209 protein-coding genes, 3 tRNA genes and 6 pseudogenes (2 of these 218 only partly in view) are annotated in these 230,686 nt (G+C 54.6%); 104 read left to right on the forward strand and 114 right to left on the reverse strand.

What is annotated here, in order from left to right:
- The 6 genes from QMG90_RS01955 to QMG90_RS01980 form a co-directional block, all read left to right on the forward strand.
- Window positions 1–768 carry the 3' portion of a helicase RepA family protein gene (locus QMG90_RS01955; RefSeq protein WP_283282498.1) on the forward strand. It extends 603 nt beyond the left edge of the window, so the window shows 768 of its 1,371 coding nt (coding positions 604–1,371); its start codon lies off the left edge, out of view; it ends in the stop codon at window positions 766–768.
- A gap of 219 nt (window positions 769–987) precedes the next feature.
- Entirely contained in the window at window positions 988–1,878 is an 891-nt protein-coding gene (locus tag QMG90_RS01960) for a hypothetical protein (protein WP_283282499.1), read from the forward strand.
- Between the two features lie 255 nt (window positions 1,879–2,133).
- A complete protein-coding gene (locus tag QMG90_RS01965) occupies window positions 2,134–3,174 on the forward strand; it encodes a major capsid protein (protein ID WP_283282500.1) in 1,041 nt (346 codons plus the stop codon).
- A gap of 9 nt (window positions 3,175–3,183) precedes the next feature.
- Complete coding sequence (locus QMG90_RS01970) at window positions 3,184–3,525, forward strand: head decoration protein (RefSeq protein ID WP_283282501.1); 342 nt, start codon at window positions 3,184–3,186, stop codon at window positions 3,523–3,525.
- A gap of 10 nt (window positions 3,526–3,535) precedes the next feature.
- Window positions 3,536–3,919, forward strand: coding sequence for a helix-turn-helix transcriptional regulator (locus tag QMG90_RS01975; RefSeq protein WP_283282502.1), 384 nt, complete (start codon window positions 3,536–3,538; stop codon window positions 3,917–3,919).
- A 127-nt stretch (window positions 3,920–4,046) separates the two neighbouring features.
- Window positions 4,047–4,478: a hypothetical protein gene (locus QMG90_RS01980; RefSeq protein WP_283282503.1), complete on the forward strand. Its 432-nt coding sequence runs from the start codon at window positions 4,047–4,049 to the stop codon at window positions 4,476–4,478.
- A 332-nt stretch (window positions 4,479–4,810) separates the two neighbouring features.
- Here QMG90_RS01980 and QMG90_RS01985 read toward each other — a convergent pair whose 3' ends face one another.
- The 8 genes from QMG90_RS01985 to QMG90_RS02020 form a co-directional block, all read right to left on the reverse strand.
- Window positions 4,811–5,404 carry a hypothetical protein gene (locus tag QMG90_RS01985; protein ID WP_283282504.1) on the reverse strand — a complete coding sequence of 198 codons (594 nt, stop codon included), beginning with the start codon at window positions 5,402–5,404 and terminating at the stop codon, window positions 4,811–4,813.
- Between the two features lie 804 nt (window positions 5,405–6,208).
- A complete protein-coding gene (fis, locus tag QMG90_RS01990) occupies window positions 6,209–6,505 on the reverse strand; it encodes a DNA-binding transcriptional regulator Fis (RefSeq protein ID WP_000462905.1) in 297 nt (98 codons plus the stop codon).
- A 25-nt stretch (window positions 6,506–6,530) separates the two neighbouring features.
- Window positions 6,531–7,496: a tRNA dihydrouridine synthase DusB gene (gene dusB, locus QMG90_RS01995; protein ID WP_283282505.1), complete on the reverse strand. Its 966-nt coding sequence runs from the start codon at window positions 7,494–7,496 to the stop codon at window positions 6,531–6,533.
- Window positions 7,497–7,855: 359 nt separating this feature from the next.
- Window positions 7,856–8,737, reverse strand: coding sequence for a 50S ribosomal protein L11 methyltransferase (prmA, locus tag QMG90_RS02000; RefSeq protein WP_283282506.1), 882 nt, complete (start codon window positions 8,735–8,737; stop codon window positions 7,856–7,858).
- A gap of 11 nt (window positions 8,738–8,748) precedes the next feature.
- The gene (gene panF / locus QMG90_RS02005) at window positions 8,749–10,200 is read right to left on the reverse strand and encodes a sodium/pantothenate symporter (protein WP_283282507.1); all 1,452 of its coding nucleotides are present in this window, start codon (window positions 10,198–10,200) and stop codon (window positions 8,749–8,751) included.
- On the reverse strand, window positions 10,190–10,432 hold the full coding sequence (locus QMG90_RS02010; RefSeq protein ID WP_054179070.1) for a YhdT family protein: 243 nt from the start codon (window positions 10,430–10,432) through the stop codon (window positions 10,190–10,192). Before QMG90_RS02010 ends, panF begins: the two co-directional genes overlap by 11 nt.
- 93 nt (window positions 10,433–10,525) lie before the next feature.
- The gene (locus QMG90_RS02015; RefSeq protein WP_419098544.1) at window positions 10,526–11,539 is read right to left on the reverse strand and encodes a sugar kinase; all 1,014 of its coding nucleotides are present in this window, start codon (window positions 11,537–11,539) and stop codon (window positions 10,526–10,528) included.
- Complete coding sequence (locus QMG90_RS02020; RefSeq protein WP_346733142.1) at window positions 11,496–12,329, reverse strand: DeoR/GlpR family DNA-binding transcription regulator; 834 nt, start codon at window positions 12,327–12,329, stop codon at window positions 11,496–11,498. Before QMG90_RS02020 ends, QMG90_RS02015 begins: the two co-directional genes overlap by 44 nt.
- 221 nt (window positions 12,330–12,550) lie before the next feature.
- Between QMG90_RS02020 and QMG90_RS02025 the strand changes: the two genes are divergently transcribed.
- From QMG90_RS02025 to QMG90_RS02045, 5 genes are all read left to right on the forward strand, one after another.
- Complete coding sequence (locus QMG90_RS02025; protein WP_283282510.1) at window positions 12,551–13,405, forward strand: tagatose bisphosphate family class II aldolase; 855 nt, start codon at window positions 12,551–12,553, stop codon at window positions 13,403–13,405.
- Window positions 13,406–13,442: 37 nt separating this feature from the next.
- A complete protein-coding gene (locus QMG90_RS02030; RefSeq protein ID WP_283282511.1) occupies window positions 13,443–14,336 on the forward strand; it encodes a substrate-binding domain-containing protein in 894 nt (297 codons plus the stop codon).
- 140 nt (window positions 14,337–14,476) lie between these two features.
- A complete protein-coding gene (locus QMG90_RS02035) occupies window positions 14,477–15,976 on the forward strand; it encodes a sugar ABC transporter ATP-binding protein (protein ID WP_283282512.1) in 1,500 nt (499 codons plus the stop codon).
- A complete protein-coding gene (locus QMG90_RS02040) occupies window positions 15,977–16,966 on the forward strand; it encodes an ABC transporter permease (RefSeq protein WP_283282513.1) in 990 nt (329 codons plus the stop codon). It abuts the gene before it with no gap.
- Between the two features lie 21 nt (window positions 16,967–16,987).
- Window positions 16,988–17,947 carry a sugar kinase gene (locus QMG90_RS02045; RefSeq protein WP_283282514.1) on the forward strand — a complete coding sequence of 320 codons (960 nt, stop codon included), beginning with the start codon at window positions 16,988–16,990 and terminating at the stop codon, window positions 17,945–17,947.
- A gap of 39 nt (window positions 17,948–17,986) precedes the next feature.
- Here the strand turns inward: QMG90_RS02045 and accC are convergent, their stop codons facing one another.
- The 6 genes from accC to acuI form a co-directional block, all read right to left on the reverse strand.
- Window positions 17,987–19,336 carry an acetyl-CoA carboxylase biotin carboxylase subunit gene (accC, locus tag QMG90_RS02050; RefSeq protein ID WP_038160720.1) on the reverse strand — a complete coding sequence of 450 codons (1,350 nt, stop codon included), beginning with the start codon at window positions 19,334–19,336 and terminating at the stop codon, window positions 17,987–17,989.
- 10 nt (window positions 19,337–19,346) lie between these two features.
- Window positions 19,347–19,811 (reverse strand): acetyl-CoA carboxylase biotin carboxyl carrier protein, encoded by a 465-nt coding sequence (gene accB / locus QMG90_RS02055; protein WP_054179062.1) that lies wholly within the window; start codon window positions 19,809–19,811, stop codon window positions 19,347–19,349.
- Between the two features lie 22 nt (window positions 19,812–19,833).
- Window positions 19,834–20,286, reverse strand: a complete 453-nt coding sequence (gene aroQ, locus QMG90_RS02060) for a type II 3-dehydroquinate dehydratase (RefSeq protein ID WP_283282515.1) — start codon at window positions 20,284–20,286, stop codon at window positions 19,834–19,836.
- Window positions 20,287–20,520: 234 nt separating this feature from the next.
- Window positions 20,521–21,120: a protein-methionine-sulfoxide reductase heme-binding subunit MsrQ gene (msrQ, locus tag QMG90_RS02065; RefSeq protein WP_283282516.1), complete on the reverse strand. Its 600-nt coding sequence runs from the start codon at window positions 21,118–21,120 to the stop codon at window positions 20,521–20,523.
- On the reverse strand, window positions 21,120–22,121 hold the full coding sequence (gene msrP, locus QMG90_RS02070) for a protein-methionine-sulfoxide reductase catalytic subunit MsrP (RefSeq protein WP_283282517.1): 1,002 nt from the start codon (window positions 22,119–22,121) through the stop codon (window positions 21,120–21,122). Before msrP ends, msrQ begins: the two co-directional genes overlap by 1 nt.
- Before the next feature lie 82 nt (window positions 22,122–22,203).
- Complete coding sequence (acuI, locus tag QMG90_RS02075) at window positions 22,204–23,178, reverse strand: acrylyl-CoA reductase (NADPH) (RefSeq protein ID WP_283282518.1); 975 nt, start codon at window positions 23,176–23,178, stop codon at window positions 22,204–22,206.
- 229 nt (window positions 23,179–23,407) lie between these two features.
- Here acuI and csrD point away from each other — a divergent pair, with 229 nt between their 5' ends.
- The 8 genes from csrD to tldD all read left to right on the forward strand — a co-directional run bounded on the left by csrD (window position 23,408) and on the right by tldD (window position 35,736).
- The gene (csrD, locus tag QMG90_RS02080) at window positions 23,408–25,348 is read left to right on the forward strand and encodes an RNase E specificity factor CsrD (RefSeq protein WP_283282519.1); all 1,941 of its coding nucleotides are present in this window, start codon (window positions 23,408–23,410) and stop codon (window positions 25,346–25,348) included.
- Between the two features lie 308 nt (window positions 25,349–25,656).
- On the forward strand, window positions 25,657–26,700 hold the full coding sequence (gene mreB / locus QMG90_RS02085; protein ID WP_006818047.1) for a rod shape-determining protein MreB: 1,044 nt from the start codon (window positions 25,657–25,659) through the stop codon (window positions 26,698–26,700).
- Between the two features lie 67 nt (window positions 26,701–26,767).
- Window positions 26,768–27,787, forward strand: a complete 1,020-nt coding sequence (mreC, locus tag QMG90_RS02090) for a rod shape-determining protein MreC (protein WP_038160742.1) — start codon at window positions 26,768–26,770, stop codon at window positions 27,785–27,787.
- A complete protein-coding gene (mreD, locus tag QMG90_RS02095) occupies window positions 27,787–28,275 on the forward strand; it encodes a rod shape-determining protein MreD (protein WP_283282520.1) in 489 nt (162 codons plus the stop codon). Before mreC ends, mreD begins: the two co-directional genes overlap by 1 nt.
- A gap of 7 nt (window positions 28,276–28,282) precedes the next feature.
- Window positions 28,283–28,876: a Maf family protein gene (locus QMG90_RS02100; protein WP_283282521.1), complete on the forward strand. Its 594-nt coding sequence runs from the start codon at window positions 28,283–28,285 to the stop codon at window positions 28,874–28,876.
- Entirely contained in the window at window positions 28,866–30,335 is a 1,470-nt protein-coding gene (gene rng / locus QMG90_RS02105; protein ID WP_283282522.1) for a ribonuclease G, read from the forward strand. Before QMG90_RS02100 ends, rng begins: the two co-directional genes overlap by 11 nt.
- Window positions 30,336–30,413: 78 nt before the next feature.
- On the forward strand, window positions 30,414–34,202 hold the full coding sequence (gene yhdP / locus QMG90_RS02110; RefSeq protein ID WP_283282523.1) for an AsmA2 domain-containing protein YhdP: 3,789 nt from the start codon (window positions 30,414–30,416) through the stop codon (window positions 34,200–34,202).
- 88 nt (window positions 34,203–34,290) lie between these two features.
- On the forward strand, window positions 34,291–35,736 hold the full coding sequence (tldD, locus tag QMG90_RS02115; protein WP_283282524.1) for a metalloprotease TldD: 1,446 nt from the start codon (window positions 34,291–34,293) through the stop codon (window positions 35,734–35,736).
- 29 nt (window positions 35,737–35,765) lie between these two features.
- On the opposite strand, the gene aaeR is transcribed toward tldD, so the two are convergent.
- Complete coding sequence (gene aaeR / locus QMG90_RS02120; RefSeq protein ID WP_283282525.1) at window positions 35,766–36,716, reverse strand: HTH-type transcriptional activator AaeR; 951 nt, start codon at window positions 36,714–36,716, stop codon at window positions 35,766–35,768.
- 127 nt (window positions 36,717–36,843) lie between these two features.
- Between aaeR and aaeX the strand changes: the two genes are divergently transcribed.
- The 5 genes from aaeX (at window position 36,844) to QMG90_RS02145 (ending at window position 41,825) form a co-directional block, all read left to right on the forward strand.
- Complete coding sequence (gene aaeX / locus QMG90_RS02125) at window positions 36,844–37,047, forward strand: p-hydroxybenzoic acid efflux pump operon protein AaeX (protein ID WP_038160762.1); 204 nt, start codon at window positions 36,844–36,846, stop codon at window positions 37,045–37,047.
- A gap of 7 nt (window positions 37,048–37,054) precedes the next feature.
- On the forward strand, window positions 37,055–37,987 hold the full coding sequence (gene aaeA / locus QMG90_RS02130) for a p-hydroxybenzoic acid efflux pump subunit AaeA (RefSeq protein WP_283282526.1): 933 nt from the start codon (window positions 37,055–37,057) through the stop codon (window positions 37,985–37,987).
- A 5-nt stretch (window positions 37,988–37,992) separates the two neighbouring features.
- Window positions 37,993–39,960 carry a p-hydroxybenzoic acid efflux pump subunit AaeB gene (gene aaeB / locus QMG90_RS02135; protein WP_283283865.1) on the forward strand — a complete coding sequence of 656 codons (1,968 nt, stop codon included), beginning with the start codon at window positions 37,993–37,995 and terminating at the stop codon, window positions 39,958–39,960.
- Between the two features lie 85 nt (window positions 39,961–40,045).
- Entirely contained in the window at window positions 40,046–41,500 is a 1,455-nt protein-coding gene (locus QMG90_RS02140) for an NAD-dependent succinate-semialdehyde dehydrogenase (protein WP_283282527.1), read from the forward strand.
- Window positions 41,501–41,552: 52 nt separating this feature from the next.
- The gene (locus tag QMG90_RS02145) at window positions 41,553–41,825 is read left to right on the forward strand and encodes a barstar family protein (RefSeq protein WP_283283866.1); all 273 of its coding nucleotides are present in this window, start codon (window positions 41,553–41,555) and stop codon (window positions 41,823–41,825) included.
- 49 nt (window positions 41,826–41,874) lie between these two features.
- Here QMG90_RS02145 and yhcN-B read toward each other — a convergent pair whose 3' ends face one another.
- The 4 genes and pseudogenes from yhcN-B to QMG90_RS22400 all read right to left on the reverse strand — a co-directional run bounded on the left by yhcN-B (window position 41,875) and on the right by QMG90_RS22400 (window position 43,505).
- The gene (gene yhcN-B / locus QMG90_RS02150; protein WP_283282528.1) at window positions 41,875–42,141 is read right to left on the reverse strand and encodes a DUF1471 family stress response protein YhcN-B; all 267 of its coding nucleotides are present in this window, start codon (window positions 42,139–42,141) and stop codon (window positions 41,875–41,877) included.
- 109 nt (window positions 42,142–42,250) lie between these two features.
- On the reverse strand, window positions 42,251–42,514 hold the full coding sequence (gene yhcN, locus QMG90_RS02155; RefSeq protein ID WP_283282529.1) for a peroxide/acid stress response protein YhcN: 264 nt from the start codon (window positions 42,512–42,514) through the stop codon (window positions 42,251–42,253).
- 370 nt (window positions 42,515–42,884) lie between these two features.
- The gene (argR, locus tag QMG90_RS02160) at window positions 42,885–43,355 is read right to left on the reverse strand and encodes a transcriptional regulator ArgR (RefSeq protein ID WP_283282530.1); all 471 of its coding nucleotides are present in this window, start codon (window positions 43,353–43,355) and stop codon (window positions 42,885–42,887) included.
- A pseudogene (locus QMG90_RS22400) lies at window positions 43,312–43,505 on the reverse strand (hypothetical protein). Before QMG90_RS22400 ends, argR begins: the two are co-directional and overlap by 44 nt.
- A gap of 250 nt (window positions 43,506–43,755) precedes the next feature.
- Here QMG90_RS22400 and mdh point away from each other — a divergent pair.
- Complete coding sequence (gene mdh, locus QMG90_RS02165; RefSeq protein WP_283282531.1) at window positions 43,756–44,694, forward strand: malate dehydrogenase; 939 nt, start codon at window positions 43,756–43,758, stop codon at window positions 44,692–44,694.
- Between the two features lie 52 nt (window positions 44,695–44,746).
- On the opposite strand, the gene degS is transcribed toward mdh, so the two are convergent.
- The 3 genes from degS to zapG form a co-directional block, all read right to left on the reverse strand.
- Window positions 44,747–45,817, reverse strand: a complete 1,071-nt coding sequence (gene degS, locus QMG90_RS02170; RefSeq protein ID WP_283282532.1) for an outer membrane-stress sensor serine endopeptidase DegS — start codon at window positions 45,815–45,817, stop codon at window positions 44,747–44,749.
- 88 nt (window positions 45,818–45,905) lie between these two features.
- Complete coding sequence (degQ, locus tag QMG90_RS02175; RefSeq protein ID WP_283282533.1) at window positions 45,906–47,273, reverse strand: serine endoprotease DegQ; 1,368 nt, start codon at window positions 47,271–47,273, stop codon at window positions 45,906–45,908.
- 171 nt (window positions 47,274–47,444) lie between these two features.
- Window positions 47,445–47,843 carry a Z-ring associated protein ZapG gene (zapG, locus tag QMG90_RS02180; RefSeq protein WP_054179041.1) on the reverse strand — a complete coding sequence of 133 codons (399 nt, stop codon included), beginning with the start codon at window positions 47,841–47,843 and terminating at the stop codon, window positions 47,445–47,447.
- A gap of 196 nt (window positions 47,844–48,039) precedes the next feature.
- Between zapG and zapE the strand changes: the two genes are divergently transcribed.
- The 10 genes from zapE (at window position 48,040) to nanQ (ending at window position 56,476) form a co-directional block, all read left to right on the forward strand.
- Window positions 48,040–49,167: a cell division protein ZapE gene (zapE, locus tag QMG90_RS02185; protein WP_283282534.1), complete on the forward strand. Its 1,128-nt coding sequence runs from the start codon at window positions 48,040–48,042 to the stop codon at window positions 49,165–49,167.
- A 220-nt stretch (window positions 49,168–49,387) separates the two neighbouring features.
- Entirely contained in the window at window positions 49,388–49,816 is a 429-nt protein-coding gene (gene rplM / locus QMG90_RS02190) for a 50S ribosomal protein L13 (RefSeq protein WP_002918559.1), read from the forward strand.
- Window positions 49,817–49,831: 15 nt separating this feature from the next.
- Window positions 49,832–50,224 (forward strand): 30S ribosomal protein S9, encoded by a 393-nt coding sequence (gene rpsI, locus QMG90_RS02195; protein WP_000829818.1) that lies wholly within the window; start codon window positions 49,832–49,834, stop codon window positions 50,222–50,224.
- 315 nt (window positions 50,225–50,539) lie between these two features.
- Window positions 50,540–51,178 (forward strand): stringent starvation protein SspA, encoded by a 639-nt coding sequence (gene sspA, locus QMG90_RS02200; protein ID WP_038160803.1) that lies wholly within the window; start codon window positions 50,540–50,542, stop codon window positions 51,176–51,178.
- 3 nt (window positions 51,179–51,181) lie between these two features.
- A complete protein-coding gene (sspB, locus tag QMG90_RS02205) occupies window positions 51,182–51,679 on the forward strand; it encodes a ClpXP protease specificity-enhancing factor (RefSeq protein ID WP_283282535.1) in 498 nt (165 codons plus the stop codon).
- Window positions 51,680–51,781: 102 nt separating this feature from the next.
- Complete coding sequence (gene nanR, locus QMG90_RS02210; RefSeq protein WP_283282536.1) at window positions 51,782–52,585, forward strand: transcriptional regulator NanR; 804 nt, start codon at window positions 51,782–51,784, stop codon at window positions 52,583–52,585.
- A 125-nt stretch (window positions 52,586–52,710) separates the two neighbouring features.
- Window positions 52,711–53,619 carry an N-acetylneuraminate lyase gene (gene nanA, locus QMG90_RS02215; protein WP_283282537.1) on the forward strand — a complete coding sequence of 303 codons (909 nt, stop codon included), beginning with the start codon at window positions 52,711–52,713 and terminating at the stop codon, window positions 53,617–53,619.
- Window positions 53,620–53,652: 33 nt separating this feature from the next.
- Entirely contained in the window at window positions 53,653–55,140 is a 1,488-nt protein-coding gene (locus QMG90_RS02220; protein ID WP_283282538.1) for an MFS transporter, read from the forward strand.
- Entirely contained in the window at window positions 55,137–56,012 is an 876-nt protein-coding gene (gene nanK, locus QMG90_RS02225; protein WP_283282539.1) for an N-acetylmannosamine kinase, read from the forward strand. The genes QMG90_RS02220 and nanK overlap by 4 nt, the downstream gene beginning before the upstream one ends.
- Complete coding sequence (gene nanQ, locus QMG90_RS02230; RefSeq protein ID WP_283282540.1) at window positions 56,009–56,476, forward strand: N-acetylneuraminate anomerase; 468 nt, start codon at window positions 56,009–56,011, stop codon at window positions 56,474–56,476. The genes nanK and nanQ overlap by 4 nt, the downstream gene beginning before the upstream one ends.
- Before the next feature lie 33 nt (window positions 56,477–56,509).
- Here nanQ and QMG90_RS02235 read toward each other — a convergent pair whose 3' ends face one another.
- Both QMG90_RS02235 and gltB read right to left on the reverse strand, forming a co-directional pair.
- Complete coding sequence (locus QMG90_RS02235) at window positions 56,510–57,928, reverse strand: glutamate synthase small subunit (RefSeq protein ID WP_283282541.1); 1,419 nt, start codon at window positions 57,926–57,928, stop codon at window positions 56,510–56,512.
- A 9-nt stretch (window positions 57,929–57,937) separates the two neighbouring features.
- Window positions 57,938–62,398 carry a glutamate synthase large subunit gene (gltB, locus tag QMG90_RS02240; protein WP_283282542.1) on the reverse strand — a complete coding sequence of 1,487 codons (4,461 nt, stop codon included), beginning with the start codon at window positions 62,396–62,398 and terminating at the stop codon, window positions 57,938–57,940.
- Between the two features lie 681 nt (window positions 62,399–63,079).
- Here gltB and mnmL point away from each other — a divergent pair.
- From mnmL to mtgA, 4 genes are all read left to right on the forward strand, one after another.
- The gene (gene mnmL, locus QMG90_RS02245) at window positions 63,080–64,003 is read left to right on the forward strand and encodes a tRNA modification radical SAM protein MnmL/YtqA (protein ID WP_283282543.1); all 924 of its coding nucleotides are present in this window, start codon (window positions 63,080–63,082) and stop codon (window positions 64,001–64,003) included.
- Window positions 64,004–64,096: 93 nt separating this feature from the next.
- Window positions 64,097–66,436: an aerobic respiration two-component sensor histidine kinase ArcB gene (gene arcB / locus QMG90_RS02250; protein WP_283282544.1), complete on the forward strand. Its 2,340-nt coding sequence runs from the start codon at window positions 64,097–64,099 to the stop codon at window positions 66,434–66,436.
- Window positions 66,437–66,670: 234 nt separating this feature from the next.
- Window positions 66,671–67,324 carry an isoprenoid biosynthesis glyoxalase ElbB gene (gene elbB / locus QMG90_RS02255; protein ID WP_283282545.1) on the forward strand — a complete coding sequence of 218 codons (654 nt, stop codon included), beginning with the start codon at window positions 66,671–66,673 and terminating at the stop codon, window positions 67,322–67,324.
- Window positions 67,321–68,046 carry a monofunctional biosynthetic peptidoglycan transglycosylase gene (gene mtgA, locus QMG90_RS02260; protein ID WP_283282546.1) on the forward strand — a complete coding sequence of 242 codons (726 nt, stop codon included), beginning with the start codon at window positions 67,321–67,323 and terminating at the stop codon, window positions 68,044–68,046. Before elbB ends, mtgA begins: the two co-directional genes overlap by 4 nt.
- Before the next feature lies 1 nt (window position 68,047).
- Here mtgA and npr read toward each other — a convergent pair whose 3' ends face one another.
- Genes npr through QMG90_RS02315 form a run of 11 tightly spaced genes read right to left on the reverse strand, consistent with a single transcriptional unit; the run spans window position 68,048 to window position 75,938 of the window.
- Window positions 68,048–68,320 carry a PTS phosphocarrier protein NPr gene (gene npr, locus QMG90_RS02265; protein ID WP_038160839.1) on the reverse strand — a complete coding sequence of 91 codons (273 nt, stop codon included), beginning with the start codon at window positions 68,318–68,320 and terminating at the stop codon, window positions 68,048–68,050.
- Window positions 68,317–69,171 (reverse strand): RNase adapter RapZ, encoded by an 855-nt coding sequence (rapZ, locus tag QMG90_RS02270; RefSeq protein ID WP_038160842.1) that lies wholly within the window; start codon window positions 69,169–69,171, stop codon window positions 68,317–68,319. The genes npr and rapZ overlap by 4 nt, the downstream gene beginning before the upstream one ends.
- 45 nt (window positions 69,172–69,216) lie before the next feature.
- Window positions 69,217–69,705: a PTS IIA-like nitrogen regulatory protein PtsN gene (ptsN, locus tag QMG90_RS02275; protein ID WP_283282547.1), complete on the reverse strand. Its 489-nt coding sequence runs from the start codon at window positions 69,703–69,705 to the stop codon at window positions 69,217–69,219.
- A 57-nt stretch (window positions 69,706–69,762) separates the two neighbouring features.
- Window positions 69,763–70,050, reverse strand: a complete 288-nt coding sequence (gene hpf, locus QMG90_RS02280) for a ribosome hibernation promoting factor (RefSeq protein WP_283282548.1) — start codon at window positions 70,048–70,050, stop codon at window positions 69,763–69,765.
- A 22-nt stretch (window positions 70,051–70,072) separates the two neighbouring features.
- Window positions 70,073–71,506, reverse strand: coding sequence for an RNA polymerase factor sigma-54 (gene rpoN, locus QMG90_RS02285; RefSeq protein WP_283282549.1), 1,434 nt, complete (start codon window positions 71,504–71,506; stop codon window positions 70,073–70,075).
- Window positions 71,507–71,551: 45 nt separating this feature from the next.
- Window positions 71,552–72,277, reverse strand: a complete 726-nt coding sequence (gene lptB, locus QMG90_RS02290; protein WP_038160853.1) for an LPS export ABC transporter ATP-binding protein — start codon at window positions 72,275–72,277, stop codon at window positions 71,552–71,554.
- Window positions 72,278–72,283: 6 nt separating this feature from the next.
- Complete coding sequence (gene lptA / locus QMG90_RS02295; protein WP_283282550.1) at window positions 72,284–72,838, reverse strand: lipopolysaccharide ABC transporter substrate-binding protein LptA; 555 nt, start codon at window positions 72,836–72,838, stop codon at window positions 72,284–72,286.
- On the reverse strand, window positions 72,807–73,382 hold the full coding sequence (lptC, locus tag QMG90_RS02300; protein WP_038160859.1) for an LPS export ABC transporter periplasmic protein LptC: 576 nt from the start codon (window positions 73,380–73,382) through the stop codon (window positions 72,807–72,809). The genes lptA and lptC overlap by 32 nt, the downstream gene beginning before the upstream one ends.
- Window positions 73,379–73,945: a 3-deoxy-manno-octulosonate-8-phosphatase KdsC gene (kdsC, locus tag QMG90_RS02305; RefSeq protein WP_283282551.1), complete on the reverse strand. Its 567-nt coding sequence runs from the start codon at window positions 73,943–73,945 to the stop codon at window positions 73,379–73,381. Before kdsC ends, lptC begins: the two co-directional genes overlap by 4 nt.
- Before the next feature lie 14 nt (window positions 73,946–73,959).
- On the reverse strand, window positions 73,960–74,946 hold the full coding sequence (gene kdsD / locus QMG90_RS02310; protein WP_038160949.1) for an arabinose-5-phosphate isomerase KdsD: 987 nt from the start codon (window positions 74,944–74,946) through the stop codon (window positions 73,960–73,962).
- A 14-nt stretch (window positions 74,947–74,960) separates the two neighbouring features.
- A complete protein-coding gene (locus tag QMG90_RS02315) occupies window positions 74,961–75,938 on the reverse strand; it encodes a calcium/sodium antiporter (protein ID WP_283282552.1) in 978 nt (325 codons plus the stop codon).
- 336 nt (window positions 75,939–76,274) lie between these two features.
- Between QMG90_RS02315 and mlaF the strand changes: the two genes are divergently transcribed.
- From mlaF to murA, 7 genes are all read left to right on the forward strand, one after another.
- Window positions 76,275–77,090, forward strand: coding sequence for a phospholipid ABC transporter ATP-binding protein MlaF (gene mlaF / locus QMG90_RS02320; RefSeq protein ID WP_038160864.1), 816 nt, complete (start codon window positions 76,275–76,277; stop codon window positions 77,088–77,090).
- Window positions 77,091–77,097: 7 nt separating this feature from the next.
- Window positions 77,098–77,880, forward strand: coding sequence for a lipid asymmetry maintenance ABC transporter permease subunit MlaE (mlaE, locus tag QMG90_RS02325; protein ID WP_054179017.1), 783 nt, complete (start codon window positions 77,098–77,100; stop codon window positions 77,878–77,880).
- 4 nt (window positions 77,881–77,884) lie between these two features.
- Window positions 77,885–78,439 (forward strand): outer membrane lipid asymmetry maintenance protein MlaD, encoded by a 555-nt coding sequence (gene mlaD / locus QMG90_RS02330; RefSeq protein WP_283282553.1) that lies wholly within the window; start codon window positions 77,885–77,887, stop codon window positions 78,437–78,439.
- Between the two features lie 18 nt (window positions 78,440–78,457).
- Window positions 78,458–79,093 (forward strand): phospholipid-binding protein MlaC, encoded by a 636-nt coding sequence (gene mlaC / locus QMG90_RS02335; protein WP_283282554.1) that lies wholly within the window; start codon window positions 78,458–78,460, stop codon window positions 79,091–79,093.
- Window positions 79,093–79,383 carry a lipid asymmetry maintenance protein MlaB gene (mlaB, locus tag QMG90_RS02340; protein WP_283282555.1) on the forward strand — a complete coding sequence of 97 codons (291 nt, stop codon included), beginning with the start codon at window positions 79,093–79,095 and terminating at the stop codon, window positions 79,381–79,383. Before mlaC ends, mlaB begins: the two co-directional genes overlap by 1 nt.
- Before the next feature lie 126 nt (window positions 79,384–79,509).
- Window positions 79,510–79,764, forward strand: coding sequence for a BolA family iron metabolism protein IbaG (gene ibaG, locus QMG90_RS02345; RefSeq protein WP_038160952.1), 255 nt, complete (start codon window positions 79,510–79,512; stop codon window positions 79,762–79,764).
- 53 nt (window positions 79,765–79,817) lie between these two features.
- On the forward strand, window positions 79,818–81,077 hold the full coding sequence (gene murA / locus QMG90_RS02350; protein ID WP_283282556.1) for a UDP-N-acetylglucosamine 1-carboxyvinyltransferase: 1,260 nt from the start codon (window positions 79,818–79,820) through the stop codon (window positions 81,075–81,077).
- A 59-nt stretch (window positions 81,078–81,136) separates the two neighbouring features.
- Here the strand turns inward: murA and sfsB are convergent, their stop codons facing one another.
- Both sfsB and ispB read right to left on the reverse strand, forming a co-directional pair.
- Window positions 81,137–81,403, reverse strand: a complete 267-nt coding sequence (gene sfsB / locus QMG90_RS02355) for a DNA-binding transcriptional regulator SfsB (RefSeq protein WP_038160878.1) — start codon at window positions 81,401–81,403, stop codon at window positions 81,137–81,139.
- A 200-nt stretch (window positions 81,404–81,603) separates the two neighbouring features.
- On the reverse strand, window positions 81,604–82,575 hold the full coding sequence (gene ispB / locus QMG90_RS02360; protein ID WP_283282557.1) for an octaprenyl diphosphate synthase: 972 nt from the start codon (window positions 82,573–82,575) through the stop codon (window positions 81,604–81,606).
- A 257-nt stretch (window positions 82,576–82,832) separates the two neighbouring features.
- Here ispB and rplU point away from each other — a divergent pair, with 257 nt between their 5' ends.
- From rplU to cgtA, 4 genes are all read left to right on the forward strand, one after another.
- Complete coding sequence (gene rplU, locus QMG90_RS02365) at window positions 82,833–83,144, forward strand: 50S ribosomal protein L21 (RefSeq protein ID WP_003025032.1); 312 nt, start codon at window positions 82,833–82,835, stop codon at window positions 83,142–83,144.
- Between the two features lie 19 nt (window positions 83,145–83,163).
- Entirely contained in the window at window positions 83,164–83,421 is a 258-nt protein-coding gene (rpmA, locus tag QMG90_RS02370) for a 50S ribosomal protein L27 (RefSeq protein WP_003861831.1), read from the forward strand.
- A gap of 95 nt (window positions 83,422–83,516) precedes the next feature.
- Window positions 83,517–84,482: a DMT family transporter gene (locus QMG90_RS02375; RefSeq protein ID WP_283282558.1), complete on the forward strand. Its 966-nt coding sequence runs from the start codon at window positions 83,517–83,519 to the stop codon at window positions 84,480–84,482.
- 15 nt (window positions 84,483–84,497) lie between these two features.
- Window positions 84,498–85,658, forward strand: coding sequence for an Obg family GTPase CgtA (gene cgtA, locus QMG90_RS02380; RefSeq protein ID WP_283282559.1), 1,161 nt, complete (start codon window positions 84,498–84,500; stop codon window positions 85,656–85,658).
- Window positions 85,659–85,690: 32 nt separating this feature from the next.
- On the opposite strand, the gene dacB is transcribed toward cgtA, so the two are convergent.
- Window positions 85,691–87,124: a serine-type D-Ala-D-Ala carboxypeptidase gene (gene dacB, locus QMG90_RS02385; RefSeq protein WP_283282560.1), complete on the reverse strand. Its 1,434-nt coding sequence runs from the start codon at window positions 87,122–87,124 to the stop codon at window positions 85,691–85,693.
- A gap of 103 nt (window positions 87,125–87,227) precedes the next feature.
- Between dacB and QMG90_RS02390 the strand changes: the two genes are divergently transcribed.
- Together QMG90_RS02390 and greA are read left to right on the forward strand one after the other, a co-directional pair.
- Entirely contained in the window at window positions 87,228–87,359 is a 132-nt protein-coding gene (locus tag QMG90_RS02390; RefSeq protein WP_283282561.1) for a hypothetical protein, read from the forward strand.
- 3 nt (window positions 87,360–87,362) lie between these two features.
- A complete protein-coding gene (greA, locus tag QMG90_RS02395) occupies window positions 87,363–87,839 on the forward strand; it encodes a transcription elongation factor GreA (RefSeq protein ID WP_049848895.1) in 477 nt (158 codons plus the stop codon).
- A 151-nt stretch (window positions 87,840–87,990) separates the two neighbouring features.
- Here greA and yhbY read toward each other — a convergent pair whose 3' ends face one another.
- Window positions 87,991–88,284 (reverse strand): ribosome assembly RNA-binding protein YhbY, encoded by a 294-nt coding sequence (gene yhbY / locus QMG90_RS02400; RefSeq protein ID WP_038160901.1) that lies wholly within the window; start codon window positions 88,282–88,284, stop codon window positions 87,991–87,993.
- 122 nt (window positions 88,285–88,406) lie between these two features.
- On the opposite strand from yhbY, the gene rlmE reads away from it, so the two are divergent.
- The 6 genes from rlmE to QMG90_RS02430 all read left to right on the forward strand — a co-directional run bounded on the left by rlmE (window position 88,407) and on the right by QMG90_RS02430 (window position 94,006).
- Window positions 88,407–89,036, forward strand: coding sequence for a 23S rRNA (uridine(2552)-2'-O)-methyltransferase RlmE (gene rlmE / locus QMG90_RS02405; protein ID WP_038160905.1), 630 nt, complete (start codon window positions 88,407–88,409; stop codon window positions 89,034–89,036).
- A gap of 99 nt (window positions 89,037–89,135) precedes the next feature.
- A complete protein-coding gene (ftsH, locus tag QMG90_RS02410) occupies window positions 89,136–91,070 on the forward strand; it encodes an ATP-dependent zinc metalloprotease FtsH (RefSeq protein WP_283282562.1) in 1,935 nt (644 codons plus the stop codon).
- Between the two features lie 98 nt (window positions 91,071–91,168).
- On the forward strand, window positions 91,169–92,017 hold the full coding sequence (gene folP / locus QMG90_RS02415; RefSeq protein WP_283282563.1) for a dihydropteroate synthase: 849 nt from the start codon (window positions 91,169–91,171) through the stop codon (window positions 92,015–92,017).
- Window positions 92,010–93,347, forward strand: a complete 1,338-nt coding sequence (glmM, locus tag QMG90_RS02420) for a phosphoglucosamine mutase (protein WP_283282564.1) — start codon at window positions 92,010–92,012, stop codon at window positions 93,345–93,347. Before folP ends, glmM begins: the two co-directional genes overlap by 8 nt.
- 230 nt (window positions 93,348–93,577) lie before the next feature.
- A complete protein-coding gene (gene secG / locus QMG90_RS02425) occupies window positions 93,578–93,910 on the forward strand; it encodes a preprotein translocase subunit SecG (RefSeq protein ID WP_038160915.1) in 333 nt (110 codons plus the stop codon).
- Window positions 93,911–93,919: 9 nt separating this feature from the next.
- Window positions 93,920–94,006, forward strand: a tRNA-Leu gene (locus tag QMG90_RS02430).
- A gap of 86 nt (window positions 94,007–94,092) precedes the next feature.
- Here the strand turns inward: QMG90_RS02430 and QMG90_RS02435 are convergent.
- Entirely contained in the window at window positions 94,093–95,097 is a 1,005-nt protein-coding gene (locus QMG90_RS02435) for a LacI family DNA-binding transcriptional regulator (RefSeq protein WP_283282565.1), read from the reverse strand.
- Between the two features lie 319 nt (window positions 95,098–95,416).
- On the opposite strand from QMG90_RS02435, the gene QMG90_RS02440 reads away from it, so the two are divergent.
- Complete coding sequence (locus tag QMG90_RS02440) at window positions 95,417–96,613, forward strand: L-talarate/galactarate dehydratase (protein ID WP_283282566.1); 1,197 nt, start codon at window positions 95,417–95,419, stop codon at window positions 96,611–96,613.
- 73 nt (window positions 96,614–96,686) lie between these two features.
- Complete coding sequence (locus tag QMG90_RS02445; protein WP_283282567.1) at window positions 96,687–97,997, forward strand: MFS transporter; 1,311 nt, start codon at window positions 96,687–96,689, stop codon at window positions 97,995–97,997.
- 212 nt (window positions 97,998–98,209) lie between these two features.
- On the opposite strand, the gene QMG90_RS02450 is transcribed toward QMG90_RS02445, so the two are convergent.
- From QMG90_RS02450 to QMG90_RS02465, 4 genes are read right to left on the reverse strand one after another with little or no spacing between them, the layout of a single operon-like run.
- Complete coding sequence (locus QMG90_RS02450) at window positions 98,210–98,905, reverse strand: amino acid ABC transporter permease (protein WP_283282568.1); 696 nt, start codon at window positions 98,903–98,905, stop codon at window positions 98,210–98,212.
- Complete coding sequence (locus tag QMG90_RS02455; protein ID WP_283282569.1) at window positions 98,889–99,665, reverse strand: amino acid ABC transporter permease; 777 nt, start codon at window positions 99,663–99,665, stop codon at window positions 98,889–98,891. Before QMG90_RS02455 ends, QMG90_RS02450 begins: the two co-directional genes overlap by 17 nt.
- Window positions 99,665–100,480 (reverse strand): amino acid ABC transporter ATP-binding protein, encoded by an 816-nt coding sequence (locus QMG90_RS02460; RefSeq protein WP_283282570.1) that lies wholly within the window; start codon window positions 100,478–100,480, stop codon window positions 99,665–99,667. The genes QMG90_RS02455 and QMG90_RS02460 overlap by 1 nt, the downstream gene beginning before the upstream one ends.
- 1 nt (window position 100,481) lies before the next feature.
- The gene (locus QMG90_RS02465; RefSeq protein WP_283282571.1) at window positions 100,482–101,312 is read right to left on the reverse strand and encodes an ABC transporter substrate-binding protein; all 831 of its coding nucleotides are present in this window, start codon (window positions 101,310–101,312) and stop codon (window positions 100,482–100,484) included.
- A 242-nt stretch (window positions 101,313–101,554) separates the two neighbouring features.
- On the opposite strand from QMG90_RS02465, the gene QMG90_RS02470 reads away from it, so the two are divergent.
- Complete coding sequence (locus QMG90_RS02470) at window positions 101,555–101,722, forward strand: hypothetical protein (RefSeq protein ID WP_283282572.1); 168 nt, start codon at window positions 101,555–101,557, stop codon at window positions 101,720–101,722.
- A gap of 163 nt (window positions 101,723–101,885) precedes the next feature.
- Here the strand turns inward: QMG90_RS02470 and QMG90_RS02475 are convergent, their stop codons facing one another.
- Both QMG90_RS02475 and argG read right to left on the reverse strand, forming a co-directional pair.
- Window positions 101,886–103,358: a DASS family sodium-coupled anion symporter gene (locus tag QMG90_RS02475; protein WP_283282573.1), complete on the reverse strand. Its 1,473-nt coding sequence runs from the start codon at window positions 103,356–103,358 to the stop codon at window positions 101,886–101,888.
- Window positions 103,359–103,918: 560 nt separating this feature from the next.
- Window positions 103,919–105,265, reverse strand: coding sequence for an argininosuccinate synthase (argG, locus tag QMG90_RS02480; RefSeq protein WP_283282574.1), 1,347 nt, complete (start codon window positions 105,263–105,265; stop codon window positions 103,919–103,921).
- 332 nt (window positions 105,266–105,597) lie between these two features.
- On the opposite strand from argG, the gene QMG90_RS02485 reads away from it, so the two are divergent.
- The 12 genes from QMG90_RS02485 to mtr all read left to right on the forward strand — a co-directional run bounded on the left by QMG90_RS02485 (window position 105,598) and on the right by mtr (window position 119,298).
- Window positions 105,598–105,674: transfer RNA gene (locus tag QMG90_RS02485), tRNA-Met, on the forward strand.
- A gap of 207 nt (window positions 105,675–105,881) precedes the next feature.
- On the forward strand, window positions 105,882–106,334 hold the full coding sequence (gene rimP, locus QMG90_RS02490; RefSeq protein ID WP_038162392.1) for a ribosome maturation factor RimP: 453 nt from the start codon (window positions 105,882–105,884) through the stop codon (window positions 106,332–106,334).
- A 27-nt stretch (window positions 106,335–106,361) separates the two neighbouring features.
- The gene (nusA, locus tag QMG90_RS02495; RefSeq protein ID WP_049848851.1) at window positions 106,362–107,849 is read left to right on the forward strand and encodes a transcription termination factor NusA; all 1,488 of its coding nucleotides are present in this window, start codon (window positions 106,362–106,364) and stop codon (window positions 107,847–107,849) included.
- A gap of 24 nt (window positions 107,850–107,873) precedes the next feature.
- Window positions 107,874–110,558: a translation initiation factor IF-2 gene (gene infB / locus QMG90_RS02500; protein WP_283282575.1), complete on the forward strand. Its 2,685-nt coding sequence runs from the start codon at window positions 107,874–107,876 to the stop codon at window positions 110,556–110,558.
- 137 nt (window positions 110,559–110,695) lie between these two features.
- Window positions 110,696–111,097 (forward strand): 30S ribosome-binding factor RbfA, encoded by a 402-nt coding sequence (gene rbfA / locus QMG90_RS02505; RefSeq protein WP_038162401.1) that lies wholly within the window; start codon window positions 110,696–110,698, stop codon window positions 111,095–111,097.
- Window positions 111,097–112,041, forward strand: a complete 945-nt coding sequence (gene truB, locus QMG90_RS02510) for a tRNA pseudouridine(55) synthase TruB (RefSeq protein ID WP_283282576.1) — start codon at window positions 111,097–111,099, stop codon at window positions 112,039–112,041. Before rbfA ends, truB begins: the two co-directional genes overlap by 1 nt.
- 149 nt (window positions 112,042–112,190) lie before the next feature.
- Window positions 112,191–112,460, forward strand: a complete 270-nt coding sequence (gene rpsO, locus QMG90_RS02515) for a 30S ribosomal protein S15 (protein ID WP_017457357.1) — start codon at window positions 112,191–112,193, stop codon at window positions 112,458–112,460.
- Window positions 112,461–112,706: 246 nt separating this feature from the next.
- Window positions 112,707–114,842, forward strand: coding sequence for a polyribonucleotide nucleotidyltransferase (gene pnp / locus QMG90_RS02520; RefSeq protein WP_283282577.1), 2,136 nt, complete (start codon window positions 112,707–112,709; stop codon window positions 114,840–114,842).
- A 110-nt stretch (window positions 114,843–114,952) separates the two neighbouring features.
- Entirely contained in the window at window positions 114,953–115,837 is an 885-nt protein-coding gene (gene nlpI / locus QMG90_RS02525; protein ID WP_038162411.1) for a lipoprotein NlpI, read from the forward strand.
- Window positions 115,838–115,942: 105 nt separating this feature from the next.
- Window positions 115,943–116,023, forward strand: coding sequence for a protein YrbN (yrbN, locus tag QMG90_RS02530; RefSeq protein WP_124965724.1), 81 nt, complete (start codon window positions 115,943–115,945; stop codon window positions 116,021–116,023).
- The gene (locus QMG90_RS02535) at window positions 116,016–117,905 is read left to right on the forward strand and encodes a DEAD/DEAH family ATP-dependent RNA helicase (RefSeq protein WP_283282578.1); all 1,890 of its coding nucleotides are present in this window, start codon (window positions 116,016–116,018) and stop codon (window positions 117,903–117,905) included. Before yrbN ends, QMG90_RS02535 begins: the two co-directional genes overlap by 8 nt.
- Before the next feature lie 148 nt (window positions 117,906–118,053).
- A complete protein-coding gene (gene mtr, locus QMG90_RS02540) occupies window positions 118,054–119,298 on the forward strand; it encodes a tryptophan permease (RefSeq protein WP_283282579.1) in 1,245 nt (414 codons plus the stop codon).
- Between the two features lie 39 nt (window positions 119,299–119,337).
- On the opposite strand, the gene QMG90_RS02545 is transcribed toward mtr, so the two are convergent.
- Window positions 119,338–120,840: a helicase HerA-like C-terminal domain-containing protein gene (locus tag QMG90_RS02545; protein WP_283282580.1), complete on the reverse strand. Its 1,503-nt coding sequence runs from the start codon at window positions 120,838–120,840 to the stop codon at window positions 119,338–119,340.
- Between the two features lie 135 nt (window positions 120,841–120,975).
- On the opposite strand from QMG90_RS02545, the gene QMG90_RS02550 reads away from it, so the two are divergent.
- Window positions 120,976–122,613, forward strand: coding sequence for a dihydroxyacetone kinase subunit DhaK (locus tag QMG90_RS02550; RefSeq protein ID WP_283282581.1), 1,638 nt, complete (start codon window positions 120,976–120,978; stop codon window positions 122,611–122,613).
- Window positions 122,614–122,653: 40 nt separating this feature from the next.
- Here the strand turns inward: QMG90_RS02550 and QMG90_RS02555 are convergent, their stop codons facing one another.
- The 6 genes from QMG90_RS02555 to ahr all read right to left on the reverse strand — a co-directional run bounded on the left by QMG90_RS02555 (window position 122,654) and on the right by ahr (window position 128,790).
- Window positions 122,654–123,973, reverse strand: coding sequence for an ABC transporter substrate-binding protein (locus QMG90_RS02555; protein WP_283282582.1), 1,320 nt, complete (start codon window positions 123,971–123,973; stop codon window positions 122,654–122,656).
- On the reverse strand, window positions 123,966–125,042 hold the full coding sequence (locus tag QMG90_RS02560) for an ABC transporter ATP-binding protein (RefSeq protein ID WP_283282583.1): 1,077 nt from the start codon (window positions 125,040–125,042) through the stop codon (window positions 123,966–123,968). The genes QMG90_RS02555 and QMG90_RS02560 overlap by 8 nt, the downstream gene beginning before the upstream one ends.
- 5 nt (window positions 125,043–125,047) lie before the next feature.
- Window positions 125,048–125,872 carry a phosphodiesterase gene (locus QMG90_RS02565; RefSeq protein WP_283282584.1) on the reverse strand — a complete coding sequence of 275 codons (825 nt, stop codon included), beginning with the start codon at window positions 125,870–125,872 and terminating at the stop codon, window positions 125,048–125,050.
- Between the two features lie 11 nt (window positions 125,873–125,883).
- A complete protein-coding gene (locus tag QMG90_RS02570) occupies window positions 125,884–126,771 on the reverse strand; it encodes a carbohydrate ABC transporter permease (protein ID WP_283282585.1) in 888 nt (295 codons plus the stop codon).
- Window positions 126,761–127,642 (reverse strand): carbohydrate ABC transporter permease, encoded by an 882-nt coding sequence (locus tag QMG90_RS02575; protein WP_283282586.1) that lies wholly within the window; start codon window positions 127,640–127,642, stop codon window positions 126,761–126,763. Before QMG90_RS02575 ends, QMG90_RS02570 begins: the two co-directional genes overlap by 11 nt.
- A gap of 128 nt (window positions 127,643–127,770) precedes the next feature.
- Window positions 127,771–128,790 (reverse strand): NADPH-dependent aldehyde reductase Ahr, encoded by a 1,020-nt coding sequence (gene ahr / locus QMG90_RS02580; RefSeq protein WP_283283867.1) that lies wholly within the window; start codon window positions 128,788–128,790, stop codon window positions 127,771–127,773.
- Between the two features lie 221 nt (window positions 128,791–129,011).
- Between ahr and QMG90_RS02585 the strand changes: the two genes are divergently transcribed.
- The 4 genes and pseudogenes from QMG90_RS02585 to QMG90_RS02600 all read left to right on the forward strand — a co-directional run bounded on the left by QMG90_RS02585 (window position 129,012) and on the right by QMG90_RS02600 (window position 133,709).
- Window positions 129,012–129,096: transfer RNA gene (locus tag QMG90_RS02585), tRNA-Leu, on the forward strand.
- A gap of 198 nt (window positions 129,097–129,294) precedes the next feature.
- Window positions 129,295–130,554, forward strand: a complete 1,260-nt coding sequence (locus QMG90_RS02590; RefSeq protein WP_283282587.1) for a tyrosine-type recombinase/integrase — start codon at window positions 129,295–129,297, stop codon at window positions 130,552–130,554.
- A gap of 135 nt (window positions 130,555–130,689) precedes the next feature.
- The gene (locus QMG90_RS02595; protein WP_283282588.1) at window positions 130,690–132,522 is read left to right on the forward strand and encodes a type I restriction-modification system subunit M; all 1,833 of its coding nucleotides are present in this window, start codon (window positions 130,690–130,692) and stop codon (window positions 132,520–132,522) included.
- A 68-nt stretch (window positions 132,523–132,590) separates the two neighbouring features.
- Window positions 132,591–133,709 (forward strand): annotated as a pseudogene (locus QMG90_RS02600) (IS3-like element ISSen4 family transposase).
- A gap of 1,249 nt (window positions 133,710–134,958) precedes the next feature.
- On the opposite strand, the gene QMG90_RS02605 reads toward QMG90_RS02600, so the two are convergent.
- Window positions 134,959–136,073, reverse strand: a protein-coding gene (locus QMG90_RS02605; protein ID WP_430381670.1) for an IS3 family transposase whose coding sequence is annotated in 2 segments (ribosomal slippage) — window positions 134,959–135,812 and window positions 135,812–136,073 — 1,116 coding nt in all. Because the reading frame shifts where the segments join, the coding sequence is not laid out codon by codon here.
- Between the two features lie 372 nt (window positions 136,074–136,445).
- Between QMG90_RS02605 and QMG90_RS02610 the strand changes: the two genes are divergently transcribed.
- From QMG90_RS02610 to QMG90_RS02620, 3 genes are read left to right on the forward strand one after another with little or no spacing between them, the layout of a single operon-like run.
- The gene (locus tag QMG90_RS02610; protein ID WP_283282590.1) at window positions 136,446–137,129 is read left to right on the forward strand and encodes a WYL domain-containing protein; all 684 of its coding nucleotides are present in this window, start codon (window positions 136,446–136,448) and stop codon (window positions 137,127–137,129) included.
- Between the two features lie 38 nt (window positions 137,130–137,167).
- Window positions 137,168–138,172 carry a GTPase family protein gene (locus QMG90_RS02615; protein ID WP_283282591.1) on the forward strand — a complete coding sequence of 335 codons (1,005 nt, stop codon included), beginning with the start codon at window positions 137,168–137,170 and terminating at the stop codon, window positions 138,170–138,172.
- Window positions 138,173–138,183: 11 nt separating this feature from the next.
- Window positions 138,184–138,969 (forward strand): hypothetical protein, encoded by a 786-nt coding sequence (locus QMG90_RS02620; RefSeq protein WP_283282592.1) that lies wholly within the window; start codon window positions 138,184–138,186, stop codon window positions 138,967–138,969.
- Between the two features lie 217 nt (window positions 138,970–139,186).
- Here QMG90_RS02620 and QMG90_RS02625 read toward each other — a convergent pair whose 3' ends face one another.
- Both QMG90_RS02625 and QMG90_RS02630 read right to left on the reverse strand, forming a co-directional pair.
- A complete protein-coding gene (locus QMG90_RS02625) occupies window positions 139,187–139,405 on the reverse strand; it encodes a helix-turn-helix transcriptional regulator (RefSeq protein WP_283283868.1) in 219 nt (72 codons plus the stop codon).
- 91 nt (window positions 139,406–139,496) lie between these two features.
- Window positions 139,497–140,102 carry an inovirus Gp2 family protein gene (locus tag QMG90_RS02630; RefSeq protein WP_283282593.1) on the reverse strand — a complete coding sequence of 202 codons (606 nt, stop codon included), beginning with the start codon at window positions 140,100–140,102 and terminating at the stop codon, window positions 139,497–139,499.
- A 571-nt stretch (window positions 140,103–140,673) separates the two neighbouring features.
- On the opposite strand from QMG90_RS02630, the gene QMG90_RS02635 reads away from it, so the two are divergent.
- The 8 genes and pseudogenes from QMG90_RS02635 (at window position 140,674) to QMG90_RS02670 (ending at window position 145,936) form a co-directional block, all read left to right on the forward strand.
- Window positions 140,674–141,630, forward strand: a complete 957-nt coding sequence (locus QMG90_RS02635) for a hypothetical protein (protein WP_283282594.1) — start codon at window positions 140,674–140,676, stop codon at window positions 141,628–141,630.
- 149 nt (window positions 141,631–141,779) lie between these two features.
- Window positions 141,780–142,601, forward strand: coding sequence for a DUF932 domain-containing protein (locus tag QMG90_RS02640; RefSeq protein ID WP_283282595.1), 822 nt, complete (start codon window positions 141,780–141,782; stop codon window positions 142,599–142,601).
- 70 nt (window positions 142,602–142,671) lie between these two features.
- Window positions 142,672–143,142 (forward strand): RadC family protein, encoded by a 471-nt coding sequence (gene radC, locus QMG90_RS02645; protein WP_283282596.1) that lies wholly within the window; start codon window positions 142,672–142,674, stop codon window positions 143,140–143,142.
- Window positions 143,143–143,154: 12 nt separating this feature from the next.
- Window positions 143,155–143,478, forward strand: a complete 324-nt coding sequence (locus tag QMG90_RS02650) for a type IV toxin-antitoxin system YeeU family antitoxin (protein ID WP_283282597.1) — start codon at window positions 143,155–143,157, stop codon at window positions 143,476–143,478.
- 36 nt (window positions 143,479–143,514) lie between these two features.
- The gene (locus tag QMG90_RS02655; RefSeq protein WP_283282598.1) at window positions 143,515–143,835 is read left to right on the forward strand and encodes a TA system toxin CbtA family protein; all 321 of its coding nucleotides are present in this window, start codon (window positions 143,515–143,517) and stop codon (window positions 143,833–143,835) included.
- A gap of 113 nt (window positions 143,836–143,948) precedes the next feature.
- Window positions 143,949–144,254, forward strand: a pseudogene (locus QMG90_RS02660) (DUF4942 domain-containing protein); the annotation flags it as partial.
- Window positions 144,255–144,316: 62 nt separating this feature from the next.
- Window positions 144,317–145,463 (forward strand): annotated as a pseudogene (locus QMG90_RS02665) (IS3 family transposase).
- Window positions 145,464–145,537: 74 nt separating this feature from the next.
- Window positions 145,538–145,936, forward strand: coding sequence for a DUF1062 domain-containing protein (locus QMG90_RS02670; protein ID WP_283283869.1), 399 nt, complete (start codon window positions 145,538–145,540; stop codon window positions 145,934–145,936).
- A 292-nt stretch (window positions 145,937–146,228) separates the two neighbouring features.
- Here QMG90_RS02670 and QMG90_RS02675 read toward each other — a convergent pair whose 3' ends face one another.
- Entirely contained in the window at window positions 146,229–146,594 is a 366-nt protein-coding gene (locus QMG90_RS02675) for a FaeA/PapI family transcriptional regulator (RefSeq protein ID WP_283282599.1), read from the reverse strand.
- Window positions 146,595–146,764: 170 nt separating this feature from the next.
- Between QMG90_RS02675 and QMG90_RS02680 the strand changes: the two genes are divergently transcribed.
- The 3 genes from QMG90_RS02680 (at window position 146,765) to QMG90_RS02690 (ending at window position 149,189) form a co-directional block, all read left to right on the forward strand.
- Entirely contained in the window at window positions 146,765–147,502 is a 738-nt protein-coding gene (locus QMG90_RS02680; protein ID WP_283282600.1) for a winged helix-turn-helix domain-containing protein, read from the forward strand.
- Window positions 147,495–147,962 carry a FidL-like protein gene (locus tag QMG90_RS02685; RefSeq protein ID WP_283282601.1) on the forward strand — a complete coding sequence of 156 codons (468 nt, stop codon included), beginning with the start codon at window positions 147,495–147,497 and terminating at the stop codon, window positions 147,960–147,962. The genes QMG90_RS02680 and QMG90_RS02685 overlap by 8 nt, the downstream gene beginning before the upstream one ends.
- 105 nt (window positions 147,963–148,067) lie before the next feature.
- Complete coding sequence (locus QMG90_RS02690; protein WP_283282602.1) at window positions 148,068–149,189, forward strand: HD-GYP domain-containing protein; 1,122 nt, start codon at window positions 148,068–148,070, stop codon at window positions 149,187–149,189.
- Here QMG90_RS02690 and QMG90_RS02695 read toward each other — a convergent pair.
- The 19 genes from QMG90_RS02695 to QMG90_RS02785 all read right to left on the reverse strand — a co-directional run bounded on the left by QMG90_RS02695 (window position 149,186) and on the right by QMG90_RS02785 (window position 168,221).
- The gene (locus QMG90_RS02695; protein ID WP_283282603.1) at window positions 149,186–149,923 is read right to left on the reverse strand and encodes an SDR family NAD(P)-dependent oxidoreductase; all 738 of its coding nucleotides are present in this window, start codon (window positions 149,921–149,923) and stop codon (window positions 149,186–149,188) included. The two genes, QMG90_RS02690 and QMG90_RS02695, sit on opposite strands and share 4 nt — an antisense overlap.
- A 1-nt stretch (window position 149,924) precedes the next feature.
- Window positions 149,925–150,176, reverse strand: coding sequence for an acyl carrier protein (locus QMG90_RS02700; RefSeq protein ID WP_283282604.1), 252 nt, complete (start codon window positions 150,174–150,176; stop codon window positions 149,925–149,927).
- Between the two features lie 15 nt (window positions 150,177–150,191).
- Window positions 150,192–150,977: a MaoC family dehydratase gene (locus QMG90_RS02705; protein WP_283282605.1), complete on the reverse strand. Its 786-nt coding sequence runs from the start codon at window positions 150,975–150,977 to the stop codon at window positions 150,192–150,194.
- Window positions 150,974–152,221, reverse strand: a complete 1,248-nt coding sequence (locus QMG90_RS02710; protein ID WP_430381683.1) for a beta-ketoacyl-[acyl-carrier-protein] synthase family protein — start codon at window positions 152,219–152,221, stop codon at window positions 150,974–150,976. The genes QMG90_RS02705 and QMG90_RS02710 overlap by 4 nt, the downstream gene beginning before the upstream one ends.
- Complete coding sequence (locus QMG90_RS02715; RefSeq protein ID WP_283282607.1) at window positions 152,214–153,611, reverse strand: efflux transporter outer membrane subunit; 1,398 nt, start codon at window positions 153,609–153,611, stop codon at window positions 152,214–152,216. The genes QMG90_RS02710 and QMG90_RS02715 overlap by 8 nt, the downstream gene beginning before the upstream one ends.
- Window positions 153,608–155,542: an ABC transporter permease gene (locus QMG90_RS02720; protein WP_283282608.1), complete on the reverse strand. Its 1,935-nt coding sequence runs from the start codon at window positions 155,540–155,542 to the stop codon at window positions 153,608–153,610. Before QMG90_RS02720 ends, QMG90_RS02715 begins: the two co-directional genes overlap by 4 nt.
- Window positions 155,543–155,545: 3 nt before the next feature.
- The gene (locus tag QMG90_RS02725) at window positions 155,546–156,709 is read right to left on the reverse strand and encodes an efflux RND transporter periplasmic adaptor subunit (RefSeq protein WP_283282609.1); all 1,164 of its coding nucleotides are present in this window, start codon (window positions 156,707–156,709) and stop codon (window positions 155,546–155,548) included.
- A complete protein-coding gene (locus QMG90_RS02730) occupies window positions 156,706–158,841 on the reverse strand; it encodes a peptidase domain-containing ABC transporter (RefSeq protein ID WP_283282610.1) in 2,136 nt (711 codons plus the stop codon). Before QMG90_RS02730 ends, QMG90_RS02725 begins: the two co-directional genes overlap by 4 nt.
- An 8-nt stretch (window positions 158,842–158,849) precedes the next feature.
- Window positions 158,850–159,800: a lysophospholipid acyltransferase family protein gene (locus tag QMG90_RS02735; protein ID WP_283282611.1), complete on the reverse strand. Its 951-nt coding sequence runs from the start codon at window positions 159,798–159,800 to the stop codon at window positions 158,850–158,852.
- Between the two features lie 5 nt (window positions 159,801–159,805).
- Entirely contained in the window at window positions 159,806–160,477 is a 672-nt protein-coding gene (locus tag QMG90_RS02740) for a thiol:disulfide interchange protein DsbA/DsbL (RefSeq protein WP_283282612.1), read from the reverse strand.
- Between the two features lie 62 nt (window positions 160,478–160,539).
- Window positions 160,540–160,743 carry a DUF4762 family protein gene (locus QMG90_RS02745; protein ID WP_283282613.1) on the reverse strand — a complete coding sequence of 68 codons (204 nt, stop codon included), beginning with the start codon at window positions 160,741–160,743 and terminating at the stop codon, window positions 160,540–160,542.
- A gap of 82 nt (window positions 160,744–160,825) precedes the next feature.
- On the reverse strand, window positions 160,826–161,356 hold the full coding sequence (locus QMG90_RS02750; RefSeq protein WP_283282614.1) for a helix-turn-helix domain-containing protein: 531 nt from the start codon (window positions 161,354–161,356) through the stop codon (window positions 160,826–160,828).
- A gap of 141 nt (window positions 161,357–161,497) precedes the next feature.
- Complete coding sequence (locus tag QMG90_RS02755; RefSeq protein ID WP_283282615.1) at window positions 161,498–162,046, reverse strand: fimbrial protein; 549 nt, start codon at window positions 162,044–162,046, stop codon at window positions 161,498–161,500.
- A 9-nt stretch (window positions 162,047–162,055) separates the two neighbouring features.
- Window positions 162,056–163,087, reverse strand: a complete 1,032-nt coding sequence (locus QMG90_RS02760) for a fimbrial protein (protein WP_283282616.1) — start codon at window positions 163,085–163,087, stop codon at window positions 162,056–162,058.
- Entirely contained in the window at window positions 163,087–163,710 is a 624-nt protein-coding gene (locus QMG90_RS02765; RefSeq protein WP_283282617.1) for a fimbrial protein, read from the reverse strand. The genes QMG90_RS02760 and QMG90_RS02765 overlap by 1 nt, the downstream gene beginning before the upstream one ends.
- A gap of 18 nt (window positions 163,711–163,728) precedes the next feature.
- Window positions 163,729–164,472 (reverse strand): fimbrial biogenesis chaperone, encoded by a 744-nt coding sequence (locus QMG90_RS02770; protein WP_283282618.1) that lies wholly within the window; start codon window positions 164,470–164,472, stop codon window positions 163,729–163,731.
- A gap of 43 nt (window positions 164,473–164,515) precedes the next feature.
- Complete coding sequence (locus tag QMG90_RS02775) at window positions 164,516–166,993, reverse strand: fimbria/pilus outer membrane usher protein (RefSeq protein ID WP_283282619.1); 2,478 nt, start codon at window positions 166,991–166,993, stop codon at window positions 164,516–164,518.
- A gap of 69 nt (window positions 166,994–167,062) precedes the next feature.
- Window positions 167,063–167,614 (reverse strand): fimbrial protein, encoded by a 552-nt coding sequence (locus QMG90_RS02780; RefSeq protein ID WP_283282620.1) that lies wholly within the window; start codon window positions 167,612–167,614, stop codon window positions 167,063–167,065.
- 73 nt (window positions 167,615–167,687) lie between these two features.
- Window positions 167,688–168,221 carry a fimbrial protein gene (locus QMG90_RS02785; protein WP_283282621.1) on the reverse strand — a complete coding sequence of 178 codons (534 nt, stop codon included), beginning with the start codon at window positions 168,219–168,221 and terminating at the stop codon, window positions 167,688–167,690.
- 425 nt (window positions 168,222–168,646) lie between these two features.
- Between QMG90_RS02785 and QMG90_RS02790 the strand changes: the two genes are divergently transcribed.
- Complete coding sequence (locus QMG90_RS02790) at window positions 168,647–169,768, forward strand: ribosomal protein uL16 3-hydroxylase (RefSeq protein WP_283282622.1); 1,122 nt, start codon at window positions 168,647–168,649, stop codon at window positions 169,766–169,768.
- Window positions 169,769–169,810: 42 nt separating this feature from the next.
- Here the strand turns inward: QMG90_RS02790 and QMG90_RS02795 are convergent, their stop codons facing one another.
- From QMG90_RS02795 to QMG90_RS02815, 5 genes and pseudogenes are all read right to left on the reverse strand, one after another.
- The gene (locus QMG90_RS02795) at window positions 169,811–170,197 is read right to left on the reverse strand and encodes a VOC family protein (RefSeq protein ID WP_283282623.1); all 387 of its coding nucleotides are present in this window, start codon (window positions 170,195–170,197) and stop codon (window positions 169,811–169,813) included.
- A 20-nt stretch (window positions 170,198–170,217) separates the two neighbouring features.
- Window positions 170,218–171,045: pseudogene (locus QMG90_RS02800) on the reverse strand (class I SAM-dependent methyltransferase); the annotation flags it as partial.
- Window positions 171,046–171,086: 41 nt separating this feature from the next.
- A complete protein-coding gene (locus QMG90_RS02805; protein WP_283282624.1) occupies window positions 171,087–171,797 on the reverse strand; it encodes an SAM-dependent methyltransferase in 711 nt (236 codons plus the stop codon).
- Between the two features lie 10 nt (window positions 171,798–171,807).
- Complete coding sequence (locus QMG90_RS02810) at window positions 171,808–172,065, reverse strand: YjhX family toxin (RefSeq protein WP_283282625.1); 258 nt, start codon at window positions 172,063–172,065, stop codon at window positions 171,808–171,810.
- Window positions 172,066–172,328: 263 nt separating this feature from the next.
- Window positions 172,329–173,780: a nucleobase:cation symporter-2 family protein gene (locus QMG90_RS02815; protein WP_283282626.1), complete on the reverse strand. Its 1,452-nt coding sequence runs from the start codon at window positions 173,778–173,780 to the stop codon at window positions 172,329–172,331.
- A 418-nt stretch (window positions 173,781–174,198) separates the two neighbouring features.
- On the opposite strand from QMG90_RS02815, the gene ygfT reads away from it, so the two are divergent.
- Together ygfT and QMG90_RS02825 are read left to right on the forward strand one after the other, a co-directional pair.
- The gene (gene ygfT, locus QMG90_RS02820; RefSeq protein WP_283282627.1) at window positions 174,199–176,136 is read left to right on the forward strand and encodes a formate-dependent uric acid utilization protein YgfT; all 1,938 of its coding nucleotides are present in this window, start codon (window positions 174,199–174,201) and stop codon (window positions 176,134–176,136) included.
- Window positions 176,133–176,612, forward strand: a complete 480-nt coding sequence (locus QMG90_RS02825) for a 4Fe-4S dicluster domain-containing protein (protein WP_283282628.1) — start codon at window positions 176,133–176,135, stop codon at window positions 176,610–176,612. The genes ygfT and QMG90_RS02825 overlap by 4 nt, the downstream gene beginning before the upstream one ends.
- A gap of 35 nt (window positions 176,613–176,647) precedes the next feature.
- Here QMG90_RS02825 and QMG90_RS02830 read toward each other — a convergent pair whose 3' ends face one another.
- The 8 genes from QMG90_RS02830 to mocA all read right to left on the reverse strand — a co-directional run bounded on the left by QMG90_RS02830 (window position 176,648) and on the right by mocA (window position 189,971).
- Window positions 176,648–178,015: an NCS2 family permease gene (locus QMG90_RS02830; RefSeq protein WP_283282629.1), complete on the reverse strand. Its 1,368-nt coding sequence runs from the start codon at window positions 178,013–178,015 to the stop codon at window positions 176,648–176,650.
- 32 nt (window positions 178,016–178,047) lie between these two features.
- Complete coding sequence (gene guaD / locus QMG90_RS02835; RefSeq protein WP_283282630.1) at window positions 178,048–179,364, reverse strand: guanine deaminase; 1,317 nt, start codon at window positions 179,362–179,364, stop codon at window positions 178,048–178,050.
- A 14-nt stretch (window positions 179,365–179,378) separates the two neighbouring features.
- On the reverse strand, window positions 179,379–180,773 hold the full coding sequence (locus QMG90_RS02840; RefSeq protein ID WP_283282631.1) for a nucleobase:cation symporter-2 family protein: 1,395 nt from the start codon (window positions 180,771–180,773) through the stop codon (window positions 179,379–179,381).
- A 168-nt stretch (window positions 180,774–180,941) separates the two neighbouring features.
- A complete protein-coding gene (locus QMG90_RS02845) occupies window positions 180,942–183,812 on the reverse strand; it encodes a molybdopterin-dependent oxidoreductase Mo/Fe-S-binding subunit (protein ID WP_283282632.1) in 2,871 nt (956 codons plus the stop codon).
- Window positions 183,809–184,588: a molybdopterin-dependent oxidoreductase FAD-binding subunit gene (ygfM, locus tag QMG90_RS02850; protein ID WP_283282633.1), complete on the reverse strand. Its 780-nt coding sequence runs from the start codon at window positions 184,586–184,588 to the stop codon at window positions 183,809–183,811. The genes QMG90_RS02845 and ygfM overlap by 4 nt, the downstream gene beginning before the upstream one ends.
- Window positions 184,589–184,636: 48 nt before the next feature.
- Window positions 184,637–185,971 carry a putative aminohydrolase SsnA gene (gene ssnA / locus QMG90_RS02855; protein ID WP_283283870.1) on the reverse strand — a complete coding sequence of 445 codons (1,335 nt, stop codon included), beginning with the start codon at window positions 185,969–185,971 and terminating at the stop codon, window positions 184,637–184,639.
- Complete coding sequence (ygfK, locus tag QMG90_RS02860; protein ID WP_283282634.1) at window positions 185,968–189,072, reverse strand: putative selenate reductase subunit YgfK; 3,105 nt, start codon at window positions 189,070–189,072, stop codon at window positions 185,968–185,970. The genes ssnA and ygfK overlap by 4 nt, the downstream gene beginning before the upstream one ends.
- A gap of 323 nt (window positions 189,073–189,395) precedes the next feature.
- On the reverse strand, window positions 189,396–189,971 hold the full coding sequence (gene mocA, locus QMG90_RS02865; protein ID WP_283282635.1) for a molybdenum cofactor cytidylyltransferase: 576 nt from the start codon (window positions 189,969–189,971) through the stop codon (window positions 189,396–189,398).
- Between the two features lie 34 nt (window positions 189,972–190,005).
- Between mocA and yqeC the strand changes: the two genes are divergently transcribed.
- Together yqeC and yqeB are read left to right on the forward strand one after the other, a co-directional pair.
- Window positions 190,006–190,773 carry a selenium cofactor biosynthesis protein YqeC gene (yqeC, locus tag QMG90_RS02870; protein WP_283282636.1) on the forward strand — a complete coding sequence of 256 codons (768 nt, stop codon included), beginning with the start codon at window positions 190,006–190,008 and terminating at the stop codon, window positions 190,771–190,773.
- Between the two features lie 48 nt (window positions 190,774–190,821).
- Window positions 190,822–192,447: a selenium-dependent molybdenum cofactor biosynthesis protein YqeB gene (gene yqeB, locus QMG90_RS02875; protein WP_283282637.1), complete on the forward strand. Its 1,626-nt coding sequence runs from the start codon at window positions 190,822–190,824 to the stop codon at window positions 192,445–192,447.
- Window positions 192,448–192,484: 37 nt separating this feature from the next.
- Here yqeB and arcC read toward each other — a convergent pair whose 3' ends face one another.
- The 5 genes from arcC to ygeW all read right to left on the reverse strand — a co-directional run bounded on the left by arcC (window position 192,485) and on the right by ygeW (window position 198,634).
- The gene (arcC, locus tag QMG90_RS02880; protein ID WP_283282638.1) at window positions 192,485–193,417 is read right to left on the reverse strand and encodes a carbamate kinase; all 933 of its coding nucleotides are present in this window, start codon (window positions 193,415–193,417) and stop codon (window positions 192,485–192,487) included.
- An 18-nt stretch (window positions 193,418–193,435) separates the two neighbouring features.
- Window positions 193,436–194,854 carry a dihydropyrimidinase gene (hydA, locus tag QMG90_RS02885; RefSeq protein ID WP_283282639.1) on the reverse strand — a complete coding sequence of 473 codons (1,419 nt, stop codon included), beginning with the start codon at window positions 194,852–194,854 and terminating at the stop codon, window positions 193,436–193,438.
- Between the two features lie 56 nt (window positions 194,855–194,910).
- On the reverse strand, window positions 194,911–196,122 hold the full coding sequence (locus QMG90_RS02890; protein WP_283282640.1) for a YgeY family selenium metabolism-linked hydrolase: 1,212 nt from the start codon (window positions 196,120–196,122) through the stop codon (window positions 194,911–194,913).
- A gap of 63 nt (window positions 196,123–196,185) precedes the next feature.
- Window positions 196,186–197,385, reverse strand: coding sequence for a diaminopropionate ammonia-lyase (gene dpaL, locus QMG90_RS02895; RefSeq protein WP_283282641.1), 1,200 nt, complete (start codon window positions 197,383–197,385; stop codon window positions 196,186–196,188).
- A gap of 61 nt (window positions 197,386–197,446) precedes the next feature.
- Window positions 197,447–198,634, reverse strand: coding sequence for a knotted carbamoyltransferase YgeW (gene ygeW, locus QMG90_RS02900; RefSeq protein ID WP_283282642.1), 1,188 nt, complete (start codon window positions 198,632–198,634; stop codon window positions 197,447–197,449).
- A 490-nt stretch (window positions 198,635–199,124) separates the two neighbouring features.
- Between ygeW and QMG90_RS02905 the strand changes: the two genes are divergently transcribed.
- Complete coding sequence (locus QMG90_RS02905) at window positions 199,125–200,903, forward strand: sigma-54 interaction domain-containing protein (RefSeq protein WP_283282643.1); 1,779 nt, start codon at window positions 199,125–199,127, stop codon at window positions 200,901–200,903.
- A gap of 40 nt (window positions 200,904–200,943) precedes the next feature.
- On the opposite strand, the gene xdhC is transcribed toward QMG90_RS02905, so the two are convergent.
- The 11 genes from xdhC to QMG90_RS02960 form a co-directional block, all read right to left on the reverse strand.
- Window positions 200,944–201,423: a xanthine dehydrogenase iron sulfur-binding subunit XdhC gene (xdhC, locus tag QMG90_RS02910; protein WP_283282644.1), complete on the reverse strand. Its 480-nt coding sequence runs from the start codon at window positions 201,421–201,423 to the stop codon at window positions 200,944–200,946.
- Window positions 201,420–202,295 (reverse strand): xanthine dehydrogenase FAD-binding subunit XdhB, encoded by an 876-nt coding sequence (xdhB, locus tag QMG90_RS02915; protein ID WP_283282645.1) that lies wholly within the window; start codon window positions 202,293–202,295, stop codon window positions 201,420–201,422. Before xdhB ends, xdhC begins: the two co-directional genes overlap by 4 nt.
- 5 nt (window positions 202,296–202,300) lie before the next feature.
- A complete protein-coding gene (gene xdhA / locus QMG90_RS02920; RefSeq protein WP_283282646.1) occupies window positions 202,301–204,604 on the reverse strand; it encodes a xanthine dehydrogenase molybdenum-binding subunit XdhA in 2,304 nt (767 codons plus the stop codon).
- Window positions 204,605–204,826: 222 nt separating this feature from the next.
- Entirely contained in the window at window positions 204,827–205,570 is a 744-nt protein-coding gene (dagF, locus tag QMG90_RS02925; RefSeq protein ID WP_283282647.1) for a 2-dehydro-3-deoxy-phosphogluconate aldolase, read from the reverse strand.
- Window positions 205,557–206,666, reverse strand: coding sequence for a D-glucosaminate-6-phosphate ammonia lyase (gene dgaE / locus QMG90_RS02930; protein ID WP_283282648.1), 1,110 nt, complete (start codon window positions 206,664–206,666; stop codon window positions 205,557–205,559). The genes dagF and dgaE overlap by 14 nt, the downstream gene beginning before the upstream one ends.
- A 3-nt stretch (window positions 206,667–206,669) precedes the next feature.
- On the reverse strand, window positions 206,670–207,530 hold the full coding sequence (locus QMG90_RS02935) for a PTS system mannose/fructose/sorbose family transporter subunit IID (RefSeq protein WP_161804017.1): 861 nt from the start codon (window positions 207,528–207,530) through the stop codon (window positions 206,670–206,672).
- Window positions 207,527–208,276 (reverse strand): PTS mannose/fructose/sorbose/N-acetylgalactosamine transporter subunit IIC, encoded by a 750-nt coding sequence (locus tag QMG90_RS02940; protein WP_038162668.1) that lies wholly within the window; start codon window positions 208,274–208,276, stop codon window positions 207,527–207,529. Before QMG90_RS02940 ends, QMG90_RS02935 begins: the two co-directional genes overlap by 4 nt.
- A 22-nt stretch (window positions 208,277–208,298) precedes the next feature.
- Window positions 208,299–208,784, reverse strand: a complete 486-nt coding sequence (locus tag QMG90_RS02945; RefSeq protein ID WP_038162670.1) for a PTS sugar transporter subunit IIB — start codon at window positions 208,782–208,784, stop codon at window positions 208,299–208,301.
- 22 nt (window positions 208,785–208,806) lie between these two features.
- Window positions 208,807–209,211 carry a PTS sugar transporter subunit IIA gene (locus QMG90_RS02950; protein WP_283283871.1) on the reverse strand — a complete coding sequence of 135 codons (405 nt, stop codon included), beginning with the start codon at window positions 209,209–209,211 and terminating at the stop codon, window positions 208,807–208,809.
- Window positions 209,212–209,370: 159 nt separating this feature from the next.
- Window positions 209,371–212,166, reverse strand: a complete 2,796-nt coding sequence (gene dagR, locus QMG90_RS02955) for a transcriptional regulator DagR (protein WP_283282649.1) — start codon at window positions 212,164–212,166, stop codon at window positions 209,371–209,373.
- Window positions 212,167–212,259: 93 nt separating this feature from the next.
- Window positions 212,260–213,687 carry an aminotransferase-like domain-containing protein gene (locus QMG90_RS02960; RefSeq protein WP_283282650.1) on the reverse strand — a complete coding sequence of 476 codons (1,428 nt, stop codon included), beginning with the start codon at window positions 213,685–213,687 and terminating at the stop codon, window positions 212,260–212,262.
- Between the two features lie 178 nt (window positions 213,688–213,865).
- Between QMG90_RS02960 and QMG90_RS02965 the strand changes: the two genes are divergently transcribed.
- Window positions 213,866–214,030 (forward strand): DUF1127 domain-containing protein, encoded by a 165-nt coding sequence (locus QMG90_RS02965; protein WP_283282651.1) that lies wholly within the window; start codon window positions 213,866–213,868, stop codon window positions 214,028–214,030.
- Here the strand turns inward: QMG90_RS02965 and QMG90_RS02970 are convergent.
- The gene (locus QMG90_RS02970) at window positions 214,010–214,936 is read right to left on the reverse strand and encodes a LysR family transcriptional regulator (RefSeq protein WP_283282652.1); all 927 of its coding nucleotides are present in this window, start codon (window positions 214,934–214,936) and stop codon (window positions 214,010–214,012) included. The genes QMG90_RS02965 and QMG90_RS02970 overlap by 21 nt on opposite strands.
- Window positions 214,937–215,037: 101 nt before the next feature.
- Here QMG90_RS02970 and QMG90_RS02975 point away from each other — a divergent pair, with 101 nt between their 5' ends.
- A complete protein-coding gene (locus QMG90_RS02975; RefSeq protein WP_283282653.1) occupies window positions 215,038–216,456 on the forward strand; it encodes an aldehyde dehydrogenase family protein in 1,419 nt (472 codons plus the stop codon).
- A 1-nt stretch (window position 216,457) separates the two neighbouring features.
- Here QMG90_RS02975 and pdxR read toward each other — a convergent pair whose 3' ends face one another.
- Entirely contained in the window at window positions 216,458–217,861 is a 1,404-nt protein-coding gene (gene pdxR / locus QMG90_RS02980) for a MocR-like pyridoxine biosynthesis transcription factor PdxR (protein ID WP_283282654.1), read from the reverse strand.
- A 101-nt stretch (window positions 217,862–217,962) separates the two neighbouring features.
- Between pdxR and QMG90_RS02985 the strand changes: the two genes are divergently transcribed.
- Window positions 217,963–218,442 carry a carboxymuconolactone decarboxylase family protein gene (locus QMG90_RS02985; protein ID WP_283282655.1) on the forward strand — a complete coding sequence of 160 codons (480 nt, stop codon included), beginning with the start codon at window positions 217,963–217,965 and terminating at the stop codon, window positions 218,440–218,442.
- A 42-nt stretch (window positions 218,443–218,484) separates the two neighbouring features.
- Here the strand turns inward: QMG90_RS02985 and QMG90_RS02990 are convergent, their stop codons facing one another.
- From QMG90_RS02990 to ygjG, 3 genes are all read right to left on the reverse strand, one after another.
- On the reverse strand, window positions 218,485–219,000 hold the full coding sequence (locus QMG90_RS02990) for a 4-hydroxyphenylacetate 3-monooxygenase reductase subunit (RefSeq protein WP_283282656.1): 516 nt from the start codon (window positions 218,998–219,000) through the stop codon (window positions 218,485–218,487).
- 12 nt (window positions 219,001–219,012) lie between these two features.
- Complete coding sequence (hpaB, locus tag QMG90_RS02995; RefSeq protein ID WP_038162693.1) at window positions 219,013–220,575, reverse strand: 4-hydroxyphenylacetate 3-monooxygenase, oxygenase component; 1,563 nt, start codon at window positions 220,573–220,575, stop codon at window positions 219,013–219,015.
- Between the two features lie 208 nt (window positions 220,576–220,783).
- On the reverse strand, window positions 220,784–222,163 hold the full coding sequence (ygjG, locus tag QMG90_RS03000; protein WP_283282657.1) for a putrescine aminotransferase: 1,380 nt from the start codon (window positions 222,161–222,163) through the stop codon (window positions 220,784–220,786).
- A gap of 431 nt (window positions 222,164–222,594) precedes the next feature.
- Here ygjG and QMG90_RS03005 point away from each other — a divergent pair, with 431 nt between their 5' ends.
- Both QMG90_RS03005 and QMG90_RS03010 read left to right on the forward strand, forming a co-directional pair.
- The gene (locus QMG90_RS03005; protein WP_283282658.1) at window positions 222,595–224,115 is read left to right on the forward strand and encodes a methyl-accepting chemotaxis protein; all 1,521 of its coding nucleotides are present in this window, start codon (window positions 222,595–222,597) and stop codon (window positions 224,113–224,115) included.
- A gap of 334 nt (window positions 224,116–224,449) precedes the next feature.
- Window positions 224,450–226,018: pseudogene (locus QMG90_RS03010) on the forward strand (methyl-accepting chemotaxis protein).
- Here the strand turns inward: QMG90_RS03010 and QMG90_RS03015 are convergent.
- Window positions 226,010–226,552, reverse strand: a complete 543-nt coding sequence (locus QMG90_RS03015; protein WP_430381671.1) for a PadR family transcriptional regulator — start codon at window positions 226,550–226,552, stop codon at window positions 226,010–226,012. The pseudogene QMG90_RS03010 and the gene QMG90_RS03015 overlap by 9 nt on opposite strands.
- A 238-nt stretch (window positions 226,553–226,790) precedes the next feature.
- Here QMG90_RS03015 and QMG90_RS03020 point away from each other — a divergent pair, with 238 nt between their 5' ends.
- Window positions 226,791–227,558, forward strand: a complete 768-nt coding sequence (locus QMG90_RS03020) for a siderophore-interacting protein (protein ID WP_283282659.1) — start codon at window positions 226,791–226,793, stop codon at window positions 227,556–227,558.
- 29 nt (window positions 227,559–227,587) lie between these two features.
- Here the strand turns inward: QMG90_RS03020 and QMG90_RS03025 are convergent, their stop codons facing one another.
- From QMG90_RS03025 to QMG90_RS03035, 3 genes are all read right to left on the reverse strand, one after another.
- Window positions 227,588–228,565 carry a DNA repair protein gene (locus QMG90_RS03025; protein WP_283282660.1) on the reverse strand — a complete coding sequence of 326 codons (978 nt, stop codon included), beginning with the start codon at window positions 228,563–228,565 and terminating at the stop codon, window positions 227,588–227,590.
- Window positions 228,566–228,780: 215 nt separating this feature from the next.
- Complete coding sequence (locus QMG90_RS03030; RefSeq protein ID WP_283282661.1) at window positions 228,781–229,929, reverse strand: trans-sulfuration enzyme family protein; 1,149 nt, start codon at window positions 229,927–229,929, stop codon at window positions 228,781–228,783.
- Window positions 229,930–229,938: 9 nt separating this feature from the next.
- Window positions 229,939–230,686, reverse strand: partial view of a cystathionine beta-synthase gene (locus QMG90_RS03035; RefSeq protein WP_283282662.1) — the 3' portion only. The gene runs 623 nt beyond the window's last position; 748 of the gene's 1,371 nt are visible here — the last part of the coding sequence; its start codon lies beyond the right edge, outside the window; the stop codon is at window positions 229,939–229,941.

Consider the following 230,686-nt stretch of genomic DNA (forward strand, 5'->3'; position numbering starts at 1 on the left):
GCATGGGAGACCGTCAACGGTACGCTGCCAAAAAGCATATGTCTGGTTAATCGCCCTGTGTTTCCTGTCCGTCAGTCAGAGGTTCAGGAAGTGCTGAGTGCGGCGAAACAGGTTGAACGTGAGACGGGTATGCCTGTCCGGCTGGTGGTGATCGACACGTTGGCCAGATGCTTTGGCGGCAATGATGAAAACGACGCCCGGGATATGGGGGCATTCATCGAGGGCTGTGACACCATCAAACAGAAAACTGGCGCCACAGTGCTGGTGGTCCATCATTCAGGCAAGGATGAGGCGAAGGGCGCGCGTGGTTCCAGTTCGTTCCGTGCTGCCCTTGATGCGGAGTTTCACGTCAAGCGTGAGGGAGAAGCAAGGGCCCTGATTCTGTCCTGTACCAAGATGAAAGACTCCGAGGAGCCGGAACGTAAGGCATATGATTTGCGACAGGTAGAACTGTATACCGATTCGGACGGGGAGAATGTGGCATCACTGGTAGTCCATGATACCCCGCGTAAAGCCAAAGACATTGATCCGGATTTAGTCGGTGTGTCTAGATTAAGCGATAACCATATGGCTGTATGGCAGGCTATACGTAGCAGAACGTCTAAAGGCGAGTCATGTACTTATGCAGTCATTCGTGACGACCTCAAAGCAACTGGTATTGATATTAAACATTATCCCCGTTGGATAGATAAGTTGGTTAAAGATGGATCGATAATACAGAATGGTGAAATTCTTAAACCAGTTTCATTGCGGGAGGTGGGTGAGTAAGTGGGGAGTATGTGGGTATGGTGGGCAATACTATTCGATATTGCCCACATTTGCCCCATATACACAGGATAAGTGGGCAATCCTCTCGAAACCCTTGTCATTACTGGTTTGCAGTGGTTTTTATAAAAAAGTGGTGGGCAGTAAGTGGGGTGGTTGCAATGTGGGGAGAAAGTGGGTATTTGATAGACTTCGTTCTGTGTAAGGAAAGCGAGATAAGAAATGATCAGAACTGATACTTTGCGCGAGCTTATCAAGGAAATTGATGATGAATTTTCTAGTGCTGGCGTTCCTATCCCCCATAGGACAATAAATTGTATCGCATTGATTAGTCAAAAGTTGAATGTGAACTTACCAATATCTGCCCGGCAAGAACAATGTTATATGTCGGAAGGCCATAAAATTACTTTTATTATTTCCGAATGGTATAAAGAAATGTATGGCAAGAGATTAAATGTTAATGTTGATATTGGGTTTGTTTTGCTGCTGATTCGAGGGGATTTACTAATATGCAGAGTCCCAAATTTTGTAGGCACATGCAACTTTCTAATCGAGGAAGATTTGAGCGTTCAGATGTCTAACCACGAAACTAATATACTTTTGATGATAAATGGTATGACGCAAACTTTTGCAAATAGCCTGTCTGACCATGAAAAAGAGCAGATTTTTAATAATTTCATCAAAGGTCTACATGCTTCAGTTGTTTTATCTGGTTGGACTGGTCGTGGTCTGGATATGATAAATGCTGCCCTCAATGATTTAAAGGCAATTGAGAGTAATATGAGATCGCATAACCGTCATTTGGGTAATGCAAAATGGTCTTATAACCAATTCATTGAAAAAGTGATTAAATCGTGGTTGTTAAAAACAGGTATGCAAAGAAATGAAATTTCGGCGCTTAGCCATAATCTTGAAAAGGCAGCGTCAAAATATAATGAAATTTTTAGTGAGAAGATTGATATCAATGCTGTCAGGCAAATCAAAGGAGGCGCTGGATTGCGCTATGATGAAGTTGAACTAACTCAGGAAGATCTGATCTCAGTACAAGACAAAGTTTTTGATATTATAAATTCAATTGGCCATGAACCAATTGTGAGCGATAAAATTTTTTGAGTTTCTATCCGAAAAAAAAGCGGGTCATATTTTACCCGCTTTTTGAGCTACCACGAAGAGTTTAAAACAAGTTGTTACTTTCGGAGGAAACAACACGGAAACAATAACAGATGTTTTGCTGGTGGTATCACCCAAAGAGAAGTTTATACAATATTGCACATCATTTTACATGGTTGCATCCGTTCAGACCTCGTTATGCAGTGATAGCATTATCTCTGTACCCATTCTGTATAAATTTTTTTTTGAGGTGGAGCTATGCCAGATTTATATTCACCCGCACAGCTTGTACGGGTTGTAAACGCAGAAGATATCCAGAAACAGCTAAAGACGCTTTTTACGGATCTGTTTTTTACTCGAGCTGTAACCTTTGAAACACGCGATATCATTCTGGACACGATTGATGATCCCAACATCCCTATCGCGGCTTTTTGTTCACCGATGGTAGGCAGTAAGGTGGCTCGTGATGAAGGTTACGAATCCAAATCTATCCGTCCAGGTTATATGAAGCCCAAAAGCAGTATCGACCCTAACAAGCTGGCCGTTCGCCCGGCTGGTGTAACTCCTGAACAATATAACTCTCTCGATTCCCGCAATATCAAAGTCAAGCAGGCCATGCTTAAACAGTCGATTGCCATCCGCGCCCGCATTGAATGGCTGGCGGTACAGGCTGTAACCACGGGTAAAAACATCATCGAAGGTGAAGGTATTCAGCGCTATGAGCTGGACTGGAACATCAAGTCACAGAACATAATTACCCAGGCTGGTGGGGCGGCATGGTCGGGGAAAGATAAAGCCACCTTTGACCCAAACGATGACATCGAAACCTACGCAGAACTGAGCGAGGGGGTGACGAACATCATCATCTTTGGCGGGAATGTCTGGAAGAAGTATCGCTCATTTAAGGCGATTAAAGACGTTCTCGATACCCGCCGGGGCTCAAACGCACAGCTTGAAACAGCGCTTAAAGACCTGGGGGATTCAGTCAGTTTTAAAGGCTACATGGGCGACGTGGCGATCGTGGTTTACAGCGGGCGCTATACGGATGAAGACGGAACAGAAAAACATTTCCTCGACCCTGATTTGATGGTGCTGGGTAACACGTCCCTGCAGGGCGTTGTGGCTTATGGTGGCATTCAGGACCCGGAGCTGATTCGCCAGGGCATTACTAAAGCTGAGCTGGCACCGAAAAATTATATCGTTCCCGGTGATCCGGCGATTGAATATGTCCAGACTCATTCTGCGCCGCAGCCTATCCCGGCCCGTATTAACCGCTTTGTCACCGTTCGTGTGGCTTAAGGAGTAAACATGTCGACACAATACACTGAGCTGGTGGCCGGTACTGAGCCACTGGTGACAACGCTGGGGATATTCGCTGGTGGTAAGGGCGTTATTCCAGCACTGACCCCACTGATGCAGGACGCCGCCAGTGGGGCTCTGGTTGTATGGAATGGTGAGCAGGCCAATAAAGCGGTTTATGTTTCTGCTTTCCATCTCGATACGACAGGGCAGACACAGGCGCAGGTCTACAAGGCTGGCGTACTGAATGTGGATGCACTCAACTGGCCGGAATCCGTCACGACATTATCCGCAAAGGTGGCCGCATTTGTTGGCTCGGGTATTTCTGTTCAGCCGCTGGCGCTGGTGTAAGGGGAAAGTAATGCAGCATAACGATAACAGCCTGATGGCGACCGCTAACCTTCTCTGGCCGGATGCTGAGGTTAAAGAGCTGCTGGAGCTGGCTGACAGAATGAATGTCAGTGAGCGTCTGGTTGATATGAACCAGGTGATGGAAATCACCACACTGAGCCGTCGCACGCTGCTGAACCTTGAAGCCCGTGGTGAGTTCCCTGTCCGCGTGCAGGTTACTGAGGGCCGCAAGGCCTGGTATCTGAGCGAGGTTGTGGCGTGGATCAACAACATCCCGCGCAGTTCGGAAGCATGTCAGGTACCCGTACCAAAAAAGCCTGATGCGGCGTTGTGCCTGAAGATGGAGCGCGTGCGCCGCCAGGCGAAGAGTGGCAAGAAACCGTTTATCGGTTGACCAGACAGCCCGACTGGCCCACGGGTCCTTTCGGGCGTTCTGCGTTGCTACGGGGCGGCGGCCTCGCAGAATTCCGCTACATATGAGAATTTCCAGCAAACACACCCCACCACCACCAGGTTAAAAAATGAACAAAAAAAGCCAACAACTTGATTATATAAATCAGGCCGAGCTGGCAGATGCGCTCGGTGTAGACAGGACAACTATCGGTACATGGACAAAAAAAGGACTGCCTTTTATCAGGGGAGATCAGGGGAAGCCTCATTCATTCCATTTTGGTTGCAGTATGTGGTGGATGCTTGGGAAAGAGTTTGCAGAAAGACGTTGTATTCCTGGCCTGAATGCAGTGCAGCAAATTATTCTTGCCAGGATTATCTCTGAAGGTCTTTCCCCTGACGAGTGCATGGCAGACGAAGAGTGTGTGATCTCCTTACTGGCAAAGATTGGCATCCCGGAATCGACTGTAATCATAGAATCGGCCTATGTCAGAGGGCTACTGGCGGGAGATCGAATAGCTGTGGAACGTCGAAATAAAAAAAAGTCTACGCTCAGTAACTAACCTTGATGTGGCCGCTGCTCAAGGTCTGGATAGTTAGTTTTTTTGCTTCAACTGACTGGTTTTTCCGTGATCTTACGGACTATAAAACGGACTAGAGACAAAGTGTTGGTTCGTTTTTTCCCTTTCTAATCATGTTATTAACTTTGTTGACTCTTTTCATATCTGACATTGCTACTGCACAGGGCTATATCTAATCTGACAGGTATCTCTGTGCCGGAAGCGGACGTTGCGTTCATCACGGTATGTTAGTTTACGAGCAGAATGTTGGCTATATTTGGGGAACCAAAATTCGTGACATGTATTTCATCATTTGCTTCGCCTTGTTAAGAGTTTTATTTCTTGTGCTTATCCCAAAAATGGGCAAAGTTTTTTTCATTAATTGACTTCATCTTTGCTTTTCTATTTTTAATTTTTTTGATTTTTTCCTCCACTTCTTCAGGGGAAAGTTTTCTATTACCTTTAATCTCCATAATTTCTGTAAATCCATACATATAGTTATCAACTCGTTCTTCTTCTTTAATTCCCCGCAGTACTTCAGGATGAATTTTCTCAGGAGAGTTGATGTATTCATTAATTTGAATTATTAATATTTCAATTTTTTTATCTGAATCATATTTGTCTGCGATTTCATTGGCACCTTCGCTTTTTGCTGTCTCGATAATCTTCTTGATTACACTTTTTACCAAGTCATATGTAGCGTTTCCAATAACACCGCTCAAAGCGGCAACGCCAATAAATATTAGCCATTGTTCTGGAGGTAATAATGAAGCATAACAGTTAATCTTGCCATGTGATTTAACTTGCTTTTCGAAAAATTGCCTATACCAAACTCCCATTTCATACGCTTGCGCTGAGCGTTCAAGTATAGCTTCATAATCATCAGGATACGCTTCCCCGCAACAATGACACTCATCGCCTTCGTACAACTCTGCACACTTGAAACATAATCTTATCGGGCTGTTCAATCTAAAACTCCTAACAGTGTCGTCTCAACGGATTGTGTACGCATTTGCCAAACCTAAAAAAAAGCCATAGTTAATGTAACTTTATGATTTATCATTCAAATCGAAAAATACCAATAACACATGGGGCGTATCAGCCTAATATGATAATCATGACATGTGAAGTAAAATAGTCAACATATCGCATCCATAACATGAGGATATTACGACAAGGGAAACACTAGACTGTTAAGCCGCAGTTAAGCTTTCGCTCCTCGCTTAAAACAGACCGTCAAATTTAATAGTTTACTGCCCGGGAAAACTGTAAGATTAAGTGCTAGCTGATACATTTTACTGGACTATTTGCTGTCAAGCTTCATTATCAGATGAAACTGAGCCAATCATTATGTGGCTTTCTTCCCACCAAAGAAAAGGTCATCTTCAACGTTAGTTGCCCATTGAAAAATTATGGTTTGTATGGCGCTTTGAAAAAGCGAAGGGACTAGCACGCGTAAGAGTCCTCTATTTACGAGATTTCTTGAGAAAAGCCGGATTCGTTCCTGAGCACCTGAAGAAGTGACGCATTTTTTTGCATCGCTCAGCGTACTGACAAAGTAACCCTCGTGCCAGTGGCGTAATTGTCATGGGGGGAGCGGAAACTTCGTACGCACATGTATTGTTCGTGTTTGTTCGCGTCGATGTGTAGTCAGCAGTGTAGTCAGTTTAATAAAAAAGGCGCTTCCCCATGCCGAAGAGCGCCTTTTTAATCAACAGGTTAACTGGTTTTAATCAGTTCATGCCGTATTTTTTCAGTTTTTTACGCAGCGTGCCGCGGTTGATACCCATCATCAGGGCAGCGCGGGTCTGGTTACCACGGGTGTATTGCATCACCATGTCCAACAGGGGCTGTTCTACTTCAGCCAGTACCAGCTCATAGAGGTCATTAACATCCTGACCGTTCAGTTGAGCAAAATAGTTCTTCAGTGCCTGCTTAACCGAATCACGCAGGGGTTTTTGGGTTACCTGATCCTGAGAGTTAACGGTAGAAACGGTCAGTACGTCAGAATTTACGCGTTGTTCGAACATAGTTCTGTCAGCTCTTTATTTCTGTTTACGCAAAATTTTCGAAGTATGCCTCCAACGCCTCCAGCTGTTCGCTGGCATCCTCAATGGCGTTGAATGTGCGCCGAAACTGGTCATCTGGAGCGTGCTCCTGGAGATACCAGGAGACGTGTTTGCGTGCGATTCGGTACCCTTTTGCGTGGCCGTAAAAGTCATGCAGTTCCCGAACGTGCGCGCAAAGCAAGCGCTTAACCTCTGCCAGAGGCAGCGGGGGCAGCAGCTCCCCAGTGTCCAGATAGTGCTGGATTTCCCGAAAGATCCAGGGTCTTCCCTGAGCTGCACGTCCTATCATCAGGGCATCCGCCCCCGTATAGTCGAGCACAGCTCTGGCTTTAAGCGGGTCAGTAATGTCACCATTCGCGATTACCGGAATGGAAACCTTCTGCTTAACTGCCCGAATGCTGTCGTACTCAGCGTCTCCGTTAAACAAGCAGGCGCGGGTGCGTCCGTGAATAGTCAGAGCCTGAATGCCACAGTCTTCAGCCAGTTGGGCAATCTCTTCACAGTTACGGTGTTCTGGTGCCCAGCCGGTGCGAATCTTGAGTGTGACAGGAACATCCACTGCAGTGACAACCGCGGTCAGGATCGATTTTACCTGCTCCGGGTACTGCAAGAGGGCTGAACCTGCGAGCTTACGATTCACTTTCTTAGCCGGACAGCCCATATTGATATCAATAATTTGGGCACCGCTCTCGACGTTAATACGCGCGGCCTCTGCCATCTCTTCAGGTACGCTACCGGCGATTTGCACGGTACGAATGCCTGGTTCATCAATGTGCACCATCCGCAAACGGGACTTGTCGCTCTCCCAGACCTGCGGGTTGGAGGACATCATCTCGGAAACGGTTAATCCTGCTCCCATCTCGTAGCACAGCGTCCGGAATGGTCTGTCAGTAATGCCAGCCATTGGTGCTGCGATCAGGCGATTTCTGAGCTGGTGGTGTCCGATGCGCATGAGTTAAGAAATGACCATACTGTGACTGCAAGGCGGCGTATATTACGCATTTTTCGCGCGAGATGAAAGGCCAAACTTTGAGCAATCCACTGTCATAGATCAATGAATCGCCGTCAAGCAAATACAACAAAAATAAATAATTATAATTATCATCGATTTAATGCGAGGTGGCGAAATTCTGTTCTTTTAGAAAATCGTAAAACTTCTCACTTTTTCTTGGCTGAATCGCTGCGATCGCAAGATTTAACGCTGTTTATGTGAACAAAAAAGCGCATCGTAATGAGATCAGGCTCTCATTTCTGTCATTCATTCGGCACGGGTTGTAAACAAAACGCGGCCCGGAGACCGCGTTGTGCTGTTTACTTTTTGAGCCCGGTGATCCGACACCACTCTTCTTTCTCAACCACCGGATCGAGGGTAAAGAGATCGGCGTAGGCGTCGCATACGCTGTCCGCCTGGCTGGCGAGGATACCTGAAAGCCCCAGTAAACCGCCCTCAACGGGCAGCACGCTGATTAACGGCGCCAGTTCACGTAACGGGCCTGCCAGGATGTTTGCGACCACCACATCGGCTTTCATGGCCTCTGGCTGGTCTTTCGGCAAATAGAGCTCCAGACGCTCAGAAACGCCGTTACGCTCCGCGTTGTCGCGGCTGGCCTGAATCGCCTGTGGATCGATATCAATGCCGATCGCTTTGGCGGCACCCAGTTTCAGCGCGGCGATGGCGAGGATCCCGGAGCCGCAACCGAAGTCGATCACCGTTTTGCCGTTTAGATCGAGGCCGTCAAGCCATTGCAGACACAGCGAGGTCGTTGGATGCGTACCGGTGCCGAAGGCCAGACCCGGGTCGAGCATCACGTTGACCGCATTTGCATCGGGAATTTCGCGCCAGCTCGGGCAAATCCACAGTCGTTCGCCGAAGCGCATCGGGTGGAAGTTATCCATCCATTCGCGCTCCCAGTCTTTATCTTCCAGTTGTTCGATTTTGTGCGCAAAACCCGCGCCCAACAACGGATGATGTTCGAGGATCGCCACCACTGCTTTCATATCGCTTTCGGCATCAAAAAGGCCGATGACGTCGGTGTCGCCCCACAGGCGCGTTTCACCCGGCAACGGCTCGAACACTGGCGTGTCGTGGGTATCCTGAAAAGTAATCGACACCGCACCCGCTTCCATCAGCGCATCGCTCAGCTCCTCAGCATTCGCGCCTGTGGTGTTCAGTTTCATTTGGATCCATGGCATGGCAAAACTCTTTATTTATCAGTAGTCAAAACAGGGGCTTCCGCCAGCGGCTGACCGAAACGGTTACCGATGATGAAAGCCAGCAAACTCAGTAGTAATGAGGGCACAATCGGGTGGAAACCCAGGTACTGGATGTTGAAAGTCGCCAGCACAGCGTACAGCACGCCGCCGACGATCATCGCGCTGAGCGCACCCGCGGCGTTTGCGCGTTCCCAGTACAGACCCAGCACCAGCGGCCACAGAAACACCGCTTCCAGCCCGCCGAACGCCAGCAGGTTGAGCCAGATGATCATTTCTGGCGGACGCCATGCGGCGAGCAACAGTAAAACGCCCAGAATTAGCGTTATCCCGGAAGACATCCGCTTCAGTCGCGTTTCGTTATGGATCTGCTCCGGACGCAGATTCAGGTAGAGATCTTTAATGATCGTAGCGGAACTTTGCAGCAACTGGGCGTTGATCGTCGACATGATCGCCGCCATCGGTGCCGCCAGGAAAATCCCTGCGGCAAACGGCGGCAGGACTTTCACCATCAGGGTCGGGATCACCTGATCGGGAATCGTCAGATCCGGAAGTACCGCCCGGCCCAGCGCGCCCGCCAGATGCATTCCCAGCATCAGTACGGCGACAACAATGGTGCCCAGGATAATGCCCCGATGCACGGCTTTACTGTCTTTATAGGAGATGCACCGCACGGCGGTGTGCGGCAGACCAATCACGCCGAAACAGACCAGCACCCAGAATGAGGTCATAAAGGTCGGCGAAAGAATATTGTCGGCTCCCTGCGGCGTCACCAGCTTAGGATCGATATGCTCCAGCGTTTCTACCGCGCCAGACAACCCTCCAGCGGCATGAACAACCCCGATCAGCAGCACGATGGTGCCGATCAGCATCACCAGCCCCTGCATCGCATCATTGAGCACACTGGCGCGAAAACCACCGTACGCCGTGTACAACGCAATGCTGATGCCGAAAATCAACAGGCCGGTTTCATAAGGGATGCCCGCCGCCGTTTCCAGCAGGCGTGCGCCGCCAATGAACTGCACGGTCATCGCGCCGATAAAAGCGACCAGCAGGCTCAGACTGGCCAGCCAGACCAGCAGGTGGCTATGGTAGCGCGCGAAAAGCATATCGTTCAGCGTCACGGCATTGTAGCGGCGCGCCAGAATGGCGAATTTTTTCCCCAGCACGCCCAGCGACAGCCACACAGCGGGAAGTTGGATCATCGCCAGCAGCACCCAGCCAAGACCGTATTTATAGGCCGCACCTGGACCACCAATAAACGAACTGGCGCTGATGTAGGTCGCGGTCAGCGTCATCGCCAGCACAAATCCCCCCATTGAACGACTGCCGAGGAAGTACTCATTGAGGAAGGTGCCGGTGGCGCGCTTGCGCATCGCATAGAGTGACAGGCCAAAGACCACCAGCAGGTAGGCGATGAGTGGCACTATGATTTCAGCCTGCATGGTCATCCTCCAGCGGTATATCACGATAGATAAACCGTACCATTGCCCAGCAGAGCAGAATAAACACCAGCGGTATCAATAAACAGGCCATTTCAAACCAGTGCGGCAGACCGGTAAATCCCTGCGCAGAATCAGGTAAGTAAGCGGTCACCAACCAGGCGAAAAGATAGAGCAGGGTGAGCCACAGCGCCCAGCGTGCTTCCTTGTGAGCCTGAACAAATCGTTTGTCCACGGAAGAGGTCCTCTTCATGGTGTTACAACCAGAAACGGGCAATTCTACGGCAACTCACCGTTGAGGGAAAATCCTCTGACAGGAAAAAACGCGTCAGCGCTGGCGACGCAGGAAATCGTCGATCTCAGAAAGCGAAGCAATCCCTTCCATCGGCCCCTGTTGCGTGACCGCGATAGCGCCGCTGGCATTGGCGTAATGCAGGGCTTCTGTTGCCGGAAGGCCTGAGAGGAACAGCGTCACGAACGTGGCGCCGAAACAGTCGCCCGCACCGGTCGGATCAACCGTTTCTACCGTATAGCCCGGAAGATGCAACGTCTGCAGTTCGCCATCCTGCAGATGATAATAACTGGCACCGCGCTGAGCGCGTTTGACCACCACATGTTTCACGCCAGCCTGTAGCAGATCACTGATGATCTGCTCTTCACTGAGGTTTTTATGCCGGGCAAAGAAGGGGAGCTCGCTTTCACTCGGCAGAAAGATGTCGGTGTACTCAATCAGATAATCAAATGCCTGTTCCATTTCGGGAATGTTCAGCATTTCTTTACGGATATTGGGATCAAAAGAGACCGTGCCGCCCGCGGCTTTGATCGCCATCATCGCTTTGCGCGTGGCGTCGATCATGCGAAATGAAAACAGCGATGACCCCATGATGTGGATATGCTGGCATTGTTGCAGCAGTTGCTGGTCGATATCTTTTTCCGTAAACAGGCCACAGGCGCTGTCAGGGATATTAAAGATAAAATCGCGCTCCTGCGGGCTCTGGTAGCTGACGAACGCGGTGCCAGTGACGGCATTATTCATCACGCGGATACCATCAACGATCACGCCTTCATGGCGCAGTCGCTCAATATTGAGACGGCCAAAGTCATCATTGCCGACGCAGCCGAAAATCATTGCGCGATGGCCTAATCTGGCGACCTGAGCGGCGAAAATCGCGGGGGCTCCGCTGGGGAATGGGCCAACAAATTCGCCGGGATGGGTGAATTTCTGATGTGGATTGCGGGATAAAAATTCAACCAGTAATTCGCCTATTGTACAAAGGGTAAGTCCCACTGATGCCCTCTCATTCCTGGAGTCTTTCGCGATTCGACCAGGTGAAACATTCATTGTTGGTATACAGGGTGACAAAATCAGCATCATATAATTGTTGCTGATATTGCTCGTTAATACTGTGGCAGACGATCACATTTTCGGTCTGATTGAGATGGCCGATGGTGGCGGTTGCCGCGCCGGATGTCGCTGCCATCAGGATCGTTTTACTGCGTGCGTTATCAAAACAGAGCTGCCAGGCCATCGCCAGTTCGGGGAAATCGATCCCCAGCGTACCGTCAGCGTCGATGCTGTTCACTTCCATAATACTGTGCGTAATGGTGTGATGCTGAAGCGCCTGTTCGAGTGATTTTCCTGCCAGGATCCCGTCAGGTCGCAGCATTTCGCTGCCGGCCAGAATGATATCGCCTTCAATATACTGATTCGCCAGCAGCGCGCTTTCCGGATCGTTGGTGATCAGGCGGATTTTTTTCAATCCATTAAGTAAAGGAATGAGTCGGCGGCACAGAGCGCCATGACCGAGGAACAAGGTATCCCGGTCGCGAATCAGCCGCATACCGTGACGGGCGATTTCCATCTGTTGCGCCAGCGGAGGCATGGCCACCAGCGGCACGGGTTCATAGTCGGTTTGCAGAACAGGCGTGGCGATAGCGCCGCCAAATGAGCGCTTCAGGTAACCCTGTTGCTCCAGATAGCTCAGATCGCCGCGGATTGTTACACCAGAGACACCCAGCTGCGCTGAGAGCTCGTCGACTTTGATTTCTCCCTGAACGCTGACGATTTCAGCGATTTTTAGTCTGCGTTTCAGCAGATTAGATGATTTCCTGGGCACGACGACACTCATTATTTGCCTGCGATGTCAGACACTATAGCGTTATGGCTTTTTCTTTGAAACTTTCATTTAGTAAAAATACCTGTCAGTTAAGTTAAATTTCGTAAGTTATTTTTTGACGGCTTGAACCTGGTCACGCTTTTCTGCTTATTTTGTGTGCTACGTTTCTTTCAAAATGAAAGTTAAACGTTGATTTCTTCGTTTTGTAAGAGACGAGCGCATAACCAGGAGCTGAGATGTACATCATTTCGAGCAAAAACATGCTGAAGAAAGCCCAACACCAGGGGTTTGCGGTTCCGGCATTTAATATTCATAACCTTGAAACCTTACAAGTGGTGGTCGAAACGGCGGCGAGCCTTCGTTCGCCAGTGATGCTCGCGGGTACGCCGGGCACGTATCGTTATGGCGGGGTTGGCAGCCTGATCGCGCTGGTAAAAGCGCTGGCGCATGAGCACAACATCCCGCTGGTGCTGCATCTCGACCATCATGAGGAAGCCCCGGACATTTTCAATAAAGTCCGCGCCGGGATCCGCTCGGTAATGATTGATGGCTCACATCTGCCTTTTGAAGAAAACATTGCCCGGGTGAAAGAGGTGACCACGTTCTGCCACACGTATGACGTCAGCATCGAGGCGGAACTCGGACGACTCGGCGGTCAGGAAGACGATCTGATCGTTGATGACAAAGACTCCGCATATACCTCACCTGATGCGGCGGCCGAATTTGTCCGGCGCACGGAGATTGATTCGCTGGCGGTGGCGATAGGCACGGCGCATGGGCTCTATACGCACGAACCACGTCTGGATTTCACTCGTCTGGAACAAATCCGCAACCGGGTGGAGGTCCCCCTGGTATTGCATGGCGCGTCTGGCTTAACGGAAGCGGATATCCGCAAATGCATTCAACTGGGGATTTGCAAAGTGAACGTCGCAACGGAATTAAAAATCGCGTTTGCTGATGCGCTGAAGGGATATTTCCATGAAAACCCGACCGCTAACGATCCGCGGCACTATATGCAACCGGCAAAAGCGGCAATGAAGCAAGTGGTCACACGCATTATTGGCGTGTGTGGTAGTGAAGACAAACTCTGATAGCTATTAACCCTACAAAAAAGAACGAGGATTGTTTATGAGCAGATTTAAGTTACCCGGTTTGGCCATGCTGGTGGGTCTGGCACTGTTCTCACAAAGCTCCTTTGCGAAAGAGTATAATATTGGCGCCTCTTTGTTGACGCAGCAGCATCCGTTTTATATCGATCTCGCTAATGCGATGAAAGACGAAGCAAAAAAAGATGACGTTAATCTGAGCATTTCAATTGCTAACCAGGATTTAAATAAGCAGCTTTCCGACGTTGAAGATTTTATTACTAAAAAAGTCGATGCCATTATTCTTTCCCCGGTCGATTCCAAAGGGGTTCAGGCGGCCATTATTAAAGCCAACAAAGCCGGTATCCCGGTTATTACCGTTGACGTGGCAGCGGAAGGCGTGCCAGTGGTATCGCATGTTGCGACCGACAACTACGCGGGTGGTGTGCAGGCTGGTAAATTAATGGGCAAACTGCTGAACGGTAAAGGCACCGTCGCCATTATTAGCTATCCCGCGGTGCAGTCCGTAGTGGCTCGTATTGATGGCTTTAAGAAAGGACTGGCGGATACGCCGGACGTGAAAATCGTCGCTGAACAACCGGGGATCACCCGTGCTGAAGCGCTGACCACCGCGCAAAATATGATGCAGGCGAACCCGAACCTTAACGGCCTGTTTGGCTTCGGTGACGATGCCGCGCTGGCGGCAGTCATTGCGGCGAAATCCGCCCATAACGACAACATCAAAATCATCGGTTTCGATGGCATGAAAGAAGCGCGCGACGCCGTGGATACCGATAAAACCTTCGCGGCGGTTATTCGTCAGTATCCGGATCAAATGGGCGCGAAAGCCATCGATGCTGCCGTCGACCATCTGAACGGTAAACCGGTAGATAAAATCATTCCGATCCAGCCGGGGGTTTATACCGCGAAACAGTAATGTCAGGTCTTCAGGTTGCGAAGCGTTGTATTTGCTTCGCAACCTGAAATGAGAACAAAAAATACCAGACCACATCCTTTGCTTTAACGCAATAGTGAGAGGTAGAGCCGATGATGCTTTGCTAAGAAATTGAGGTGGTGATGACCGATATTATTCTTGAAATTTCTCATGTTGCTAAAAGCTTTGGCCCCGTCCAGGCGCTGAAAGATATTTCGCTGACGGTTCGAAAAGGCAGAGTGCATACGTTATTAGGCGAAAACGGCGCGGGAAAATCCACGCTGATGAAAATTCTCGCCGGTGTTTATCCGCCAACCCAGGGAACCATAACACTGCAGGGTAATGTGGTTACGATTAATAACCCGCAGCATTCACGCAAACTTGGCATCGCCATTATTTTTCAGGAGCTCAGCCTGAGTAATAACGTGACGGTGGCCGAAAATATTTATGCCAATAATGAGCCAGTTCGTTTTGGCATTATAGACGATAAAAAAATGGTCGCCGACTGCGAGACGTTATTAGCTGAACTGGGCATTCCACTGGATGCGCATGAGTTAGTCGGCAATATGTCGCTCGCCCAGCGCCAACTGGTGGAGATTGCTAAAGCGCTAAGCTATCCCGCTGATATTGTGATTATGGATGAGCCAACCTCGTCGCTCAGCGATAACGAAGCGGAAATTCTGTTTACGATTATTGCGAAACTGACGCAGCGCGGCAGTGCGGTGATTTATATCTCCCACCGTATGGATGAAATCATGCGGATCTCTGACGATATTTCGGTGATCCGTGATGGTGAATATATTGCCACGCACGACCGCCAGGAGACGCACATCCAGCAGTTGATCGCGCAAATGGTCGGCAGGGAGATGAAAAACATCTGGCCGCCGCGCATCGGAGAAAAACCGGATGCCAGCGTCACGCCACGGCTGGAGGTCAGAAACCTTTCGCATCCGCCCTTATTTCATCAGATCGACTTTGCTGTGCGTCCCGGTGAGGTGCTGGGCTTTTTCGGTCTGGTGGGCGCAGGGCGCACCGATGTGATGAGAGCCATATTTGGCATCATCCCGTGCGAGGGAGAGGTATTGATCGACGGTAATGTGGTAGCGATCCGTTCCGCAAAACAGGCCATCGAGCTCGGCTTTGCCTTTGTGACGGAAAACCGCAAAGAAGAAGGCCTGGTGCTGATGCACGATGTGAATATGAATACTCACCACGTGGCGTTTCAGTATAACGCGTCACGTTTTGGGCTGATTAATCCCCGGCTGGAGGAGCAACGCACGCGCAAATCCGTCGAACAGATGAATACCAAAATCAGTTCGATTCACCAGCCGGTGAGTGCATTAAGCGGGGGTAATCAGCAGAAAATCGTGCTGTCGAAATGGCTGGAAAAGACGCCGCGCATTTTATTGCTGGATGAACCCACCCGCGGTGTGGACGTGGGGGCGAAGTTTGAAATTTATAACGTGATTCGTCAGCTGGCGGCGGCAGGCACTGCCATTATTCTGGTCTCATCTGAATTACCGGAGGTCATGGCACTGAGTGATCGCTTAGTGGTTATGCGTAATAAAACCATCGCTGATATTTATTCGTGTGAAAACCTGACACAGACGCAGGTGATGACCGCTGCAACAGGAGTACAGTAAATGACTGAGAAAATTGTCTCTGCGCCCAAAGAACGGAGTTCATCATCGGGCAACGGATTGAAAAAAATCGTCAGGCAATACGGCGGGATCCTGAGCGGAATGATCGTCCTGATTATTCTCTTCAGCTTTATGAATGACAGTTTTTTCACCACCAATAACATCACCAACATTATTTTGCAGGTTTCGATTATCGCGATTACGGCGTACGGCATGACTTACGTGCTGTTGCTCGGTGATATTGATTTGTCGGTCGGTTCAACCATCGCCCTTATCGGCACTTTTGCCGCGCTTGGCGCTTCCTGGGGGATCCCCTTTATTTTGCTGGTGCCGCTGTCCATTATTGCGGCGCTGATCCTCGGGATGATTAATGGCGGCCTGACTGCGGTCGCGGGCATTCCGTCGTTTATTGTCACCGTGGCCACGATGGGGATATTCCGTGGCATCGCTTATATCATGACGGACGGGATGCCGGTCATGATCCGCAATGACGCTTTTCTGGCACTAGGCAATGGAGAATTTTTATATATTCCGCTGCCGATCTGGATCTTATTAGCGCTGCTGCTGATCAACCATTTCGTCCTCACGAAAACGACCTTTGGGCGCAAGATTTACATTACCGGTGGCAATAAAGAAGCAGCAGTCTATTCCGGTATTAACGTTATTCGCCTGAAAATTAAAGTTTTTATGATCACCGCCGTACTGGCGGGCGTGAGCGGCATGATCCTGGCCTCACGCCTCTATTCCGGGCAGCCAAATGCGGCGCTGAGTTATGAACTGGATGCGATTGCCGCGGCGGTGCTTGGCGGCACCAGCCTGAATGGCGGTTATGGCACGGTTGTCGGCACCATGATTGGCGCATTAACTATCGGCGTGATTAACAACGGGATGAACCTGATGAACGTTCCCTACTTTTATCAGATGGTGGTCAAAGGGATGGTTATTCTGGTGGCGGTATATGTCGATGTCAGAAATAAAAGAAAACGCGGCTAAATATCTCAAGGAATTAATTGTATGAGCAAAGTATTCACTATTGGAGAAATTCTGGTCGAAATTATGGCAAGCCAGACGGGTCAGTCGTTTGACCGGCCTGGCGTCTGGCATGGCCCTTATCCCAGCGGCGCCCCGGCGATTTTTATCGATCAGGTGACACGCTTCGGTGTGCCCTGCGGGATTATCAGTTGCGTCGGTAAGGATGGCTTTGGCGATATCAATGTCAATCGCCTGGCGGCGGATGGCGTCGATATTCGCGGTATTTCCGTACTGCCGCTGGAAACCACCGGTAGCGCCTTTGTGACTTACCATGAATCTGGCGACCGCGACTTTATCTTTAATATTAAAAACGCGGCCTGTGGGAAATTATCAGCCCGTCATGTGGACGAAAGGCTGCTGAAAGACTGTACCCATTTTCATATTATGGGATCATCGCTGTTCTCGTTCCATATGGTCGATGCGGTGAAAAAAGCGGTGACGCTGGTGAAACAGAACGGCGGTGTGATCTCGTTCGATCCGAATATTCGTAAAGAGATGCTCGATATCCCGGAAATGCGCGATGCCCTGCATTTTGTCCTTGAACTGACAGATATCTATATGCCCAGCGAAGGCGAAGTATTATTGCTTTCCTCGCATGCGACGTCTGAGCGCGCTATCGCCGGGTTCCTTGAGGATGGTGTGAAAGAGGTGATTGTAAAGTGTGGCAGCAAAGGGGCGAGTTTCTGGTCCGCCACCGAGCAGTTCCACATTGGTGGCTACCCGGTGCAGGAGATAGACCCGACCGGTGCGGGGGATTGTTTTGGCGGTGCTTATGTGGCCTGTCGCCAGTTGGGGTACAGCACCCGTCAGGCGTTACAGTACGCCAATGCCAGTGGTGCGATTGCGGTGACGCGGCGTGGGCCGATGGAGGGCACATCCATGCTGGCGGACATCCGGGCCTTTATCGAACATCACAAGGCCACTATTCGGGAAAGAGCCTGATAAAAAAAGGGAAGCGCATGCGCTTCCCTTTTCGCTTTATTACTTCTCTTGCATACCGAGTTTTTTCTCCAGATAGTGGATGTTGGTGCCACCATGCTGGAAGTTCTCGTCGCTCATAATGCGCGTCTGCAGATCAATGTTGGTTTTGATGCCGTCAATGATAAGTTCCTGCAGGGCGTTTCTCATACGGGCAATCGCCACGTCACGGCTTTCGCCGTAGCAGATAAGCTTACCGATCATTGAGTCATAGTACGGCGGAACAGTGTAGCCCGCGTAGATATGAGACTCCCAACGGACACCAAAGCCGCCCGGCGCGTGGAAACGCGTGATTTTTCCCGGGCTCGGCAGGAAGGTGTTCGGATCTTCGGCGTTGATACGGCATTCCACCGCATGACCGCGCACCTGAACTTCATCCTGTTTGATTGACAGCGGCTGACCCGCGGCAATACGCAGCTGCTCTTTGATCAGGTCAACACCGGTGATCATTTCAGTGACCGGGTGCTCAACCTGAATACGGGTGTTCATTTCGATGAAATAGAACTCGCCGTTTTCGAACAGGAATTCGAACGTACCTGCACCGCGATAGCCGATATCAACACACGCCTTAGAGCAGCGTTCGCCGATGTAACGACGCAGTTCCGGGGTAATGCCCGGTGCCGGTGCTTCTTCAACCACTTTCTGGTGACGACGCTGCATGGAGCAGTCACGTTCCGCCAGATAGATAGCGTTACCCTGACCGTCAGCCAGCACCTGAATTTCGATGTGGCGTGGGTTTTCCAGGTATTTCTCCATATAGACCATGTCGTTGCTGAAAGCCGCTTTCGCTTCCGCTTTGGTCATGGAGATAGATTGCGCCAGTTCAGCATCGCTGCGCACGACGCGCATACCGCGACCACCGCCGCCACCGGACGCTTTGATGATAACCGGATAGCCGATGCGTTTCGCATGCGCGCGGTTAACGTCCATATCGTCGCCCAGCGGGCCGTCAGAGCCAGGTACAGTTGGCACGCCTGCTTTCTTCATGGCAGTAATCGCCGACACTTTGTCGCCCATCAGGCGGATGGTGTCAGCTTTCGGGCCGATGAAGATAAAGCCAGAACGTTCAACCTGTTCTGCGAAGTTGGCGTTTTCAGACAGGAAGCCGTAACCCGGGTGAATCGCCACTGCGCCGGTGATTTCAGCTGCGCTGATGATCGCCGGAATGTTCAGATAGCTTTTGACTGATGGCGCCGGACCGATACACACGGTTTCGTCAGCCAGCAGCACATGTTTTAAATCGCGATCCGCTGTCGAGTGTACTGCGACGGTCTTGATGCCCAGTTCTTTACAGGCACGAAGAATACGCAGTGCAATCTCGCCACGGTTGGCGATGACAATTTTATCCAGCATGTTCGCCTCGTTACTCGATGACGACCAGCGGCTCGTCAAATTCTACCGGTTGCCCACTTTCCACCAGGATCGCTTTCACGGTCCCTGATTTGTCGGCTTCGATCTGGTTCATCATTTTCATCGCTTCTACGATGCACAGGGTATCGCCCACGTTAACTTTCTGGCCAATTTCCACAAACGCTTTCGCGTCCGGGCTCGGCGTACGGTAGAAAGTACCAACCATCGGGGAACGTACGATGTGACCACTGATTTCAGCTTTCGCCGGTGCTTCTGCAGCGGCGGCTGGCGCGGCAACGGCAGCCGGGGCTGGCTGTTGCATAACAGGCGCGGCATAAGCCTGTTGCATCATCGGGAAGGCTGACGCAGCCGGTGCGCGGCTAATGCGAACAGATTCTTCGCCTTCAGAAATTTCCAGTTCAGCGATGCCTGATTCTTCAACCAGCTCGATCAGTTTTTTAATCTTACGAATATCCATGAGTGGGTTCCGTACTCTTTGTTTAGTGTGATGGTGACAGGCGTTTTACCGCCGTCTGTAAAGCGTATGAATAACCGTCCGCACCGAGTCCACAGATAACGCCAGCGGCGATATCCGACAGATACGAATGATGGCGGAATGGTTCACGTGCGTGCACATTGCTCAGGTGAATCTCGATAAACGGGATACTGACAGCCAGAAGCGCATCACGAAGGGCCACGCTGGTATGTGTAAACGCGGCCGGATTAATCAGGATATAGTCAACGTTGTCTTTAGCCTGATGAATTCGGTCGATGAGTACATGCTCCGCGTTGGACTGCAGATGATCAAACGCCACATTCAGAGAGGCCGCTTCCGCCGCCAGACGGTTAATAATTTCCGTCAGACTCAGGGTTCCGTACTTCTCCGGCTCCCGGGTGCCGAGCATGTTAAGGTTCGGCCCGTTCAAAAGCAAAATGTGAAACTTTTCAGTCATCGTGCGGCTATCTCCTGCCATTTTCCGGTAAAAAACAAAATATACCTTCGATGTGCTCTTGTCACCCTTTCAGGGGCGTAAAATCCCTGTCAGGAAAACCAAGGTCGCACATTATAACGATTTCGTAGCATTTGGCAGCTAAATACTGGTCTTATCAGGGAAGATTATCAACCGCTATCGTGAAAAGATGGGCGGTTGATAAGAAATTTGCGGGTAACAGCACAGCCTGAAAAATTAGCGGAACCACAGACGGAACTTCTTGTAACGCCACACTAAAAGCGCGACAGCCAGCGCTGCGTAGATGATCGGCTGGGGCGACAGGATCTTCACCGACCACAGATAGTGAATGGGAGCGAGGATCGCGACAAGATAGACGAAGTTGTGCAGTTTTTGCCATCGTGGCCCCAGTTTCCGCTGCATCGCCTGCGGAGATGTTACCGCCAGCGCCAGCAAAATCAACCAGCTTGCCAGTCCGAGCGTTAAATAAGGTCGACTGACGACTTCCTGCCCCAACAGCGCCAGATTATTGATGCCAAGCTCCAGCAGCGCATAGCAACTGAGGTGCAACGTGGCCCACGCGAAACACCATAATCCCAGCAACCGGCGCGTGCGGATCAGTAATGGCTGTTTAGCGTAGCGCGCCAGCGGCGAAATCAGCAAGGTTGCCAGCAATAATTTCAGAGCCATCCGACCGGTAAAATGCTGGATATCTTTCGCCGGATCGGCGCTGAAATAACCTTGTGATCCGGCCCATAGCAGCCACAAAAAGGGTAAAAATGCCGCCAGATGAAGGAAAACTTTCAGCCACAGCACCTGTTTCGCCGTTAATCGCACTAAAAATTCTCCTTGAGATTAAGACCGCGGTAGAGCGACGCGACCTGATCGGCATAACCGTTAAACAGCAGCGTTGGCTGACGTTTGACATCCAGCACGCCGCCAGAGCCGATAAAACGCTCTGTAGCCTGCGACCAGCGGGGATGATCGACATGCGGATTAACGTTGGCATAGAAGCCATATTCATCTGACGCCGCCAGATTCCAGGTGGTGGGCGGTTGTTCACGGGTCAGAGTAATACTGACGATCGACTTGATCCCCTTAAACCCATACTTCCACGGCACGGTAAGACGCACCGGCGCACCGTTTTGTGGCGGTAGCGCTTTGCCATAAACACCGACGGTCAGCAGCGTCAGCGGGTGCATTGCTTCGTCCAGACGCAGCCCTTCAACGTAAGGGTATTTCAGTCCGCCGCCGATAAAGCGATCCTTCTGGCCCGGCATATCGTCGGGCGCATAGATAGTTTTGAACGCCACGTATTTCGCATTGCTGGTGGGTTCGACCAGCGCCAGTAGTTTGTGGAGCGGGAAACCAATCCACGGCACGACCATCGACCAGGCCTCAACGCAGCGCATCCGATAGATGCGTTCTTCCAGCGGGAAGCGCCGGGAGAGATCGTCATGATCGAGTTTCAGGGGTTTTGCCACTTCGCCGTCGATGGTCAATGTCCAGGGATCGCTTTTCAGCGAACCGGCATTGGCCGCTGGATCAGCTTTATCGAGACCGAATTCATAGAAATTATTGTAACCGGTGACTTTATCTTCCGGCGTCAGCGGCAGGGTGTTCTGCCATTCAGCTGGTTTATCAAACGTCAGCGGTTTCCCGGAAGGGGCGGGCGGGCGATCATTACCTTTAAACCAACTGAGCAAATCGGCGTGTGCTGCGGGAGATAATGTCAGCGCCGTCGCGCTGATCCCGAGCATTTTCAGGACCTGGCGGCGCTGCATCATAAAGACAGATTCCGCGGTGACATCGGCTTCCGTCAATGTTTTGGTTTTCATAGCTTCCTCCGTCATTCATTTTCTTAATCATGACGGAGGAAAAGCGTTAAAGCGAATACGAATATGTCACCAAATTTGATGATTACGCTAACTTCACCAGCGTACGGCCCTGCGTCTGGTTATTGATGATTTTGTCAGCATATTCCGGCGCCTGCGCCAGGGTGATTTCCGTGGCGCTTTGCACGAAAAAGGACTCAGGCAGATCCTGCGTCAGACGCTTCCACGCTTCGGCACGACGAGCCGCGGGTGTCATGACGGAATCGACACCCTGCAGGCGTACGTTACGCAGAATAAATGGCATAACCGTGGTCGGCAGCGCAAAGCCACCCGCCAGACCGCAGGCCGCGACGCAGCCGCCATAGTTCATCTGCGCCAGCACTTTCGCCAGCACTTTATCGCCCACGGTATCTACTGCACCGGCCCACAGTTGTTTTTCCAGCGGACGGGATTCGGAAAATTCATCACGCCCCAAAATGCGGTTAGCACCCAACGAGCGCAGATAGTCATGGGTGCTTTCGCGACCAGATACCGCGGTCACCTGATAACCGAGCTTGTGCAGCAGCGCCACAGCCGTACTGCCCACGCCGCCGCTGGCGCCGGTCACGACAATCTCGCCATCCTGCGGACGAATACCGGCATCTTCCAGCGCCATCACGCACAACATTGCCGTAAAGCCCGCGGTGCCGATAATCATCGCTTTGCGTCCGTCCAGACCCTGCGGCATAGCAACCAGCCAGTCACCTTTTACCCGTGCACGCTGCGACAGGCCACCCCAGTGGTTTTCCCCCACGCCCCAGCCGGTAAGCAGCACCTGCTGGCCGACATGAAAACGCGGATCTTCGCTGCTGTGTACCACACCCGAGAAATCAATCCCCGGCACCATCGGGAAGTTGCGAATGATTTTGCCTTTGCCAGTGATCGCCAGCGCGTCTTTATAATTGAGGCTGGACCACTGGATATCGACACTCACATCGCCTTGCGGCAGCTGACTTTCGTCAAGGGGCTGAACGGACGCGACGGTTTTTCCGTCCTGCTGTTCTAAGATTAACGCCTGCATAACCTTTCCTCAGTTGCACGGTGATTGGAAAAAAATTTCTGAAGACTATACTCGCTAATTGCACATTGATGCCGATATAGCGCAATAAAGCGCAATAAATTGCCAGATCTACCAGGTCTGGTAGTATGCGTCTTCTTTTTTGCAAGTTAGTGCTTACTTAGTAGTATGGGCTAACCCGGGGGTCCGCCAATCAGACGGGCGATTTTTCATCTGCGGAGTTAATACAGGGATGCGATTAACGACGAAATTTTCGGCTTTTGTCACGCTGCTGGTCGGTCTGGCAATTTTCGTAACCCTGGTGGGTTGCTCGCTGAGCTTTTATAACGGGATCCAGATTAAGCTCCAGCACCGCGTGCAGGCGGTCGCGATCACGCTGGATAACCGCCTCATGACGACCCCGTTCGACAAACTGCGTCCGCAGCTGGATGAGCTGCTGGAGCCCGTCGACATCGTTCGTCTCGACTTTCTCGTCGGTGGAAAACCGATATTTAACCATGTCCGGCAAGTCAGCTATCGTCCCGCCGGCAGCAGCTATCAGTATCGCGAGCTGGAAGTCAGTTCGCTGAAAAACCCGGGCATGACGATTCATGTGGTCTACCTGGATCCAATGGTGAATTATTTCAATTCATTATCGACGACAGTGCCGCTGACGCTGGCGATTGCCTTTATGGTGCTGGTGATTTTTTTCTCTGTGCGCTGGCTGCGACGACAACTGGCCGGGCAGGAGTTGCTGGATTCTCGTTCGGCAAGGATCTTAAACGGCGCGCGCGGTCAGCAGGCAAAAGGCTCGGTACACGAATGGCCCGCCCGCACCAGCAGCGCGCTGGATATGCTGCTCTCCGAGATTCAGTTTGCCAGCGATCAGCGCAGCCGCATGGATACGCTGATTCGCTCTTATGCCGCCCAGGATACGCGCACCGGGCTGAGCAATCGCCTGTTCTTCGACAATCAACTGGCGACACTGCTGGAAGATCAGGAAAAGGTCGGAGCGCACGGGATAGTGATGATGATCCGTCTGCCGGATTTCGACCTTTTGCGTGATAATTGGGGGCGAACAGCCGCAGAAGAGTATCTATTCACCGTAATTAACCTACTTTCTACCTTTATATTGCGCTATTCGGGTGCGCTTCTTGCGCGTTATCATCGTAGTGATTTTGCGGTGCTTTTGCCGCACCGGACGTTAAAAGAGGCAGACAGCATCGCCAGTCAGCTGTTGAAAGCCATGGAAGCGCTGCCGACGACGAAAATCCGTGAGCGTGATGACATGATGCATATCGGCATCTGCGCCTGGCGGAGCGGTCAGTCGACGAACCAGGTGATGGAACATGCCGAAGCGGCTACCCGTAACGCCGTGCTTCAGGGAAGTAACGGTTGGGCCGTGTATGACGATTCGCTACCGGAAAAAGGGCGCGGCAACGTGCGCTGGCGAACGATGATCGAACAGATGTTGACCCGTGGCGGTCCGCGCTTCTACCAGAAACCGGCAGTGACGCTTGAGGGTCGGGTTCATCATCGTGAACTGATGTGTCGTATTTATGATGGGCAAGAAGAAGTCATCTCGGCGGAATATATGCCGATGGTATTACAGTTCGGGTTGTCGGAAGAGTATGACCGGTTGCAGATCACGCGCCTGATTCCTTTTCTCTCGTTCTGGCCAGAAGAAAATCTGGCGTTGCAGGTAACGGTGGAGTCGTTGATCCGCCCGCGTTTCCAGCGCTGGCTGCGGGATACATTAATGCAATGCGAAAAATCGCAACGAAAACGCATTATTTTTGAACTTGCTGAGGCGGATGTTTGTCAACATATCAGCCGTTTACAGCCTGTTATGCGTTTAATTAGCGCTTTAGGTGTACGCGTCGCTGTGATACAAGCAGGTTTAACGCTGGTCAGTACGGACTGGATCCAGCTTCTGGACGTTGAAATTATTAAGCTTCATCCAGGACTGGTGCGTAATATTGAGAAGCGAAGTGAAAACCAGCTTCTGGTACAAAGTCTGGTGGAAGCCTGTAAAGGCACCTCGACCCGGGTTTTTGCCACCGGGCTACGCCGCCGGGGCGAGTGGCAGGTACTGACAGAGTGTGGCGTCACGGGGGGGCAGGGCGATTTTTTTGCGGGCTCACAGCCACTTGACACCAGTGTGAAAAAATATTCTCAAAGATACTCTGTTTGACCTGCCGTTTAGCGTGTTTTCACGTAGAATAACGCGCGCTGTTTCTGTGGGGGTGTGCTTGGCTACCTGACAGAGGATCACAGATTAAAATTGCACGTAAACGACCTTAGACAGGTTGCAAATGCAGGCGAGGAACGCAGCTGGTTGTTTCAGCGCTGAAGGAGTCAGGCAAAGAATTTGTCACTAAGGAACGAACTGCACAAATTTTCACCGTAGCAGATGATTTTTGCGCCTTGTCGCTGCTGCGTGTGGTTGGTAAAGTAAGCGGATTTTGTTTTCCGCCCCAGCTTTCAGGATTATCCCTTAGTATGTTGAAAAAATTTCGTGGCATGTTTTCCAATGACCTGTCCATTGACCTGGGTACCGCGAATACCCTCATTTACGTAAAAGGACAAGGCATCGTACTGAATGAGCCTTCCGTTGTGGCCATTCGCCAGGATCGTGCCGGTTCACCGAAAAGCGTGGCTGCCGTCGGTCATGAAGCTAAGCAGATGCTGGGCCGTACGCCTGGCAACATCGCAGCAATTCGTCCGATGAAAGACGGCGTGATCGCCGACTTCTTCGTGACGGAAAAAATGCTGCAGCACTTCATTAAACAAGTGCACAGCAACAGCTTCATGCGCCCGAGTCCGCGCGTTCTGGTCTGTGTACCGGTTGGCGCAACGCAGGTTGAACGCCGTGCGATCCGCGAATCCGCTCAGGGCGCTGGCGCTCGTGAGGTCTTTCTGATTGAAGAACCGATGGCGGCGGCGATCGGCGCAGGCCTGCCGGTTTCCGAAGCGACAGGCTCTATGGTCGTGGATATCGGTGGTGGTACCACTGAAGTTGCCGTTATCTCTCTGAACGGCGTGGTCTATTCCTCTTCTGTCCGTATCGGCGGTGATCGTTTCGATGAAGCTATCATTAATTATGTCCGTCGTAATTACGGCTCCCTGATTGGCGAAGCGACCGCTGAACGCATCAAGCATGAAATCGGTTCGGCTTATCCGGGTGATGAAGTCCGCGAAATCGAAGTCCGTGGCCGTAACCTGGCAGAAGGCGTGCCGCGCGGTTTCACGCTGAACTCCAACGAAATCCTGGAAGCGTTGCAGGAGCCGTTGACCGGTATCGTGAGTGCGGTCATGGTGGCGCTGGAACAGTGCCCGCCGGAACTGGCTTCTGATATCTCCGAACGTGGGATGGTGTTGACCGGTGGTGGTGCGCTGTTGCGTAACCTCGACCGCCTGTTAATGGAAGAGACAGGTATTCCTGTCGTAGTTGCAGAAGATCCACTGACTTGTGTCGCGCGTGGCGGCGGCAAAGCGCTGGAAATGATCGACATGCACGGCGGCGACTTGTTCAGCGAAGAGTAGTCGGTTTGAGGCCAGGGGGAGCAAGCCGCTGCCCCTGACTTCACTGACACGAGAAGACGCATAGCCTATGAAGCCAATTTTTAGCCGTGGCCCGTCGCTACAGTTTCGCCTTATTCTGGCGGTGCTGGTGGCGCTTGGTGTCATTATCGCCGACAGTCGCCTCGGTACGTTCAGCCAGATCCGAACGTACATGGATACCGCCGTCAGCCCTTTCTATTTTATCTCAAACGGTCCTCGTGAAATGCTCGACAGCGTTTCGCAGACATTGGCCTCACGCGATCAACTCGAACTGGAAAACCGGGCGTTACGCCAGGAACTGTTGCTGAAAAACAGCGACTTACTGATGCTGGGTCAGTACAAGCAGGAAAACGCGCGCCTGCGCGAACTGCTCGGTTCCCCGCTGCGTCAGGATGAGCAAAAGATGGTCACCCAGGTCATCTCCACCGTTAACGATCCTTACAGCGATCAGGTGGTGATCGACAAAGGCAGCGTCAATGGCGTGTATGAAGGGCAGCCAGTAATCAGCGACAAAGGCGTCGTGGGTCAGGTGGTCGCCGTGGCGAAACTGACCAGCCGCGTATTGCTGATTTGTGATGCAACCCATGCGTTGCCGATTCAGGTATTACGTAACGATATTCGCGTGATTGCGGCGGGTAACGGCTGCACCGATGATTTGCAGCTTGAACATCTGCCTGCCAACACCGATATCCGCGTTGGCGACGTGCTGGTGACCTCCGGTCTTGGCGGTCGTTTCCCGGAAGGGTATCCGGTTGCGGTGGTTTCCTCCGTGAAACTGGATACGCAGCGTGCGTACACTGTCATTCAGGCGCGTCCAACCGCCGGGCTGCAGCGTTTGCGTTATCTGCTGTTGTTGTGGGGCGCTGACCGTGAAGGCACAAACCCGATGACCCCGGAAGACGTCCATCGCGTGGCTAACGAACGCCTGATGCAGATGATGCCGCAGGTATTGCCGCCGCCGGACGCCATGGGCCCGCCTGCGCCGATCCCGGCACCAGCGACCGGTCTGGCGCAACCGCCGACCGCGCAGCCGCAGCCAGCGCAACCGCTCCCGACGGGAGGGCAGTAGTGGCAAATTACCGTAGCCAGGGACGCTGGGTTATCTGGCTCTCGTTTTTTATCGCACTGTTGCTGCAAATTATGCCCTGGCCGGATGAGATCAGTGTCTTCCGGCCAAACTGGGTACTTTTAATTCTGCTCTATTGGATCCTGGCGTTACCGCATCGCGTCAATGTTGGCACCGGTTTTATTGTCGGTGCCATACTGGATCTCATTAGCGGCTCTACACTGGGCGTTCGCGCACTCTCTTTAAGTATTGTTGCTTATCTCGTTGCGCTGAAATATCAGCTCTTCCGTAACCTTGCGCTCTGGCAGCAGGCGTTGGTGGTGATACTCCTGTCGCTGGCTGTGGATATCATTGTTTTCTGGGCTGAGTTTTTAGTGATCGACGTCTCTTTCCGACCGGAAGTGTTCTGGAGTAGTGTAGTGAACGGAGTGCTCTGGCCGTGGATTTTCCTGCTGATGCGGAAAATCCGCCAGCAATACGCAGTGCAATAAGGTTCTTATGACAGCTCTTTATCTTGCATCCGGCTCCCCGCGTCGTCAGGAGTTACTCACCCAACTCGGCATCACTTTTGAGAAAGTCGTTCCCGGGATTGAAGAACAGCGTCGTCCGCAGGAGAGCGCACCGCAGTATGTGTCGCGGCTGGCGCGTGAAAAAGCGCAGGCGGGCGTGGCGCTGACGGCGGAGAATTTGCCGGTACTGGGGGCGGATACTATTGTTATTCTCAATGGTGAAGTGCTTGAAAAACCTCGCGATGGCGAACACGCCGCCGCGATGCTGCGTCTGCTTTCTGGTAAGACGCATCAGGTAATGACGGCGGTGGCGCTGGCGGACAGCGAGCACATGCTGGATTGTCTGGTGGTGACGGACGTGACGTTCAGGGTTCTTTCTGAGCAGGACATCGCTGACTACGTGGCCAGCGGTGAACCTTTAGATAAAGCAGGTGCATACGGTATTCAGGGGCTGGGTGGCTGTTTCGTCAGGAGGATAAATGGCAGCTATCATGCCGTGGTCGGCTTACCGCTGGTGGAAACGTATGAGTTGCTGAGTAATTTTAACTCACTACGTGAGAAAAAGGATCATCATGACGGCTGAATTATTAGTGAACGTAACCCCATCGGAAACGCGCGTGGCGTACATCGATGGCGGTATCCTGCAGGAAATTCATATTGAGCGCGAAGCACGGCGCGGGATCGTAGGCAATATCTACAAAGGTCGGGTCAGTCGCGTACTACCCGGTATGCAGGCGGCTTTTGTAGATATTGGTCTGGACAAGGCGGCGTTTCTGCACGCCTCGGATATCATGCCCCATACCGAATGTGTGGCGGGCGAAGAGCAAAAGCAATTCACCGTCCGCGACATCTCCGAACTGGTGCGCCAGGGGCAGGATCTCATGGTGCAAGTGGTGAAAGACCCGCTCGGCACCAAAGGCGCACGCCTGACAACCGACATTACCTTACCGTCCCGCTATCTGGTGTTTATGCCCGGCGCCGCGCATGTCGGCGTATCGCAACGCATTGAAAGCGAAGCCGAACGTGAACGCCTGAAAAAAATCGTCACCGCCTATTGCGATGAAGAAGGCGGGTTTATCATCCGCACCGCTGCCGAAGGCATCCCGGAAGAGGATCTTTCCTCTGATGCGGCGTACCTGAAGCGTGTGTGGACGAAAGTCATGGAGCGCAGAAAACGCCAGCAGACTCGCTATCAGTTGTACGGTGAGCTGGCGCTGGCGCAGCGCGTGTTGCGCGATTTCGCCGATGCGCAGCTTGACCGCATTCGTGTGGACTCCCGCCTGACGTTTGAAGCGCTGCTGGAATTTACCGCCGAATATATCCCGGAAATGACCAGCAAGCTGGAGCACTACAGCGGTCGGCAGCCGATTTTCGATCTCTTTGATGTCGAAAATGAAATCCAGCGCGCGCTGGAGCGCAAAGTGGAGCTGAAATCCGGCGGCTATCTGATCATTGATCAGACGGAAGCGATGACCACCATCGACATCAACACCGGCGCGTTCGTCGGGCATCGTAATCTCGACGACACTATTTTCAACACCAATATTGAAGCGACTCAGGCCATAGCGCGCCAGCTGCGTCTGCGCAATCTCGGCGGCATTATTATCATCGATTTTATCGACATGAGTAATGACGATCATCGCCGCCGCGTGCTGCACTCTCTGGAACAGGCATTAAGCAAAGATCGGGTGAAAACCAGCATTAATGGTTTCTCTCAGCTTGGCCTGGTGGAGATGACCCGAAAACGGACGCGAGAAAGTGTGGAACATGTGCTGTGTAATGAGTGTCCTACCTGTCATGGCCGTGGCACGGTAAAGACGGTCGAGACGGTGTGCTACGAAATTATGCGCGAGATTGTGCGTGTTCATCACGCCTACGAATCCGATCGTTTCCTGGTCTACGCGTCGCCTGCGGTGGCGGAAGCCCTGAAAGGGGAAGAGTCGCACGCGCTGGCGGAAGTGGAAATCTTCGTCGGTAAGCAGGTCAAAGTTCAGATTGAACCGCTCTATAATCAGGAGCAGTTTGATGTGGTCATGATGTAATACGAACACTGCTTTACACGAATCATTTGAAGAGGCGGGTGAATGGATGAAGTGTAAGGCGCTGACAAGGAGAGAGGCGTGAGGCGTTTGCCGGGGATTTTACTGCTCACCGTGGCAGCACTGATTGTCATCGTCGCGCTGCTGGTGAGTGGCCTGCGTCTCGTCTTGCCACAGCTGAACACATGGCGTCCTCAGCTACTGGAAAAAATCACTGCCTCGACTGGTATCCCTGTTGATGCTTCTTCCGTCACCGCCAGTTGGGAGAATTTTGGCCCGACGCTCGATGTTCGCGATATTAACGCGGGCCTGAACGACGGCGGCGAGCTTTCCGTAAAACGCGTCACGCTGGCGCTGGATGTATGGCAAAGTTTGCTGCACATGCGCTGGCAGTTTCGTGATCTCACCTTCTGGCAACTGCGCGTTCATACCAACACGCCACTGCAAAGTAACGACAGCGACAGCATTAAAAGCGATCGTATCAACGATCTTTTCCTTCGTCAGTTTGACCATTTTACCCTACGCGACAGCCAGCTCAGCTTCCTGACGTTATCCGGTCAGCGGGCGGAACTGTCAGTACCGCAACTGACCTGGCTTAACAGCGACAATCGCCACCGCGCGGAAGGCGAGCTGAGCCTCTCCAGCCTGACGGGGCAGCACGGCGTTATGCAGGTTCGTATGGATCTGCGTGATGAAAACGGCATTCTGAATAAAGGCCGCGTGTGGCTTCAGGCTGATGACATCGACGTGAAGCCCTGGCTGGGTCGCTGGATGCAGGACAACATTGCGCTGGAGTCCGCACGGTTCAGTCTCGAAGGCTGGATGACGCTGAATAAAGGCGAAGTGGAGAGCGGCGATCTGTGGCTGAAACAGGGCGGTGCGAGCTGGCTGGGCGCGCAGCAAACACACCGTCTTGATGTCGACAATCTCACCGCGCACCTGACCCGAGAGCGTGAAGGCTGGACGATGCGCATTCCGGATACCCGTATTGCCATCGACGGTACCCGCTGGCCGACCGGGGCGCTGGCGATGGCCTGGGTGCCCGCACAGGAAGTGGGCGGCCCCACCGGTATGCGCAGTGATGAATTGCGTCTGCGCGCCACCAACCTTGATCTCGGCAGCCTGAAAGGTCTGTTGCCGATTGCCGAAAAACTCTCGCCATCGCTGGGTGAGATCTGGCAGACCACCCAGCCCACCGGCACGGTGGATGCGCTGGCAGTTGATATCCCGCTGCAACAAACCGAAAAAACGCGTTTTCAGGCGACATGGAATAACCTCGCCTGGAAACAGTGGCAACTGCTGCCGGGGGCAGAACATTTTTCCGGTAAAATCGAAGGCGGCGTTGAAAACGGCGCGCTGACGGTCACGATGAATCAGGCAGTCATGCCCTACGAAACGGTTTTCCGCGCACCGCTGGAAATCGAAAAAGGGGTGGCTAACCTCCGCTGGGTAAAGAATGAAAAGGGCTTTATGCTCGATGGCCGGGACATCGACGTACAGGCGAAAGCGGTTCATGCCCGCGGTGGGTTCCGTTATCTTCAGCCGAAAGACGATGCCCCGTGGCTGGGTATTCTCGCCGGGATCAGCACCGACGATGGTGGTCAGGCGTGGCGATATTTCCCGGAAAACCTGATGGGCAAAGCGCTGGTGGACTACCTCAGCGGAGCCATCAAAGGCGGTCATGCTGATGATGCGACGCTGGTCTACAGCGGCAACCCGCATCTGTTTCCCTATAAGCATAATGAAGGCCAGTTCCAGGTCTGGGTACCGCTGCGTGATGCGACTTTCGCATTCCAGCCTGACTGGCCCGCGCTGACGAATCTGGATATCGACCTCAACTTCCTCAATGACGGGTTGTGGATGAAGGCCGATGGCGTGAAGCTTGGCGGCGTGACGGCAAACAACCTCAATGCGGCGATCCCGGACTACTCGAAAGAAAAACTGCTGATTGATGCCGATATTCATGGGCCGGGGAAAGCGGTCGGGCCATATTTTAAAGAGACGCCGCTGGACGATTCACTCGGCGCGACGCTGGACGAGTTGCAACTGGATGGCGATGTTAACGCCCGCCTGAACCTCGACATCCCGCTGGACGGGGAAATGACTACCGCCAAAGGCGAGGTACAGCTGCAAAACAACAGCCTGTATATCAAGCCGCTGAACAGCACGCTGAAAAACCTCAGCGGCCGGTTCAGCTTTGTGAACGGTAATCTGCAAAGCGACCCGCTGACCGCTAACTGGTTCAATCAGCCACTGAATCTGAATTTCTCTACCGCCGAAGGGCCAACGTCTTACAACGTCAACGTTAACCTCGATGCCAACTGGCAGCCGACGCGCACCGGTTTGTTGCCGAAAGCCGTCGAAGACGCGCTGAGCGGCAGTGTGCCCTGGGAAGGGAAAGTCGGCATTGAGATCCCCTACAAGGGCGGCTCGAAGTACACCGTTGACCTCACCGGCGATCTGAAAAACGTAAGCAGTCACTTACCTCCGCCAGTGGACAAGCAGGCGGGTAAGCCAATGCCAGTGAAAATCAATGTCACAGGCGGGATGGACAGCTTTAACCTGACCGGGAAGCTGGGCGGCGGCGAATTTTTCAACAGCCGCTGGCTGCTCGACAACAAGCTGACGCTGGATCGCGCCATCTGGGCATCAGACAGTCGTAGCGTGCCGCCGTTGCCGGATCAGCCCGGTGTTGAGCTGAACCTGCCGGCGATGGACGGCGCGCAATGGCTGGCGCTTTTCCGTCAGGGTGCGGCAGATAATGTCAGCAATGCGGCCCGCTTCCCCGAACGCGTCACGCTACGCACGCCGGCGCTGGCGCTGGCGGGGCAGCAGTGGAACAACCTCAGTATTGTCTCGCAACCGACATCCGATGGTGCCACGATCGACGCGCAGGGGCGCGAAATCAATGCCAGTCTGACGATGCACAAGAACGCGCCCTGGCTGGCGGCGATTCGCTACCTCTACTACAACCCGGCGGCTGCGCAAGGGGCATCTCCTGAGACCACGCTGTTGGGCGATCAGCGAATTAACTTCCAGAACTGGCCCGCGTTGCAACTGCGCTGCAAAGAATGCTGGCTGTGGGGGCAAAAATATGGCCGCATTGATGGCGACTTCAGCGTCAACGGCGACACCCTGAGCCTCACTGATGGCGTGCTGGATACCGGTTTTGGGCGTATCACGGCCAGCGGCGTATGGGTCAACGGCCAGACGGGTCAGCGCACCTCGCTGAAAGGCAAAGTGCGTGGCGACAAGGTCGACGCGGCGACGAACTTCTTTGGCATCGAGACGCCGATTCGCGGTTCCTCATTCACCACCGATTACGATCTCCACTGGCGCGCAGAGCCCTGGAAGCCGGACGTCGCCTCGCTTAATGGCATTATCAAAGCGCGTCTGGGGAAAGGCGAGTTCACCGATATCAGCAGCGGGCACGCCGGGCAACTGCTGCGCCTGCTTAGTGTCGATGCTCTGCTGCGTAAGCTGCGCTTCGACTTTAGCGATACGTTCAGCGAAGGTTTCTGGTTCGATTCGATTCGCAGTACCGCATGGATTAAAGACGGCATTCTGCATACCGACGACACGCTGGTGGATGGCCTTGAGGCGGATATTGCGATGAAAGGGTCGGTCAACCTGGTGCGCCGGGAACTGGACATGGAAGCCGTCGTCGCGCCTGAAATCTCCGCCACGGTAGGTGTCGCCGCCGCGTTTGCCGTTAACCCGATCATCGGCGCGGCGGTGTTTGCCGCCAGCAAAGTACTCGGCCCGCTGTGGAGCAAAGTCTCCATTCTGCGCTATCGCATCACTGGTCCGGTGGATAAACCGCAGATCAACGAAGTGCTGCGCCAGCCGCGCAGCGAGACAACGCAATGATTTGACGTGAGCTTTGAATTGCCTCACTCTCAATAGATAAAATCTTTCATACCGTCGCGCTGAGCGGCAACCGAAGAGTAGCATAACGATGAGTCTGAACCTGGTAAGTGAACAACTACTATCGGCAAATGGCCTGAATCATCAGGACCTGTTTGCCATTCTTGGTCAACTGACGGAGCGTCGTCTCGATTACGGCGATCTCTATTTCCAGTCGAGCTATCACGAGTCCTGGGTTTTAGAAGACAGCATCATTAAAGACGGTTCGTATAACATTGATCAGGGCGTTGGCGTCCGCGCGGTGAGCGGCGAAAAAACCGGTTTCGCCTATGCTGACCAAATCAGCAAACTGGCGCTGAAGAACAGTGCCGAAGCCGCGCGTACCATCGTGCGTGAAAGTGGCGACGGGAAAGTGAAAACCCTCGGCGCCGTGGAGCATACGTCACTCTATACCAGCCTTGATCCGCTGCAGAGCATGAGCCGTGAAGAGAAGCTGGATATTCTGCGTCGCGTGGATAAAACCGCGCGCGCGGCAGACAAGCGGGTGCAGGAAGTGTCTGCCAGCCTGACCGGCGTGTATGAGTTGATCCTGGTGGCGGCAACGGACGGCACGCTGGCCGCCGATGTGCGCCCGCTGGTACGTCTTTCCGTTAGCGTGCTGGTGGAAGAGGACGGCAAACGCGAGCGCGGCGCCAGCGGTGGTGGCGGTCGTTTTGGCTATGACTATTTCCTCGCTGATCTTAACGGCGACGTACGTGCCGACGCCTGGGCGAAAGAGGCTGTGCGGATGGCGCTGGTGAATCTGTCGGCGGTGGCGGCACCTGCCGGAACCATGCCGGTGGTACTGGGTGCGGGCTGGCCTGGTGTATTGCTGCACGAAGCGGTGGGGCATGGTCTGGAAGGTGATTTCAACCGCCGTGGCACCTCCGTATTTAGCGGTCAGATGGGGCAACTGGTGGCGTCTGAACTTTGCACCGTGGTGGATGACGGCACGATGGTTGATCGTCGTGGTTCTGTGGCCATTGATGACGAAGGCACGCCGGGGCAATACAACGTACTGATCGAAAACGGCGTGCTGAAAGGCTACATGCAGGACAAGCTCAACGCACGTCTGATGGGCGTCTCTCCTACCGGTAACGGCCGCCGCGAATCTTACGCGCATCTGCCGATGCCGCGAATGACCAACACTTACATGCTCGCCGGGAAATCAACGCCGCAGGAGATCATCGAATCCGTTGAGTACGGTATTTTCGCGCCGAACTTTGGCGGCGGTCAGGTGGATATCACCTCCGGCAAATTTGTTTTCTCTACCTCAGAAGCGTATCTGATTGAGAACGGGAAAGTGACTACGCCGGTGAAAGGCGCGACGCTGATTGGCTCCGGCATTGAAGCTATGCAGCAGATCTCAATGGTCGGTAACGATCTGAAGCTTGATAACGGTGTCGGCGTCTGTGGCAAAGAAGGGCAGAGTCTGCCGGTAGGCGTGGGTCAGCCGACGCTGAAGGTTGATAACCTGACCGTCGGCGGCACCGCATAACCCACGCCTCACTCCGCATGGCGCGGCGCTCAGTTTCCTGACGTCCGCGCCTGCTGCAGATTGCCTCGTCCGTGCATTCCCTGATACAACTGCGATACCCCAACGAAATAGTCGGTCAGCGCGTTAATGCAGACCTGCACTTTCAGCGGCAGCTTATCTTTTTCGGTATAAAGCGCATAGACCGGTCGCGGGTCGGACTGATAGCGCGGCAGCAGCGTCTCCAGCACGCCCTGATTGATCTCATTGATCACCCACATCAGCGGGACGTAGGCGATGCCTGCGCCCGCCGCCAGCCAACGGTTCAGGGTCATCGGATCGTTGGTGACAAAACGCCCCTGTGGAATTAAGCGAGTGGAAATCCCTTCCGGGGCGATCAGTTCGAACTCATTATCCGGACGCACGCTATACTCAAGCCATGAATGGCTGGCGAGGTCGGCGGGTTTTTCGGGCGTTCCGGCCTGTTGCAGATAGCTTTTCGCCGCACATAACACCATCGGCATCGAACCCAGACGGCGTGAAAACAGGCTGGAATCCTGCAGCGCACCGACGCGGATCACCACGTCGAGACCATCAGCGATCAGATCCGGCGCAGGAATGCCGGTCACCAGATTCACGGTCAGTCCTGGGTGCTCTTTCAGCATTTCAGCGGTGATATTGGCGAGCACATTTTGTGCCATCGTTGAAGAACAACCAATGCGCAATGTGCCGATGGGGGTGTTGTTAAAGGCGTAGAGCTGCTCGTGAACATCCTGCACTTCATGCAGCATCCGGCGGCAGCCCTGGTAGTAAATTTTACCCGCTTCCGTCAGACCAATGCTGCGTGTACTGCGGTTGAGCAACTTGACCTGCAACTCATCTTCCAGTTTCGATACTGTCTGGCTGATTGAGGAGACGCTCATTTGTAGCTGTCGTGCCGCCGCCGTGAAGGAGCCAAATTCGACCACTTTGGCAAATACCGTCATGCGTTTTAGTCTTTCCATTATTCACTCTGGCTTAAAAGTGATTTAGATCACATATCGTAGATAAGAGGATAACAGTTACGTTAATATACTGTTAGCTGAATAATAAAAAGCATCGCTTCTCACCTGCTCCCAAATCAAGGTCAACATGAGTCTGTTCCCCGTCATCGTGATTTTCGGTCTGTCATTTCCGCCGATCTTCTTTGAATTGCTTCTGTCGCTCGCCATCTTCTGGCTGGTTCGCCGGGTGCTTATCCCCTCCGGGATCTACGATTTTGTCTGGCACCCCGCGTTGTTTAATACGGCGCTGTACTGCTGTCTTTTCTATCTGATATCGCGTTTGTTCGTTTGAGGTCGCTGTGAAAACACTTACAAGAAAAATCTCCCGTACGGCCATCACACTGATACTGGTTATTCTGGCGTTTATGGCTGTTTTCCGTGCCTGGGTTTATTACACGGAATCGCCGTGGACGCGTGACGCGCGCTTCAGTGCTGACGTCGTTGCCATCGCTCCGGATGTCGCTGGTCTCATCACTGAGGTGAATGTAAAAGATAACCAACTGGTGAAGAAAGATCAGGTGCTGTTTGTCATCGACCAGCCGCGCTATAAAAAGGCGCTGGAAGAGGCCGAAGCCGATGTGGCTTATTACCAGGCGCTGGCCAGCGAAAAACGCCGGGAAGCGGGTCGCCGTAATCAGTTAGGCATTCAGGCGATGTCGCGTGAAGAGATTGACCAGGCGAATAACGTGCTGCAAACGGTCCAGCATCAGCTGGCGAAAGCGCAGGCCTCACGCGATCTGGCGCGTCTGGATCTGGAGCGCACCATCATCCGCGCACCCGCGGACGGCTGGGTCACCAACCTTAACGTCTATGCTGGTGAGTTTATTACCCGCGGCTCTACGGCGGTGGCGTTGGTGAAAGAAGGGTCGTTTTATGTCATGGCCTACATGGAAGAGACCAAGCTGGAAGGCGTGCGCCCGGGCTATCGCGCAGAAATTACGCCGTTAGGCGGCTCGGTTGTGCTGAAAGGCACAGTGAACAGCGTGGCGGCCGGGGTGACCAATGCCAGCAGCAGCAGCGATAGCAAAGGCATGGCTACCATCGACTCTAACCTTGAATGGGTGCGTCTGGCCCAGCGTGTGCCGGTGCGCATTCATCTCGATCAACAACACGGCAATCTGTGGCCGGCCGGTACCACCGCCACCGTCGTCATTACCGGCGCGAAAGATCGCGACGAGCGCCAGATGACATTTTTCCAGAAACTGGCGCTGCGCCTGCGTGAGTTCGGTTAATCGTGATGGGCATTTTTTCTATCGCCAGCCAGCATATTCGCTTTGCGCTTAAGCTTGCCTGCGCGATTGTGCTGGCGCTGTTTGTCGGCTTTCACTTTGAGCTGGAAACGCCGCGCTGGGCGGTGCTAACCGCCGCGATTGTCGCGGCAGGCCCGGCCTTTGCCGCCGGTGGCGAGCCTTATTCCGGCGCTATCCGCTATCGCGGCATGCTGCGAATCATTGGTACCTTCATCGGTTGTATCGCCGCGCTCACCATTATCATTCTGATGATCCGTGCGCCACTGCTGATGATCCTGGTGTGCTGTGTGTGGGCGGGTTTCTGTACCTGGATCTCTTCCCTGGTTCGCGTGGAAAACTCCTACGCCTGGGGGCTGGCGGGGTACACCGCGCTTATCATTGTGATCACCATTCAGACCGAGCCGCTACTGACGCCACAATTTGCGGTGGAGCGCTGTAGCGAGATCGTGATCGGCATTGTCTGTGCGATCGCCGCTGATCTGCTGTTTTCCCCGCGATCGATCAAGCAGGAGATCGACCGTGAGCTTGACGCACTGTTGGTGGCGCAATATCAACTGATGCAACTGTGCATTCGCCACGGTGACAGCGAAGAAGTGGACAAAGCCTGGAGTGCGCTGGTGCGCCGCGCCCAGGCGATGGAAGGGATGCGCAGCAACCTGCGTATGGAATCCTCGCGCTGGGCCAAAGCCAACCGTCGCCTGAAAGCGCTGAACACGCTTTCCCTGACGCTCATAACTCAGGCCTGTGAAACTTACCTGATTCAAAATACCCGCCCGGAACTTATTACAGACACCTGGCGGGAATTGTTCGACGCGCCGGTCGAGACGCCACAGGATGTGCATAAACAGCTCAAACGCATGCGTCGCGTACTGGTGTGGACCGGTGAACACGATACGCCAGTGACGATTTACAGCTGGATTGGCGCTGCCACGCGCTATCAACTACTCAAACGCGGCGTGATCAGCAATGCCAAAATCAGTGTTCGCGAAGAAGAGATCTTGCAGGGCGAAGTGGTCGTGCGCGCGGAATCCGCTGAACGCCATCACGCAATGATCAACTTCTGGCGCACCACAATTTCCTGCGTGCTTGGTACGCTGTTCTGGCTGTGGACGGGCTGGACGTCGGGCAGCGGCGCGATGGTCATGATCGCGGTAGTAACGTCACTGGCGATGCGTCTGCCAAACCCGCGCATGGTGGCGATCGACTTTATTTACGGTACGCTGGCCGCGCTGCCGTTGGGGGCGCTCTTTTTCCTGGTGATTATTCCCTCAACGCAACAAAGTATGCTGCTGTTGTGCATCAGCCTTGCTGTGCTGGCGTTCTTCATCGGTATTGAGGTGCAGAAACGGCGGCTGGGTTCGCTGGGGGCGCTGGCGAGCACCATCAACATCATCGTGCTTGATAACCCGATGACCTTCCATTTCAGCCAGTTCCTCGACAGCGCGCTGGGCCAGCTGGTGGGGTGTTTCCTGGCGTTTATGGTGATCCTGTTGATCCGCGATAACTCTCAGGCACGTACCGGTCGCGTGTTGCTGAACCAGTTTGTCTCGGCGGCGGTATCCGCGATGACCACCAACACGGCACGACGCAAAGAGAACCGTCTTCCGGCCTTGTATCAACAGCTGTTTTTGCTGCTGAATAAATTCCCCGGCGACCTGGCGAAATTCCGCCTCGCCCTGACGCTTATCATCGCCCATCAGCGCCTGCGCGACGCACCGGTGCCCATTAATGACGATCTCTCCGCCTTTCACCGTCAGTTGCGTCGCACCGCCGATCAGGTGATCGCCGCTAACAATGACGTCAAACGTCGTCGTTACTTTACGCAACTGCTGGCAGAGCTCGATGTGTATCAGGAAAAACTGCGAACCTGGGAAGCGCCGCCGCAGGTGACCGAACCGGTCAGGCGGCTGGTGGGTATGCTCAACAAATACCAGAATGCGCTGACCGATAACTAACCCTCCGAAAACCGACGCCAGAAGCGTCGGTTTTTTTGTGGCTATACTTATTTGTCAGGCAGAACACAATACACCAGGAGGACAAATGACAATGCAGGCGCTTCAGGATCACGAGCTGTTTCGGACCGGTTATTTCGTTGACGGAGTCTGGAAAAACCTCGACACCACCTTTGACGTGGTGAACCCGGCGACCGGAGAAACCCTGGCGAAGGTCGCGAAAGCCGGTAAGAAAGAGACCGAAGAGGCCATTGCGGCCGCCAGTAAAGCCTTTCCCGGCTGGCGGGCGAAAACCGCAAAAGAGCGTTCGGAAATACTCAACAAATGGTATCAGTTGATCATCGAGAACAAATCCTGGCTTGGCAGGCTGATGACCGCCGAGCAGGGAAAACCCATTAAAGAAGCCGAAGGGGAAGTGGATTACGCCGCCAGCTTTATCCAGTGGTTTGCCGAACAGGCGAAACGCGCTAATGGCGAAATTATCCCGGCGGTGAAACCCGGTTCGCGCATTCTGGCGACCCGCGAACCCGTTGGCGTGGTCGCGGCGATTACGCCGTGGAACTTCCCGATGGCGATGCTGACACGTAAGCTCGGCCCGGCGCTGGCCGCAGGCTGTACGGGGGTGATTAAACCCGCGAATAATACGCCGCTGAGCGCCTTTGCGCTGCTGCAACTGGCGAAAAAGGCCGGTGTCCCGGATGGGGTACTGAATGCCGTGGCGGGCAATACGCCAGAAATCAGCGATGCCATTATGGCGAGCCATGAGGTGCGCAAAATCTCCTTCACCGGGTCGACGGCAGTTGGTAAAACGCTGGTACGCAACGCCGCGGAAACCATGAAGAAAGTGTCGATGGAGCTGGGCGGCAATGCGCCTTACATCGTCTTTGAGGACGCTGACATCGATGCCGCCGTCAAAGGGGCGATCGCCAATAAATTCCGCAATGCCGGTCAGGTGTGCGTGAGCGTCAACCGCTTCTATATCCATGAAAACGTTTATGACGCGTTTACCCGTCAGCTTGCCGATGCGGTGAATGCGCTGAAGGTCGGTAACGGTGTGGAAGAGGGCGTGGTGGTTGGCCCGTTGATTGAACCATCGGCCGTTGAAAAAGTGAAAGAGCATGTTGCCGACGCGGTAGAAAAAGGCGCTCGCGTGCTGGCCGGGGGCAAACCGCACGCGCTGGGCGGTAATTTCTGGCAACCGACGGTACTCGGCGAGTGCAGCGACAACATGAAGCTGGCGCAAGAAGAGACCTTTGGGCCCGTCGCCGCCTGCTTCCGTTTCACCACCGAAGATGAAGTCATTCAGCGGGCGAATAACACGCCGTTTGGTCTGGCGGCCTACTTCTATACGCAGAATCTGCAACGCGTTTTCCGCGTCTCTCAGGCGCTGGAAAGCGGCATGATCGGCATCAATGAGTGTTCTGTTTCGACAGAGCTTGGTCCGTTCGGCGGCGTGAAGGAATCCGGCCTGGGTCGTGAAGGCTCTGTCCTGGGGCTGGAGGAGTTTCTGGAAGTGAAAACCCTGCACCTTGGGGGATTGTAAGCGAGTAAGGAAACGGGTGGCGCTCGCCACCCGTATGGGATGGGGCGCAGGCATGAAAATCTACACGTTTGATTTTGACGAAATCGAAACCATGGATGATTTTTACCAGCAATTTCGCCGCGTTTTCGCACTGGCGCGTGAACAGGTCAACGATCTGGATTCGCTGTGGGATGTGGTGACGGGAAACGTATTGCCGCTGCCGCTGGAGATCGAGTTTTCCCATCTCAGCGACGTTCAGCGCCGACGGTTTGGCGCATTGATCCTGCTGTTTGATGAAGCCGAAGAAGAGTCGGAAGGGCAGCTGCGCTTTAACGTTCAGCTATAAAAAAGCCCCCGGCGAGCGGGGGCAAGTCGTCGGACAAGACGACGAGGGTTTATTTGTACAGTTCTGCCGTGGCGTGCCAGCTGGCATCAGCACGGGCTTCAATAATGCGGTAGGCGGAAGCGCCTTCTTTTTCTGCCTTCGCATCCAGTGCCTGGCGCATATCCATCGGTGCGCTACCAATCTGAGAAACAGAAATGGTGCCCATCGGCTGCAGGTTACGGGCCTGGTCAGCACTGACCTGATGTACCGCGGCGCTGGCGCCGAAAGAAAGAACAGAAGCTAAACCAAGGGATGCGATGATCATTGCGCGTTTCATAATCTTTTTTACTCCATAAAATTGGGTCGTATCAGCGGCGAGAAGGGTTCAACTGCTTTTTTTATGCCTGGTAGCCGCTGACGAATAACAGATCGGAGATACTCAGCGTTTATTTGTACAGTTCTGCAGTAGCGTGCCACTGGTCGCCGTTATGGGCTTCAATCACACGGTAGGACGTTGCGCCTTGCTCATCGGCTTTTTTGCTCAGCATGGCGTTCATGTCCATCGGAGACGACGCGATGGCGCCAACGGAAACGGTACCGATAGGCTGACGGTTTTGTGCCTGCTCACTGGTGATGGAATCAGCAGCGAAAGCGCCAAAAGAGAGCGCGGACAGGAGACTCAGGACTGCTACAGTGTTAGTCGTTTTCATAATCTTTACCTCGTCGAATTTTTTCGTGGGGCCCTCATTTCGTGACCCTCATCACAAAATAAAGTATACACTCGTCACGGAAAAAATTAATACCCTGCTAATGGTTTACTGCCTTATTACTCGCTAAGAAAATGATTTTTTATAACATGGAGGAATTAAAAAAGCAGAGTGACGCTTATTTATCTTAACGAACGATAAGAAAATCATATAGATAACCGCATTTAACGATTTGTGCGTTAGTATTCGCTGGGTGAATGGTTTTGACTGGTGAATCGCACTATTTGTTAAAGTAAAAGCGAGATATGTTGCGTTTACGTTGCAACAGGAGAGCGTAACCCTCTGGCCGGATGCCAGAGGGCGTTATAGCGGTTCAGAGTTCCTGTTCGAACAGCTCCAGAATGGCTTCAAACAGCTCCTTCACGGAGAAACCGCGGGCCGGTGTGGTGAAGATAGTATCGTCGCCAGCGATGCTGCCGAGGATGCCTTCTGCTTTACCCAGCGAGTCCAGTAGGCGTGCGATCAACTGTGCCGCACCCGGGCTCGTGTGGATAACCACCACAGAATCGTTGTAATCAATATCCAGAACCAGATTTTTCAGCGGGCTGGAGGTCGTCGGGACACCCAGTTCGGCAGGCAGGCAGTAGACCATTTCCATTTTGGCGTTGCGTGTGCGCACTGCGCCAAACTTCGTCAGCATACGGGAGACTTTGGACTGATTGATATTATCGAATCCATCCTCCTGTAACGCCTGGACAATCTCACCCTGAGAACTGAATTTTTCTTCTTTTAGTAGCGATTTAAATGCTTTTACTAACTCTTCTTGTTTTGCCGAGCTTCGCATATGTCACCCGTATCATGGCGGAGAAAACAACATTATTATGCATTTGAATGAATTTTTATGCAAATGGTCTGCCACGGAAAAGGCTGAAATAATGTTATGAAAGGGAGGGATTTTATCAAAAAACGTTATCAAGAAACATGCCTGTGTCACGAGACGAAAATAAGGGTAAAAGTAAAATAAATGTTATAAAAATGATGTTGTTTTGCTAGTCTGGCAGGGTGTATTGTAACCAACAGTCAACCGTTTTCCGGCGGCGACGGTGAGTGATTCTTAAAAGATTGTTGAATCGGTATGTACCCCGCATTCTAAAAGTGATCTTATTGTAATTATTGAACTTGTGAATTAAGGTCGCCGCAGCGAGATAACGGTAGATTAAATTAACCATAATAAGGAGTTTAGGATGAAAGTCGCAGTCCTTGGCGCAGCTGGCGGTATTGGCCAGGCGCTTGCCCTACTACTTAAGACCCAACTGCCTTCAGGCTCAGAACTCTCCCTGTATGATATCGCGCCGGTAACCCCTGGCGTGGCCGTGGATCTTAGCCATATTCCTACCGATGTAAAAATCAAAGGTTTCTCCGGTGAAGATGCAACGCCGGCGCTGGGTGGTGCTGACGTGGTGCTTATCTCCGCGGGTGTGGCGCGTAAGCCGGGAATGGATCGTTCCGATCTGTTCAACGTCAACGCGGGCATCGTGAAAAACCTGGTGCAGCAGATTGCAAAAACCTGCCCGAAAGCCTGCATTGGTATCATTACTAACCCGGTTAACACCACGGTTGCTATCGCGGCCGAAGTGCTGAAAAAAGCCGGCGTTTATGACAAGAACAAGCTGTTTGGCGTCACCACGCTGGACATCATTCGTTCCAACACCTTTGTTGCCGAACTGAAAGGCAAAAAGCCGACTGACGTTGAAGTGCCGGTGATCGGCGGTCACTCAGGCGTGACCATTCTGCCGCTGCTGTCGCAGATCCCGGGCGTGAGCTTCTCCGATCAGGAAGTCGCTGATCTGACCAAACGTATCCAGAACGCGGGTACCGAAGTGGTTGAAGCAAAAGCCGGTGGCGGCTCCGCAACCCTGTCCATGGGTCAGGCGGCCGCGCGTTTCGGCCTCTCGCTGGTGCGTGCGTTGCAGGGCGAAAAAGGTGTTGTGGAATGTGCTTACGTTGAAGGCGACGGTCAGCATGCCCGTTTCTTCTCTCAACCGCTGCTGCTGGGTAAAAACGGCATTGAAGAGCGTAAGCCAATCGGCAAACTGAGTGCTTTCGAACAACAGGCGCTGGAAGGTATGCTGGACACGCTGAAGAAAGATATCGCGCTTGGCGAAGAGTTCGTGAACAAGTAAGTTTTCGCGGATGCAAAAACCGGAGCCTCAGGCTCCGGTTTTTTTATGGCTGTCAGTTGGTGGCGGGGTATTCCTGCACCGTCACAGACAGGGTGATTTTCTTATCATCACGCATCACGACCACCTCGATTTCAGAACCCGGGCGAATTTCTGCCACCTGATCCATCGTCTCCAGGGCGGAGATAGCCGGTTTACCGTTCACCGACGTGATGACGTCGTTAACCTGAATGCCTGCCAGCGCCGCCGGGCCGCCAGGCGCCACTTCGTTGACCACAATCCCCTGGAGCTGATCGATCCCGCCGCCACTTTGCGCATGCAGCGGGGTAATTTCGCGCCCGCCAATGCCAATATAGCCACGAATCACGCGACCATCGCGGATCAGCTTATCCATGATTTTGGTGGCGAGCTGGAAGGGAATGGCGAAACCGATCCCTTCCGGCGTTTCTCCGTCGTTACTCTTATCGAAAGAGAGGGTGTTGATACCCATCAGTTCACCCAGTGAGTTTACCAGTGCGCCGCCGGAGTTGCCGTGGTTGATGGAGGCGTCGGTTTGCAGGAAGTTTTGTCGCCCGGTGGGGTTCAGGCCGATACGACCGGTGGCGCTGATAATCCCCTGCGTAATGGTCTGTCCGAGGTTGTACGGGTTGCCGATCGCCAGTACCACGTCGCCAATATGCGGAATGCGTTTCGGGTTGATGGGGATAATCGGCAAACCGCCGGTGGCGTTGATTTTGAGCACCGCCAGGTCAGTCAGCGTGTCGGAACCAACCAGCAACGCTTCAAAGACCCGGCCATCCTGCAGGGCGACGATGATCTGGTCGGCATCGTTGATCACATGCTTGTTGGTAATGATATAGCCGCGGTCATCCATGATGACACCGGAGCCGAGCGTACGGATCTCCAGTTGATTATTGGTGGTGCTGTTGAGTCCACGGTTATAGACGTTAACGACCGCAGGCGCAGCGCGTCGCACCGCCTGATTGTAACTGGTGGGTGATTCATCCGCACTGTCGAAACTGGCGGTGGTTTGGGTACCAATCTGGCGCAAGGACGGCATGGCGGCTAATAAAATACCACCAACAATCAAACCGATCGCGGTCGAACGTATGAGCTTTACAAGCATGATGCTGATATCACTGGTGAGTAAACAGCCGAAGCATAACACGAGTTATCCGGACATCACACGCCATGTGATGTCCGGACGGGTTCGCTTAACGCAGCAGCAGATAGATGCTTTCGTTTCCTCGCACCACATTCAGCGCAATCACGGACGGCTTCGCTTCCAGTACTTTGCGCATTTCGGCAATCGAGCGCACGCGTTCGCGGTTAATGCTGATGATGACGTCATCTTTATGCAGACCGACCTGCGCGGCGGCGCTGCCTTTCTCGATGCTGTCGATAACAATCCCTTTGCTGCCGTCTTTTAGTTGCCCGTCGCTAAGCGATGCGCCCTGCAATGCTGGCGAAATCTGCTCCGCGCTGGCGGTTGAAGAGGTGCTCTTATCAAGCGTCACTTCGACGTCCAGCGCTTTGCCATCACGCAACAGGCCCAGCTTCACTTTGGTGCCCGGTTCGGTGGTGGCGATGCGCGAACGCAGTTCCGCGAAACTACTGAGCGGCTTGCCGTTGAGGCTGACAATCACATCGCCAGACTTAATGCCCGCTTTGGCCGAACCGGAATTGGGCAACACTTCACTGACGAAGGCCCCACGCTGCACGTCGAGCTTAAAGGCTTTCGCAATGTCGGCGCTCATTTCGGTGCCCTTGATCCCAAGCAGACCACGTTTGATTTCGCCAAACTGAATCAGTTGCTGAGAGAGCGTACGCGCCATATTACTGGGGATAGCGAAGCCGATGCCGACACTACCGCCAGCGGGGGCAAGGATTGCGGTGTTAATGCCGATCAGCTCGCCGTTCAGGTTGAGCAGCGCGCCGCCAGAGTTGCCGCGGTTAATGGAGGCATCGGTCTGGATAAAGTTTTCCAGCCCTTCGAGATTAAGCCCGCTGCGGCCCAGCGCAGAGACAATTCCCGACGTGGCGGTTTGCCCGAGCCCGAACGGGTTACCGACGGCGACGACAAAATCGCCGACGCGCAGCTTGTCGGAATCGGCAATGGCGATCTGGGTCAGGTTGCTGGGGTTTTGCAACTGCAACAGCGCAATGTCGCTCTGGTCGTCGCTGCCGATAAGCTTAGCCTCGAACTCGCGACCATCGTTAAGCTGGACGCTGATTTTCTGCGCCTGGCTGACGACGTGGTTGTTGGTCAGCACGTAACCTTTCGCCGCATTGATGATGACGCCGGAACCGAGGCCTTCAAACGGCTGGGCTTGTTCATCCGGCCCCTGCTCGCCAAAGAATTTTTTTAGCTCTTCAGGCACTTGCTGGCTCTGAACCGCTGTGCCTTCCACCTGGACACTGACCACGGCGGGCAGGACTTTTTCCAGCATCGGCGCGAGGCTGGGCAGCGTGCCCTGGCCTGGTACCGCAGTAGGTAGTGACGCCGCTGCGGGCTGGATCGCAGAAAGAGATAACCCGACGCTTAACGCTAACGCACTCAACAGCAAAGTAGATTTCTTCATTGATGCTGGCTCTCGTAACCTGATGGGTAAGAAAAAGATCCCGAAACAGACCGATGTTATTGAATTTTCAATCGGCTAACAATGCGGATAATGATTAAATAATAGCTGGGGCAGGGAAGAAGGGACGGGCGCAACGGCAGCGCCCGTAAAAAATAATAGCGATTGTGCGATTCAGTCGCGTTTTGCGCCACTGCGCAGCAGACCGGACGCGCCTTCGGAATAGTCACGAGGCATCTGAACCGGTGCTTGATCGTTGCTGGCTTCAGACTCCGCCAGACGGCTGCGGAACGGGTTGGCTTCTGCCGCCATCTCCGGCAGCAGGCTGCTGGAGCTTTTCGCCATGTGCTGATACAGCTGACGGTAGTCGTGCGCCATGTTATCAAGCAGCTCTGCGCTACGGGCAAAGTGGCTGACTAACTCTTCACGATACTCATCGAGCTCTGCTTTATTCTTTTCCAGTTCGTACTGCAGGGCCTGCTGCTGGCGTAACTTGCGGTTACCAAAACGCATGGCGACAGCACCGATAATAATGCCGACAACTAAGCCAATTAGCGCATATTCCCAGGTCATGAACTTCTCCCGTTGTTTTGTGGTTCCGTAGGGTGTTGGCCGTGAGGCGACTCCTTGCACGCGCCCGATAGTGCCACTATAACCGCTATTCGCCAGGAAGTGGAATCCTGGCGTATCATCGCGTAGTGTAGAACCGCCTCTTTATACGTCAATCGTGAACTGCGGCATCGCGCTTTTCAAGGAATAACAATAACTCATGCAAAGCATTACCCCAACATCGCGTTACCTTCAGGCTCTCAGTAAGGGCAGTCATCAACCGGATGAAGTGCAGCGAGAGGCTGTGAATCGTCTGGAAAATATCTGGCAGGAACTGATGCAGCGACCTGCCGCGTCGCCATCTGGCGGTGGACTGATGGCCAGATTCGGCAAACTGTTGGGTAAACGCGAGACGGCGGAAATCACGCCGGTGCGTGGGCTGTATATGTGGGGCGGTGTCGGACGTGGGAAAACCTGGCTGATGGATCTCTTCTACCAGAGTCTGCCCGGCACGCGAAAGCAACGTCTGCACTTTCATCGTTTCATGTTGCGTGTGCATGAAGAGCTGACGCAACTGCAGGGTCACAGCGATCCGCTGGAAATCATTGCCGACCGCTTTAAAGCTGAAACCGACGTGCTCTGTTTTGATGAGTTTTTTGTTTCTGATATCACCGACGCCATGTTGTTGGGTGGGTTGATGAAAGCGCTGTTCGAACGCGGCATTACGCTGGTCGCCACCTCGAATATCCCGCCGGACGACCTGTACCGCAACGGCCTGCAACGCGCGCGTTTTCTGCCTGCTATTGACGCTATTAAAACACATTGCGATGTCATGAACGTCGATGCTGGCGTGGATTATCGCCTGCGCACGTTGACGCAGGCGCACCTGTGGCTCTCCCCGCTCAACGACGAGACCACACAAGAGATGGATAAACTCTGGCTGGCGCTGGCGGGTTCCCGGCGTGAACATGCGCCGGAGCTGGAGATTAACCACCGTCCGTTGCAAACCCTCGGTGTCGAGAACCAGACGCTGGCGGTCTCCTTTACCACGCTGTGCGTTGACGCGCGCAGCCAGCATGACTACATCGCGCTGTCGCGCCTCTTCCATACCGTGCTGTTGCTGGATGTCCCGGTGATGACGCCGTTGATGGAGAGCGAAGCGCGTCGCTTTATCGCGCTGGTTGATGAGTTCTACGAACGGCACGTGAAGCTGGTGGTCAGCGCCGCAGTGCCTTTATATGAGATTTACCAGGGCGAGCGGCTGAAATTTGAGTTCCAGCGTTGCCTGTCGCGTTTGCAGGAAATGCAGAGCGAAGAATATCTGAAGCGCGAGCATCTGGCAGGCTAAAAACCCCGCGCGAATCACAAAAAGGGGTCGATCTTTGACCCCGACTTCTCTATAATCCTGCGACCCCACGTTACAACAAGTGTTTTTTTCCCGAAACCTTGTGTGCCGGCTAAACATATCCGAGGGGGTAGGTTTACTGGACAATGTCGTGTGAACCTCACATATTTTTAGACGTTTGTGTGTTCACCAACGTGAAACTAATTATTTGGGTAAGCTTTTAATGAAAACTTTTACAGCTAAACCAGAAACCGTAAAACGCGACTGGTATGTTGTTGACGCGACCGGTAAAACTCTGGGCCGTCTGGCTACCGAACTGGCTCGTCGCCTGCGCGGTAAGCACAAAGCGGAATACACTCCGCACGTTGATACTGGTGATTACATCATCGTTCTGAACGCAGAAAAAGTTGCTGTTACCGGCAACAAGCGCGAAGACAAAATGTACTACCATCACACCGGCCACATCGGTGGTATCAAAGAAGCGACCTTTGAAGAGATGATTGCCCGCCGTCCTGAGCGTGTGATTGAAATCGCGGTTAAAGGCATGCTGCCAAAAGGCCCGCTGGGTCGTGCTATGTACCGTAAACTGAAAGTTTACGCAGGCAACGAGCACAACCACGCGGCACAGCAACCGCAAGTTCTTGACATCTAATCGGGATTATAGGCAATGGCTGAAAATCAATACTACGGCACTGGTCGCCGCAAAAGTTCCGCAGCTCGTGTGTTCATCAAACCGGGCAACGGCAAAATCGTTATCAACCAGCGTTCACTGGAACAGTACTTCGGTCGCGAAACTGCCCGCATGGTAGTTCGTCAGCCGCTGGAACTGGTCGACATGGTTGAGAAACTGGATCTGTACATCACTGTTAAAGGTGGTGGTATCTCTGGTCAGGCTGGTGCGATCCGTCATGGTATCACCCGCGCTCTGATGGAGTACGACGAGTCCCTGCGTTCTGAGCTGCGTAAAGCTGGCTTCGTTACTCGTGACGCTCGTCAGGTTGAACGTAAGAAAGTCGGTCTGCGTAAAGCACGCCGTCGTCCGCAGTTCTCCAAACGTTAATTTTGTCCTGCATCTGCAGGAGAAGAATTGGCGAAAAAACCCGCTCCGGCGGGTTTTTTTTATGGATAAAATCCGTGATATCCACAACCAGACTCTGAATCTACTCTCTTTTTCAGCATTTCCAGAATCGCCTCACCCCAAAGCCAACAAAATCTGGTAAACTATCATCCAATTTTCTGCCCAAATGCCGGGGATTGTTCATTTTTTGTTTTCACGTTGAACAAAGGGTGTCCTGTGTGCAGATGGGGCCTTATATCTGGCTGGCCACAGAGTGGCTGGCAGCAGTAAAAATTCTGAATATACCTGGAGGTTTTCATGGCTGTCGCTGCCAACAAACGTTCGGTAATGACGCTGTTTTCTGGTCCTACTGACATCTATAGCCATCAGGTCCGCATTGTGCTGGCCGAAAAAGGTGTCAGTTTTGAGATAGAACACGTGGAGAAGGATAACCCGCCTCAGGATCTGATTGACCTCAACCCGAATCAGAGCGTCCCGACGCTGGTGGATCGTGAGCTCACTCTGTGGGAATCCCGCATCATTATGGAATATCTGGATGAGCGTTTCCCGCATCCGCCCCTGATGCCGGTCTATCCGGTGGCGCGTGGTGAAAGCCGCCTGTATATGCATCGTATCGAAAAAGACTGGTATTCGTTGATGAACATCATCACCACCGGTTCTGCCTCTCAGGCTGATGCTGCCCGTAAACAACTGCGCGAAGAATTACAGGCGATTGCGCCGGTATTTACCCAGAAACCGTATTTCCTGAGCGATGAGTTCAGTCTGGTCGATTGCTACCTGGCACCGCTGCTGTGGCGTTTACCGGTACTCGGCATTGAACTGGTCGGCGCCGGTTCGAAAGAGCTAAAAGGGTACATGACGCGCGTCTTTGAGCGTGATTCCTTCCTCGCTTCTTTAACTGAAGCCGAGCGTGAAATGCGCCTCGGTCGAGGCTAACGCATGGATGTATCTCAACTGTCTCCGCGCCGCCCCTATCTGTTAAGGGCCTTCTACGAGTGGTTGCTGGATAATCAGTTAACGCCGCACCTGGTGGTGGATGTCACGCTGCCAGGCGTTCGCGTGCCGATGGAATATGCCCGCGACGGGCAAATCGTGCTGAACATCGCCCCGCGTGCCGTGGGGAACCTGGAGCTTGCCAACGACGAAGTGAGCTTTAATGCGCGCTTCGGCGGCGTGCCGCGTCAGGTTTCCGTTCCGCTTGCTGCGGTACTGGCGATTTACGCGCGTGAAAACGGCGCAGGTACCATGTTTGAGCCGGAAGCGGCTTATGATGAAGAAGGTGTCAGCCTGATTGATGACGAAGCCTCTGTTACGGGTGAAACCGAAACGATGATGTCAGTGATCGACGGCGACAAACCCGATCATGAGGATGATGACGATCCTGATGATACCCCGCCTCCTCGTGGCGGCCGACCGGCGCTGCGCGTGGTGAAGTAATTTTTTAACAGGCCCTCATGGGCCTGTTTTGTTATCCGCAGTCCGTTTCGCCAGCCGGAAATTCCTGTGATAAGATGAAGAAAGCTGTCACATTTCAACGCTATGGCCTTTATGAACGCATTTGATCCGCAAGAAGAAAACGCTTCAGACACCATTGGTCGCAGTTTGCGTCGCCGTCCGCTGGCACGTAAAAAGCTCTCCGAAATGGTGGAAGAAGAGCTGGAGCAGATGATTCGCCGCCGTGAGTTCGCGGAGGGGGAACAACTGCCCTCCGAGCGTGAGTTGATGGCGTTTTTCAATGTCGGTCGCCCGTCGGTCAGGGAGGCGCTGGCAGCGCTGAAACGCAAAGGACTGGTGCAAATCAGCAATGGCGAACGCGCCCGCGTGTCGCGCCCTTCGGCGGATACCATCATCAGCGAACTGTCCGGTATGGCGAAGGATTTCCTCTCCCATCCAGGCGGCATCGCCCATTTTGAACAGCTACGTCTCTTTTTCGAATCCAGTCTCGTGCGATATGCGGCGGAACACGCCACACCCGCGCAAATCGATCAACTGGTGAAAGCGCTGGAGCTCAACAACCAGTCGCTGGATGATAACGTGTTGTTTATCCGTTCTGATGTCGATTTCCACCGTGTGCTGGCGGAGATCCCCGGCAACCCGATCTTCATGGCTATCCACGTCGCGCTGCTCGACTGGCTGATCGCCGCACGGCCAAAAGTGCCGGATCAGGAACTCCACGAACATAACTACGTCAGTTATCAACAACATGTGGCGATCGTCGACGCGATCCGCCGCCGCGATCCTGACGAAGCGGACCGCGCGCTGCAAACCCATCTCAACAGCGTTTCCGCCACCTGGCACGCGTTTGGCCAGGAAAAGAAAACCCGCAAATCCTCCCGATCTTAACGATCGTCGTTTAGTGAAGCTGATCGCAGATTAAACATCTGTCATTAACTGCTGCTTATTTGATCTGGTATAACAGGTATAAAGGTATATCGAAATTTAAGCTAAAACATCACTGAGAGGTATTTATGAGCGTGAATTTACGTGGGGTTATGCCCGCTTTACTGACCCCTTTCAATAAAGAACAGGGGCTGGATAAAGAGAGCCTGCGGCGGCTGGTTCGCTTCAACATGAGCCAGGGAATCGATGGGTTATACGTCGGTGGCTCAACCGGCGAAGCGTTTGTTCAGAGCGTAGCTGAGCGTCAGGAAGTGCTTGAAATCGTAGCAGAAGAAGCAAAAGGCAAGGTGAGGCTGATTGCGCACGTTGGTTGTGTCAGCACTGCGGAAACGCAGCAGCTCGCAGTGGCAGCGAGTCGCTACGGCTTTGATGCGGTCTCTGCGGTAACGCCGTTCTATTATCCGTTTAGTTTCGAAGAGCATTGCGATCACTACCGGGCAGTCATTGATGCCGCGGATGGGCTGCCGATGGTGGTGTACAACATTCCGGCGCTGAGCGGCGTGAAGCTCAGTCTGGATCAGATCAACACCCTGGTGACGCTACCCGGCGTCGGCGCACTGAAGCAGACGTCGGGGGATCTCTTCCAGATGGAGCAGATCCGCCGCGCGCACCCGGATCTGGTGCTCTACAACGGCTATGATGAAATCTTTGCCTCCGGCCTGCTTGCCGGTGCTGATGGTGGGATCGGCAGCACCTACAACATCATGGGCTGGCGCTACCTTTCTATCGTGAAGGCGTTACAAGCGGGAGATATCAAAACAGCGCAACAACTGCAAAGCGAATGCAATAAGGTCATCGATCTGCTGATCAAAACCGGCGTTTTCCGCGGTCTGAAAACCGTGCTCCATTACATGGATGTGGTTTCTGTTCCGTTGTGTCGTAAGCCGTTTGCCCCGGTGGAAGAAAAGTACCTGCCGGAACTGAAGGCGTTGGCGAGCCAGCTTCAGGCTGAGAAGCGCCAGTATATCGCCGGATAAAAACAACGAAACGACGAGCGTCGGGAGAGTGATATGAGTATGTCAACCCAAAGCATCCCGTGGTACCGCCATCTCAACAAAGAACAATGGCGTGCATTTTCTGCCGCCTGGTTGGGGTATTTATTAGATGGTTTCGATTTTGTTCTGATTGCCCTGGTGCTCACTGAAATTCAGGGTGAGTTCGGTCTGACGACGGTGCAGGCGGCAAGTCTCATCTCCGCAGCCTTTATTTCCCGCTGGTTTGGCGGTCTGATGTTAGGCGCCATGGGCGATCGCTACGGTCGCCGTCTGGCGATGGTCAGCAGTATCGTGCTGTTTTCCTTCGGGACGCTGGCCTGCGGTCTGGCGCCCGGTTTTACCACTATGTTCATCGCCCGTCTGGTGATCGGCATGGGGATGGCGGGCGAGTACGGCTCCAGCGCCACCTACGTCATTGAAAGCTGGCCAAAGCAGTTGCGTAATAAAGCCAGCGGCTTTTTGATTTCTGGCTTCTCGGTCGGCGCTGTGGTGGCGGCACAGGTCTACAGCCTGGTGGTGCCGGTCTGGGGCTGGCGGGCGCTGTTTTTCATCGGCATTCTGCCGATTGCCTTTGCGCTGTGGCTGCGGAAAAACATTCCTGAAGCGGAAGACTGGAAAGAGAAACACGAAGGTAAAGCGCCGGTGCGCACGATGGTCGATATCCTCTACCGTGGCAACCACCGGCTTATCAATATCATCATGACCGTGGTGGCTGCTGCATCGCTCTGGTATTGCTTCGCGGGTGATATGCGTACCGCGGCGATGGTCGCGATCCTCGGGCTGGTTTGCGCCGCGATCTTCATCAGTTTCATGGTACAGAGCAGCGGTAAGCGCTGGCCGACAGGAGTAATGCTGATGGTCGTGGTGCTGTTTGCATTCCTCTACTCGTGGCCGATTCAGGCGCTGCTGCCGACCTACCTGAAAACCGAACTGGCGTACGATCCCTCTACCGTCGCCCGCGTGCTGTTCTTTAGCGGCTTTGGCGCGGCGGTTGGTTGCTGCGTCGGTGGTTTCCTCGGCGACTGGCTCGGCACCCGCAAAGCCTACGTCTACAGCCTGCTGGCCTCGCAGGTGCTGATTATCCCGGTGTTTGCCATTGGCGGAACCAGTGTCTGGGTGCTGGGCTTTTTACTTTTCTTCCAGCAGATGCTGGGGCAGGGGATCTCCGGGATCCTGCCGAAGCTGATCGGCGGCTATTTCGATACCGATCAACGCGCTGCCGGCCTCGGCTTTACCTATAACGTTGGCGCGCTGGGTGGCGCACTGGCACCGGTGATCGGAGCGCTGATCGCACAGAAACTGGATCTGGGCACCGCACTGGGATCGCTCTCCTTCGGCCTGACCTTCGTGGTGATCCTGCTGATTGGTCTGGATATGCCATCGCGGGTTCAGCGCTGGATCCGCCCGGAAGCGCTGCGTACGCATGATGCCATTGATGGCAAACCCTTCAGCGGCGCCGTGCCTTTGGGGGGCCATAAAAGCGACGTAAGGATGCGCTCATGACCACACTGGCCATTGATATCGGCGGCACGAAACTGGCAGCCGGGCGCGTTAACGGTGACCTGCAGATCACGGCCCGCCGCGAAATGCCCACGCCCGCCAGCAAGACGCCAGAAGCATTAGCGGCAGCCTTACACCAACTGGTGCAGCCGCTGTTACCGGGGGCAACGCGGGTGGCGGTGGCCTCAACCGGGATAATTCATGACGGCATACTGACGTCGATTAACCCGGCAAACCTCGGCGGTCTGGCCTGCTTTCCGCTGGCAGAGACGCTGTCCCGCATTACCGGTCTGCCGTGTGTGGCGCTGAACGACGCCCAGGCAGCAGCGCTGGCGGAATACCATGCGCTGCGCGCCCCGGTGCCGGTGATGGTGTTTATCACCGTCTCAACTGGCGTCGGCGGCGGGATTGTCAGCGGCGGCAAACTGCTGGCCGGCGAGGGCGGTCTGGCGGGGCATATCGGCCATACGCTGGCGGATCCTCACGGACCACGCTGTGGCTGCGGGCGTATCGGTTGTGTGGAAGCGATCGCCTCCGGGCGCGGCATTGCGGCTGCGGCACGCGGTGATTTACAGGGGCTGGATGCGAAAACAATCTTCGCACATGCGCAGCAGGGGCACGCGCAGGCGGTGGAACTCATCACCCACTCGGCACACACGCTGGCCCGCCTGATTGCCGACGTAAAAGCCGTGACCGACTGCGAATGTGTGGTGGTTGGCGGTAGCGTCGGCCTGGCGGAAGGGTATCTGGCGCAGGTGAACGCATTCCTCGCCGAGGAGCCGCAGGCGTATCAAACCGAATTACGCGAAGCCTGTTTCCGCCACGACGCGGGGTTGCTGGGTGCCGCATTATGGGCAGAAGGAGTAATGGCATGATCACTGGCGATATTCATCAGCCTACGGCGGCAGGGTTACCGCAGGCGATTGCCGACGCATTAACGCAGGCGCTGGCCGCCAGACCGGAACATAAAGAGATCGGGCAGTATCCGTTGCAGGGCGACACATTGTTCATGAATGTGATGCAGTTTGCCACGCAACTGCCGCAGGAGAAACGCGCCGAGCTGCATCGTGACTATCTTGATATTCAGGTGTTGCTGGAAGGCGAAGAGCAGATCCGCTACGGCCTGCAAGGCAGTGCGCGCGAGTGCGATGCCTGGAACGAAGAGGGGGATTATCAGCTATGCGATGCCATTGATGGCGAACAGACGTTAACGCTCAGGCCGGGGATGTTTGTGGTGTTTATGCCAGGTGAACCGCATAAGCCCGGCTGCCATGTCAGCGAGGAACAGACGATCCGAAAAGTAGTGATCAAGCTGCACCGTAACGCAGCGGAAGTCTGAAAAAGCCCGGCGGTGAACCTGCCGGGTTTTTGATTACACTTCAAGGAAATTCAGGATCCCGTCAGCAGCCTTGCGGCCTTCAGCAATCGCGGTCACCACCAGGTCAGAACCGCGTACGATGTCGCCACCGGCGAAGATTTTCGGGTTGCTGGTCTGGAAAGCGTTTTCGTTGCCTTCCGGGGCGATAATGCGACCCTGGCTGTCCAGTTCCACACTGTGTTTTTCCAGCCACGACATGCTGTGCGGACGGAAACCAAACGCCATGACTACCGCATCGGCCGGAACCACATGTTCGGAGCCCGGTACGATTTCGGCGCGACGGCGGCCTTTGGCATCCGGCGCGCCCATTTCGGTACGCGCCATTTTCACACCGCAGACTTTACCGTTGGCATTCACCTCAACGCCCAGCGGCTGAACGTTAAACTGAAATTCCACGCCCTCTTCACGCGCGTTTTTCACTTCGCGTTTTGAGCCTGGCATGTTTTCTTCGTCACGGCGATAGGCGCAGGTAACGTGCGTGGCGCCCTGACGGACGGAGGTGCGTACGCAGTCCATCGCGGTGTCGCCACCGCCGAGGACCACCACGCGGCGACCTTCCATACTGACGTACGGCTCATCCGCCGTTTCACCGTAACCCATGATCTGCTTGGTGTTAGCGATGAGGAACGGCAGCGCGTCAAACACACCTTCAGCGTCTTCGTTTTCCAGTCCACCACGCATCGACTGATAGGTACCGACGCCGAGGAAAACGGCGTCATAGGTTTTCAGCAGATCGTCAAGCTGTACGTCGCGGCCCACTTCGGTGTTCAACTGGAACTCTATACCCATGCCGGTGAAGATTTCACGGCGGCGGGTCATCACTTCTTTTTCCAGCTTAAAGGCCGGAATGCCGAAGGTCAGCAGGCCGCCGATTTCCGGGTGACGGTCAAACACCACCGCTTTCACGCCGTTGCGGGTCAGCACGTCGGCACATGCCAGACCAGCCGGACCTGCGCCGATGATCGCGACGCGTTTGTCGGTTTGTTTCACGCCGGTGAGATCCGGGCGCCAGCCCATCTCAAACGCTTTATCGTTGATATAGCGCTCAATGTTGCCGATGGTCACCGCGCCGAACTCGTCGTTCAGCGTACAGGAACCTTCGCACAGTCTGTCCTGTGGGCAGACGCGGCCGCAGACTTCCGGCAGCGTGTTGGTCTGGTGCGACAGTTCCGCCGCCTCGAAAATACGCCCCTCGTTCGCCAGCTTCAGCCAGTTAGGGATGTAGTTATGGACCGGGCATTTCCACTCGCAGTACGGGTTGCCGCAGGACAGACAGCGGTCTGCCTGCGCTTTGGCCTGGCCTTCAGAAAACGGCTCATAGATTTCCACAAATTCAATTTTGCGGATCTTCAGTGCTTTTTTCGGCGGGTCAACGCGCTGCAGGTCGATAAATTGATATACGTTCTGGCTCATCTGGACTCCTTACTGCGCCTGCACGCGCAGCTCAGCTGCGCTACGACTACGGTGACCCAACAGGGCTTTAACATCACTGGATTTCGGTTTCACCAGCGCGAATTTAGCAGAGAACGCAGGCCAGTTGGCGAGGATCTCTTCGCCGCGTGAAGAACCGGTGTGGTGCACATGCTCGGTAATCAGCCCGCGCAGATGCTCTTCGTGAATGGCAAGCGAATCGACCGCCAGCACTTCCACCAGCTCCGGGTTGACGCGTTTACGGAAATCGCCATCTTCATCCAGCACGTAGGCGAACCCCCCGGTCATCCCCGCGCCAAAGTTGACACCGGTTTTGCCCAGCACGCAGACAATACCGCCAGTCATGTATTCACAGCCGTTATCGCCAATGCCTTCAACCACGGTGATCGCTCCGGAGTTACGCACCGCAAAACGCTCACCCGCGCGACCTGCTGCATACAGACGACCGCCGGTCGCGCCATACAGACACGTGTTGCCGATGATGCTCGCCTCGTGGCTGCGGAAAGCGGAACCCACCGGCGGACGTACCGCCAGCAGACCGCCCGCCATGCCTTTGCCGACATAGTCGTTGGCATCGCCGGTCAGGTACAGCTCCACGCCGCCGGCGTTCCACACGCCAAAACTCTGGCCCGCAGTACCGCTGAAGTGCGCTTTAATCGGATCAGCAGACAGCCCCTGGTCGCCATGTGTTTGCGCGATATAACCTGACAGCGATGCGCCAACAGAACGGTCGGTGTTGCGAATATCAAACCAGAACGTTTTGCTCTGCTTGTCATTCACATACGGTTTCGCCTGCTGCAATAGTTGTGCGTTGAGCACACCATTGTCGAATGGCGGGTTGTGCTCGGTGCAGTAAAGCGCTTTACCCGGGTGCGGTTCGGCGGTCTCCAGCAGTTTTGTCAAATCCAGCTTCTGCTGTTTGGCGGTGTAACCGTCCAGCGCTTTCAGCAGGTCGGTGCGGCCAATCAGATCCACCAGACGCGTCACGCCCAGTTGCGCCATCAGCTCACGGACTTCCTGTGCAATAAAGCCAAAGTAGTTGGTCACTTTGAACGGCAGGCCGTGGTAGTGATTCTTACGCAGTTTGTCATCCTGAGTCGCGACGCCGGTGGCGCAGTTATTCAGGTGGCAAATACGCAGGTATTTACAGCCCAGCGCCACCATCGGCCCGGTACCAAAGCCGAAGCTTTCCGCGCCGAGGATCGCCGCTTTGATGATATCGAGACCGGTTTTCAGGCCGCCATCCACCTGCAGACGAATTTTGTGGCGCAGACCGTTGGCGACCAGCGCCTGCTGGGTTTCCACCAGCCCCAGTTCCCATGGGCAACCGGCATATTTCACTGACGACAGCGGGCTGGCGCCAGTGCCGCCATCGTAACCGGCAATGGTGATGAGATCGGCATAGGCTTTCGCCACACCGGTAGCAATGGTGCCAACGCCCGGCTCGGAGACCAGCTTCACGGAGATCATCGCTTTCGGGTTGACCTGTTTCAGGTCGAAAATCAGCTGCGCCAGATCCTCAATCGAATAGATATCGTGATGCGGCGGTGGCGAAATCAGCGTCACGCCAGGCACCGAATAGCGCAGACGGGCGATATACGGAGTGACTTTATCCCCCGGTAGCTGACCGCCTTCACCTGGTTTCGCGCCCTGAGCGACTTTAATCTGAATGACATCGGCATTGACCAGATACGCCGGGGTAACGCCGAAACGACCAGAGGCGACCTGCTTAATGCGCGACACTTTGTTGGTGCCATAGCGCGCTGGATCTTCGCCGCCTTCGCCGGAGTTGGAGAAGCCACCGAGGCTGTTCATGGCTTCTGCCAGTGATTCGTGAGCTTCCGGGCTCAGGGCACCGATGGACATCGCCGCGGTATCGAAACGCTTAAACAGTTCGGTAGCCGGTTCGACGTCATTAATGCTGACCGCGTCCTCACCCGGATTCAACGCCAGCAGGTCACGCAACGTGGCTGCCGGACGCTCGTTTACCAGTTTTGCGTATTCCTGATAATCACGGTATTCGCCGCTTTGTACCGCCTGTTGCAACGTACGCACCACGTCCGGGTTGTAGGCGTGATACTCGCCACCGTGGACGTATTTCAGCAGACCGCCCTGCGACAGCGGCTTACGCGCCAGCCACGCGACTTTCGACAGGTTCTGCAGATCCCGCTGGAAGTCGTCAAAATTAGCACCGCCGATGCGGCTAATCGCGCCCTGGAAGCAGAGACCAGCAACGTTGGCATGCAGACCAACAGCTTCGAACAGTTTCGAGCAGCGATAAGAGGCGATCGTCGAAATGCCCATTTTGGACATGATCTTGTACAGCCCTTTGTTGATGCCGTTACGGTAGTTCAGCATCACAGTACGGTAATCTTTTTCAATCGCCTTACTGTCGACCAGTTTCGCCAGCGTTTCATATGCCAGGTAGGGGTAGATAGCCGTCGCGCCGAAGCCCAGCAGTACCGCAAAGTGGTGCGGGTCGCGGACGCTTCCGGTTTCGATGATGATGTTAGCGTCGCAGCGCAGGCTCTTATCCACCAGTCGCGTCTGGATCGCGCCTACCGCCATTGGCGCCGGAACCGGCAGACGGTTTTTGGCGATATTACGATCGGAGAGCACCAGCAGCACGGTACCGTTACGCACCATCTGCTCCGCGGTATCGCACAGCGCTTTCACCGTCTCTTCGAGCGTGCTTTCGTTGACGTCGAAGGTGATATCCAGCGTATCGGCGCGGTAGTGCTCTTCCTTAATGGTAGTGAGCTGTTTGAAGTCGGAGTAAAGCAGAATCGGCGATTTAAAGCTCAGACGGTGCGCCTGGCCTTCCGCTTCGCAAAAGACGTTCATTTCACGGCCGATGCTGGTCGCCAGTGACATCACGTGCGCTTCACGCAGCGGATCGATCGGCGGGTTGGTCACCTGCGCAAACTGCTGACGGAAGTAATCATAAATGATGCGCGGCTGGCTGGAGAGCACTGCGAACGGGGTGTCATCGCCCATCGAGCCGACCGCTTCCTGACCATTTTCACCGAGCACGCGGATGACCGAATCCAGCTCTTCGGCGCTGTAGTTAAACTGTTTCTGGAAGCTGGCGAGGGTATCGTCGTCCAGTTCGCGGCTGCCCACTTCTTCGTCCGGCAGATCTTCAAACGGCACCAGGCGGCGGACGTTTTTCTCCATCCATTCTTTGTACGGATGGCGGCTTTTCAGATCGTCGTCAGTCTCCGCAGAGTGCAGAATGTGGCCGGAGCGGGTGTCGATCACCATCAGTTCACCAGGACCGACGCGGCCTTTCTCAACCACTTCATCTGGCTGGTAGTCCCAGATGCCCACTTCGGAGGCGCAGGTGATGAGTTTGTCTTTTGTGATGACGTAGCGCGCCGGGCGCAGACCGTTACGGTCGAGGTTACAGGCGGCGAAACGACCGTCAGACATCACGATGCCCGCCGGGCCGTCCCACGGCTCCATATGCATGGAGTTAAAGTCAAAGAAGGCGCGCAGCTCCGGATCCATATCCGGGTTGTTCTGCCACGCTGGCGGCACCAGCAGACGCATGGCGCGCACGATGTCCATCCCGCCCGCCAGCAGCAGTTCAAGCATGTTATCAAGCGAGCTCGAGTCAGAGCCCGTCTCGTTGACGAACGGCGCGGCGTCCTGCAGGTCAGGGATCAGTGGGGTCTGGAATTTATAGGTACGCGCACGTGCCCACTGACGGTTGCCAGTGATGGTGTTGATTTCGCCGTTGTGTGCCAGATAGCGGAACGGCTGCGCCAGCGGCCAGCGCGGCACGGTGTTGGTGGAAAAGCGCTGGTGGAACAGACAAATGGACGATTCCAGACGCAGATCCGCGAGATCCAGGTAAAAGCGCGGCAGATCCGCCGGCATACACAGACCTTTATAGATGTTTACGAGATTCGACAGGCTACAGATGTAGAAGTCTTTATCGTCGGGCAGACGCTTCTCAATGCGGCGGCGGGCGATAAACAGGCGGCGCTCCATATCGCGCGGGCGCCAGCCTGCCGGGGCGTTAACAAAAATTTGTTCAATCCGCGGCAGTGAGGAGAGGGCGATTTCACCGAGCACACCGTCGTTGGTGGGGACATCACGCCAGCCGACGATGGAGAGGGTTTCGCGCTGCAGTTCTTCTTCGACGACGCGACGCGCGTGGCTTGCCAGTTCAGGATCCTGATTGAGGAAAATCATCCCGACGGCGTAATTTTTGGCTAAACGCCAGCCGCGCTCTTCCGCCACGATACGAAAGAAACGATCCGGCTTTTGCAACAGCAGGCCGCAACCATCGCCGGTTTTACCGTCGGCGAGGATCGCGCCGCGGTGCTGCATGCGGGCCAGCGCATGAATAGCGGTGCGCACCACTTTGTGGCTAGGTTCGCCTTCTATGTGGGCGATCAGGCCGAAACCACAGTTATCCCTCTCAAGGGATTTATCGTACAACATATCAGTGAACCTCCCCAGGCTCTACGTGACACCCTCCTGACCGTTGCGCACAGGCGCAGCAAGAGCCTGGCGACGGGGCTGTGCGTTTCATACGCCTGCCTCGCATTCGCCCTCTTTATCCTTTTCGCAACGGTAAACAAGTTTGAGGACTTGCTTTTTAGAGGGAATCTTATAACTGCATAAATATGATGAGCAGAGCGCTCATCCAGAAAGCTTCCAGCGGATTTCCACGTTATCGGGAATCGGCACACAGGTCAAATGGCAATCTTATTTATACAAAAGTGCGCTATATGCAGAATAATTTATTGATAATTAAGATTATTAATCAGTTTTAAGGTTGTCTGAACATGACAAAAACCGCAGGGTGAGTGTGATCTGACTCACTATATGATTGCGCTGTAATGACTTTAGTGTGCTGAGTACGACATTTTAGCTAGATTTTTATTCTGTAAACTGACGTAAGTCCGCTTAATGGCTCTGTTTTATGACCAGGAAAGGAAGAATGAAGAAAAACGCGGATCCATAAGCAAAAATAATCGCGACGGGAATGAATTAATTTGCAAATAAAGTGCTTGGATATTCAATAGATAAAAGCCTGTCCGGGCGATTGATCCAGGTCATCGCCGAATTAGGCTAAAAGTGGCAGGCTTGGCCCTTTTCTCCAGGCCGGTCTATCAGATTATGCAGTTACAGAAATTAGTCAATATGTTTGGTGGGGATCTTGCGCGCCGTTATGGCGAAAAGGTTCATAAGCTGACGCTGCACGGCGGGTTTAGCTGCCCGAATCGCGACGGCACCATCGGGCGCGGCGGCTGCACGTTCTGTAATGTGGCCTCCTTTGCTGATGAAGCGCAACAGCATCATTCTATTGCCGAGCAACTTGCACATCAGGCGCAGCTCGTCAATCGCGCCAGACGTTATCTGGCGTACTTTCAGGCTTATACCAGCACCTTTGCTGAAGTGCAGGTGCTGCGCGCGATGTACCAGCAGGCCGTGGCGCAGGCGAGCATCGTCGGGCTGTGCGTGGGTACCCGCCCGGACTGTGTGCCTGATGCAGTACTCGATTTACTGTCGGAATATCATGCGCAGGGCTATGAAGTGTGGCTGGAGCTGGGTTTACAGTCAGCGCACGATAAAACCCTGCATCGTATTAATCGCGGTCATGACTTTGCCTGCTATCAGCAGACGACACGGCTGGCGCGCGAGCGCGGCCTGAAGGTCTGCACGCATCTGATTGTCGGCCTGCCAGGCGAAGGGCAGGTTGAATGCCTGCAGACGCTGGCGCGGGTGGTTGAAACCGGTGTTGACGGTATCAAACTGCATCCGTTGCATATAGTAAAAGGCAGCACGATGGCGAAAGCCTGGGCTGCCGGGCGGCTTAGTGGCATTGCGCTTGATGACTATACCGTCACCGCGGGCGAGATGATCCGCCACACGCCGCCAGAAGTGGTGTATCACCGCATTTCTGCCAGCGCCCGTCGTCCGACGCTGCTGGCGCCGCTGTGGTGTGAAAACCGCTGGACGGGCATGGTGGAGCTTGATAAGTACCTGAATGCCCACGGTGTACAGGGGTCCGCACTCGGTCGAAACTGGGTTGCGCATTGAAGTGCAACGTCCAGGTCACATCGCTGCAACTTCCTGCAACGCCTCGCTCAGAATTGAGTATTATTGAGCGGTGATGTCGCGAAGGAATTCTCTATGAAGCAAATCCGTTTACTGGCGCAGTATTACGTCGACCTGATGATGAAACTGGGTCTGGTGCGCTTTTCGATGCTGCTGGCCCTTGCGCTGGTGGTGCTGGCCATTGTGGTGCAGATGGCGGTGACCATGGTGCTGCACGGCCAGGTGGAAAGCATTGATGTGATCCGCTCTATCTTCTTTGGTCTGCTGATTACCCCCTGGGCGGTCTATTTTCTGTCGGTGGTGGTTGAGCAACTTGAAGAGTCGCGCCAGCGCCTGTCGCGGCTGGTCGAAAAGCTGGAAGAGATGCGCGAGCGCGATTTAAAGCTCAACGTTCAGCTCAAGGACAACATTGCACAACTGAATCAGGAAATCAGCGATCGCGAAAAGGCCGAAGCCGAACGTCAGGCGACGCTGGAGCGGCTAAAAATCGAGATGAAAGAGCGCGAAGAGACACAGCTACAGCTCGAACAACAATCCTCATTTTTACGTTCTTTCCTCGATGCCTCTCCCGACCTGGTTTTCTATCGCAATGAAGATAAAGAATTTTCCGGCTGTAACCGGGCGATGGAGCTGCTTACCGGCAAAAGCGAGAAACAACTGATCCACCTGAAACCCTACGATGTTTACAGCGAGGAAGCGGCAGCGAAAGTGATTGAGACGGATGAAAAAGTGTTCCGTCACAACGTATCGCTGACCTATGAACAGTGGCTGGATTACCCGGACGGCCGCAAAGCCTGTTTTGAAATCCGCAAAGTACCTTATTACGACCGCGTGGGGAAACGTCATGGTCTGATGGGTTTTGGCCGCGACATCACCGAGCGTAAGCGCTATCAGGATGCGCTGGAACGCGCGAGCCGCGATAAAACCACCTTCATCTCCACTATCAGCCATGAACTGCGTACGCCGCTCAATGGCATCGTCGGGCTGAGTCGTATTCTGCTGGATACCGAGCTCACCACGGAGCAGGAAAAATACCTGAAAACGATCCACGTCTCCGCTGTGACACTGGGGAATATTTTCAACGACATCATCGACATGGATAAGATGGAGCGCCGTAAGGTTCAGCTCGACAACCAACCGGTCGATTTCACCAGCTTCCTGGCCGATCTGGAAAACCTCTCCGGGTTGCAGGTGCAGCAAAAAGGGCTGCGCTTCGTGATGGAGCCGACGCTGCCGTTGCCGCATAAAGTGGTGACCGATGGCACCCGGCTGCGGCAGATCCTGTGGAATCTGATCAGTAACGCTGTCAAGTTTACTCAGCAGGGGCAGGTGACCGTCCGCGTAAGCTATGAAAAAGGCAATATGCTGCACTTTGAGGTGGAAGACTCCGGTATCGGCATTCCGCAGGATGAGCAGGATAAAATTTTCGCCATGTACTATCAGGTGAAAGACAGCCACGGCGGCAAACCGGCGACCGGGACCGGCATCGGGCTTGCCGTTTCGCGTCGTCTGGCGAAAAGCATGGGCGGTGACATTACGGTTTCCAGTCAACCGGGTCATGGCTCGGTCTTTACCCTGACGGTGCAGGCGCCTGCGCTGGCGGAAGAGGTCGATGACACGCTGGCTGATGACGATCTGCCGTTACCGGCACTTCACGTCCTGCTGGTGGAAGATATCGAGCTGAACGTGATTGTGGCGCGCTCGGTGCTGGAAAAACTGGGCAACAGCGTTGATGTCGCGATGACCGGCAAGGCGGCGCTGGAGATGTTCACACCTGGCGAATATGACCTGGTGCTGCTGGATATTCAGTTACCGGACATGACCGGGCTGGATATCTCCCGCGAGCTGAAACAGAAATATCACGCTGACGATTTGCCGCCGCTGGTGGCGCTGACTGCCAACGTGCTGAAGGACAAAAAAGAGTACCTGGATGCGGGAATGGATGATGTGCTGAGCAAGCCACTCTCCGTTCCGGCGCTGACCGCCATGATTAAGAAGTTCTGGGATACCTGCACCGACGAGGATGACGACGATATGGCCACACCCGATCAAAGCAAGTCACAGACATTACTGGATATCGCGATGCTTGAGCAGTATATCGAGCTGGTCGGGCCGAAACTTATCACCGACGGCCTTGCGGTGTTCGAGAAGATGATGCCCGGGTATCTGGCAGTGCTCGAATCCAACCTGACTGCCCGCGATCAGAAAGGCATTGTTGAAGAGGGGCATAAAATCAAAGGCGCGGCTGGCTCTGTTGGATTACGCCATATACAGCAGTTAGGTCAGCAGATTCAGTCGCCAGACCTTCCGGCATGGTGGGACAACGTCGGTGAATGGGTCGAAGAGATGAAGAGCGAGTGGCGGCACGATGTCGAAGCATTGAAGGCCTGGGTAGCGAACGCAGAAAAAAAATGACCCCGGATAAACCGGGGTGCGCGAATACTGCGCCAACACCAGGGAAAACGTGGCTGCGCCGAAATCGTTGTAAGAGGTTTTAGCACGGACGCAACCTGAGAATTCGGATTGCACGCTCATTAAGATAGCAAATCTTAAATATTTTGTTACGTGAATCAGTAAAATGTGTGAAGCATAGCGAGTAAATCAGCATTTTTACTTAGCTTCGCCCAAATGCAACAAAGGAACAGTGATATGAAAAGAATCGGTGTGGTGCTCAGTGGCTGCGGTGTTTATGACGGTTCTGAGGTCCATGAAACCGTGCTGACCCTGCTGGCTATCGCCCGCAACGGCGCGCAGGCGGTCTGTTTTGCCCCCGACAAAAGCCAGTCTGACGTGATTAATCATTTATCCGGTGAATCTTTGCCAGAAACGCGTAATGTGCTGATCGAAGCGGCTCGCCTCGCGCGAGGCGATATCACACCGCTGGCGGCAGCTCGTTCTGCTGATCTGGATGCGTTAATCGTCCCAGGTGGTTTTGGCGCAGCAAAAAATCTGAGCAATTTTGCCTCGCAGGGCAGTGAATGTGGGGTGGATGCCGATTTAAAAGCGCTGACGCTGGCGATGCATCGCGAAGGAAAACCGGTTGGTTTCATGTGTATCGCCCCGGCAATGCTGCCGAAAATTTTCGATTTCCCGCTGCGTATCACCATCGGCACCGACATCGATACCGCGGAAGTGCTGGAAGAGATGGGCGCTGAACATGTGCCGTGCCCGGTGGATGACATTGTGGTGGACGAAGACAACAAAGTGGTGACCACGCCTGCGTATATGCTGGCGCAAAACATTGCAGAAGCTGCCGCCGGGATCGACAAGCTGGTTGAACGCGTGCTGGTTCTGACAGAATGAGTCAACGCCGTTTCTCGTTGGGTGTTGTGAAGCGCCTGCTGCTGCGCGCGGTATTGCTGCTCGCCGTGCTGTGGGGCGGCGGTATTCTGCTTTTCAGTATCCTGCCGGTACCGTTTTCAGCGGTGATGGTTGAGCGGCAGACTGGCGCCTGGTTTCGCGGTGATTTTGGCTACGTTGCCCACTCAGACTGGGTCAGCATGGATGAGATTTCACCGTGGATGGGGCTGGCGGTGATTGCCGCTGAAGATCAGAAATTCCCCGAACACTGGGGGTTTGATATGGCAGCGATCGAAAAAGCGCTCAGCCACAATGAGCGCCATGAAACGCGGATCCGCGGTGCGTCGACGCTGTCGCAGCAGACCGCGAAAAATATGTTCCTGTGGGACGGTCGTAGCTGGCTGCGTAAAGGGCTGGAAGCCGGGCTCACGGTGGGCATTGAAACCGTCTGGACCAAGCGACGGATCCTGACCGTCTATCTGAACGTCGCGGAATTCGGGGAAGGGGTTTTCGGTGTCGAGGCGGCAGCGCAGCGCTATTTTCATAAGCCCGCCAGCCGGTTGACGATGTCGGAAGCCGCGCTGCTGGCCGCTGTGCTGCCAAACCCGCTACGGTTTAAAGCCAGTGCGCCATCGGGGTATGTTCGCAGTCGTCAGGCGTGGATATTGCGCCAGATGCGGCAGTTAGGCGGGGAAAGCTTTATGCGGAAGAATGAACTCGACTGAGTCAGTCTTCGTCGAACCCGGCGTTAAATAGCGCGATGACCGCAGCCATCGCTTCCGCTTCCTGCGGACCGCTGACTTCAATCTCGATCTGCCGGCCCTTCGCGGAATCCAGCATCAACAGCGCAATCACGCTGCTGGCTTCCGCTTCAATGCCTTCGTCGTTTCTTAACAGAACTTCTGCGTCAAATCCCTGAACCAGTTCGAAGAGTTTCATTGCCGGGCGGGCATGCATACCCAGCTTATTGGTGATCTCAACAATCTGTTTTACGGTCATGTTTTACGTTTTTCCAGCGTCCTGTGACGAGACTGCACATTCTTACCGCGCGAGCGGAAGTAGTCGGCCAGTTGTTCGGCAATATACACCGAACGATGTTTACCGCCGGTACAACCGATCGCCACCGTCAGGTAGCTGCGGTTGTTGGTCTCCAGCATCGGTAACCATAGCTCAAGATAGCTGCGGGTCTGGTAAATAAAATTGTGAACTTCAGTATGCCGGTCGAGGAATGCGGCAACCGGTTTGTCCAGACCGGTCATCGGGCGCAGTTTTGGATCCCAGTGCGGGTTAGGCAGGAATCGCACGTCAAACACGTAATCGGCATCGATAGGAATGCCGTGTTTGAAGCCGAAGGATTCAAAGACCATCGTCAGTTCACGTTCGCGTTTGCCCAGCAGACGGGTACGCAGCATTTCTGCCAGCTCGTGAACGGACATTTCAGACGTATCGACGATTAAATCCGCCCGCGAGCGCAACGGCTCAAGCAGATCACTCTCTTCGTCGATAGCGCTTTCCAGCGACAGGTTTTTACTGGAGAGCGGATGCAACCGGCGGGTATCGCTGTAGCGACGAATCAGCGTATTACGGTCGGCATCCAGGAACAGCAGTTGAGGAGAGAACGCGTCCGGCAGATTTTTCATCGCCTGTTCGAAAATCTCAGGCGACTCAGGCATATTGCGCACGTCAATGCTAACGGCGGCGGAGATCTGCCGCTCCGCCAGCGTCTTTGCCAGTTCAGGCAGCAACACGACCGGCAGGTTATCTACACAGTAAAAACCCATATCTTCCAGCGCTCGCAGAGCCACGGATTTTCCCGAGCCTGAGCGGCCGCTGACGATCATCAGTACCATGTACCGTTTCTCCTCAGTACGACAAAGGGAATACACATCTGCCTGTTATGCATCATCACTGCCTTCTGTTTCAGTGATGATTTGATACAGTTCTTCATCGCTTTGCGCGGCGCGCAAGCGGCGACAGATGGTTTTGTCCGCCAGACGCTTAGCGACCAGCGAGAGCGTGTGCAGATGCGTTTTGGTCTGATCGGCAGGCACCAGCAGGGCGAACAGGAGATCCACCGGCTGGTTGTCGATCGCGTCAAACGCGATCGGGGTTTCGAGCTGCACAAAAACGCCAACAGCGCGCAGCGTATCCTCTTCCAGTTTGCCGTGCGGGATGGCGATGCCATTGCCAATCCCCGTACTGCCCATTTTTTCGCGGGTGAGAATCGCTTCAAACACCACCTGAGGAGGCAGACTCAGCTGTTTAGCGGCCAGTTCGCTGATAATTTCCAGCGCACGCTTTTTACTCTGGCAGTGGACGCCGCTACGGGTACATTCCTGGTTAAGGACATTGCTCAATTGTAGAGCCGAATCGTTGTTCATCATAAATTCACCTAAGCATCGCCTGATGCAGAACCCCACATCAGGCGAACACCCGGACAATTAGTGTTGTTTCAGTTTATCTTTATGTTTAGTCAGCTGTCGCGCCAGTTTGTCGATTAATCCGTCAATGGCCGCATACATATCCTGACCTTCCGCACTGGCATGAATTTCGCCTCCATTAACATGCAGAGTGGCATCAGAGACATGCGTCACTTTCTCCACTTTTAACACAATATAGACCTGATTGATCCTTTCGAAATATTGTTCCAGCTTGGCAAATTTCGCCGTGACGAATTCGCGCAGAGCATCGGTAATTTCGACGTTGTGTCCTGTGATGTTGAGCTGCATAGTGTCTTCCTTATCAGTTATGTCACACCAGTTGTTTACGCTGGTTTGACGGCGGAATGGACAGAGACTCTCGGTACTTCGCGACAGTACGGCGCGCAACCATAATGCCCTGTTCAGACAGTATGGACGTAAGCTTACTGTCGCTCAGTGGTTTCGCCGGATTTTCCCCGGCGATTAACTTTTTCACCAGTGCGCGAATTGCCGTTGAGGAGGCTTCGCCGCCCCCTTCAGTGTTCACGTGGCTGGAGAAAAAATATTTAAGCTCAAAAATGCCGCGCGGACTGTGCAGATATTTTTGCGTGGTCACGCGTGAAATGGTGGACTCGTGCATTTCGACGGCCTGGGCGATATCCGCCAGTACCATCGGTTTCATATATTCTTCGCCCTGCTCAAAAAACGCCTGCTGCTGCTCGACAATGCAGCGGCTCACGCGCAGGAGCGTATCGTTACGGCTTTCCAGGCTCTTGATCAGCCACTTCGCTTCCTGCAGATTGCTGCGGATGAACTGGCCATCGGTTTCGCTGCGCACATTGTTGCACATCGCCGCGTAGTGCTGGTTAATTTGCAGGCGCGGAATGCTGTCAGAGTTAAGCTCGACAACCCAGCGGTTGTTGATTTTGCGCACCAGCACGTCGGGGATCACATATTCCGGTTCACCGGTCTGGATCGACTGACCCGGGCGCGGATCCAGCGACTGGATCAAATTGACCGCTTCTTTCAGCACCTCTTCTTTCAGGCGCGTGACGCGCATCAGCGTGCGGAAATCATGGTTCGCAAGGAGATCGAGATGCTCGCTGATGATAAGACGCGCCTCTTCCAGCCTCGGCGTCTCTTTGGCGAATTGTGACAGCTGGATCAGCAGGCAATCGCGAAGATCTTTCGCCGCGACACCGACCGGGTCAAACCGCTGAATGCGCTTGAGCACTGCTTCGACTTCATCGAGACCAATCTCGTCGTTGCCCATGCTGTCGAGGATGTCGTCAACGGTCACCGTCAGATAGCCGGTTTCATCCACGGCATCGACAATCGAGGTGGCAATCGCCCGATCGGTATCGGAAAATGGGGTCAGTTCGACCTGCCACATCAGATAATCCTGCAGGGTCTGGGTGGTTTCACCCTGATAAATCGGCAATTCGTCGTCAATGTAGTCAGCGCTGGTGCCGGAAGGCGTTCCGGCGGTGTAGATTTCGTCCCAGCTGGCGTCAAGCGGTAGCTCGTCCGGCATCTCTTTTTGTTCGAGCGCGTCGACGGAATCCAGCGATTCGTTGTCCTGCTCGTCGGCGGTATCCACTTCCTCATGAAGGTCGGTTTGCTCAAGCAGCGGATTACTCTCCAGCGCCTGCTGAAGTTCCTGCTGAAGCTCAAGCGTCGACAGCTGCAACAAGCGGATGGCCTGTTGCAGCTGCGGCGTCATGGCAAGCTGTTGGCTGAGTCTTAACTGCAAACCTTGCTTCATATTCAGGTCATTACTCTCCGAATGCTGTCAGTTACCCTTACCCTATCAGAGTCTGAAGTCTTCCCCAAGATAGACGCGCTTAACATGCTCATCTTCGAGGATCTGCTGCGGCGTGCCGTGGGCGATCAAATGGCCCTGGCTCACGATGTAAGCGCGTTCACACACCGCCAGCGTTTCGCGAACGTTATGGTCGGTAATGAGGACACCGAGGCCGCTGTCGCGCAGATGTTCAATAATGCGTTTGATGTCGATAACAGAAATGGGATCGACGCCCGCAAACGGCTCATCGAGGAGAATAAATTTCGGATTAGCGGCCAGCGCGCGGGCAATCTCTACGCGGCGGCGTTCACCACCGGAAAGCGACTGGCCGAGGTTGTCGCGCAGGTGCTCGATGTGAAACTCTTCCATCAGCTCGTTCGCGCGATCTTCGCGTTGCTCGTTGCTCAGATCGTCACGAATTTGCAGCACCGCCATCAGGTTATCAAACACGCTCAGACGGCGGAAAATGGAGGCTTCCTGCGGCAAATAGCCGATACCGCGGCGCGCGCGCGCATGCAACGGCAGCAAACTGATGTCTTCGTCATCAATGATAATGTTGCCCGCATCGCGAGGTACAATGCCCACCACCATGTAGAAAGTGGTGGTTTTACCGGCGCCGTTCGGGCCAAGCAGACCGACAATCTCGCCTGAGTTGACGGTCAGACTGACATCTTCCACCACGCGACGGCCCTTATAGGCTTTGGCGAGGTTTTTTGCAGTTAATGTTGCCATAACGAATTAGTTACTCTTCTTTTGCGCCGGGGCCTGGTTGTTGCTCTTGTCCTGCAACTGAGACGGAACCAGCACGGTCGTTACGCGCTTCCCTTTCTCACTGAAGGCCTGCATTTTTTGCTCTTTGACCAGATAAGTGATCTTGTCGCCTTTGATGTTGCTGTCGAGCTGCTCAAGGTAGGCGTTACCGGTCAGCACCACAAAATCGTTCTGCAGTTCATAATGCATTTTAGACGCGTGGCCTTTGACCGGCTTGCCGCTGTCCTGCATCTGGTAGAAAGTGGCCGGATTGCCGAAACCGTCGATCACCTCTTTACCTTTCTCACCGCCCGGACGCGTCACGACGACTTTATCGGCATTGATTTTGATACTGCCCTGCGTCACCACGACGCTGCCGGTAAAGGTCACGACGTTGCCTTGCATATCCAGCGACTGCTGATCGGACTCAATATGAATCGGTTGATCGGTATCACCCGTTAAGGCCAGCGCGGGCACGCTGGCGGCCAGCAGAGCACTGGCAATGACAAGCTTAAGGCTGAGTTTGTTTGTTCTGAATTTCATATGAGGTTCTAACCTTTTCAATCAGCTCGGCGTTTTTGCTGCGTAGATTTCCGCGCATTTTCAGGCCGCTGGAATTAAATGTCGTCCCGTACAGCGTCACCAGGTCATCAGAGGTTACGTCCTGAGTCACCAGGTTAACCTGGGCGTTATCCGTTGTAATTTTCCGCAATTGCGAATCTGCCGTCAGCGCATTAACTTCAACGTGGCCGTACAGATACAGCATACGATCGTTAGTGAGTTTGGCTTTATCTGCCTTAATTGACCAGGTGGGCACTTTATCGGTATCAAACGTCGTCAACACCGGGTTGGTAAACCACGATATCGCCTGGTCAGAAAAATACTCGACGTGCTCGGCGATCAGCCGGTAGTTGAGCGCGCCTTCCGGGCTGTAAACCACCGTATCGGTGTGCTCGCTCTTGTACGTTGGATCACTGGTGTTGGTCACGGTCTGCTCAGAGTCATCATTGCTCGCCAGATTCACGCCGATCAGGATCAGCACGACAAGCGACAGCAGAATGATAACCCAACGTCTGGTTTTACTCATATCGATTGACCTTTGGCTTCCTCAAGCTTGCCCTGCGCCAATAGTATCAAATCGCAAACTTCCCGTACCGCTCCGCGTCCGCCGTTGATACGCGTGACGTAATCGGCGCGCGGAAGAAGCAGGGGGTGGGCGTCCGCCACCGCAACGCTCAGGCCTGTTTCAGCCATCACCGGCCAGTCGATCAGATCATCGCCGACGTAGGCGACCTGCTCCGGGGACAGCGCGAGCGTTGCCAACAGTTCACGGTACGCAATACGCTTATCGGACTGCCCCTGGTAAAGATGGGTAATGCCGAGCGTCGCGCAGCGATCTTCCAGCAGTTTAGCTTTTCGACCGGTAATAATCGCTACCTCGACGTCGGAAGTCAGCACACAACGGATCCCATAGCCGTCGCGCACATTGAACGCTTTCAGCTCTTCGCCGTTGTTGCCCATATAAATGAGGCCATCAGAAAGGACGCCGTCTACATCCAGAATCAGCAGGCGGATTTTTTCCGCTCGTGCGATGACCTCTGCGCTCACGGGGCCGTAGCAGGTCGACACCATTGCACCAGCATTACTCATTCTACTTTCCTTAATTACACTACGCCTGCGCGCAGGAGATCATGCATATGTACCACACCCAGCAAATGGTCGCCATCGGCAACCAGCACGCAGGTCACGTGGCGGGACTGCATCAGGTTGAGCGCATCCACCGCCAGCGTGCCGGGGCGAATACGGATACCGCCCGGCGTCATCACGTCGGCAATGCTGAGCTGGCGCATGTCCGCACCGGTATCAAATACCCGACGCAAGTCACCATCGGTAAAGATACCAAGAATTTGCATTTGGTCATCGCAAATTGCCGTCATCCCGAGATTTTTACGGGTGATTTCCAGCAGTGCATCACGCAGCGACGCCTCTTTCGTGACATGCGGGATTTCATCGCCGGTGTGCATGATGTCGTTCACGCGCAGCAGCAGTTTACGGCCCAGCGCGCCACCGGGGTGGGATAACGCGAAATCTTCCGCGGTAAACCCGCGGGCTTCCAGCAACGCTACGGCCAGCGCATCGCCCATCACCAGCGCTGCGGTAGTGCTGGAGGTTGGCGCGAGCCCTAACGGACAAGCCTCTTTCGGCACTTTTACGCACAGGTGAATATCCGCCGCGCGCGCCATGCTGCTTTCCGGGCGGCTGGTGATGCAAATCAGCGGCACCTGCAGGCGTTTCAATACCGGGATCAGCGCCAGGATCTCATTCGATTCGCCGGAGTTCGACAGGGCGATGACGATATCCTGCGGCGTCACCATGCCTAAATCGCCGTGCGCCGCTTCACCGGGGTGCACAAAGAATGACGAGGTGCCAGTGCTGGCAAACGTCGCCGCCATTTTGCGGCCGATATGCCCGGACTTGCCCATCCCCATCACCACGACCTTACCGCTGCAGTAGAAGATTTTCTCGCAGGCGAGGGCGAAATCCTGATTGATGTACTGATCGAGCTGTGCCAGACCTTCACGTTCAATCGCCAGGACTTCACGCCCTGCTTGCTGAAAGTCAAAACCCGGCTGCAAATCTATTTGCGACATGTTGATTTTCCGATTCATTCCACGAAAAGCGGTGCTACCCAATACAGCATCGCCAGCCATACGATAAAACCGCCGGTCAGCAACAGGCCTGCGCCCTTGCCGATTTGCCGTTGACGGCGCCAGCACAGAAGTGCGAACACGATGCTCACCAGCACCATGACGCCATAATCCCGGGTGAACGCTTGTGGGTTAAACGCGCCCGGCGCAATCAGCGCGGGCAGCCCCAGAACGATGGCGATATTGAAAATATTGGCGCCAATGATATTCCCGATAGCGATATCATCCTCACCTTTCCGTGCGCCCGCGATAGTGGTCGCCAGTTCTGGCAGGCTGGTGCCGATCGCAATGACCGTCAGCCCGATGGTGAGTTCGCTCATGGCAAAATAGTTTGCCAGTACGGTGGCGTTGTCGATCACCATACGGGTCGCCATCGGCATGATGATAAGCGCGAGGCCCAGCCACAGAAACGCCACCGGCAACGAGCCGTCACGCGGCAGTTCTTCTAATTGTTCCCGGGTCAGACTGTCGTTGCCCTGACGCTCGGCCAGGCGCGCGATCTTAATAATGTACAGCAGCCAGAGCGCGGCAAGGGCGAGCAAAAACAGGCCGTCGATGCGGGAAAGTTCGCCATTATACAGTACACAGCCCGCCAGCAGGCTCACGATTAACATTAGCGGCATTTCGCGGCGCAGGATATCAGAATGCACGGTAAAAGGATGGAGCAACGCGGCAAGACCGAGGATCAATAAGATGTTGACGATATTGGAGCCGATCGCCGTGCCGATCGCCAGATCAATCTGGCCATGCATGGAGGCGGCGACGGACACAATGATCTCCGGCAAAGATGTCCCTATGCCAACAACGGTCATGCCGATGATAATCGGCGGGATGCCCAGCGTCCGGCATAATATCGACGCGGCATAAACCAGACGATCGGCACTGTAGACCACAAGTAAGAGACCAATAATTAACAGAGCCGTCGCTAATAGCATCTAAAATCCTTTCTTCAGGTATATACACTTGATCCTTCACGCTGTCTCTTCGTTGGCTGCGCCTGCCCACCTCAGTCACTTACCTATGTAAGCTCCTGAGGATTCCCAGGCTTGCCGCCTCGATGCAGCATGAATGATTGTGTGTATAATCGGGGTCCGCGGCGCAGGGCAGTTCCTGAGAACGTAACGAACTCTTAATTTTGACTTTAAGCGCCGTAAAAGTAAAACAAATGCCAGCTTTCGCTAACCCTCACAGGTAAGATTCTGTAAAAATGTTGGGTTTCGGGCGAGATAACGCGTCATGCTTGTCTTATGAAGTCTATAAAGGATGATCCTATGAGCCAGACTGAGGCGAATTTAGTCGACATACGAGGCGTCAGCTTTTCCCGCGGCAACCGCGTGATTTTCGATGATATTTCGCTGTCGGTACCGCGCGGAAAGATCACCGCGATCATGGGGCCGTCAGGGATCGGTAAGACCACGCTGCTGCGGTTGATCGGCGGGCAAATTCCGCCGGATTCGGGCGAGATCCTCTTTGATGGCGAGAATGTACCGCAAATGTCGCGTTCTCGTCTTTATACCGTGCGTAAGCGCATGAGTATGCTGTTTCAGTCCGGCGCACTGTTTACCGATATGAACGTTTTCGACAACGTCGCGTACCCGTTGCGTGAGCACACGCATCTGCCGGATGCGTTGCTGCACAGTACGGTAATGATGAAACTCGAAGCCGTCGGCCTGCGCGGCGCGGCGAAACTGATGCCGTCGGAACTCTCCGGCGGGATGGCGCGCCGGGCGGCGCTGGCGCGGGCGATTGCCCTTGAGCCTGATCTCATTATGTTCGACGAACCGTTTGTCGGTCAGGATCCCATCACCATGGGCGTGCTGGTGAAGCTGATTTCCGAGCTCAACAGCATTCTGGGTGTGACCTGCATTGTGGTGTCTCACGATGTTCCTGAAGTGCTCAGCATCGCCGATTTCGCCTATATCGTGGCGGATAAAAAAATTGTCGCTCAGGGGAGCGCGCAGTCGCTGCGGGAAAATAGCGATCCCCGGGTACGTCAGTTCCTGGATGGGATTGCCGACGGCCCGGTGCCGTTCCGCTATCCTGCTGGCGACTATCATCAAGATCTCTTACCAGGCACAGGGAGTTAACTGACTCATGCTGTTAAATGCACTGGCTGCGCTCGGGCGACGGGGGATTAAAACCACCGCCACCTTTGGTCGCGCCGGGTTAATGTTATTCAACGCCGTCGTCGGCAAACCTGAGTTTCGCAAACACGCGCCGCTGCTGGTTCGTCAGTTGTATAACGTGGGCGTGTTGTCGATGCTTATCATCATTGTCTCGGGCGTGTTTATCGGGATGGTGCTCGGGCTGCAGGGGTATCTGGTGCTGACCACGTACAGCGCGGAAACCAGCCTCGGCATGCTGGTGGCGCTGTCGCTGCTGCGTGAGCTCGGGCCGGTGGTCGCCGCGCTGCTCTTCGCTGGTCGCGCCGGGTCGGCACTGACTGCGGAAATTGGCCTGATGCGTGCTACCGAGCAACTCTCGAGCATGGAAATGATGGCGGTTGACCCGCTGCGCCGGGTGATTTCACCGCGCCTGTGGGCCGGGATCATCTCCCTGCCGCTGCTGACGATCATTTTCGTGGCGGTAGGCGTCTGGGGTGGTTCGCTGGTCGGTGTGAGCTGGAAGGGCATCGACGCAGGATTTTTCTGGACGGCGATGCAAAACGCCGTCGACTGGCGCCTTGATCTGGTGAACTGCCTGATCAAGAGCGTGGTATTCGCCATTACGGTGACATGGATTGCGTTATTCAACGGTTACGATGCGATCCCCACGTCGGCCGGGATCAGCCGGGCAACGACGCGCACGGTGGTGCACTCGTCGCTGGCGGTCCTCGGACTGGATTTTGTGCTGACAGCATTGATGTTTGGGAATTGAGTTCATGCAAACGAAAAAAAGTGAAATTTGGGTGGGTGTGTTTCTGCTGGTCGCGCTGTTGGCAGCGCTGTTCATCTGCCTGAAAGCGGCAAACGTCACGTCGATGCACACCGAGCCGACTTACCGTCTCTATGCGACGTTCGACAACATCGGCGGGCTGAAGGCGCGTTCCCCGGTGCGTATTGGCGGCGTGGTAATTGGCCGTGTGGCAGACATTTCCCTCGATTCCAAAACGTATCTGCCGCGCGTGGCGATGGATATCGAACAGCGCTACAACCATATCCCGGATACCAGTTCACTGGCGATTCGCACCTCAGGCCTGCTCGGCGAGCAGTTTCTGGCGCTCAACGTCGGGTTTGAAGACCCGGAACTGGGAACGTCTATCCTTAAAGAAGGTGACACCATCCAGGACACGAAGTCCGCTATGGTGCTCGAAGATTTAATCGGTCAGTTCCTCTACAACAGTAAAGGCGATGACAATAAGAATTCTGGCGATGCGCAGGGGGCCGGTGAGGGACATACTGACGCAGCACCGTCCGCAGCGGGTACGACGAAATAATTTCAGGAGAATGAAGACATGTTTAAACGTTTACTGATGGTTGGCATGTTGGTGCTTGCGCCATTGACGGCAGCAAATGCAGCCGACCAGTCTAACCCCTACAAACTGATGAATGAGGCGGCGCAGAAGACGTTTGACCGCCTCAAAAATGAGCAACCGCAAATTCGTTCTAACCCGGACTATCTGCGTCAGGTCGTAGATCAGGAGCTGTTGCCGTATGTCCAGGTGAAATATGCCGGGGCGCTGGTGCTGGGGCGTTACTATAAAGAAGCAACGCCGGCGCAGCGTGATGCGTACTTCGCGGCGTTCCGTGAATATCTGAAACAAGCTTACGGCCAGGCGCTGGCAATGTATCACGGCCAGACCTATCAGATTGCGCCCGAACAGCCGCTGGGCGATGCGACTATCGTGCCGATCCGCGTGACCATTCTCGATCCGAACGGCCGTCCGCCGGTGCGTCTGGACTTCCAGTGGCGTAAAAACAGCCAGAGCGGTAACTGGCAGGCGTATGACATGATCGCGGAAGGCGTCAGCATGATCACCACCAAGCAAAATGAGTGGAGCGACCTGCTGCGTACCAAAGGCATTGACGGGCTGACGACGCAACTGCAGTCCATCGCAAAACAGCCGATCACCCTGGAACAAAAGAAATAATGGCAAACGAACTGAGCTGGAATCGCGAAAACGGCCGTCTATCGTTGTATGGCGAACTGGATCAGGACTGGCTGGTGCCGCTGTGGCATGCCCGCGCTGACGCCACCAAAGAGGTGGAGGTGATCGACCTGACAGGCGTGACCCGCGTGGATACCGCCGGGCTGGCGTTACTCATCCATCTGATTGCGGATATTCGCGCGCAGGGCAGAACCGTCAGCCTTAGCGGAAAAAGCGAAAATGTACAGACGCTGGCTCAGTTATATAACCTGCCTGCGGATATGATCCCGTAATTCTTTCAGTACGTTATTATTCAAAGCCCCATTGTTTTTCAGAATGGGGCTTTTTGCTTGTTTAAGACAGCGCCACTTTCCTCTAAGATGATGAGCTGTTTACCCAACCAGATGAAATTTGAACCCATGGAAAATCATGAAATTCAGACAGTGCTGATGAACGCACTCTCGCTAAAGGAAGTCCACGTCTCTGGCGATGGCAGTCACTTTCAGGTTATTGCTGTGGGTGAGTTATTTGACGGCATGAACCGGGTCAAGAAACAGCAAACCATTTATGGCCCGCTGATGGAATACATTGCGGATAACCGCATCCATGCCCTGTCGATCAAAGCGTATACGCCGCAAGAGTGGGAACGCGATCGCAAACTGAACGGCTTTTGAGCCGGAGCGACTACGTTCCGGCAAGTGTGAATTCTTAACAGAGACCAGAATTAATGGATAAATTTCGTGTGCAGGGGCCAACGCGGCTCCAGGGCGAAGTCACCATCTCAGGTGCAAAAAACGCCGCGCTTCCTATCCTCTTCGCTACGCTGCTGGCGGAAGAGCCGGTAGAGATCCAGAACGTGCCAAAGCTGAAAGACATCGACACCACGATGAAACTGCTGAGCCAGCTCGGCACCAAAGTTGAGCGCAACGGCTCCGTCTGGATTGACGCTGGTCCGGTAGACGTCTACTGCGCGCCATATGAACTGGTCAAAACCATGCGCGCGTCCATCTGGGCGTTGGGGCCGCTGGTGGCGCGTTTCGGCCAGGGTCAGGTTTCTCTGCCGGGCGGCTGTGCGATCGGCGCACGTCCGGTGGATCTGCATATCAGCGGCCTTGAGCAACTGGGGGCTGAAATCAAGCTCGAAGAAGGTTACGTCAAAGCGTCTGTGAATGGCCGCCTGAAAGGCGCGCACATCGTCATGGATAAAGTCAGCGTGGGCGCGACCGTCACCATCATGAGCGCGGCGACACTGGCGGAAGGGACGACCATTATCGAAAATGCGGCCCGTGAGCCGGAAATTGTCGATACTGCAAACTTCCTCAACACGCTGGGTGCGAAAATCAGCGGCCAGGGTACCGACCGCATTACCATCGAAGGTGTTGCCCGTCTTGGTGGCGGTGTGTACCGCGTACTGCCGGATCGTATCGAAACCGGGACGTTCCTCGTCGCGGCAGCCATTTCTGGCGGTAAAATTCTGTGCCGCAACGCCCAGCCGGATACGCTGGACGCGGTGCTGGCAAAACTGCGTGAAGCGGGTGCGGAAATTGAAACTGGTGAAGATTGGATCAGCCTCGACATGCACGGCAAACGCCCGAAAGCCGTGAATGTGCGCACTGCGCCGCATCCGGGGTTCCCGACTGACATGCAGGCTCAGTTCACGTTGCTGAACCTGGTGGCTGAAGGCACTGGTGTCATCACCGAAACCATCTTTGAAAACCGCTTTATGCACATCCCTGAGCTGATTCGTATGGGTGCGCATGCGGAGATCGAAAGCAATACGGCTATCTGCCATGGGGTTGAAACGCTGTCCGGGGCCCAGGTGATGGCGACGGATCTGCGCGCCTCGGCCAGTCTGGTGCTGGCAGGGTGTATTGCGGAAGGCACCACGGTTGTCGATCGTATTTATCATATCGATCGCGGTTATGAGCGTATTGAAGATAAACTGCGTGCGCTGGGCGCAAACATTGAGCGCGTGAAAGGCGAGTAACGCACTTTTTTCTGAAACGCAGCCCCCTGCCGTGCTGGCAAGGGGGTTGCTGCCACATGTTACTTCTTGCGTTGCCGCATCAGGCGCGTTCTGTCGATAAACTCATGCGTGATGGGATCATGATACCGGGACGGCCAGATAATCCAGGGATCGGTCTCGAGCGCTGTCGCGATAATCACTTCACCTTTCGGCCATGGTCGGGTCAGGGCATTGGCGAGCGTCGACGAGCTGAGTCCGTTTTTTCGGGACTCCGCCGCCAGTGACGTTCCTTTTTTGCGTAATCCCGAAATGATATCTGCCGGATGCCAGTCAATAAACTTATCCATTTTTTCTCCCTGTAATTGACGTTATCAGAGTGTCGCCGCGTACTGCGACCCGGGTACTATAACGCCGGAAGAAGATTTGTTCTAAAAAGTTCAAGTAAAGCGATGTAAGATTCGGAAAATATCAAGGTATCAGGGAACTACGAGAAAATGATAATTGTTTTATTGGAGCGTTCTCGCACTTTTGTACGAGAACGTGTCAATTAGCGATCGCGCTGAACGGCGATGTGGGCAAGGGCGACCAGCGCTTCACGCCAGGGGGTATCGGGAAGAACCTGAAGTGCGGCAATGGCTTTATCGGCTTCTTCTTCCGCGCGGGTCCGCGTCCATTCGAGAGAACCGCAGGAGGCCATCGTTTCCAGAACAGGTTCCAGCAAATGCCGGCCATTACCCTGTTCAATGGCACCGCGGATCATCGCCGCCTGTTCTGCAGTGCCGTGACGCATTGCATGCAGCAATGGCAGCGTCGGTTTGCCTTCATTCAGGTCATCACCCACGTTTTTACCCAGCGTCTGACCGTCGGCGCTGTAATCAAGCAGATCGTCAATCAGCTGAAACGCCGTGCCGAGGTAGCGACCGTAATCCTGCAACCCTTTCTCTTGCTCTGGCGTACAGTTCGCCAGCAGACCGGAGCACTGGGCCGCCGCTTCGAACAACCGCGCGGTCTTGCTATAAATGACGCGCATGTAATTCGCTTCGGTGATGTCGGGATCGTTGACGTTCATCAACTGCAGCACTTCTCCTTCAGCGATCACGTTGACCGCCTCGGACATGATTTCCAGCACTTTGAGCGAACCGAGGCTGGTCATCATCTGAAACGCGCGGGTATAGATGAAGTCGCCGACCAGCACGCTGGCGGCGTTACCGAATGCCGCATTGGCGGTGGCTTTACCGCGTCGCATGTCGGACTCATCCACCACATCGTCATGAAGTAGGGTAGCTGTATGGATAAACTCAATCAGCGCAGCGATGGTGACGTGAGCGTTACCCTCGTAGCCCACCGCGCGCGCAGCCAGTACCGCAATCATCGGTCGGATGCGTTTACCGCCGCCGCTGATGATGTAGTACCCCAGTTGACTGATCAACTGCACGTCGGAATTGAGCTGTTCGAGAATTGTCGCATTGACTCCCGCCATGTCTTGCGCGGTTAACTCATTGATTTTTTCTAAATTCATCGCAAAAGCCGGGCTAAATGTCCTGTTTACCGCTGACTCTCAGGAGAAAGCGTAGGGTTTACCTTAGAATTGTAGACATGATTGTACTGAAAAAACGCGCCAGATAAACGTTGCCGTGCCAGTTGTGTTTTTTTTCTGCATGGATTGACGATCACACTTGTCAAAGGCGCGCGTTTTGCGTAATATTCGCGCCCTATTGTGAATATTTATAGCGCACTCTGAATCACACGATTACGTGCGCGGAAGCGGAGTTTTATATGTACGCGGTTTTCCAAAGTGGTGGTAAACAACACCGAGTAAGCGAAGGTCAGACCGTTCGCCTGGAAAAGCTGGACATCGCAACTGGCGAATCTGTTGAATTCGCAGAAGTTCTGATGATCGCAAACGGTGAAGAAGTCAAAATCGGCGTTCCTTTCGTTGATGGCGGCGTAATCAAAGCTGAAGTTGTTGCTCACGGTCGTGGCGAGAAAGTTAAAATCGTTAAGTTTCGTCGCCGTAAACACTATCGTAAGCAGCAGGGCCACCGTCAGTGGTTCACTGACGTGAAAATTACTGGCATCAGCGCCTAAGACCTGAGGAGAGATTTAAATGGCACATAAAAAGGCTGGCGGCTCCACTCGTAACGGTCGCGATTCAGAAGCTAAACGCCTGGGCGTTAAGCGTTTCGGTGGCGAATCCGTTCTGGCGGGTAGCATCATCGTTCGTCAACGTGGCACCAAATTCCACGCTGGCACTAACGTAGGTTGCGGTCGTGACCACACTCTGTTTGCTAAAGCAGACGGTAAAGTGAAATTCGAAGTTAAAGGCCCGAACAACCGTAAATACATCAGCATCGTTGCTGAGTAAGGTTTTCTCGGTCCGGTAACGGATTAAAGCCCCGCAACGTGTTGCGGGGCTTTTTACATTGGAAACCCGAAAAATTTTCTGTAGGGAAAACGGGCATGAAGCAGCAGGCCGGCATTGGTATTCTTTTGGCACTCACCACAGCCGTGTGCTGGGGCGCGTTGCCCATTGCCATGAAACAGGTGCTTGAAGTGATGGAGCCGCCGACAGTGGTGTTCTATCGCTTTCTGATGGCAAGCATTGGCCTTGGGGCCATCCTGGCGATAAAAGGGAAACTTCCGCCGCTGCGTATTTTTCGAAAACCGCGCTGGCTGGTGCTGTTAGCGATTGCCACGGGCGGCTTGTTCGGAAACTTCATTCTGTTCAGCTCTTCCCTGCAATACCTTAGCCCGACGGCGTCGCAGGTGATTGGTCAACTGTCGCCGGTCGGCATGATGGTGGCGAGCGTCGTCATCCTCAAAGAGAAGATGCGCGGCACCCAGGTGGTCGGCGCGTTGATGCTGCTCAGTGGTCTGGTGATGTTCTTCAACACCAGCCTGATTGAAATTTTTACCCGCCTGACGGATTACACCTGGGGCGTGATTTTCGGCGTTGCCGCCGCCGCAGTGTGGGTGAGTTATGGCGTCGCGCAAAAGGTGTTATTGCGCCGTCTGGCGTCACAGCAGATCCTCTTTTTGCTGTACACTTTATGTACGATAGCATTGTTGCCGCTGGCAGCGCCGGGACAAGTATTTGCGCTGAGTAACTGGCAACTGGCTTGCCTCATTTTCTGCGGTTTGAATACCCTGGTGGGTTATGGTGCGCTGGCAGAAGCCATGGCGCGCTGGCAGGCGGCGCAGGTGAGCGCGTTAATCACGCTTACCCCCTTATTTACGCTGTTATTTTCGGATTTATTGTCACTGGCCTGGCCCGATTTCTTCGCCAGACCGATGTTAAACCTTTTAGGTTATCTCGGTGCGTTTGTCGTGGTTGCGGGCGCGATGTATTCCGCCATTGGTCATCGTCTTTGGGGACGCTGGCGCAAGCGTGAAGCGGTGATTCCGTTGCCGCGCTCAGGCGAATGATTTACGGAGAGTAAGATGAAGTTTGTTGATGAAGCAACGATCCTTGTGGTCGCAGGTGATGGCGGTAATGGTTGCGTCAGCTTCCGCCGCGAAAAATACATTCCGAAAGGTGGCCCGGATGGCGGCGACGGCGGCGACGGCGGCGACGTCTGGCTTGAGGCGGATGAAAACCTCAACACGCTGATCGACTATCGTTTCGAAAAAGCCTTCCGCGCTGAACGCGGACAGAATGGCCAGAGCCGCGATTGTACTGGTAAACGCGGTCAGGACGTCACCGTGAAGGTGCCGGTCGGAACGCGCGTTATCGATCAGGGCACCGGGGAAGTCATGGGCGACATGACCAAACACGGTCAGCGTCTGATGGTGGCGAAGGGCGGCTGGCACGGCCTGGGCAACACCCGTTTTAAATCCTCCGTCAACCGTACGCCACGTCAGAAAACGATGGGCACACCGGGCGACAAGCGCGACCTGCAACTGGAGCTGATGCTGCTGGCGGATGTCGGTATGCTGGGCATGCCGAATGCCGGTAAATCCACCTTCATCCGCGCGGTATCTGCGGCGAAGCCGAAAGTGGCGGATTATCCGTTCACCACGCTGGTACCGAGCCTTGGCGTTGTCCGTATGGATAACGAGAAGAGCTTTGTGGTCGCTGACATCCCAGGGCTGATTGAAGGCGCCGCAGAAGGCGCGGGTCTGGGTATTCGCTTCCTGAAGCACCTTGAGCGCTGTCGTGTGCTGCTGCATCTCATCGATCTCGAGCCTATCGACGGTTCCGATCCGGTGGAAAACGCCCGCATCATCACTGGCGAGCTGGAGAAATACAGTGAAAAACTGGCCTCCAAGCCACGCTGGCTGGTCTTCAACAAGATAGACCTGATGGATAAAGCCGTGGCGGAAGAGAAGGCGAAAGCCATCGCTGACGCGCTGGGCTGGGAAGATAAATACTATCTCATCTCTGCGGCGAGCCAGGTCGGCGTGAAAGATCTGTGCTGGGACGTCATGACCTTTATCATCGAAAATCCGATTGTTCAGACCGAAGAAGAGAAAGTCGCGGAGAAAGTCGAGTTTATGTGGGACGACTATCACCGCGAGCAGCTCGAAGAGACAGAAGTCGAGGACGATGAAGACTGGGACGAAGACGACGAAGAAGGCGTCGAATTTATCTACAAGCGTTAAGTTGAAAAGGCTCCCGACGGGAGCCTTTTACATTAGTTGTTCTGATAAATATCTTTATACAACCGGCTTTCAAAGCGAACTAACGGAATTCGGCGGTTACGCTGATCGGCCGGCTCTACCGCATAGCCGGAAAGGTACTGCACGAAGGCCATGCGCTGACCGCTGGCGGTGGTGATGAAACCGGCAAGGTTATAAACGCCCTGCAGCGATCCTGTTTTCGCCGACACTTTCCCGTCCACCCCTGCCGCGTGCAAACCTGCACGGTATTGCAGAGAACCATCGTGACCGGCGAGTGGCAGCATGGTGATGAAGTTCAGTTCGTTGTCATGCTGGGCGATGTACTGCAACACCTGCATCATTGTTGCCGGGGCGAGCAGATTGTGCCGTGATAACCCGGAACCGTCGGCAATGATCGTATTTCCTAAGTCCACGCCAGCCTGCTGGCGGAGGATCTGCCGCACGGCATCAGAGCCCGCGCGCCAGGTGCCGGGCACGCCGAAACGCGCATGACCAATCATGCGAAACACCGTATCGGCAATCATGTTATCTGATTTTTTCAGCATGATTTTCAGCAGATCGTGCAGCGGCGCCGACTGCTTGCTGGCGATGACCGTGCCCGCTTCATCGGGTAGCGTCTGGCGCAGCAGTGTGCCGGTGTAGCTGATGCCTGCCTGCTTAAGTTCGTCTTTCAGGATAGCCCCGGCGTAGGCCGCGCCATCCTGAATGGCGAACGCCAGCGGCAGCGGTTCGCTGCGCTGCGGCAGGCAGCCTGTCAGCGTGAAACGGTTGAGATCGCCAGGTACGACGTCGAGTTCGCAGTACTGGGCATCGCCAGAGCCGCGCGCCAGCGTTCGCACCTGGCTGAACATGGTGACCGGGTAGTAAGACGCGACGCGAATAAACGCCAGATCACCGGGTTTTTGTGCGCTGTAGAGCGACACTGAGAAACAGTTACGATCAACAATCGCGGCGGCGGGAGGGGCGCTAAAGCACTGCGTCATGTCGTTCCACGGCCAGCCGGGGGCTTTATCATGGCTGGCGAAAACAGAGGTGTCGATGAGGAGATTTCCCTCGACTTTTTCGACGCCAGATCGCTTCAGAACGGCCACCATATTGCGAATATCCTGACGTTTTAGCGTCGGATCGCCACCGAAGCGGGCAATAAGGTCGCCTTTCAGAACACCACTTTCTACGCTACCCTTACTTTCCAGTGTGGTCGTAAAACGAAAGTCCGGGCCAAGCTGGAGCAGCGCCGCCAGTGCCGTAATCACTTTCTGTGTACTGGCCGGTAACGCCATCTGCTGGGCGTGATAGTCAATCTCTGGCGATGGTGCGCCAACTTTTTGAACCATAAGCGCAAGATTGGCACCTGCGGGAAGCTGGTTAACGTATTCGTCAACATTCGCCGCCTGCACACCGAACGCTATACTGGTGGTCAATCCGATGATAAATCTGGAAAATCGCATAATCCCGCGCTAACAACCTGGAAACCAGCCGCCATACTACGGCGCATTGCCCTGAAAAGTAAACGATGACCCATAGTGAACTTCAGGTTAAAATGCGTATCAAATGAAAAAATTGCTGCTGACCTGGGGTTTTTCCCCGGGTCAGTTTTCTTTTGCTTTTGCCCTGCCATTCGCGGGACGGAAGCTCCGGAACGGCGTCAATCCGTTCCTCGAAGGAATGATGAAAGAGGTATAACAAATGCAAGCTATTCCGATGACCTTACGTGGTGCCGAAAAACTACGCGAAGAACTGGAGTACCTGAAATCCGTTCGTCGCCCTGAAATCATTGCGGCCATCGCCGAAGCCCGCGAGCACGGCGATCTGAAAGAAAATGCGGAATACCACGCCGCGCGTGAGCAGCAGGGCTTTTGTGAAGGCCGAATCAAAGACATCGAAGCGAAATTGTCTAATGCACAGGTCATCGACATCACCAAAATGCCGAAAAACGGCCGGGTGATTTTTGGCGCGACGGTGAGCGTTCTGAACCTCGATAACGACGAAGAACAGACCTACCGCATCGTGGGCGATGACGAAGCGGATTTTAAGCAAAATCTGATTTCTGTGAACTCGCCTATCGCACGCGGCCTGATCGGCAAAGAGCAGGATGACGTTGTGGTCATCCGTACGCCGGGCGGCGAAGTCGAATACGAAATCATCAAGGTGGAATACCTGTGATTTCAACTCAGCACATGATGTGTTGAAAGATTGTAAAGATAAGAAAAAGGCCGCTATGCGGCCTTTTAACAACGTAAAGAGCATGGCATTTTGCTCGTCTGCTCGCGGAACCCTCGTTTTACACAACCTTGTGTGCGACTTTAGGATATTCTTAGCGTGGCAATGAGATTTTTCGCTCTTTGGTTGGACGGTACAGCACCAGTGTTTTACCGATGACCTGTACATTGCAGGCGCCGGTTTCACGGACGATAGCTTCCACGATCAGGCTTTTCGTCTCACGGTCTTCAGAGGCGATCTTAATCTTGATCAGCTCGTGGTGATCCAACGCTTGTTCAATCTCGGCCAGTACCCCTTCGGTCAAACCATTATTGCCAAGCATTACTACTGGCTTGAGCGGATGTGCCAGACCCTTGAGGTGCTGTTTTTGTTTAGTACTCAGATTCATCGTATATTTTTACTTACGTTGGGATTGAAAACGGTACATTCTACCGCCATCTCCCTAATATCGCCAAATTGCCGCGTCGAAATTTACGTCGGTGTATACGATGAAACCGGATGGAAAGTTAAATGACAGGTAAAAAGCGTTCTGCCAGCTCAAGCCGTTGGCTCCAGGAACACTTTAGCGATAAATATGTTCAACAGGCACAGAAAAAGGGGTTGCGTTCCCGTGCCTGGTTTAAACTTGATGAAATACAGCAAAGTGACAAGCTTTTTAAGCCGGGAATGACGGTGGTCGATCTCGGTGCAGCACCCGGTGGTTGGTCGCAATATGCGGTCACGCAAATCGGCGGAACGGGCCGGATCATCGCGTGTGATCTTTTACCTATGGATCCTATCGTTGGAGTGGACTTCCTTCAGGGCGATTTTCGTGATGAATTAGTCCTGAAAGCGTTACTTGAGCGTGTGGGTGACAGTAAAGTACAAGTTGTCATGTCCGATATGGCACCGAACATGTGTGGAACACCCGCGGTTGATATCCCGCGGGCCATGTATCTGGTGGAGCTGGCGCTTGAAATGTGTCGGGATGTCCTGGCGCCAGGCGGTAGTTTTGTAGTGAAAGTGTTCCAGGGCGAAGGTTTCGAGGAGTACCTAAGGGAAATTCGCTCCCTGTTTACGAAAGTGAAAGTTCGTAAGCCGGACTCTTCCCGCGCACGTTCGCGTGAAGTGTACATTGTAGCGACCGGGCGAAAATCATAGACAGTGAATTTCAGGTGAAATTTTGAAAGACGCTGGATATAGAGTATCCTGACGCTGTTTTTAACACAGTTGTAATAAGAGGTTAATCCCTTGAGTGACATGGCGAAAAACCTAATACTCTGGCTGGTCATTGCTGTTGTGCTGATGTCAGTGTTCCAGAGCTTTGGGCCCAGCGAGTCGAATAGCCGTAAGGTGGAATACTCTACCTTCCTGCAAGAGGTCAATAATGACCAGGTTCGCGAAGCGCGTATCAACGGACGTGAGATCAACGTTACCAAGAAAGATAGTAACCGTTACACGACTTACATTCCGGTTAACGATCCTAAGCTGCTTGATAACCTGCTGACCAAAAACGTCAAAGTGGTTGGTGAACCGCCGGAAGAGCCGAGCCTGCTGGCTTCTATCTTCATTTCCTGGTTCCCGATGCTGCTGTTGATTGGCGTCTGGATCTTCTTCATGCGCCAGATGCAGGGCGGTGGCGGCAAAGGGGCTATGTCGTTCGGCAAGAGCAAAGCCCGTATGCTGACGGAAGATCAGATCAAAACCACCTTCGCTGACGTCGCCGGTTGCGACGAAGCAAAAGAAGAAGTGGCGGAGCTGGTCGAATACCTGCGCGAGCCAAGCCGTTTCCAGAAACTGGGCGGTAAAATTCCGAAAGGCGTCCTGATGGTCGGCCCTCCGGGTACCGGTAAAACGCTGCTGGCGAAAGCGATCGCCGGTGAAGCGAAAGTGCCGTTCTTTACGATTTCCGGTTCTGACTTCGTTGAAATGTTCGTGGGTGTCGGTGCATCTCGTGTGCGTGACATGTTCGAACAGGCCAAGAAGGCGGCACCTTGCATTATCTTCATCGATGAAATCGATGCCGTGGGTCGCCAGCGTGGCGCCGGGCTCGGTGGCGGTCACGATGAACGTGAACAGACTCTGAACCAGATGCTGGTTGAGATGGACGGGTTTGAAGGTAACGAAGGTATCATCGTTATCGCCGCAACTAACCGTCCTGACGTTCTGGACCCTGCGCTGCTGCGTCCTGGCCGTTTCGACCGCCAGGTGGTGGTTGGTCTGCCGGATGTTCGTGGTCGCGAGCAGATCCTGAAAGTGCATATGCGTCGTGTACCGTTGTCACCGGATATTGATGCCGCGATTATTGCCCGTGGTACCCCTGGCTTCTCGGGGGCTGACCTCGCAAACCTCGTGAACGAAGCCGCGTTGTTTGCTGCGCGTGGCAACAAACGCGTGGTATCGATGGTGGAATTCGAGAAAGCGAAAGACAAAATCATGATGGGTGCGGAACGTCGCTCCATGGTGATGACGGAAGCGCAGAAAGAATCAACGGCGTACCACGAAGCGGGTCACGCGATTATTGGTCGCCTGGTGCCGGAACACGATCCGGTACACAAAGTGACGATTATTCCGCGTGGACGTGCGCTCGGTGTGACTTTCTTCCTGCCGGAAGGCGACGCGATCAGCGCCAGCCGTCAGAAGCTGGAAAGCCAGATTTCAACGCTGTACGGCGGTCGTCTGGCGGAAGAGATCATCTACGGTGTGGAACATGTTTCTACCGGTGCGTCTAACGACATTAAAGTCGCGACTAATCTGGCACGTAACATGGTGACGCAGTGGGGTTTCTCCGACAAACTCGGTCCACTGCTGTATGCCGAGGAAGAGGGCGAAGTGTTCCTGGGTCGTTCCGTGGCTAAAGCCAAGCATATGTCCGATGAGACTGCACGTATCATCGACCAGGAAGTGAAAGCGCTGATTGAACGTAACTACAATCGTGCTCGCCAGATCCTGAACGATAACATGGACATCCTGCATGCCATGAAAGATGCGCTCATGAAGTATGAGACCATCGATGCGCCGCAGATCGACGATCTGATGGCCCGTCGTGAAGTTCGCGCACCGGCAGGCTGGGAAGATCCTAATACGCCGAACAATTCTGACAATAACGGCACCCCGCGAGCGCCGCGTCCGGTCGATGAACCGCGTACGCCGAACCCGGGCAATACCATGTCAGAACAGTTGGGTGACAAATAAGTCATCGCTGCTCATGACGTGCTCTCTGTCTGAAACCCTGGGGCTTGCCCCGGGGTTTTTCTTATTCAAATAACCATAAAGATATCAGGGACAAGACCATGAAACTGACGGCCCAGGGCTCAGAACTTGATCTCAATTTTCCTCATGTGATGGGGATCCTCAATGTGACGCCTGACTCCTTTTCCGATGGCGGAACGCACAATACGCTGGTGGAAGCGGTCAAACATGCCAATCTGATGATTAACGCGGGCGCGACCATCATTGACGTGGGCGGTGAGTCAACGCGCCCGGGGGCGGCAGATGTCAGTGTTGAAGAAGAGCTGGCGCGGGTGATCCCGGTGGTCGAAGCTATTGCGCAGCGTTTTGAAGTCTGGATTTCCGTCGATACCTCAAAACCAGAAGTGATCCGCGAATCAGCGAGAGTGGGCGCTCACATTATTAATGACATTCGCTCGCTGACCGAACCTGGCGCGCTGGAAGCCGCGGCAGAAACAGGGCTGCCTGTTTGCCTGATGCATATGCAGGGCCAACCGAAAACCATGCAGGAAGCGCCGCACTATGATGACGTTTTCGCCGATGTAAATCGTTTCTTTATTGAGCAGATCGCACGCTGTGAGCGGGCAGGCATCGCAAAAGAGAAATTGTTGCTCGACCCGGGATTCGGTTTCGGTAAAAATCTCTCCCACAATTATGCCTTGCTCGCACGACTGTCCGAATTTCATCATTTTGGTCTGCCGTTGTTAGTGGGCATGTCGCGTAAGTCGATGGTAGGCCAGTTGTTGAACGTGGGGCCGTCTGAGCGTTTGAGTGGAAGCCTTGCCTGTGCGGTGATCGCGGCGATGCAGGGCGCACAAATCATTCGCGTCCATGATGTAAAAGAAACGGTAGAAGCGATGCGCGTTGTCGAAGCGACGCTGTCAGCAAGGGAAAATAAACGCTATGAGTAATCGTAAATATTTTGGCACCGATGGTATCCGTGGTCGTGTTGGCGACGCGCCGATTACCCCTGATTTCGTACTGAAACTCGGCTGGGCGGCGGGTAAGGTGCTGGCGCGTCATGGATCGCGCAAAGTGATTATCGGTAAAGACACGCGTATTTCCGGCTATATGCTGGAGTCAGCCCTGGAAGCAGGACTGGCGGCTGCCGGGCTGTCTGCTTCATTCACCGGGCCAATGCCCACACCAGCAGTGGCTTACCTGACGCGCACGTTCCGTGCCGAAGCTGGTATTGTCATTTCTGCCTCCCACAACCCGTATTACGACAATGGGATCAAATTCTTCTCCATCGACGGCACCAAACTGCCGGATGACGTTGAAGAAGCCATTGAAGCGGAACTGGAAAAAGAGATCAGTTGTGTGGATTCCGCAGAGCTCGGTAAGGCGAGCCGCATTGTGGATGCCGCAGGCCGTTATATTGAGTTCTGCAAAGCCACCTTTCCCAACGAATTGAGCCTGAACGGGCTGAAAGTGGTGGTTGACTGCGCGAACGGCGCGACCTATCACATTGCGCCGAGCGTGTTCCGCGAACTGGGCGCGAAAGTGATTACCATGGGCTGTGAGCCGGATGGCGTCAATATCAACGAAGGCGTGGGCGCAACGGATGTTCGTGCGCTGCAAACCCGCGTGCTGGCCGAAAAAGCCGACCTCGGCATTGCGTTTGACGGTGACGGCGACCGCGTCATTATGGTCGATCACCAGGGTAATAAAGTGGATGGCGACCAGATCCTCTACATCATCGCCCGCGAAGGGCTACGTCAGGGTCAACTGCGCGGCGGCGCGGTAGGAACGCTGATGAGCAACATGGGGCTGGAGCTGGCGCTGAAACAGTTGGGGATTCCTTTCGCACGCGCCAAAGTCGGCGACCGCTATGTTCTGGAACTGCTGCAGGAGAAAGGCTGGCGCATCGGCGCGGAGAACTCCGGCCACGTCATTCTGCTGGATAAAACCACCACTGGCGACGGTATTGTGGCTGGTCTGCAGGTGGTTGCGGCGATGGTGCGTAACCATATGAGCCTGTATGATCTGTGCAGCGGCATGAAGATGTTCCCGCAGGTGTTGGTCAACGTGCGTTATAGCGCGGATTCAGCAAACCCGCTGGAGAACGAAACCGTGAAAAGCGTCACTGCGGAAGTCGAAACGGCGCTGGCGGGGCGTGGCCGCGTACTGCTGCGCAAATCCGGTACCGAACCGTTAATTCGCGTGATGGTGGAAGGCGAAGATGATGCTCAGGTCACTGCTTTTGCCCACCGTATCGCGGATGCAGTAAAAGCGGTGTAAAACGGCTTTCTAAGTGTTTAAAAAGGCGGCGCAAGTCGCCTTTTTTTCCGGCTATTATCCGCTTTTTGCTGTTTTTTTCCGCAGTTGGTACAATGCGCTAAATTTGCCCTTGCGAAGGTTATTCGCTTTGGTTAGTATTCACACCCGCTTCAGTGGGAAACGTCAAAACGTCCCGCTTTTATTGGTTGAAGCAATTGGCATGCGGTCACCCCGCAAGGAACAGGTTGATTATGTACGAAGCTCTTTTAGTTGTTTTCCTTATTGTGGCGATTGGCCTGATTGGTCTGATCATGCTGCAGCAAGGTAAAGGCGCTGATATGGGAGCCTCCTTTGGAGCAGGTGCTTCCGCCACGTTATTTGGTTCTAGCGGTTCTGGTAACTTCATGACCCGTATGACCGCATTACTGGCGACGCTGTTCTTCATCATCAGCCTGGTTCTGGGTAACCTGAATACCAATAAAACCAGTAAAGGAAGCGAGTGGGAATCACTGAGTGCGCCAGCGAAAACTGAGCAGACTCAGCCAGCAGCGCCGGCCCAGCCGAGCAGCGATATCCCGCGCTAATACAGTCGTGCCGAGGTGGTGGAATTGGTAGACACGCTACCTTGAGGTGGTAGTGCCCGATTGGGCTTACGGGTTCAAGTCCCGTCCTCGGTACCAATATTCCAGAAAAAGAGACGTCGAAAGACGTCTCTTTTTTTGTATCTGAAATCCGCCTGAATTGGACTGTAGTCGCATATGTTTGCTTATGCAGACTCACGTTCAATCAAGTGGAAGCCGATATCAATGATGGCCGCCTCACCGGATATCTGCTCGATACGATTGGCCAGCAGCGTAGCGGCTTGCTGCCCGATGGCACGTCTGTCCACGCTGACGGTGGTGATCGATGGTCGATTGCTGGCAGCAAAATCGAGATCGCCGAAGCCAATAACAGCTAAATCGTGTGGAATACGTAATCCGCGACTTTCGGCCTCCATTATTGCTCCCTGTGCCAGCGTGTCGGAACTGCAGACAATCACGTCAAATTCCCCGGCAGTAAAGAGCTGCGTTAGCCCGCTGCGACCTAACGACAGAGATGCCGGAAGCGGCACATCAACCTGCGGAACCGCGTGAATAGAATGATGCGCAAGAACACTACATAACCCCTGCTTGCGTTGGGCGGCGCGGCGATCAGCCGTCCATAACAGTCCCGGACGGCGATACCCTTTACTCAACAGGTATTCACCTGTAGCCTGCCCGACTTTTTCATGAGAAAAGCCGACCAGCATATCGAGGGGCGTTGGCGTGAGATCCCAGATTTCCACCACCGGAATGGCTGCGTTCAGAATCACCTTTTTCAGCCCGATGGTGTGATGAATCCCGGTCAACACCACCCCATCGGGGCGACGTGAAAGCAGAGTTGCCACCAGCTCTGCTTCCTTTTGTTCGGTATATCCCGCCACGCACAGCAAAATGTGATATCCGCGTCTTGCCAGCTCATCGCTCAGCGACTGGATAGTATCGACAAACATGTTGTTGTTGATCTGCGGCACCACGACGGCTATCAGTTTACTGCGTCGTGACGCCAGCCCGCCCGCCAGTGCGTTAGGTATATAGCCGGTGGTCCTCACCGCCTGCATCACTTTCTCAACTGTTTTGGGGCGCACCAATTGGGGAGTATTCAGTGCCCGACTCACTGTCATGGACGAGAGCCCGGCGCTGCGGGCAACATCTTCCAGCGTGGGCGCGCGAGGTGATTTGGTGCTCTTCACTGTTGATGTCCCTGCCAAATTTGCCGAATTAATTGTGCATTATTCATCATGCGTGTGGCTATTGCCAGCTTCGGAACAGGAAACGCCGCAAATACAGCAGCTTACTTTTCTAAGTGAATGATGAAATGTTATCGCTATCATTTTGTGTTATGCATTTTACCAGAATGTTTTGGATTGTGATCCGTCTTGCAGGAAATACCCTGTTTTATTCACTGTATGTGATCGATTGTTCAAATCAACATCAACTCTGTAGAAAAATAAATGGCGTGAACATATAAATGTTAGCGCAATCATTTTATGTGCTAACCCGGAGAGAAACATGTCTTTAAGCGCAAATTCAAACGCCGTAACATATGCCAAAGCGACTGATGTCAGAACGGCAGCAGAGACCGGTGACCGTATCGAATGGGTGAAGTTGTCACTGGCATTTCTGCCGCTGGCCACCCCGGTGAGTGACGCAAAAGTCTTGACCGGTCGTCAAAAGCCTCTGACCGAAGTGGCGATCATCATCGCTGAAATCCGCAGCCGTGATGGATTTGAAGGCGTTGGTTTTAGTTACTCCAAACGTGCTGGTGGTCAGGGTATTTATGCCCATGCTAAAGAAATCGCCGACAATCTGCTTGGCGAAGATCCGAATGATATTGACAAAATCTACACTAAGTTGCTGTGGGCTGGTGCGTCCGTAGGGCGCAGCGGGATGGCGGTTCAGGCCATTTCACCTATCGACATTGCACTCTGGGATATGAAGGCCAAACGTGCGAGTCTGCCGCTGGCAAAACTGCTGGGTGCGCACCGTGATTCTGTACAATGCTACAACACCTCCGGTGGTTTCCTGCATACGCCGCTCGATCAGGTACTGAAGAATGTGGTGATCTCACGTGAGAACGGCATCGGCGGTATCAAGCTAAAGGTCGGGCAACCCAACTGTGCCGAGGATATTCGTCGCTTAACCGCAGTACGTGAAGCGCTGGGCGACGACTTCCCGCTTATGGTTGATGCTAACCAACAATGGGATCGTGAGACGGCAATCCGGATGGGTCGCAAAATGGAGCAATTCAACCTTATCTGGATTGAAGAGCCGCTGGACGCGTATGACATTGAAGGTCACGCACAGCTTGCCGCCGCGCTGGACACCCCGATCGCTACCGGCGAAATGCTCACCAGTTTCCGTGAACATGAGCAGTTGATTCTTGGCAACGCCAGCGACTTCGTTCAGCCTGACGCACCTCGTGTTGGGGGTATCTCGCCGTTTCTGAAAATCATGGACCTGGCAGCAAAGCACGGTCGTAAACTTGCTCCGCATTTTGCTATGGAAGTCCACCTGCATCTTTCAGCCGCCTACCCACTGGAACCCTGGCTGGAGCATTTCGAGTGGCTGAACCCTCTGTTCAATGAGCAACTGGAACTTCGTGATGGCCGCATGTGGGTCTCCGACCGTCATGGCCTGGGCTTTACACTGAGTGAACAGGCGCGCCGCTGGACGCAATTAAGCTGCGAATTTGGTAAACGTCCTTAGTTTCCGCAGGCGGGACTCATTCCCGCCCTCTTACCTTACAGAAATATTTCTGCCCTTACCTGAGGAGTAGAGAATGAACACAATAATAAAGCGTACCAAAGTGCGTTACAGCATCCTTATTTTTTTATTTCTTGCGACTGTATTTAATTATGCCGATCGCGCAACATTATCCGTTGTCGCCCCCATAATGAGTAAAGAGCTGGGTTTTGATCCTGAAGCGATGGGGCTGGCCTTTTCTTCCTTTGGTATTGCGTATGTGATAATGCAACTACCTGGCGGCTGGCTATTAGACCGCTATGGTTCCCGACTGGTCTATGGCTGCGCATTAATCGGCTGGTCGCTGGTCACCATGTTCCAGGGAACCATTTATCTGTATGCCAGCCCATTAATTGTGCTGATTATCTTGCGGTTGCTGATGGGCGCAATTGAAGCGCCAGCCTTCCCCGCCAATAGCCGTTTAAGCGTACAATGGTTTCCTAATAATGAGCGCGGGTTTGTCACTTCCGTTTACCAGGCCGCACAATATATCTCTCTGGGCATTATTACCCCACTGATGACGATTATCTTGCATAATTTAAGCTGGCACTTTGTCTTTTATTATATTGGCGCCATTGGTGTTATTCTCGGTGTGTTCTGGTTAATTAAAGTTAAAGACCCAATGCACCATCCAAAGGTTAACCAACAGGAAATTGATTATATTCGTGATGGTGGTGGTGAACCCACACTTGGCAGCAAAAAGGAACCACAGAAGATAACGCTCGCCCAAATCAAAAGTGTCTGCGTAAATCGGATGATGATCGGTGTCTACATTGGTCAGTTCTGCGTCACATCCATCACCTGGTTCTTTCTGACCTGGTTTCCGACCTACCTGTATCAGGCTAAAGGAATGTCGATTCTGAAGGTTGGCTTTGTGGCCAGTATTCCTGCTATTGCAGGATTTATCGGCGGTCTGCTCGGCGGCGTCTTCTCAGACTGGCTGCTTAAACGTGGTTACAGCCTGACTATCGCCCGCAAACTGCCCGTGATTTGCGGCATGCTGCTCTCCTGCGTGATTGTTATCGCCAACTACACCTCGTCAGAATTTGTGGTGATTGCCGCCATGAGCCTGGCATTTTTCGCGAAAGGTTTTGGTAACCTCGGCTGGTGTGTACTCAGCGATACTTCTCCTAAAGAAGTGTTGGGTATTGCAGGGGGAGTGTTCAATATGTGTGGAAACATGGCGAGTATTATTACGCCGTTGGTTATCGGTGTGATCCTTGCGAATACGCAGTCGTTTGATTTTGCCATCCTGTATGTCGGTTCAATGGGACTTATTGGTCTCATTTCCTACCTGTTTATTGTTGGACCATTGAATCGTATTACGCTGGTACCGTCTGCGGTCTGATTGTCTTACTGGCGAAGGTTTCGCCCCCGCTGTTCCGGCATTGTACTCCGTCGGAACAGCGGTTTTTTTATCTGCAATCGTACAATCCTACCGACTTTCCCCTTCGCGGTTGCAAAACCAGAAGTGGTACAACAGTCCAGAGAAAGAGGGCATGCAGGGGGCTCTGAAGCCAAATTACTCAGCACGTTGTTGCTATAAGTGTTGGCCTAACGTTATTCAGATAACAGCGCTGGCCGGTTGAAACGCCAGCGCTTTGCAAACTGCTCCAGAGAACAGCAGAGCAGGTAATAAACGACGCCGGTAAAGATAAAAATGGCTGCCGGGTAAATTTGCACCCGGTTGTTCACCTGTCCTGCAACCGTGGTCAGTTCAGGCACATTCACAATGAACGCCAGTGACGTATCTTTCAGCAGGCTGATAAAAATCCCCACCAGAGACGGAAGAATATTTCTCAAAGCCTGCGGCAGCAGCACACACCACAACGTTTGTCGTGTACTGAATCCCTGAGACTGGGCCGCTTCGTACTGCCCTGACGGTAACGCCTTCAGACCAGCTAATACCGAATGCATCACCGATGCTGCCGTAAACCAGGCCAGCGCCAACGTCACGGTGAACGCCCCCGGAAGATCGCTTCCGGTGATAAGCGGCAGAAGATACCACAGCCAGAAAATCACAAAGATTAACGGAATGCCGCGAATCAGTTCTGCCCATAAAAAGAGCGCCTTGCGCACGATCCCGGTAAAGCGCCAGGCCAGACACGCCAGCGCAATCCCGCCGGGCAGGGCGAGTAGTGCAGCCCCAAATGCCATCATTAACGAGAGCAATACCCCACCAGGTTCACCGGCGGCCGCGCGTCCCCACAGAAGATAATCCAGGTTATCGGCAATGACGTTAAGTCCGGCAATCATGTTTTTCACTCCTTGTACTGGCTATTGCCTGCCGTTTGCGTTTTGCTCCTGGACCGATGCGTACCAGGAGTAACCCCATCACGACACCGGTCAGGAGATAGAGCACAGTACCGACGGTAAATGCCTCCAGCGCATGAGCGTTGTAGCTTTCGATCTGCCGGACCTGATAGGTCAGTTCGGCAAAGCCAATCCCGCTGGCGAGGGAGGAGAGCTTCATCAGGTTGAGATACTGCCCCACAACGGGCTGCCATGCGTTAGCCAGTCCCTGCGGCAGAAGGATGTAACGAAACAAACGCCACGGGGAGAATCCCTGCGCGAGAGCTGCTTCTCGTTGTCCGGCAGGGACTGAACGTAACCCTGACTCCACCTCCTCGATTAAAAACGCCGAGGTGAAAACCCCTAACCCCCAGGCAGAACATAAAAATTCGGGGGTAAACCACCAGACGTCACCGGGCAAAATCGACCAGTTGTGATCCGCATTCACCACATTTCTGAATACCTGTGGCAACCAGTTCCAGGCGGCGAAATACCAGAACAGCAGTTGCACCAACAGCGGGGTATTACGAAACAGCGAGACCCAGCCATTAACAAGCGAGCTGCCGAAGCGACTACCTGAGAGGCGCAGAAGAAGAAAAAGCAGTGCAAGCAGGCTTGCCAGGAGAGCCCCGGCGAGCGTAACCCACAGGGTGGTGAGAAAACCGGATAAAATCCACTGCAGAGGCTGCCCGGTCAGCACGCCCTGCCAGTCGAGGGCGGGCATTACAAAAGCTCCTGATGCAACGGATTCAGGACTTTTTGCAGAAACCGTTGCGCACGTGGATGTGATGGTTGCCTGAAAAATTGCTCCGGCGGTGCGGTTTCAAGAATTTGTCCACTGTCGATAAAAACAATCCGGTCGGCAATTTCCCGGGCAAACTGCATCTCATGGGTGACGACAATCATAGTGATCCCACTGTGGGCGAGGGCTTTCATTACCAACAGCACTTCACCAATCATCTCCGGATCCAGCGCAGAGGTGGGTTCATCGAACAGAATGATTTGCGGCGATGAGGCCAGGGCACGGGCAATTGCCACCCGCTGTTGCTGGCCGCCGGAAAGTTCAGCGGGGAAATGGTGGGCTTTTTCCAGCATCCCGACTTTTTCCAGCAGCGTCAGCGCGCGCTCCTGAGCTGGCTGGGGCTTCCAGCCGTGAACATGCTCCAGTGCCAGGGTGATGTTCTGGCTGGCGGTGAGGTGGGCATAAAGATTGAATTGCTGGAACACAAACCCGACCCGGCTACGCAACTGACGTAGCCCGTTACCGGAAAGCTGTCCGGTAGGCTTGTTGTCGACCAGGATCTCCCCGCCGCTCAGGGTTTCAAGCTGGTTGATAAGACGAATCAGGGTGGATTTACCAGAGCCCGAAGGGCCGAGGATGGCAACCACTTCACCTGGCGTAATGGTGAGGTTAATGTCGTTTAAAACCTGATGATCGCCGTAGCGTTTGTTTACATCACGAAATTCGACGCTGGCCTGTTCCAGATGTGAAAAATCCGCGGCACTGGCCGCGGAGTGTGAAAATAAAGCTGAGAACATATTACTGGGCTTCTATTTTAAAGGCGCGAGGTTGTGGGGAAGGCGTGTCTGGACCAAACCAGACATCGTAGATTTTTGCCGCCTGACCATTCTTCTCAAGATTGACCAGCTCATCGTTGACCGCTTTCAGCAGTGCCGTTTCGCCTTTTTTCACCCCAACGCCAATCTCTTCTTTACTGAGCAGATCGGGCAGAATTTTAAAGTTCGCTTTATCCGGCGCCTGTGCCAGCAGACCTGCCAGAATCGTGCTGTCCTGGGTGATTGCCTGTACGTTGCCATTGCGCAGTGCTGTCAACGCCAGTGGAATGTCGTCATAAGAGAGTACGCGGGATTGCGGGAAACGCTGGTGCAGCGCCTGTTCGCCCGTCGTTCCTTTAACCGCGCCGATTCGCGCCCGGCTATAGTCATCAAGTTTATCCGGTGATTTTGCCGGAACCAGGAATTGTTGGCCTGTGACGAAGTAAGGGGTGGAAAAATCAATCACCTGCGCCCGTTCCGGGGTAATGGTGATATCCGCCACGATCAAATCTGCTTTTCCGGACTGCAACAGTGGAATGCGGTTAGCCGGGTTGGTGGCGACCAGTTCCAGCTTCACGCCAAGCGCTTTTGCCAGTGCTTTGGCGAAGTCCACGTCGTAACCCACGATCTCATGGGTTTTTGCATCTATTGAACCAAACGGCGGGTTGGCATCAAAAGTGGCCACTTTTACCACCCCCGCAGCCTTAATATCAGCCAGTTGATCAGCCTGTGCCTGGACTGAAAGCAGGCTGCCAGCCGCCAGTAATCCCAGCACCAGTGTCCGTTTTTTAAACCATTTCATGTTTGCTGCCATAGTAATAGATCATCCCGAGTTTTTGTTTTGTCCCGTTACGCTCCCATAAGCAAAAGCTATCGCCAAATAAGAAATCGTTCTTAGCTATTAGCAAAAAAGCATTAGTGAACAGTGTGTTAAGAGCGAGTAAAAAAGCGGGCGGCTATTTGCAAATCTTGCACATCGACAGTCGATATTGATATTTCCCCTGCACGGACTTTGGGTATTTAACTTAGAACAGGTTGAGTGAGAGGGTAAAGACGATGAAAAAGTGGATAAGCACGTTACGGCGGTTTTTTGCGACCCGATCAGTGAATGCGGAGAACAGCGCGCAACGTGTTCTTGAGTCAATACTACCTGTCGCCAGCCTGTATGGCGTGGATGTAGCCAACATTGATCCGGAATGGTTCCATGATAAAACGCCACGCTGAGCTGCGCCGCACGCGAGAAATGTACTGGAATGAGCTGTGCGTTGCTCCTCTGAGCATCTCAGCGCAGCCTTGTTTTTTGCGGCATAGTGTGACGTGAGGTTGCCCACGCAACATCGGGTTCCGTATTTCGGTAAGGCTTAATCTGTGCCTGTCTCTCGCCGGGTTACCAGTATCCCAGCAAGTGCCACCAGAAAGCCCCGGTCACAGCCCAGATTGTCAGGTTCACCACACTCATCACCAGCCCTGTCTTCCACCATTCCGCAAGCGTGACATAGCCAGAGCCAAAAATAATCGGCGCAGTGCCCGTGCCATAGTGGGTGAGTGACATCATTAACGAGGATGAGAAGCCGAGCATCAGGCCAAGCAGGGCGGGCGGTGCGCCAAGGCCTAATCCCGCAATGAAGAAGGCAGAGAACATGGCTGTGATATGTGCCGTCGTACTGGCGAAAAAGTAGTGGGAATAGACATACAGCAGAATCAACAATAGTGTTGCGATACTCCAGTGAACACCAAGATGATCGATCGCCGTTCCAATGCTTATTGCCAGCCAGCTCACCAGCCCCAGTTTGCTAAGAAAATCGGCCATCATCACCAGTGCAGCAAACCAGACAATGGTATCCCAGGCGCCACGACACTTAAGGATGTCCTCCCAGGTTAATACACCCGTGAGCAACAGAATCGATAACCCGATGAGCGCCGCACTGGTGGGGTTAACGGTCCAGCTGTTACCCATGATCATCGCAGGGACGCCTGCCCACAGACAGAGCAGCAGAATGAAAACCCCCAGCGTTATCTTCTCAGCCAGCGACAGGGGACCAAGCGCATCCAGCTTCTGCCGGGCGAATTGTGGTGCATCTGGCGTACGAGTAATCGCTGGCGGGTAGAGCCACCAGATGACGACGGGCATTACCACCAGCGAGACCACCGCAGGAAGGAGCGCGGCAATCGCCCACATTCCCCAGGTCATATGCAGTACTCCATCCGTCCCCTTTGTCAGAAAGCTGACAATCAGTGGGTTTGGCGCTGTTGCGGTGATGAACATCGCCGAGCTGATCGGGTTAATGTTGTAATTCACCAGCGCCAGATAACGTCCCGTTGAGCCTTTTTCACTATGACCCGGCGGTGAGCCGAGACTGTCCGCTATCGCGCGCATGACCGGGTGAATAATCCCGCCACCACGCGCCGTATTGCTTGGCGTGACGGGGGCAATCAGTGTTTCGGCAAGCGTTAATGCCCACGCAATACCTAAGGTTCTCTTGCCAAACATCGCAATAAATCCGTAGCCAATGCGCGCACCGAGTCCCGTTTTCAACAGGCTTTGCGACAGCATGATCGATAAGCCAATGAGCCAGATCAACTGATTGGAAAAACCGCTCAGCGCGTCGTTAAGCGCTGCCGACGGTTTACCGGGGTTCGTCACGCCGGTAATGGCCACCAGCATGATTGCCACAATCGCAATCGCCCCAATGGGCATGGCTTTGCCGATAATGGCCGCGATAGTGCCGATGAACAGTGCCAGCAGATGCCATGCCTGCAAGGTCACGTCCGCAGGACAAGGGATGACATACCAGATGGTCAGAGTAATAACAATTGAGATGATGGCCGGCCGGCAGCGAATGGGGGTTAATCTTTCCATGGATCAATCCTTGAGTTTCCTGCACATAAACATGTGCTTTATTACTTTCCGTCATTTGTAATGGTAAAACGCACCGTCCTCTCACAAAACCAAAATCAGCAGGTGCAATTTCCTGATGCGTTAAATCGGGCATAGCCCAACTGCAGTAGCACAGGATTGGTTGCTATCGCCAGTCCGGTATTATGTTCCATGGGAGCAGTGCGCTTTATTATTATAACCCTGGCAATGTTCGTATTTTTATTACGGAATAGATTGTTTTTTCTCGATAATGCTTATTTTTATGGGTGTGGTGTTTATTTGGCTGTTTCTTTGTTATAAGCGCTAATGAAGGCAGTGACGATATCGCTGATCGTAATGCGCCGGAAAACCCTGCCATTGGCGAAACCATAGGTAAAGAAGGCACTATTGTCGGTCCGTTGAAGAGTGGCGACCAGACTGACAACATCACGCCCACTCTAAGTGGGCGTGATGAGCCGGGGATACCATCCATATTTACGGCAAGGGCAAAGAAACCAGCGTACGCTAACGTCCCCGGCCTTTGAAAGAAGGTTCAGCGCCGGTTATTTCTGCTTGCTGCTTTCCAGATTTTCTACCTGCGGCAGACCGTTGCCCGCATTAGACGACAGCAGCCCGGTTTCCGCATAGCTGAACAGCTTCTCGCGGGTATCGGTGATGTCCAGATTACGCATCGTCAACTGCCCGATACGATCGTCAGGAGAGAAGACGGAGTCGCCTTTTTCCATCGTCAGACGTTCCGGCTTGTAGGTCAGGTTGTCAGAAACCGTGTTGAGGATCGAGTAGTCATTACCGCGGCGCAGTTCAAGCGTCACTTCGCCGGTAATCGCGCTCGCTACCCAGCGTTGCAGCGCGTCACGCAGCATCAGCGCCTGCGGATCAAACCAGCGACCCTGATACAGCAGTTTGCCCAGCTGACGACCATGCGCATGATATTGCTCGATAGTGTCTTCATTATGAATGCCGGTCAGCAGACGCTCGTAGGCAATATGCAGCAGCGCCATGCCCGGGGCTTCGTAAATGCCGCGGCTTTTCGCTTCAATGATACGGTTTTCAATTTGATCGCTCATGCCAAGCCCATGGCGGCCACCAATGCGGTTGGCTTCCATCATCAGTTCCACATCATTGCTGAATGTTTTACCGTTCAGGGCGACAGGGTGACCATGCTCGAAGCGGACGGTAATTTCTTCCGCCGGGATCTTCACGCTTTCGTCCCAGAACTTCACACCCATAATCGGGTTGACGATTTTCACGCTGGAATTGAGAAACTCCAGGTCTTTCGCTTCATGGGTGGCGCCGAGCATGTTGGAGTCGGTGGAATAGGCTTTTTCGACCGACATCTTATAGTTGAACCCGCAGGCAATCATGAACTCAGACATCTCATGACGGCCACCCAGCTCATCAATAAAATCGGTATCAAGCCACGGTTTGTAGATTTGCAGTTCGGCGTTGGTCAGCAGGCCGTAGCGGTAGAAACGCTCAATGTCATTGCCTTTATAGGTGCTGCCATCGCCCCAGATATTCACGCCGTCGTCTTTCATGGCGGCGACCAGCATGGTGCCAGTCACGGCACGACCCAGCGGCGTGGTGTTAAAATAGGTCAGCCCGCCGGTGGTGTTGTGAAATGCGCCACACTGAATGGCGGCAATGCCTTCGGCGACCAGCTGTTTACGGCAGTCGATCAGGCGGGCGTTTTCGGCGCCGTATTCCATCGCACGGCGCGGGATGGCGTCATAATCGTCTTCATCCGGCTGACCCAGATTCGCAGTATATGCATAAGGAACCGCACCTTTTTTTCGCATCCACAGCAGCGCGGCGCTGGTGTCCAGCCCGCCTGAGAAAGCGATACCAATACGTTGACCTGTTGGAAGATGCTTGAGAATCGTCGTCATAAGTAGAACCCTGCTAGCCAGACTATGATGAAACTGCTGTTAAGCTCTTATTGAATTTTTATGCAGTTTTAGTGAGTTTTCATTTAATCATCTTTTGCGCATGACAGGAAGTGATTCACGCATTTTTCTTGAATTTTTCTTCCGCCGCCCCCATATGAGTATGCATAAGCGTAGTGGATCTATGCGGAGTGCAGGGAAGAGAAGTGGTGGGTTGACAGATCACATGATTTTTCAATATACTGCACCCCGATTTAATGTCCCGTCTTCGGTACCAAATCCCAGCAGTATTTGCACTTTTTACTTCGTATGAGTAAAATATGCCACGTTTCAGGCGCGGGGTGGAGCAGCCTGGTAGCTCGTCGGGCTCATAACCCGAAGGTCGTCGGTTCAAATCCGGCCCCCGCAACCATTTTCCCATAGAGTTTTTTTTCAAATATACTGTGAAGACATTGGGCTTCGCCGCTGGATTTGAAAGAAATCTCTCGGAAAATGTTTCCAGACCGCATTTGCGGTTATAGGGTTCAGTTATCTAAAGCCCCGATTTATCGGGGTTTTTTGTTATCTGACTACAGAATAACTGGGCTATACGCCCTTTTTTTATGTCTTGGGGGTGGGTTTGTCCACATTAGAGCAGAAATTAACTGAGATGCTCACTGCGCCAGTCGAAGCCTTAGGGTTTGAGCTGGTTGGCATTGAATTCGTTCGCGGTCGCACATCGACGCTGCGCATCTATATTGATAGTGAAGACGGCATCAATGTTGATGATTGCGCTGATGTGAGTCACCAGGTCAGCGCGGTGATGGATGTCGAAGACCCTATCACTGTCGCCTACAACCTGGAGGTTTCTTCCCCAGGCCTTGATCGCCCTCTGTTCACTGCTGAGCATTACACGCGTTTTGTGGGTGAAGAGGCCACGCTGGTCCTGCGTATGGCGGTGCAGAATCGTCGCAAATGGCAGGGCATCATTAAAGCGGTCGACGGTGAGATGATCACGGTAACCGTCGAAGGAAAAGATGAAGTGTTCGCGCTGAGTAACATCCAGAAGGCGAACCTGGTTCCCCACTTTTAACAGTCTGGATTGAGGTGAAAGGCCCCGATGAACAAAGAAATTTTGGCTGTTGTTGAAGCCGTTTCCAACGAAAAAGCGCTGCCGCGCGAGAAAATCTTCGAAGCGCTGGAAAGTGCTCTGGCAACGGCTACCAAGAAAAAATACGAACAGGAAATCGATGTTCGCGTTGAAATCGATCGTAAAAGCGGCGACTTCGATACCTTCCGCCGTTGGGTCGTGGTTGAAGAAGTTACCCAGCCGACCAAAGAAATCACCCTGGAAGCCGCCCGTTTTGAAGATGAAAGCTTCAACGTTGGTGACTACGTCGAAGACCAGATTGAATCGGTAACGTTTGACCGTATCACCACCCAGACCGCTAAGCAGGTTATCGTACAGAAAGTGCGTGAAGCTGAGCGTGCGATGGTGGTTGATCAGTTCCGCGAGCACGAAGGCGAAATCATCACTGGCGTGGTGAAGAAAGTGAATCGCGACAACATCAGCCTGGATCTCGGCAGCAACGCTGAAGCCGTTATCCTGCGTGAAGACATGTTGCCGCGCGAAAACTTCCGCCCGGGTGACCGCATTCGCGGCGTGCTGTACGCCGTTCGTCCGGAAGCACGTGGCGCGCAACTGTTCGTGACCCGTTCCAAACCGGAAATGCTGATTGAGCTGTTCCGCATTGAAGTACCGGAAATCGGTGAAGAAGTTATCGAAATCAAAGCCGCGGCCCGCGATCCGGGCTCTCGCGCGAAAATCGCTGTGAAAACCAACGACAAGCGTATCGACCCGGTCGGTGCCTGCGTCGGTATGCGCGGCGCGCGTGTGCAGGCCGTCTCCACCGAACTGGGTGGCGAGCGTATTGATATCGTACTGTGGGACGACAACCCGGCCCAGTTCGTGATCAACGCGATGGCACCTGCCGATGTCGCTTCCATTGTGGTCGACGAAGACAAACACACTATGGATATCGCGGTTGAAGCCGGTAACCTGGCGCAGGCCATCGGCCGTAATGGTCAGAACGTGCGTCTGGCTTCTCAGCTGAGTGGCTGGGAACTCAACGTGATGACCGTTGATGACCTGCAGGCGAAACACCAGGCCGAAGCGCATGCCGCGATCGATACCTTCACCAAATATCTCGATATTGATGAAGATTTCGCGACGGTGCTGGTAGAAGAAGGATTCTCCTCACTGGAAGAACTGGCCTATGTGCCGATCAAAGAGCTGCTGGAAATTGACGGTCTCGATGAACCGACCGTAGAAGCACTCCGTGAACGCGCGAAAAACGCACTGACCACGCTGGCGCTGGCTCAGGAAGAAAGCCTCGGTGATAACAAACCGGCTGACGATCTGCTGAACCTTGAAGGTCTGGATCGCGCAATGGCATTCAAACTGGCTGCCCGTGGTGTTTGTACGCTGGAAGATCTCGCCGAACAGGGCGTTGATGACCTGGCTGATATCGAAGGGATGACCGACGAGAAGGCTGGTGAACTCATCATGGCCGCCCGCAATATTTGCTGGTTCGGTGACGAAGCGTAATAAACTGTAGCAGGAAGGAACAGCATGACAGATGTAACCGTAAAATCGCTGGCCGCAGAGATTCAGACTTCCGTGGAACGCCTGGTACAGCAATTTGCTGATGCAGGGATCCCGAAGTCCGCTGAAGACTCTGTGACCGCGCAAGAGAAGCAAACTTTATTAACGCACCTGAACCGCGAGCATGGTTCAGGCCCGGATAAGTTGACGTTGCAGCGCAAAACGCGTAGCACATTAAGCATTCAGGGTACCGGTGGGAAAAGTAAATCGGTACAGATTGAAGTCCGCAAAAAACGCACCTTTGTAAAACGCGACCCTCAAGATGCTGAGCGTCTCGCGGCCGAAGAAGAAGCGCAGCGTGAAGCGGAAGAGCAAGCCCGTCGTGAAGCTGAGGAAGCAGCCAAGCGTGAGGCGCAATTAAAAGCTGAACGTGAGGCCGCAGAACAAGCTAAGCGTGATGCCGCAGACAAGGCGAAACGCGAAGTAGCGGAAAAAGACAAAGTGAGCAATCAACAAATCGACGAAAAAACCAAAACCACCCAGGCTGAGAAAGTTCGCCGGGAAAACGAAGCTGCTGAGCTGAAGCGTAAAGCGGAAGAAGAAGCGCGTCGTAAACTGGAAGCTGAAGCCCGTCGTGTTGCGGAAGAAGCTCGCCGCATGGCGGAAGAAAATGCCAATACCTGGAATGAACAGGAAGTGGTGGAAGACGACAAGAGCGACTACCACGTCACGACCTCTCAGCATGCGCGTCAGGCTGAAGACGAAAACGATCGTGAAGTAGAAGGCGGTCGTGGCCGTGGTCGTAACGCGAAAGCGGCACGCCCGAAAAAAGGCAATAAACACGCGGAATCTAAAGCTGATCGTGAAGAAGCGCGTGCCGCCATTCGTGGTGGTAAGGGCGGTAAACGTAAAGGTTCCACTCTGCAGCAGGGCTTCCAGAAGCCGGCGCAGGCGGTCAACCGTGACGTTGTGATCGGCGAAACCATCACCGTTGGCGATCTGGCGAACAAGATGGCGGTTAAAGGCTCTCAGGTCATCAAAGCGATGATGAAACTGGGCGCCATGGCGACCATCAACCAAGTCATCGACCAGGAAACCGCACAGCTGGTTGCCGAAGAGATGGGCCACAAAGTTATCCTGCGTCGTGAAAACGAGCTGGAAGAAGCAGTAATGAGCGACCGTGACACTGGCGCTGCGGCTGAACCGCGCGCACCGGTAGTGACCATCATGGGTCACGTTGACCACGGTAAAACCTCGCTGCTCGACTACATTCGTTCAACGAAAGTGGCATCTGGTGAAGCGGGTGGTATTACCCAGCACATCGGTGCTTATCACGTTGAAACCGAAAATGGCATGATCACCTTCCTGGATACCCCGGGCCACGCCGCGTTTACCGCGATGCGTGCACGTGGTGCGCAGGCGACAGATATCGTTGTTCTGGTGGTTGCTGCTGACGACGGCGTGATGCCGCAGACCATCGAAGCTATCCAGCACGCGAAAGCGGCGCAGGTGCCGGTAGTGGTTGCAGTGAACAAAATTGATAAGCCAGAAGCCGATCCGGATCGCGTCAAAAACGAACTGGCTCAGTACGGCATCATCCCTGAAGAGTGGGGCGGCGACTGCCAGTTCGTCCACGTTTCGGCGAAAGCGGGAACCGGTATCGACGATCTGCTGAACGCTATTCTGCTGCAGGCGGAAGTGCTGGAGCTGAAAGCGATCCGTAAAGGCATGGCGAGCGGCGCGGTGATCGAATCCTTCCTCGATAAAGGCCGTGGCCCGGTGGCGACGGTTCTGGTTCGCGAAGGTACGCTGAACAAAGGCGACATCGTGCTGTGTGGCTTCGAATATGGCCGTGTTCGTGCAATGCGTGACGAACTGGGTCAGGAAGTGCTGGAAGCGGGTCCGTCTATTCCGGTTGAGATCCTCGGCTTGTCCGGCGTTCCGGCTGCGGGTGACGAAGTGACCGTGGTTCGTGACGAGAAAAAAGCGCGTGAAGTGGCGCTGTATCGTCAGGGCAAATTCCGTGAAGTTAAACTGGCGCGTCAGCAGAAATCTAAACTCGAGAACATGTTTGCCAACATGACCGAGGGCGAAGTTCACGAAGTGAATATCGTATTGAAAGCTGATGTTCAGGGTTCTGTGGAAGCGATCACCGACTCTCTGCTGAAACTGTCCACCGACGAAGTGAAAGTGAAGATCGTGGGTTCTGGCGTAGGTGGTATCACCGAAACCGACGCGACGCTGGCAGCGGCATCCAACGCCATTCTGGTAGGCTTCAACGTCCGTGCCGATGCTTCTGCTCGCCGCGTGATCGAAGCAGAAAGCCTGGATCTGCGTTACTACTCCGTCATCTATAACCTGATCGACGAAGTGAAAGCGGCGATGAGCGGCATGCTGTCTCCGGAACTGAAACAGCAGATCATCGGTCTGGCTGAAGTGCGTGACGTGTTCAAATCACCGAAATTTGGTGCCATCGCAGGTTGTATGGTTACCGAAGGTGTGGTCAAACGTCACAACCCGATCCGCGTTCTGCGCGACAACGTGGTTATTTACGAAGGCGAGCTGGAATCCCTGCGCCGCTTCAAAGATGACGTTAACGAAGTCCGTAACGGTATGGAATGTGGTATCGGCGTTAAGAACTACAACGACGTGCGTACCGGCGATATGATCGAAGTGTTCGAGATTATCGAAATCCAGCGTACGATCGAGTAATCCTTCGTCATGCCCGGTGACACTTCGTTTACCGGGCCTACGGCCGGGTTGTAGGCCGGGTAAGCCCAGCGCCACCCGGCAATGCGTTTCAAAAGGGGCTTTTGCCCCTTTTTTGTCTTTAGTCTGGAGAATTTATTATGGCGAAAGAATTTGGTCGCCCGCAGCGCGTGGCGCAGGAGATGCAAAAAGAAATTGCGATCATCCTGCAGCGCGAAATCAAAGATCCGCGTCTGGGTATGATGACCACTGTTTCAGGTGTCGAAATGTCCCGTGACCTGGCCTATGCCAAAGTATTTGTCACCTTCCTGAACGACAAAGATGAAGCCGCCGTCAAAGCGGGCATCAAAGCGTTGCAGGAAGCGTCTGGTTTTATCCGTACGCTGCTCGGCAAAGCGATGCGCCTGCGCATCGTGCCTGAGCTGACCTTCTTCTACGACAACTCGCTGGTCGAAGGGATGCGCATGTCAAACCTGGTGACCAACGTGGTGAAGCATGACGAAGAGCGTCGTGTGAACCCGGACGACAGCAAGGAGGACTGATGAGTCGTCCTCGTCGTCGTGGTCGCGATGTGCATGGCGTGCTGTTGCTGGATAAACCGCAGGGCGCGTCCAGCAACGATGTCCTGCAAAAAGTAAAGCGTATTTATAACGCCAACCGTGCCGGGCACACCGGCGCGCTGGATCCGCTGGCGACCGGCATGCTGCCGATTTGCCTCGGCGAAGCCACCAAGTTTTCTCAGTACCTGCTGGATTCCGATAAACGCTATCGCGTTATCGCGCGTCTCGGTCAGCGTACCGACACCTCTGATGCGGACGGCAACATCGTCGAAGAGCGCCCGGTGACCTTCACCGACGCCCAACTGGCTGCGGCGCTGGAGAGCTTTCGTGGCGACACGATGCAGGTGCCATCGATGTATTCCGCGCTAAAGTATCAGGGTAAAAAACTGTACGAGTATGCGCGTCAGGGAATTGACGTCCCGCGTGAAGCGCGACCGATTACCGTTTACGAGCTGCTGTTTATTCGTCACGAAGGGCACGAGCTGGAGCTGGAAGTTCACTGCTCTAAAGGCACCTACATTCGGACCATCATTGACGATTTAGGCGAAAAGCTCGGTTGCGGCGCGCATGTGATTTTCCTGCGTCGTCTGGCGGTGAGCAAATACCCGGTTGAGCGAATGGTGACGCTTGAGCAGCTTCGCGCGCTGGTTGAACAGGCGGAAACGCAGGGCATTCCTGCCGCACAGTTGCTGGATCCTCTGCTGATGCCGATGGACAGTCCTGCCTCTGATTTCCCGCGGGTGAACATTCCGGCGGTTGTCGCCGCCTATTTTAAACAGGGTCAGCCGGTGCGTGCCTCGCAGGCACCTGAGACGGGTCTGGTTCGTGTGACAGAAGGCGATGACGACGCGTTTATCGGGATGGGCGAAATTGACGACGAAGGCCGCGTCGCGCCGCGTCGTCTGGTGGTGGAATACCCGCAGTAAAGCGCTCACCTTGCGATTACAGGGCGCTGCGAGTAGAATATTGCCGCTTGACGTCTGCACATTTGTTTAACAATTGTCGCAGCGTTAATCTCAGGGTGGCTGAATTAGAGATCGGCACCCTTTATTTCTTTTTAATTCTGGAGTTTAAAATGTCTCTAAGCGTTGAAGCTAAAGCTAAAATCGTTTCCGAGTTCGGTCGTGGTTCTAACGACAGCGGTTCTACCGAAGTTCAGGTTGCTCTGCTGACTGCACAGATCAACCACCTGCAGGGTCACTTTGCAGAGCACAAAAAAGATCACCACAGCCGTCGTGGTCTGCTGCGCATGGTTTCTCAGCGTCGTAAACTGCTCGACTACCTGAAACGTAAAGATGTTGCACGCTACACCGCGCTGATCGAGCGTCTGGGCCTGCGTCGCTAAGTCTGGCGAGTTTCATAAAGAGGGGCCTTCATGGCCCCTTTTTTCAAGCTGATGGCAGCAATTCACTGGAAACTAATGTATTGTTGCTTTAAATGATCTTCATTGCAGAGGTTCGCGCGGCTAATGAGAGGCTTGACCCGGGGCGGGTTAGGATTGTCATTAGTCGCGAGGATGCAAGAGGATCGGGTGCACTGGTCGGCATACCAGCATGGTGTGCTGTCCCCCAATCAAGTAAAGGATATTATTTTGCTTAATCCGATCGTTCGTAAATTCCAGTACGGCCAACATACCGTAACACTGGAAACCGGCATGATGGCGCGCCAGGCAACGGCCGCTGTGATGGTAAGCATGGATGACACCGCGGTATTCGTTACCGTAGTGGGTCAGAAAAAAGCCAAGCCGGGTCAGGACTTCTTCCCGCTGACCGTAAACTATCAGGAGCGTACTTACGCTGCCGGTAAAATCCCGGGTGGTTTCTTCCGTCGTGAAGGCCGTCCGAGCGAAGGCGAAACGCTGATCGCGCGTCTGATTGACCGCCCGGTTCGCCCGCTGTTCCCGGAAGGTTTCGTTAACGAAGTACAGGTTATTGCGACCGTCGTTTCCGTTAACCCGCAGGTTAACCCGGATATCGTGGCAATGATCGGTGCTTCCGCGGCACTGTCTCTGTCCGGTATTCCGTTCAATGGTCCTATCGGCGCCGCTCGTGTAGGTTACATCAACGACCAGTACGTACTGAACCCGACTCAGGAAGAGCTGAAAACCAGCAAACTGGATCTGGTGGTTGCCGGTACGGAAGCCGCTGTACTGATGGTGGAATCCGAAGCAGAACTGCTGAGCGAAGATCAGATGCTGGGCGCGGTGGTTTATGGCCACGAGCAGCAGCAGATCGTCATTCAGAACATCAACGACCTGGTCAAAGAAGCGGGCAAACCGCGCTGGGACTGGCAGCCGGAAGCGGCAAACGATGCGCTGAACGCACGCGTTGCTGCGCTGGCGGAAGCGCGCCTGAGCGATGCCTACCGCATCACCGACAAGCAGGAACGTTACGCGCAGGTTGACGTGATCAAATCTGAAACCATCGATGCGCTGGTAGCAGAAGACGAAACCCTGGACGCCAACGAGCTGGGTGAAATCCTGCACGCTATCGAGAAAAACGTCGTTCGTAGCCGCGTTCTGGCAGGCGAGCCGCGTATCGATGGCCGTGAAAAAGACATGATCCGTGGTCTGGACGTGCGCACTGGCGTGCTGCCGCGTACTCACGGTTCCGCGCTGTTCACCCGTGGTGAAACACAGGCGCTGGTAACTGCGACTCTGGGTACCGCACGTGATGCGCAGATCATCGACGAACTGATGGGCGAGCGCACTGACAGCTTCCTGTTCCACTACAACTTCCCTCCGTACTCTGTCGGTGAAACCGGCATGGTAGGTTCACCGAAGCGTCGTGAAATTGGTCACGGTCGTCTGGCGAAACGTGGCGTGCTGGCGGTTATGCCGACGATGGATGAATTCCCGTACACCGTTCGTGTGGTCTCTGAAATCACCGAATCTAACGGTTCTTCTTCTATGGCTTCCGTCTGTGGCGCTTCTCTGGCGCTGATGGACGCTGGTGTGCCGGTGAAAGCAGCCGTTGCGGGTATCGCGATGGGTCTGGTGAAAGAAGGCGACAACTTCGTTGTGCTGTCTGACATCCTGGGCGACGAAGACCACCTGGGCGACATGGACTTCAAAGTGGCGGGTTCCCGCGACGGTATCTCTGCCCTGCAGATGGATATCAAAATCGAAGGTATCACCAAAGAGATCATGCAGGTTGCTCTGAACCAGGCTAAAGGTGCGCGTCTGCACATCCTGGGCGTGATGGAACAGGCGATCAACGCGCCGCGTGGCGATATCTCTGAGTTCGCGCCGCGTATCCACACCATCAAGATCAACCCGGACAAGATCAAAGACGTGATCGGTAAAGGCGGTTCCGTGATCCGCGCGCTGACCGACGAAACCGGCACCACCATCGAAATTGAAGATGATGGCACCGTGAAGATCGCAGCGACCGACGGCGACAAAGCGAAACACGCTATCCGTCGTATCGAAGAGATTACGGCCGAAATCGAAGTGGGTCGTATCTACAACGGTAAAGTGACCCGCATCGTCGACTTTGGCGCATTCGTTGCCATCGGTGGCGGTAAAGAAGGTCTGGTACACATCTCTCAGATCGCCGACAAGCGCGTAGAGAAAGTGACCGACTATCTGCAGATGGGTCAGGAAGTGCCGGTGAAAGTACTGGAAGTTGACCGTCAGGGCCGTATCCGTCTGAGCATTAAAGAAGCGACCGAGCAGTCTCAGCCTGCCGCCGCGCCGGAAGCACCGGCAGCGGAACAGGGCGAGTAAGGTTGCCATTTGCCCTCCGCGAAAGCGGAGGGCGTATTGACCCGGCAGGATGCCTGATTTGCAACCGGGGAACAGGACGTTCATCCAATAGTTGTCTTCGGGAGTGGGAAATGAAGCCTTTTTTGCGCTGGTGTTTCGTTGCGACAGCACTCACCCTGGCAGGATGCAGCAACTCTGCCTGGCGTAAGAGTGAAGTCCTCGCGGTACCATTGCAACCGACTTTGCAGCAAGAAGTGATTCTGGCACGCATGGAACAAATTCTTGCCAGTCGGGCTTTAACCGATGACGAACGCGCACAGCTTTTATATGAGCGCGGAGTGTTGTATGATAGTCTCGGTCTGAGGGCCTTAGCGCGAAATGATTTCTCACAAGCGCTGGCAATCCGACCGGATATGCCTGAAGTATTCAATTACTTAGGCATTTATTTAACGCAGGCAGGCAATTTTGATGCTGCCTATGAAGCGTTTGATTCTGTACTTGAGCTTGATCCAACTTACAATTATGCGCATTTAAATCGCGGCATCGCACTGTATTACGGCGGTCGCATTAAGTTAGCGCAAGATGATCTGCTGGCGTTTTATCAAGACGATCCCAATGATCCTTTCCGAAGCCTGTGGCTTTATGTCGTTGAGCGGAAGCTCGACGAAAAGCAGGCGCGCGAAGCACTGAAACAGCGCTTCGACAAATCGGATAAAGAGCAATGGGGATGGAACATTGTCGAGTTCTACCTCGGTGACATTAGCGAACAAACGCTAATGGAAAGACTGAAGGCGGACGCAACGGATAACACCTCGCTCGCTGAGCATCTCAGTGAAACCAACTTCTATTTAGGTAAGTACTACCTAAGTCTGGGGGACATGGACAGCGCTACGGCACTGTTCAAACTGGCGGTGGCTAACAACGTTCATAACTTTGTTGAGCACCGATACGCATTGTTGGAATTATCGCTCCTGGGCCAGGAGCAAGATGACCTGGCAGAATCGGACCAGCAATAGCTGACGAACATATCAGCCCAAAGTCTTTTTGATTGCCATCACCTTCGCGGGTGAGGGCTTTATTGTTCGTTAATTCAACTAATTTGAGCCGGTTCACACTTTTCAATGAAAATTGCCGTAAGTTTTCACGATGAGTTATGTAGACTGGCCGCCATTCATATTGAGGCACACGTACTACATGGCTGAATTCGAAACCACTTTTGCAGATCTGGGTCTTAAGGCTCCTATCCTCGAAGCACTCAACGATCTGGGTTACGAAAAACCATCCCCGATCCAGGCGGAATGTATTCCGCACCTGTTGGGCGGCCGCGATGTTCTGGGTATGGCCCAGACTGGTAGCGGCAAAACCGCAGCGTTCTCTTTGCCGCTGCTTAATAATCTTGATCCGGAACTGAAAGCACCGCAAATCCTGGTGCTGGCGCCGACCCGCGAACTGGCGGTTCAGGTCGCTGAAGCAATGACGGATTTCTCTAAACATATGCGCGGCGTAAACGTGGTTGCCCTGTACGGCGGCCAGCGTTATGACGTGCAGTTACGCGCCCTGCGTCAGGGGCCGCAGATTGTCGTCGGTACGCCGGGTCGTCTGCTGGATCACCTGAAACGCGGTACCCTGGATCTCTCTAAACTGAGCGGTCTGGTACTGGATGAAGCTGACGAAATGCTGCGCATGGGCTTCATCGAAGACGTAGAAACTATTATGGCGGAGATCCCGGAAGGTCATCAGACCGCGCTGTTCTCCGCAACGATGCCGGAAGCTATCCGTCGCATTACCCGCCGCTTCATGAAAGAGCCGCAGGAAGTGCGCATTCAGTCCAGCGTCACCACCCGTCCTGACATCAGCCAGAGCTACTGGACTGTCTGGGGCATGCGTAAAAACGAAGCGCTGGTGCGTTTCCTGGAAGCGGAAGACTTTGATGCGGCGATTATCTTCGTTCGTACCAAAAACGCGACCCTGGAAGTAGCAGAAGCCCTTGAGCGTAGCGGCTACAACAGCGCAGCGCTGAATGGCGACATGAACCAGTCTCTGCGTGAGCAGACCCTGGATCGCCTGAAAGATGGTCGTCTGGATATTCTGATCGCGACAGACGTTGCGGCCCGTGGCCTGGACGTTGAGCGTATCAGCCTGGTGGTTAACTACGATATCCCGATGGATACCGAGTCTTACGTTCACCGTATCGGCCGTACCGGTCGTGCGGGTCGTGCTGGCCGCGCGTTGCTGTTCGTTGAGAACCGCGAGCGTCGTCTGCTGCGCAACATCGAACGTCTGATGAAGCTGACCATTCCGGAAGTGGAACTGCCGAACGCAGAACTGCTGGGCAAACGCCGTCTGGAAAAATTCGCGGCGAAAGTTCAGCAGCAGCTGGAAAGCAGCGATCTGGATCAGTATCGTAACCTGCTCGGCAAACTGCAGCCGGAAGGTCAGGAACTGGATATGGAAACGCTGGCCGCTGCATTGCTGAAAATGGCGCAGGGCGAACGTCCGCTGATCCTGCCGCCAGATGCGCCGATGCGTCCGAAGCGTGAGTTCCGTGACCGTGACGATCGCTTTGAGCGTCGTGGCGACCGTAACGATCGTAATGATCGTGGTCCGCGTGAAGATCGTCCGCGTCGCGAGCGTCGTGATGTGGGTGATATGGAGCTGTACCGCATTGAAGTGGGCCGTGATGATGGTGTTGAAGTTCGTCATATCGTGGGTGCTATCGCCAACGAAGGCGACATCAGCAGCCGTTACATTGGCAACATTAAGCTGTTTGCGTCTCACTCCACCATCGAGCTGCCGAAAGGGATGCCGGGCGAAGTGCTGCAGCACTTTACGCGTACCCGCATTCTGAACAAGCCGATGAACATGCAGCTGCTGGGCGACGCGCAACCGCGTACCGATCGCGGCGGTGAACGTCGTGGCGGTGGTCGTGGTTTCGGTGGCGAGCGTCGTGAAGGCGGTCGTACTGAAGGTCGTCGCTTCTCTGGCGAACGTCGCGAAGGCGGCCGTAGCTTTGGTGGCGAGCGCCGCGAAGGTCGCGCACCGCGTCGTGATGATAACGGCAGCAGCCGCCGTCGTGACGCGTAATCACCGCGTAAAAAACTACGTTCACTGACGTAAAGTAATATATACAGCCCCGATCCAGGTGATTGGGGCTTTTTTTATTCCATTTGTACTCGTGTACTGGTACAGTGCGTCACGTTATCAGATCACCGTTTTTCTGGAGAAGGCTCGCATGGCGACACTCACTACCACAGCAACCCGACCGTCACTGTTTGGCGGCGTGGTCATCATCGGCGGAACGATTATCGGGGCGGGCATGTTCTCCCTGCCTGTCGTAATGTCCGGTGCGTGGTTTTTCTGGTCGCTGGCGGCGCTGCTCTTTACCTGGTTCTGTATGCTGCATTCCGGGCTGATGATCCTCGAGGCCAACCTCAACTACCGCATCGGCTCCAGCTTCGACACCATCACCAAAGATCTGCTCGGCAAGGGCTGGAACGTGGTGAACGGGATCTCGATCGCGTTCGTGCTCTACATTCTGACCTACGCCTATATCTCGGCGAGCGGCTCGATTCTGCATCACACCTTTAGCGAGCTGTCGCTGAACGTGCCTGCCCGTGCCGCCGGGTTTGGTTTTGCCCTGCTGGTGGCGCTGGTCGTCTGGATCAGCACCAAAGCCGTCAGCCGCATGACCGCGATTGTGCTCGGTGCCAAAGTTATTACCTTTTTCCTCACCTTTGGCAGTCTACTGGGGCATGTACAACCTGCAACACTGCTGAATGTTGCGGAGCCGAATACGTCATACCTGCCGTATCTACTGATGACGCTACCGTTCTGTCTGGCGTCGTTTGGCTATCACGGCAACGTACCGAGCCTGATGAAATATTACGGCAAAGATCCCCGTACCATCACCCGCTGCCTGATTTACGGTACGCTGCTGGCGCTGGGGCTGTATGTGATCTGGTTGCTGGGCACGATGGGCAACATTCCTCGCCCGGAGTTTATCGGCATTGCGCAGAAGGGCGGCAACATTGATGTGCTGGTGCAGGCGCTGAGCGGCGTGCTGAACAGCCGTAGCCTTGATGTGCTGTTGGTGGTGTTCTCCAACTTTGCGGTGGCAAGCTCATTCCTTGGCGTGACGCTGGGCCTGTTTGATTACCTGGCGGATCTGTTTGGCTTTGATGATTCAGCGATGGGGCGTTTCAAAACCGCGCTGCTGACTTTCCTGCCACCGGTAGCTGGCGGTCTGCTGTGGCCGAACGGTTTCCTGTACGCCATTGGCTATGCAGGGCTGGCGGCGACGATCTGGGCAGCGATTGTTCCGGCGCTGCTGGCGAACGCATCCCGTAAGCGCTTTGGCAGCCCGCAGTTCCGCGTCTGGGGCGGCAAGCCGATGATTGCGCTGATCCTGTTGTTCGGCGTCGGTAACGCCGTGGTGCATCTGTTGTCGAGCTTTAATCTGCTGCCGGTTTATCAGTAACCGAAATCGCGCTCCCCACCGGGGAGCGCGGTGTTAGCACTACCGGCGTCTTCCGCCTAACAAACTTCCCAGCACGCCACGCACAATCTGGTTCGTCACCTGACGCGCCGCGCTTTTCGCCATGGTCTGCACCACGCCGTCTCGCTTGCCACCACGTGGCCCGGTAGTCCCGAAGAGAATATCCTTCAGACCGCCGAGAATGCCGTCATCAACTTCCACGTTATTGCCTTTAGCCGGTGGCGCGCTCTGTGCTTCTGTCGCCACCTGAACGCCTTTTTGCAGCATCTCAAAGGCGGATTCACGATCGACGTCATCTTCGTATTTGCCGTACATTGGCGAGTTGTTGATAAGCCCGTTGCGCTCATCATCCGTCACTGGCCCCATTCGCGAGCAGGGGGCGATTACCATCGCGCGCTCCACCACTGACGGGCTGCCTTTTTCGTCGAGGAAGGAGATCAGCGCTTCGCCGGTGCCCAGCTCCTGAATGGCTTTCTCGGTATCAAACGCCGGGTTGGCGCGCATGGTTTCCGCTGCGGCTTTCACCGCTTTCTGATCTTTCGGCGTAAAGGCGCGCAGCGCATGCTGAACGCGGTTACCCAGTTGCCCGAGCACCTTGTCCGGCACGTCGGACGGGTTTTGCGACACAAAATACACGCCGACCCCTTTTGAACGGATCAGGCGGATCACCTGTTCGACTTTATCCAGCAGAACGTCAGGCGCGTCGCTGAATAGCAGATGCGCTTCATCGAAGAAGAACACCAGTTTCGGTTTTTCGAGATCACCCGCTTCCGGCAGTTGTTCATACAGTTCGGAGAGCATCCACAGCAGGCTGGCGGCGTAGAGTTTCGGCATCTGGTAGAGCTTTTCCGCGCTGAGGATGTTGATGATCCCCTTGCCGTTGCTGTCAGTACGCATCCAGTCTTTGATGTCGAGCATCGGCTCGCCGAAGAAGTGTTCCGCACCTTGTTGCTCCAGCGTCAGTAGCCCACGCTGAATAGCGCCCACCGACGCGCTGCTGATGTTGCCGTACTGGTTCTGGAAGCCTTTGGCGTTATCGCCGATGTACTGCGTAATGGCGCGCAGATCTTTGAAATCGAGCAGCAGCAGGCCCTGGTCATCAGCAATCTGGAAAATAATGTTCAGCACGCCGGATTGCACTTCATTAAGGTTCAGCAACCGGGCGAGCAGCAACGGTCCCAGGTCAGAAACGGTGGCGCGCACCGGGTGGCCTTTTTCGCTGAAGATATCCCATAGCACCACCGGATTATCATGAGGATCCCAGTTGGTCGCGCCAATCTTTTTGAGTCGCTCCTGTAACTTTTCTGACGATTGCCCCGCTTTAGCGACGCCGGTCAGGTCGCCTTTCACGTCGGCCATAAAGACCGGAACGCCAATCTCCGAAAAGGATTCCGCCAGCTTCTGCAGGGTGACGGTTTTGCCGGTCCCCGTCGCACCGGTAATCAGTCCATGCCGGTTCGCCATGCCTGGCAACAAAAACAGCTCTTTATCGATGGTACGCGCTATTAACAAGGGTGCGCTCATGATTCTTCCTCCATTGGTCCTGCGAGCAGTATAGGCAACCTGACGCCAAAGCGACTCAGTAAATTCTGCACTTTGCGGCGTATTATCCAGTGCGAACTATGCTTTGCATACGGTTTACTTTTTTTTTGGGAAATTATGTCCAGATTCTTTTTTAATGACCGCAAACAGCTGGTTAATGATGCCATTGAAGGTTTAGTGTTGTCTGCGCCGCATGGCAATCTTGTGAAGCTGGATATTGATCCGGCGATTCGTATCGTCGCGCGCGGCGACTGGGATAAATCCCGCGTGGCGGTGATTTCTGGCGGCGGTTCGGGGCACGAGCCTGCACACGCCGGGTTCGTCGGCAAAGGGATGCTGACCGCTGCGGTGTGTGGCGATCTGTTTGCTTCGCCGAGTGTCGACGCGGTGCTGAATGCCATCGTGGCGGTGACCGGCGATCGCGGCTGCCTGTTGATTGTGAAAAACTATACCGGCGATCGCCTTAACTTTGGTCTCGCGGCAGAGAAAGCGAAACGCTACGGCCTGAAGGTGGAAATGGTGATCGTCGCCGACGACATCGCGCTGCCGGACAACAAACAGCCGCGCGGCATTGCCGGTACAGCGCTGGTGCATAAAATCGCCGGTTACGCCGCCGAACAGGGCAAATCGCTGTGCGAAGTACGCGACATCGCCCAACAGGCCTGTAACAGTGTGTTCAGCCTCGGTGTGGCGATGGAAATCTGCAATCTGCCGGGCAGCGAGGATGACGAAAGCCGCATCAGGCACGGACAGGTTGAGCTGGGACTGGGGATCCACGGCGAGCCGGGTGCGTCCACCGTCGACAGCCACAACAGCAAAACGATCATTGATACGCTGGTGGAACCGCTGAAAGAAAAAGTGGGCGAGGCGCGCGTCGCGGTACTGATTAACAACCTCGGCGGCGTGTCGGCGCTGGAGATGGCGCTGCTGACGAAAGAGCTGGCGCACTCGGCGCTGAAAGATCAACTGGCGTACCTGATTGGCCCGGCGCCGCTGGTCAGTTCCCTCGACATGAAAGGCTTTTCGCTGTCGCTGCTGACGTTGAATCCCGTCTTTGAAGCGGCGCTAAAAGAAGAGGTTGAAACCGTCGGCTGGCAGAAACCCGTTGCCTTCGCGCCGTTGAAGACGCTGAAGCACGGTAAAATTCACGACAGCGTGGAAGCGACGCCGTCTGACAACCCGCGCGTGAAAGCGCTGGTAGCGACGGCAACACAGACGCTGATCAGCCTCGAAAACCGGCTGAACGCGCTCGATGCGAAAGTCGGTGACGGCGATACCGGTTCCACCTTTGCTGAAGGCGCGCGTGAAATCGCGCAGTTACTGGCGCAGAACAAACTGCCGCTGAATAACACTGCGCAACTGCTCCAGTTGACCGGCGAACGGCTGGCTACGGTGATGGGCGGCTCCAGTGGCGTGTTGATGTCTATCTTCTTCACGGCGGCGGGGCAGTCGGTGCAGGATGGCAAAGCATTGCCGGATGCGCTGCTGAACGGCCTGAAGCAGATGAAACATTACGGCGGCGCAGATCTCGGCGATCGCACGTTGATCGACGCACTCCAGCCCGCGCTGGAAGCGTTGCGCGACAGTGATCTCAGCGCGGCCATCACCGCGGCGAAACAGGGCGCAGCACGCACGGCGACGATGCAAAAAGCAGGTGCCGGACGTTCGTCCTACGTGAATAAACAGAATCTCGACGGCGTGACCGACCCGGGGGCAGTGGCGATTGCGGAGGTGTTTGCGGCGATCGGGCAATAACGTTCTGGCGCCTTCACTCAGCATGAAGGCGCCAGTGATATTACTTCACTTCCGCCAGCGTGGTTTTCTCAACGTATGGCTTCATCAGCGTGTCGGCTTCCTGCTGAGCGGCCTTGGCGGCCGCTTCCGGCGTGACTTTCTGGTCGTTAACCACAGCGGCCAGCTGGTTTTCCATCGCCTTACGGACTGCCACGGTTTCATAAGTGGAGTACCACGGATGCGCGTATTTCAGCTGTTCCAGCGCGATTGCCGCGCGCGGATCTTTTTGCAGATACGCTTTCATCTCCGGCGTATCGTACGAGGCTTTGCGCGGTGAGAAGTAGCCGGTAAAGCGGCTCCACTCGCCGTTAACCTGCGGGCTGATAAGCCAGGTCAGGAACTGATACGCGGCTTTTTTCTGTGCGTCGGAAATGCCTTTGAAGCTCACCAGGCTGGCGCCGCCAATCGGTACCGCACGCTGTTCTTTGGCCGGCATCATTGCCACACCCAGCTCGAAGTCTTTCGCGTTTTCGCGCATAAAGCCCAGCGCGCCGGTGCTCAGCATCGCCATGCCGACTTTACCGGAGAAAAACGCGGCGCTGATCTGCTTAGAGTTCAGCACGCCGGACGGCATCACTTTGTCTTTGTAGATCAAATCCTGCCAGAAGCGCAGCGCGCCGATGGTGGACGGCGCGTCGTAATAGACTTCGCCAGGGTAGTCTTCGTTAAAGTATTTACCGCCGTTGGCGCGAACCAGTGAAGAGAAGATCCAGCCGCCGTAGTCGTCATTCGTTGACGGCAGCATGATCCCCCACTGGCCTTTGCTCTCATCAGTCAGCTTTTTCGCTGCCGCCAGCAGTTCCGTCCAGGTTTGCGGCTCTTTAAGACCAGCCTGGTCGAACAGGGTTTTGTTGTAATAGAGGATCGGCGTTGAGTTATGGAACGGAATGGCATAGGTCACGCCCATCACCTGCGCGTTTTTATGCATCGCCGGAAAGAACTCGTTCAGCAGGAAAGGGCCCGCTTTTTGATTGCCGAATTTGAACAGCTCGTCCATCGGCAGAATTTCGTCTTTCAGCGCCAGGTCGGTGGTGAAGTTAGCGGACATGATCACCAGTGCGGGCGGCTGCCCGGCTTTTTGTGCGGATTCCGCTTTGATTTTGGTGGTGTCGTAGTTGCCGGTGAAAATGCCACGGACTTCTACATCCTGCTGTGAGTCGTTAAAGACTTTAATGACGCGGGTCATTTCCTTTGTCAGCTGACCGTCGACCGGCGCCGGGAACATAAAATCGATTTGTTCTTTTGCCAGCGCCGTACCGCTAAAAGCGAGTACAACGCTGACGGTGAGCGCCTGCAACTTCTGTTTCAGGGGCTTAAGCATGATGGTCAATCTCCTGGAGTAAGTTGTGCTGTTTCTCAGCATGAAAAAGATGAATATCCGACGGCGAAAAGCCGAGGGTAAGGGTGTCTCCCTTGTCAGGCACTGCACCGCGGTGGCGGCGGCTGTAACGCAACGTACCGACAGGGGTGCTGACGTGGAGCAGGTAATCGGCTCCCATCAGTTCTCGTTGCATCACCGTTGCGGGCAGAACGAGCTGGTCGCCCGTAGGGTGATCGGTAATGTGTTCCGGGCGCACGCCCAGCCAGACACGCGTTTCCTCGCGGGAGAGCGGCGGCAGCGGGTGCGTCACTTCGCCGAGCTGTACCTGGCCTTCCGCGCAGGGCAGCAGCACCAGGTTCATTGCCGGGGAGCCGATAAACCCGGCAACGAAGAGATTCGCCGGACTGGCGTAGAGATGTTCCGGCTTGCCCACCTGCTGCACGTAACCGTTGTTCATCACTACGATGCGGTCAGCCATCGACATTGCTTCGGTTTGATCGTGGGTCACGTAGATGGTGCTGGTTTTGAGCTGCTGGTGCAGCGCCATAATGCTGTCGCGCACTTCGCTGCGCAGACGTGCGTCGAGGTTGGAGAGCGGTTCGTCCATCAGAAAAAGCCGCGGATTACGCACAATCGCCCGCGCCATCGCCACGCGCTGGCGTTGACCGCCGGAGAGCTTCGCCGGTTTGCGATCGAGCAGTTCCTCCAGCTGCAGCATCTGCGCGACCCGTTCAAGGCGCGGCTGCCAGCTGGCTTTCTCCTCTTTGCGGATCTTCATGCCGAAGGTGATGTTGTCGCGCACCGACAGGTGCGGAAACAGGGCGTAGTTCTGGAAAATCATCGCGAAGTTGCGCTCGCGCGGCGACAGCGACGTGATGTTTTCGTCGTTGAGCCAGATTTCACCGTCACTCACCGCTTCCAGCCCGGCGAGCAGGCGCAGCAGCGTACTTTTACCGCAGCCGGACGGCCCGACCAGCACCACAAATTCCCCTTCGCCAATGTCCAGTGACAGCGCATTCAACGCCGGTTTCCCGTCGAATTCCTTACTGATATTGTTCAGGCTCAACATGGTGATTAACGCTCTTGCGTCGGGCAACTGGTGTTCTCGTCATACAGCCACGGCCCGGCGTAGTGCGCCAGCGAGTGCTGATAGCTGACCCACTGTTCATCCACCTGGCGGTGCATCACGCACGACGACGGCGACATGTCGTAATACGGGCGCGTGTCTTCATGGTGGAACGGCACCTGATGGACGGTGGCGGGCACGGTGGCAATCGTCGCCTGACGGTATTGCGTCAGGGTCAGGTTATGGTTATGACCGCAGAAGATGCGCACCAGCGACGGGAAACGCTCCACCAGCGCCAGCAGGCGATGGCCGTTTTCACAGGCAATAGGGTCCATCTGGGCGTTACCCAGCGGCAGCGGTGGGTGATGCATAAACACGGCAGCAGGTTTGTCGCCGCCTTCAAACAACTGCGCTTCCAGCCATTCGAGAGTCTCTTCCGTCAGCCAGCCTTTGGAATGACCCGGCAGGCTGGAATCGATAAACAACAGGCGGGTGGCGAAGTCATCTACCGCGTAGCGCATGTTCTGCGGATCATTACCCAGTTGCGGGCACAGCGGTTGCAGATACTCCAGGAACAGAGCTTTGTCATCATGATTGCCGGGGATCAGCAACAGCGGATAATGCAGCGCGCCGAGCGTCTGGCGGGCGACAAGGTACTCTTCCGGGCGACCGCAGTTGACGATATCGCCGCTGACGACGACCGCGTCCGGGCGTTCACGCAGGGCGTTGAGCTGCGCCACCACGTCGGCATTACCGGCGTTGACGTCGATAAAACCATACAGTTTCTGGCCCTGGCTACGGAAATGGGTATCGGAAATATGCGCTAACAGCATGAAAAAACTCCTTATTTTATGCCTGAAAAACCGAAGCTTCGCAGGAACTGTTTCTGAAATGCGATAAAAGCGATCATCAGCGGCAAGCAGACCATCAGCGTCCCGGCGCCGATCATTCCCCACTGCCCGCCGGATTCTGCGCCCATGGCGAAGGAAACCAGTCCGACGGTTAACACCTGTTTGTCCGGATCGTTGAGCATCATCAACGGCCACAAATATTCGTTCCAGTGATAGGTAATGCTCACGGTGGCGAAGGCCAGCACCGACGGCCACGACATCGGCAGCAGCACGCGATACAGCACCTGCCACCAGCGGCATCCCTCCATCAGCGCCGCTTCTTCCAGCTCTTTCGGAATGGCGAGGAACGCCTGACGCATCAGGAACACGCCAAACGCCGATGCGAAATAGGGCATCATCACGCCAGTCAATGTATTGAGCAGCCCGAAGGTTTTCAGCGTCATCATGTTCGGCACCATCATCACCACCGGCATGATCATCAGTTGCACGAGAAACAGCAGGAACAGCGTCTGTTTGCCGCGAAACTCATGGCAGGCAAAGACGTACCCGGCGGTGGTGATGGTCAGTAATTGCACGGCAAAGGTGCCGAACGCGAAGATAAGGGTGTTGGCGTACAGGCTCAGCCAGTTTGCGCTGTCCCAGGCATCGCTGAAGTTGTCGAGGGTCAGCGGGAAACGCGGCAGCACCGAGGCCATTCCCTCGCCAAAGGTGCTGGCGCTAAAGGCCGACGACAGCATCCACAGGAACGGGCTTATCCACAGCAGCGCCATGCAACTCATCAGCACGCTGAGGGTGACGCTTTTCGAACGGCGCAGACGCAACCACAGCGGGCGCGAGGCGTTTTGCGTGCGGGTGATGGCTGGCGAGATCTCAACGCTCATGGTGCGCACCTCGTTCCAGTAATTTCAGGTTAATGAAGGAGAAAGCAAACAGCCCAGCCAGCGTCAGGAACGTGGCGGCGGAGGCTTTGCCGAGATCGTGGGTATCCCACGCCAGATTCTGGATGTAATAGAGCAGCACGCTGGTGGCGTTGTCCGGCCCGCCGCGCGTCATCACCGCGACATGGTCAATCTGCGTAATGGAGTAGATGAGTGCCGTGGTAACCACAAAACTCAGCGTCGGGCGCAGCAACGGCAGCGTCACTTTGAAAAAGATCTGCGTCGGTGTGGCACCTTCCATCATCGCCGCTTCGCGCGCCGAAACCGGAATGCTCTGCAACCCGGCGAGGAAAAATAGCATGTAATAGCCGGCGAATTTCCACACACCAATCAGCGCCAGTGCATACAGCGCGCTGTTGCTGCGACCAAGCCAGTTGTTGTTCATCGGCCCGAACAGCTTCGCCAGATAGTAATCCAGCATCCCCATGCCAGGCATAAAGATGAACAGCCACAGCGCCGCAGCGCTGACCATCGGGATAATCATTGGAAAGAAGAAGGCAGTACGTAGCCAGCGGTTAACGCGGTGGTTTTCCCACAACGCGACGGCCAACAGCAACGCCAGCGCCACGCCGGGCACCACCGTCAGCAGGATATAAATCAGGTTGTTCACCAGCGACTGCCAGAAGACGGCGTCTTCAAACAGGCGGATGAAATTGCCCAGGCCGACGTACGGTGCCGCGTCGCCCGCCATGCGGGTATCGAACAGGCTGTCGTACACCGAACGCACCAGCGGAAAATAGGTAAACAGCAGTAAAAACAGCAGGGAAGGCGACAGAATAAGCCAGGGAAGCCAGGTTTTTTTCGTCATCATCATCGGGCTCGCTAAGGCGTTTCAAAGCGACCCAGTCTGGAAAAGATTTACTGCAAATGAATGGCGGTAAGATGATGATTTTATGAACAGGACGATTTTTGGCCCTCTCAGGGGATAGAGGGCCGGAGGGATCAGAAATCCGCTTTCAGCACCACGCGATAGCGCGCTTTGCCATCACGAAGGTGTTGCAGGGCGTCGTTGATTTTAGACATCGGGAACAGTTGCGTCGTTGGTGTCACGCCGCTGCGCCCGGCAAACTTCATCAGCTTACGCAGTTCGGACGGGTTGCCCGTCGCCGAACCGGAGACGCTGCGATCGCCCGCAATCAGCGTAAACGCCGGAACCGACAGCGGTTTGAGCACCGCGCCGACGGTATGGAAATTGCCGCCATAGGTCAGCGCTTCGAAGTACGGCTGCCAGTCGAGGTCAACGTTGACGGTATTGATGATCAGATCATACTGACCCGCCAGCGCCTGTAACGCGGCCGCATCACGGCTGTTGACCACCTTATCGGCCCCCATCGCGCGCACTTCCTGCTCTTTCGCCGGATTTGAGCTGAACGCCGTCACTTCCGCGCCCATAGCATGCAGCAGTTTAATGGCGATATGGCCCAGCCCGCCGATACCGATCACCCCCACGCGGCTGGTGGCTGTGACGTGATGCATCAGCAGCGGTTTAAAGACAGTGATACCGCCGCACAGCATCGGCCCGGCGCTTTCGATATCAATGTTTTCCGGCAGCGGGATCACCCATTGCCAGTCAGCGCGCAGCTTATCGGCAAAACCACCACGATTGATGATGGTCGGCACCGCGCCTTCCAGGCAGTTGATTTGATTACCGCTGATACAGGCATCGCAATGACCACAGCTACGCGCCGTCCAGCCCACGCCCACGCGCTGCCCGACTTTCAGCCCTTTACCCTGCGCCGCGCTGCCGAGCGCCACTACGCGACCAATCACCTCGTGGCCCGCCACCAGCGGATACTGCGACATACCCCATTCGTTATCGATCATCGACAGATCCGAATGGCAGATCCCGCAGTAATCCACCTGCACTTCCACATCTTCCGGCGTCAGTTCACCCGCGTCGTACTCCCACACTTCCAGATCGGCACCCGCTTGTTTCGCGGCATAGCTTTTTATAATCGTCATCATGCTTTCCCGTTGTTGGTGTTGAACAGGAAGTGTAGAGCAAGTGCGAAGCAGGCGCTTTGGCAGAAGGAGGCATGGGGGTAGGGTAAAAATGTGACTGCGCCAACGCTAACGTACTGAGGCGATGAATTTTTCATCACTTAACGGCGGGAAGCCGCATCGTCGCTTGCATGGGCGCGTGTGACAGGTATAATCCATCACGTTTCCGCATCCCCTTCCGTGCCGGAGTGGCGAAATCGGTAGACGCAGTTGATTCAAAATCAACCGTAGAAATACGTGCCGGTTCGAGTCCGGCCTTCGGCACCATCGGAACATCAATAGACGTCAACGGACGTCTTTTTTTGTGCCTGAAATCCAGTATCCGCAAGGCTTTCCTCGCTTTTTCGCTCAACCTAAGTCAACCTGATTCAATCTACATCAACTTACTGATGCGGGTACAACTGCGGGTATATCCCGGTTCGATAATGTTTGTACCCACACAGGACCCTTGAAAGGATACTCATCATGGCTCTGAGTGATGTGAAGGTTCGTTCGGCTAAGCCTGAAGCAAAAGCCTATAAACTTACTGACGGTGAAGGCATGGTTTTGCTGGTTCACCCTAACGGTTCAAAATATTGGCGGCTTCGTTATCGTTTTGGTGGTAAGGAGAAGATGCTGGCGCTTGGGAAATACCCTGAGGTTTCGCTGGCGGATGCCAGGGCTCGCCGGGATGAGGCCCGTAAACTATTAGCTAATGGCGTCGATCCTAGTGAGAGCAAGAAAGCCGTTAAGGTAGAGCAGGAGCAAGAGGCGATAACGTTTGAAGTGGTCGCCAGAGACTGGCATGCCAGTAATCAGAAATGGTCTTCAGCGCATAGCGCTCGTGTATTAAAAAGTCTCGAAGATAATCTCTTTGCTGTCATCGGTAAGCGGAACATTACGGAACTGAAGACACGAGATCTGCTTGTCCCCATCAAAGCGGTAGAGTCATCCGGGCGTCTTGAAGTCGCCGCTCGTTTACAGCAGCGGACTACTGCGATTATGCGCTTTGCCGTTCAGAGCGGATTAATCGACTACAACCCTGCGCAAGAAATTGCCGGTGCGGTTGCTACTGCTAAAAGACAGCATCGTGCGGCTCTGGAGCTTAATCGCATCCCTGAATTACTACGCCGCATTGATCATTACTCTGGCAGGCCGTTAACTCGACTGGCTGTAGAACTCACGTTGTTAGTTTTCATCCGTTCAAGCGAACTGCGCTTTGCCCGTTGGTCAGAAGTGGATTTTGAAACGGCCATGTGGACGATTCCAGGTGAGCGTGAACCGCTGGAAGGTGTAAAGCATTCTCAGCGTGGTTCGAAGATGAAGACTCCTCATCTTGTTCCTTTGTCGCGGCAAGCCTTAGCCATTCTGGAAAAGATCAAAAGCATGAATGGGAATCGAGAGCTGATTTTCGTAGGCGATCACGATCCGCGTAAGCCGATGAGTGAGAATACGGTGAACAAAGCTCTTCGAGTGATGGGCTATGACACAAAAACGGAAGTCTGTGGGCATGGGTTCAGGGCGATGGCGTGTAGTTCGCTGATTGAGTCGGGGCTGTGGTCGAGGGATGCGGTGGAGCGGCAGATGAGCCATCAGGAGCGTAGCTCTGTTCGGGCAGCTTACATCCATAAGGCGGAGCATTTGGGAGAGAGGAGGCTGATGCTGCAGTGGTGGGCGGATTATCTGGATGCGAACCGGGAGAAGGGGGTTAGCCCGTTTGATTTTGGAAAGGTAATTGCTAATTAGGCTCATATAGTGCCATTTTTTCGTTTGGCTTTATTGAAAAGCCTCACATAAATATTTTTCTTTACACTGGGTTATAAAGCCAGTGTAAATTGCTATGGATTAATTTTTATGGCTCCGAGCTCTTCTGAGGGTTTCATGAACAGTTCTACTTTTACTCAAACAGCTGTCTCTATCTGGTTGGTCGCTGACCTCCTGCGTGGAAATTTTAGGCACGCCCAATATGGACGCGTTATCCTGCCTTTTACATTGTTACGCCGCCTTGAGTGCATGCTAGCACCGACAAAAGATGATGTGGTTGCGGAAGCAGAAAAATTGAAAGTCGTCATATTATCGGAAGAAGAGCGAGAAAGGCATCTGTTACGTGCTACCAATGGGTTGCCGTACTTCAATACATCGCAGATGGATCTCAGCAAGATGGGACCTGATGACATTAAGGCAAACCTCGAGAACTATGTTCAATCTTTCTCAGGGGATTTGCGTGAAATCTTTGAGCATTTCAGGTTTAGCGAGTTTATTGGCCTTCTAGATGATGTAGATCTTCTGTATAAAATCGTTAAGAAATTCGCTAACACTGACTTGAGCCCGAAAGTTATTTCTAACCACCAAATGGGGCTGGTGTTTGAAGAACTGATTCGGCGTTTTGCGGAGAGCTCTAACGAGACTGCTGGGGAGCACTTTACCCCACGTGATATTGTACGTTTAACCACTTCACTGGTATTGATCGAAGATGATGATGTGTTGTCAAAAGACGGCATCTTCCGCACAATTTATGACCCTACGGCCGGTACCGGCGGTTTCCTCTCTAGCGGTTTAGAATACATACATGAGCTAAACCCAAATGCCTTTATACGTGTTTTTGGCCAAGAGCTTAACCCAGAGTCTTACGCCATTTGTAAAGCCAATATGTTGATAAAAGGTCAGGATGTTAGCGGCATCAAGCTTGGCAACACGCTTTCTAACGATCAGCTTTCTTTTGATAAGTTTGACTACATGCTGTCCAACCCGCCTTTTGGTTTGGATTGGAAAAAAATTGAAGTCGAGATTAACGACGAGCAGCGGCAAAAAGGCTTTAAAGGGCGGTTTGGCCCCGGCTTACCACGCGTGTCGGACGGCTCTCTACTGTTTTTAATGCATTTGATCAGCAAAATGCACGATAGCGGTCAAGTCAAGGGACCTATGAGCAATCGCGGACGTATCGGGATTATCCTAAATGGTTCGCCATTGTCTACCGGTGGTGCAGGAAGCGGAGAGAGTGAAATTCGCCGTTATATTCTGGAAGCCGACTTGCTGGAAGGAATTATCGCACTGCCGACAGACATGTTCTATAACACAGGCATAGCGACTTACGTCTGGATTCTGTCAAATGGGAAAACACTAGAGCGCAAAGGCAAAGTCCAACTGATTGACGCTACTAACCTGTGTGGCAAGATGCGTAAGTCTTTAGGTTCTAAGCGTAACCTTATGGATGAGGACGATATTAAACTAATCACTCGTATCTTTGCTGAGTTTGATGTTGTGGATACGACCTCACTTGAACGCTATGGTCTTGAGAAAGTGACCGAGCAAAAATCCAATCGTGGGGGACACTCTGCCACTGCTAAAACTGAAGTGCCGAAGACCCTTGCCAGCAAAATTTGTAACAATACAGATTTTGGCTACCGCCGTTTGACCATAGAACGTCCATTGCGTTTGTCTGCACAAGTGTCCGATGAAGCAATTGACACTTTACGCTTTGCACCCAAACCGTTTAATGCGCCGATGGAAAGTTTGTATAAAGAGTTCGCTGCACGGTGGCAAAACAATAACTACGGTGACTTTATAGATATCGAAGTTGAAGCCCGTGCTATGCTCAGAGCTGAATTTGCTGGGTTGAAAGAGGGGCAAATTATAAACCTACTGGATAGCAGACTATGGTTGGCTCAACTTGCTTTGATGGAAAAGGCAGAGAAAATCCAGACGGAGTTATGACCTGCTCCCCGTTGATTAGTACACCCCGATGTTAGTAATGTCTTCATAAGCCACATGAGGACATCCCCATGAAGAAGCGTTTTTCCGACGAACAGATCATCAGTATTCTCCGCGAAGCCGAAGCTGGGGTACCCGCCCGTGAACTCTGCCGCAAGCATGCCATTTCCGATGCCACGTTTTACACCTGGCGTAAGAAGTATGGCGGTATGGAGGTGCCTGAAGTTAAGCGCCTGAAGTCGCTTGAGGAAGAGAACGCCAGACTCAAGAAGCTGCTTGCCGAAGCCATGCTGGATAAAGAGGCGCTTCAGGTGGCTCTTGGGCGAAAGTACTGACGACAGACCAGAAGCGGGAAGCCGTGATGTTGATGTGTGATGCGACCGGTCTGTCGCAACGTCGTGCCTGCAGGCTTACAGGTTTATCCCTGTCGACCTGCCGCTATGAGGCTCACCGTCCGGCTGCTGATGCGCATTTATCAGGGCGCATCACTGAGCTGGCACTGGAGCGCAGGCGTTTTGGCTACCGTCGTATTTGGCAGTTGCTGCGCCGTGAAGGGCTTCATGTTAATCATAAGCGCGTGTACCGGCTTTATCACCTCAGTGGCCTGGGCGTAAAACGCAGAAGACGTCGTAAAGGGCTGGCAACAGAACGTCTGCCGCTGCTCCGTCGCGGCGCCCAATCTGACCTGGTCGATGGATTTCGTCATGGACGCACTTTCCACCGGTCGCAGGATCAAGTGTCTTACCTGCGTCGATGATTTCACAAAGGAATGCCTGACGGTCACTGTTGCCTTTGGGATTTCAGGCGTTCAGGTCACGCGTATTCTGGACAGCATTGCACTGTTTCGAGGCTATCCGGCGACGATAAGAACTGACCAGGGGCCGGAGTTCACTTGCCGTGCACTGGATCAATGGGCCTTTGAGCATGGTGTTGAGTTGCGCTTAATCCAGCCGGGCAAGCCAACGCAGAACGGATTTATTGAGAGCTTTAACGGACGATTTCGCGATGAATGTTTGAATGAGCACTGGTTCAGCGATATCGTTCATGCCAGGAAAATTATTAATGACTGGCGGCAGGATTATAACGAATGCCGCCCGCACTCCACGCTGAATTATCAGACACCGTCTGAATTTGCAGCGGGCTGGAGAAAGGGTCATTCTGAGAATGAAGATTCCGGCGTTACTAACTGAGTGTTGTATCTAATCGTGGGGGCAGGTCAGTTACATTATAAAGCTGGCGGTAAGGAACTGGTTAGTAACAACTTTAATGAGTTTCAGCTGATTCTAAGGGATGCGATAAAAAATGCAGGCGTTAAGCTGAATACCAAAGAGAAAAAACAGTTTATCGACGCTATCACCATGAAAAACCCTTCAGCAGAACCGGTGGTGAAAAAAATTCTGGAAGGTACTGCCAAGCCATTGTATGGAGTATTTTCATATCGTGGCAACTTGGTGGAATTTGAGCAGGATGGCGATCTGCGAGAAAGCGAAAATGTACCATTGAACCCTTTCATTGCTATTGATGACTTGGTAGAACATTACTTCGAAACCGAAATTTTACCACATGCTGCAGATGCATGGATTAATGCTAACAAGCGAGATAATAAAGATTTTGATGTTGGAGTAGTTGGTTATGAGATTAACTTTCATTCCTTTTTCCAAAAGAATCATTCTAGAGATAAATTACTTCAAGGGCAGCAGATTCGTTTTAAAGATATTATTAGGTTAAGTGATGATGGGCTTTATGTTCTTGAACCATATACAGGTAAAATAGCTGAGTTTTCCGGCTTAAACGAAAAGAGGAAAATGCTCAATCTATCTCGCTTTGATTTTCAAAACGAAACACTTCTTCCTGAGTTTTACAATATATTTTTACAGCAAGAAGAAGGCGTGGATTGGCTTGATAGTAATTTCAAAGCTATTAATGGGTTCTCAAGGAATGTATCTATGTCTACATGGTTAAACACTAGATTCTCTCTTCCTTCAATAGAAAGTCAGTCCAAATTGATAGAGTTTTGGAATAATTGTGAAGCCGTATTAACACGAGTATCTTTACTTAAAAATTCCATATTTTCTGATTTTCAATCAGCTCAAGAGCAGTTACAACCATATTTGAGAGTTGCAAGTAGATATGAACAAGAATTTTCATTAATGTTACCAACTCCTTTAGCAATTCTCTGGGAGTTGGCTGAATCCAAGTTTAATGAAAGAGATCGATGCGACGCTTTTGTTAAATTTTTTGAATATCTGGGGGTGTACTTATTATCGGTTGCTTTTGGTCAAAATAAACCGCCAAAAGAAATGTTTTATAATAGAAAGAAAGAATTATTAAGTCTCACCATGGCTTTTGGATATAACAGACTTAGTGATTATAAAGGCTTATTAGATCCTAATGATAATATAGCTAGGTTTATATGTCGTGACTGTAAGCACACCCGTTTTAGTTCCACGCACTTTTTGAGATTTCCGGTTTTTCAGCCATCAGCCGGTACTCTTCCGGCGTCAGGTTATTCAGGGATTCATGAGGTCGCTCACTGTTATATTCCGTCAGCCAGCGCTCTGTTATTTCCCGTGCTTCATTCAGTGTCCTGAACAGGTAAAAATCCAGTATTTCTGTCCGGTAGGTCCGGTTAAAACGTTCGATAAACGCATTCTGTGTTGGTTTGCCTGGTTTAATAAATTCCAGTGCCACACCATGCTCTTCTGCCCATTGCGCCAGCGTCAGCGAAATGAGTTCCGGGCCGTTGTCCATCCGCAGTTTCAGCGGATAACCCCGGTTTGCCACGATCCTGTCCAGCACCCGGACCACCCGTTGTGCCGGGATATTCAGATCGATTTCTATTGCGAGGGCCTCGCGGTTAAAGTCATCAACCACATTGAAGGTCCGGAACCGTCTGCCGCAGACCAAAGCATCATGCATAAAGTCTATCGACCAGCTCTGGTTAAGTGCTTCCGGCGTTGCCAGTGGTGACGGGTTACGTACCGGCAAACGCTGCTTTCCTTTACGGCGAAAATTCAGTTTCAGCAGGCAGTAAATCCGGTGGACTCTTTTATGGTTCCAGGGATTGCCTTGTCTGCGAAGTATCTGAAAAAGTTTATTAAATCCATACCGTGGATAGCGCTCAGCCGCTACAGTCAGCGCCACAATCACTGGCTCATCACGCCGTGTATCCTCCGGCTGGTAACGAAATACCGTCCTGCTCAGCGATAACATCCTGCATGCCCGGCGTATGCTCATCGCAAACTGGGCAGTCAGATAGTTGACGAGCTCACGTTTTATCGCTGATTTTAAAGCTTTTTTTCGATGACGTCTTTTAACGCACGATTTTCCAGACTCAGGTCAGCAAACATTTGTTTCAGCCGGCGGTTTTCGTCCTCAAGATCCTTCATCTTTTTGATATCAGAGGCTTCCATACCGCCATACTTCGCTTTCCAGTTGTAATAGCTGGCCTCAGAAATACCGGCTTCACGGCAGACATCCTTGACGGTACGTCCGGCTTCGACGGACTTCAGAACGGCAATGATCTGGTGTTCGGTGAATCGGGCTTTACGCATGGCGATCTCCTCCGGGAACATAATCAGTATGTCGGAAGATCTCTAAAAGTGAATGGGCCGGTTTACGGGGATGGTTACAACTGCACGGATGTCTATTGGTTTATAACTATTTTCAGAACTAAATCATTTTCGTGAGCAGCAGATATTCTCTTTCTGACAATGCGGAATGCGACAGGTTGTGTCTTTTTTTTATGATGCCTTCGCCTTGGAATCAACTAACTAACTTATATTTCATAGCATTAGATCACTGCAGTCACCCCCACCATTTTTTCAATCCACCTCCCTTTGGTACGACATAACGTGTCGAACCAGTACGTCATAATCTCCCATATCAATATTTGGTTATTTTGGGAGTTCAGGACTGTTCTCACCATGAAAACACAACATGATCATTATGACCGCCTGTCCGTCAGGTTATCGGTCATTATCAGCCGATTGTTGGCTGGTCAATCCCTGGAGCTGAAAGCGCTGGCAAATGAGTTTGGTGTTTCAGAGCGCACTCTACAGCGGGATTTTCAACAGCGTCTAATCCATCTGGATCTTGAACATTCCAGTGGCAGCTATCGACTTATCCGACGAACTGGTCGAGAGCATTTACCTAATACCTTTACGTTTATCCTCAATTCTGGGATTTCGGGGATCATTCCGGCCCAGAACCGCAGATTAATCCGGCTCATTACCAGCAGCTCTGGGTGCTCACCATGTCTTATCGGACATGGAGGATTGCCATCGCCAATCACCCAAACCACATGCTTTCTGGAGCTGGCCGAAGCGATCCGTGACTACCGAGCCGTCACGCTATTAGTCAATGGTAAGAGCTACGAAGGAGTGGCTCCTCGCCGCCTGATTTTCCAGTCAAGAAACTGGTTTCTTGTGGCTACTCGAGCGAGAAAGCTACAGGTGTTTCGGATGGAAGACGTTAACGCTGTGACTGTTCTTGATACCTCTTTTCGTAGAAAGCCTGAACTTGATGCGCTCACCGCCAGTGAGGAGTTTATTTCGGCTCTTCCACACTTTCGTTTCATCAGTGACGTTATTCAGGCCTTCAGAGAGTAACTGGCAACGTTCATTTAAACATAAGCAAGGAGACCTTTATGGATGACCCGGTAAAGGGCGAAGGCCGGATGATTACTGATGCTAATGGCATCACCAGAAGAGAAGGGGGGATTTCAGGGGGATGGGACAATATGTTTAATGATAGCAATGCGATAAAAGCCGACAGCCCGCCGCTCATACCTGACATCAGGAATATTCTTGATGTTTTCCCTCAGTCGCTGCGGGAAAACCTGGTTAACAAAATCAGTGAAGCTATCGACTATGAACCCGTTATTGGTGTTATGGGAAAGACCGGCGCAGGTAAATCAAGCGTGTGTAATGCGCTATTCCAGGGCGAAGTGTGTGCAGTCAGTGACGTTGAAGCCTGTACGCGTAAGTCCCAGGAACTGCGCATACGGTTTGGTAAACGTTCGCTGAAGATAATTGATATCCCTGGCGTCGGTGAGAATGCCCGGCGGGATAAAGAGTATGAAGATTTATACCGTACTTTGCTTCCCTCTCTGGATCTCATCCTCTGGGTGATAAAAGGCGACGATCGGGCCTTTTCTGCGGATGAGCATTTCTACAATAATGTCCTGCTCCCTGCAGGTGGGGTGGAGCGCGTTTTGTTCGTCCTCAACCAGGTGGATAAAATCGAGCCCTTCCGTGAGTGGGATACACACCTGCATCAGCCGTCCCCGGCACAACGCATCAACATCGAAAAGAAAGAAGCCTACATTACTGAACGATTTGGCTTTACGCACTATCCGGTAATCCCTATCTCCGCCGATGAGGGCTACAACATCCTTCGTCTGGTGGAAACGATGATCCGTGCTTTGCCTGATCGAGCTAAAAGCAGCACAGCCTCGCAGTTTAAGGAAGAGTACAAAACCGATGACGTAAAGACGGAGGCGAAAGGCGGCTTTGCCAGCGTGCTCTCCGGAATACTTGACGACGTTATTGATTCTGTTCCGTTACCAGGTCCCGTCAAAGAGCTAGCCCGTAAGGGGAAAGATAAGGTTATTGAGTGGGCGGGTAACGCCTGGGACCATTTTTTTGGATAAGGAAACATTTCATGAAACCACTAATTGTTCCTGCATTGTTAATATCGTTATTTGCTGCCCAGTCTGCTCTTGCAGACGGAGGGTACGACTTGCAATGCATGCTTGAAAACGGCGAGCAAATGACGCTCAGTCATGCCAGTCATACTGTTTATATCAGTTTTGTAAAGCCCGGTGGTGATTCCGAAGAGGGAGGTTCAGTTATTAAACTGGACATTCCTTCCGGTGAGGCGAAGCAAACTGTCATCGCTAAATCAGAGGCGGGAACCGCTTCTTTCACGCTGCGCGGAGAAAGTGCCGATATCGAAGGCGCTGTTGCTGTCAATTATTCGGAATATGATGGTACAGGCGATGCTTATTACACGGCCATGAATTCACTCGGGCAGGAAACCAGCACCGTATCCTGCAAACCGGGTACGATTAACGTTTCCAGGAGTCTCCTCCAGAACGGTATTAATGGCGTGGGTAGCCAGCAGGCGAATAAACCTGCACCTTCTCAACAACAGCAGGCACAGCAACCTACGACACCTCCTTTTAAAGTACAGTTCGGCAGCGCAGTCAGCAATGAAGGCTGGAATACCAGATATGGCGTTATTCAGCTCACTATCACTGATGACAACGTGTTACTGAAATCCATTCGGGTTAACCGGGGGAACTGTAAAATGGAGAGCGTCGGTAACAGAACCCTCCCAGCCAAATATCAATTCGGTGATGTGGCCACGTTCAAATATATGAAATGTGACCGTATTATCGAAGCCAGTATTGTGACCGATTCCGGTAGCTGGACCTTCAATAATTAAATTTAACTATGGTGAGTCCGGGGAGTAAGTGTCAGTCAATTATCCGACACTTCCCCCTTTAATTATGTTTAACCCCGCTGGGGTGTCATTCATTTCATCCCTACAGCGCCCCTTAACAAATAACGCGCAGCAACAGCCCTGCCAGACGTTTACTGATATAACGCTTGTGTCGGGTTACTGTTTACGGATAAGGCGTGTGGAAGTGGCCCCAAGGGCATTATTTACGGGATTCTTCTATGCGCTCCATCAGCCAGCGCCTGACATCACTTTCCCGCCAGCGGGAACTGCGGCCAAACTTGATGGGTCTCGGGAACAGACCGTCCTTAATCAGCTTGTAGAACCACTTATCGGTTAGGCCCGTAAATTTGGTGATAAATACCATGTCCACTAGCTTATCGTTCATCAGCTCGGTCTCGGGAGTCGGAAGATTGTTCATGACGATTGTCCTTCTGTCTTTGAGTAGGTAAAAGACAGGAGCAGAACTAACCTGTTGATTTAAGGTCATGTTGCGTGCTCCGTCATTACAATCACTTCTCCGGTAATAAATTACTTTTCGCTTTGGCCTTAAGCTGACTACAGCCAAAATTACGCTCACCGTCATCATTTTCTTTGGAGCGTTTTTTGGCGAGATAGCAGATCCTCTTCAGGTAACCCTCATAATCAGAGCTGTGGGTTCCCTCTCTGCGGTTCAGCTCAAATACACCCGCCAGATGATAACTGACCTTTTCCTTAGCTTTACCCTTCAGTTTCAGCGCGTGGGACCACGCCTTAGCTGCCATCGTTAGCAATAATCCTCTTCCGTTACCCTTAACCCCGAGTTTCAGCATCATGCAACTGAACACCTCACGGTTAACCAGCAGCACCAGGTGATAATGCTTATTGCCATTAAGCTCGCCGAACTCTCTGGCCCATGCGTAATACACCGGGCAAGGGTATATGCGTTTACCTTCTCTGCTGCGTCTCTTCAGATAAGCGGCTATTTGTGCTTTAAGAGAGGCAATAAAACGGGTTATCACCGCAGATTCATATCCCTTATGTTGATTATGCTGCGGCAGGCTTAAATCTAGCCCGAAGGCTAGAACACGGGCATGTTCATTCATCACGAAGGCTGTCAGCGCTTCAAGACGCTGCATATGGTAAGCATTCTTCTCGCTGTTACATTCTTTAAGTATCATTTCAGGGCTCTCATGTTGTGGATAACATACCCATGAGAGCCTTGGTAATTTTTAACGCAGGTACAGGACGATCAAAGAAAACACTGCCTCACTCTACAACTGGCTTGAGCCTCTGCTGATAGCTTTACTCTCTCTTAACGGTTCTATACCCACTTCCCTGTTGTGATCCCTATTCCTGCTACATACTGTAGAGAACAACAATAAGCATAATATTAGTGTCCGGCAGTAAATAATCACTGAAATCGCCACCTGCTACCTCGTACACCCCTGCTGTATTGGGTTTTCTGGCTGTTATTACTCCCGCCATTCGGACTAAAACCACTCTTAAGTTATCCCGGTACGCTGATTATGGGGCTATTTCTTGCCTGGGTTTACGGATGAACATTTTACTGTCGCTCATACCCACCATACCGGGTATTGCCGAAAACAGTTGTTTTTGTATGGAACACTCTCTTGATTTAAGTCTGTTTTTAAAAAGGTGCAGCACTGTTAAAATCTAAAAAGTGCTGCACCTTATAAGGAGTGTGTGATGGTAAGTAAAAAAAGGATAACGGTTAATCTTTCCTATCCTGAACTTCATCAGATGATAGTGAATCTGGCGAAGAGGACGGGTAGTAGTAGTTCAGCTGTTATTCAGGATATGATTCTGGATGCCTTGAAGTACAGGATGGAAAACGATGCACTGTTACCTTCAGGTAAACTGGTGGCGAATAAAAATCTGGTGCCGGAAAAGGTTTTCAATGCAGGTTTTGAAATCAATAATTTGACTATTGATGGAAGAGTTAGGGGGGCAACCGATCCATTTCATCACTTGTTCCAAAGAGGAGAGTTTATCGAGACGCTGCCTTACATTACTTTTTCTGGCATACCAAACCCGGTGAAAGCAATCAATAGTAGAGACATACTAGAACGAGTAATTTCATACCTGCAGGCACGACTTCATGTTCTTGATAATACTGGTTTCAAACCAGAGTTGTTTTTATTTTTTATAGGGAAGGTAACTGTAAGATATAAACAGTACACCGCTCACGGCCTCGAAGTAAAAATTGGTTATTCATGTAAGGTGATTCCTGTGCGCAGTAACAGATCAAATGGCGATGAAGCGCTTTTGTTCGATCTGAACAACATTAAGTACAGAACATTTCATGACATGGCCAAAAATGGATGGAACAGAAAAAAACATTCACACCAGTTGTATATTAATGGTCTGGAAGGCATGCGTGGGGGCGGTTTTTTTGTCGGGGTTTTGTATGAGCCGCAATCACCAGATGAACTGGCTACCCCATTAGAGGGAGAATTTATTAGCAGCACAGGTCTCAGATATCGATTTTTTAGTCACCCATCAACGGTTAAAATCATAAAGGATCATTTTCCGAAATCAGTCACTATTGACCCGAATGGAACCACCTACACAGTAAAAGAAAAAACTATACAAGATTTGGACACGCTCAACCGGGCTATCAGGAAGCAGAATGCTGGCTGGTAATATTTAAATTACAGTCGTTTTTATCTCTGTACTATCCGTGTGATCTCACCCGAATTTAACACAATCTTTTTTCACCGTTCACTTTCAGAAAAGACCATGCCTCACTCTGAGGCATGGTCTTTTTTTCATATCTCAATAAGGAAATAATAATGACACGTTTAGCCAGCCGCTTCGGCGCAGTCAATCTCGTTCGACGCGACCGCCCGCTAACCCGCGATGAACTGGCGCATTATGTGCCGAGTGTATTCAGCGAAGAAAAGCATGAATCCCGCAGCGATCGGTACACATACATTCCGACCATTACCCTGCTTGATAACCTGCAACGTGAAGGCTTTCAGCCATTCTTTGCGTGCCAGACTAGAGTCCGAGACCAGAGCAAACGCGAACATACTAAGCACATGTTACGTCTGCGTCGCGAAGGCCAGATCACTGGCAAGCAGGTGCCTGAAATCATACTGCTTAATAGCCACGACGGCTCCAGCTCATACCAGATGCTACCGGGATTATTCAGATCGGTTTGCCAGAATGGACTAATTTGCGGTGAGAGTTTTGGTGAGGTGCGGGTGCCGCATAAAGGCAATGTTGTGGAAAAAGTCATTGAAGGGGCTTACGAAGTGCTGGGGATATTTGACCGAGTAGAAGAGAAGCGCGATGCCATGCAGTCGCTTTTGTTACCACCACCAGCACAGCAGGCGATGGCGAAAGCGGCATTAACCTATCGTTTTGGTGAAGAGCATCAGCCGGTGACGGAATCGCAGATCCTATCCCCGCGCCGCTGGCAGGATGAAAGTAACGACCTGTGGACCACTTATCAGCGCATTCAGGAAAACCTGATTAAAGGCGGTCTGACTGGGCGAACGACTAAAGGCAAATGTGCCCATACCCGTGCTGTAAAAGGTATCGACGGTGATGTGAAGCTTAACCGCGCTCTGTGGGTAATGGCCGAGAATATGCTGCAGCTTGCCTCCTGAACCTTTTTATTCTCCCTTACCTCAGGCCTCATCAATAAACCGGCGAGCCTTTTTGTTTCAAGGAGCAATTATGTCTGTATTCAATTTATCCACGGTATTTCCTGCAAACGAGCAACGCATCATTCGTCGGGCGTTACGACTATTGGAAAAATATCAGCGTCAACCGAGTGAGTCATTTACCTCCACCAGCTTCACCAAAACCTGGATGCAACTGCAGATGGCTCACCTAGAGCGCGAGGTCTTCATCGTGATGTATCTCGATAACCAGCACTGCCTTTTGGAGCGAGAAACACTGTTTATTGGCACGCTGAGCCATACCGAAGTACATCCGCGCGAAGTGGTGAAGTCAGCTCTGAAGCACAACGCTGCTGCGGTAATTCTGGCCCATAACCATCCGTCAGGTACGACAGAAATCAGCCAGCAGGACAAACACATCACTCAGCGGATAGTGAAAGCGTTAGCTCTGGTAGAAGTGCGAGTGCTGGATCATTTGGTTGTTGGGAATGAAGTGGTTTCTTTTGCTGAGCAAGGTTTGCTTTAAACGGAGGTTTTCATGCCATTCATACCACCCCATGAATGGAGGCTACAAAGCGATATCACCCCACGATTTGGCGCTAGATTAGTGCAGGAAGGTAACCGTCTGTATTACCTGGCTGACAGGGCTGGATTGACGGGGGAATTTACCTTGAAGCAACTGCAGAAACTGGATCAGGCTTTCCCGCTGTTTATCCGTCAATTGGAAGCAATGCTGCGTTCCGGTGAGCTAAATCCACAGCAGCAACGTCAGGTGACCATTCAACTTGCGAGTTTAACCTGCATAGCTGATACCCGTGGTAGCTGCGGTTACGTTTACATTTCTATTTATCCAACCCCGTAACACCTTCTCTCTTCTTCTTTTCTCAGGATTCTACTCATGCACATTTCAACTGTACCGGCCACGGTGCCGGTTTCGTCACGCTTGTCGCCCATACAGGTCTGGCAGCAACTGCTAACATATCTGCTGGACCACCATTACGGCCTGACACTTGACGATACGCCTTTCCACGACGATGCGGCCATTCTGGAACATATCGAGGCGGGAATCACGCTCGCCGATGCGGTTAATTTCCTAGTGGAACGTTATGAACTGGTACGCATTGATCGCAAAGGATTCACCTGGCAGGAGCAGACACCGTTCCTGACCGCCACCGATATTCTCAGAGCAAGGCGAGCTACCGGATTAATAAATACCTGAATTCTTCGAGCCTCATTCCTGATTTTTACCTCTGAACTTCCCACCTTTTTTATTCATCGCATAATGCGCCTGCCACTCCCGGCAGGCGTGTTTGCTTTTATGGACGATTAACGATGCAAACAGAACCCGACGTGTTGACGGAACACAATGAGCTCATTCTTTCGACCAGTATCGAACGAGTAGTCTCTGGCCGCGATTCCGCACTTAAACAGATTGAACAACTCATTGAGCAGCTTGATGCCATTTCACGACTAACCTCAGAAATTGGCGGTGGCACAGTGCAAGACTGGGCGATGAAGTCAGGACACCGCTACGATAGCTGGCTGACTGAAAAAGTTGATAAAGCGCTGCCTGCCATCACCCGCAATATAGATCGCAGCATCTGGCGTGATTTGATGCTGAAGTCCGGCATGATGGCTGAATCGCCACGGGTTTAACAGACACCTCAGAGTCATTTAAGATGGCTTAAAGAGAGGTGCCCATGAGCGGTAAGCGTTATCCCGAAGAGTTTAAAACTGAAGCAGTCAAACAGGTTGTTGATCGCGGTTATTCTGTTGCCAGCGTTGCAACACGTCTCGATATCACCACCCACAGCCTTTATGCCTGGATAAAGAAGTACGGTCCGGATTCTTCCACTAATAAAGAACAGTCAGATGCTCAGGCCGAGATCCGCCGTCTCCAGAAAGAGCTGAAACGGGTTACCGACGAACGGGACATATTAAAAAAAGCCGCGGCGTACTTCGCAAAGCTGTCCGACTGAGGTACGCCTTTATCCGTGACAACTCCTGTTGCTGGCCTGTTCGCCTGCTCTGTCGGGTGCTGGATGTTCATCCCAGTGGTTTTTACGCCTGGCTCAGCAGCCGCATTCACAACGCCATCAGGCAGACCTGAGACTGACAGGACAGATTAAACAGTTCTGGCTGGAGTCGGGATGCGTCTATGGTTATCGCAAAATCCATCTGGATCTGCGTGACAGCGGGCAACAGTGCGGAGTAAACAGAGTCTGGAGACTGATGAAACGTGTCGGAATAAAGGCTCAGGTCGGATACCGAAGCCCGCGGGCACGTAAAGGCGAGGCCAGTATCGTGTCACCCAACAGGCTCCAGCGACAGTTCAATCCGGATGCTCCTGATGAGCGTTGGGTAACGGACATAACCTACATCAGGACCCACGAAGGCTGGCTGTATCTTGCCGTTGTTGTTGATCTGTTCTCACGCAAAATTATCGGCTGGTCCATGCAATCCCGGATGACAAAGGACATTGTCCTGAACGCACTGCTGATGGCTGTATGGCGGCGTAATCCCGAAAAACAGGTGCTGGTACATTCGGATCAGGGCAGTCAGTACACAAGCCATGAGTGGCAGTCGTTCCTGAAATCACACGGCCTGGAGGGTAGCATGAGCCGTCGCGGTAACTGCCATGATAATGCGGTTGCAGAAAGTTTTTTCCAGTTGTTGAAACGTGAACGGATAAAGAAAAAGATCTACGGAACGCGGGAAGAAGCCCGCAGTGATATTTTTGATTACATCGAAATGTTTTATAACAGTAAGCGTCGGCATGGTTCTAGCGAACAGATGTCACCGACAGAATATGAAAACCAGTATTATCAACGGCTCGGAAGTGTCTAGATTATCCGTGGCGATTCAGTATTTATAAATGTACGCACTGCGATTACACCTGGAATATCAGCCTGTTCTCGCGCCTGCCGGTGAGCCGCATTAACCCTGTGCTCTACCGCAGGATCATGGCGAATGATGAAGCCACGCTGGAGTATTTTTCGCATGATGACCAGATCCTGAAGCGCAATAATGCCGTGCTGTCAGGGTCGCCAGCATTTCACGTTCACGAGCAGTGGTCTGCCGGTCATCTCTGCAATAAACGGTTGAAGGTATGCATCAGGTTGCGCTGCGCGTTTCAGGTCAGCCTGTTGTCGGTTATCAAAAAACAACTTTTTCTCAGTGCCAGTGAAATAAAAAGGCGGGTTATCACGGGTGAAATTGCCGGTGTAACACTGAAGGAACTTAAATCGACAAAGCGGCAGACGGCCAGTGTCGTGATTTGGGTTTCTGCTGGCGTCTTTTATTCCGGCAGAAAAATTTAGAAAAAAATGAAAAACGATGCCGCCAGTAAGGGGCATCGTTACCATTTCAGATCAGATCGTACAATGTGTAATCGGCAAGTGAATGGCGGGACGAGGGATAAATATCACATTTCACTTTTTATTAACAATAATGTTTAAATAACGCTTTATGGGTAGATCAGAGAAAAAAGAGTTGATTGAAAGTGTAAAGTCATTTTACCGCTTAAATATTCTATTAAGAATTTTCTATACTCTTTGCGAGATCTTAATTTCTCATTTCAGGCATTTTAAGTTTATGTGGTTGATTTATTTCTCATTGTTGCAACCGATAATGCTCCTTGTTAGAATGTTCGTTAATATCTGTGGTCTCTCTTGATAAAAACCATTGATGGTGCTTTTGCATCTTATCCCGGATGACCTGGCCATATTTTTCCAGCGGTAGTAACAAATGCCTGACTTTATAAATTGAAATGCCACACTGGTCAGCCAGCTCTCTTGTAGACAGACCTTCAGTACTATGCTTATTTAGCAGATCGAGAATAAATACTTGTTCCGGAACCCTGACCGTAGCGAAGCCACTTATTCCCGTTTCCGCCGTCAACAGCTGCAGATTGTCGAGAGGAGCGTTGTAGTCCTGATGTAACGCACCTGAGTTGTAAGAACACAGCGAGAGTTTCATTTTGCAGACTCCACGGTTTTAAAGGAGTTTACAGTATGCCGCTCCGCCTGATTGGCTAGCAACGTTAGCTGAAGATTGACGGACAAATAGAGTTTTTATCTGCTTTTTATCTTGTTTTTTGCTAAAAACTCTATCTGTCGGCAGGAAACGCGGTTTGGTAAGGAGGTGACATGAGGTTTGATATAGAAGGATTTATTACTTTTGACACCGAGGATACCTCACTCGTTAACGTGTTGACCGGGGACTGCATTGAATTATCCCAGACGTCAACGCGTCTGCTGGCGGAATTGCTTAATCATCAGGGCGATCTCCTGTCAAGAAACGAAATTTTTCAGTCTGTGTTTGATAAATATGGCGCACGTGCGTCAAACAGCAACCTGAATCAATATATTTCGACGCTGCGCAGAAACCTGTGCGACCTGGGTGTCGAAAAAGAAATCATCGTTACGGTGCCGCGTATCGGGTTTAAAATATCCGAAGACGCGATTATCAATAACGATCGTGAGTACAAAACGCCTTGCCTTGATGAAAAAATACCTGAGGTTTCTCCGGCATATCAAAAGTGGCGATACCGGCCGTTGTTCACTAAAATTCTCATTGTGGCGGCCGGTATTATGATGATGTTCGTTATTAACTATCAAATCGGCAGGGTTGATAACGAAACGCACGAAATCGTTCAGGGTAAATGCCAGTTCTTTTTAACTCCGGCGCTTTCAATGAAAGAGGTTGCGGACAGCTTTGCTTTAGCATCGCAACCATTAGACTGTTCTTCTGTTAAAGAAGTTTATGTTTATCGACAACAGATAAAAAGCAGTTTAGGGAATTATATCCAGTTGTTGATTGTCGAATGTAAGAAGAGTAAAAGCAACTGCGTCAGTTTTTACATCAGAGAACAGGGCAATGTTTAAACGAATCATAACGGTTATCGTTTCCATAGTCATCATGCTGATCGTTTCAACCGCGCTTTATGCCAGAAATTCCAGTTTTTCATGTATATCGCAATTTTCTATTGTGCGGAACATCAATACAGTTAATACTCGTGCAGAAGGTTTCGCTTTTTTTGATCTCAGCGATGATCATTTGCTTATCAATATTGATGGTTTACTCACCCAAAACAATAAAAAGTATATTATCTCGCGAACGGTTAGTGTGAAATATAAAAGTTATAATATTAACGCGAATTTATATAAAATATTGCATGTCAGGATGACCCGTGATGACTCTGATAATGTGAATGATAAGATTGCTAACGGCTTATTATTCAGCGAGGGAGGAGAGGGAAAGCTCATTTTTATTAAAAAGATAAATGATGACATGATCTTATTTGGTAACCACACATTTCCGCAGTATGGTTGCAAGCGACGTTAATCCGTGTGGTTTTGCTTAAGTGGAGTATAAAATAAGTTAAATTTCTTAATTATGATGAAAATAAACCTCATAGAATCGTTGGCTTGCATCTCTAAAATAATAGATATGATCAACCCCAGACTTAACTTACATCATGTCAGAACGGCGTTCATCGCCTGGCATTTAGCCAGAGAGTCCCATTTTTCGCTGGCGCAGTGCCGCAAAACATTACTGGCGGCGCTTCTCCATGATATTGGCGGTCTGGATGAGGAATCACGGCTGCAGCCACTCAGCTATTATGATAATGAACTTAACGATCACGCGGTGATTGGTGGTGAACTGCTGGCCAGTGTTCCCTTACTGAATCCATTGCAGCATATCGTGCGTTATCACCATATCCGCTGGCAGGAGGGTAAAGGCGAATATGTGAATGGCAAAAAAGCACCGAAAGAGAGTCATATTATTTACCTTGCGGATCGCATTGATGTGCTGGTGGCGCGTTATCGTGCGGAAGATCTGTTAGCAGAAAGAGAAGCCATCATTAACGTTATTCTTGAAGGTGAACATTTACTTTACAAACCTGAATATATCAGCGCGTTCAGAAAAATATCCGCTTGTGAGCATTTCTGGTTAATGATGACATCGACTGATTTCGATGATTACATCAAAGAAATACCCCGCATTCACAATGATGCTATTTCATTACATAATTTTCGCGATATCGCCGGGATGCTGGCGTTCGTTATTGATGGCTTCAGCCAGCACGGCGTGCAGCATTCACTGGTGATCGGCAGAATAGCCGGTTATCTGGCAAGAGCGATGGGGATTGCGCCTGTTCAGTGCCTGAAAATCGAAATCGCCGGGCTCCTGCATAATCTGACCTCGCTGGCACTGTGCTCCGCGCCAGCCCACACCGGTGATGAAAACGTGGTCTGGGAAGTGCTGTCTCCCATTGAAGCCATCAGCGATATTGCCCGCTGGTGCAGACGGCAAAAAGAAGGGGAGGCCGCAACCGAAAACCTCCCGGAAGTGAATATCCTGAAAGCGAGTATTTATCTGGCGTCGCTGCTGCCGGAAGTCACCTTGTTAACGGAATTCAATGCGCGCGTCGGGGAATCGGCGAGGATCGCGCCAGAACTGACGGAACTGGTCCGCCAGCACAGCGCGACGTTACTACAAATTTTTAATGAATCTGTTCGTGAGCGGCTCGCGCTGGTACAACATATAAATCAGCAGAGCAGGCACTAAACAGATAAACCACCATCAATCACCAGCGTCTGTCCGGTGACATAACCACTTCCTTCCCCGACCAGAAACGCCGTCGCCTGCACCACATCCTGCATACGTCCGAGACGACGCAGCGGAATGTGCTGGCGCATCGCTCTCAGTTTTGCCTCCGGAATGGCCTGCACCATGTCGCCTTCAATCAGCCCCGGCGCCAGGCAGTTGACCCGGATGCCAAAACGCCCGACCTCCAGCGCCAGAGAGTGCGCCAGCCCAATCATCGCCGCCTTGCTGGCCGCATAAGCCGTCTGCCCGCTGTTGCCTTTGAACGCCGATACAGACGACATCAGCACGATGGCGCCGCTCCCCTGCGTCATCATGGCCGGAAGCAGGTGCCGGTTCCAGTTAACAATAGAAATCAGGTTATTACCCAGCACGTCATGCCAGTCTTTTGCGTTCTGATGAATATGCAACGCATCAAGCGTCATTCCCGCGTTATGGACAATGGCGGCTGGTGCGCCGAATTCACGAATAAGCGACGTCGCGACCTGCTCCACCCGCGTTTCATCGTTACCATCGCAGCAAAATCCCTTCACCCAGGTGGCGGTATTCAGACCCCGGGTGAGCGTCAGCGTATGATTGATGCCCGCCTCGCTGCGACCGGTGAACGCGATATTCCACTCCGGCAGCAGGTGAGTCACCAGCGCCTGGCCGATCCCCCGGCTCCCGCCGGTAATCAACATCCATTTTTGCGTCATGTTATTCCGCCATCTGCTTTTCAATCGTCTGGCATAATTCCCGCAGCGTCATATGCGGGTTCTGGATAAACATCTCCGCCGTCAGCGTGACCGCAAACTCCCGCTTCGCCAGCACCATCAACTCAACATAGTCGAGGCTGTCCAGCTCCAGTGCGGGCAGGGTGGTATCGGGCGTTAACGCTTCCGGCTCCAGGTCTTTAGCGTCGCAAATCATGTCGCTGACTTTGGCGTAAATTATCTCGTACTGACTCATGGCATTCTCCTTGTTTTATGGCGCGCCAGTGGGACCCACTTTCAGGGTGATGGCGCTGCTGATGTTGTGGTGCAAAAATCGGGTCTGGCTGGCGAGTCGCACAATCGCCCCGTGTTGAAGGTCGCCGACCACCAGGGCCGGTAATGTCTCAATCTCAAGCGCGCCTGGTCGCGCATCCGCCTGCCAGGGCGCCAGTAAATGGCTGTCGAAGATAACTTCCTGATGGGTTTGTACCACCGGGTAACACGACAGCAGCGAGGCCAGCGTGTCGCAGTGCGGCAGTATGGTGGCGATAACGTCCTGACGTAACAGGCTGTTGTCCTGAATGAGATGGCGAAACAGCAGCGCATCCAGAAAATGCCACTGCTGCGCCGCGGGCAGTAAAGGCGCGAATGCTGCCTGCAGCGCCGCCAGCGTGGCGCTCTTCAGTACCGTGCGGTGCGTTACCGCGGAGGGCGGAAAATGGGTTTGCGGGATGAGCTGACCGGTGAGAAAAACCTGCCCGGCGAGGACGTCGGTGACCACCGCGGCTCCCTTTCTGGCGCTGTCATGCGTCAGGAGATAGGTGGTGTCATGCAATAATGGTCGGCGCAGACGCACTGTGCAGTTCAGGAATGGGGCGCTTCCCACCTCATGGCTCAACGCGCGTTTAACATCCAGTAGCGCCAGCATACCGTGAACGCTCAGTGCCGTTCCGCCCTGCGCTTTCACCCATGCTTCATCAAAATGCACCGGGTTGTAATCCCCGGAAAACGCGGCCCATCGGTGGGCATCTTCCAGGGTGTAGTGCAGCGGTGTCATAGCGACTTCTCCAGAATCAGCGCCGCATTCGCGCCGCCAAAACCAAAACTCAGGTTCAGCGTCCGGTGAAGATCGCAGGCGCGATGTCCGTCGACGATGTAATCGAGATCGCAGAGCGGATCAGCCTGCTGGAAGTTTGCCGTGGCGGGCATAACGCCGTTTTCGATGGCCTGTAAGCAGACGATGCTTTCAAAACAGCCCGCCGCCGAGATCAGGTGCCCCGAGTAAGATTTGGTGCTGGAGACCGGGATCTGATACGCCACGTCGCCGAGGGCCATCTTCAGCGCCTGCGTTTCGTTGATATCATTCAGCGGCGTCGAGGTGCCGTGGGCGTTGATATAGTCGAGTTGCTGCGGCTCCAGCCCCGCCTGTTGCAGCGCATGGGTGATGGTTTGCACCCGGGCGAGGCAATCATCCGCTGGCGAGGTAAAGTCCCAGGCGTCAGAAAAGTTGGCGTAGCCAGTGATTTCACCGAGGATCGTCGCCCCGCGCGCCAGTGCGCCGTCCCGTTCTTCGAGGCACAACACCGCCGCGCCTTCCGAGAGCACAAACCCGCTGCGATGGGCGCTGAAGGGGCAGTTTGCCCGTCGCGGATCGTCCGTTTCCTTGCTTAACGCCCCCAGCACATCAATGTTCCACACCGCGCAGGTGCTGGTGAGCGACTCCCCGGCACCCGCCAGCATCATGCTGGCTCTGCCGCTGCGGATCACCTCAAACGCATCACCAATCGAGATGGTGCCGGTGGCGCAGGCGGCAATTACCGTGTTCTGATAGCCGTTCAGTCCCCAGAACTGGCTGCACGCGGCGGTTGTGACGCTGGGCATAGAGTAGAAACAGTTAAACGGCGAAGTCACCCCGGTCGAGGAAAATTCATCAATGGCACCGTAGTTTTCATCGAGCCCCGCCCAGCCGGTGCCCATGATGACGCCACAGTCGAGGGGGTTATAAAAGGTCTGCGGCGGTGTCTCGCCAAAGGCCATCGCCATCGCCTGCCGTGCAGCGCCGAGCGTCAGACGCGCATAACGCGGAAGCCGACGGCGGATCGCGGCGGGAACACCTTTCAGATCCGGCTCTTTTTCCACAAAACCCAGAAAATGGGTATGGATGTTCTGGGCGGTTTTGTCGACGTAACGATAGCCGAGGCGGTTGTCCATGATTGCCTGCCAGCTCTCTTCTGCCGTGGCGCCAAGCGGGGTGATGGCGCCATAGCCGGTAACGACGACGCGTTTCAGAGCATTATTCATAGTCATGATTCGTTATCCTGTATTGCGTTTCGCCACCCCCTTGCGCCAGCCAGAGTTGCAGGGTGGCGTAGAGGTAGTCGTATTGGGTTTGTGCGAGCGAGTTTTCGAGCATCAGCAGATCATCCTGCGCATCCAGCAGGGTCTGAAAATCCACCGCGCCCGCGCGATAGCGGCTTTCCGTCAGCCGCAGGCGTTGCTGGCTGAGCGCCAGCGATTCATGCAGACGGGCCCGTTGTTCTTCGGCGCTGAGTCGTTTTTCCATCGCGTTATCCACCTCGGCGAGCGCGGCATAGGCCGTGCTGCGAAAGGCTATCGCCGCCTGTTTCACCTGCAGATCCGCCTGCTTCACGGTAAGCGTCATGGTGTTCCACTGAATGAACGGCAGCGCCAGCGACCCGCCAACAGTACGAATGGGGTCGCTGAACCACTGGCTGAAAATCTGGCTGCCGGCGTTAAGCGCGGCATCCAGCGACAGCGACGGGTAAAAGCTCAGGCGCGAGGCGTCATACCCGGCGAGCGCGGCGCGCAGGCGGGATTCCGCCGCCTGAATATCCGGGCGGCGAGCCATCACTTTCAGCGGCGTTTTGGCTATTACCGCCACCCGCTGACTGGCATCCAGTACTGTCGATTCATCCGCGTGCTGCTCCGCCGGACGGTTCAGCAGCAGCGCCAGCGCATTGCGGCTGTTATCCCGCTGTTGCTCCAGCGCGCGCAGCTGGTTCTGACGGCTGAGCAACGACTGCTGCGCCTGTAACACATCCAGTTGCCCGACCTTCCCGGCGCGGTACCAGGAATCCATCAGTTGCACGGTCTGTTCTGAAATGGCGATCCCCGCCCGCTGATTGCGGATTTGCTGGTTGTACAGGGCGATGCTCCAGTAAAGCTGCGCGGTGGTGCCGATGGTCGACAGCACCGTCGCGTCATAATCCTGTGCGCTGGCCACCGCTTCCCATTCGCTTTGTTCCCGGGTACGCGCCAGTTTCCCCCACAGATCGAGCTCGTAGCCGATAGTGATACCCGTGTTGTAGCTCTCCAGCGCCGTGGGGTTGCGGCGCAGGTTTTTGCTGTTGCTCGCCGTGCCTGAGACCGCCACGTCCGGCGTCAGATTGGTACTGGTTAACCCGGCGGCGATCCGCGCCTGCTGGAGCGTAATGGCCGCCGCGGCGAGATCGTTATTGCTTTCCAGCACCTGTTCGATCACCCGTGACAGGCGGGGATCATCAAACCGCTGCCACCAGTTTTGATACGCCTGCGCACTCTCAACACCGGTCGCCGGTTGCCACTGGGTGGGCAGCGACAACAACGGGCGCTGGTAGTCGCTACGGGTGAAATTGCCGCAACTGGTCAGCAGAAGCAGGGCCGGGAGGAGATAAGCGATTTTTGTCTTCATTCGCGGGCCAGTGCCTCAGTCGGGTTGAGGCGGGCTGCTCTGCGCGCCGGGAAATAGCCAAACGTCAGGCCGATCAGCGCGGAAAACCCGCAGGCCATCACCACCGGAAACGCGGTGAAGACCATCGAAAACTCATTGGTGAAGAGTGAAAAGAGATTACCGGCGATCCACGAGCCAATGACGCCGATAAGCCCGCCGAGGGCGCAGATCATCACCGCCTCGATCAGAAACTGATTCATGATGTCCAGCGGACGTGCGCCGACCGACAAACGAATGCCGATCTCATGCGTGCGCTCCGTCACCGACACCAGCATGATATTCATCACCCCGACGCCGCCCACCAGCAGGGAAATCGCCGCAATGGTGGTGATCAGCAACGACATCGAATCCGAGGTTTTTTGCAGGGCGTTAGCCAGTTGATCATCGGTCTGGGTGAAGAAATCCTTTTTGCCGTGCTCGCGCAAAAGGTGGCGTTCGGCACGCTGCGTGGCGTCCTGCGGCGTCAGGGTTTCCTGAAAACGTAAGATGATGGCCTCGAGCGGCTTTTCACCAGTGATGCGGTGCTGGAGCGAGGTATGCGGCACCCACGCCGCCATGTATCCCCCCACCACTTTCGGGCCGGGTTTCGCCGCCACGCCAGTCACCCGCCACGGCGCCCCGGCAATCTGCACAATTTGCCCGAGCGGATCTTCACCGCCCGGAAAGAGCGTATCGCGCCCGGTTTCGTCGAGGATCAGCACCGGCTCGCCTTCGGCGACGTCGCGGGCGGTAAAGCCGTTGCCCTGCACAAAGCGCAGTCCCTGTAAGGAAAAATAATCCTGCGAGACACCGGACAGCATCATTGAAGAGTCGAGTCCTTTGCGTACGGCGAGGGTCATGCTGCTGACCATCGGCGACACGCCCAAAATCCACGGCAGTTTTTGCAGACTGCTGACGTCATCCATCGATAATGCGCGCTCCATGTCCGGGCGCTTGTTCCCCCAGCCGGTACCGGGGCGGATCTCAAGCGTGGTATTGCCGAGTTTGCCGATCTCGCTCATGATCGCCTGCCGCGCGCCTTCGCCCACCGCCATCGACGACACCACGGACGAGATGCCGATGATAATCCCCAGCATCGAAAGAAACGCGCGCATCCGGTGACCGAGCAGAGAACGCCACGCCATGCGAACCGATTCGTGGATGCTGCGCCCCAGCGAGGCGCGGCCGTTATCCTGTTCGGGTAGCGCGGCGGCGCGGTTCACGGTTTCCGTTTGCCGGATGTCAGCCACGATGCGGCCATCGCTAATCTCGACAATGCGTTGTGCCTGCGAGGCGATGTCGCGATCGTGAGTCACGATAATCACCGTGTGACCTGAAGCGTGAAGCTGGTGGAGCACCGTCATCAGCGCTTTGCCGTTGACGCTGTCGAGGGCGCCGGTCGGCTCATCCGCCAGAATCACCTGCGCGCCGTTGATCAGCGCCCGGCAGATGCTCACGCGCTGTTGCTGCCCGCCGGAAAGCTGCGCCGGGCGATGTTGCAACCGGTCTTCCAGACCGAGTTTTTGCGCCAGTTCCTGTGTGCGGGAAACGCGTTGCGCTTCCGGCATGGCGGTATACAGCGCCGGAATGGCGATGTTTTCTTCTGCCGTCAGGTAAGGCATCAGGTGGTAGCGCTGGAAAATAAAGCCCAGATAGCGGCTACGCAGTTCGGCGAGACGCAGGCTGCTGGCGTTGTGCACCGCCGTGCCGTTAATGATGACTTCCCCGGCGGTGGGTTTGTCGAGGCAGCCAATGATATTCATCAGCGTTGATTTTCCCGAGCCGGACGCACCAACAATCGCCACCATTTCCCCGGCGGCAATCGACAGCGAAATGTCGGTCAGCACCGGGATTTTTTGCGTTCCGGCGCTAAATTCACGGTAGACGTGGCGCAGGGTGATAATCGGTTCCATGGTTTATCCCTGCACCGTGTCCTGCGCCACCACCACGCGATCGCCCATCTGCAACCCTTCCAGCACTTCTGCGTACTGGCGATCGTTAATCCCGATGCGAATGGTGCGCTGCCGGGTTTTGCCGTTCTCAACGGTGGTGACATGGTAGCTGTCGGTATCCAGCGCCTGACCCAGCGCCGCCACCGGAATACGCAGTACGCCTTTGGCCTCGGCAATCTGAATAAATACCTGCGCCGTCATGGCGGTTTTGAGTTCGCGTTCGGTATTCGGGATATCAAAGGTGCCGTTGTAGTACACGGCGGTGGCCTGCTGGTTATTACCGGTGCTGCCGGGCTGCTGCTCTTCCAGCGCCTCCTGCGGTGCGGGCTGTACAAACCCCATCGTGCTGGTGTAGTGCTTTTCGGGGTTGGCAATCACGTAAAAGCGCAGCGGCTGACCGGGGTGGATTTTTTGGATATCGGCTTCGGAGATCCGTGTCTGTACCAGCATGGTGTCCAGATCCGCCAGCACCAGAATGGTTGGCGCCATTTGCGATGACACAATCGTTTGCCCTTCATGGGTGACGATACCGAGCACTTCACCGTCAATCGGGGCGACGATGCGGGTATAGCCGAGATTGGCGTTGGCGGTTTTGACCGCCATCTCTGCCTGCACAATCTGCGAGTCGCTGACCTCAACCTGCTGGATCTGCGCGTCATAATCCGCACTTGCCTGCTCTAAATCGCTGCGCACGCCGGAGCCATCGCGCATCATCGCCTGCTGGCGCGCATACTCCAGACGATAACGCTTGAGCGCGGTCTCTTCGGCGCGTTTCTGCGCCCTGGCGCTCGCCAGTTGCGCCTCGGCGTTATTCAGTTCGGACTCCTGGATAGTCGGATCGATCTCCGCCAGCAGCTGGCCTTTTTTCACCTTGTCGCCGAGTCGCACATACAGCTTGCGCAGTTGTCCGTTCACCTGCGCCCCGACGTTCACCTGCACGGCGGGTTTGAGGATACCGGTCACCAGCACCACTTTTTCGATATCGCCTTTGTCGACTGTTTCAACGTGCAGGTTTTCCTGCGGCGACGGTGAGGTGAAGGAGGCAATCGACACACCGACCAACGCGACTGCCGCCACAATGCCAGCGCCTGCGAGTAACCAACGGGGTTTAAGACGCCATGGCTTCATGCGGTAAGTTCCTTCTTAAAGTCCAGGGGAGTTAAGGGGCTGTTCAGGCGGGTGAGTTGCCCCTCAGCCAGTTGGTAGATGCGCTGAAACCCGGCCAGCACCTGATCGCTGTGAGTCACGACAATCAACGATTTTCCGGTCTGACGACAATGGGCATGAATGGCGTCCATCACAATCGCCGCCGTGTCGTCGTCGAGGTTGGCGGTGGGTTCATCAAGCAGCAGCACCGGACGCGCACTGTACAGCGCCCGCGCCAGCAATAAGCGTTGACGCTGGCCGAGTGAGAGCGCGGCATGGCTTTCGCGGATCAACGCGTCGATACCGCCAGGCAACGCCTGTACCACATCGCCCAGCGCCAGCGACGCCAGCAGCGACTCAATCCGCTGGCGATCCCGTTCACGGTATTGCGCATCGAACAGGGTGATGTTTTCGCGAACCGAGGCGTTAAACAGAATATCTTCCTGGCTTTGCAGGCAGACGGTTTGCGCCAGTTGTTGACGGGGGATTGGTGTTTTCCCGGCGTAGCAGGTGCCGTGCTGGGGAGAGAACAGCCCGGCAATCAACCGCAGCAGCGTGCTCTTGCCTGCGCCAGATTCGCCGACAATGGCAATCTGATCGCCTGCCGGTAAAGAGAGCGAAATCGAATCCAGAATGGGTTTTTGCGGATCGTAGTAATAGCAAACGTCGTCAAAACACAGATCGGGTACGGTGGACACCGGTTCCGGCTGCAACGGGGCGCGGGTCTCCACGTGTTGCGGGAACAGGCTGTGCGCGCGGGTATCAATCACGTTTAACTGCGATTTCTGAATAATAGAGAAGAAGATCCGCGTAACGTAAGAAGTAAAAATCTGCCGCAGAAAGCTGTAGGCAAAGAAGTCGCCAAACGAGATGAGTTTGCCATGCACCATCGGTAGCACCAGCAGCATAAACACCACCATCTCCAGGCTGCCGGTCAGTTGATAAAGCCCTTCCTTCACCTGTTCGTAGACTTTTTGCTTCTGCAGGCAGGAGAACAGATCGCGGCTGAACCAGGCAAACTGCGCCTGACGGCGGTTTTCCAGCCCGGCGGTTTTGATGGTCAGAATGCCCTGCAACGTCTCCATAAAAAAGTCGTTGAGGGCTGCGCTTTTCAGTTGCAGTTGCTGGGTGTACCAGCGGTCGCGAAACACCGCCCAGACGCTGATAAGCCCCATGATGGTGACGCCAACGGCCGAAATCGCCGCCAGCACGGGCGCAATCCAGAACATGATGGCAAGCGCGATGGCGCAGATCACCCAGTCGGAACGCAGGCCGTTGTCCAGTTCAATTTTCTGCAGCAGCCCCACCTGCCAGGCGGTGAAGCGGCTGTAGATTTCCCCCGGCGCGCGCTTTTCAAAAAAGCGCAGCGGGTTGCTGAGCAGGCGGGAAAACCCGAGGCCGCTGTTGACCAGCACAAAGCGTTTGATAAACCGCTCGCTGATGACCCGCACGCCCAGCGCCATGAAGGTCGCGACAACAAACGCTACGATAAACCAGCCGTAGGGGAAGTCGCTGTTCTCCGTGCTGGAGAAGGCCTGGTTAATCGCGTTGCTCACCATGGTGGGCATCAGGAACAGGGTGAGCGACACCAGGAAGGTCAGCAGCATCAGGCGATAAATGCCCGGTACAACCGCGGTTTCCTTCAGGCTCATCGCCCGTGGCGCCGTTTTTGCGGTTGATGAGGGTGGCAGATCGGCAGGCGGAGGCAGGACGGTGTCGGGCTCGACAATCAACGCATAGCCGCTGATCTCCTGCTTCAGCGCGGCAAACGGTAGCCACTGTTCGCCCACAGCCGGGTTCATCACGCAGACGTGATTGCCTTTGCGCCAGCTGAGCAGCACATAATGGCTCGCGCCGTAGTGCAGAATGGCGGGCAGCGGCAACGTGCTCAGCTCATGGTGTTCAAACAGCACGGGCGTGGTGGCAATGCCCAGCCGCGCCAGAATGACCATCAGCGAATCCAGCGACGTGCCGTGATCGGAGGCCGGAAACATCTCGCGCAGAGTCTCCAGCGAGACGGTTTGCCCCTGGGTTTGCGCCAGCATCGCCACGCAGGCAAGGCCGCACTCATTGGTCTCTTCCTGATAAATCATGTCGGGGAGCGTGGTTTTCATGATGCGTTCTAATGATTAATGAAATAGAGAGAGTGGCTGTGCCAGAGCAGCCAGTCCTGCGGCGTTTCCCGCAACATCTGTTCGATAATGCCGGGCATCGCGCCGGCCACCGCTTTCGCGGCCACCGGCGGGTGAATGCGGATTTGCAGGCCACCGTCGTAACTGAGGTGATAAAACACCACCTGCGCTGAAATCACGCCGGAAAGCCGCACCACGCCATGGTGTAATTTCGCGGCGCGACCAAATAAACGGCACGGCAGTTTCGCTTCCAGCGCGCCTTCCGCCTGCAGGGTGTAGTCCGGGGAGATATCCGGGAAGATGATCATGTTCTGCTCGCCCGCGGCGACATCGGCAATCAGCGACATCAGATTGCTGGCGAGCGCCTTGTTGTCCTGATGAATGGAGCAATAGGCGAGCTGAATACCGCCGAGCGTGCGGGCATGCTGGTTATACAGTTCGGCGCTGGCAGAGACCACCACGCTCGCCTTGCCTGGCGTAACGCTGGCACCGACGATAGCCGCCAGCACATCCGATACCGCATGCAACGGCGCCAGAATGACCGGGATTTTCTGTTGATGCAGGGGCGCGACGACAGCGTCCAGTTGGTCTGTACACTGGCGGAGCTGGCGCCGCAGCGTCGGGTTTTGCCCCCAGGTCGCCGCCTCTTCCAGCAGGCGGCGGCGAACGGCAATCCACACCGCGTTAATTGGCGTTTTCTGACCGGTCAGACAGCGGAAATTCTCCGTCGCCACTGCGTTCTGCAAACGGAACGACCGACCGGCAAGGCCCAGCGCGCAAAGCCCCCGCGCCACACCCAGCACCACGATGATGGGCACGTAGCGTACGATCTTACGCAGCATGGCGAGTTCACCACGCGCGATGTCACCGCGCAGGTGGTGCAGCCATTGCAGGCTGTTTTTAACGCTGAAAACGCTCCAGAGAATAATAAACCTGACCACGGCGCTTATTTTTCCCCTTTCAGCAATTGCTGCATCCGTTGGGCAAATTCAGGGAAATCGCGATCCTGCGCCACGACATAGCGTTTGTTGATAATAAACATCGGCGTGGCGGTAATGGCGTAATGCCGGGTAATGTCCGCCATCTCAGCCAGTCGCGCTTTCACGGCCTCGCTCTGGCGGGTCGCCTGAAATTGTTTGACGTCGATATTATTTTTAACCAGCCACGTCAGCAGGGTGGGTTCATCGGCCAGATTCAGATTGCGCGTAATAATGGCGTTATAGGCGCTGTCGCGAACGTTTTCTTCAATGCCCATTGCTTCGAGAGTGGCGAATATCGGGGCGTAAACCGCGAGGCCATTGCTGTCGCTGGTAATATGAATCGTTTTAAATATGCTGCCCGCTGGCAACGTACGGGCAAATTCTGTCAGATTTTCTTCATTCGCCGCGCAATAATGGCAGCCGTAAGACATCACTTCGATAATACTGTTATCGTCTTTGATGGGGCTGTTTTTAATTTGTTCAGCACTGACTTCACGAAACGCCTGGGTCTGGGTTTCATCTGTCGCAAACGTATTAAACACAAAAAGGTGATAGCAGAGTACTGTCATCAGCGACGAGACAATAATGAGAAACAGGGAATAGCTAATAAAACCAGCACGCTTAAATTGAATAGCCATAGTTATCTCGCAACGGGAAAGAAAAATACCCGGAGGGCAGAGGCTCTCCGGGTAATCACTGATTAACGATAACGGTTCGGAATGCCGCCGCACTTGCTGGCGTCAGCATTCTGCATGGTGGTTGTGGTGCCGTGTTTATCTTTGCAGGTGGTGACCAGTTTACAGGAGGTCACGCCGCCTACGGTCACGTTCTGGTATACGCTTTCGCACGTTTTGCAGCAACCACCGACGATTCCCGCGGCTTCAAATGCAGTCAGTTTTTTCATTTAGTTTTCCTTATCCAGGTTGTGGTTTATAGGTAGTGCATTGCAACGAATTACCGGTGATGGACTGCACCGGTATAATTGCTCAGGGGATGATGCCTTTTATGGCAGCAAACAAATCGATATTGTTTCTTATATTCAGCCTTTTCATTAAGTGGCGTTTTATATAGCTCAGTCGGCGCACATCAACGTTCACCTCACCGGAAATTTGTGAGAGCGATTTCCCTTTGATAATTTCTTCCATCAGCCACCACTCATTTCCTGATATGGCATTCGTGGTTTGGTTACGCAGCCTGTTGCGCGTGTATTTTGTCAGAGAGTGGCTGAAGCAATTTCCATTGTGCCGTTTGTGTAATAAATCCTGAAAAAAGAGCCGGGCATATTCAACGCTCTCTTTTTTATGCAGCCAGTGCGCATTCGGTAGCAGTGAATAGAGCGTAATAAACAGCGGCATGTTGTGTTCACTCAATAAAATGATCAGCTTTTGGTTTTTATGCTGACAAAACATTCTCATTAAATGCAGCGCCTGAAACCGCTCGCGCGGCAGACTGTCCAGATCGCACAACAGCCATAGTTGACGTTCAATACGGCTGTTTTCCCGCATCAGCGCCACCATCTGCGAGTAATCATTGCTGGCGGCGCAGCCAGACAGGTTTTCCCTGGCGAACAAACGCAGGGTTAGCGTGACAATCCCCTGCGAAAAAAAGCAATTCTTATCGTAGATGAAACACTGATACGTCATGCCCCGGCTCCGCCGCTATTGATAGTTCAGTGTGTAATTCGCCGTAGCGGTAAACGGCCCGGTGGCGATTGTCCCGTTCGATAACGCATCGGGTTCCGCTTCCACAAAAGCCTGAAAATCGAGCTGCATCACGGTATCAGTAATCGCCGTCGGGCTGGTGGCGATCCCTAAGCGCACCGGCGTGTCGTCCGCCTCCAGCAAACCAATACCAACGCCGCTGGCGTTGTCTGGTGCCGTGGGCTGGATCGCCAGCCGATCCGCCATCACCGTATTGGTGATGCCGTTAAACGTCACGGTGACCGAGTCGAAGGTCATCGGGTTACAGTCCTGCAATTTAATGGAGAACGGGACAGGCGTTGTTTTCCCGGTGCCATACAGTGATTTAATCGAGATCTTGCCGAAATCCACCGGCACACGCTCAGACTCTGGCGCAATACTGCACGGATAGGCGATTACCAGCCCCTTAAAACTGAGATCGCCGCCAATCAGTTCTCCCTGCGCCAGTACCGGTGCCGGAAGCAATGCGGCCACCAGCAGGGCTGCGAGGGTCATCAGTCGGTTCATATTCCCTCCTTACTGGAATTCAGCCACGATCGTTGCGGAGGCACGGAATTCACCTTCCGGGATCACGGATGTTGCGCTTCTGGCGATCGGTGCCGCGGTGAGGTTCCAGTCACCTTCGTTATTGGCAAAGCCCGGCACGTTATAAAACGTGTTCGGCGAAACAGGCGTGCCCTGGCGATCTTTTAAGGCGATGCCCAGGTCCGAACGATCCACGGTACCAGTGGTGCTCAGGTATTTGCCGTCGACAAACGCCGGGTTAGGCTGCTGGATGCCGAGTTTGATGTTCAGCGCGCCCTGCGAGAAACTCCCGCCCTCGCATTTCACGTGAATAGGGACGTTCTGGCTGTAACGGGTGCCATCCAGCAGGTTTCCCGAGCCGGGAATGGTGCCGAAATCCACCACGATGGGCGAGCCCTGGTTGACAGTGCATTTATCCGGCACCGTCAGCACGCCAGAGGCGATAGTGATCCGCGACAGCGCGGTTTGCCCCATCGGTCCTGGCCCCAGGCGACCAAACAGTCTGGCAATTTCAGAACCTTGTAAATTCAGGCCGTTGATAATCGGTTTGGTGATCATAAAAGTCACACGGCCCCGGGCGCCGGACGCAAATTCGTTCACCAGGACCGTACTGGGTACGTTGCAGTAGTTCTGGTTGACGTTGTTAGAGACGTTTTCGAACGGAACGGTGACGTACTGTTGCAGGTTGCCGCCGATATATATCTCAATTTTGACGTCCATATAGTCATTAAGCTTGAGATAACCCGGCGTCGAGCCAGACTGGTTTAACGTCGCCTGCGACATAAAATAGACCGGCTGGTCAACCATCGACTGTGAGCAATAGGCGCGCCCCTGAAACATCCCGGCCAGATCGAATTCATCGACGACGGTCGACCCGGCCTGGTTGTTGGTAATGTCCTGATTATCAATGCTAATGAAATAATCATAAGTCCCGTTCACCGGGACGATTTCACCGTCCACGGCCAGACAAGCGGTGGACGGGAAGAGTAATGCGCAAAGCAGCAGCTTCACTGAAGGTCTCATTACAGGTACTCCATCTTCAGGCGAACCAGACCGCTAAACTCACCAGCAAGAACGTTTGTCCCGGTGGATTCCAGCGCTGCGAGGAAATTCAGCTCGCTGTCGCCAGGATTCACCAGATACGGTGCGTTTGTCTGATTCACTTCCAGCGCGTTGCCTTTCATGTCCATCAGGCGCACGCCCGCGCCCAGGGTTGTCCCCGTGGTGCGGATCAACTGGCGGTTGTTGATATCGGATTCGCCAATAAAGGTCACCTGAACCGCCTGCTCGCTGGTGCTGTAAGCCCGCCAGTCGTCGCCAGTGCTTTTCGGGGCGAGGCTGCTGCGCGCCTGGCTGGCGCCTTTCAGACAATCTTTCAGATATAACGTGAAGCGCACAGGCTGGCTGCGATCGCCTGCCTGATGGAACTGCCGGGCGCTGATCTCACCCAGCTCAATATCCTGAATGCGGCTTTTCGTCGTCAGTACACAGGTCGAGGCATGCACAGAACCATGAAACCGGACAATGCCGCTCTCTTCGCCGACACGATCCTGAGTAGTGGGCGAGGGCAGCAACGGCGAGTCGGCACAGGTCTGAAACGTCACGCCCACTGCCAGCAGGGCGAGTAAGGGAAGTTTATTTGGCATCGTCAGGTTCCTTCTTAATTAACCCTGCTGTGCAGGCGGCAGCGCTTTACAGGTATTGCCATCGCAGCGGTATTTCAGTTCCGGGTGACCGCCGTAGTCGTTCACATACATCATCGAAAAATCGCTGACGCCCGCCTCGGTAATCGCGAACTGCTGGCTGGATTTCGGCGCGATCATGATCCCCGGGAAACGGGTGATTTTGCCTCCCGACGCTTTCGACAAGCCAATAATGGTGACGTAATACGGCGTCGGATTCTGGGCGGTCATCTGACTGCCGTTTTTGTGGAAAATCACCTGGTCCTGCCAGACATCGCTTTTGTTCTTCGGGATCACCGCTGCGGGCCGGTAAAACAGCTTGATGCGTGACTGCATCGCCAGTTGCAGCGTGTTGGGTTTATCCGGCTTGGGCGGGATCTCCCTGACGTTGAGATAGAACAGGCTCTCTCTGTCTTTCGGCAGACTCTCGATGCCCGCGGTTTTGGTGACGCGGGCAATCCCTTTCTGCCCACCGTTAATCCGCTGTAGCGGCGGTAACACGATCAGCGGCCCGGTGATCTTTTTGCCATGCTCGTCTTCCACCCATGACTGCGCGAGGAAGGGAATATCCGGGCTGGTATTAGAGAGATTCGCGCTCGACGACGCCTCTTTTTCCGTAATAATGACGCGGGTGCGATCGAGGGAGACCCCCGCCTGAGCGTCGATGCCGATCGCACCCAGTACGAGAGCGGCAATCCAGCGTCTGTGATGTCTTTTATTGCTCATTTTTTGCCTTTTATTACAGTAAGATAACTCGTTATATTGCGACTTAGCGGCGGCATGGCAGCAGCGTATCGGCCTGCTGTCCGGTGATGCCAGGCGGTATCGTGACCTGACACTGTTTCTTGCCGCCCCACATCACGTTCAGCGTTTCGTCAGGATTCACCCCGGCAAGCCAGGCCTGTCCGTTTTCCATCACCATCGCCACGCTGACGCCATCGCCGTTATACACTTCCGCGCCGAAGGGCGGTTCGCTGCCGTCTGCAAGGCGCAGGGTGCCCATCATCTTTATCCCTTTCGCCATGCCGAACGCCTGGTAACCGATGGCGCCTTCGGTGAGCGTCGTGGTGCTGATGGCTTTCGACGGTTCGATATCGCCGTCCATCGCGTCAACATCCACGCGGGTGTCAAAGCTGTTGTAACTCACCACATCCGGTACCACGGCAATCCCGGCGCTGTTGGTGCGTGAACGCTCGCCATTGAGCGGTACGCCGCCGATGCCATTGGTATCCACCATCACGCGGGCGGTGTTCATGGTGGCGCCGCTGTTGTGCAGCGCGGCGCCATGGCGCGTAGCGGTAAAGCCGCCGCGCAGGGTAGTGCCTATCGCCATGTACTCATTTTGCTGATAGCTGGCGTTGGTATTGATTTCAGCCAGTTGCGAACGATGCTGGTAATAGCCATCGGCGCTCGCGTTGCCGCTCTGGCTCGCCCCGGCGCGAATACGCCACAGGTTGTTGTAATCGCTGTTGTCGGTATAAGACGCCATCGGGCTGGTCTTGCCGTTGTTGGTCTGAATATCGAGACCCGCCCATTTGTTATCGCCAATCGGCACCGACACCGAGAAGGCGATGGAGTCATCTCTGCGCCCCTTGTACTCGGTGCGATACGCGGAAAGGTTGGCGGAAATGCCGCTGATTTCGCCGATGCGGAAGGAACGCCCGACCGCGAAACCGTAACGATCCTGACTGCGCCTGTCCCAGTAGTTCTGATGCGTATAGGTGATAAACACGGTCGTCGCTTTACCCGGCTCGTCAGCCCAGAAGGTTTTGTTACCAGTGATGGTATAGAGCTCTTTTTCACGCCCCAGATGGTCATAGCCCTGATAACGCTCATCAAGGTATTGCGCCATGGTACGGAAATCTTCCTGCGAGAAGCGGTAACCGGCGAAGGTGATCGCGCTGTTGTACTCTTCAAACGTTTTCGCGTAGCTCAGTTTGTACGAAGTCCCTTTCAGACGTCTGCCGTCGGGCCTGCGGCTCCAGGATTCGGTGGCATCGATGGAGAGTGCACCGAGAATGCTGAGGTCACGACCAATACCGAGTGAGGTTGCGGTGTACTCTCTACCGGAGGATTGCAAGCCGCCATACAGCGACCAGGCATTGCTGATCCCCCAGGAAAAATCACCGGAGAGGAATGCCGGCCCCTGGATTTTATGGTTGTAACGAGATGGCGCACCGCCGGAAACGTTGTAGCGCACGTAGCCAGGACGTGTGAGATATGGAATGTTGGCGGTGTTCACCTGGAAGGTGGAGACCGAGCCATCCTGCTCTTCTACGCGGACATCCAGCACGCCACGCACTGAGCTGCGTAAATCCTGAATGTTAAACGGGCCTGCCGGCACAGTGGTTCCATAAATCACCCGTCCGCTCTGGCTGACAGTCACTTTGGCGTTGCTGCGCGCGAGACCGTGAATTTCAGGCGCGTAACCTTGCAGCGCCGGTGGCAACATGCGCTCGTCGCTGGCGAGGTTCACCCCGGTAAAGCGCAGCGTGTCGAACACCTGTGAGTTGAGGTAGATCTCACCCAGCGTCAGTTTGGCGGCCATCATCGGCAGCGGACGATAGGCGTAGAGCTGATTCCAGTCGAAATCGAACTGATGGTTGTCGCTGTAGTAGCTGGTCTGGTACTCGCCACGGAAACGCCAGGCGCCGATATTCATGCCTGCCTGACCATAGCCTGACAGCGAACTGTAGTTGTCGCTGTGATCAAATTGTCGGGTTAACTGCCCGTTCAGGCTGTAGTCAAAAATGAAACCGGCAATCCCCTGATCCCAGCGCTCGGGCGGCGTCCAGTCCGGGTCGTTATATTTCATCCATGCCTGCGGAACGGTGATTTCAAGCACACCGGCATAGTTGCTTACGGTGGCGCCCGGCAGGCTTTGCAGGGTGTAGCAGTTTTCAAAGCGTTGCTCGACTTTCAGTCGCGCTTCTTCTTTTAACGCCAGTTTGCTCAGCAGATCACCGGTGATACACGGCATCGTGCTCTTGCCTTCAGGCGCGTCGATGTAACGAATTTTCTCCTGACCCACCGGCTGGCCGTTAATACGGATATCCAGCAGGTAATCGCCAGGCGTAACATAGTTATCCGTTGAAAAACGGGACAAATCGATACGAGAACGGTCCGCCGCATCCAGTACGTCGGTATTAAATTCAACGCTCTCATCTGCATATGCAGTTGTGGCATAACAGAGACTCATTACCTGTAAGGCAATTATCGTTATTTTTGTTTTTAATGTAACCGACATGATTTTTCGTCCCAAAAAAATCTGTTGAAAAAATACTGCGTCCCATCCTGGAATTATTAATTTTATTTATTAGTTGTAATCCATAAAAACCTGGGCAACAGCATAGAACTCGCCAGCTTTAATATTTTGCTGCTGGACCGGAACCAGTGATGCAGTAAATTGCAATGTATTATCATCGTCACTGAGTTCATATCCCATTGAGGGTTTACCGATCGTTAATATTTCGCTGTGTCGGCCATGCAGACGAATACCAAAACCATCTGCTTCGCCGGTAATTAATAGCGTGGTGGGATCGGAGGTCAGGGCTTCACCCATGAATGTCACGGTGGCATAGGGAAAAAGCGTGCTGCCATTTTCTCTTTTCACTACCCTGCAACCCGCAAGCTGGACAAGAAAAGGACGCGTGATACTCACTTCTTTACTCTGGCTGATATGACCGGCGGAGATCTCGCCGAATTCCACCAGAACGTCACGATTCGAGGGGGCAAATGCGCAGGCCGCTTCGATGATCTCACCGCTCATCGCTAATGAACCCGGCGTCACGGTTGCGGCGGGAGCCGGAAGCGAACCCAGCAGCGCACATGATAGAACGGGCAAAAAGAGTGCCTTACTTATCGTCATTCTGTCCCTCCCTGACGCGGTCATCCTGTTTGATGAGTGCGGGAAAACTCCCGCACTCCGGCTTTCTGAAGGATTACTGATAATCGATCTGGAAGTTGATGGTTGACTGGAACGTACCCGCCATTACCGTTGCTGACGCGCTTTCCGCTTTCACGTAAGCCACGAATGGAATGACGTTGGAACCATCAACCAACTGTACAGCAGTTGTCGGCTGGCCCCAGACGACATCCTGGCTGGCGCTGTCACGCAGACCAATCCCGGCGCCAGACGCGGTGCCAGAAGTGAAGGCTGCCAGTGTGCCATCAGTCGGGTTGAGGCTGGTTGGGGTGTAAGAAACAACCGCGCTATCTGCCACAGTGGTGTCACAGTGTTGCAGTTCGATGTTTTGATGAACGTTGCCAGCACGCGCGCCATTCGCCAGAGCAGAAACAGGGATCTGGCCGAAATCAACAGTGACCGGGCTTGAGTTTGGCGCCAGACCACAGGCGGTATTAACCAGTTCACCCTGGAATTCAATCATGCCGTTCGTTGTATCAGCCGCGAAAACTGACACAGAACCCAGAGCAGCAGAGAATGCAACAGCCATAGCGACTTTATTCATATTCATAACAATATCCTGTTTGTATAAATTACCTGAAAAATAAAGAGTCATAACCACGCGAGCAATAATTTGCTCTGTTGTTAAAAACTCCTGGTTTGTTCCAGCAAAGTTCATATTAATAATTAAATAAGTGAACCATTCACTGTTTAATTATTGATCCTCCGTTGAACCGATTCGGATGCTAGCAAATCAAAAATTACCTTCAAAGCACTACATTCTATGTGGAGATATATACGCATTTATAACTCGCAGATAATTTATGATGAGATTTATATCTCGCGAACCTGTGCGATTAATCTTAAAGATATTGTCATGGTAGATATTTGGCGAAAAACATCGCGGGCAGGTAAACCGTTCCTTGACCAATGACAAAGCGGCATCGCGGCGAGTCTCTCTATAATCCTCCGTCTTCTTCTTACGGGTACCCACCGATGACGTATCAACTGAATCTGAACTGGCCGGAATTTTTAGAGAAATACTGGCAAAAACAACCTGTTGTGCTGAAAAAAGCCTTTCCGGGTTTTGTCGATCCGATCACGCCAGATGAGCTGGCTGGTCTGGCGATGGAGCCGGAAGTCGACAGCCGTCTGGTCAGTCACTTCGACGGTAAATGGCAGGCCAGTAACGGTCCTTTTGAACATTTTGACGGCCTGGGGGAAACCGGCTGGTCGCTGCTGGCACAAGCCGTAAACCACTGGCATGCGCCGTCTGCCGAACTGGTGCGCCCGTTCCGCGTGCTGCCGGACTGGCGGCTGGATGATCTGATGATCTCCTTCTCTGTACCGGGTGGTGGCGTCGGGCCGCACATCGATCAGTACGATGTTTTCATCATTCAGGGAATGGGTAGTCGTCGCTGGCGCGTGGGGGACAAACTGCCGATGCGTCAGTTCTGCCCGCATCCGGCTCTGCTGCATGTTGATCCGTTCACGCCGATCATCGATGAAGATCTCGAACCGGGCGATATCCTCTATATTCCGCCAGGCTTCCCGCACGATGGCTTCACCCATGAAACCGCGATGAACTATTCGGTGGGTTTTCGTGGGCCGAATGGCCGTGATCTGATCAGCAGCTTTGCCGATTACGCGCTGGAAAACGATCTCGGCGGCGAGCACTACTGTGATCCTGATTTAACCTGCCGCGAGCATCCGGGCCGGGTGGAAGAGTACGAACTTGACCGCCTGCGCGACATGATGATCGACATGATCAACCAGCGTGAAGATTTCACCCAGTGGTTTGGCCGCTTTGCCACCACGCCGCGTCACGAGCTGGATATCGCACCGGCGGAACCGCCGTATGCGCCGGAGGAGATCTACGACGCGCTGATGGGCGGAGAAACGCTGGCCCGCCTGAGCGGGCTGCGGGTGCTGAACATCGGCGACAGTTTCTTCATCAACAGCGAACGGCTGAACACCGTTGATGCCGCCGCGGCTGATGCGCTGTGCCGTTACACCACCTTAAGCCAGAACGAACTGGGCGATGCGCTGCAAAACCCGGCGTTCGTGGTCGAACTGACCGAACTGGTGAATCAGGGTTACTGGTTCTTCAACGAATAAGTTTCACCGCAGCACGGCGCCTGAAAACGCCGTGCCTGTCAGTTATTCCCCAACAATTTCAATCAGATTACCGTCCGGATCGGTCAGCACGGCTTCGTAATAGCCGTCGCCGGTCACCCGCGGCGGGCTTTTCAGAATACCCTGCTGACGCGCGCGATCGGCTAGCGCATCCACACTGGCTTTACTGCCCACGTTCAACGCGACGTGCGCCCAACCGGTGATTGTTTTATTGTCCGGGGCATCGGTCAGCGCTGGTAGCGTCATCAGCTCAATGGTCGGGCCTTCGTCGAGGGTGATGAAATACGATTCAAAACCCGGATTGTTGCGGCTCTGGTATTTTGCATTCGCCGTACCGCCAAAAAAGGTTTGCCAGAATGCGGCCTGCGCGTCGAGATTGCGGGTCCAGAGCGCAACGTGGGCAATTTTCATCTTTTGTCTCCTGTCATCACCGCCATAAGGGCGAACAATTTATCCTCAAAGGTATCACTGACCGGCCATTCATCGCCTGCGATTTTACTGATATCGCTGAAGCCGCATTCCGCCAGCAACTGCTGATACTGCTCGTCATGCCATGCTCTCGTCTGGCTACTGAATCGTGTGACAACGCCATTATCCTCAAGCACCCAGAAAAGCGTGGTGCTGGTCTGCGCGGCCTCATCCCACTGGTTTTCTGTGAGCAACACATGCGGACGATCCACAAACAGCCCCTCCGGGCACGGCTGCCAGCTCCGCTCCGCCTCTCCCTGGCGTTTCACTTCCGCAAACGAATGGACTTCAAGCAACAGTTTTCCGCCGGGTTTGAGCCATGACGCGCAACGGCGGAGCAGGGCGCGGGTGTCTTCTGCGCTGAACACGTTGATTTCGCCAAAGGTCATCATGATCAGATCGAACGCCTGTGCCGGGGTAAAGTGCCGGACATCCTGCTGATGATAATCGATGGCGAGACCGTGCTGATGGGCCTGTTGCCGCGCCCAGTGGATCGCCGCTGGCGAAAAATCGACGCCAGAGCAGACGTAGCCCCGCTGCGCCAGACGTTGGGTATACAAACCGGGGCCGCAACCGAGATCCAGAATCTGACCACCGTCCGCAAGCTGGCGGGCAACCCACGCGACCTGCTGCTCAATCACCGGCAACTTACGGCTTGCCCAGTCGTGATCCTGCGACAGATGGTTATCCAGCATACGCTGGCTGAAGGCGGCATCATCCCACGGGATTTTGCCCTCGCCGGGAGTGAGTGGTGTGGGACGCCGGGTAAAAATGATATCGCTGATATCCATATATTCTCCCTGAAAACCCCGCCTCCCGGCGGGGTACTGATTTACTTGTCGATCCATCCGGTCATGCGGGTGAAGTTAAAATAACGCCCTGCTTCTGCGGCTATCATCGCCCGATCGCGGATGGCGTAGGGATGATGGCAACCGAGCCATGATTGCCAGGCCGCGTCGGTCACCTCGCTCTCAGCGCAGAGATCCATCCTGAGAAAGGCGCTCTGCTGCCACAACTGCCGCCACCAGTCGACGGTGAAGAAGTTCATGCCCGACTGCCAGTACGGCGCCATCTCAGGTGGAATGCCATCGTTAAAGGGCATTTTTAAACCGGGAACGACCACCGCCACGCGCGCGCCGGGTTTGAGAAACGGCACAAGATGAGTATCAAAAAACGACGAGCTGGCACCGAAATAGTGCCAGGCGTCGATGCTCATCAGCGCGTCAAAGTGATCTTCCGGGAAAGGTCGATCGCGGGGCAGATCGTTGATGTCCTGATGCAACGCCGTGATCTGCTGCTCAAGCCCAAACTGTGTGAAACGCTGTCGGTTGTCTTCGGCGGCGATCCACAAATCCATCGCCACGATCTCAACACCATAGCGGCGGGCCAGGTGAATCGACGTCAGGCCGGTACCGCAAGCGAGGTCAAGCACCCGCATGCCGGGTTTCAGGTTAAGCGAATCGGCCACTTCGTCAGCCAGCATCAGGGCGTTCGGCCCCATCATATTGTCGTTAAGAAATTCCTGAGAAATCATCATGTTCATTTCACTCTCCTTAGCGGTTATCCAGTTGGGAACGCACGTGGTTCAGACCAGTGGTATTGATGCGGTAAGGCTGTCCGTTCACGGAGCGGATCAGTTTTTTGGTTCTGAGTTTTTTGAAAACGGCGAGCGTACAGTCGCTGAGCAGCAACCCTTCGCGGGAATAGCACTCAACGGCGGTGACGCGGCCAGAGGCGTCGCGGGTATGGGCGATGCGTCCGCCCTTGGCGAGAACGTGCAGGGTACGTTGTTCCTGACGGGAAATATTCATGCTGAAAATACCTGTAATCATCATGTGCAAAAACGAGCCAACACCGGCAGGTGTTCGCGTAAGGTTTAAGCGCAGCGATAACCAGTCCGGCCCGGGCGGGTCGGGAAGCTGATTATCTGATGGTTACAATCTCCAGCATCAAAGCCTCAGAGTGAGATGAAAAGATATTGACTGGCTAAATGATAACATGACTTTCCACGGGGTCATGATTTGATGCCAGAAATGTGATCTGCTGACGACCGGAGCCGCCAGCAGTGTGGGAGTTACTCCTCGTGCTGGCTTTTTTTCACCTTCCGCATCAGCAACCACATGCGCACAGTACGTGGCGAGCGGTGTGGCGCGTTCGGGTTTTCAGGCACCAGCCCGGTATTGTGTTTATGGTAGCCATTGAAAAACAGGTTCAGCAGTACGGCGCTGATGGTCGCCAGCATGATCCCGCTGTGCAGCAGCGGCTGGAGCTCTGACGGAAATTTAGAGAAAAAATTCTGCGACAGCGTGGGCGTCATCCCCACCCCGAGACTGATGGCAACAATGTACAGGTTGTAGCGGTTGGTGGTGTAGTTGATCCTCGACAGAATGCGGATCCCCGTTGCCAGCACCATACCGAACATCACCAGCCCCGCGCCGCCCAGCACAAACTGCGGAATGGACGCCACCAGCACACCCATTTTGGGCACCATGCCGAACATAATCAGGATCCCGCCCGAGGCGATGCACACCCAGCGGCTATACACCCGGGTGACGCTAACCAGACCGATATTCTGCGAAAACGAGGTGTGCGGGAAGCTGTTGAAGATGCCGCCGAAAATACTGCCGACGCCGTCCACACGCAGGCCGCGAACGATATCCTGCGGGGTCAGCTTGCGTCCGACGATCTCGCCAAGCGCCAGAAACATCCCCATGGATTCAATAAACACGATGATCATCACCGCGGTCATGGTGAGGATCGACACCGGATCAAAGACCGGTGTACCGAGCGCCAGCGGCGTGATGATGGCAAACCATTTGGCATCATGCAGGCCGGTGAGATTCACTTCGTTCATCAGCATCGACAGCACAAAACCAAAAACGATCCCCAGCAGCACGGCGACGTTGGACATAAAGCCTTTGGCAAAGCGCGTCACCAGCAGAATAAACAGCAGCACGGCAAACGAAATGCCGAGGTAAACCGGATTGCCATATTCCGGGTTACCTTTGCCGCCTGCCGCCCAGTCGATCCCCACCTGAATAATGCTGAGCCCGATGGAGGTAATCACCACACCGGTCACTAACGGGGGAAACAACGGCATCAACCGGCCGATGAGCGGGGCGAGGAGCGTCGTGATACAACCCGCGGCAATGGTGGCGCCGAAAATCCCCATCAGGCCAATGTCGGGATTAATCCCGATGGCCAGCATCGGTGTGACGGCGGCGAAAGTGACAGACATGATCACCGGCAACCGGATGCCCATAAAGCGACCGATGCCGATACACTGCAACAGCGTGACGACGCCGCAGCAGAAGAGATCGGAACTGATCAGCAGCGCGATCGTTTCTTTACTCAATCCAAGCCTGTCGCCAATCATTAGCGGTACGGCGACGGCGCCCGCGTACATAACCAGAACATGTTGCAACCCCAGAATGATCAACTTCCCTGGTGACAAAATACGATCCACCTCATCAGTTGCGTTGGGGCTGCCAGAGACCGATGGTGGCTGAGAATCAATGGCGCTCATAACTAAATCTCCTTGTTATCCAACAGCGCGATCCTGAAAGATCGGCTGAGCAGAGTGCGAAAGGGTGACAATGCAAATCCGGGAGAAAGTATGCTTAGGGAGTGCCAGTTTTTTGCACCGAGCGCGGAAAGTCATTGAAATGCGGCGACTATCACAGAAAAGCACGGTCGCCCGCGGATGAGACAACACAGCGCAACGGAAGGAGAACGTTACCTTTTCTCAAATTGAGAGAAAATTAATCATTCTGACTCTCTCAATGATTCACTTGCGAAACGTCACTGTGGCCGAGCGGCAGCCCTTTTGCGCGTAATGTTGAGGCGCATCGCAAAATTGCTGCATGGTTTGTGCTCTGAACAAAACGCGTCTGATTATTGCATTGCGTTCCCTGTTGATATCAAAAACAAGAAAAGGGACACGAATGAATAAGTTCATTGTTGCCGATGCGGCAGAGTGCATCGGTTGTCATGTTTGTGAAGTGGCCTGCGTCACATCGCATCGTCAGGATAGCTGGCCGCTGGCGCGCCACGAGTTTACCCCCCGTATCCACGTTATCTCACAGCAGACGGCAAGTAATACCACCACCTGCCGGCACTGCAATGACGCGCCCTGCGTCACCTCCTGCCCGACCGACGCGCTGCGTGTTGAAAACCACAGCGTCCAGCTCGACAGGGCAAAATGCATTGGCTGTAAAAACTGCGCGATTGCCTGCCCGTTCGGCGCGATTGAAATGGTGGCGACCGCAGGCAATGCGCCACTGGCGCAGAAATGCGACCTCTGTCATCAGCATCCGTCCGGGCAACAGCAGTGCGTCGCAGCATGCCCGACGCAGGCGCTACGTCTGATGGATGACGACGGGCTGGCGCGGCTGCAACGCGAAAGGCAACGGCGCGCGGCGCAGGGGCAGAATACGCAGCGGTCCCCCGCCGCTAACAGCCGGGAGTTTCTGAAAAAACCGCCACGCAAAGGAGCGGAAAAGCTCCCGGCAGAGCTGCGGAAAACCCATTTTGCGGAGATCTACCGCGGGCTGAATGGCACCGAGGCCAACTACGAAAGTTCGCGCTGCCTCTATTGTTCACAAAAAGCGTGGTGCAACTGGACCTGTCCGCTGCATAACCACATTCCGGATTTTATCCGTCTGGTGAAGGAAGGAAACATTATTGAGGCCGCCGAGCTGTGCCACCAGAGCAGTTCGCTGCCGGAGATTTGCGGTCGCGTATGCCCGCAGGACAGGCTCTGCGAAGGCGCCTGTACGCTCAAAAATCATCACGGCGCCGTCACCGTCGGCAACCTGGAGCGCTATATCACTGATACGGCGCTGACCATGGGCTGGCGACCCGACATGAGCGCTGTGTCGCCACGCGCTGAACGGGTGGCGGTGATCGGCGCCGGACCGGCAGGGCTGGGGTGTGCGGATATTCTGGCTCGCGCAGGTGTGCAGGTGGATGTCTTTGACCGGCACCCGGAAATCGGCGGTCTGCTGACCTTCGGCATTCCGCCCTTTAAGCTCGATAAATCCGTGCTGAGCCAGCGACGCGAGATCTTCAGCGAGATGGGGATCCGCTTCCATCTCAACAGCGATGTCGGGCGCGATGTGTCTTTCAATGATCTGCTGGCGAATTACGACGCAATCTTTCTCGGCGTTGGCACTTACGGGCTGATGGCTGCCGGGATTGACGGCGAAGACGCCACTGGCGTGATTCAGGCGCTGCCTTATCTTATCGCCAGCACCCGCGAGGTGATGGGACTGGAAGAGAGCCAGGAGTATCCGCTGACCGAAATTCACGGTAAGCGGGTAGTGGTGCTGGGCGGCGGCGATACCGCAATGGACTGCCTGCGAACCTCCATTCGTCGTGGCGCGGCCAGCGTCACCTGCGCCTACCGGCGTGATGAACTGAGCATGCCTGGCTCGAAAAAAGAGGTAGTGAACGCCCGCGAAGAGGGGGTCGAGTTTCTTTTCAACGTTCAGCCAAAGTACATCAGCCGCAACCGGAAAGGGCAGGTGACCGCTGTCGGGCTCATCCGCACCGAAATGGGCGAGCCGGGGCCAGACGGGCGTCGGCGTCCGCGCCCGGTGGCGGGTTCTGAGTTTGAACTTCCTGCCGACGTGCTGGTGATGGCGTTCGGGTTCCAGGCGCACGAGATGCCATGGTTACAGGGGCATGGCGTTGAACTGGATCGCTGGGGGCAAATCATCACCGGCGGCAAAGGCCGGACGAGCACGCAAACCACGCACGCCAGAATCTACGCCGGGGGGGATGCGGTCCATGGCGCAGACCTCGTTGTTACTGCCATGGCGGCGGGCCGACAGGCTGCCCGGGAGATGCTGGCGAGTTTTCGACTGAAGGAGGCCGTATGACCCGTTTTATCGTTGCCAGCGCGGACGACTGCATCGGCTGTCGTACCTGCGAACTGGCCTGTGCGCTGGAGCATGAGCCGGGCGTCACTCAGCTGTTGCCGCGACTGACGGTGATGCGTCTGAGTCAGCTTAGCGTCCCGGTGATGTGCCACCAGTGCGAGAATGCACCGTGCGTGGCGGCGTGCCCGGTCGCCGCGCTGACAATGGGGGCGGCGTCCGTTGAAGCGGATGATTCACGCTGCATCGGCTGTCAGAGCTGCGCGGTGGCTTGCCCGTTCGGGGCGATCACCATCGTGACCTCGGAAAACCGTCATCCACGGATCGTGAAGTGTGATATGTGCGGTCAACGTGACGCCGGGCCTGCTTGTGTGGAAGTCTGCCCGACGACCGCGTTGCGGATCATGACGGATGACGCGTTAGCGGCGCTGCAAAAGCAGCAGTTAGTGAAGCATGCCAGCCTGTTAAACCGGCTGTAGTCATGAGATGCCCGGCGTTGCCGCCGGGCAGTGTGTCAGATGGCCCAGCCACCCGCGTAGAAGACAACCAGCACCACCGCGATAGCGATTGTACCGATATTCAGTTTCTGCCATTCCCGCGCAAACACGCGACCAACCACCAGCGTCACAAACCCGAGCATAATGCCGGTTACGATGTTACAGGTCAGCACGATAAACACCGCACACACCAGGCCTGACATCGCATCAATAAAGTCGTTAAAGTCGAGCTTCGAGACGTTACTGAGCATCAGCAATCCGACGTACATCAGCGCCGGTGCGGTGGCGTAACCTGGGATCAGGTACGAAAGTGGCGACAGGAAAAGCACCAGCAGGAACAGCACCCCGACCACCACGGCAGTGAGACCGGTTTTTCCGCCCGCCGCGGTTCCCGCCGCAGATTCGATATACACTGCCGCCGGTGCCGCACCGACCAATCCGGAGAAGATAGAGCTGACCGAGTCACTGGTCAGCGCTTTGCCGCCGTTGATGATTTGGTTATTTTCATCCAGCAGGTTCGCCTGCCCGGCGACGGCGCGGATGGTGCCGGTGGCGTCAAAGACAGCGGTCATCACCAGCGCCAGCACGCTCGGCAGCACATACGGCTTCAGCGCGCCCATGATATCAAGGGTGAAGATCAGCGAATTCCCTTTGTCATCGGTCAGCGATGGCATCGCAACCAGCCCGTGGTATTTCACTGTCGGATCAAAAATCAGGCCGATGATCGAAATACCGATGATCGTCAGCAGGATCCCGCCGGGGATTTTGCTTTTCTCCAGACCAAAGATCATCGCCAGACCCAGCAGACTCATCATCACCGGGAAGGAGGTGAAGGCGCCCAGTGCGACCGGCAAGCCGTCGAGCGGGTTTTTGATCACCAGCCCGACGCCGTTGGCGGCAATCAGCAGCAGGAACAAACCGATGCCGATCCCGGTGCCGTGGGCGATCCCCATCGGCAGATTACGCAGGATCCATGAGCGCACGCCGGTGACGGAGATGGCGGTAAAAATCACCCCCATCAGGAACACCGCGCCGAGCGCCACGGGAATGGAGATTTGCTGGCCCAGCACCAGGCTGAACGCGGTAAAAGCGGTCAGTGAAATGGCGCAGCCGATTGCCATCGGCAGGTTTGCCCACAGCCCCATCAGCAATGAGCCAAACCCCGCCACCAGACAGGTAGCGACAAACACTGCGCCCGGTGAAAACCCGGCTTTGCCCAGCATCCCGGGAACCACAATCACCGAGTAAACCATCGCCAGGAACGTGGTCAGGCCCGCCAGGATCTCCTGGCGTACCGAGCTGCCGCGTGCGGAAATTTTAAAGTAAGCATCCAGGCCGCCGCGCGGGTTAGCGGCGCCGGGCGTGTGTAGTGAATCGTCTGCCATAGTGGTATCCCCTGCAGAAAGTGATTTTTTTATCAGGTACGTTCATAAACCAGACGGCCATCGACATACGTGCGATAAATCGAGCGATCGTCGCCCAGGGTAATCATGACGAACAGCTTGTCGATGAGAGACGCCGAGTTGTCGTAGCGCAGCTGTTGTAGCGGCGTTGCGGTCGGCTCCAGCACGACAAAATCGGCCTCTTTGCCTGGATGGAAATTGCCAATACAGTCATCGAGACCCAGCGAGCGGGCACCGCCCAGCGTCGCCAGATAAAACGCTTCATATGCTGACAACCGGCATCCCTGAAGCTGCATGACTTTGTAGGCTTCGTTCAGCGTTTGCAGCATATTGAAGGTGGTGCCTGCGCCGATGTCAGTCCCGACGCCCACGGCGACTTTCTTGTGCCAGGCTTTTTGCAGATTGAACAATCCACTGCCGAGGTACAGGTTGGAGGTCGGGCAGAAAGCGATGGAGGAATGCGTGTGGCTCAGGCAGTCCCACTCTTTCTCTTCCAGATGTACGCAGTGAGCAAACACGGATCTTTTCCCCGTCAGCCCGTAGTGGTGGTAAACGTCGAGGTAGCCCTCCCGCTCCGGGAACAGTTCTTTGACCCAGGCAATTTCTTCCACGTTTTCACTGAGATGCGTATGCACCCAGGTGTCGGGAAATTCTTCGCGCAGTTTACGGGCCATTTCTAATTGTTCGGGTGTGGAAGTGGGGGCGAAGCGCGGCGTGATGGCGTAGAGCAAACGGCCATTTTTATGCCAGCGTTCAATCAGCGCTTTGCTTTGCTGATAGCTCGATTCGGCGTCATCCAGCAGATATTCCGGCGCGTTGCGGTCCATCATCACCTTGCCGGCAATCAGTCGCATATTGATGTGGCTGGCCGCCTCAAACAGCGCATCCACCGACTGCGGGTGCACAGTACCGAATACCAGCGCCGTGGTGGTGCCGTTGCGCAGCAACTGTTTGAGGAAAAACGCGGACATTTCCCGGGCGTAGTCGAGATCGGCATAGCGCTGTTCCGTCGGGAACGTATGTTTGCTCAGCCATTCCAGCAACTGTTCGCCGTAGGCGCCGACCATTTCGCATTGCGGATAATGGATGTGGGTATCGACGAAGCCCGGCACAACCAGCTTACCGCGGTAGTCACGAATGCGAACGCTGGTGGGGACGCGGGATTTTCCGTCCTGCCACTCGCCAAACCATTCTACTTTTCCGTTACGAACCAGTAGTAAGCCATCCTCAATAAAACGCAGTGCGGATTCGATCTCTTCGGGATGTTCCACCGCACGGGTGACATCGAGAAACGCGCCGCGAATGGCTTTAATGGTGTGTTCTCCTGACATACATAAGTCCTTAGTTATTCCAGTTCATTGATGCTGGTGGTGGCGGCTTTGGGCTCATCGCGTCTGAGCGGGATGAGCAGGTTGAGCGCAATCGCCGTCAGCCCTCCGGCACAGATGGGATTTTCAACCAGCACGTAAAGTGATGCGGGCAACACCTGAAAGATGGCGGGATCGTAAGAGACGCCAAGGCCCAGCCCTAAAGAGGTGGCGACGATCAGCGTTTCCCGGCGCCGCAGCCCGTTGGAGATGATGATGCGGATCCCGGCGATGGCGATCATTGAGAACATCAGCGTCATGGCACCGCCAAGCACCGGCGACGGGATCGTTGTGAAGAATCGCCCGATCCCCGGAAACAAGCCGAGCACGATCAGCATGATGGCGATAAAGCGCCCGACGTAGCGCGACGCGACGCCGGTCATCTGGATCACGCCGTTGTTTTGCGCAAAGGTGGTGAGCGGCAGGGAGCCGAGCGCGGAGGCGATGACGGAAACCAGCCCGTCCGCCAGCACACCGCCTTTCAGGCGCGATTCATACTCTTCGCCTTTGATCGGCCGCTGCGACACCATCGCGGTGGCGGTGATATCACCTACTGCTTCCAGCACGCTCAACAAATAGATGGTGCCGACCACCAGGAAGTGATGGAAATTAAAGGAAAAACCATACTTGAACGGCTGCGGCACGGTAATAATGGGTAAATCCCGCAGGCTGCTGAAATCCACCATCCCGAGGAAAAACGAGACCACATAGCCCACCAGTAAACCGATGGCGATCCCGCTCATACGCAGTAACGGACTGCGCATGCAATTGAACCCAATGACCACCAGCAGGACCAGCAGACCGACGCCGATATTCTGATAGTTGCCAAACGTGCCGCTGCTTTTTGCCGCAAAGCCGCCGCCGAAATCGATGATGCCGACTTTGATTAGGCTCAGGCCGATCATCAACACCACAATGCCGCTGACGGTGGGTGTAATGACGCGCCGGAGATAGGGAAGAATAAACGACGAGCCGACCACCAGAAACGCCCCGACGAACGAGACGCCCAGCAGGGACGACATAATTAACTCTTCATGTAATCCGTCGCTTTTCATACTGCTGCCGAGCGCAATCATCACGGTCACGAAAGAAAAATTGACCGACTGGATCGACAGTAACCCGGAGCCGATGCAGCCATAGCGATGGACCTGCAGCCAGGTGCCCACACCGGAGGCAATCATCGCCATCGACACCAGATAAGCAGTGGTATCGGTCGAGAGTTGTAATGCAGTACCGACAATAAGCGCCGGGGTGACCATGGGCACAAAGATGGCAAGCAAATGAGTAATTGCGCCAATCAGGCTCTGGTTTACGGGCGGCTTATCTTCCAGCTGATAAATAAGATCTGAATCAGTTCGGGTAATATCAGACATCCCTTTACTCCTTCCTGGTAAATTTGATTATCTGATTCAACTGATAACTATCTGCTAGCCAGTAACAGCGTCATACCGAGGGCAGACAGCCCTGTGAATTCATGTCATGTGGTCATCAGCCATGGGCTGACGGTGGTTGTGTTGGGGCCGCAGCGCGGCCCCGCGTGGTTACAGTTTTCCAAGTGCGGTGAGTATTTTCTCCGGTGTGAAATGCCATTCACGCAGCCACACGCCGCAGGCGTCATGGATGGCGGTGGCAATCGACGGTGCGGCGCCGTTGACGCCGATTTCAGAGATAGACTTGGCGCCATACGGGCCAACCTTGTCATCACTCGGTACCAGCACGGCACGGAAATCGCGCGGAATATCGCCGATTTTGGGTGCGCCGTAGCTGCGCAGATCGCGGGTGATCGGGTGCCCTTCGTCGTCGTAGAGGATCTCTTCTGACAGACTGTGACCGATGGCGCGCAAGGAGGCGCCGTAGATTTGCCCCAACGCCAGATCCGGGTTAACCGGCGTTCCGCAGTCGAGCAGGGCATAGAACTTCTCAAGGCGGATTTCGCCGCTGCGCAGGTTCACTGCCACTTCTGCGAAATTAGCGCCATACGGGAAAGCGAAATCCGGTGTGATGTAACACGCCGATGCTACCAGCGAGCCAAAGCCGGTGCCGGTTTCGCCTTTATGGGCGATCTCGGCAAAGCTGACTTCGCCGCGTTGACCGCGCACGATCCCGGGTGCCACCAGCACCACATCTTCCAGGGGCTCGCCGATCATCTGCGCGCCGTGGAACAGGATTTTCTCGCGCAGATTTTCTGCCGCCATCCGCGCCGCGTTGCCGGAGAAGCAGGTGCCTGACGAGGCGTACGCGCCTTTATCAAACAGCCCGTGGTCGGTGTCGCCGGAGATGACATGCACATCGGCCAGCGGGCAGTGCAACACTTCCGCCGACAGTTTGGCGACGACGGTATCCAGCCCGGTACCGATGTCCGCTCCACCGGAATGGACGATAAAGGTGCCGTCTGATTCCAGCTTGATCATACAGTTAGCCTGGTCGATATCCGGGATCCCTGATTTCTGCATGATGATCGCGACGCCGCGCCCGATGCGCCAGTCGCCGTCGTGCGGTTTCGGCGAATCCCACTGGATCAGTTCACGCCCCTGACGGAGGATCTCTTCCAGCGCGCAACTGGCGGCAGTAGGCACCGACGTCGGCGCTTTTCCCTCACCGATCGCGCCAAGGATTTTCAGCGGCTGACCTTCATGCACGCGGTTACGTTCGATAATCTCCAGTTGATCGATATTCAACTGTTCGGCCAGTTCCGCCAGCGCCATGGTGATGGCGAAGTTGCCTTTCGGCGCGCCATAACCCTGATACGCGCCAGCCGGGCACATATTGCTGTAGTAAGTGGTGACCTGGAAATCGACGTTATCGCAAGGGTACAGTGGCAGCGACAGCGCCGGGCCGTTGGATGGCACAGTAAGCGAGTGGTTGCCAAACGGGCCGGTATTGGCGCGGAAATCCATGCTGATCGCCGTCAGACGACCATCTTTTTTGGCGCCCAGTTTGACCGTCACTTTCGCCACGTGGCGCGACGTGTTGGCAATAAATTCTTCTTCGCGGGTATAGCGGAAATAAACCGGACGCCCGGTAACGCAGGTGGCCCAGGCGCAGACTTCTTCCAGCAGGATATCCTGCTTCGAGCCAAAGCCGCCGCCGACGCGTTCTTTAATCACGTGGACTTTGTTCTGCTTCATGCCGACGATGCGCGCCACCTGACGGCGGACATGCCACGGCACCTGTGTGGACGCGTGGATCACCAGACGATCGCCATCCATGCGGGTAAAGCAGATGTGCGGTTCCGTCGGGCACTGCTGCGCCTGCGTGGAGCGGTAGGTGCGCTCGATAATCACGTCCGCTTCGGCGAAGCCGCGTTCCATATCGCCGATGTGGCCGTGCAGACTGGCGGCGATGTTTTTGCGCGGACGGGAGCCGATCGGGAAGTTGATGATCATGTGCTCGCCGCGCTGTGCCGCGTGACGGTTGTCCTCTTCCAGCGTATCGGGGGCGCCCGCCACGTAGATGACCGGTTCGTCATGCACCACAGGCGCATCGTCTTCCATGGCCTCATCAATGGACATCACCGGTTTCAGCAGCTCATATTCCACCTCGATAAGCTTCAGCGCGGCGAGGGCAATCTCTTCACTTTCCGCCACCACGGCGGCGATGCGATCCCCGACATGGCGCAGCTTTTTGCTGAACATGCGTCTGTCGAGCGGTGACGGCTCAGGGGCGCTTTGCCCGCCCGGCGTGTAGTAAATATCCGGGCAGTTCAGGTGCGTAATGACGTGAACGACGCCGGGCATGGCTTCGGCTTTGCTGACGTCAAGACGGGTGATAATGGCGTGCGGGTGCGGGCTGCGCAGCATCTTAATCACGCAGGCGTCCGGGGTGATCCTGTCCTCAACGTAGCAGGGTTTCGCCTGTACCATTTTGGCGGCGTCGGATTTCGGGTGCACTTTGCCGATCAGGGCCAGATCATCGCGGAACGTTGGCGCATAGTGAGCCGCAAGCTGCGGGTTTTCCTTACGTGCCACGGCCAGTTCGATGACCTGATAAAACTGCTGATAGCCCGCATCGCGGCTGAACAGCCCGGAAAGGGCATCATCAATTTCTTCGCGAGTGGGGTTGGCAATTCTCTCCAGCAGATCGGTGATGATCAGCGCTGCCGCGGGATCGTTAAAGCCGGACTGCACCACGCCAACATCGACCATCGCCTGTTGTACCAGGCTCAGCTGATTCCAGCTTCCCAGTGATTCGGCAGTGATCACCGTTGCGCGATCCAGTTGTGCGGCGATCAGCAGCGAGGCGTTAACGATACGGCCGTTAAACAGGATGGCATCGGAACCGGCGAAACCAAACCCGTCGTCGCTGTTGCGCACGGAGTGCATGCCGAGCGAGAACAACAGGCGCTGGACGTTTTCCCCTGGCGTCACTTTCAGCTCTCGTGCGCCGCCATTCAGAGTGAAATGAATGATCATGCTAATTCTTCTCCCATCTGCTGACAGTCGGCGTAGAGATCCGCCACGACAACGCCAGCGATATAGCGTTTGTAGGCGACGCTGCCGCGAATGTCCTCTCGCGGGAATACGGCGGTGCGAACGGCCATTTCCAGGGCTTCGCCTTCCAGTTGCTGTGCTTCGACGTCACGCAATCGGATCGGGATATCAGCAACGCCATCCAGCGCGATACGCGTTTCGCCATCATCGGTAAGGGCTACGGCCGCCGTAATCACGGAGAGCCCGGCATGTGAACGGCTGATCCTGCGGGTCGCGCAGGCGCGGAAAGGATCGTGAATGATGATTTCCGTTAACAACTGGTCGTCAGGCGAGGCAAGCCAGGCTTCCAGCGGTAAAGTTTCGCCATTGGCGAAAACCAGTAAGGCATCCAGCGCCAGTAAAACCGGCAGCAGCACCGACTCTTCCTGACGCGCAGCGATCTCGCCGCCGAGGGTCGACTGATTTCGCAGATGGCGGGAGTCGATGAATCCCAGCGCGTCGTGCAGGGCGTCAGGAATAAAATGCAGTTCTCGCAACGTCTGGAGCCGGGTCATGAGGCCAATACGCAGGCAGCCGTTATCCCAGTCCGCCCAGTCAAGCGACAGGTCTTCGAGGGCAATCGCGATGCGTTTGTCCGTGCGGCCTGGCGTTGCGTTGAGCTTGCTGCCACCGGCAAACCAGACAGCCTGCTCTTTGTAGTGGCGTTTCAACTCCAGTGCCTGTTCGATGGAGTCTGGTCGGAAAAATTGCTCTAACATGATTCATCCTCTTCGGCTCCTCCCCGCGGCGGGCGGGGAGGGACAGGGTTAGTTCAGCGCATCCATGCGTTGCCATAGCCGGGCGGCAACCTTCCGGGCTTCGGCAAAGATGGGTTCACAGTCAAAGGTGAACTGTCGGTCCTCGTAGACCATCGCGCCGTTGACCATCACGCTATTCACGCTGCTGGCGCCGAGGCCAAACGCGATATGCCCGGCAATGTTTTCCGCGATAAGCGGCGTCGGGGAGGTGTAATCGCAGATCGTCAGATCGGCTTTGTAGCCCGCTTCCAGACGGCCAAATTTGGCGTGGAAATTGCGGCTCAACAGGGCGTTGCCGTTGCTCAGCGCGCGGGCAAAGCTGTCTGGCCATAACGGGCCGCCAGCATCGCGGTGTTTGAAGAAAGCGAATTTCATCTCTTCAAACATGTCCGAGCCGATACCGTCCGTCCCCAGCGCGAGGTTGCGGATTTGCGTCAGATGAGGGTTGTAACCGACCTGGTTGTTCATGTTGGAACGGGCGTTATGCACCAGGAAACCGTCGTGGTCATTGAGCAGACGAATGTCGTTCTCAGAAAGATAAAGACCGTGCGCGACCAGCGTTTTACTGTTGAGCAGGTCATAGTCGGCCAGTCTTTCCAGCAGATCTTTGCCGTAATGATGGTGGCTGTGGGAGACGTCGTAGCGGTCTTCTGCCGCATGGATATGCAAGCCGCGATCCGTCACTTTGACTGCTTCACGCAGCATCGACAATCCCTCGTCGGAGACGGTGAACGGTGCATGGGCGCCGATATGCGCCTCCACCAGCCACGGCTCACTGCCTTTTTCACGTGCGCTGTCGATTTCACGGGCGAAGCGGATGTTCTCTTCCACGCCCGCCTGCTGTTCCTTCAGACCGCTGTTGCGATCCGTAGTTTCGAAACAGGTGATGCCGCGCAGCCCCACTTTGAGGAATGCGTTACGCAACTGGCTTAGCGAGCCCGCAATATAATTCGGTGAGGCGTGGTGATCGATAACCGCTGTACATCCGCTGCGGATGGCCTCAATGGAGCACACCAGTCCGCTGTAATACAGGGATTCTTCATCCAGCGCGCGATCAAGCTTCCACCACAGATTTTTGAGCGTGGAGATGAAGTCCGGGCAGGGGGCAATGTTGGCTTGAATGCCGCGCGATAATCCGGAGTAAAAATGGTTATGCGAGCAGACAATGCCCGGCATCACCAGGCGGCCATGCATCTCTTTTACCTGTGCCTGCGGATAGCGCTGGCTAAGGCCGGGGCCAATGTCGTGGAGGATATCGCCTTCAATGGCGATATCAACGTTTTCCATGACCATGGCCGGATAGAGCTGTGCGGCGGTGACATTTTTCAAAATTAACATGCTTATACCTCCACGCTGCCGAGCAGATAGTGATGGTGTTGATGCACATGGCTGATGATGCGGCAGGTGGCGTCAAGCTGCGGCGGTACCTGCTCAAAGCTGCCTTGTTCATCGATATTCAGCACCCAGGTCTGGTTGTCCTGACGGATATGTACGCGCGCATCCTCGACCAGGAAGCCAGGGTTGGTGCTGTTAGCGAAATCCTGAGGCAGACTGAAAATAGTGAGCTTGTCCTTGTAGGGTTTGCCCTGCCACGGGCAGAACTGCGCGCAGTTGCCGCATTCGTTGCAGTAGGCATCAAGGTGCAGCGTCTGGAAACGGTTCTGGAACCCCGGCACGGCAATGGAAACGTTGGCGCGGTTTGGACACACATCCACGCATTTGCTGCAGACGTAGTTACATTCCAGACAGCGGGAGGCTTCCTGCGCCACGAAGGCGTCGCGGTCGTCTTTATCCACCAGCGCAATGGAGATAGATCCTTTGCGGCGATAGATGTCTGCCGGGTCGACGTTGTTCCAGCGTTTGTCGCCGTGATGCGAACGGATGTTTTCCCGCGCAAGAATGACGTCGGTGGCCTTACGGGCGTTGCCGATGGCAGAGACGATTGATGACGGGCCGCGTTGCACGTCGCCAATCAGGAAGACGTCTGGCTTGCGGGTTTCGCCGTCAGCGTTGACTTCCGGCCAGCCGCGGGCGTCCAGCGGGACTCCCATTGCATCCAGCGCATCGGCATCCTGTTGTTCGCCGATAGCGGTGATCAGCGTATCGACCTGCATCGTGCGGGTTTCGTCAGTCTCAACCGGGCGGCGGCGACCTTTTTCATCGGCCTCGCCCAGTTTCATCACGCGTACGGTCAGCGTACCGTCGCGATCGAATTTTTCCGGGTTGCTGAGGAACTGGAATTCAACGCCGTCATGCAGCGCTTCTTCGTACTCTTCGCGCCAGGCAGGCATCTCCTGTAACGAGCGGCGGTAAACGACGGTGGCTTTTTCCACGCCCGGAATGCGAAGCGCCGTGCGTGCGCAGTCCATTGCGGTGTTCCCGGCACCGACCACCACAACATGTTTGCCGAGCTGTAAGGATTTGCCGAGATTGTAATCACGCAGGAACTGCAGTGATTTCCAGACGTTCTGGTTATCGCCCGCCAGTTTCACGCCGCTGTTTTTCGCGGTACCGGTACCGACCAGCACATATCTGAAGCCTTCCTGCTTGAGTTGATCAACAGTCAGGTGCGGATCGCAGCCGTAAATGATGTTAACGCCGTGGGCAACCACGAAATCAATATCGTGCTGGATGAGCTCACCAGGAATACGGAATTGCGGAATGATATTTCTGACCACGCCGCCCGCGTTTTCTTCGCGCTCAAACAGCGTCACCGGGTGCCCGGCACGGGCGAGAAAATAACCCGCCGCCAGCCCCGCCGGACCAGCGCCAATCACGGCGACCGGGTTCAGCGAACCGGATCCCGCCGGTTTATGCCAGCGCTGCTGATACTCGTTCCAGCCTTTTTCCAGCGCAACCTTTTTCAGTTCGCGAATGTTCAGCGCGCTGTCGTAGTCGAGACGCGTACAGTTGTACTGACATTGGTGATCGCAAATATGACCGGTGATGGCGGGCAGCGCATTGCGCTGATAAATCAACTCCAGCGCATCGGCATAGCGGTGTTCGCCCATCAGATGGATGTATTCCGGGATGTCTTGTTTGATGGCGCAGGCCGTGACGCACGGCGCCACGTAGCAGTCGGTCATCGGCAGTTTTTCGCCGACGTCGATACGCTCTTCCGGTTTCCAGTGTTTCTGTGTGTATTCCATGCTGACGGCACGTTCTGCGAGGTCGTTCAGGCGGGCGACGTTAACGTGGTTCATTTCCCAGCCGTCGGCCTGTTCCAGTTCGCGCATGCATTCGCTCAGGCGCAGATAGCCGCCGGGTTTCAGCAGATCGGTCGCCATGGTGATGGGGCGAATACCGGTTTCGAAAATATCTTTAATCGTGAGCTGGCTGGCGCCACCGGAATAAGAGATCGGCAGTTTGCCGTCGAACGCGCGGGAAAGCAGGGCGGCGACGTTAATGGAGAGTGGGAACAGCGCGCGGCCTGACATGTACATTTCATCGCCCGGCAGCGCACCTTTATTGTTGATGGTGCCGAGGGTGTTGGTCAGTTTCACGCCAAAGCCGAGCCCTTTCTCTTTCGCCAGCGCCATCAGGCGTTGCAGCATCTCCAGCGCCTGGCCGATTTTCAGGTCATGCTCGAAGGATTCTTCTTTCAGGCCGACATAATCAAAGCCGCAGGTATCGAGAATTTCACGCACCCGCTGATAACCGAGCAGCGTAGGGTTGAGCTTCACAAAGGTGTTAAGCCCTTTCTCTTCCAGCATGTAGCGGCAGATGGCTTCGATTTCGTCCGGCGGGCAGCCGTGCATAGTCGACAGGGTGACGCCATGGACCATGGTTGCCGGAATGTGCTCCGTGAGCGTTGCGAGCTGGAAGCGGATATCTTCAAGCTGGTGGCGGCGAAGGAATTCATCATCGCGCAGCCAGCGGTCCAGCGTGTCGCGATAGAGGGCGAATTTCGGATGCGCGGCGGCGTTCATCATGTTGTCGATGAACTGCTGCATCGGCGGCTGTTTAATACCGTCGAGGTTATAGCCCACGCTCATATTGAAGATGAAGGATTTCCCGGCGCGCGTCGGGGTGAGCGGGAAAATGGTTTCCAGCAGATGCAGCACAAACCAGGCTTTCAGGTATTCGTCCCAGGCTTTCAGCAGCGTAAATTCGGTGGACCATTCGGTGTTGAAGCACTCGTCTTCAGCATCGATACACGGTTTTTCCAGCTCCAGCCGATCGAGGATTTGCACCGTTTTCAGTTCAATGAAGCGCCCACCCGTCAGCCATGAGGTAATAATGTTTTGCGCGAGCTGAGTGTGTGGCCCGGCGGCGGGGCCTATTGGCGTCGCGCAGGTTTCACCAAACACACTGAGCTGATGCTCTTTCACCGGTGAATAGAACTGCTCTTCAGGAATACCGAAAATTGAATGGTGGTTCTGGTATTCATCAAAAATGCGCGTCAAAAGTTCCTCAAACGGAATGGGACGCATGATATCCCCCATAACCCTCTCCTTAGTTTCATATACACAGCGGTGTATCAGGTGGAATCAACATGGCCGGAATGGCAGTCACTCCGGCGGATTGGGTTAGTCAGAGCAACATTCGCACCAGTTATTACGGTGGAGGGAAGGAAGAATGAAAAAATGTGAAGCGTCTCGAAAGTTAAGCCCGGTTTGTGAATTATCTCACGTCGGTTAAATGAGAATTACACTCACTCATTTCACTGCGGGGGTTATATTTCTCAAATATCATTTTTAACTATCATAATGATAAATATGTCTGCGAAGAGTTTATTTACGGGCACGCAAACGATTAACTGGAAAAATTAATCCCGATAATTATCTTGCAGGTTGATAAAATCTTGCGGCGTATCGATATCAAAAATGATTTCGGGTTCTTCCATTTCGAGACAGCGATGTTTCCCGGCCAGTAAGGCGTTGCGCATCGAGCGGGTTTGCCGTTGAGTAACAGCAGTTTGTAGTGTGTTCTGGTTGAGCAGAACAGGGTGCCCCGGCGTGCCGTTGTGGTGCGGAATGACTGCGTAATCGCCACGTAACGCCCAGAGTCTACTGAAGATTTTTTTATTGAGGCAGGGAATGTCGCCGTGGGTAATAAAGCAGTATTCGCTCTCTACCCGGCTGGCACCCGCGGCGATGGAAGAGAAGAGCCCTTCGGCATAATCAGGATTATCTACCAGCAGAAGATTATCGCTTTTCGCGTAGCGCTGATGTAGCTCATCGCGGCGAAAGCCGGTGACTAAAATAATACGCGAGCAAAATTGCATCGCATTTTTAATACTTGCATCAAGAATTGTTCCCTGCTGCCAGGGTAACATCATTTTCCACTGTCCCATACGAGACGATAATCCCGCAGCGGTAATAATACAGTCGATCTGTTGCATAGCATACTCAATATAACCAGAAGCCGTTTAGCGAATGGAAAATATACCTCAACGTGAAACCCTGTTTTGTGATTTGAGCGCATTTGTTCGCCCACTGATGATATCCGCTGTCGGCGCGGGAGGGAAAACCAGTACGCTGTTCTGGCTGGCGAAACTTTTCCGCCAGGCGGGCAGACGCGTGCTGATCACCACGACCACCAATATGTTCCTTCCTGCTGAGCAGTGCCCCGTCATGTTGTGTCGCGATCCCGCGCAATTGCCCGCTGCGTTCTTTCAACAACCGCTGGCGGCCTGCTTCTCCCGCTGGTTGCCGGAGGCCGGCAAAGTGCGTGGGTTTACCCCGGAAACCATTGATGCGCTGGCGGCACGTGAAGACTGCGACGTCATTCTGGTCGAATCCGACGGCGCTCACGGTTTTGCTATTAAGGCGCCAGATGAGCATGAACCTTGCATACCTCAAACCAGTCATTGCGTAATTGCGGTAACGGGCGGGGGAATGCTCGGGCAATCGGTGAGGCCAGACAATGTCCATCGCTGGCCCGCGTTTTCCCGCATTACCGGCGCAGCGCCTGAAGATACGCTGGATTTCTCCATGCTACTCCGGCTGGTCAGACACCCGCAGGGCCTGTTTAAGGGCGTACCGCCAGGCTGTCGTCGGGTGTGGCTGCTGAACCAGATTTCTCAAAATGAGAAATTTCCCGCGCCACTGTTTTCCGCCGCGCTGGAGCACGGAGAAGCCGATGTCGTCTGGTTGGGCGCCGTACAGGAAACCCCGGCCATTACACGCAGACTGGTGAGATAGCGACGCCGGGCACCCGGTGTTATTGAAGGGATATCCATTGAGGTTTTTATGAATATTTTCTCAGAAGCTGCAAAACTCGAAGAACAAAACCGACCGTTTGCCCTGGCGCAGATTGTTGACAGCCGGGGCTCTACACCACGCCATTCCGCGCAGATGCTGGTGCGTGAAGACGGGACGATCATCGGGACCATCGGTGGCGGAATGGTAGAGCGCAAAGTCATTGATGAAGCGCTCGACGCACTGAGAGAAAAGAAACCGCGCATGTTTCATGGCCGCATGGCGCGAAATGGCGTGGATGCCGTGGGCTCTGATTGCGGCGGCGCGATGTCGGTCTACATCAGCGTTCATGGTTTACGGCCGCGTCTGGTGTTGATTGGCGGCGGGCACGTTAACCGCGCGATTGCGCAAGGTGCTGCGCTGCTCGGTTTTGAAATCGCCGTTGCTGATATCTATAAAGAGAGCCTCAATCCGGACTATTTCCCGCCTTCTGCCGAATTACTTCATGCAGATTCTTTCTCCGCGGCGGTGGAACAACTGGATATCAAACCCGACAACTTCGTCCTGATCGCCACCAACAATAAAGACCGCGAAGCGCTGGATAAACTGATCGTTCAGCCGGTGGCGTGGCTTGGGTTGCTGGCCAGCCGCCGAAAGGTACAGGTCTTCCTGCGGCAGATGCGGGAAAACGGCGTGGATGAAAGCGACATTGCGCGCTTGCATGCGCCGGTGGGGTTTAATATTGGCGCCGAAACGCCGCACGAAATCGCCATCAGCGTACTGGCGGAGATCTTACAGGTTAAAAATCACGCCGTGGGCGGGCTGATGATGGCGGCACCACATCCGTCGCAGCATCAGCGTGTGGTGATCCGTGGTGCGGGAGATATCGCTACCGGCGTGGCGCTGCGTCTCTGGCATGCCGGATTCAAAGTCATCATGCTGGAAGTGGAAAAACCGACCGTGATCCGCCGCAGCGTGGCATTCGCGCAGGCGGTTTTTCAGGGCGAAACGCAGGTCGAAGGCGTCACGGCGCGACGGGTGGCGTCTGCCGAAGAGGCGATTAGCGCCGCCGACAACGGCATGATACCGGTGCTGATTGATCCGCTGTGCCAGTCGCTCGAACGGCTGAAGCCAGGATGCGTGGTCGATGCCATTCTGGCGAAAGAAAACATGGGCACGCGTAGCGACATGGCGCCGATTACCATTGCGCTCGGGCCCGGATTCAGCGCCGGAAAAGACTGCCATGCGGTGATCGAAACCAACCGTGGTCACTGGTTGGGGCAGGTGATCTACCAGGGTACCGCGCAGGAAAATACCGGCATTCCTGGCAATATTCAGGGCCACACTTCTCGCCGCGTGATCCGCGCGCCAGTGGCGGGGGTGATGAATGCCCGCGTTCAGCTCGGCGACATCGTCAGCGAAGGGGATGTGATTGCCCGTATCGGTGAAACCGACATTCTGGCGCCGCTGTCAGGCATGGTGCGCGGGTTGTTAAACGACGGACTGGTGGTGAACAGCGGTTTTAAAATTGGCGATATCGACCCACGTGGTGCGGCGGCCGATTTTACCAGCGTCTCTGACAAAGCCAGGGCGATTGGCGGCGGCGTGCTGGAAGCGCTGATGACGCTGATGCATCAGGGAGTGAAATCCACCCGCGAGCTGGTAACGGTGGCATAAAAAAATGGCCCCGGTAGCAGCGCTCCGGGGCCTGTTGTTACTGACTGATGACCGTACCGGTCTTCCCTTCAATCCCTTCTTTCGCTTTACTGAGCACTGTAATTAACGCCTCGCGCCCCGGGCGGGAACGGGCAAACGACGCGGCGGCTTCTACTTTCGGCAACATTGAGCCTTTCGCGAAATGCCCTTCGGCAATGAAACGTTCGGCATCGCTGAGCGACAGCCGGTCAAGCCACTGCTCGTTTGGTTTGCCAAAGTTGATTGCCACTTTTTCTACAGCGGTAAGGATGATCAGCATGTCGGCATCAATCATCGCCGCCAGCGTCGCGCTGGCCCAGTCTTTATCAATTACCGCACTGGCGCCACGCAGGTGGTTCCCTTCACGGGTGACCGGAATGCCGCCGCCGCCCACGGTGATCACCACCTGACCGGCGGCCATCATCGCTTTGACGGATTCTTTTTCAATGATATCGACAGGTTTCGGCGAGGCCACGACGCGGCGATATCCACGACCCGCATCTTCTTTCATGGTGTAGCCCTGGCGGCTCAACTGCTCTGCGTCGTCTTTACTGAAGAAGGAGCCAATCGGCTTCGTCGGGTTCTGGAATGCCGGATCGTTAGCGTCAACTTCAACCTGAGTAATAAGCGTCGCCACCGGGACGTGCATCCCACGGGACAGCAGTTCTTCACGCAGCGCGTTTTGCAGATCGTAACCAATGTAGCCCTGACTCAGCGCCACGCAGACCGACATCGGTAGCATCGGCGTATGGGCTTCGGTTTTTGCTGCCGCTTCAAACGCCAGATTGATCATCCCGACCTGCGGGCCGTTACCGTGCGTGACAACAACCTGATGTCCCTGAGCGATAAGATCCACAATCGCCTGTGCGGTGAGTTTGACCGCTTTCATCTGCCCGGCAAGGTCATCGCCTAAGGCATTCCCGCCCAGGGCGAGAACAATTTTTTTACTCATCCATTCCTCTCTTGATGGTTATTGACCCGGCAGGGAAACGCTCCCGTCCACGGGTGATGTTGGTGCGCTAAACGGTTTGCGGCGCAGGAAGCGACCCTGTCCGGCAACGCCGGTAAAGACGCCGTCGTTGTAAATGACTCTGCCGTGGGAGAGCGTTTGCCGGACGGCACCCTGACAGGCAAAACCTTCCCACGGGGAGTAGTCCGCGTTGTCGTGCAGGTCAGCGTGGCGAATAGTGGTGCGCTGGCGCGGATCGATAATCACAATGTCGCCATCGGCGCCTGGTGCCAGCAGCCCTTTTTGCGGCCACAGACCAAATAGCTTCGCTGGCGTGGCACTGGTCAGCGCCACAAAACGTTCGGGCGAAATACGGCCACTCATCACGCCGTGGGAGAACATCAACAGCAGGCGGTTTTCCACGCCAGGTAACCCGTTCGGGCAGCGGCTGAAATCACCGCCGGACAGTTGCTGACGCTGCGCATGCGAGAACGTGCAGTGGTCGGTAGCCACGACATCCACCGCGCCGTCGCTGATGCCACACCAGAGTGCGTCGTTGTTACGCGCATTGCGCAGCGGCGGGCTGAGAAGATAATTCAGCGCATCTTCGCGGTCGTAGCAGCGGTCGTCCAGCAACAGGTATTGCGGGCAGGTTTCCACCCACACCGGCTGGTGACGCGCCTGCGCCAGACGCAGGTAATCCAGCCCCAGCCCGTTAGACAGATGGACGATATACAGCGGTGCGTCGCCGGACAGTTTCGCCAGGTTGATCATGCGCGCGATGGCTTCTGCTTCGCACTCTTCCGGGCGACTCAGGGCGTGATACTTCGGCGCGGTTTTCCCGGCGGCGAGAAATTCGAGGCGTTTGCGGTGGATCACTGCGTCATTTTCAGGGTGAACGGTGGTCAGCGCGCCCGCCTGATGAAGGCGCCGTAATGCCTGCAGCACCTCGTCATCATTCAGTTTGTACTGGTAGGTCAGGTAGAGCTTAAAGCTGCTGATCCCGGCTTCTACCATCATCGGGATCTCATCCAGAATGGCGTGGTTGATATGCTGGATCACGCCGTGGAAGCTGTAGTCAATTACCGCTTTGTGCGCGGCATAACCGTGATACACCTCCAGCTGATGGTGCAGTTTGCATCCGGCGGGGCCAAACCCCATGTGGTCAATAATGGTTGTTGTACCGCCACACGCGGCGGCGCGGGTGCCGGTAAAAAAATCATCACAGCTGCGGGCCATGCCGGTATCAATATTGAAATGGGTATGTACATCGACACCGCCTGGCATCACATAGCAGCCGTCGGCATCGATCACGTCGCAGGGGAGTTCAGGCGAAATGTGGTCGGCAATCTGGCGAATGATGCCGCTTTCGATGAGCAGATCCTGTTTCGCTTTTCCGTCCGCGTTAACAACCGTTCCGTTTTTAATCAGTACACGCATAGCTGCAAACTCCAGCCTCCCGCCAGGACAGTGGCGGGAGACATAACAGGTGATGATTACTCTGTTGCCAGCCAGCTCAGTGGGATGGCGGCATACATCGCGGCGCAGGTCACCAGATGTGCTTTCCAGGTTTTCTCGTTCGGCGCGTGGGCTTCCGGCTCTTTGCCCGGGCCAAAGCCGATAACCGGAATGCCGTGGCGGCCCATGATGGAGACGCCATTGGTGGAGAAGGTCCACTTATCAACCACCGGTGACTGGCCAAACAGCCCTTCATAGGCATTGCTCAGCGCTCTGACGGTGAAGTGATCTTCTTCGACTTTCCAGGTCGGGAAATAGCACTCTGTTGGATAAACCAGGCCGGTCCAGGACGGACGGTCATAGTTGTACATCGATACCACGGCGTTCGCTTTCTTCACGGCTGGCAGCGCGCGGATCTCTTCCAGTGCGCCTTCCCAGGTTTCGCCCCAGGTCAGACGACGGTCGATGGAGACCGCGCAACTGTCGGCGACGGCGCAACGGCTCGGTGAAGTGAAGAAAATTTCGGAGACAGTCAGCGTGCCCTTGCCGAGGAATTCGTCATAACCAAGGCGCGCGGAAAGTTCCTGCAGATCACCCAGGATCGGGCCCATTTTGAAGATGGCGTTATCACCGCGTTCCGGTGCAGATCCGTGACAGCTGACGCCCTGTACGTCGATGCGGATCTCCATGCGTCCGCGCTGGCCGCGGTAAATCTGGCAGTCGGTCGGTTCGGTACTGACGACAAACTCCGGGCGAATGCCGGACTGTTCAATGATGTACTGCCAGCACAGGCCGTCGCAGTCTTCTTCCTGCACGGTACCGGTCACCAGCAGGGTGTATTCATCCTCCAGCCCCAGATCTTTGATGATCTTCCCGGCGTACACCATGGAGGCCATCCCGCCTTCCTGGTCAGAGGCGCCGCGTCCGCCGATCAGCTCGTCGGTTTCCATCCCTTCGTAGGGATCGAAATTCCAGTTTTTGATGTTGCCGATCCCCACGGTATCGATGTGCGCGTCCATCGCCACCAGGCGTGGACCATGGCCGACATAGCCTAAAATGTTGCCCATCGGATCGATAACCACTTTATCGAAGCCGACTTTTTCCATCTCTTCTTTGATGCGGTGAATCACGCGCTTTTCATCGCAGCTTTCGCTGGGAATGGCGATCATGTCGCGTAAAAAACGGGTCATGTCTTCCTGATAGTGATTTGCTTTTTCCAGAATCAGTTTGAATGGAATGTGCTTAGCCATCGGTAATTTCTCCAGTCCTTTCTGCCCCGTCTGGCGGGGCGAATATGTTTAAATGGGATGGGATTAACGCGTTGCCGGGTGTTTGCCTTCCCAGACCACTTCCCGATAATGTTTCGCGTCGGTATCGCCTTCGGTGCTGATCACCAGCACCACGGAGTCGCGATCCAGCTTCAGTTTTTGCATCAGGGCGTCGCGCTGCGGGTGGTAATGCACGGCGGCGAGAATGCCAGTACCCACGGCGCCGGACTCACCGGAAATCACCCGGGGGTCGTGGCCCAGCGGGTTGCCGAGCACGCGCATTCCGAGCGCCGCCACGGCGTCCTGGCAGGAGATAAACTGCGTCGCGCAATTGCGCAGAACTTCCCAGCCGAGCGGGTTTGGTTCGCCACAGGCCAGACCGGCCATGATGGTGGCCATGTCGCCGCCGACGTTAACGATTTGCCCCTTCACGCCAGAACGGTAGAGGCAGTTGGCCAGCTCCGGCTCCACGACGACAGAGTGGAGATTGCTGGCGCCGTAGACATCCACCAGATAACCCAGCACGCCGCCTGCCATCGCGCCGACGCCGGCCTGCAGGAAGACGTGGGTAGGGCGGCTGATGCCCATTGACGTTAGCTGTTCCACTGCTTCGTCAGCGAGGGTGGCGTAGCCTTGCATAATCCAGGTCGGAATTTTGGTGTAACCTTCCCAGGCCGTGTCCTGCACCACTTCCCAGCCGTTCTCCTGTGCCACTTTCATGGTGTAGCGCACGGTGTCGTCGTAGTTCATGTCAGTCACGATGCATTCGGCGCCGAGTTTCAGGATCGCCTCGACTCGTTCCTGCGCCGAGCCTTTCGGCATGTACACCACGGCGTTCTGCCCGAGCTGTTTGGCCGCCCATGCCACGCCACGACCATGGTTACCGTCAGTGGTGGTGGCGAAGGTCATCTTTTCTTTGATCGTGGTTTTGATCGTGTCGAAGGAAAAATCGTTGATGTTTAACTGGTATTTTTCACATAACAACCGCGCGATCGCGTAAGAGCCGCCAAGCATCTTGAAAGCATTAAGACCAAAGCGTTGCGACTCGTCTTTGACGAGAATATTTTTTATGCCCAGCAGTGCTGACAGCTCTTTCAGCGCGTACAGCGGTGTCGGCTGATAGCCGGTAATTTTCTGGTGGAAATGCCGCGCCTGTTGCGCTTGCCTGCGCGAAAAGAGCGGTGACGTCTCGCCGTTAAAATAGCGATTGTCGGCAATATCAATTTTGAGAGAGAAAGCAGACATATTCTGTCCTTATCCTGCATAACAGTGAGTTGCAGGCCGACCCGCAGGCCGGCCTGACGTGTTATTTGAGGCGCGCTTGCGCTTCCTTGAGCAACTGGTCCAGCAGAACGCCCGGTCGGGCATATTTACGGGCGAGGATCATGGCGGCGATGATGTACGGCTTCCAGCTCGCTTCTTTATAAGTGGCGATGCGGTATTTCTCGAACACGGCTTCGGTTACTTCCCCTTCGGCACAGGACACGCCGGTGATATCCGCTGGCAGACAGTGCATGTAGAGCGCATTGCCGTTGCGGGTCAGCTTCATCATCTCTTCGGTGCAATGCCAGTCTTTGTGGTTGGCGTTCTGCGCCAGGCAGGCTTTTTCCAGCGTTTTCAGGCCATCGTGATCGCTGGCGCGCAGCAGTTCGGTGCGTTTTTCCATCACCTTGTAAGGCGCCCAGGATTTCGGGTAGACGATGTCGGCATCTTTGAACGCGTCGGCCATGTTAGTGACCTGGGTGAAGCTGCCGCCGGAGGCTTTGGCGTTATTTTTCGCCACTTCAATGACGTCCGGGATCAGGTCATAGCCTTCCGGATGCGCCAGCGTGACGTCCATGCCGAAGCGCGTCATCAGGCCGATGATCCCCTGCGGTACGGAGAGCGGTTTGCCGTAGCTGGGAGAGTACGCCCAGGTCATGGCGATTTTCTTGCCTTTCAGGTTTTCCAGCGAGCCAAAATGCTCACGCAGCCAGGCGAGGTCGGCCATTGACTGCGTCGGGTGGTCGATGTCGCATTGCAGGTTGATCAGTGCCGGGCGCTGCGGCAGCACGCCATGCTTGAAGCCATCATCGAGCGCGGCGCCCACTTCGCGCATATAGGCGTTACCGGCACCGAGGAACATATCATCGCGGATCCCGATGGCATCAGCACAGAAGGAGATCATGTTGGCGGTTTCACGCACCGTTTCGCCGTGGGCGATCTGCGATTTCCCTTCGTCGAGATCCTGCTGCGCCAGACCTAACAGGTTCAGTGCCGAGGCGTAAGAGAAGCGGGTGCGGGTGGAGTTATCACGGAAGACGGAAATGCCCAGGCCGCTGTTGAACACTTTGGTCGCAATGTTCTCGGCCCGCAGCGTTTTTAAAGCCGCCGCGACATCCAGTACCTGCTTCAGTTCATCCGGGGTTTGTTCCCACGTCAGGAGAAAGTCTTTCTCATGCAGGTGGGAGTTGCGTGTGTTGATATCCTTAATCAGCTCGTTAACTGTTTTCATCGTAAAGTCCTGGTAGTGAATGACTGGCGTAATGACAATGTGGCTGCACAGTCGAAGAACGGACGTTCCAGGAAGCGACTGCCAGCGATATTCACTGCTTAACAATAAGTGTGCCAGTTCCCTGGAATCGGGCTTTTCGGGGATTAATCGAGGCTGTTTATGCGACGCGCATCACAAAAAAATCGGTCTGTGTTTTATATTTCGTGAACGAAAACGTTTGGCTTTTTTCAGGCATAAGTTCGTTTTTTGAATAGTTGCAGAAATAAAATTGGTAAATTCTATAAATTCCGCCAAATTGATAAAAACGGCGGGAAGATTCTCATATTGATATGAAAATGTGATGCTTCTTCCATATTTTTATCAACGAATGATAAAGAAGGGGCATCTTTATCAATATTGTCCGGCGCTAAGTTAGTATCATGGAATCATAAAAATACAATTATCGCACTTCTATAAATATCAGTCAGTTATTGATATTAAAGGTTACGCTATGATGCCCTCAAACACATTATCAGTTCTGATGCAGATCCAGCCCACCATCCAGCGCTTTGCCCGAATGCTTTCCAGTGTATTGCAGCTGGACGTCGAGATTGTTGACGAAGCGCTGTGCCGCGTTGCCGGTACTGGCGCGTATGGCAAATCGATCGGGCGTAAACTGAATGCGGATTCGCGTTTGCTTCGTTATGTTCTTGAAACGAAGAAAGAAAAAGTGGTAACGCACTCGCGGTTTGATCCGCTTTGCGAAGGGTGCGTCAACAAAGATAACTGTAAAGAGAAAGCGTTCCTCGGCACGCCGGTGATTTATCAGGACACCTGCGTCGGGGTGATTAGTCTCATCGCCGTGACTCATGAACAACAGGAACGTATTACTGATAATCTTCATGCGTTTTCTGATTATGTTCGTCATGTTTCGTCAATATTTGTATCGCGACTTCTTGATGACCAAAGCGGTAACGATAATATCCGCAAAGTATTTCTCACCATGATTGAAAATATGGATCAGGGCGTGCTGGTGGTAGGCCAGGATAATCAGGTGAAAATGGTCAATCAGGCGGCATTAAAGGTGCTTGGCGTGACACAGGCGAATATTCTTGGCAAAAATGTTCATTTTCGCCCTCTGACCTTTGAACGTAATTTTACCAGCGGCCATATGCAGCATGTGGTGTCATTTGATGATAATAGCGAGCTGATTATTGGTCAGCTGCATACAATCCAGGATCAGCAGCTGTTTTTAATGGCCTTTCATCAGTCACATTCCTCGTCCACGCTGGCGCCGGTCCAGGACGAACCGCAAATTGAACACCTGGTTGGTGAATGCCGGCCGATGCGGATCCTGAAAAACCTGATTAGCCGCATCGCCCCCAGCCCCTCCAGTGTGCTGATCGTCGGCGAAAGCGGAACGGGGAAAGAGGTGGTGGCGAGAGCCATTCACAAACTGAGTGACCGCAAAGCAAAACCCTTTATCGCCATTAACTGCGCCGCCATCCCGGAACAGTTACTGGAAAGCGAACTGTTTGGTTATGTGAAAGGCGCGTTTACCGGCGCGTCGGCCAACGGTAAAACCGGCCTGGTGCAGGCCGCCAATCACGGCACGCTGTTTCTCGATGAAATCGGCGATATGCCACTCACCTTGCAGGCCAAACTGCTACGCGCTATCGAAGCGCGTGAGATCCAGCCGGTGGGGTCCAGCAACCCGATAGCCGTAGATATCCGTATTATTTCCGCCACCAACCAGAACCTCGAGCAGTTCATTGCCGACGGCAAATTTCGTGAAGATCTCTACTATCGCCTGAACGTCATTCCTTTGCGGTTGCCGCCGCTGCGCGAGCGTCAGGAAGATATCGAACTGCTGATCCACTATTTCCTTCATCTGCACACCCGGCGGCTGGATCTGGTTTATCCGGGCATCGCGCCGGAAGTGATCGCGCTGCTCAAGCGTTATCGCTGGCCGGGCAACCTGCGCGAGCTGAGCAATCTGATTGAGTATCTGGTGAACGTGGTGCCGTCCGGCGAGGTTATTGATCTCTCCTTCCTGCCGCCAAACCTGGTGAATAGCGGCAAGCTGCCCGAACAGGAGACAGCAAGCGTGACCGTGCTCTACAACCAGAAAGAGGAAGAGGGCGTTACGCCGCTGGAAGAGATGGAAAAACAGATGATCCGCGAGGCGTTGTCCCGCTACAGCAATAAAAAACAGGCGGCGGATGAACTGGGGATCGGCATCGCCACGCTGTATCGCAAAATAAAGAAGTACGAGCTAATGAGCGCCTGAGGATCGGGCAGGTGTGTGGTTTGCACCTGCCCGGTTTTCTCTATTGCTCTTCTTCGCAGGCCTGAACGGTCTCAACAATCATCTGATACCCGGTGCAGCGGCACAGGTTTCCCGCCAGTCCACGGCGAATTTCCTGCACTGTGAAGGGCTTAACGTGAGGTTTAGCCAGCAGCGCGGTGGTGGTCATCACCAGGCCCGGCGTGCAAAAGCCGCACTGCACGGCGCCAGATTGGGTGAATGCCTCCTGCACCCGCGACAGTTTCCCGCCCACGGCTTCCCCCTCCAGCGTGCGGATCTGCTTACCGTCAATCCAGGCGGCCAGGTAGAGACAACTGTCCACCGCGATACCGTCCACCAGCACAGTACAGGCACCGCATTCACCCACACAGCAGCCCTGTTTGACGCTGAGTAGCCCATGCGAACGCAGCAGCTCTGACAACGGCGTTGCCGGAGACAGCGTGAACTGATACGGCGCGCCGTTAATGGCGCATTCCACGGTCACCCAAGATGTATGATTCATAATACGCCTCCCGCGTGGGCCACTGCGTCGCTTATCACGCGCTGCGCCATGGTTTTGATCAGGTGTAAACGGAAATCTTTCGCTGCGCGCCACGACGAGCGCGGAGAAACATCCTGCTGCAGCGCTTCACAGACCGCGCTCAGCGTTTGTGCGTTGACGGGCGCATTCTGTGCGGCGAGTTCAGCATGTTCGCAGCGGATCGGCGTCGGGGCCGCGACGCCAAAGGCCAGCCGCAGTTCGCGGAAAACGCCATCGGCAATGTGGCACCAGGCCGCGCAGCCAATCGTGGCGATATCCATCGCATCGCGCATCGCGTATTTAAAATGGGCGCTGCCGGTACCCGTCGTGGGTTGCGCCGGAAAATGAAAAGCGACGGCGATTTCGCCTGGCGACAACGCCACTTTGCCCGGCCCGGTGTGGAAGCCGCGCACCGGGGTAAAGCGTGTCCCCTGCGTTGAAATAATCTCCAGCGAGGCGTCGTAGATAAGTGATGGCGTGGCGGAATCCGCGCTGGTGGCGCCGTTACAGATATTGCCGCCGTAGGTGGCGACATTACGGATTTGCGGCCCGGCAATTGACGCGGCGGCCGCCGCCAGCGACGGCAGATATTGCTGGATCAGCGGGCTTTCAATCAGCTCGGTAAATGTCGTGCCGGAGCCAATGCGAATGTCGCCGTGGTCGTTGCGGGTAATGCCGCGCAGTTCATCCAGCCCGTGAATGTCGACCACGTGGCGGTATTTGTCGTTCAGATGGTGAAGCTGAATAAGTATATCCGTGCCACCCGCGAGGAGCCGGGCATCGGGATGGGTAGCGGTGAGGGTGACGGCATCCTGCAGATTCGCGGCGCGGTGGTACGTTTCAATATCAAACATAGCGATTATCCTTTAATCAATCCGGCCTGACGAAACTCGGTAAACAGGCGTTTCGGCGTGAGCGGCAGGGTGTTGATCCCGACACCCGTCGCCATCAGCACCGCATTACGAATGGCGGCGGCAACGGAAATCAGCGGCGGTTCGCCCAGCGATTTATGCCCGTAGGCGGACTGTGGCTCGCAACTGTCGACAAAGGCGCTTTCCAGCGTCGGCAGATCCATCATGGTGGGCATTTTGTAATCCAGCAGATTCGGGTTGCGCACCAGACCGCTGGTTTCGTCGATGATCATCTCTTCAAACACCGCCCAGCCAATGCCCATGCCCATGCCGCCATGCACCTGACCTTCCGCCAGCAGCGGATTCAGAATGCGGCCTGAATCATGGACGTTAAGAATGCGGTTAATGGTGATTTTGCACAGCGCCACGTCCACCGTGAGATCAACAAAGGTGCAGCCGAACGCGGGCGGGTTGGTGATCGTTTTGACGGAGGCTTCCGCGGTGAGCTGCGCGCCGCGTTCCGGGTGATAGAACGCGTCCATCGCCACTTCCGCGACGGAAATCAGCGGCATCTCCGGGCGTTCCGTCATCGCAATCATGCCGTGGCGTAACGTCAGGTTCAGCGCCGACTGATGCAGCATTTCCGCAGCATGAAGAATAATTTTCTCCCGCAACTGGCGCGCGGCTTCGCGTAGCGCCGGGGCAGCGACATAGCTCTGGCGGGAGCCAAACGCGCCCGGGTCAAACGGCGTTACGTCAGTGTCCTGCACGGAAATCACACGCACCTGGTTTACCGGCACGCCAATGGTTTCCGCCACCATCTGGCTGAAGACGGTATCGGCGCCCTGGCCGATTTCCGTCGCGCCGCTCTGCACGTGAATAAACCCGTCCTGATTCAGCAGCACCCTCGCCCCGGCAATTTCCACACCGACCGGCCAGGTGTTGGAGCCATAACTAAAGCAGGCGACGCCCACACCGCGTCGCAGATTACCGCGTTCTGCGGCGCAGTCTGCCCGCCGTTTATCCCACTCAAACAATTCGCGGCCTTTGCGCAGGCATTCCGGCAGCCCGGCGCTGTAGATGGTTTTCTTATTGACCGGATTAATATCGCCTTCCTGCGCGGCATTGCGCAGGCGAATATCAAGCGGATCGAGTTTCAGCGCGGTGGCGGCATCGTCGAGCAGCGATTCCAGCGCAAAAATGAGCTGCGGCGCGCCGTAGCCGCGCATCGCCCCGGCGGTCGGCAGGTTGGTGTAGCAGGTGGTGGCGCGATAGCCAAAAGCGCTGCGCGGGTAGAGATAGGTGATTTTATTGCCGCCCGCCGCGGCGATGGAGTGGCCGTGCGAGGCATAGGCGCCGGTGTTAGAAAGCACATCCATGCAGTAGCCTTTCAGTGTGCCGTCGCGCTCAATGCCCAGTTGCGCATCAATGGTAAACGCATGGCGGGTGCGGGTTGCCATAAAACACTCTTCACGGCTGAGCGACACTTTAACCGGAATACCACCGAGCCGGGAGGTCAGGAACGCCGCCATCGGCTCTTCCAGCACGTCCTGCTTGTTGCCGAAACCGCCGCCGACATAGGGTTTAATGACGCGGATCGCTGACCACGACATGCCCAGCGCCTGAGCGACAATGCGCCGCACAAGGTGCGGGATTTGCGTACTGGAGACGATGGTGATGCGCTGATCTTCTTCCATCCACGCGAAACTGGTGACGCCTTCCATATGGCAGTGCTGCACGACGGGCGTCTGAAAATGGTTCTGAAACTGGTATTCCGCAGCGGCAATCGCGGCCTGGGGGTCGTTGGCGCTGATCTCGCTCGATTTCAGCACGTTGCCACCGTCGTGGATCGCCACCGCGCCTGCGGCCATCGCCGCTTCGGGCGTGGTGATCACCGGCAGTGTTTCCCATTCCACTTTCACCTTATGCGCAGCACGTTCGGCGGTCAGTTCGTCACGGGCCACCACAATAGCGACAGCGTCGCCGTGATGGCGCACATGGCGGGTTAACAGATAACGATCGGCGATATCCCGTTTTTCAGGATCTAACGTCCAGGCGTGACCTGCCGTCGGGAAAGGCAGCTCAGGGACGTCTTCCCAGGTGAACACCGCCAGCACGCCGGGAAGGGAACGGGCTTCGGTGCTGTCTATCTGGCTGGCGTAGCCGTGGGCGATGGGGCTGCGCACATACTTTGCGTAACACATCCCTGCCATGACGTAATCATCTGTATATCGTGCGCGTCCGGTCACTTTGGCGATCGCATCCACACGCAGACACGACTCGCCGGTAGCAGTCGCTTCCCGCTCATCCATAATATTCCCCTTGTGATCTTTTAAGCATCTGAGAAAGAGGCAAGAAGTACGCCAGAAACGTGTGAGCGCGTGGATGAGACGTTAATTTGTGATGCGCTTAAAAAATGTCCGCCAAAAGAGGGGGAGAAGGCGGAAAACAGCAATGCGATGAATATCATATTGAGCATTCCTGAACTCATTATGATAGAAAAAGCAGCCCCTGCGGGCTGCCTGAGAAACGGGCTACACCAGCGATTTGATAATGGTCAGCAACTGCGCCACATCTTCCGGGCGGGTATTGCCGGTGTTGGGATCGATGATGGAACTGTAAACATGCGGCATCGCCTGCGCGATCCCCGCCTCCAGACAGGTTTGCAGAATAATGCCGAAATTATCAAGGTCGATGCCGCCCGTCGGCTCGATCAGCGTCATGCCATTATTCACCGCCGCTGCCGTCAGCGCTTTCAGTTCCGGCAACGATTTTTCACCCCCCATCGGGAAAAATTTCGCCGCATGGGCGCCCATATCCACCATCATGCGCACGGCGGCATCGCAGGAGACGCGCGCCGGGCTTCCCTGGCTGCTGCTGACGCCGGTGGAAACTATCACCTCGCCAGGCACGCCAGTGGGACTCACCAGTGCGTTGATCCGCGTGGTAATACCGCCAGTGGCCGCCAGCGCACCGGCGGCGAACCCGCAACCGGTAAAGGTCTGGTTGACGTGCGCCGGGTGGACGCGGGCGGCAATCATCGCCGCTTTATAAAACTGCGCCGGATCGCCCGCGCCCAGTCCGACAGAAATGGACGGGATGGCGTCCATCCAGCGTTGTACTTCGTGAATCCCGTCCTCAGGCGTGGCAAACTGCGCCGAAAGGACGCCGATCACCGCATGACCTTCCGCGGCGTCATAGATTTCCCGGGCGTTGGCGATATCTTTTGCCAGCACATTTATCGCCACACGTTGACGATAAAAATTAATGTGTTGCATGTTGAGCAATCTCCTTCAGCCGCGCGACGATAATGTCCATTTCGCCAGGCGCAAGCGTGCGTGGGTCGATACTGAAAACCCCTTCGTGCAGGAAATAACGGCGGGTATAAATCGCAATCTCGCCTTCCCGCAGTTGTGCTTCGACCGCGCGGGCATCCAGCCCGAGTTCGTTTTGTGAGATACGGATGCGGACACGCCAGATCGCCCGTCCGGCTTCGTCCTGTTCGATATCCGCCTGCATGCCGCGCAGGGCGGAAATCGCCTCCGCGACGGGGCGCAGTTGCGCTTCGGTGGGACCTTGCGGCGTCAGGTGATAACGGTCGAGGGCGAACAGCAGCCCGACCATATTCTCTTTGCCGATTTTCATGGCGCGGGCAATGCCGTGATGCTGCGCTTTGCAGGCGTTAATCCACCGTTGTTTGCCGGTGATAAACCCGGAAGTCGGCGCGTTAAACGCTTTTGCTCCGCTGTAAATCACCATATCGGCGCCGCTGGCGACCCAGTGGCGTAAATCTTCTTCGGCGGCGGCATCGACGATCAGCGGCAGGTTGTGCGCTCGCGCGACCTGCACGAAATCATTGATGGTCAGCATCCCTTTCTGCACGCAGTGGTGTGATTTCACAAACAGCAGCGCCGCGGTGCGCTCGCTGACGGCGCGTTCCAGTTGCCAGCGGGCGGCAAGATTACTGGCGCCCACTTCCACCACGCGACCGCCGCCGAGGCGAATGGCGCTGGTGATCGGCGCGCCGTAATCCACGATATGGCCCCGCAGCATCAGGATTTCGTTCGCCAGACCACTGCTGTCCGGCATTTGCGCCACGCGGTCGGGTTCGCCCTGGGTAATGGCGGCGGCAACGGCGATGGCGATACCCGCAGAGGCGCAGGAGGTGACGTAGCTGTCTTCTGCGCCGGTGTGGCGGGAGACTCGCTCTCCCGCACAATCCACCAGTTTGTCGATTTCAACGAATGCGCCAGCCGCTTCAGCGGTGGCCTGCATCACCCCGGACGCCACACTGGAGACGCCAAGGATTGTCATCTTACCGCAGGCATTAATCACCCGTTTCAGCCCCAGTTGCTGGTAGATATTCTGGCTCATGACTTACAACACTCCCAGCAGCGAGCAGGCGACGCTTATCGCCACAATCGACAGCAGGATCGTGGTGTAGCGCGGCCCTTTTTTCACCAGATAGAAGTAGATGGCAAACACCGCCGCCAGCGGCAGCAGACCGGGGGCGATGGAGTCGAGGATCTGTTGAACCACCACTTCCGAGCCTTTCAGGGCACTGATTTTCAGCGGCGTGGTGATCTTCACGTAGCTTGCCGACAGCGCACCCATCATGATGAGGCCGAGCACGTTTGCGCCGTAGATAAGCTCTTTTATCCTCCCGCCCTGTAGCAGCCCGACGATGGAGTCACGTCCCAGCGTGTAGCCTTTGTGGATCAATCCGTAGCTTATCGCCAGCGTCACCGCCGGGTAGAGGATCAGTGGCGCGATCCCGCCGAAGGCGCTACCGCTTGCGGCGAACGGAATGAAAATGGCGATCAACAGCGGCATCACCGCCGCCCAGACGATCGAGTCACCCATCCCGGCCAGCGGCCCCATCAACCCGGTTTTTATCCCGGTGATCGACGCGTCGCTGATCGGCTCGCCCCGGGTTTTTTGCTCTTCCATGGCGATGGAGATCCCCTGGATCACCGCCCCGAAAGTTTGCTCCGAGTTGAAGAAGTTCAGGTGGCGCTTGAGGGCTTCAACCTGTTCTTCTTTTTGCGGATAGAGTTTTTTGATAATCGGCGTCATCGAGGCGCAGAAAATCAGGCTCTGCAAACGTTCATAGGAGTTGGACACTTCCGCCCCCAGCCAGTAAATAAACCAGGCTTTGGTGATGTCCGCTTTCGTCAGCGCGTGGCTTTCGCGCGCACGCTCAACAAGTTCATGCTGCATTACGTCGCTGCTCATCATGCTGCTCCTTCATTTTTCGCCAGGCCTTTGATCAGGAAAGCCACGCAGGTGCCGAAAATCGCCATCGCCATGATGTCTACCTTGAGGTAGAGCACCGCGAAGAATCCGCCGATAAACCACGGCAGCAGGCTGCGTTTACCGATAACCATGATGGTGATCGCGAAGCCCAGCGCCGGCAGGATCCCGCCCATAATTTCAAACGAGTGGGTGAGCCACTGCGGCATCAGTTTGAGGAATTTCTCGACCACGCTCTGGCCGTAATAGTTGGCGGCGAACACCACCGGGAAGCGCAGTACCAGGCCCAGTAGCGCCGGGTAGATAAAGGCGCAGCGCATGATCCCTGCCATGTTCGCGGTTTCGGCATGCTTGTCCGCCATGTGAACCCAGGCGGCGTTCAGCGTGCGGCGAAGCTGGTCGAGGAACACGCCAATCACGCCAAACGGAATCGCCAGCGCAATCGCCATGTTGGGCTCCATGCCCGCCTGAACGGCAATCGGAATGGAGATACAGGCTGCCAGCGCCGGGTCGGAAGGCACGTTACCGCCAGGTGTGGAGGTGACCCCGAGGTAAACCAGTTGCATCCCGGCGCCGATGATCATCGCGGTCTGCATATTGCCGAGCAGCAGACCAACGAACACCGCCACCACTACCGGCTGGAGAAGCATCGCTGAGAAGGTGTAGCCCAGGCGTAAACGGGCGAACCAGTAATACAACCCCATCAGGCTCGCAAAAAGCAAAGTGTCCATAATATTCTCTCATTTTAGAGGGTTAGAATTTTTTCAGAATATCGTCCAGCGATTGCGGTTTATCTTCCGGGATCGTCTGGAAAAACACCTGAATTCCACGACTTTTCAAATCTTTGAGAATGCCCACGTCTTTCTCATCCAGGGTGATGTTCTGGAAGACGGCTTTGCGGTTTGGCCCGCCGCCCAGTCCGCCCACCTGAATGGTGCCGACGTCAAAACCGTTCTGTACTACCTGTTGAATCGCGGCCAGTGACGGGAACAGCACCAGTACGTTGCCATCACCCAGCCGGTTCTCTTTCCACGTTGCCGCGAAACTGTCGTTGCCATAGCAATCCACTTTGATGTTCGGCGGTGCCGCCATCAGGTAGATGTTCTTCATAAACGGATCGGCATCCAGTTCATCGCTGACCACCACAATGCGGTTCGCCTGAGACTGGCCGACCCACTTTGTGACCACCTGACCGTGGATAAGGCGGCTGTCGATACGGCATAAGACGATGTTTGCCATAATGTTTTCCTTGTTGTGGTGTTTAGGGTTGTTGTAATTGACGAACATGGGCGACGACATCGCGACAACTGCTGCGCCCGGCATCCACCAGCGCCGCGACGCAGTCGGATAACTGTCCGTGCTCGCGCTTGTCGAGCGCTTCCAGCAACAGGGTGGCGTTAAGCCCGGAAATCACCGCCACCGGATAATCCGCACTCAGCCGTGCCGCCACGTTGGAGGTGGTGCCACCAATAAAATCAGTCAGGATCAGCGAGCCTTCGGGCAGCGTTTTCACGACCGCTTCCACGCGCTGGTAATACTCCCCCAGCGTGTCGACCGGCATCAGCGCTACCTCCTTCACGCCTTCGATTTCGCCCATCACCATGCGCAGACTGTTGCATAGCTGCTGCCCCCAGCCGCCATGCGTCAGCAGCAGAATTTGGGACAGGGACGGAGTAGATGTAGTGGGTGTCAAAATGGCCTCCTGGCGCGGTTTCGTTTACACCCGGAATAAGAGCAAGCGTTGTGCCAGAGTTAGTGTCACGCGAGGAAAGGGAAGGGGAGAAGAACCGGGCGGCAGGGCGCGACCCGGCGGTATGACAGTGATTCAGCCGAACAGCAGTTCGTAAATATAAACGTATTCCGCATCAGAAAGGCGGATGGCATAGGCCTCTTCCACCGGCTGAAATGCCGATTTGATGCCACTAAACGCCCGTGCGTCCATTTCGGGCTTCATTTCCAGTGCCATCTGTAACGGTTTGCGGTTAATGACGATACGCTCGACCATGCAACAGCAGTGGATCAGGAAACGTAGTGTCACCTGACGGCTTGGTTTGATGGCAAGTGTGGTGCGTAACTGGCTCAGCACGCCTTCCATTTCTCTCAGAATGCGCTGTGGGTTGAGCACCGAAATGTGGTTGATGATGCTCTCCATAGTCAGCGCGCTGATAAAGCGCGACGCGCTGCGCTCCATTTCAAGACGCCGCTCAGCGCTGGACAGATCCGGCGTCAGCAGGCTCAGCACCAGCTCCGGCCCCTGTTCAGAGAAAAGCTCTTCCAGCGAAATAAACGGGATATCCGGCAGGCCTGGCTGAAAAGTCCCGACGATGCCCGCCAGTCGCTCGTGCGGATTCAGCGCCTGTTGTACACGTTCCGGGCTGCGCACCTCGTTGTAGTCGAGGATCACCATTCGCGTATCCTGCGACATCAGCTCGCCGAAACTCTCTTCCAGCACTTTTTTGATTTTCTCGGCAGTACCCATGCCGGTGATGCAGGAGACCACCAGCACGTTACCGACGTTTTCCTGCTGCGGCGTACAGAGCTGGCACGGAATGCCTTTGTTCTGCATCAGCTCGGTCAGTTGCGGCAAGTCACGGGTTTCGTAGTTCAGATCAAGCCCGATCTCCAGCAGGCTGGTCAGGCTGATATTGGGCATCAGCAACACGTCTATCTGGAACAATTTGCTGACAGTACTGCCGAAATGCACCAGTGATCCGATATCGACCATCAGGATCAACCGCTGCCAGTCGCGGGCGCGGATCATCTGCGTCAGCTTTTCCAGTGTATCGTGTACCGACTGCTCGAAAGGCATGTCGATGGCGCTGAACAGCTCGCGTTCCAGCACGCGGTTGGCGTACTGCGCCATGCTGGTGGCGGTCGTCGCGCCGTGAGCGATCAGGATCGCGCCGCAGTCCGGGCTGTCGCTGATACGCTGGCGATAGTGGCGGCACTCCTTCAGGAACAGGCACAGCCAGACGACTTCCGTCGCCGGGCACTGGATATGCAGCAGTTCATTGATTTTGCGACACAGCAGGGTCGCGTTTTCATACTCGTCTTTGCAGCGATCAAGGATCAGGCTGGAAGAGTAAAGCTGAGGGATCAGCCCGCGCTGGACGTAACCGATCAACGCCAGAAAATGTTTTCGCAACGGGTTGACCAGGTTTTCCGGCAGAGCAAAGCCCAGTACCTGCTCCACGCAGCCGATCAACAGTGTCACGCGCTCTTCAAATTGATCGCCATAGCGCGGCGGGTTAGTGCCGCTGTCGCGGCTGTAGAGGCCGTATTCAAAAATCGAACTCAGCTTGTTTTTCAGGATCGCCAGCGTCTCGGCGGGCGGCACGTTGCTGTTACGCAGATTGACGTATTCGCGGGTCAGGAAGCTGTAAAACAGATCGCTTTCCTGCGGATCACTGCCCGGCGAGAGCGAGCTTTTCAGTTGCGGCAGCGTGCGGGCGTCAATGTTCAGTTGCGCGCGACCACTGAACAGCGCATCCACCAGCAATCGCTGTTCCGGCGTGGCATTAAACGGCGCGTCGACCAGTTTTTTATCGAGCCATAACGTGTCGCTGTGCGTCGCCATTTCCGAGGCCCAGGCCTGGGCGCAGAGAAACTGAATGTCGCTTTTGAGCTGGCCGATATTGCCTTCCAGCGGTTTGTTGAGCAGCCACAGCAGCAGCGTTTTATCGATGCCAATTGTGCGTTCGATCTTGCGGCTTTCGCGTTGCAGAAAACCAACGATCAGTTCTACCTGCTCTTCCACGGAACGGTCGCGAATGCCGGGCAGATCAATACTGACCTGCAACCGACGCTGGAAAGTGCGCAGCAGCGATGAATTCACCGGTTCGGTGGTGGCGCAAATCAGACGTAAGGAAATCTTGCGGGCGCTGGCGCTGGAGCCCAGCGGGCGGTACTCGCCCTTATCCAGCAGCGAGAAGAGTTTTTCCTGACCTTCATAAGGCAGGCGATGCACTTCATCGAGCAGCAGATAGCCGCCATCAGCCTGTTCGACTAAGCCGGTTTTATCGCTGGTGGCGCCGGTAAACGCCCCCTGACGATGACCAAAGAGATGCGAGGAGAGCAGTTCCGGGTTGTTAGCGTATTCGGCGCAGTTGAAATAGATCAGCGGCGGCAGGCTACCGGTGGTGTGCTCGCAGGCGTAACGGTGCATCAGCTCGGCAAAAAACGTTTTGCCGACGCCGGACGGCCCGGTAAGCAGCACATGCAGCCCTTGCGGGTAGAGCACGGCGGCTTTGCCTTTTTCTACGGCATCACGCAGGCTTCGGTCGTGGCCGACCAGCGCAGTGAAGGGATCGTCATCCTGTTCGTCAGTGTGCGGCAACAGCGCTGATACCGACGGTAACTCCCGCTCCGTTGCGGATAACCTTCTGCCGAGCACATCTTCCAGCGCCTGGCGATGCAAAAAGAACACCGGGCGACCGCGGGTTTTCACCGCCAGACCGTCATTGCACAGCTGGTTAAGCTCTTTACTGACTGAGTTACGCGCCAGCCCGAGGTTAAACCCGATGCTTTCTGCCGTGAAAGCCACTTCCTGTTGCAAATCACTGACGTCGAGGGTGCGCGTAAGTCGCTCCAGTTCCCGCAACACTACTTCAATACGTCTCATCGCTTTACCGGTTTGAATTGTTGAATAATTCAGAACATACACCAAATGGCCGCCGGTGAAAGCGACCCGTCATGGAGTTGTGAGACGATGTACTTATCTTGTGTTATTCCATTCGATGGCGACGCGGATAGCCTCCCCCAGTTGCGCCACCACCCGTTGATGCTGTTCCGTGGGCGGCAGGCCGCAGTTCAGCCGCAGGCAGTTGCGGTATTTTCCGGAGGCGGAAAACAGCGAGCCGGGAGCGATCTGGATTTTCAGCCGGGCGAGTTGCTGACCGACGCAAACCATATCGACATGTTCTGGTAGCTCTACCCACAGCAGGAAACCGCCCTGCGGACGCGTCACGCAGATACCACAGGGAAAATATTGCCGCACCCAGCAGGTGTAGGTTTCCATATTCTGTTGGTAGATCTGACGCATCCGCCGCACATGGCGGTGATAGTGGCCCTCACGGATAAACGACGCCACCGCCATCTGAGTGGTGGGCACCGTGGTGCCGCTGGTGGCGTATTTCATGTGCAGCACCCGGTCGCGATAACGGCCCGGCACAATCCAGCCCACGCGCAACCCCGGGGCGATAGTTTTGGTGAAAGAGCTGCACAGCAACACGCGGCCGTCGATATCCCAGGATTTGATCGTTCTCGGACGCGGATACTCGCTCGCCAGCTCGCCGTAAATATCATCCTCGAAAATGGCGAGATCATGGCGCTGGGCGAGCGCCAGGATCGCGCGCTTGCGCTCGTCGGGCATGATAAAGCCCAGCGGGTTGTTGCAGTTGGGTACCAGGATCACCCCTTTGATCGGCCACTGCTCCAGCGCCAGTTCCAGGGCTTCAATGCTGATCCCGGTTTGCGAATCGGTCGGAATTTCAATCGCTTTGATGTTAAAGCCGCGCAGCAGTTGCATGGTGCCGTAATAGCAGGGAGATTCGACGGCCACGATATCACCAGGCTTGCAGACGGAAAACAGCGCGATGGAGAGCGCCGCATGGCAGCCCTGGGTAATGATAATGTCATCTGCGGTGGCTACAGTACCGCCATCAAGCATCAGGCGGGCGATCTGTTCGCGCAGGTCGCGGCGGCCAGCCAGTTCGTCGTAATTCAGAATGTCGCCAGGATGATGCTGCACGATGCGGCTCATCTCGCGCCACAGCGGTTTCAGGCTCGACTGCGACACGTCCGGCGAACCGCCGCCAAACGCGGCCATACTCTTGTCGCCACGTCCGTCGAGCAGCGTGAGCACCTGTTCCCATTGGGTGACGTCCACCGGGCGCTGTACCGGGCGCGACATGGCTGGTACTGGCGGCTGGGCCTTCCGCGGGGCAATGAAATAGCCGGAGCGCGGCTGCGGGGTGATAAGCTGTAAATCTTCCAGCTTCTGATAGGCCTGCTGTACGGTACTGATGCTGACGCCATGCTCCTGGCTCAGCGCCCGCACTGAGGGCAGTTTTTCCCCGTGGCGGTACAGCCCTTGTTCGATACGTTCGGCAAGCAGATTGGCCAGATGTTGATAGCGCGTCATGCTGTATCCTTCTTTCAACCATACAGATAGATAAACCAGTACAGATCGAGCGAAAAAAAGCAGTTCAGATGCTGTTTTATACCATCTGTATGTTAAATAAAAGCGTATTCTGAATCTGTATCGTACACCCGCATTCCATGAAGATAGGGCCCTCACTCACAGAAACGAGAGGTGCATCATGGAGTTTTATGAAAACCGGCCCAGGGCGCCGTTCTTAGGGTTGACGTTGATTGGAAAAGCGATCGCAAAATGGTGGCGGATCCACAAAACCCGCCGGGCGCTCGACCGCCTGAGCGAAGCGCAGCTAAAAGATATCGGGATATCACGCCATGATATCAGCTAAGGGCGCGTGCGGAATCACGCCGCGCTCCCTGACCAGCGCCACCAGCGCCCGCAGTCCGGGTGGGACGTGACGATGGCCGGGGTAATACAGGCGCAGCCCGCCGAAGGGCTGCGCCCATTCATCGAGCACGCTGACCAGTTCCCCGCTTGCCAGCTCATGCTGAATATACAGCTCCGGTAAAAACCCAATTCCCAGCCCGGCTTTTACCACCCGGATCGACGCATGTAGATCTGACGTGGCAAAGCGCGGTGGCACTGCCAGTTCATAGCGTTCCCCCCGCCGTTCCAGCTCCCAGCGGTAGATCCCGCCGTGCGACATGCGCATGCCGACGCCCTGATGATGCAGCAGATCGTCCGGCGTTTCCGGTGTGCCATAACGGGCAAAGTAATCCGGCGTGGCGACCACCCGCTGACGGAGATCCTGCGTCAGCGGGATGGCGATCATATCCTGCGGCACGGATTCCGCGAGGCGGATCCCGGCGTCATAACCCTCTGCCACGATGTCGATCATTCGCGCCTCGCTGACGGTTTCAACGCGCATTTTCGGGTAACGGCGCATGTAGTCGATCAGCAACTCATCAAGGAACAGCGCGCCGATATTGTTCGGCACGTTCAGGCGCAGCGCCCCGGCCGGTTCGTCGTTATCGCTGTGGATCTCTTCGCTCGCCTGGCGGATCTCCTGCAGGGCCGGGCCGATGCGCGCGACGAAACGCTGCCCGGCGTCGGTCAGCGCCACGCTGCGGGTTGTGCGATTAAACAACCGTGTCTGCAGACGGCTCTCCAGCCCGGCGATGGCATTACTGACCGCTGTGGCCGACATGCCCAGCTCCTGCGCTGCGCCGCGAAAACTGCCCCGGCGTACCACCGCCATTACCACTTCAAGCTCTGTCAGTCCTGAACGATGCATCACTATTATCCCGAAAATCGAAACACCGCTTGCAGCATAGCGCGGATTATCGCCACGATAAAGCTGTGCCAGACTGATGCCATACAGCCTGAGGAGGCACTATGCGTACTATCGAACAGATCTTTATCAACGGCGAATTTGTCACCCCGCATGGCAGCGAATATTTTGATTTATACAACCCGGCCACCGCGCAGGTGACAGGCCGGGTGCGCCTCGCGGACGAACAGGACGCCAGACGGGCGATTGCGGCTGCGAAAGCGGCGTTCCCGGCGTGGTCGAAAACCACAAAAGTGGAGCGCATTTCAGCGCTTGAACGCATGCACACCGCCGTGGTGGCGCATCACGATGAACTGCTGGAAGCGATTATTGACGAGTATGGCGCGCCCGCTTCACGCTCGTCGTGGATGGCAAGTTACCCGGCGGACGTGATCGCTCAGGCCATCGCCGCGCTGGAAGCGTTTGAATTCACCACTCAGGCCGGGATCGCCACGGTACAGATGACGCCGCTGGGCGTGGCCGGGCTTATCACGCCATGGAACAGCGACGCCGGATTCATCTGTGGCAAGCTGGCGGCGACGCTGGCGGCAGGTTGCACGGCAGTGATCAAACCGAGCGAAATGAGCGCGCTGCAAACGCAGGTGATCACCAGAGCGTTAAGCGAAGCCGGGTTGCCGCCGGGGGTGTTTAACATCGTGACCGGACGGGGTGAAACGGTGGGCGAAGCTATCAGTCGCCACCCTGATGTGGCGAAAATCTCGTTTACCGGCTCGACCAATACTGGCAAAGCGATCCTGCGTAACGCTGCGGAGAGCTTTAAACGCGTCACGCTGGAGCTGGGGGGTAAATCGCCGACCATCATTCTCGACGATGCCGAAGTAGCGCAGGCGGTGCCGCTGGCGATTGCCGCCGGGTTTATGAACAGCGGGCAGGCGTGCGTTGCCGGAACGCGGATCCTGGTGCCGCAGTCGCGTAAAGCCGAGTGTGAAACGGCGCTGGCGCAGGCCGTGACGGCGGTAAGATCCGGCGATCCGCGTGATCCTGCAACCGACGTCGGGCCGATGGTCAGTGAAAAACAGTGGCAGCGCGTGCAAGGGTATATCCGCAAAGGGATCGACGAAGGCGCGCGGCTGTTGGCAGGGGGCGAAGGGCGACCGGCCGGGACGCAGGACGGCTGGTTTGTGCGCCCGACGCTGTTTACCGATGTGACCAATCAGATGACCATCGCCCGCGACGAAATCTTTGGCCCGGTGTTGTCGGTGATTACCTACCGCGATGAGGCTGAGGCGATCGCCATCGCCAATGACACCCATTATGGCCTGAGTGCGCTGGTGCTGGGCGGCGACGCGGCGCGGGCACTGAAGGTGGCGCAGCAGATTGAATCCGGTCGCGTGCTGATCAATACCCTCGCTCATGAACCGAAAGCGCCGTTCGGTGGCTTTAAGCACTCCGGCGTCGGTCGCGAAATGGGCGAATGGGGCATCGGCGCTTTTATGGAGCCGAAAGCGCTGGTAAGTGCGTAAATCAGTCGGCGCTCGCCTGCAACAACGCCAGCGTCTGCGCTTTGGCTTGTTGCAGCTGGGCGCAGGCTTCTTCGTAAGAGCGAATATTGTTGTAGCCAATCATCAGCCCGTAACGTTTGCTGGTGCCACAGTACCAGTCGGAGAGCGCGTTGACGTGCAACTGGTATTGCTGCCAGCACGTCACAATGTCCTGATCGCAGGTGCCTTTACTGAGAAACGCCACAATGTTCATCCCGCCGTCATTTTGCTCGGTATAAAACAGATCGCCATACACCGCCTGCAACGCGGCGATCATCCATTCACGCCGCGTCTGATACAGCGCACGCATCTTTTTCAGATGCCGGAAAAAGTGGCCTTCGTTGAGAAACGCGGTAAGGATTTTTTGCATCAGCACCGGTTGGCCGCTGGTGAGGATTTCCGCGCTGTGAATAAAGGCCGGAATGGTGCTGGCGGGCATCACCACGTAGCCAATGCGCACCGACGGCATAATGGTTTTGCTGAAGGAGCCGATGAAAATCACCCGGTCGTGCTGGTCGAGACTTTTCAGCGACGGCAGTACTTTGCGGGTGTAGTGAAACTCGCCATCGTAATCATCTTCAATGATCCACGCGTCGTTTTGCGCGGCCCAGTCGAGCAACTGCTGTTTGCGCGGCAACGACAGGGTGACTGCCAGTGGACTCTGGTGCGACGGGGTGACGACGGCAAAGCGGGCGTCGTGGTGATGGCGCAACAGGTAGTCGGTGTCAATGCCCTGTCTGTCCACCGGAACGGGGTAGAGGCGCGGCGCAATGCGTTTCAGAAACTGCTGACCCATAAAATAACCCGGATCTTCAAACAGCACTTTGTCATTGCGGCTGGCGAGGGTATCGAAAATCAGACGCAGACTGCCGATATAGCCGCTGGTGATCAGCACCTGTTCGGCGGTGCAGGAGAGCCCGCGGGAAATATTCAGATAACTGGCGATGGCCTGACGCAGCGGATACCAGCCCGGTACCGGTGGGTTGAGCATCTCATCCGGTCGCATCGCCCGTACCGCCTGTCCTGCCAGCAACAGCCATTTTTTGTAGGGAAAACTGTCCAGCGCCGGAATGCCGGGGCGCAAAAAGCCGGAACGTCGGCGCAGGTTGGCGGGGGATTCCTGTGAGACGCCCGGCGTTTGCTCCGTGGGCGAGTGAGGCGTCAGTGGAATTTTTAAGTCGGGGTTCACCCGTGTGCCGCGCGCACCCTGGCTCACGAGATAACCTTCGCCGACGAGAATGGCGTAGGCCGTTTCCACGGTTTTGCGCGCCACCTTAAGCTCTTCCGCCAGCACGCGAATGGCAGGGACTTTGTCGCCGGGCTTCAGTACGCCGCGCGTAATGTTGTCGCGGTAGCGGTGATAAATGTCCTGAAACCCTGGTTTCATGTCCTACCTCATTTTGCAGGTTTTGTACCTTTTTACTATGTCATCAACGGCGTACATTTACCCCATTGAATTTCACCTGCCGCACAAAATGAGGAAAGTCTATGAGCACCCGCGTAAACCATTTCAACGCCACACCCGTGCTGGTTAAATCGCTGTCAGAACTGAGCATGGCGACGGGGAACGTTTCTGTCGCGCCGACGTTGAAACACCTGATCGACATTCGCGTTTCGCAACTGAATGGCTGTGCTTTCTGTCTGGATATGCACGTTAAAGAGGCGAAAATCGACGGCGAGCGTGAACTACGGATCCACCATCTGCCAGTCTGGCGTGAGTCGCCGCTGTTCAGTGCCCGTGAAAAAGCGGCGCTCGCCTTTGCTGAAGCGCTGACGCGCATCAACGAGCATGGGGTGAGCGACGCGCTGTATCGCAACCTGACGGAGCATTTTTCAGAAACCGAGATTGCTGAACTGAATTTCATGATTGCGGTGATCAACACCTGGAACCGCCTGCAAATCACGGCGCGTGCAGTACCGGGTTCGATGGATGCGGCGTTCGGACTGACGAAAGCCGATCTGGCCTGAGGCGAGCATGCCCGGCAACAGCGACTGCCGGGCACTTTCAGATTATACGGCGGCTTCCAGCGCCAGCATTACCGGGTGGAAACGGCGCTTAAAGTAAATCAGCCCGTGACCTTCCTCGCCGCGTAAAATGATGTTCTTAATCTCCACCAGATAAACCAGATGGGTGCCGATGGTCTGCACCTGGCTGATTTTCCCTTCGAGACTGGCCAGTGCCCCTTTCAGCACCGGCTGCGCCAGCAAACCTTTTTGCCAGCAGCCGAGCTTGAAGCGCTCTTCCATCGCCATGCCAGTCATGCCGGCAAAATGACGTGCCATCAGCTCCTGCTCATGGTTCAGCACATTGACGCACAGTGTGCCGTTGCCCTGAAATACCGGGTTCATGGCGCTGTTGGCGTTAATGCAGACCATCAGCGAAGGCGGCGTGTCGGTCACCGAACAGACAGCCGTGGCGGTGATCCCGCAGCAACCGGCCTCGCCTTCGGTGGTGATGATGTTCACCGCTGCCGACAGGCTGGCCATCGCGTCACGAAAACGCAGTCGTTGTTCATCCTGGTGCATCTCTACCTCCCGCTACTTGAGCAGCTTATCCAGCATGTTGATATCGGTGTTGTTGTGCAGATGCGGTACCGTCCAGCCGTTCTGGTCGTACTCAGACAGGCAGCGGTCCACCATCGCCATCATCTTGTCCATGTTGCCGGAGCTCTGCGCCTGGCGCAGACATTGCAAACGGATTTCGTCCTGGCTGCCGGAGTAGTTAATTTCATACAGCTCGTGGCGGCCGCCGAACTCGCTGCCGATGGCGTCCCACATCAGTTTGAGGATCTTGATGCGCTCGACGTGATCCATGCCGTTCGAGCCACGCACGTATTTCGCCAGATACTGGTCGATCTGCGGATTGTTCAGATCACGGGCGCTGGACGGCAGGTAGATGAGACCGCTGGTGACGTTACGTTCAATGATGTTTTTGATTTTGGCGTAGGCCATCGGCGCCATCACGCGGTAGGTCTGCAACGCGGCGTGATCCGGCAGCCAGGCGCCGTTCACCCACGGCGTCGCTTCTGCGCACATCGAGTCGCTCAACGCCCAGAACATGTTGCGCCACGCCACCACTTCGCCGAGATCCGCCTGCACGCCGCGGAACTCCAGGGTGCCGGTGCATTCGAGGGATTTTTTCAGCAACGCGGTGATGAAATCGAGTTTAACCGCCAGACGCACGCAGGCCTGCAACGGGTACATACGGGCAAAACCGCCTTCCATCGTCCAGCGACGGCAGCGATCAAAATCGCGGTAGATCAGCACGTTTTCCCACGGGATCAGCACATTATCCATCACCAGGATCGCATCGTTTTCATCGAAACGGCTGGAGAGTGGATAATCAAACGGCGATCCGGTCGCGCCTGCCACCATTTCATACGAGGCGCGGGAGATGAGTTTCACGCCGTCGGCATCCATCGGCGCCACGAACATCAGCGCGAAATCCGGATCTTCCCCCATCACCTGCGCGGAGCCGAAGCCGATCATGTTGTAGTGCGTCAGCGCCGAGTTGGTCGCCACCACTTTCGCCCCGCTGACGATGATCCCGGCATCAGTTTCTTTCTCCAGTTTGACGTACACGTCTTTTACTTCGTCGGCAGGTTTATGGCGATCAATCGGCGGGTTAACGATGGCATGGTTGAAGTACAGGCCGGTTTCCTGAATGCGGCTGTACCAGTGGCGGGCGTTCTGCTCGAACTGGCCGTAGAACGCCGGGTTGGCGCCGAGCGCACAGCCGAACGCGGCTTTGTAATCCGGCGTGCGGCCCATCCAGCCGTAGCTCAGGCGTGACCATTCGGCGATGGCGTCGCGCTGCTGGCGCAGGTCATCAGCACTTTTCGCTACGCGGAAGAATTTATGGGTGTAGCCGCCGCTGCCGGTGTCGGTGTTCCAGCACAGGGTGTCCTGAAGGGCTGGCGTGTGCAGCGCATCGTACAACTGCGCCACCGAGGCGGCGGCGTTGCGGAAGGCCGGGTGCGTCGTCACGTCTTTCACGCGTTCGCCGTAAATGTAGATTTCACGCCCGTCCTGCAGGCTCTTCAGATACTCTTCTCCATTTAACGGACGCTTTGCGTCGGCGCGGAATGCTTCAGGTTTCATAGGGACCTCTTCACGATGATCGGAATAATTGTTAATTTTATGTTTTGTTTTTGTTGTTTAATTGAAGCGTCTGGATGGAAGTTCGTGAAGAGACTTTTGGGTCAACGGCGGGTACTTTTCAGGCGCGGCGTCAGACTGTGATCTGTACCAATAAAAAACGGGTGGCGCCGGAGCAACCACCCGTTAACGTTCAGCATGGTACGCGTCTTTACTCTTGCTCCACCGCCACACGCATGGCGGCCAGTGCTTTGCGGGCTGATTTCAGTACCTGCTCGCACTGCTCGATGGTCAGTGTTAACGGCGGCTCGATGCGAATGGTTTTCGAGTTGTTGAGCGTCCCGGCGACAAGCACCCGCTGGCGGAACATTTCGCTCGCGAAGTTGTAGCCGGTTTCGTTATCAACAAACTCAATCGCCATTAACATTCCTTTACCGCGCGCTTCCTGCACCAGATCCGGGTATTCACGCATCAGGCAGCGGAAGCCGTCCAGCAGCATGTCGCCTTTTTGCTCCGCCTGCGCAGGCAGGTTTTGCTCCAGCAGCACGTGGATGGTCGCCAGCGCCGCCGCACAGGCCAGCGGGTTGCCGCCAAACGTGGTGGTGTGCAGGAATGGATTGTCGAACAGCACCGAGAACACCTCTTCGGTGGCGACCGTGGCGCCGATCGGCATCACGCCGCCGCCCAGTGCCTTCGCCAGACAAAGGATATCCGGTTGCACATTCTCATGCTCGCAGGCAAACATCTTACCGGTACGGCCCATGCCGGTCTGCACTTCGTCCAGAATCAGTAACGCGCCGAACTCGTCGCACAGCTTACGTACCGCAGGCAGATAGCCCTGCGGCGGCAGGATCACGCCGCCTTCACCCTGGATGGGCTCCAGAATGACCGCCGCCACGTCATCACCCGTCTTTCTGCACTCGCTGAGGACCGCGCGCATGGCGGAGATATCGCCAAACGGAATATGACGGAAGCCCGGCAACAACGGCATAAATGGTTTACGGAAGGTGGATTTCGCCGTCGCGGAGAGCGCGCCGAGCGATTTCCCATGGAAAGCGCCGCTGGTAGCCACAAACGTAAATTTGCCGCGTGGCGACTGGTAGGCTTTGGCGAGCTTGATTGCCGCCTCAACCGATTCCGTTCCGCTGTTGCAGAAGAAGCTGTATTTCAGTTTGCCCGGTGTCAGCGTGGCCAGCGTTTTGGCCAGCATTGACCGTAGCGGATCGAGGAGTTCCTGACTGTGAAGCGGTTGTTTCGCGAGTTGATTCTGTACGGCGGAGACCACTACTGGATTACGGTGCCCCACGTTGAAAATTCCAAAACCTCCCAGGCAGTCGATAAACTCCTGTCCCTGGGTGTCGACAAGCGTATTAAGACTTCCCGCTTGCCACTCTACGGCTCCGTAATCCCCGCCGGCAGTAACAGATTTTCGATACTCTAAAAACCCCGGGTTCACATGCTCTTTAAAGTTTTCAATCACCTCTCGGTTAAGGGCTTTCATTTCCTCATGATCAAGCGTTCGCTTTTCAATGAGATTCAGTGCGTGCGCCGTGCAGGCCAGAGCCGATGCGCTGGAAGGTAATCTGTTCAAAACGTGCTCCAGGGATTCGCGTATCACATGATACCGATTTAAGTATTGCAGGGATTACGCCATTCCAGGGAAGGCGGCAAAAATCGGGATAAACGCCAGGGAGAAGCGTGAAGGGGCAATATTTTATCATTTCATTAACATTTTAACGGTGTTTACGGCTGAAACGGGACGCGGAGGAAAGGAGCTATTTATCATGCAGTTGCATCAATTTAGTGCAAATTTTGAACTAAAACAGGGCGCATAAAATCCGGTCGTTAAAGTCATTTCTGAGCGAAATTATTCAGAATCAATGAGATGGAATACGTATAAAGTTTACGGTTTAAAGGCAAATTGCGATCTACATCAAATTTAACAACTAAAGTTAAAGTTTTTAGCGCCGACATAACATTTACACAAAATTTTATGTCTTCTAACCTGCAAAGGATGCGCTCATGTCTTCCCAGCCTTACGTCAGCCAGCGGAACACGCCTCTGGATGATGATACGACCCTCATGTCCACTACTGATTTGCAAAGTTACATCACCCACGCCAATGACACCTTTGTGAACGTCAGCGGTTACCGTCTGGAGGAACTGACGGGACAACCGCACAATATGGTTCGCCATCCCGACATGCCCAAAGCGGCGTTTGCCGATATGTGGTACACCCTCCAACAAGGAGAACCATGGTCAGGCATTGTCAAAAACCGCCGCAAGAATGGCGACCACTACTGGGTGCGCGCCAACGCGGTGCCGATGGTGCGTGACGGGAAAACCACTGGCTATATGTCGATCCGTACCCGGGCGACAGAGCAGGAGATCGCCGCCGTCGAGCCGCTGTATGCCGCGCTCAACGCCGGGCGCAGCCATCAACGCATTCATAAAGGGCTCGTTGTGCATAAACGCTGGTGGGGAAAACTGCCTGCCATGCCGCTGCGCTGGCGGGTACGCAGTCTGATGGCCGCGCTGTGGGTGGTGATGACCGGCACGCTGCTGCTGACTCACGCTCACTGGACGACGCTGCTGGCGGGGATGCTGGTGATGCTCATCGGGGATCTGTTTCTGGAGTGGCAGATCGTCCGTCCGGTGGAGAACGTCGCCCGTCAGGCGCTGAACATCGCCACCGGCGAGCGCAACAGCGTTGAGCACCTGAACCGCAGCGACGAACTCGGGCTGATATTGCGCGCGGTTGGTCAGTTGGGGTTGATGTGCCGCTGGCTGATCCATGACGTATCAGGCCAGGTTGCCAGCGTTCATCAGGGCAGCGATACCCTGGCGAAAGGGAATGATGATCTCAACACCCGCACGCGGCAGACGGTGGTCAACGTGCAGCAGACCGTTGCCACCATGAGCCAGATGGCGGCGTCAGTGCAGAGCAACGCCGAAACGGCGGTGGCGGCGGATAAGCTCTCCAGTTCAGCGAGCAGTGCGGCCACGCAGGGCGGGCAGGCGATGCAGACGGTGGTGAAAACCATGGATGAGATTGCCGACAGCACCCAGCGCATCGGTTCAATCACCAAACTGATTAATGACATCGCCTTCCAGACCAACATTCTGGCGCTGAACGCGGCGGTCGAAGCGGCACGGGCGGGTGAGCAGGGTAAAGGTTTTGCGGTGGTGGCAGGCGAGGTGCGTCATCTGGCGAGCCGCAGCGCCACGGCAGCTAACGATATTCGTAAGTTGATTGATGCCAGCGCCAGTCAAGTGCAGTCCGGCGCTCAACAGGTGCATGCCGCCGGGCGGACGATGGATGACATTGTTGAGCAGGTGCAGAACGTCACGCAACTGATTGGGCAGATCAGCCTGTCGACGTCAGAGCAGGCGGCGGGGCTGAACGATCTGACCCGTGCGGTCGCCGAGCTGGATGCTATCACCCAACAAAACGCCGGGCTGGTCGAGGAAAGCGCGCAGGTGTCGGCGATGGTTAAACACCGCGCCAGCCGTTTGCAGGATGCGGTTACCGTTCTGCACTGATCACCGTTCTTTATATCAACGTATCAACGCCGCTTATCGGTTTCCGACAGCGGCGTTTTTGTTTGTAATGATTGTGAAAGCGTTTTGTTAATTTAATATTAAATCTCGCTTTTTTACTGGATGAATTTATTTCCCGCAATATGACGGTTTTGTTTAGCTTATATTCAATTTTCTGTGAAAGCGGGTTGTATAACGATCGATCCTTGAATATTGATAGCTGCTGGCTATTTGCAAAACGTGCTTTTAATGAAAAACCGATCAAATTCATAAAGTTAGATGAGTTTCTGCCGATAGCGTTCTTCGTCGGATATATAAACCTGTCCACGGAGAAAATATGTTCTTACATAACGTGAAAATCAGCACAAAATTATTTCTGGCCTTCGGCTTCTTTATTGTTCTGCTGATCGCCAGTTCAACGCTTTCGCTGTTGAGCCTGAACCGGGCAAATAATGGAATGCAATCAATCATCACCAGCGATTATCCCACCACCGTCAAAGCCAACCTGCTGATCAACAATTTCAACGACTTCGTCAATACGCAGCAACTGATCCTGCTGGATGAAGAAGGCCGCTGGACGCAGGACCGGCAAAAGGAACTCAATACCCTCAGCGCCAATGTCACCCGATTGCTTGATGAGCTGACGAAATCACGGCAGGACGCCGAATCACAACGGATTTTTGCCAGCATCCGCGCGGTCCGTCAGCAGTTCCTGGAATCTCGCTTTCGCATTTTGCAGGAGATACAAAACGGCAATCGCCAGGCGGCGCTTCAGGAAATGATGACCACCACGCTCGGTATTCAGCAGGCCTATAAAGAGAAAGTGATGGAGCTTATCGCTATTGAAGATAAGCAGATGCGGGCCTCGGCCGATCAGGTGGCGAGCAATTTCAAAACTAACCGCGCGCTGTTGCTGGCGCTGGCCATTTTCAGCATCGTGGTCGGTAGCTTCTTTGGCCTGTATATCGTGCGCTCTATTACCCGTCCGCTGGGCGAGGCTGTGTCGTTTGCCCGTTCGATTGCCGATGGCGATCTGACGCGCAATATCTCCGCCAGCCACAAAGACGAAACCGGCGTTATGCTGCAGGCGCTGATGGAAATGAAATCCCGTCTGCTGACCATCGTTCAGGATGTGCAGCACAGCGCGGAAAGCATCTCCAGCGCGGCGGCGCAGATTGTCGCCGGAAACCAGGATCTGGCGGCGCGCACCGAAGAGCAGGCCAGTTCGGTGGAAGAGACCGCTGCCTCAATGGAGCAGATCACCGCCACGGTGAAAAACACTGCCGGGCATACGGCGGAAGCCGCTGACCTCTCCGCCAACGCGGCGACGGTGGTCAATAATAACGGCGAGATGATGAAAAACGTGACCGGCAAAATGCGGGCGATTAATGAAACGTCCAATCGCATGTCCGACATCATCAACCTGATCGATTCCATCGCCTTCCAGACCAACATTCTGGCGCTGAACGCGGCGGTTGAAGCGGCGCGCGCCGGGGAACATGGTCGCGGCTTTGCGGTTGTGGCGGGTGAAGTGCGTCAGCTGGCACAGAAAAGTGCCTCGTCGGCGAGCGATATCCGCAGCCTGATCGAAAGTTCGACTCAGCAGGCGTAGGAAGGGATGGCGCTGGTGGAAAAAGCGGAAGTGCTGATGCTGGGCATGGTGAATAACGTCGAAGAGATGAACACCATTCTGCGCGAAATCGGTGAGGCCAGCCGGGAACAGACGGAAGGCATCTCGCAGGTAAACAGCGCCATCGGGCTTATCGACTCCACCACCCAACAGAACTCCTGCCTGGTTGAGGAGTCTGTTGCGGCGGCGACGTCGCTGAACGAACAGGCGCTGCATTTGCGTGAACTGGTGAAAGTGTTCCGCGTTCGCGATGCGGCGGCGGAAGCGTCAGTCTAGCTGGGAGATTTCCAGCGCTGCGCGGTCAATCACGCCAATCACCTGTTTTAACTGCGCGGCGCTGAGTTCCTGCTGATTCACTTTCAGATCCAGCACGGCTTTGAAATTCTCCAGCGCCCGTTTCATTTGCGGATCTTTGCGCAGCTCGTGGCCGACCATTCTGGCATTCATCCGCATCTGGATGTGGCCGAGATGCTCGTGATTTTCCGCCAGCCATTGCGTCCCTTCGTCGGTGATCGCAATGCGCTTGCGCCCACCGTCTTCCACATCAATAGTAATAAGGCCCTGATCCTGTAACAGGTCGAGGGTCGGGTAAATCACGCCCGGACTCGGGCTGTAATGGCCCTGGGTCAGCGCTTCGATGGCTTTGATCAGCTCATAGCCGTGGCTTTCGTTGCGGCTCAGGATATCCAGGATCACCATTCGCAATTCGCCGTGACCGAAAAAGCGCTGGCGTCGGCCACCGCCACCGCAGCCACCGCGCCCGCCGCGCATCCCGTGATGCTCATGTTCGTCGTCATGATGGTGTCGCATACTCGTTCTCCGTCGTGTTTTTGATATATCTAATTTATATCTAAATTTTTCATTTCCGCAAGAATAAAAATGAATAAACTTTTAATTTATTGATAATTAATGGTTAATTTTATTGCTTTAACGTTTCCTGCGTTTATTTCTGGCTATATCAAAAAACGTCTTGCATTCTTTCCAGTTGCCAATCATTATCATTTACACCCATTTTAGATATATCTATTTCATGTTCACGAAGGCGACGATGACCACAACAACCAAAGCAAAAAAATACCCGCAGCGCGTTCGCAATGAGCTGCGTTTTCGCGAGCTGACCGTGCTGCGCGTTGAGCGCGTGAGCCGCTGTTTTCAGCGTATTGTGCTCGGCGGCAAGGCGCTGGATGGCTTTACCTCGCGCGGTTTTGACGATCACACCAAACTCTTTTTTCCCGAGCCTGGCCACACATTTATCCCGCCAACGGTGACTGACGAGGGCATTGTCTGGGTTGATGATATTCGACCGGCGACCCGCGACTACACGCCGCTGTACGACGCCGCACGTCACGAACTGGCGTACGATTTCTTTATTCATGACGGTGGTATTGCCAGCCGCTGGGCGATGACGGCGAAGCCTGGCGATACGCTGACTATCGGCGGGCCGCGTGGTTCGCTGGTGGTGCCGGAAGAGTATCACTGGCAACTGTACGTCTGTGACGAATCCGGCATGCCCGCGCTGCGCCGCCGTTTGCTCGATTTGCAGAAACTGCCGCAGCCGCCGCAGGTAAAAGCAATCGTCACCGTGGCGGATGCTGAATATCAGGATTACCTCGACGGTTTTGACATCGACTGGGTGATGGGGCATAGCGAGCAGGCGGTAGCCGAAAAACTGGCGACGTTGCAGGTGCCGGCAGAGGACTACTTTATCTGGGTGACTGGCGAAGGGGCGGTGGCCAAATCACTGGCCAGCCGTTTTGAAACTGAGGATATCGATCCACAACTGCTGCGCTATCAGGCTTACTGGCACCAGAAATAATCCCGCTCCACGCAGGGAGAGGGCGCGCATCACGCCACTTCGTCAAAGCCGGATTCGAGGATCTGCTTTTGCAGCGTGGCGATGGTGTTCGACAGCGCTTTTTCCTGCTGACGGAAATAGGCTTCCGGGTTGGTCAGCGTGGAGACCAGCAGCCAGGACTTCTCTTTCGCCAGTTTCAGCATTTCGGTGTTCAGGCTGGCGATCTGCTGTTGGATCGACGCGACTTTCCGCTGTAACAGCGACAGATCGTTAAGCCGGTCGCTGGCGAGCATCGGCTGATGACCGTGCTGTAAACGGGCCAACAGGCTGCGAATGGTGGTCAGATCGCCACGCTGCCGCGCCTGGTTAAGTTGCGCCATCATGTCGTTGGCTTCCGCTTTCAGGGCATCGTCCACCAGATCCGGGTGGCACAATTTACTGGCCTGCCGCCACAGCCGTTTCAGTTCGTGGCGATCAGATTCGCTCATGTTTTCCTGACGATCACGGCGGTTCTGCGCTTTTTGCTGCTGCTCGCGATAGGTTTCATACTGCTCGCGCGCCTCATCCCGCGCCCGCCGCGCGACGATATCGTCATCATCCAGATTCATCTCGGCTTCGCGCTTGCGCAGCGAGGCTTCCGCCAGCACTTTGCGCAGCCGCAGCACTTCGGTCATCAACGGGCCGAGGCGCGACATATAGAGATCGTTAAACTCATCCAGCCGGGCAATGCGGGCGTTACGCTTGTCGATAAGATCGCGCAACTGCTCTTCCAGCGCTTTCAGTTCCAGCTTGCAGGCCGCGATGCGCGGATCCTGCCAGTGGACGATCGCCCGCTGGCTTTGCAGCCAGGCCATGATCGCCGCCACAGCCTCACCGTAGCGCTTTTCCTCCAGCGCCAGCACGATGTCATCAATAACGGGATCATCCGTCTCGTTTTTCAGGTGCGGTAACTGGCTGGCGATAATGTCATCATCTTCCAGTTCAATGGCGTTTTTGATGATCTCCAGCCGCTTAATGGGTTTACTCATGAGGCGTTTGCTCAGCGTCCTGACCGTCGGAATGGGTGGCAGATTAACACTCGTCACCGGGTGCCACTAGTCGGTATACCATAATATAAGTGACGTTATTTCAGCGGTTTACATATTCGACAGGAAATCAGGACTTAACGCAGACTGACAGAACAACGTCGTGAACAGAGCGGGATTTTCCCCGCCGCAAACATGCAATGCGGCGGGGCGCGTTATCAGGCCTGGGACAGCGCCTGTTGCAGGTCCGCTTTCAAATCTTCCAGCCCTTCAATGCCGACCGACAGGCGGATGAGTTGCGGCGTGATGCCGTTTGCCAGTCGCTGTTCGAGTGGGATCGACGCGTGGGTCATGCTGAATGGCTGGCTGACCAGACTCTCCACCCCGCCGAGACTTTCCGCCAGGGTGAACAGCTTCAGCTTTTTGATTACTGCTGCTGCCTGTTGCTCATCGCCTTTGATAACGACAGAGATCATCCCGCCCGGCTGCGACATCTGACGGCGCGCCAGGGCGTAGTGCGGGTGCGATTCGAGCCACGGGAACCAGACCTTTTCCACCTGCGGCTGCTGTTCCAGCCACTGCGCCAGCGCCAGCGCGTTGCTGCTATGGCGCGCCATGCGCAGCGACAGGGTGCGGATGCCGCGCAGCGTCAGGAAGCTGCTGAACGGATCGAGCACGCCGCCGACCGCGTTTTGCAGATAGCCCAGTTTCTCGGCCAGTTCCGGGTTATCCCCCACCACCGCCAGCCCGGCCACCACGTCGGAATGGCCGTTGAGGTATTTAGTGGCTGAATGCACCACAATATCAAACCCCTGTGCCAGCGGGCGCTGGATCACGGGCGAGGCGAAGGTGTTATCGGCCACGCTGATGAGTTTATGGCGACGGGCGATCGCCGCGATCGCTTCCAGATCTGCCAGTTTCAGCAATGGATTAGTGGGCGTTTCCACCCAGATCATACGAGTATCCGGGCGAATGGCCGCTTCCAGTGCCGTCAGATCGTCCGGTTTCACCCAGCTCACCTGCAACCCGGCGCTGCGGCGACGAACGTTTTCAATCAGCCGGTACGTGCCGCCGTAAACGTCATCCACCGCCACGATGTGGCTGTCTTTATCCAGCAGCTCCAGCACCGTTGAAATGCCCGCCAGCCCGGAGGCGAACGCGTAGCCGCGGGTGCCGCCTTCCAGTTCGGCAATGGCGCTTTCCAGCGCATGGCGTGTCGGGTTGCCGCTTCGGGAATATTCATAACCGGTGTGCTGACCCGGCGCCGGTTGCGCGTAGGTGGACGTCGCATAAATCGGCGGCATCACTGCGCCGTGGCTGTCGCTGAAAGTGCCGCTGTGTACGCTGAGCGTATCGAGAGATTTCATTGTGGTTCCTTATTGTTCTAAACGGTTACGCCAGTGGGTTAAAACGTCGGTGCGGGTAATGAGGCCAAGAAAACGTTCGTTATCCATAACTACCGCCACCAGACCGCGATCAAAAATCGGTTTGAGGGCGCTTTCCGGCGCGCTTTTGTCGAGCTGCTCCACGTTGCGGGTCATCGCGTCGCGCACCGGCAGGCTAAAGCGTTGGCTGTCGCCCTGGACGTGGCTGATGAGATCCCATTCGTCGACGATGCCGACGAGTCGATTGTTTTCCAGTACCGGCAACTGAGAGATGTCGTACAGACGCATGCGCGCCAGCACGGTAGAGAGCGTGTCATCCGGCGCAGCGGTGACCGTGGCACCTTCATCATGACGCAGGGCGATAAAATCGCGTAAGTCGCCGTTTTCCGGGCGGGAGATCAGCCCCTGCTGGCGCATCCAGTCGTCGTTAAACATTTTCGACAGATATTTGTTGCCGCTGTCGCAGGCAAAGGTCACCACCCGTTTTGGTGAGGTCTGGGCACGGCAGTAGCGCAGCGCCGCCGCCAGCAGCGTGCCGGTGGATGATCCAGCAAGAATGCCTTCGACTTTCAGTAGCTCACGGGCGGTGGTGAACGCCTCGCGATCGCTGATGCGCAGCGCTTTTTGTACGCCGTCGATCTTCGCCAGCGGCGGGATAAAATCTTCGCCGATCCCCTCGACCAGCCAGGAGCCGGCCTCACCGTAATGGCCGGTTTCGACCTGATCGGCGAGGATCGAA

This window comes from Trabulsiella odontotermitis, assembly GCF_030053895.1.
GTDB lineage: Bacteria > Pseudomonadota > Gammaproteobacteria > Enterobacterales > Enterobacteriaceae > Trabulsiella > Trabulsiella odontotermitis_C.

What these genes read in the sequence shown, in the direction of transcription:
- QMG90_RS01960 (WP_283282499.1), top strand. Translation starts at nt 988, where the DNA reads ATGATCAGAACTGATACTTTGCGCGAGCTTATCAAGGAAATTGATGAT.
- QMG90_RS01965 (WP_283282500.1), top strand. Translation starts at nt 2,134, where the DNA reads ATGCCAGATTTATATTCACCCGCACAGCTTGTACGGGTTGTAAACGCA.
- QMG90_RS01970 (WP_283282501.1), top strand. Translation starts at nt 3,184, where the DNA reads ATGTCGACACAATACACTGAGCTGGTGGCCGGTACTGAGCCACTGGTG.
- QMG90_RS01975 (WP_283282502.1), top strand. Translation starts at nt 3,536, where the DNA reads ATGCAGCATAACGATAACAGCCTGATGGCGACCGCTAACCTTCTCTGG.
- QMG90_RS01980 (WP_283282503.1), top strand. Translation starts at nt 4,047, where the DNA reads ATGAACAAAAAAAGCCAACAACTTGATTATATAAATCAGGCCGAGCTG.
- fis (WP_000462905.1), bottom strand. Translation starts at nt 6,505, where the DNA reads ATGTTCGAACAACGCGTAAATTCTGACGTACTGACCGTTTCTACCGTT.
- dusB (WP_283282505.1), bottom strand. Translation starts at nt 7,496, where the DNA reads ATGCGCATCGGACACCACCAGCTCAGAAATCGCCTGATCGCAGCACCA.
- prmA (WP_283282506.1), bottom strand. Translation starts at nt 8,737, where the DNA reads ATGCCATGGATCCAAATGAAACTGAACACCACAGGCGCGAATGCTGAG.
- panF (WP_283282507.1), bottom strand. Translation starts at nt 10,200, where the DNA reads ATGCAGGCTGAAATCATAGTGCCACTCATCGCCTACCTGCTGGTGGTC.
- QMG90_RS02015 (WP_419098544.1), bottom strand. Translation starts at nt 11,539, where the DNA reads ATGAATGTTTCACCTGGTCGAATCGCGAAAGACTCCAGGAATGAGAGG.
- QMG90_RS02025 (WP_283282510.1), top strand. Translation starts at nt 12,551, where the DNA reads ATGTACATCATTTCGAGCAAAAACATGCTGAAGAAAGCCCAACACCAG.
- QMG90_RS02030 (WP_283282511.1), top strand. Translation starts at nt 13,443, where the DNA reads ATGAGCAGATTTAAGTTACCCGGTTTGGCCATGCTGGTGGGTCTGGCA.
- QMG90_RS02035 (WP_283282512.1), top strand. Translation starts at nt 14,477, where the DNA reads ATGACCGATATTATTCTTGAAATTTCTCATGTTGCTAAAAGCTTTGGC.
- QMG90_RS02040 (WP_283282513.1), top strand. Translation starts at nt 15,977, where the DNA reads ATGACTGAGAAAATTGTCTCTGCGCCCAAAGAACGGAGTTCATCATCG.
- QMG90_RS02045 (WP_283282514.1), top strand. Translation starts at nt 16,988, where the DNA reads ATGAGCAAAGTATTCACTATTGGAGAAATTCTGGTCGAAATTATGGCA.
- accC (WP_038160720.1), bottom strand. Translation starts at nt 19,336, where the DNA reads ATGCTGGATAAAATTGTCATCGCCAACCGTGGCGAGATTGCACTGCGT.
- accB (WP_054179062.1), bottom strand. Translation starts at nt 19,811, where the DNA reads ATGGATATTCGTAAGATTAAAAAACTGATCGAGCTGGTTGAAGAATCA.
- aroQ (WP_283282515.1), bottom strand. Translation starts at nt 20,286, where the DNA reads ATGACTGAAAAGTTTCACATTTTGCTTTTGAACGGGCCGAACCTTAAC.
- msrP (WP_283282517.1), bottom strand. Translation starts at nt 22,121, where the DNA reads ATGAAAACCAAAACATTGACGGAAGCCGATGTCACCGCGGAATCTGTC.
- acuI (WP_283282518.1), bottom strand. Translation starts at nt 23,178, where the DNA reads ATGCAGGCGTTAATCTTAGAACAGCAGGACGGAAAAACCGTCGCGTCC.
- csrD (WP_283282519.1), top strand. Translation starts at nt 23,408, where the DNA reads ATGCGATTAACGACGAAATTTTCGGCTTTTGTCACGCTGCTGGTCGGT.
- mreB (WP_006818047.1), top strand. Translation starts at nt 25,657, where the DNA reads ATGTTGAAAAAATTTCGTGGCATGTTTTCCAATGACCTGTCCATTGAC.
- mreC (WP_038160742.1), top strand. Translation starts at nt 26,768, where the DNA reads ATGAAGCCAATTTTTAGCCGTGGCCCGTCGCTACAGTTTCGCCTTATT.
- QMG90_RS02100 (WP_283282521.1), top strand. Translation starts at nt 28,283, where the DNA reads ATGACAGCTCTTTATCTTGCATCCGGCTCCCCGCGTCGTCAGGAGTTA.
- rng (WP_283282522.1), top strand. Translation starts at nt 28,866, where the DNA reads ATGACGGCTGAATTATTAGTGAACGTAACCCCATCGGAAACGCGCGTG.
- tldD (WP_283282524.1), top strand. Translation starts at nt 34,291, where the DNA reads ATGAGTCTGAACCTGGTAAGTGAACAACTACTATCGGCAAATGGCCTG.
- aaeR (WP_283282525.1), bottom strand. Translation starts at nt 36,716, where the DNA reads ATGGAAAGACTAAAACGCATGACGGTATTTGCCAAAGTGGTCGAATTT.
- aaeX (WP_038160762.1), top strand. Translation starts at nt 36,844, where the DNA reads ATGAGTCTGTTCCCCGTCATCGTGATTTTCGGTCTGTCATTTCCGCCG.
- aaeB (WP_283283865.1), top strand. Translation starts at nt 37,993, where the DNA reads ATGGGCATTTTTTCTATCGCCAGCCAGCATATTCGCTTTGCGCTTAAG.
- QMG90_RS02140 (WP_283282527.1), top strand. Translation starts at nt 40,046, where the DNA reads ATGACAATGCAGGCGCTTCAGGATCACGAGCTGTTTCGGACCGGTTAT.
- QMG90_RS02145 (WP_283283866.1), top strand. Translation starts at nt 41,553, where the DNA reads ATGAAAATCTACACGTTTGATTTTGACGAAATCGAAACCATGGATGAT.
- yhcN-B (WP_283282528.1), bottom strand. Translation starts at nt 42,141, where the DNA reads ATGAAACGCGCAATGATCATCGCATCCCTTGGTTTAGCTTCTGTTCTT.
- yhcN (WP_283282529.1), bottom strand. Translation starts at nt 42,514, where the DNA reads ATGAAAACGACTAACACTGTAGCAGTCCTGAGTCTCCTGTCCGCGCTC.
- argR (WP_283282530.1), bottom strand. Translation starts at nt 43,355, where the DNA reads ATGCGAAGCTCGGCAAAACAAGAAGAGTTAGTAAAAGCATTTAAATCG.
- mdh (WP_283282531.1), top strand. Translation starts at nt 43,756, where the DNA reads ATGAAAGTCGCAGTCCTTGGCGCAGCTGGCGGTATTGGCCAGGCGCTT.
- degS (WP_283282532.1), bottom strand. Translation starts at nt 45,817, where the DNA reads ATGCTTGTAAAGCTCATACGTTCGACCGCGATCGGTTTGATTGTTGGT.
- degQ (WP_283282533.1), bottom strand. Translation starts at nt 47,273, where the DNA reads ATGAAGAAATCTACTTTGCTGTTGAGTGCGTTAGCGTTAAGCGTCGGG.
- zapG (WP_054179041.1), bottom strand. Translation starts at nt 47,843, where the DNA reads ATGACCTGGGAATATGCGCTAATTGGCTTAGTTGTCGGCATTATTATC.
- zapE (WP_283282534.1), top strand. Translation starts at nt 48,040, where the DNA reads ATGCAAAGCATTACCCCAACATCGCGTTACCTTCAGGCTCTCAGTAAG.
- rplM (WP_002918559.1), top strand. Translation starts at nt 49,388, where the DNA reads ATGAAAACTTTTACAGCTAAACCAGAAACCGTAAAACGCGACTGGTAT.
- rpsI (WP_000829818.1), top strand. Translation starts at nt 49,832, where the DNA reads ATGGCTGAAAATCAATACTACGGCACTGGTCGCCGCAAAAGTTCCGCA.
- sspA (WP_038160803.1), top strand. Translation starts at nt 50,540, where the DNA reads ATGGCTGTCGCTGCCAACAAACGTTCGGTAATGACGCTGTTTTCTGGT.
- sspB (WP_283282535.1), top strand. Translation starts at nt 51,182, where the DNA reads ATGGATGTATCTCAACTGTCTCCGCGCCGCCCCTATCTGTTAAGGGCC.
- nanR (WP_283282536.1), top strand. Translation starts at nt 51,782, where the DNA reads ATGGCCTTTATGAACGCATTTGATCCGCAAGAAGAAAACGCTTCAGAC.
- nanA (WP_283282537.1), top strand. Translation starts at nt 52,711, where the DNA reads ATGAGCGTGAATTTACGTGGGGTTATGCCCGCTTTACTGACCCCTTTC.
- QMG90_RS02220 (WP_283282538.1), top strand. Translation starts at nt 53,653, where the DNA reads ATGAGTATGTCAACCCAAAGCATCCCGTGGTACCGCCATCTCAACAAA.
- nanK (WP_283282539.1), top strand. Translation starts at nt 55,137, where the DNA reads ATGACCACACTGGCCATTGATATCGGCGGCACGAAACTGGCAGCCGGG.
- nanQ (WP_283282540.1), top strand. Translation starts at nt 56,009, where the DNA reads ATGATCACTGGCGATATTCATCAGCCTACGGCGGCAGGGTTACCGCAG.
- QMG90_RS02235 (WP_283282541.1), bottom strand. Translation starts at nt 57,928, where the DNA reads ATGAGCCAGAACGTATATCAATTTATCGACCTGCAGCGCGTTGACCCG.
- gltB (WP_283282542.1), bottom strand. Translation starts at nt 62,398, where the DNA reads ATGTTGTACGATAAATCCCTTGAGAGGGATAACTGTGGTTTCGGCCTG.
- mnmL (WP_283282543.1), top strand. Translation starts at nt 63,080, where the DNA reads ATGCAGTTACAGAAATTAGTCAATATGTTTGGTGGGGATCTTGCGCGC.
- arcB (WP_283282544.1), top strand. Translation starts at nt 64,097, where the DNA reads ATGAAGCAAATCCGTTTACTGGCGCAGTATTACGTCGACCTGATGATG.
- elbB (WP_283282545.1), top strand. Translation starts at nt 66,671, where the DNA reads ATGAAAAGAATCGGTGTGGTGCTCAGTGGCTGCGGTGTTTATGACGGT.
- mtgA (WP_283282546.1), top strand. Translation starts at nt 67,321, where the DNA reads ATGAGTCAACGCCGTTTCTCGTTGGGTGTTGTGAAGCGCCTGCTGCTG.
- npr (WP_038160839.1), bottom strand. Translation starts at nt 68,320, where the DNA reads ATGACCGTAAAACAGATTGTTGAGATCACCAATAAGCTGGGTATGCAT.
- rapZ (WP_038160842.1), bottom strand. Translation starts at nt 69,171, where the DNA reads ATGGTACTGATGATCGTCAGCGGCCGCTCAGGCTCGGGAAAATCCGTG.
- ptsN (WP_283282547.1), bottom strand. Translation starts at nt 69,705, where the DNA reads ATGATGAACAACGATTCGGCTCTACAATTGAGCAATGTCCTTAACCAG.
- hpf (WP_283282548.1), bottom strand. Translation starts at nt 70,050, where the DNA reads ATGCAGCTCAACATCACAGGACACAACGTCGAAATTACCGATGCTCTG.
- rpoN (WP_283282549.1), bottom strand. Translation starts at nt 71,506, where the DNA reads ATGAAGCAAGGTTTGCAGTTAAGACTCAGCCAACAGCTTGCCATGACG.
- lptB (WP_038160853.1), bottom strand. Translation starts at nt 72,277, where the DNA reads ATGGCAACATTAACTGCAAAAAACCTCGCCAAAGCCTATAAGGGCCGT.
- lptA (WP_283282550.1), bottom strand. Translation starts at nt 72,838, where the DNA reads ATGAAATTCAGAACAAACAAACTCAGCCTTAAGCTTGTCATTGCCAGT.
- lptC (WP_038160859.1), bottom strand. Translation starts at nt 73,382, where the DNA reads ATGAGTAAAACCAGACGTTGGGTTATCATTCTGCTGTCGCTTGTCGTG.
- kdsC (WP_283282551.1), bottom strand. Translation starts at nt 73,945, where the DNA reads ATGAGTAATGCTGGTGCAATGGTGTCGACCTGCTACGGCCCCGTGAGC.
- kdsD (WP_038160949.1), bottom strand. Translation starts at nt 74,946, where the DNA reads ATGTCGCAAATAGATTTGCAGCCGGGTTTTGACTTTCAGCAAGCAGGG.
- QMG90_RS02315 (WP_283282552.1), bottom strand. Translation starts at nt 75,938, where the DNA reads ATGCTATTAGCGACGGCTCTGTTAATTATTGGTCTCTTACTTGTGGTC.
- mlaF (WP_038160864.1), top strand. Translation starts at nt 76,275, where the DNA reads ATGAGCCAGACTGAGGCGAATTTAGTCGACATACGAGGCGTCAGCTTT.
- mlaE (WP_054179017.1), top strand. Translation starts at nt 77,098, where the DNA reads ATGCTGTTAAATGCACTGGCTGCGCTCGGGCGACGGGGGATTAAAACC.
- mlaD (WP_283282553.1), top strand. Translation starts at nt 77,885, where the DNA reads ATGCAAACGAAAAAAAGTGAAATTTGGGTGGGTGTGTTTCTGCTGGTC.
- mlaC (WP_283282554.1), top strand. Translation starts at nt 78,458, where the DNA reads ATGTTTAAACGTTTACTGATGGTTGGCATGTTGGTGCTTGCGCCATTG.
- mlaB (WP_283282555.1), top strand. Translation starts at nt 79,093, where the DNA reads ATGGCAAACGAACTGAGCTGGAATCGCGAAAACGGCCGTCTATCGTTG.
- ibaG (WP_038160952.1), top strand. Translation starts at nt 79,510, where the DNA reads ATGGAAAATCATGAAATTCAGACAGTGCTGATGAACGCACTCTCGCTA.
- murA (WP_283282556.1), top strand. Translation starts at nt 79,818, where the DNA reads ATGGATAAATTTCGTGTGCAGGGGCCAACGCGGCTCCAGGGCGAAGTC.
- sfsB (WP_038160878.1), bottom strand. Translation starts at nt 81,403, where the DNA reads ATGGATAAGTTTATTGACTGGCATCCGGCAGATATCATTTCGGGATTA.
- ispB (WP_283282557.1), bottom strand. Translation starts at nt 82,575, where the DNA reads ATGAATTTAGAAAAAATCAATGAGTTAACCGCGCAAGACATGGCGGGA.
- rplU (WP_003025032.1), top strand. Translation starts at nt 82,833, where the DNA reads ATGTACGCGGTTTTCCAAAGTGGTGGTAAACAACACCGAGTAAGCGAA.
- rpmA (WP_003861831.1), top strand. Translation starts at nt 83,164, where the DNA reads ATGGCACATAAAAAGGCTGGCGGCTCCACTCGTAACGGTCGCGATTCA.
- QMG90_RS02375 (WP_283282558.1), top strand. Translation starts at nt 83,517, where the DNA reads ATGAAGCAGCAGGCCGGCATTGGTATTCTTTTGGCACTCACCACAGCC.
- cgtA (WP_283282559.1), top strand. Translation starts at nt 84,498, where the DNA reads ATGAAGTTTGTTGATGAAGCAACGATCCTTGTGGTCGCAGGTGATGGC.
- dacB (WP_283282560.1), bottom strand. Translation starts at nt 87,124, where the DNA reads ATGCGATTTTCCAGATTTATCATCGGATTGACCACCAGTATAGCGTTC.
- QMG90_RS02390 (WP_283282561.1), top strand. Translation starts at nt 87,228, where the DNA reads ATGAAAAAATTGCTGCTGACCTGGGGTTTTTCCCCGGGTCAGTTTTCT.
- greA (WP_049848895.1), top strand. Translation starts at nt 87,363, where the DNA reads ATGCAAGCTATTCCGATGACCTTACGTGGTGCCGAAAAACTACGCGAA.
- yhbY (WP_038160901.1), bottom strand. Translation starts at nt 88,284, where the DNA reads ATGAATCTGAGTACTAAACAAAAACAGCACCTCAAGGGTCTGGCACAT.
- rlmE (WP_038160905.1), top strand. Translation starts at nt 88,407, where the DNA reads ATGACAGGTAAAAAGCGTTCTGCCAGCTCAAGCCGTTGGCTCCAGGAA.
- ftsH (WP_283282562.1), top strand. Translation starts at nt 89,136, where the DNA reads ATGGCGAAAAACCTAATACTCTGGCTGGTCATTGCTGTTGTGCTGATG.
- folP (WP_283282563.1), top strand. Translation starts at nt 91,169, where the DNA reads ATGAAACTGACGGCCCAGGGCTCAGAACTTGATCTCAATTTTCCTCAT.
- glmM (WP_283282564.1), top strand. Translation starts at nt 92,010, where the DNA reads ATGAGTAATCGTAAATATTTTGGCACCGATGGTATCCGTGGTCGTGTT.
- secG (WP_038160915.1), top strand. Translation starts at nt 93,578, where the DNA reads ATGTACGAAGCTCTTTTAGTTGTTTTCCTTATTGTGGCGATTGGCCTG.
- QMG90_RS02440 (WP_283282566.1), top strand. Translation starts at nt 95,417, where the DNA reads ATGTCTTTAAGCGCAAATTCAAACGCCGTAACATATGCCAAAGCGACT.
- QMG90_RS02445 (WP_283282567.1), top strand. Translation starts at nt 96,687, where the DNA reads ATGAACACAATAATAAAGCGTACCAAAGTGCGTTACAGCATCCTTATT.
- QMG90_RS02450 (WP_283282568.1), bottom strand. Translation starts at nt 98,905, where the DNA reads ATGATTGCCGGACTTAACGTCATTGCCGATAACCTGGATTATCTTCTG.
- QMG90_RS02455 (WP_283282569.1), bottom strand. Translation starts at nt 99,665, where the DNA reads ATGCCCGCCCTCGACTGGCAGGGCGTGCTGACCGGGCAGCCTCTGCAG.
- QMG90_RS02460 (WP_283282570.1), bottom strand. Translation starts at nt 100,480, where the DNA reads ATGTTCTCAGCTTTATTTTCACACTCCGCGGCCAGTGCCGCGGATTTT.
- QMG90_RS02465 (WP_283282571.1), bottom strand. Translation starts at nt 101,312, where the DNA reads ATGGCAGCAAACATGAAATGGTTTAAAAAACGGACACTGGTGCTGGGA.
- QMG90_RS02470 (WP_283282572.1), top strand. Translation starts at nt 101,555, where the DNA reads ATGAAAAAGTGGATAAGCACGTTACGGCGGTTTTTTGCGACCCGATCA.
- QMG90_RS02475 (WP_283282573.1), bottom strand. Translation starts at nt 103,358, where the DNA reads ATGGAAAGATTAACCCCCATTCGCTGCCGGCCGGCCATCATCTCAATT.
- argG (WP_283282574.1), bottom strand. Translation starts at nt 105,265, where the DNA reads ATGACGACGATTCTCAAGCATCTTCCAACAGGTCAACGTATTGGTATC.
- nusA (WP_049848851.1), top strand. Translation starts at nt 106,362, where the DNA reads ATGAACAAAGAAATTTTGGCTGTTGTTGAAGCCGTTTCCAACGAAAAA.
- infB (WP_283282575.1), top strand. Translation starts at nt 107,874, where the DNA reads ATGACAGATGTAACCGTAAAATCGCTGGCCGCAGAGATTCAGACTTCC.
- rbfA (WP_038162401.1), top strand. Translation starts at nt 110,696, where the DNA reads ATGGCGAAAGAATTTGGTCGCCCGCAGCGCGTGGCGCAGGAGATGCAA.
- truB (WP_283282576.1), top strand. Translation starts at nt 111,097, where the DNA reads ATGAGTCGTCCTCGTCGTCGTGGTCGCGATGTGCATGGCGTGCTGTTG.
- rpsO (WP_017457357.1), top strand. Translation starts at nt 112,191, where the DNA reads ATGTCTCTAAGCGTTGAAGCTAAAGCTAAAATCGTTTCCGAGTTCGGT.
- nlpI (WP_038162411.1), top strand. Translation starts at nt 114,953, where the DNA reads ATGAAGCCTTTTTTGCGCTGGTGTTTCGTTGCGACAGCACTCACCCTG.
- yrbN (WP_124965724.1), top strand. Translation starts at nt 115,943, where the DNA reads ATGAAAATTGCCGTAAGTTTTCACGATGAGTTATGTAGACTGGCCGCC.
- QMG90_RS02535 (WP_283282578.1), top strand. Translation starts at nt 116,016, where the DNA reads ATGGCTGAATTCGAAACCACTTTTGCAGATCTGGGTCTTAAGGCTCCT.
- mtr (WP_283282579.1), top strand. Translation starts at nt 118,054, where the DNA reads ATGGCGACACTCACTACCACAGCAACCCGACCGTCACTGTTTGGCGGC.
- QMG90_RS02545 (WP_283282580.1), bottom strand. Translation starts at nt 120,840, where the DNA reads ATGAGCGCACCCTTGTTAATAGCGCGTACCATCGATAAAGAGCTGTTT.
- QMG90_RS02550 (WP_283282581.1), top strand. Translation starts at nt 120,976, where the DNA reads ATGTCCAGATTCTTTTTTAATGACCGCAAACAGCTGGTTAATGATGCC.
- QMG90_RS02555 (WP_283282582.1), bottom strand. Translation starts at nt 123,973, where the DNA reads ATGCTTAAGCCCCTGAAACAGAAGTTGCAGGCGCTCACCGTCAGCGTT.
- QMG90_RS02560 (WP_283282583.1), bottom strand. Translation starts at nt 125,042, where the DNA reads ATGTTGAGCCTGAACAATATCAGTAAGGAATTCGACGGGAAACCGGCG.
- QMG90_RS02565 (WP_283282584.1), bottom strand. Translation starts at nt 125,872, where the DNA reads ATGCTGTTAGCGCATATTTCCGATACCCATTTCCGTAGCCAGGGCCAG.
- QMG90_RS02570 (WP_283282585.1), bottom strand. Translation starts at nt 126,771, where the DNA reads ATGAGCGTTGAGATCTCGCCAGCCATCACCCGCACGCAAAACGCCTCG.
- QMG90_RS02575 (WP_283282586.1), bottom strand. Translation starts at nt 127,642, where the DNA reads ATGATGATGACGAAAAAAACCTGGCTTCCCTGGCTTATTCTGTCGCCT.
- ahr (WP_283283867.1), bottom strand. Translation starts at nt 128,790, where the DNA reads ATGACGATTATAAAAAGCTATGCCGCGAAACAAGCGGGTGCCGATCTG.
- QMG90_RS02590 (WP_283282587.1), top strand. Translation starts at nt 129,295, where the DNA reads ATGGCTCTGAGTGATGTGAAGGTTCGTTCGGCTAAGCCTGAAGCAAAA.
- QMG90_RS02595 (WP_283282588.1), top strand. Translation starts at nt 130,690, where the DNA reads ATGAACAGTTCTACTTTTACTCAAACAGCTGTCTCTATCTGGTTGGTC.
- QMG90_RS02610 (WP_283282590.1), top strand. Translation starts at nt 136,446, where the DNA reads ATGAAAACACAACATGATCATTATGACCGCCTGTCCGTCAGGTTATCG.
- QMG90_RS02615 (WP_283282591.1), top strand. Translation starts at nt 137,168, where the DNA reads ATGGATGACCCGGTAAAGGGCGAAGGCCGGATGATTACTGATGCTAAT.
- QMG90_RS02620 (WP_283282592.1), top strand. Translation starts at nt 138,184, where the DNA reads ATGAAACCACTAATTGTTCCTGCATTGTTAATATCGTTATTTGCTGCC.
- QMG90_RS02625 (WP_283283868.1), bottom strand. Translation starts at nt 139,405, where the DNA reads ATGAACAATCTTCCGACTCCCGAGACCGAGCTGATGAACGATAAGCTA.
- QMG90_RS02630 (WP_283282593.1), bottom strand. Translation starts at nt 140,102, where the DNA reads ATGCAGCGTCTTGAAGCGCTGACAGCCTTCGTGATGAATGAACATGCC.
- QMG90_RS02635 (WP_283282594.1), top strand. Translation starts at nt 140,674, where the DNA reads ATGGTAAGTAAAAAAAGGATAACGGTTAATCTTTCCTATCCTGAACTT.
- QMG90_RS02640 (WP_283282595.1), top strand. Translation starts at nt 141,780, where the DNA reads ATGACACGTTTAGCCAGCCGCTTCGGCGCAGTCAATCTCGTTCGACGC.
- radC (WP_283282596.1), top strand. Translation starts at nt 142,672, where the DNA reads ATGTCTGTATTCAATTTATCCACGGTATTTCCTGCAAACGAGCAACGC.
- QMG90_RS02650 (WP_283282597.1), top strand. Translation starts at nt 143,155, where the DNA reads ATGCCATTCATACCACCCCATGAATGGAGGCTACAAAGCGATATCACC.
- QMG90_RS02655 (WP_283282598.1), top strand. Translation starts at nt 143,515, where the DNA reads ATGCACATTTCAACTGTACCGGCCACGGTGCCGGTTTCGTCACGCTTG.
- QMG90_RS02675 (WP_283282599.1), bottom strand. Translation starts at nt 146,594, where the DNA reads ATGAAACTCTCGCTGTGTTCTTACAACTCAGGTGCGTTACATCAGGAC.
- QMG90_RS02680 (WP_283282600.1), top strand. Translation starts at nt 146,765, where the DNA reads ATGAGGTTTGATATAGAAGGATTTATTACTTTTGACACCGAGGATACC.
- QMG90_RS02685 (WP_283282601.1), top strand. Translation starts at nt 147,495, where the DNA reads ATGTTTAAACGAATCATAACGGTTATCGTTTCCATAGTCATCATGCTG.
- QMG90_RS02690 (WP_283282602.1), top strand. Translation starts at nt 148,068, where the DNA reads ATGATCAACCCCAGACTTAACTTACATCATGTCAGAACGGCGTTCATC.
- QMG90_RS02695 (WP_283282603.1), bottom strand. Translation starts at nt 149,923, where the DNA reads ATGACGCAAAAATGGATGTTGATTACCGGCGGGAGCCGGGGGATCGGC.
- QMG90_RS02700 (WP_283282604.1), bottom strand. Translation starts at nt 150,176, where the DNA reads ATGAGTCAGTACGAGATAATTTACGCCAAAGTCAGCGACATGATTTGC.
- QMG90_RS02705 (WP_283282605.1), bottom strand. Translation starts at nt 150,977, where the DNA reads ATGACACCGCTGCACTACACCCTGGAAGATGCCCACCGATGGGCCGCG.
- QMG90_RS02710 (WP_430381683.1), bottom strand. Translation starts at nt 152,221, where the DNA reads ATGAATAATGCTCTGAAACGCGTCGTCGTTACCGGCTATGGCGCCATC.
- QMG90_RS02715 (WP_283282607.1), bottom strand. Translation starts at nt 153,611, where the DNA reads ATGAAGACAAAAATCGCTTATCTCCTCCCGGCCCTGCTTCTGCTGACC.
- QMG90_RS02720 (WP_283282608.1), bottom strand. Translation starts at nt 155,542, where the DNA reads ATGGAACCGATTATCACCCTGCGCCACGTCTACCGTGAATTTAGCGCC.
- QMG90_RS02725 (WP_283282609.1), bottom strand. Translation starts at nt 156,709, where the DNA reads ATGAAGCCATGGCGTCTTAAACCCCGTTGGTTACTCGCAGGCGCTGGC.
- QMG90_RS02730 (WP_283282610.1), bottom strand. Translation starts at nt 158,841, where the DNA reads ATGAAAACCACGCTCCCCGACATGATTTATCAGGAAGAGACCAATGAG.
- QMG90_RS02740 (WP_283282612.1), bottom strand. Translation starts at nt 160,477, where the DNA reads ATGGCTATTCAATTTAAGCGTGCTGGTTTTATTAGCTATTCCCTGTTT.
- QMG90_RS02745 (WP_283282613.1), bottom strand. Translation starts at nt 160,743, where the DNA reads ATGAAAAAACTGACTGCATTTGAAGCCGCGGGAATCGTCGGTGGTTGC.
- QMG90_RS02750 (WP_283282614.1), bottom strand. Translation starts at nt 161,356, where the DNA reads ATGGTGGCGCTGATGCGGGAAAACAGCCGTATTGAACGTCAACTATGG.
- QMG90_RS02755 (WP_283282615.1), bottom strand. Translation starts at nt 162,046, where the DNA reads ATGAACCGACTGATGACCCTCGCAGCCCTGCTGGTGGCCGCATTGCTT.
- QMG90_RS02760 (WP_283282616.1), bottom strand. Translation starts at nt 163,087, where the DNA reads ATGAGACCTTCAGTGAAGCTGCTGCTTTGCGCATTACTCTTCCCGTCC.
- QMG90_RS02765 (WP_283282617.1), bottom strand. Translation starts at nt 163,710, where the DNA reads ATGCCAAATAAACTTCCCTTACTCGCCCTGCTGGCAGTGGGCGTGACG.
- QMG90_RS02770 (WP_283282618.1), bottom strand. Translation starts at nt 164,472, where the DNA reads ATGAGCAATAAAAGACATCACAGACGCTGGATTGCCGCTCTCGTACTG.
- QMG90_RS02775 (WP_283282619.1), bottom strand. Translation starts at nt 166,993, where the DNA reads ATGTCGGTTACATTAAAAACAAAAATAACGATAATTGCCTTACAGGTA.
- QMG90_RS02780 (WP_283282620.1), bottom strand. Translation starts at nt 167,614, where the DNA reads ATGACGATAAGTAAGGCACTCTTTTTGCCCGTTCTATCATGTGCGCTG.
- QMG90_RS02785 (WP_283282621.1), bottom strand. Translation starts at nt 168,221, where the DNA reads ATGAATATGAATAAAGTCGCTATGGCTGTTGCATTCTCTGCTGCTCTG.
- QMG90_RS02790 (WP_283282622.1), top strand. Translation starts at nt 168,647, where the DNA reads ATGACGTATCAACTGAATCTGAACTGGCCGGAATTTTTAGAGAAATAC.
- QMG90_RS02795 (WP_283282623.1), bottom strand. Translation starts at nt 170,197, where the DNA reads ATGAAAATTGCCCACGTTGCGCTCTGGACCCGCAATCTCGACGCGCAG.
- QMG90_RS02805 (WP_283282624.1), bottom strand. Translation starts at nt 171,797, where the DNA reads ATGAACATGATGATTTCTCAGGAATTTCTTAACGACAATATGATGGGG.
- QMG90_RS02810 (WP_283282625.1), bottom strand. Translation starts at nt 172,065, where the DNA reads ATGAATATTTCCCGTCAGGAACAACGTACCCTGCACGTTCTCGCCAAG.
- QMG90_RS02815 (WP_283282626.1), bottom strand. Translation starts at nt 173,780, where the DNA reads ATGAGCGCCATTGATTCTCAGCCACCATCGGTCTCTGGCAGCCCCAAC.
- ygfT (WP_283282627.1), top strand. Translation starts at nt 174,199, where the DNA reads ATGAATAAGTTCATTGTTGCCGATGCGGCAGAGTGCATCGGTTGTCAT.
- QMG90_RS02825 (WP_283282628.1), top strand. Translation starts at nt 176,133, where the DNA reads ATGACCCGTTTTATCGTTGCCAGCGCGGACGACTGCATCGGCTGTCGT.
- QMG90_RS02830 (WP_283282629.1), bottom strand. Translation starts at nt 178,015, where the DNA reads ATGGCAGACGATTCACTACACACGCCCGGCGCCGCTAACCCGCGCGGC.
- guaD (WP_283282630.1), bottom strand. Translation starts at nt 179,364, where the DNA reads ATGTCAGGAGAACACACCATTAAAGCCATTCGCGGCGCGTTTCTCGAT.
- QMG90_RS02840 (WP_283282631.1), bottom strand. Translation starts at nt 180,773, where the DNA reads ATGTCTGATATTACCCGAACTGATTCAGATCTTATTTATCAGCTGGAA.
- QMG90_RS02845 (WP_283282632.1), bottom strand. Translation starts at nt 183,812, where the DNA reads ATGATCATTCATTTCACTCTGAATGGCGGCGCACGAGAGCTGAAAGTG.
- ygfM (WP_283282633.1), bottom strand. Translation starts at nt 184,588, where the DNA reads ATGTTAGAGCAATTTTTCCGACCAGACTCCATCGAACAGGCACTGGAG.
- ygfK (WP_283282634.1), bottom strand. Translation starts at nt 189,072, where the DNA reads ATGGGGGATATCATGCGTCCCATTCCGTTTGAGGAACTTTTGACGCGC.
- mocA (WP_283282635.1), bottom strand. Translation starts at nt 189,971, where the DNA reads ATGCAACAGATCGACTGTATTATTACCGCTGCGGGATTATCGTCTCGT.
- yqeC (WP_283282636.1), top strand. Translation starts at nt 190,006, where the DNA reads ATGGAAAATATACCTCAACGTGAAACCCTGTTTTGTGATTTGAGCGCA.
- yqeB (WP_283282637.1), top strand. Translation starts at nt 190,822, where the DNA reads ATGAATATTTTCTCAGAAGCTGCAAAACTCGAAGAACAAAACCGACCG.
- arcC (WP_283282638.1), bottom strand. Translation starts at nt 193,417, where the DNA reads ATGAGTAAAAAAATTGTTCTCGCCCTGGGCGGGAATGCCTTAGGCGAT.
- hydA (WP_283282639.1), bottom strand. Translation starts at nt 194,854, where the DNA reads ATGCGTGTACTGATTAAAAACGGAACGGTTGTTAACGCGGACGGAAAA.
- QMG90_RS02890 (WP_283282640.1), bottom strand. Translation starts at nt 196,122, where the DNA reads ATGGCTAAGCACATTCCATTCAAACTGATTCTGGAAAAAGCAAATCAC.
- dpaL (WP_283282641.1), bottom strand. Translation starts at nt 197,385, where the DNA reads ATGTCTGCTTTCTCTCTCAAAATTGATATTGCCGACAATCGCTATTTT.
- ygeW (WP_283282642.1), bottom strand. Translation starts at nt 198,634, where the DNA reads ATGAAAACAGTTAACGAGCTGATTAAGGATATCAACACACGCAACTCC.
- QMG90_RS02905 (WP_283282643.1), top strand. Translation starts at nt 199,125, where the DNA reads ATGATGCCCTCAAACACATTATCAGTTCTGATGCAGATCCAGCCCACC.
- xdhC (WP_283282644.1), bottom strand. Translation starts at nt 201,423, where the DNA reads ATGAATCATACATCTTGGGTGACCGTGGAATGCGCCATTAACGGCGCG.
- xdhB (WP_283282645.1), bottom strand. Translation starts at nt 202,295, where the DNA reads ATGTTTGATATTGAAACGTACCACCGCGCCGCGAATCTGCAGGATGCC.
- xdhA (WP_283282646.1), bottom strand. Translation starts at nt 204,604, where the DNA reads ATGGATGAGCGGGAAGCGACTGCTACCGGCGAGTCGTGTCTGCGTGTG.
- dagF (WP_283282647.1), bottom strand. Translation starts at nt 205,570, where the DNA reads ATGCAACACATTAATTTTTATCGTCAACGTGTGGCGATAAATGTGCTG.
- dgaE (WP_283282648.1), bottom strand. Translation starts at nt 206,666, where the DNA reads ATGAGCCAGAATATCTACCAGCAACTGGGGCTGAAACGGGTGATTAAT.
- QMG90_RS02935 (WP_161804017.1), bottom strand. Translation starts at nt 207,530, where the DNA reads ATGATGAGCAGCGACGTAATGCAGCATGAACTTGTTGAGCGTGCGCGC.
- QMG90_RS02940 (WP_038162668.1), bottom strand. Translation starts at nt 208,276, where the DNA reads ATGGACACTTTGCTTTTTGCGAGCCTGATGGGGTTGTATTACTGGTTC.
- QMG90_RS02945 (WP_038162670.1), bottom strand. Translation starts at nt 208,784, where the DNA reads ATGGCAAACATCGTCTTATGCCGTATCGACAGCCGCCTTATCCACGGT.
- dagR (WP_283282649.1), bottom strand. Translation starts at nt 212,166, where the DNA reads ATGAGACGTATTGAAGTAGTGTTGCGGGAACTGGAGCGACTTACGCGC.
- QMG90_RS02960 (WP_283282650.1), bottom strand. Translation starts at nt 213,687, where the DNA reads ATGACGCGCTATCAACATCTGGCCAATCTGCTTGCCGAACGTATCGAA.
- QMG90_RS02965 (WP_283282651.1), top strand. Translation starts at nt 213,866, where the DNA reads ATGGAGTTTTATGAAAACCGGCCCAGGGCGCCGTTCTTAGGGTTGACG.
- QMG90_RS02970 (WP_283282652.1), bottom strand. Translation starts at nt 214,936, where the DNA reads ATGCATCGTTCAGGACTGACAGAGCTTGAAGTGGTAATGGCGGTGGTA.
- QMG90_RS02975 (WP_283282653.1), top strand. Translation starts at nt 215,038, where the DNA reads ATGCGTACTATCGAACAGATCTTTATCAACGGCGAATTTGTCACCCCG.
- pdxR (WP_283282654.1), bottom strand. Translation starts at nt 217,861, where the DNA reads ATGAAACCAGGGTTTCAGGACATTTATCACCGCTACCGCGACAACATT.
- QMG90_RS02985 (WP_283282655.1), top strand. Translation starts at nt 217,963, where the DNA reads ATGAGCACCCGCGTAAACCATTTCAACGCCACACCCGTGCTGGTTAAA.
- QMG90_RS02990 (WP_283282656.1), bottom strand. Translation starts at nt 219,000, where the DNA reads ATGCACCAGGATGAACAACGACTGCGTTTTCGTGACGCGATGGCCAGC.
- hpaB (WP_038162693.1), bottom strand. Translation starts at nt 220,575, where the DNA reads ATGAAACCTGAAGCATTCCGCGCCGACGCAAAGCGTCCGTTAAATGGA.
- QMG90_RS03005 (WP_283282658.1), top strand. Translation starts at nt 222,595, where the DNA reads ATGTCTTCCCAGCCTTACGTCAGCCAGCGGAACACGCCTCTGGATGAT.
- QMG90_RS03015 (WP_430381671.1), bottom strand. Translation starts at nt 226,552, where the DNA reads ATGCGACACCATCATGACGACGAACATGAGCATCACGGGATGCGCGGC.
- QMG90_RS03020 (WP_283282659.1), top strand. Translation starts at nt 226,791, where the DNA reads ATGACCACAACAACCAAAGCAAAAAAATACCCGCAGCGCGTTCGCAAT.
- QMG90_RS03025 (WP_283282660.1), bottom strand. Translation starts at nt 228,565, where the DNA reads ATGAGTAAACCCATTAAGCGGCTGGAGATCATCAAAAACGCCATTGAA.
- QMG90_RS03030 (WP_283282661.1), bottom strand. Translation starts at nt 229,929, where the DNA reads ATGAAATCTCTCGATACGCTCAGCGTACACAGCGGCACTTTCAGCGAC.